The organism is Aquipseudomonas ullengensis (assembly GCF_014174475.1).
GTDB classification, from domain to species: Bacteria; Pseudomonadota; Gammaproteobacteria; order Pseudomonadales; family Pseudomonadaceae; genus Aquipseudomonas; species Aquipseudomonas ullengensis.
The window spans coordinates 55,749-286,434 of the sequence record NZ_JACJUD010000004.1 but is presented as its reverse complement, the minus strand read 5'-3'; the positions used below and the strand labels follow the sequence as shown (position 1 = coordinate 286,434).

Here is a 230,686-nt window from a genome sequence, read left to right as displayed (position 1 = left end):
AGCTCTCACCTTTCATGCAGATAACCTACCGGGGCATTACCTCATCCTTTGACGGGCGAGTGGGTGTTGAGGGCATCAAGGTGCATGTGCCGATGCTTCGTGACGAGTTTCAGATTGAGCATGCCGAGCTGAAGTTCAAAGGCCTGATGGATCTGCTGTCATTCAAGGAGCGACTAGGCGAGGGCAAGTTTCCTGAGCAGATGGCCGTGAACATCAAAGGGCTGGCACTGGAAGTCCACGGGCCGTTCATGGAAATGCTCAAGCAGCCCCCCAAGGGGAAGGACCTGCAAACGGCATTGGCCAGCGTCGCGTGTGGCGATGCCAACACTATTGGTGTCGACCAGTTGTTGGCGATGGGTTACCGCACTCTGGAAACCGATGCGCAGCTCTCCTACCTGTACCAGCCGGGCGCGCAGACCCTGACCTTTAATATGACGGCCGATACGCGTGACATGGGCGAGTACCGAGTGAGCCTGTCTCTGGCCAATATGTCGGAGAAACCGGGTGATCTGCGGGTCAATCCGCCGCGCGTATCGATGGTTACCGTCGAGCTCAACGACAACCAGTACCAGCGCAAGATCAATAGTTATTGCGCGGGCAAGATGGGGCAGAAGGACGAGGTCTATCTGCAGACAGCGCTGGATCACCTCGATGCGTCGTTGCGCGCCCAGCGGATCGCCTTGGATCCCAAGCTCCTTGAGGCGCTGGGCGGTTACTTCAAGGATCCGCAGGCGCTGCGTGTCGAGCTGAGTCCGACCGAGGGCATGACCTGGGACGGCCTGCAGTTTTTTGAGCCTAAGGATGTGATTGCCATGCTTCGACCGGTGTTGCTGATCAATCAGCAATCGGTGGAACCCCTGGCTTTTTCCTGGGTCGATCCCAGAGTGGCGCGCAATCCCGAGCCTGACGAATTGGTTCGTGCTGAAGCGGTCGAGCAGGTACAGGCTACGCCCCAATATGAGTTTGTCAGCGTCGCCAGCCTGCCCGATTATGCTGGCAAACGGCTACAGTTCATCACTTATGATGGCGTGTATTACCAGGGCATCTTGCATAAAGTGGAGAGCGGCAAGGCTTTCCTGAGTGTGCAGTTCGGCACTGGGTCGGCGGAGATGTTTCTTCGCCTGGAAAAGATCGATAAGGTAAGGGTTCTTTTCTAGGACCCGCTGAGGAGCAGAAATGAGCGAGGCGTTATCCATTCGTCATGACCAGTCCGGTCACCAGTTCGAGGCCGTCATCGATGGTCATCGGGCCTATCTGGCTTATATGGACCTGGGCAAACAGACGCTGGATATCTACCGGACCTTCGTGCCCAACGCCTTGCGTGGTCGCGGTATTGCAGCCGCGCTGACGGAAGAGGCGCTGGCCTATGCCGAGGGGATGGGCTACAGCGTGATTCCGTCGTGCTCTTATGTTGAACGCTATATGGAGCGGCGCCAGCGCCAGCAGTCGAAGCACTGAAAAATCGCCACATGCAAAAACGCCGGGCAATGCCCGGCGTTTTTGTCTGCGCTTGAATCAGCGCTGGCGCTTGGGCAGTACGTCCTTGAGCTTGGCGTGCATGCTGCGCAGAGTCTTCTCGGTAGCATCCCAGTCGATACAGGCATCGGTGATGGATACGCCGTACTTGAGGTCGCAGAGGTCCTTGGGGATCGACTGGCTGCCCCAGCCCAGGTGGCTTTCCACCATCAAACCTACGATGGAGTTATTGCCTTCGAGGATCTGGTTGGCCACGTTCTCCATGACCAGCGGTTGCAGAGCCGGATCCTTGTTGGAGTTGGCGTGGCTGCAGTCGACCATCACGTTCGGACGGATCTTGGCCTTGGCCAGCTCCTGTTCGCAGATCGCCACGCTCACCGAGTCATAGTTCGGCTTGCCGTTGCCGCCGCGCAGTACCACGTGGCCGTAGGCGTTGCCTTTGGTGGTGACGATGGACACGCCACCTTCCTGGTTGATACCGAGGAAACGGTGCGGGCTGGAGACTGACTGCAGGGCGTTGATCGCCACGGTCAGGCCGCCGTCGGTGCCATTCTTGAAGCCGACCGCCGAGGATAGGCCGGAGGCCATCTCGCGGTGGGTCTGCGATTCGGTGGTGCGGGCGCCAATGGCCGACCAGCTGATCAGGTCCTGCAGGTACTGCGGGGAGATCGGGTCGAGCGCCTCGGTGGCGGTCGGTAGGCCCATTTCGGCCAGGTCGCGCAGCAGCTGGCGACCAATGTGCAGGCCGTCCTGGATCTTGAACGAGTCATCCAGGTACGGGTCGTTGATCAGGCCTTTCCAGCCGACCGTGGTGCGCGGCTTCTCGAAATACACGCGCATGACCAGGAACAGGCTGTCCGAAACCTCTTCTGCCAGCACCTTGAGACGCTCGGCGTACTCGTGGGCAGCCTTGATATCGTGGATTGAGCAGGGCCCAACCACCACGAACAGGCGGTGATCCTTGCCGTCGAGGATATTGCGCACGACTTCGCGGCCGTGGGCGACGGTGCGTTGGGCGGCTTCGGTAAGGGGGATCTCGCGCTTGAGCTGCGCCGGGGTGATCAGGGTTTCGTTGGATGAAACGTTGAGATCGTCGATCGGTAAATCAGCCATCGTGTTACTCATCAGGTCACGGGTGCCGGGCGCCACAGGCACCGCTTCGTTATAGGCGCAGCAGGGAAGCGGAACCTTAGCGCGTTACGGGCCGGCTCGACAATGGGCGAAGGGGCTTTAAGTAGACAGCGCTAGGGCTAGGTGAACGTGGCGTTGGAGAACTCGGCGGCGTGCAGGGCGATCCATTCGCAGGCAATGGTTTCCACGGGGATGGCTTCACCCAGCTCCAGCTCGCGCTGGTGGCGGTAGTGCTCGATCTGGCAGACCTGCTCGACCATGCGGGCGCGAAACAGGGTTTCTTCGTCAATAAAGGCAATGCCGACCAGATAATCGCCCGGCTGTTTTCGGCACCAGGCGACTACGCCGGGATAGCTGGCCTGATCGCCGAGCATGGGAATGCGCAACTCGACCGCCGTGCCTTTGCGAAAGCCTTTGCTCGAATTGCATGCCACTCCGCCGAGGCTGATATTGTGCAGCCTCTGTCGTGGTAGAAACGCATGTTTGCGCTGAACCAGCTCCACAGGCATATCGCTTGGGTGACGTAAAAAACGACGCATGTTGACTACTCCGGATGCCACTCTTTTGACATCACTGGCTATCAGTATAGTGCCGAGTCTCGAACTGACCGATTTTGACGCCGACCAGCGGCTGTTGGAGCTACCAGGCACCTCGTTGGTGATATTCACCAGCACAGGTTGTGCCAGTTGCCGCTGGGCGCGCCGCGAGCTGCCTGGCATGGGCCTGGCGATCGATCGCCTGTGCTGGGTAGATGCAGGGGAAAATGGTGGTTTGGTCCAGCGCTATGGGGTTTTCCACTTGCCAGGCCTGTTTCTGGTTCGCGATGGTCAGTTCTTTGGCGCTTTGCAGTCTCGCCTGAGCCGCTTCGAGCTCGACAGTGCGGTGCGGCACGCTCTGGTGCTGGAACCCGACGAGCTACCGTGAATACAGGGTAATGCAGGCTGCCTTCATGGCCTGTTGTACGTTCTGAGTGGATGTTGAGGGCCTGTCATGAACAAGGGGTTGGGCGACAAGCTGGTCGTGGCAATTTCTTCGCGGGCGTTGTTCGACCTGAGTGAGAGCCATCGCATCTACGAACGCGAAGGGGTTGAGGCGTACCGCCAGTACCAGATCGATCATGAGGATGAGGTCCTCATGCCAGGCGATGCCTTTCTTCTGGTCGAGAAGTTGCTCAGCCTAAATGCTGATCTCGAGCAGACGCGGGTCGAAGTGGTGCTGGTTTCACGCAACAGCGCCGATACTGGCCTGCGCGTGTTCAACTCCATTCAGCACTATGGTCTGGATATTTCTCGTGCTGCCTTTGTCGGTGGTCGCAGTCCCTATCCGTATCTGGCTGCTTTCGGCAGTCACCTGTTTCTTTCAACCCATGCCGAGGATGTACGCAGCGCCCTGGATGCCGGGTTTGCTGCGGCTACCATTCTGTCCGGCGGGGCGCATCGGGCCGCCAGCAGCGAGCTGCGCTTCGCGTTCGATGGCGATGCCGTGCTGTTTTCCGACGAATCTGAGCGGGTCTACCAGCAAGGTGGTCTGGAGGCTTTTCAGACTCACGAAAGGGCTTCTGCTCGTGAGCTGCTCGGTGGCGGGCCGTTCAAGCCCTTTCTCTATGCGCTCAATCGCCTGCAGCGCCAGTTCGACCAAGACCGTTGCCCCATACGAACCGCTTTGGTTACCGCGCGTTCGGCTCCGGCCCATGAGCGGGTCATTCGCACGCTGCGCGAGTGGGATATCCGTCTGGATGAGTCGCTGTTTCTTGGCGGGCTGGAGAAAGCTGCCTTTCTGGAGGCTTTCGCGGCCGATGTGTTCTTTGACGACCAACCCGGTCACTGCGAAAAAGCGCGCGAAGTGGTTGCTACCGGCCATGTGCCCCATGGCGTGAGCAACGAACAACAGGCCTAGCCACCCGTCTGCTGCCCGGGCCCTGGGCTTGCGCTGGCGGACGCGCTGCTAAGCTCAGAGCAGGGCGCTGGCGGGAAGTCCCGGAGGCCGCATGTTTCGCTCGATTCTATATGCCACTGACCTTGGCCTTTACGCGCCGTATGTTCTGCAGCACGCCATGACGCTGGCGCGGGCGTACCAGGCAGAGCTCTATGTGGTGCACGCGGTGGAGCCCATGGGGCTGTTCGCCGAGTCGGTTCTGCAAACCTATCTCGATGACAAAACCATGGAAGAGCTGCGTAGCAAAGGCCTGAGCACGGTCATGGCGAGCATCGAGCAGCGCGTGCTTGAAGGCTTTCGCGATGAGCTGGGAGAGCTGCAGCAGGATATCGAAGTGATCCGCAACGTACGTGTGATACAGGGCGATCCAGCGCGGGTGATTCTCGAGGAAGCGCGGAAACTCGGGGTGGATTTGCTGGTCGTAGGCAGTCACAGCCATGGCGGCGCACAGGACACGGCATTGGGGCGTACGGCCCTGCGTGTGTTGCAGTTGGCGGAGATTCCGGTGTATCTGGTGCCCATGCTGCAGCACCGGAGTCGCGCAGACTTATGACGAATCGTTAGACGAACGGCGTGCAGAACTCAAAAAATCGTCTAGTTTTATTCCTTGAACCATTAATATGGTTATATAACGCCGCTGCCAAATTCAGACAGCGTCTATCTGCTTTTGAGGGATATTTATGAAGCTGCAGCAATTGCGCTACATCTGGGAAGTGGCGCACCACGATCTCAACGTCTCGGCCACGGCGCAGAGTCTGTATACCTCGCAACCGGGTATCAGCAAGCAGATCCGCCTGCTCGAAGACGAACTGGGTGTCGAGGTTTTCGCCCGCAGCGGCAAGCACCTGACGCGCGTGACGCCAGCAGGTGAGCGCATCATCACCACAGCCGGTGAGATCCTGCGCAAGGTCGAGAGCATCAAGCAGATCGCCCAGGAGTTCTCCAACGAGAAGAAGGGCACGCTGTCGATCGCGACCACGCACACCCAGGCGCGCTATGCGTTGCCACCGATCATTAGCAGCTTCATCAAGCAGTATCCTGACGTGGCCCTGCACATGCACCAGGGCACGCCAATGCAGATCGCCGAAATGGCGGCGGACGGCACCGTCGATTTCGCCATTGCCACTGAGGCGCTGGAGCTGTTCGGTGATCTGGTGATGATGCCGTGCTATCGCTGGAACCGTTGCGTGGTCGTGCCGCAAGGTCATCCGCTGACCAAGCTGCCGAAGCTGACCCTGGAAGCCCTGGCTGAACACCCGATCGTCACCTATGTATTCGGTTTCACCGGGCGCTCCAAGCTGGACGAAGCGTTCAGTCACAAGGGCCTGACCCCCAAAGTGGTGTTCACTGCAGCGGACGCCGACGTTATCAAGACTTACGTACGTCTGGGGCTGGGTGTGGGTATCGTGGCGCGCATGGCGGTCGACCCCAAGCTCGACAGCGATCTGGTGGTGCTGGATGCCAGCGATCTGTTCGAATCCAGCGTGACCAAGATCGGTTTCCGTCGCGGCACCTTCCTGCGTGGTTTCATGTGCGACTTCATCGAGAAGTTCGCGCCGCACCTGACGCGCGAAATCATGGCCAAGGCTGTGCAGTGCCACACCAAGGCTGAGCTGGACGAGCTGTTCGATGGCGTGAAGCTGCCGACCTTCTGAGTATCAGAGAAAGCAAAAGGGCGCCGAATGGCGCCCTTTTTTATTGGCAGCGATCAGTGGCTCAGATGCAGGCCGCACTCGCGATTGTCTTCGCCCTTGGTCGGGTCGAAGTAGTCGAAGTTGTTTGGCAGGTCGTGCTTCACCAGGTACTCGTACAGCTCCTTGGAACTCCAGTGCAGCAACGGTGCAACCTTGATCAGGCCGTCCGGGTTGATGCTGACCGGATCCATTTGCGCGCGTACGGCGGTATCGGTGGCACGCAGCGCGGTGAACCAGACCTGTGGAGCGGCTTCGCGCAGGGCGCGGGCGAATGGCTCCAGCTTGACCTCGGCGGTGAAGGCCTCGTGACGCGGGTCATCCAGCGCCGGTACCGGACCGTCGATAGCTTCGCGGTGGGCACGCGAGCGCAGCGGCAGGTAAGTCTTCAGGTTCAGGTTGAGCTTCTTGCTGACTTCGTCGGCGAACTGATAGGTCGCCTCGGTGTTGTAGCCGTTGTCCATCCAGATCACCTGGATGTCCGGGTTGACGCGGGTGACCATGTGCAGGATGACCGCTTCGAAAGGGCGGAAATTGGTGGTGCAGATCGCGGTCTTACCCAGGCCAAGCGCCCATTCCACGAGTTTCTCGGCGTCTTTTCCGAGTTCGGAGTTGATGCGATCCAGATCGAACGTCATCGGTGTGGCCCTTTCGGTTGGCGGTGAATTCAAGGGCACAAATGGTATCAGCCTGACGCCCTGTCAACCACCGGTGGCGCGGTTTACCTGCGCCACGCCATGCTGATAAAGTGCCGGCCCTCGAACAGCCTATTTGGAGTAGCCCGTGGAAATCGCCTGCCTCGACCTCGAAGGTGTATTGGTTCCGGAAATCTGGATCGCCTTCGCCGAAAAAACCGGAATCGAGGCGCTCAAGGCCACAACCCGGGATATTCCAGATTACGACGTGCTGATGAAGCAGCGCCTGCGCATCCTCGACGAGCATGGCCTGAAACTGGCCGACATCCAGGAAGTGATCGCCACCCTCAAGCCGCTGGAAGGCGCCGTTGAGTTTGTCGACTGGCTGCGCGAGCGCTTCCAGGTCGTCATCCTGTCGGACACCTTCTATGAGTTCTCCCAGCCGCTGATGCGTCAACTGGGCTTCCCGGCATTGCTGTGCCACAAGCTGATCACCGACGAGACTGATCGTGTGGTGGGCTACCAACTGCGCCAGAAAGACCCTAAGCGCCAGTCGGTCATTGCCTTCAAGAGCCTGTACTACCGTGTGATCGCCGCCGGCGACTCGTACAACGACACCACCATGCTCAGCGAAGCCCATGCCGGCATCCTGTTCCATGCGCCGGACAACGTGATTCGCGAGTTTCCGCAGTTCCCGGCGGTGCACACCTATGAAGACCTCAAGCGCGAGTTCCTCAAGGCGTCGGTGCGTGAGCTGAGCCTGTAAGGTTTCGCTACGCCGATAAGCAACAAGGCCCGCTCATGTGGGCCTTGTCGTTTCTGCCGGTTGGCTAGAAGCCGGAAATCTGTTCCAGGGTCTGCAGCAGGACTTTTACTTTGGTGATCGACTCTTGGTACTCGGCCTGCCAGTCCGAATCGGCAACGATGCCGCCGCCACCCCAGCAGCTGACCTGGCCATCCTTCACCAGTAGGCTGCGGATGGCGATGGAGCTGTCCAGTTCGCCGCGCACATCCAGATACAGCAGGGAGCCGCAATAGAGGCTGCGCTGGGTCGACTCCAGCTCGTCGATGATCTGCATGGCGCGGATCTTCGGTGCGCCGGTGATCGAGCCGCCAGGGAAGCTGCCGGCGACCAGGTCCAGCGCATCCTTGCCTTCGGCGAGCTCGCCGATAACCGAGCTGACCAGATGGTGCACGTTGGGGTAGCTCTCCAGAGCGAACAGCTCTGGCACTTGCACCGAGCCGATACGGCAGCTGCGCCCCAGGTCGTTGCGCAGCAGGTCGACAATCATCAGGTTCTCGGCGCGATCCTTGGGGCTGGCCAGCAGCTCGGCTGCCTGAGTGCGGTCTTCGGCGGGCGTGGTGCCGCGCGGACGGGTGCCTTTGATCGGCCGGGTCTCGACGCGGCCACGGCTGACTTGCAGGTAGCGCTCAGGGGACAGGCTGAGAATGGCGCCGCCGCCGTCCAGTGTCTGGAACCCTGCGAATGGGGTAGGGCACGCCTGGCGCAAGGCCTGGTAGGCGCTCCAGGCGTCGCCTGTACAAGGTGCCTGAAAACGCTGGGTGAAGTTGACCTGATAGCAGTCGCCCGCCTGGATATACGCCTGGATGCGTTGAATCGCTTGCCGATAGTCGTCTTGTGTCAGGTTGGCCCTGAACGGCTGCAGCAACTGGAAGGGGGCTGCGGGTTCGATTGCAACGGCTTCGAACAGGTCACGCAGGCGTTCACGCTCGGTTTCAGCTAATGCCGGATGGAACAGCAGCTGGCTGGTCTGTAGCTGGTGATCGCTGATCAGGGCCCAGGCATACAGGCCAAAACTGGCAGGAGTCAGCCCCAGATCGTCTCGGGTCGGTTGGGGCAGTGGTTCGATGCGCCGGCCGAAATCATAGGCCAGGTAACCAATCAGACCGCCCGTAAAGGGCAGCTCGACATCGCCGGGCGCTTCGGCAGGGCCTAAGTTAGCGAGGCCATCGCGCAGGCGCTGGAAGAAGGCGTCGGCCATTTCGTCAGCGGCTGGGCTGTAGCGCTCCACTGGCCAGGCGCTGAGCAGATCGAAACGCCCGCGCTCGGCGTGTGGCCGGCCAGCATCCAGCAGCACGGCTCCGGGCGCCTGGCGGATGGCGGCGAAGTAGTGGGCTGGGTCGGCCCGATAGGGCAGTGGGTGCAGGTGACAGGTATTCATGCGCGCGGTTTGGCCAGGCTGGGGCAGCGATTGTAGAGCCCGCGCCCACAATGAAAAAGCCCGGCAGTGCCGGGCTCGTTCAATGCGGGGCTGATCAGATTTCCGCCGGTTTCACATGGCCGAACAACTGCTGGGAGAAGCGTACGCGATCTTCCACGCTTTCCGTCACATCGTTCTTGGCGAACTCGGCGATCCGCGCTTCTACGGCGTGGGCGCGATGGGTCAGGCCGCAGTCGTTGGCGATCTGGATGTTCAGGCCAGGGCGGGCGTTGAGCTCGAGGATCAGCGGGCCCTTTTCCTGGTCCAGCACCATGTCCACACCGATGTAGCCCAGGCCGCACAGCTCATAGCAACCGGCCGCGAGCTTCATGAAGCCGTCCCAGTTGGGCAGCTGCACGCCATCCACTGCGTTGGTGGTGTCCGGGTGTTTGCTGATCTTGTTGTTCAGCCAGGTGCCGCGCAAGGTCAGGCCGGTAGCCAGGTCGACACCGACGCCGATGGCGCCTTGGTGCAGGTTGGCCTTGCCGTTGGACTGGCGAGTCGGCAGACGCAGCATGGCCATCACCGGGTAGCCCATCAGCACGATGATGCGGATGTCCGGCACGCCTTCGTAGCTGATGCTCTTGAAGATCGGGTCCGGCGTTACCCGGTATTCGATCAGCGCGCGGTCGCGGTGGCCACCGAGCGAGTAGAGGCCGGTCAGGATACTGGAGAGCTGATGCTCGATGTCTTCCTGGGTGACGATCTTGCCGGAGACGGTCTTGTAGCGACCCTCGAAGCGGTCAGCGATCACCAGGATGCCGTCACCGCCGGCGCCTTGTGCCGGCTTGATCACGAAATCGCTGCGTCCGGCGATGATCTCGTCGAACTTTTCGATTTCCTTCTCGGTGGAGATGATCCCGTAAAGCTCCGGCACATGAATGCCGGCCAGGATCGCACGCTCCTTGGTGATGATCTTGTCGTCGACGATGGGGTACAGGTGCCGTTTGTTGTACTTCAGCACGTAGTCCGCGTTACGCCGGTTGATGCCCATGATGCCTTTGGCTTCGAGGGCTTTCCATCTCTTGATCAGACCGAACATGGGCTCAATCCTTCAGGAAGGCTTTGAAGCGGAACAATTCGGTCAGGCGATAGCCGCGGTAGCGACCCATTGCCAGCATGAAGCCCACCATGACCAGCAGCACGGCCGGGAAGGTGAAGATGAAGTAGGTCAGCTCCGGCACGGTCATCAGCAGGTGCGCCAGGGTGGCAGCGAACAGGGTACCGACCGCGACCTTGAAGGCATGCGAGGCGCCGCGTTCTTCCCAGGTGATCGATAGGCGTTCGATGGTCATGGTCAGGATCACCATCGGGAACAGGGCGACGGACAGGCCGCGCTCCAGGCCCAATTTGTGGCTGAGCAGGCTGATCACGGCGATCAGCACCACCACGAAGGTCAGCACCACCGATAGCCTTGGCAGCATCTGCAGCTTCAAGTGCTCAAGGTACGAACGTAGTGAGAGGCCGAGGGCGGTAATGATGGTGAACAGCGCGATGCCGAAGCCCAGCTGGGTCTCGCGGAAGGCCAGGGCGATCAGTACCGGGGTAAAGGTGCCGAGGGTCTGCAGGCCACCGAGGTTGCGCAGGATCAGGATCACCAGCACGCCGATCGGGATCATGATCATGATCTGGTAGGTCTGCTGGGTTTGCAGCGGCAGGCCGTACAGCGAGTATTCGAGGAAATCGACGTCGGTATTCTCGTCGGTCAGCTTGGCCAGGCGAATGGCGTTCATTTCGCTGTTGTTGAGGGTGAAGGTCACTTGCGCCTTCTTGCCGCCTTCCAGTTTCACCAGTGGGTCATCACCGGTCCACCAGACCAGGCGATCAGCGGGCAGGCCTTGCTCGCCGGTATCCGGGTTGAAGTACAGCCAGTTCTCGCCGTTGAAGCTGCGCAGCCACAGTTCCGGGCTTTGTGGCAGGTCACTGGCAAGGACGATGGCGTGTACGCGCTCCATCGGTACGTGGGCGATGGATAGCAGCAGCTCAATGATGCGGGCCTTGTTCGGCGACGAGGTGTCGCCGGCCATCAGCAGCTTGACGTTGTCGTCATTGAGATTGTTGACACGTTTGATGGTTTCGCTGATGAAGGTTTCGATATCCGCCGAGTGCTGGCGAATCGGCGCCAGCAGGGCTTCTGCGGCGATCTTCTCGGCGCCATCCACCGGAATGCTGTCACGGTAGATCGGGCCCTTGGCCTTGGCAGGTTCACCGCTGTAACGCTTGGTCAGTACCAGGCGGTAGTAGAGGGTCTGGTTGCCATTGGCCCGGCGCGCCGACCAGGTCACGTTACGGTTGCCATCGGTACGGTTGATGCTGAAACCGTAGTTATTCGAGATGAAGCTCTCGTTGAGGCTGACGTAGTTCTGGTTCAGCGGCGGCACGAACATCTGCACCTTGACCGGTTCGTGCGGGCTGGCCTGGAACTCGACTTTGGCGTCGATGTTCCACAGGTCATCAGTCTCGTCCTCGGTCACCGGGATGCCGAGATAGAAGATCTGGTAGGCCGTAACCAGAATGCCCACGGTCACCAGCAGGGTGATAAGGACTTTCAGATGCAGGGTCAAGGATCGCATGAGTATTACTCGGCAGCGGTGGTGTCTGGGGTGCAGGCGGGTTTGCCGGCAGCGTATTTGAGGCTTGGGTCGACCAGTGCGTCCAGGCGTTTGAGCGCCTCGGAGCCGATCAGTAGCGGGTATTGGAATGCACTGCGGTCGGTCAGGTTCACTTCGATGCTGCGGCGGGCCTTGCCCATGCACACTTCAAGCTCGATGACCGGCCGCGCGGTGTAGCTTTTGCCTTCTTCCGGGTCGAAATCACCGGAGCGGCGCTTGATCTTGCTGATGCGCGCGAGCGGGCGTTCGATCGGGTGGCTGTGGGCATCATCGATCGCCAGGTAGAAGCGCACCCAGGTCTCGCCGTCACGTTTGAAGCGTTTGATGTCACGGGCGCTGAGGGAGGCGGTTTTGGCACCGGTATCGAGTTTGGCGGCGACTTGCAGGTCGAGGTCGGCCAGGCTGACGTATTCGTTCAGGCCATACACGGTCTTTTCGGCGGCGAGACTGAGGCCGGGAAGCAAGGCGCAACAGAGCAGAAGGGCGAAGGGCTCGAGTCTCATAAATCCTGTGAGTAGTCGCGTCGTCGGGGCTGGTGACCGTGGCTGGGTAGTGCCGCCGGCCAAAACAGTCTAGCAGGCATGGCAAAGGTCCCGCCCGGCGCATGCGGTGGGCATTCTAACATGGGGTTTTTCTGCTGTGACAGACGCTTATGTGCGTTTCTGCAGGTTGAGTAGCGGATTTGTCGTCGCTCAAGCGGCCAGCAAAGTGTCGACAATCCTGTTTTTATGTTTGACGTAAATACTGATTGAGGCGTAATTTTCGCCAATCAAATAAAACAGTGTCGACAATGATGCTTGAGCTTTCCGATCCGATCAGCCCCGAGCAGGATGAATCCGGCACCCTGGCCGAGGGTGTGTTTCGCCGCATCCAGGCTGCCATCGTGCGTGGCGAGATCGCGCCTGGCAGCAAGATCTCCGAGCCGGAACTGGCGCGCACCTATGGCATCAGTCGTGGCCCGCTACGCGAGGCCATTCACCGCCTGGAGGGCCAGCGCCTGCTGGTGCGTGTACCGCATGTCGGTGCGCGGGTTGTGTCGCTGAGCCATAGCGAGTTGATCGAACTCTACGAAATCCGCGAATCGCTCGAAGGCATGGCCTGCCGCCTGGCTGCCGAGCGCATGACCCAGGGCGAGATCGATGAACTGCGCCGGGTGCTCGACCTGCATGAGCAGGATGCTGCGTTCCAGGCTGGCGTCGGTTATTACCAGCAGGAGGGCGATTTCGATTTTCATTACAAGATCATCCAGGGCAGCGGCAACAAGACCCTGACCCAGATGCTCTGCGGCGAGCTGTATCAGTTGGTGCGCATGTACCGCTTGCAGTTCTCGGCCACGCCGAACCGCCCGCGCCACGCCTTCAACGAGCACCACCGCATTCTCGACGCAATTTCCGAGCGCGACGGCGAGCTAGCCGAGCTGCTGATGCGTCGTCATATCGCTGCGTCCAAACGCAATATCGAGCGCCATTTCATTGCCCAGACAGGGCAGGGCGCCACTCCTTCAACAGCACGAGGTGAAGCATGAGTTCGAACACTCCCGGTCAACGTTTCCGCGACGCAGTTGCCAGCGAACACCCGCTGCAAGTCATCGGCGCCATCAACGCCAACCATGCGCTGCTGGCCAAACGTGCCGGCTTCAAGGCTATTTACCTGTCCGGTGGCGGCGTCGCGGCTGGCTCCCTGGGCCTGCCAGACCTGGGCATTACCGGCCTGGACGACGTGCTCACCGACGTGCGTCGCATCACTGACGTCTGCGACCTGCCGCTGCTGGTGGATGTCGACACCGGTTTCGGGGCCTCGGCGTTCAACGTCGCGCGTACCGTGAAGTCGATGATCAAGTTCGGCGCCGCCGCTATCCATATCGAAGACCAGGTCGGCGCCAAGCGCTGCGGTCATCGCCCTAATAAGGAGATTGTCACCCAGCAGGAGATGGTCGACCGCATCAAGGCGGCCGTGGATGCGCGTACCGACGATAGCTTTGTGATCATGGCACGTACCGACGCCCTGGCCGTTGAAGGCCTGAACTCGGCGCTGGATCGTGCTGCCGCCTGCATCGAAGCTGGGGCCGACATGATCTTCCCAGAGGCCATTACTGAGCTGGCGATGTACAAGACCTTCGCCGACCGCGTGAAGGCGCCGATCCTGGCCAATATCACCGAGTTCGGCGCCACGCCGCTGTACACCACCGAAGAGCTGGCCTCGGTTGACGTCGGCCTGGTGCTGTACCCGTTGTCGGCCTTCCGCGCGATGAACAAGGCGGCGGAAAACGTCTACAACGCCGTACGCCGCGATGGCACCCAGAAGAATGTGGTCGACACCATGCAGACCCGCATGGAGCTCTACGAGCGCATCAACTATCACGCCTTCGAGCAAAGCCTCGACGCGTTGTTTGCCGCCAAAAAATAACCGGAACGCAGGTCTTAGCCGCCTGCGTAATAAGAACTACCCGACCGGATCGGATGAGGAGAGATAAGCGATGAGTGCAACCCCAGAAACCGTCACCCCAGGCTTCAAGCCAAAGAAATCCGTGGCCCTGAGTGGCACCGCAGCCGGCAATACCGCCCTGTGCACCGTCGGCCGTACCGGCAACGACCTGCACTACCGCGGCTACGACGTACTCGACTTCGCCAACCGCTGCGACTTCGAAGAAATCGCCCACCTGCTGGTGCACGGCAAACTGCCGAATGCGGCCGAGCTGACTGCCTACAAGACCAAACTCAAGGCCCTGCGTGGCATTCCGGCTGCGCTGAAAGCGTCCCTCGAGCAACTGCCGCCGTCCGCTCATCCGATGGACGTGATGCGCACCGCGGTGTCCGTGCTGGGTTGCGTGTCGCCGGAAAAGGACGACCACAACCATCCGGGCGCCCGTGACATCGCCGACAAGCTGATGGCCTCTCTGGGCTCGGCCTTGCTGTACTGGTACCACTTCAGCCACAACGGCAAACGCATCGACGTGGAAACCGACGACGACTCCATCGGTGGCCATTTCCTCCACCTGCTGCACGGCGAAAAACCGCGCGAGTCGTGGGTGCGCGCCATGCACACCTCGCTCAACCTGTATGCCGAGCATGAGTTCAACGCCTCCACCTTTACCTCGCGGGTGATTGCCGGCACCGGCTCCGACATGCACTCCTGCATCGCTGGCGCTATTGGCGCGCTGCGCGGCCCGAAACACGGTGGCGCCAACGAAGTGGCCTTCGAGATCCAGAAGCGCTACGACAACCCGGACGAAGCCGAGGCCGATATCCGCGCCCGGGTCGAGAAGAAGGAAGTGGTGATCGGCTTTGGCCACCCGGTGTACACCGTCGCCGACCCGCGCAACAAGGTGATCAAGGAAGTGGCGCGCGAGCTGTCCGCCGAGCAGAGCAACAGCAAGATGTTCGACATCGCCGAGCGCCTGGAAACCATCATGTGGGACATCAAGAAGATGTTCCCCAACCTCGATTGGTTCAGCGCCGTCAGCTACCACATGATGGGTGTGCCAACGGCCATGTTCACCCCACTGTTCGTGATTGCCCGCACCTCCGGCTGGTCGTCCCACGTGATCGAACAACGTATCGACGGCAAGATCATTCGCCCGAGCGCCAACTACACAGGCCCTGAAGACCTGAAGTTCGTGCCGCTCAAGGATCGCCCATAACATGAGCATCCAGATGAACAGCCAATACCGTAAAAACCTGCCCGGCAGCGTGCTGGACTACTTCGATACCAGTGAAGCGGTCGATGCCATCGAGCCCGGCGCCTACGCCAAGTTGCCCTACACCTCGCGCGTGCTGGCCGAGCAGTTGGTGCGTCGCTGCGAGCCGGAGGCTTTGACCGACTCGCTCAAGCAGCTGATCGAGCGCAAGCGTGATCTGGACTTCCCCTGGTACCCGGCCCGCGTGGTCTGCCACGACATCCTCGGCCAGACTGCGCTGGTCGACCTGGCCGGTCTGCGCGATGCGATTGCCGAGAAGGGGGGCGACCCGGCCAAGGTCAACCCGGTGGTGCCGACTCAGCTGATCGTCGATCACTCGCTGGCCGTGGAGTTCGGTGGCTTCGACCCGGACGCGTTCGAGAAGAACCGTGCAGTGGAAGAGCGCCGCAACGAGGACCGTTTCCACTTTATCGAGTGGACCAAGACCGCGTTCAAGAACGTCGACGTGATCCCGGCCGGCAACGGCATCATGCACCAGATCAACCTGGAGAAAATGAGCCCGGTGATCCAGGCGCGTGATGGCGTGGCCTACCCGGATACCTGCGTCGGCACCGACAGCCACACCCCGCACGTCGACGCCCTGGGCGTGATCGCCATCGGCGTTGGTGGCCTGGAAGCCGAGACCGTGATGCTGGGCCTGCCGTCGATGATGCGCCTGCCCGATATCGTCGGCGTGGAGCTGACTGGCAAGCGCCAGCCCGGCATCACTGCCACCGATATAGTCCTGGCCATCACCGAGTTCCTGCGCAAGGAACGCGTGGTCGGCGCCTGGGTCGAGTTCTTCGGCGCGGGGGCGGACAGCCTGTCGATCGGCGACCGTGCGACCATCTCCAACATGTGCCCGGAATACGGCGCCACCGCCTCGATGTTCTACATCGACCAGCAGACCATCGACTACCTCAAGCTCACCGGTCGCGAGCCGGAGCCGGTGGCGCTGGTGGAGCAGTACGCCAAGCTCACCGGCCTGTGGGCCGATGCGTTGGTGACCGCTGAATACGAGCGGGTGCTGAGCTTCGACCTGTCCACCGTGGTACGCAACATGGCTGGGCCGAGCAACCCGCACAAGCGCCTGCCGACTTCTGCATTGCAGGAGCGCGGCATCGCTGGCGACGCCATGCTGGCCGCGGCCAAGGTCGAGGAAGCCGACGGCCTGCTGCCGGATGGCGCAGTGATCATCGCCGCCATTACCAGTTGCACCAATACGTCCAACCCGCGTAACGTGGTCGCTGCCGGTCTGCTGGCGAAGAAGGCCAATGCCCTCGGCCTGCTGCGCAAACCATGGGTCAAGACCTCGTTCGCGCCTGGCTCTAAAGTCGCCAAGCTGTATCTGGAGGACGCCGGCCTGCTGAGCGAGCTGGAACAGCTCGGCTTCGGCATCGTCGCTTACGCCTGCACTACCTGTAATGGCATGTCCGGTGCGCTGGACCCGGTGATCCAGCAGGAAATCATCGACCGCGACCTGTATGCCACCGCCGTACTCTCCGGTAACCGCAACTTCGATGGCCGTATCCACCCGTACGCCAAGCAGGCCTTCCTGGCCTCGCCGCCGCTGGTAGTGGCTTACGCCATCGCCGGTACTGTGCGCTTCGATATCGAGCAGGATGTGCTGGGTACCGACAAGAACGGCAACCCGATCACCCTGAAGGACCTGTGGCCGAGCGACGAAGAGATCGACGCCATTGTCGCCGCCTCGGTGAAGCCGGAGCAGTTCAAGCAGATCTACATCCCGATGTTCGATCTGGGCACTATCGAGGAAGCGGAAAGCCCGCTGTACGACTGGCGCCCAATGTCCACCTACATCCGCCGCCCGCCGTACTGGGAAGGTGCACTGGCCGGTGAGCGCACGCTCAAGGGCATGCTGCCGCTGGCGATCCTGCCGGACAACATCACCACCGATCACCTGTCGCCGTCCAACGCCATCCTGCTGGATTCGGCCGCTGGTGAGTACCTGCACAAAATGGGTCTGCCGGAAGAGGACTTCAACTCCTACGCCACCCACCGTGGCGACCACCTGACCGCCCAGCGCGCCACCTTCGCCAACCCGCAACTGGTGAACGAAATGGCCGTGGTCGACGGGGCGGTGAAGAAGGGCTCGCTGGCGCGTGTCGAGCCGGAAGGCAAAGTGATGCGCATGTGGGAAGCGATCGAAACCTACATGAACCGCAAGCAGAACCTGATCATCGTCGCCGGTGCCGACTACGGTCAGGGCTCGTCCCGTGACTGGGCGGCCAAGGGCGTGCGCCTGGCCGGCGTGGAAGTGATCGTCGCCGAAGGCTTCGAGCGCATTCACCGTACCAACCTGGTCGGCATGGGCGTGCTGCCGGTCGAGTTCAAACCGGGCACCACCCGCCTGACTCTCGGCCTCGACGGCACCGAGACCTATGACATCCAGGGCGATGTGTCGCCGCGCTGCGATCTGACTCTGGTGGTCAATCGCCGTAATGGTGAAGTGGTCAAGGTCCCGGTGACCTGCCGCCTGGACACCGCTGCCGAAGTTCATGTCTACAAGGCGGGCGGCGTGCTGCAGCGCTTCGCCCAGGACTTCCTCGAGTCGTCCCAAGGCTGATGTATTACCGGGGCGGCAACGCCCCGGTCTTCTTTCAGGAGAGTGCTTTATGGCTCATGCAGCCCAGATCAAGATTCCCGCCACCTATATGCGTGGCGGCACCAGCAAGGGCGTATTCTTCCGACTGCAAGACTTGCCCGAAAGCTGCCAGGTACCGGGCACCGCCCGTGACCGCCTGTTCATGCGGGTGATCGGCAGCCCCGACCCCTACGCAGCGCAGATCGACGGCATGGGTGGCGCCACGTCCAGCACCAGCAAGTGCGTGATCCTGTCGAAAAGCAGCCAGCCGGATCATGACGTCGATTACCTCTACGGCCAGGTCTCGATCGACAAAGCCTTCGTCGACTGGAGTGGCAACTGCGGCAACCTCTCCACCGGCGCTGGCGCCTTTGCGCTGCATGCCGGGTTGGTCGACCCGGCGCGCATCCCGAAAAACGGCGTGTGCGTGGTGCGGATCTGGCAGGCCAATATCCAGAAAACCATCATTGCCCATGTGCCGGTCAGCAATGGCCAGGTGCAGGAAACTGGCGATTTCGAGCTGGACGGGGTGACCTTCCCGGCGGCGGAGATCGTGCTGGAGTTTCTCGACCCGTCCGATGACGGCGAGGAGGGCGGTTCGATGTTCCCCACCGGTAATTTGGTTGATGACCTAGACGTGCCTGGTGTGGGCACCTTCAAGGCGACCATGATCACCGCCGGTATTCCCACTGTGTTCGTCAACGCCGAAGAGATTGGCTACAAAGGCACCGAGCTGCGCGAAGACATCAACGGCAACCCCGAGGCGCTGGCGCGTTTCGAGGCCATTCGTGTGGCCGGTGCGCTACGTATGGGGCTGATCAAGCACGCCGACGAGGCGCTAACCCGTCAGCACACGCCGAAGGTCGCCTTCGTGACCAAGGCGCAGGACTACAAAGCGTCTAGCGGCAAGACCGTGCAGGGCGGCGAGGTCGATCTGCTGGTGCGCGCGCTGTCCATGGGCAAGCTGCACCACGCCATGATGGGTACCTGCGCGGTGGCCATTGGCACGGCGGCGGCAATTCCCGGCACCCTGGTCAACCTCGCGGCTGGCGGTGGCGCGCGTACGGCGGTGCGCTTCGGGCATCCGTCCGGCACCTTGCGGGTCGGCGCCGAGGCGGCTCAAGTAAACGGCGAGTGGACGGTGACCAAGGCGATCATGAGCCGCAGCGCGCGCATCCTGATGGAAGGCTGGGTACGCGTACCGGGCGATGCCGTCTGAAGAATGAAAAAGCCCGGCGCTGGGCCGGGCTTTTGCTGAACTGTAACGCCAGCGTTACTTGAGGCGGCGTTCCACGCCTTTTTCCACGAGTATCTTGGCGGAAATCTCTTCCACCGAGAAATGCGTGGAGTTGATGTACGGGATGTTTTCGCGGCGGAACAGGTTCTCCACCTCGCGCACCTCGAACTCGCACTGGGCAAAGCTGGCGTAGCGGCTGTTGGGTTTGCGCTCGTGACGGATGGCCGTAAGCCGGTCCGGGTCGATGGTCAGGCCGAACAGCTTGTGTTTGTAGGGTTTAAGGGCGGCTGGCAGCTGCAGGCGCTCCATGTCTTCTTCGGTCAGCGGGTAGTTGGCTGCACGAATACCGAATTGCATGGCCATATACAGGCAGGTGGGCGTCTTTCCGCACCGAGAAACACCGACCAGAATCAGATCGGCCTTGTCGTAGTAGTGAGTGCGGGCGCCGTCGTCGTTGTCGAGGGCGAAGTTCACCGCCTCGATCCGTTCCATGTAGTTGCTGCTGCTGGCTATGGAGTGGGACTTGCCCACCGAGTAGGACGAATGGGAGCTGAGCTCCTGTTCCAGGGGGGCGAGAAAGGTGGAGAAAATGTCGATCATGAAACCGTCGGACTGGCCCAGGATGTCGCGAATTTCCTGGTTTACCACGGTGTCGAAGATGATCGGGCGCACGCCGTCTTTCTCGGCAGCTGTATTGATTTGTTGTACCATGGCGCGCGCCTTGTCCACGCTGTCTATATAGGGGCGCGTGAGCTTGGTGAAGCCGATAGTGTCGAATTGTGCCAGCAGGCTCTGGCCGAGGGTCTCGGCGGTAATGCCGGTGCCGTCGGAGATGAAGAAAGCGGTTCGTTTCATTTGCACCAGAGGCCTTAAGTCAGGAACGATTCTTGGCTATCATAGGCCCCCTTTGTCGGGCCCGTACTGGCCGGCATTGTGACTTATTTCCTTGAGGCAAAGCCAGAATGCAGCTCGCCTGCAGCGGCTTGGCCAAGCACAGTGGAGAGTTCACCTTGGTAGAGTACGTAGTTCCCCTCGATAAGCTCGGCGTCCACGATGTGGAGCATGTAGGGGGCAAAAACGCATCCCTGGGCGAAATGATCAGCAACCTGGCCGGTGCTGGTGTCTCTGTCCCTGGCGGTTTCGCTACTACCGCGCAGGCCTACCGTGACTTCCTTGATCTGAGTGGCTTGAACGATCGTATCCACGCCGCGCTCGACGCGCTGGATGTTGACGACGTCAATGCCTTGGCCAAAACCGGTGCGCAGATCCGCCAATGGATCATGGACGCCGAGTTCCCCGAGCGCCTCAACAGCGAAATCCGCACGGCCTTCGCCGCGATGGCGGGTGACAACGCCAATATGGCGGTCGCCGTACGTTCCTCGGCTACCGCCGAAGACCTGCCGGACGCTTCTTTCGCCGGCCAGCAGGAAACCTTCCTGAACATCCGCGGCGTGGAAAACGTGATCCGCGCGGCCAAGGAAGTCTTCGCCTCGCTGTTCAACGACCGCGCCATCGCCTACCGCGTGCACCAGGGCTTCGACCACAAACTGGTTGCCCTGTCTGCCGGTGTGCAGCGCATGGTCCGCTCGGAAACCGGTACCGCCGGCGTGATGTTCACCCTGGATACCGAATCCGGCTTCCGTGACGTGGTGTTCATCACCGGTGCCTATGGCCTCGGCGAGACCGTGGTGCAGGGCGCAGTGAACCCGGATGAGTTCTACGTACACAAGCAAACCCTGGAAGCGGGCCGTCCGGCCATCCTGCGCCGCAACCTGGGTAGCAAAGCCATCAAGATGATCTACGGCGAAGAAGCCAAGGCGGGCAAGTCGGTGAAAACCGTCGATGTCGACCGCGCTGATCGTGCGCGCTTCTGCCTCAGCGATGCCGAAGTCACCGAGCTGGCCAAGCAGGCGCTGATCATCGAGAAGCACTACGGCCGCCCGATGGATATCGAGTGGGCCAAAGACGGCGACGACAACCAGCTGTACATCGTCCAGGCCCGTCCGGAAACCGTGAAAAGCCGCGCCAGCGCTACCGTGATGGAACGCTACCTGCTGAAAGAGAAGGGCACCGTCCTGGTTGAAGGTCGTGCCATCGGCCAGAAGATCGGCGCCGGCAAGGTGCGGGTCATCCAGGACGTGTCCGAAATGGACAAGGTCCAACCGGGCGACGTGCTGGTTTCCGACATGACCGACCCGGACTGGGAACCCGTGATGAAGCGCGCCAGCGCCATCGTCACCAACCGTGGCGGGCGTACCTGCCATGCGGCGATCATCGCCCGTGAGCTGGGTATCCCGGCGGTAGTCGGTTGCGGCAACGCGACCCAGGTTCTTCGCGATGGCCAGGGCGTTACCGTTTCCTGTGCTGAAGGCGACACCGGTTTCATCTTCGAGGGTGAACTGGGCTTCGACATCCGCAAGAACTCCGTGGATGCAATGCCGGACCTGTCGTTCAAAATCATGATGAACGTCGGCAACCCGGATCGTGCCTTCGACTTCGCCCAGCTGCCCAACGCCGGTGTCGGCTTGGCGCGTCTCGAGTTCATCATCAACCGCATGATCGGCGTGCACCCCAAGGCGCTGCTGAACTACGCAGGCCTGCCGGCCGAGATCAAGGACAGCGTCGACAAACGCATTGCCGGTTACAACGATCCGGTTGGCTTCTATGTCGAGAAGCTAGTCGAGGGCATCAGCACCCTGGCTGCGGCCTTCTGGCCGAAGAAAGTCATCGTGCGCCTGTCGGACTTCAAGTCCAACGAATACGCCAACCTGATCGGCGGCAAGCTGTACGAGCCGGAGGAAGAAAACCCGATGCTGGGCTTCCGTGGCGCTTCGCGTTACATCAGCGAGTCGTTCCGCGATTGCTTCGAGCTGGAATGCCGTGCGCTGAAGAAAGTCCGCAATGAAATGGGCCTGACCAACGTCGAGATCATGGTGCCGTTCGTGCGTACCCTGGGCGAGGCCAGCCAGGTCGTTGACCTGCTCGCAGCCAACGGCCTGGCCCGCGGCCAGGATGGCCTGAAGGTCATCATGATGTGCGAGCTGCCGTCCAACGCGATCCTGGCCGAAGAGTTCCTCGAGTTCTTCGACGGTTTCTCCATCGGTTCCAACGATCTGACCCAGCTGACCCTGGGTCTGGATCGTGACTCCGGCATCGTTGCGCACCTGTTCGACGAACGTAATCCGGCGGTGAAGAAGCTGCTCAGCAATGCCATCCAGGCCTGCAACAAGGCCGGCAAGTACATCGGTATCTGCGGTCAGGGCCCATCGGATCACCCGGACCTGGCGCGCTGGCTGATGGAGCAGGGCATCGAAAGCGTTTCGTTGAACCCGGACTCGGTGCTGGACACCTGGTTCTTCCTCGCGGAAACCCAGCCGGCCTAAGCTCAACACCATCTCCACCAAAGGGCGGAAGCGATTCCGCCCTTTTTTGTGCAAGACCCACTATGCAAAGCAGTAGCGAATTGTTCCCCGTTGCCCTGGTCAGTGCCGAGCTGCGCGCCGACCTGAGCGAGGATGTGTATCGCCTGAAACCAGGCAACAGCCCGGATTATTCCGTCGAGCTGGCCTTGACCCGTCTCGGCTTGGCCGATCAGCCGCAACGCGGTGTGCCGGTGATTCTGCTACATGGCAGTTTTTCCAATCGGCGCTTCTGGTATTCGCCCAAGGGCATCGGACTCGGCCCACAACTGGCGCGTGCCGGGTTTGATGTGTGGATCGCCGAGATGCGCGGCCACGGCCTGTCCCCGCGCAACCAGGCTTACAGTCGCAATACCGTGGCCGATTACGCACGTTATGACTTGCCGGCTATCGCGGCCTTTGTCTGCGAGCAAAGCGGTCAGGCACCACACTGGATTGGTCACTCACTGGGTGGCATTACCTTGGCTGCGGCGCTGGGTGGTCACTACCTGGATAGCCAGACTGCCGCATCGGTGGCGCTGTTCGGTAGCCAGGTCAGTCGCATCTACTGGCCGCTCAAGGTGCCGCCGGTGGAGTGGAGTAGCCGGTTGCTGCTCAAGGGCTTTCACCATATCTCCGGCTCGCGCTTCAAGCGCGGCCCCGAGGATGAGCCAATTGGCTTGGCACTAGAGAGTTTGCGCTGGCACCGCCTGTTTGGCCGTTTTGGCGACAGCGAGCGCAACTGGTGGGCCGGTTTGGCCGATGTCCAGGTCCCGTTGCTTGCAGTGACTGCCGCGGGCGATACGCAAGACCCGGCCTGGGCCTGCCGCAAGCTGGCCGACCAGTTCGTTTCGGCGCCACACAGTTACCTGTGTCTGGCCAAGGACAAGGGCTTTTCCAGCGACTACGGGCACGTTGAAATGCTGGTCAGCAAGGAAGCTCAGCGGGAAGTCTGGCCCCTGGTCGAACACTGGCTGCAAGCAGGGCAATTGCCCGAAGGTGTGGCGCACGACTGAAGTTACAAGCGCCCAGGCATGCGGCTAAGATGTGACACATTCAGGCTTGCTGGTCATTTCCGGCACAAGGTGGCGCTATGTTCATTGCGCTTGAGCGGTTGATCAATCTCGATGATGGCTACCGCCGGCTGTTTCAGGTCGACGGGCGGAGCCTGCTGTTGCTGATGGTCGACCGTCAGCCCGTGCTGCTGGAGAACCGTTGCCCGCACCAGGGCGCGCCCTTGCACAACGCCACGGTCGTCGGTACGGTGCTGCGCTGCTCGCGGCATGGCGCCGAGTTTGACCTGCTCAACGGCCAGTCGCTGAATGCCTCCTGCGGTAACCTCAATCTGTTCAAACTTGCCTATGACGGCGACCGTATCGGCATCGATCTCTGACGTATTCATTAACAGGAGTTTCCCCCATGCAATACATCACCCCTGATCTGTGTGACGCCTACCCGGAGCTGGTGCAGGTGCTCGAGCCGATGTTCGCCAACTTTGGCGGGCGCGATTCCTTTGGTGGCGAGATCGTCACCATCAAGTGCCATGAGGACAACTCCCTGGTGAAATCCCAGGCCGACCTGCCGGGCCAGGGCAAAGTATTGGTGGTTGACGGTGGCGGCTCGCTGCGCCGCGCGCTACTGGGCGACATGATTGCCGAGAAAGCCGCGAAAAATGGCTGGGAAGGCATGGTCATCTACGGTTGCGTACGTGACGTCGACGTCCTGGCGCAGACCGACCTCGGCGTGCAGGCCCTGGCCAGCCATCCGATGAAGACCGACAAGCGCGGTATTGGCGACCTCAACGTGGTGGTGACGTTCGCTGGTGTCACTTTTCACCCGGGCCACTATGTCTACGCCGATAACAATGGCGTCATCGTTTCCCCTGAACCGCTGAAGATGCCGGAGTGAGCCATCCGGGCACGCCGCTGTGCGTGCTGGTGGTCAGGTGACGCAACGGATGCCAGAGCAAGACAATCTCGACTGGGGGCTGGTGCATGCCTTTGTCCTCGATGGCCAGGGCGGCGCCCGCAGTATTTTCCGCGAGGCGCTGGAAGGCTTGCAATTGCAGGGCGCAGAAAGCTTGTGGCTGCATTGGGATCGCAGCCACCCGCTGACCCAGCGCTGGCTGCGCGAGCAGAGTGGAATCAGCGAGTTCGCCTGTGACCTGCTGCTGGAGGAGAACACCCGGCCACGGCAGCTGCAGTTGCCGGGTGATGCGCTGCTGCTGTTCCTGCGCGGGGTCAACCTCAACCCTGGCGCCGAGCCGGAAGACATGGTTTCGGCGCGTATCTTTGCCGATCCGCAGCGGGTGATCTCCCTGCGCCTGCGCCCCCTGCGGGCCACTGAGGAGATCATCGCGCAGCTGGAGAAGGGCTGCGGCCCGAAGAACTCGGCCGAGTTGATCCTGCAGCTGGCCCATTATCTGGCTGATCGCGTCGATGCGGTGATCGAGGGTTTGTCCGAGCAGTTAGAAGAGCAGGAAGAGCGGCTCGATAGCGATGAGCTCTATATGCCCAATCATGGCTTGATGCTGCATGTACGTCTGCGCGCGGCCAATCTGCGGCGTTTCCTTGCGCCGCAGCGAGAGATCTACAGCCAGTTGGCGCGCAACGACTTTGCCTGGTTCGCCAAGGACGATACCGATTACTGGAATGAGCTGAGCAATCGGTTGATTCGCTATCTCGAGGAGCTGGAGTTGGTGCGCGAGCGTGTCGGTCTGGTGCTCGAGGCTGAGCATCGACGCATGAGCGAGAAGATGAATCGCACCATGTATCGGCTTGGCATCATCACCGGCTTTTTCATGCCGATGAGCTTTATCACCGGCTTGCTCGGCATCAATCTCGGCGGCATGCCTGGTGCGCAGAATGGCCACGGTTTTCTGTTCGCCTGTGCCTTGTTGGGCGCGGTTGCGTGTTTCCAGTGGTGGCTATTTCGCCGCTTACGCTGGCTTTGATGTGACCCGGTAGGCGAGGGCCACGTCTAGGCCTCATATCCATGCGAGGTGCGCATGCACGATCCGTTTGAAGAATCCCTGCGGGACCTGCTGAAAACCTCCTCATCAGACCACGATGACGGAGCTGCGCTGGGCCGCGTACTCAAGACCGCCAACCGCCAGGTGGGTGCCGGTGATCTGTTCAGCTTGCTCGGTCACTGGGCCGAAGCCCTGATGATCGCCCTGAATAATGGATCGGCGCACACCGCACCGGTTTCCCGTCGCACTGCAACCTCACGTTCCGTAGACAAGGCTGATTGAAGATGGAATTCGACCCCTGGACTCAAAGTCTCGTAAAAGCCATGGAAACCGTCTGGACGCCGATTGGGGCCTTCATTCCTCGCCTGTTCGGTTCGTTGGTGGTGGTACTGCTGGGTTTCGTGGTGGCCAAGCTGCTCGATACCTTGCTGTCGAAGCTGCTGGCCAAAATTGGTCTGGACCGCCTGATGGCAGGCACTGGCCTGACCAAGATGCTGGCCCGAGTGGGTATCCAGGTGCCGGTGTCGACGCTGATCGGCAAGGTGGTCTACTGGTTCGTTCTGCTGATCTTCCTGGTTTCCGCGGCTGAGTCCCTGGGGCTTGACCGCGTCTCTGCCACTCTTGATGTGTTGGCTCTGTACCTGCCGAAAGTGCTGGGCGCGGCAGCCATCCTGCTGGCGGGTGTGCTGCTGGCGCAGCTGCTTAGCGGTATCGTGCGCGGCGCGGCAGAAGGGGTGGGGCTGGATTACGCCCATGGTCTGGGCCGCATTGCCCAAGGACTGGTGATCATCATCAGCATCTCGGTAGCTATCGGTCAGCTGGAAGTGAAGACCGATCTGCTCAACAACGTGATCGCCATTGTGCTGATTTCCATCGGTCTGGCTGTCGCATTGGCCCTCGGTTTGGGCAGTCGCGAAATCGCCGGACAGATCCTTGCCGGTATTTATGTGCGCGAGCTCTACGATGTCGGGCAACAAGTGAAGATAGGTGAGGTCGAAGGCCAAATCGAGGAGATCGGCACGGTCAAAACCATCATTCTGACCGAAGACGGTGAGCTGGTATCGGTAGCCAACCGTACCCTGCTCGAGCAGCGCGTCAGCAGCCGCTAAGCGTCCAATCCCTGCTAATGTATGCGGCCACAGGCGACGCCCTTGTGTGGGCGGTGGCCGCCATTTGACCTGACTGTCGGCACGACCCGTTTTGAACAAAGCCCAACCGCTTCCCACGCGTTACGACCCTCGCGAGCTCTCCGACGAAGAGCTGGTCCAGCGTGCGCATGTCGAACTCTTCCACGTGACGCGTGCCTATGAAGAGCTGATGCGTCGTTACCAGCGCACGCTGTTCAATGTCTGCGCCCGTTATTTGGGCAACGAGCGTGATGCCGACGACGTCTGCCAAGAGGTCATGCTCAAGGTTCTTTATGGTCTGAAGAACTTCGAGGGCAAGTCGAAGTTCAAAACATGGCTATATAGCATCACGTATAACGAGTGCATCACTCAATATCGCAAAGAGCGTCGTAAACGCCGCTTGCTTGATGCGCTAAGTCTTGACCCTCTGGAAGAAGCATCCGAAGAGAAGGCGCCCAAGCCCGAAGAAAAGGGTGGGCTTGATCGCTGGCTGATCCATGTCAACCCGATTGATCGTGAAATTCTTGTCCTGCGATTCGTTGCGGAGCTGGAGTTTCAGGAAATCGCGGACATCATGCACATGGGGCTCAGTGCAACGAAAATGCGTTACAAGCGTGCTCTTGATCGCTTGCGCGAAAAATTTGCCGGAGTTGGCGAAACTTAATTCGCAACGAAATATCACAGGCATGGCGGTGTCTAGTTTGTTAGACTTGCCGCCAGGTTATTCCCGGGGCAACTCTGGGATAACTCATAGTCATCAAATGATGGGGATTTTTACGGATGAAACTGAAAAATACTTTTGGCGTTGTCATCGGCTCTCTGGTAGCTGCCACTTCGCTTAACGCTCTGGCTCAAGGTCAAGGTGCGGTCGAAGTCGAAGGCTTCGCCAAAAAACAGCAGTTCGACAGCGCTCGTGAATTCAAAAACGACGGCAACCTGTTCGGCGGCTCCATCGGTTACTTCCTGACAGACGACGTTGAACTGCGTCTGGGCTACGACGAAGTACACAACGCTCGCGCCGAAGACGGTCGTGACATCAAGGGCTCCAACACTGCCCTGGATGCTCTGTACCACTTCAACGCTCCGGGTGACACCCTGCGTCCGTACGTATCCGCCGGTTTCTCTGACCAGAGCATCGGTCAGAACGGTAGTGGCCGTAACGGTTCCACCTTCGCCAACCTGGGCGGCGGTGCCAAGCTGTACTTCACCGAGAACTTCTATGCCCGCGCTGGTGTTGAAGCTCAATACAACATCGACCAGGGCGACACCGAGTGGGCCCCGAGCGTTGGTATCGGCCTGAACTTCGGTGGCGGCTCCAAGCCGGCCCCGGCTGCCGAGCCTGTTGCTGAAGTGTGCAGCGACAGCGACAACGACGGTGTTTGCGACAACGTTGACAAGTGCCCCGACACCCCGGCCAACGTCACCGTTGATGCCGATGGCTGCCCGGCTGTGGCTGAAGTCGTTCGCGTTGAACTGGACGTGAAATTTGACTTCGACAAGTCCAAGGTCAAAGAAGAAAGCTACGGCGACATCAAGAACCTGGCTGACTTCATGAACCAGTACCCGTCGACCAGCACCACTGTTGAAGGTCACACCGACTCCGTCGGCACTGACGCCTACAACCAGAAACTGTCCGAGCGTCGTGCTAACGCCGTTCGTGAAGTCCTGGTTGACCAGTACGGTGTAGGTTCCGAGCGCGTTAACTCGGTTGGTTACGGTGAGTCCCGCCCGGTTGCTGACAACGCTACCGAAGCTGGCCGCGCTGTTAACCGTCGCGTAGAAGCTGAAGTAGAAGCCCAAGCCAAGTAATTTGGTCTGTCGCTTCACAGAAAACCCGGCCTAGGCCGGGTTTTTTGTTGCCCGCAGAAATCTGCTGGCAAGCTGCTCCTGTCATCAGATTGACGCGCCAGTGTCACGCCCTCGCCACCGCCATGGGTTGCAATCGCGACAAATGGATGAGGGGCGAACGATGCAACTGTGCGTAATAGGTGCGGGGTATGTGGGACTGGTAACGGCCTGCTGTTTTGCCGAAATGGGCAATCGAGTGGTCTGTGTCGAGCGTGATCCAGTACGGCTGGCTCGGCTGGCGCGGGGTGATGTGCCGATCTACGAGCCGGGTCTGGAAGCGCTTTTGCGTGCTCACCTGGCCAGCGGTCAGCTCAGTTTCAGTGCAAGCATGGGGGAGGGCGTGCGCAATGCCGCAATCGCCTTTATCGCTGTGGGCACGCCCACCGGTGAAGATGGCTCAGCCGATCTGTCGCATGTTCTGGCGGTGGCCGATGAGCTGGGTGAGGCATTGCAGCAGCCGTGCCTGGTGGTCGACAAATCTACCGTTCCGGTTGGTACGGCTGAGCGTGTAGGCCAGCGCATCAACCGGCGGCTGGCAAGCCGGAGCATGAGTTTCCGGGTGCGCATCGCGAGCAATCCAGAGTTCCTCAAGGAAGGCTCCGCTGTCGAGGACTTCATGCGCCCGGATCGAGTGATACTGGGCTGCGATGATGGACAAAGCACCGAGCAGTTGCGCCGCTTGTACGCTCCGTTCCTGCGCAACCATGAGCGCGTGTTGTGCATGGGCGTGCGTGCTGCCGAGTTCACCAAATATGCGGCTAACGCTTTTCTGGCAACGCGCATCTCCTTCATGAACGAGATGGCCGGGTTGTGTGCCCGCCTGGATGTGGATATCGAGGATGTGCGACGGGGCATTGGCAGCGACAAGCGTATCGGAACCCATTTCATCTATGCCGGTTGTGGCTATGGCGGTTCCTGTTTCCCCAAGGATGTGCGGGCGCTGATCCGCAGTGCCGAGCTGGAGGGATTTGAGCCAGGTATTCTGCGTGCGGTGGAGGCGCGCAATGCGCTGCAGAAGACCCTGCTGTTCCAGTCCGTACGCGAGCATTTCAATGGGCTCCTGCAGGGGCGGATTGTTGCCGTATGGGGGCTGGCCTTCAAGCCGGGTACTGATGATCTGCGCGAGGCGCCCAGTCTGGTATTGCTCGATGCTCTGCTGGCTGCCGGGGCCAAGGTGCAGGCTTGTGATCCAGTGGCTTGTAACGGTATGCAGGGGCGTTATGCGGAAGCGCTGGAAAGTGGCCAGCTACAGCTCACGGAGTCTCCGTATTCGGCCACGGAAAGTGCCGATGCCCTGGTACTGGTGACTGAGTGGAAACAGTTCCGTCAGCCAGATTTTGCGCGGATTCGCGGCTTGATGCGGATGCCTGTAATATTCGACGGCCGCAACATTTATGACGCGACGGAACTAGCCGGCTTGGGCTTCCTCTATAGAGGCATTGGCAGACCGCTGGCTGGGCATTGTAAGGCCAGTGCCGCCTGATTAGACTGCGCCGCATTTATCCCCCGCAGCACCAAGGATCCCCATGATCAAGAAATGTCTGTTCCCGGCCGCCGGTTACGGCACCCGCTTCCTGCCGGCCACCAAGGCCATGCCCAAGGAAATGCTGCCGGTGGTGAACAAGCCACTGATTCAGTACGGCGTTGAAGAAGCACTGGAAGCGGGCCTGTCCGAAATCGCCATGGTTACCGGCCGTGGCAAGCGCGCCCTGGAAGACCATTTCGACATCAGTTACGAGCTGGAGCATCAGATTCAGGGCACCGACAAGGAAAAATACTTGGTCGGTATTCGCCGTCTGATCGACGAGTGCTCGTTCTCCTACACCCGCCAGGTTGAAATGAAGGGCCTGGGTCACGCCATCCTCTGTGGTCGCCCGCTGATCGGTGACGAGCCGTTCGCCGTGGTTCTGGCTGACGACCTGTGCTTCAACCTCGAAGGCGACGGCGTGCTGCAGCAGATGGTCAAGCTGTACAACCAGTTCCGCTGCTCCATCGTCGCCATTCAGGAAGTGCCGCCGGAAGAAACCTCGAAATACGGTGTGATTTCCGGCGAGATGATCCGCGACGACATCTACCGGGTGAACACCATGGTCGAGAAGCCGAAGCCGGAAGATGCGCCGTCCAACCTGGCGATCATCGGCCGCTATATCCTGACCCCAGATATCTTCGACCTGATCGAGCAGACCGAGCCGGGCAAGGGTGGCGAAATCCAGATCACCGATGCGCTGATGAAGCAGGCGCAGGATGGTTGCGTGATCGCCTACAAGTTCAAGGGCAAGCGTTTCGACTGCGGTGGCGCCGAAGGCTACATCGAGGCGACCAACTTCTGCTTCGAGAACCTGTACAAGACCGGCAAGGCTTACTGATAGAGCCTGCAGCGTCGAACAAAAGCCACCTCCGGGTGGCTTTTGTGTTTCAGGCTTCCCTATTCAGGGGATGGGCATGGCCTCCGAGCCCGGACCGAGCGGCTGGCCGTAGCTGAACTCGACGTAGTTGCCTGCCGGGTCGCGCAGCCCACAGTAGTAGCCCACGGGGTAGGGCTCATCGCGCGCGGGCCAGATCAGGCAGCCGGCCGATTCGGCCAGGCGGGCGATTTCTTCGACCTGCTCACGACTGTCCACGGCGAAACCGAAGTGGCTGTAATCGTCAGCCGCCAGTTGCCGATCCGCGCCACCAGGCATGATCACGAAGATGAATTGATGCTCCTTGCCCGGTTCGGCCATCCACACGATCTTTGAACCTTTGCCGGCGCGTTCATGGATCACCCGCATGCCGCAGAACTGCTGATAAAAGTCGATGCAGGCCTCTAGGTCAGGGACGTGGAGGGCGAGATGGGTGAGGGTGGTGGGCATCGGCGAGGCTCCTGTGTCGCGCTTTTCGGCTGAACCAGAGAGGCTATGGGTTATGCTGGCAGCCAACTGAGGAGACCATAACCCATGTCCTACGACTTCGACCTGTTCGTCATCGGCGCCGGCTCCGGTGGCGTGCGTGCGGCGCGTTTCGCCGCTGGCTTTGGTGCCCGCGTGGCCGTGGCGGAAAGCCGCTACCTGGGCGGTACCTGCGTCAATGTTGGCTGCGTACCGAAGAAGTTGCTGGTCTACGGCGCCCACTTCGGTGAAGACTTCGAGCAGGCGCGGAGCTTTGGCTGGAGTGGCGCCGAAGCAAATTTCGACTGGTCGACCCTGATCGCCAACAAGAATCGCGAGATCGAACGGCTCAACGGCATCTACCGCAATTTGCTGGTCAACAGCGGCGTTACGCTGATTGAAGGGCATGCCCGCCTGCTGGATGCGCATACCGTTGAAATCAACGGCCAACGGCATAGCGCCGAACGCATCCTGATCGCCACCGGTGGCTGGCCCCAGGTGCCGGATATCCCTGGCAAGGAGCTGGCCATCAGTTCCAATGAAGCGTTCTTCCTCAAGCAGCTGCCCAAGCGCGTGCTGGTGGTTGGCGGTGGCTATATCGCCGTCGAGTTCGCCTCGATCTTTCATGGTCTTGGGGCGCAGACCTCCTTGCTCTACCGCGGCGAACTGTTCCTGCGCGGCTTCGATGGCGCGGTGCGCCAGCACCTCAAGGATGAGTTGAGCAAGAAAGGGATGGATCTGCAGTTCCAGGCCGACATCGTGCGCATCGACCGGCAAGCCGATGGCAGCCTGCTAGCCACGCTCAAGGATGGTCGCCAGCTACCTACCGATTGCGTGTTCTACGCCACCGGGCGGCGCCCGATGCTGGATAACCTGGGTTTGGAGAACACCCAGGTCGAGCTCGACGAGCGCGGTTTCATCAAGGTCGACGACAACTACGAGAGCAGCGAGCCATCAATTCTAGCCATCGGCGATGTGATCGGTCGTGTGCAGCTGACACCTGTGGCGTTAGCAGAAGGCATGGCTGTGGCCCGTCGCCTGTATCGTCCGGAGGAGTACCGCAAGGTTGATTACAACCTGATCCCGACGGCGGTTTTCAGCCTGCCGAACATCGCCACGGTCGGCCTCAGCGAAGAACAGGCACGCGCCGATGGCTATACGGTGAAGGTATTCGAAAGCCGCTTCCGGCCGATGAAGCTGAGCCTCAGCGATTGCCAGGAGCGCACGCTGATGAAGCTGGTGGTGGATGCCAAGACCGACAAGGTGCTGGGTTGCCATATGGTCGGGCCGGAGTCCGGCGAGATCATCCAGGGCCTGGCCGTTGCGCTCAAAGCGGGGGCGACCAAGCAGCTGTTTGACGACACGCTGGGTATTCACCCGACGGCCGCGGAGGAGTTTGTTACCATGCGCGCCCCCGTCGCTAGCTGAACGCGCCATGCAGCAAATTTTCTACCTTGCCGACCTGTTCGGTGTTGCCGTTTTCGCCATTACCGGTGCGCTGATGGCCGGGCGCAAGTCCATGGATCTGTTCGGCGTGCTGGTGATCGCAATCATCACCGCGCTGGGCGGCGGGACCCTGCGGGACTTGATCCTCGATAACCACCCGGTGAGTTGGATTCGCAACGACACCTACATCCTGGTCGCTTCGCTGGCCGCGGTCGGCACCGTGCTTTGGGTGCGTCTGACCCAGCCGATTCACGAGCGTGGCCTGTTGATCGCCGACGCCTTCGGCCTGGCAGTGTTCACCGTGATCGGTACCGAAGTGGCCCTGCAGCACAACGTGCCCTACAGCACGGCGATCATCATGGGCGTGATGACCGGGGTGGCCGGCGGGGTGATGCGCGACGTGATCTGCAACGAAATTCCGCTGATCTTCCAGAAGGAAATCTATGCCACGGCCTGCATCGTCGGCTCGGTGGTATTCATTGCCCTGCGTGAATTGCAAACCCCGCACTGGCTGGATACCGGCGTGGCGATGCTCAGCGTGCTGCTGATCCGCCTGGCTGCGATCCAGTGGCGCCTGGGCTTGCCACGCTTCCACCTGCTGGACCGCGACTGACACGAAGTTCGCGCAGCTCTGCGGCGGGCCCGCTATCATTTTTCAGGGATCTCCCAACAACCAAGAAGGTGACCAATATGCGATTCCATTTATATGTATGCGCTGCTCTGCTGGGAATGAGCGGGCTGGCCCAGGCGACCAGTTTCGTGGTGACGACCGATGCGATTGTCGGGGCCACCAAAGGGACTTCGGACATCACCTCGTCGTCGTTCAAGGACGACAAGATCGTGCTGCAGGCGCGTGACGATGCCGCCAGCTTCGTCGCCAGCCAGGGTGAAGTGCGTGGCGCTCACCTGGAGGCGGCGCTGCTGCATGTTCGGGCCACCTACCCGGTTGGCCAGGCCAGTGACATGCAGTTGGCCCAGAGCATCCTGGTGCTGTAAGGCGGTATGCGGGCTTTCCGGCCGCCACGCTCGTGGCGCCGGGAGGTTCGTTTCTCCTGGCCCAATCATCAGCGGGCCGCGGTACTATCGAACAATCCATTGACTCCGACTCGACCCGCAATGACAGCGGCGGCCGGTTGTCGCACTTGAGCCATACGGAGTTTGCGAATGAGTGAGGAAGGTCTGGCGGGCCGGGTAGTCGTTGATGGCCAGCCGTTGCCGCCGCTGGATCAGCTGATTGCCTGCCACGAGTGCGATTTGCTGATGCATCACCCGCATCTGGGCGAGGAGGAGAAAGCCAGCTGCCCACGCTGTGGCTATGAGCTGGTGGTGCACCGCTCGCACATGCGCCGGCGCTCCCTGGCGCTGGTGCTGACGGCCTTGCTGCTGTTCATTCCAGCCAACTTCCTGCCGATCATCAGCCTTAACCTGCTCGGCCAGAATGCCGTCGACACGGTGTGGAGCGGGGTGATCGGGCTGTATCACCTGGATATGAAGGGCGTGGCCTTCGTGGTGTTCATGTGCAGCATGCTGGTACCGCTGGTCAAGCTGCTGTGCCAGTTGGCCGTGCTGCTGAGCATGCCCTATGCCAGCCTGCGCCCGCTGGGTGTGCAGCTGTACCGGGCCTACAACCACCTGCGCGAGTGGGGCATGCTCGAGGTGTACCTGTTCGGCATCCTGGTTTCCATCGTCAAACTGAGTGGCATGGCCGAGCTGCACCTGGGCGTTGGCCTGGCCTGTTTCGTGGGAATGATGCTGGCGCAGATCTGGCTGGAGGTAACGATGTCCCCGCACCAGGTCTGGGACGCATTGAGCGAAGAGGAGGGCGACCATGCGCGCACTTGATGCCGGCATCCTGCTTTGCGGCGAATGTCACAAGCTGGAATACCTGCGCGAAGGCGAGGAACAGCACTGCGAGCGCTGCGGCGCGCACCTGCACCCCCGCCGGCCCAACAGCCTGGTGCGGACCTGGGCCCTGCTGATCACCGCAGCGATTCTCTACATTCCGGCCAATATGCTGCCGATCATGACGGTGAATTTTCTCGGCAACGGCACGCCGGCAACCATCATGGAGGGGGTCATCGAGCTGATCCACGCGGACATGCTGCCGATTGCCCTGGTGGTCTTCGTCGCCAGCATCCTGGTGCCGACCTTCAAGCTGGTCGGGATTGCCACGTTGCTCTACTCCGTCCAGCGCCACCAGCGTCTGTCCGCCAAGCAGCGAGTGCTGATGTACCGCTTCATCGAGTGGATCGGGCGTTGGTCGATGCTCGATATCTTCGTCATCGCCATCCTCGTGGCCCTGGTCAACTTCGGCCACCTGGCCAGCATCGAAGCCGGGCCGGGAGCCGCCGCCTTTTGCCTGGTGGTGATTCTGACGATGATTGCGGCCGTGACTTTCGATCCCCGGCTGATCTTCGACAACATCCCCGCCGAAGCGGCTGAGGACGAGGAAGAACTCGCCTAAGCGCGAGCTTCCGACGGGCCTTCCAGCAATTCGATGAAGGCCCGCAGCGCCGGGGTATTGGTGCCGCGCCGCCACATCAGCCAGGTTACCGCCTGGCTATGTTCCGGATTGAGCGCATGGGCCTGCACATTGTGCCGGCCGCTCAGGCTGTCGAACATCATCCGTGGAATCAACGCCACTCCGGACCCGGCAGCCACGCAGGCAAGCATGCCGTGGTAGGACTCCATCTCGACGATCTTGCCCGGCAACGTCTGGCTGGCGGCGAACCAGTGCTCGAAGCGGCGCCGGTAGGAGCAGGTATCGCGAAAGGCGAACAAGGTAGCCCCGGCGACATCCCTGGCATCGCGCACTGGCACGTGGGCGCTGCCGGTCATCAGCACCAGCTCTTCCTCGAACGCCGGCACGCCTTCCAGTTGCGGGTGGTTCAGCGGGCCATCGGCAAAGGCCGCGCTGAAGCGGCCGGAGAGCACGCCATCGATCATTTCCCCCGAGGGGCCGGTCGATAGCTCCAGCTGCACCTTGGGGTGGTGCTGGTGATAGCGCGCCAACAGCGTCGGGATGCGGACCGCCGCGGTGCTGTCCATCGAGCCGAGGACGAAACGCCCCTGGGGCACCAGGCCGCTGGCGACTTCACGGGCTTCGGCGGTCAGTTCGAGGATGCGCTGGGCATAGTCGAGAAAGGCCACGCCGGTGGCTGACAGGCGCAGGCGCAGTTTCTCGCGGATAAACAGTTCGGTGCCGAGTTCGGCTTCCAGTTGCTTGATCCGCGTGGTCAGGTTGGAAGGCACGCGGTGCAGGCGTTCGGCGGCCTGGGTGATGCTGCCGGTCTGCGCCACGGCGCGGAAGATTTCCAGTTGAGCCAGTTCCACTTTCTTTTCCAGAGAATGAATTGTTCTTAATTATTCATTTTACGAGAAAAATACGCCAGCTTAGTTTGTGTCCACGACAACCCAGGCCCACCGCTTGCGAGGACACCATGAGCCAGACCCACGCGATTTCACGCAACCCCAGCACCGGCGAGGAGATCGCCCGTTATCCATTCCAGGACGGCGCCGCTTTGGAAACCAGCCTGCAGGCCGTGCAGGCTGGTTTCCAGACCTGGCGTGATGCTTCCCTGGCGCGTCGGGTCGAAGCGCTGCGCAGCATGGCCGGCGCACTGCGCGACAACGCCGAGGTTTTGGCGCGCACCAGTTGTGCCGAGATGGGCATGCCGATCAGCCAGGCGCGTGCCGAAGTGGCCAAGTGCGCGGCCTTGTGCGACTGGTACGCCGAGCATGGCCCGGCGATGCTGGCCGAGGAAACCACCCAGGTGGAACATGACCGTGCACGGGTCGCCTACCTGCCGCTGGGCCCGGTGCTGGCAGTGATGCCGTGGAACTTCCCGTTCTGGCAGGTGATGCGCGGCGCAGTGCCGATCATCCTTGGCGGCAACAGCTACCTGCTGAAACACGCGCCCAACGTCATGGGCAGCGCGACCTTGCTGACCCGCATCTGGCGCGAAAGCGGCCTGCCGGCAGGCGTGTTCGAGCTGATCAACGTCACGCCGGAGCTGGTTTCGCGCAGCATCGCCGACCCGCGTATCGCCGCGGTGGCGGTGACCGGCAGTGTCGGTGCCGGTGCCGCCATCGCGGCTCAGGCCGGCGCGGCGCTGAAAAAATGCGTGCTGGAGCTGGGCGGTTCCGATCCCTTTATCGTGCTGGCCGATGCCGACCTGGATGAAGCGGTCAAGGCCGCGGTTATCGGCCGCTTCCAGAACAATGGGCAGATCTGCATCGCCGCCAAACGCATCATTCTTGAGGCGCCGATTGCCGAAGCCTTCACCCAGCGCTTTGTCGCCACGGTGAGCGCGCTGAAGATCGGTGATCCACAGGATGACAACACCTACCTCGGCCCGATGGCCCGCGCCGATCTGCGTGACGAACTGGATGGCCAGGTTCGCGCGACCCTGGAGGAGGGCGCCAGCCTGCTGCTGGGTGGGCATCCCCTGGAGGGCCCTGGCAACTATTACGCGCCTACCGTGCTGGGCAACGTGCAGCCGGGCATGACCAGCTTTCGCCAGGAAATCTTCGGCCCGGTGGCCTCGCTGATCGTCGCGCGCGATGCCGAGCACGCCATCGAGCTGGCCAATGACAGTGAATTCGGTCTGGGCGGCAGCCTGTGGAGTGGTGACGTCGACAACGCCATGAAGCTGGCGCGCCGCATCGTCAGCGGCGCGGTGTTCATCAACGGCTATGCCGCATCCGACCCGCGCGTGCCCATCGGCGGCGTGAAGAAGAGCGGTTATGGTCGCGAGCTGTCGCACTTCGGCCTGCGCGAATTCCTCAACGTGCAGACCGTCTGGCGTGACCGTCGCTAGGCGGCGGGGCTGCTCCGGCTACCCACTAGGCCTGGCTCAGAAAGCCACATGGGCAAATGCCGAGGTTTCGTCCTGGCTCAGCCGGTAAGCGGCTATCAAGCGCATCACGTAGCCGATCTTCAGCAGTGTCGGGCCGATGATGGTCAGCGCGTGGGCGCCGACCAGCTCGACAATGCTCAGGTGCCGATCGAAGCCATAGGCCAGCACGATGCCGACAAGCAACAGGGCCAGGCCGACACTCAGGACCAGGCTGGACAGGCGAAGCAGATTACGTGGTTGGCAGATGGACTCGATCATGATGGCGTGCTCCAGGTGAAATAGCGGTGATGTCAGGCTTCCAGCGCGCTGGCCGGCCCGAAGAACTCGTAGTGGCTCTGCTCTTGCGGTACGCCCAGCTCGCGCAGGTGCTTCTTGACCAGGGCCATGAAGGGCTTGGGCCCGAGGAAGTAGGCGTCCAGGTCACGCTCTGCCGGCAACCACTCGGCCAGCAGGTCGCGGGTCAGGAAGCCGGCTGCGTGCGCCTGGTCATCGGCCTGCGGTTCGCTGTAGCAGAAGTAGTGCCTCACCTGCGGATGGGCGTCGCTCTGCGCTTCGATCCAGTCGCGGAAGGCGTGCACGGCACCATCACGGGCGCAGTGGATAAAGTGGATCGGGCGGCCCGAGTGGCGCGCACTTTCCAGCATGGCCAGCGCCGGGGTGATGCCGACGCCGGCGGTGATCAGCGCCAGGGGTTTGCTCGATTCGCGCAGGACAAAGTCGCCGGCCGGCGGGAACAGTTGCAGCACCGCGCCGACCTGAACCTGGTCATGCAGGTAGTTGGACACCCGGCCGCCGTGCTCACGCTTGACGCTGATGCGGTACTCGCGGCCATTGGCGCCGGCCGACAGCGAGTAGTTGCGCCGCACATCCTCACCGTCGACGGTCAGGCGCAGGCCGATGTATTGCCCGGGCTGGTGGGCCACCACGGCGCCGCCATCGACCGGCACCAGGTACAGCGACGTGATTTCGGCGCTTTCCACAACCTTGCGGGCCACGCGGAAGTCGCGGGCGCCACGCCAGCCGCCATCGGCGGTTTCGTTGGCCGCGTAGCGCTGTTCTTCGGCAGCGATGAGGATGTCCGCCAGTTGACCGTAGGCAGCGGCCCAGGCGTCGATCACCTCGTCGGTGGCGATATCGGCGCCGAGCACTTCACGAATGGCACGCAGCAGGCAGGTGCCGACGATCGGGTAGTGCTGCGGGAGGATCTGCAGCGATACGTGCTTGTTGACGATGCGCCCAACCAGCTCGCCCAGTGCTTCCAGCTTGTCGATGTGCCGGGCATACATCAGCACGCCATTGGCCAGCGCACGCTGCTGATCGCCACTGGCCTGGTTGGCCTGATTGAACAGCGGACGCACTTCGGGATACTCGCGCAGCATCAATTCGTAGAAGTGCCGGGTCAGCGCTTCGCCGCCGCTTTCCAGCAGGGGCACGGTGGCTTTGACGAGAGCGCGGTGGTGGTTCGACAGCATGGAATAACTCCTTGGTAATCGGCGGCGGGGTGGCGTTGGCCACTGTTGCCCATGGCGTGCTAGCTTTAAGTCACACCTTGTATAGTCAGAATCCATGCCACTTTTAATTCGCTTATTTATCAATAGGTTGAGTTTTTAGCGTGTCTTTTTGACTGCATGATTAACGAGTCAAATTAACCGCAAGTAGTCGAAATGACCGCGAACTCTCTACTGCAGATATTCTTTCCGCTGGTCGCCGATCTGTCCCGCGAGCTCAGTGACGAACAGCGTTACAGCCGCCTGCTGGCCGCCTCGCGCGAGCTTTTTCCCTGCGATGCTGCGGCCTTGCTCAAGCTGGACGATGATGTACTGCGTCCGGTAGCCGTGGCTGGCCTCAGTCCGGACACCCTCGGCCGGCGCTTCAAGGCGGCCGAACACCCACGCCTGCAGGCGTTGCTGGATAACCGTGGGCCGACGCGTTTTGCCACCGACTGCGATTTGCCGGACCCTTACGACGGCCTGGTCGAGGGCGTGCACGGGCACCTCGAAGTACACGATTGCCTGGGTTGCCCGCTGTACCTGGACGAGCAGTTATGGGGCCTGCTGACCCTGGATTCGCTCGACCCCGCTCGTTTCGGTCAGATCGATCTCGCGGCCCTGGAGGCCTTCGCCAGCCTGGCCGCCGCGACGGTCAAGGCCAGCGAACGCATCAGCGGGCTGGCGCGTCGGGTTGAGGATGAGCGTGAGCTCAATGAGCTGTACCGTCAGGCCAGCCCGCAACCCCGTGAGCTGATCGGCCAGAGCGCGGCGCAGCGCAAATTGCAGGATGAGGTGAAGCTGGTCGGTGACAGCCAGTTGACCGTGCTGATCACCGGCGAAACCGGGGTTGGCAAGGAATTGGTCGCCGAGGCCATTCATGCCGCTTCGCCACGGGCCAGGCGGCCGCTGGTCAGCCTCAACTGTGCGGCGTTGCCGGATACGCTGGTCGAGAGCGAATTGTTTGGCCATGTGCGTGGCGCGTTCTCCGGCGCGGTCAGTGAACGCAAGGGCAAGTTCGAGCTGGCTGACGGTGGCAGCCTGTTTCTCGACGAGGTCGGCGAGCTGCCCCTGGCGGTGCAGGCCAAGCTGCTGCGGGTGCTGCAAAGCGGGCAGTTACAGCGGGTCGGCTCGGACCGGGAGCACCATGTTGATGTACGGGTGCTGGCAGCGACCAACCGCGACCTGGCGGCGGAAGTCCGTGCCGGGCGTTTTCGCGCCGACCTTTACCACCGCCTCAGTGTTTATCCGCTGCTGGTGCCGCCGCTGCGCGAGCGCGGCCGCGATGTGTTGCTACTGGCCGGCTACTTCCTCGAAGAAAACCGCGCGCGCATGGGGCTGCGCAGCTTGCGGTTGAGCGGTGAGGCGCAAAAGGCGCTGGTGGCGTACTCCTGGCCGGGCAACGTGCGCGAACTGGAACACCTGATCGGGCGCGCTGCGCTCAAGGCGCTGGCCAGGCATGCCGAGCGGCCGCGGATTCTCAGCATCGATGAAGCGGCGATCGATCTACCAGTCGTACAGGCCGAGAGCCCGGCGATAGAACCAGTGGATGGGATAGCGGCAGACGCCGGCGGGCTGGATCTGCGCGAGGCGGTGGATGTCTACCAGCGCAGCCTGATCGAGCAGGCGCTGGCCCGTCACCAGGGCAAATGGGCCGATGCCGCACGCGAGTTGGGGCTGGATCGGGCCAACCTGAGTCGGTTGGCCAAGCGCCTGGGCGTCAGATAGCCGCTACGCCGTCGGAGAAATCCACGGCGGCCTGGGCGTGCAGGTAGGTCGAGTCGAACACCGGCAGTTCGCCATCGCTCAGGCCGATCAGCAGACCGATCTCGGTGCAGCCGAGGATCACCGAGTCGGCACCGGCAGCCTTGCCGCGGGCGATCACGTCGAGAAAGGCTTGCTTCGACTCGGCGCAGACGACGCCTTGGCACAACTGGTTGAAGATCACTTCATGCACCAGGGTGCGATCAGGCTCATCCGGCACCAGGGCCTCGATACCGAACCGTGCGGCCAGGCGGTCGTGATAGAAATTCTGTTCCATGGTGTAGCGGGTGGCGAGTAGCAGCGGGCGGCGCATGCCGGCCTGCTGCAGTGCGGCGCCAGTGACATCGACGATGTGCAGCAGCGGTACGCCGATGGCCTGGGCCACCGCATCGGCTACCTTGTGCATGGTATTGGTACAGATCAGCACGCAGGCCGCACCGGCTTTTTCCAGTTGCTGGCCGATGTGGGCGAGATCCGCGCCGGCCTGGTCCCAGCGTCCGGCTTGTTGCAGCGCCACGACCTGGCTGAAGTCGACGGAGCGCAACAGGATGTCTGCCGACACCAGGCCGCCGTGGCGTTTACGCATGCGCTCGTTGATTTCGCGGTAATACACCGCGGTGCTTTCCCAACTCATGCCGCCAATCAGTCCGATGGTCTTCATTGTTGCCGCCTCACTGTAGGCAAATTCGATAATCAAAAGTCTAGCGAGACGCCTGCGCAAAATTTGCGCTAACTTTTGCGCATGTTTAACTGTTCATGCGTGTTCATTTCGCTGATTCAGTAAATAGTGAAAATTAAATCCATAGAGAAGGTTCTCGACGCTGCTGAATCGCGGCTCAGACCTCGATAGCTGCCAGGACTCCCCATGCTCGACCAGCGTGATCGTACTCTGCTTGACCTGCTGCAACAGGATGCCTCGTTGCCCATCACCGATCTGGCCGAGCACACCGCGTTGTCGGTGTCGGCCTGTTGGCGGCGGGTCAAACGGATGGAGGAGGAGGGGTTGATCAGCCGCCGCGTGGCGCTGGTAGACCGGCGCAAGGCCAACGTCCCGACCACGGTGTTCGTCGGGGTGCGCACGGCCCGTCATTCGATGGACTGGCTGGAGAGCTTTCGTAGCGCCATCGCCGATATCCCGGAAATCGTCGAGGCCTATCGCATGACCGGCGAGATCGACTATCTGTTGCGCCTGATCGTGCCGGATGTGCAGGCCTATGACGCGGTATACAAGCAACTCATCTCGCGCCTGGACTTCACCGATATTTCCTCCTTCATCGCCATGGAGGAGCTGAAGTTCACCACGGCGATTCCGACCCGATATGCCTAAAGGAAACACTGGTGTGGTAACACGGGCTGTCACCTTTGTTCGTAAAAAAGCGGCTAAAACATGGCAAATGACTGGCCTGACGCGGCGTTAGGCTGGAAACTAAGCCGCGATACTTGCCCGCATAGGCGAAGAGCACATTCGTAGCGGGTTGTGGGGCAGTGCCGTCTGCCCAGAACAAGAAGAATCAAGCTGCCCGAGGAAATCGTTTTGCCGTCTTTCGCCCAATTGCTCTGCGTCCTGTTCACGACCGTTGTGTTCTCCGCCCCCAGCTACGCCGCTGAAGGCAAGCCCCCGCAATTGGCAACCGATGCCGCCGGTTATGCGCCGGCTGCTACCTGCCTGGGTTGTCATGGCGAACAAGCCAAGGCCTGGAAAAATTCCGACCATGACTGGGCGATGCATGAGGCCACGCCGAGCCGCGTACTGGGCAACTTCGCCAATGCGCGTTTCGACGAGGCGGGCGTCAAGGCCAAATTCTTTCGCAAGGGCAGCAAGTTCTTCGTCAACACCGAAGGCGCCGATGGCAAGCCGGCGGATTTCGAGATTCGCTACACCTTTGGCTACCAGCCGTTGCAGCAATACCTGGTGGAGTTTCCTGGCGGACGCCTGCAGAGCCTGACCATCGCCTGGGATTCGCGCGACAAGAGCGCCGGTGGACAGCGCTGGTTCTCTCTCTATCCGGGGCAACGCTTCGCCCCGAATGATCCACTGCACTGGACCGGGCGTTACCAGAACTGGAACGCCATGTGCGCGGATTGCCACTCGACCAATCTGCTCAACCACTACGACGATAAGACCGACACCTTTGCCACCACCTGGCACGAGCAGAATGTCGGCTGCCAGGCCTGCCATGGCCCGGGTCAGGCGCATGTCGACTGGGCGAGCAAGGATAAAGACGCCGCGGGTAAAACCTATGCGTCGGCCAAGGACGTCGGCCTGCAAGTTGATTTCAAGGCGCTCGGTAGTACCGGGCTGGTGGAGCAGTGCGCCTATTGCCACAGCCGGCGGCAGAGCCTGGGCGTGGGTCAGCAACCAGGCAAGCCGCTGCTCGATGCAGTCCTGCCGGCTACGTTGCGCCCCGATCTTTATCACGCCGACGGGCAGATTCTGGGTGAAGTCTATGAGTACGACTCCTTCACCCAAAGCAAGATGTCCGCTGCCGGCGTGGCCTGTACCGACTGCCATGACCCGCACACCACCAAGGTCAAGATCGAAGGCAATGGCCTGTGCCAGCAGTGCCATAGCGAGACGCCGCCGTCCCGCTTCCCCAGCCTGCAGGAGAAAAACTACGACAGCCCTGAGCATCATCATCACCAGGCAGGCTCTGCCGGCGCCCAATGTGTCAGCTGCCACATGCCGGAAAAAACCTACATGGTGGTCGACCCGCGCCGCGACCACAGTTTCCGCCTGCCACGTCCCGATCTGGCCGAAAAAACCGCCAGCCCGGATGCCTGCACCACCTGTCATGAAGGCAAGACACCTGCGTGGGCAGCCAAGGCCATCGAAGGCTGGTACGGCAAGCCCCAGCGGCCGCCACACTATGGCGAGTCATTCCACGCCGTTCGCCAGGGCAGTGCCGATTCGCTGCAACTGCTCAGTGGACTGATCGGCGACATGGGCAAGTCCGCCACGGTACGTGCCACGGCAGCCGAACGCTTGAATGGCCTCGGCGCCCCGGCGCTGCCAACCCTGGAAAAAGCACTCAAGGACCCCAGCCCGCTGGTGCGTGCCTATTCCGCCCAGGCGTTTACCGATCTGCCTCCCGTGGAGCGGGTCAAACACCTATTGCCGCTGCTGGATGACCCACAGCGCGCGGTACGTGATGAAGCGTTGCGCGCATTGGCGGGTATCCCGCTGATCGCCTTGCCCGAAGACCGCCGAGCCAGCTTTACCGCGGCACTCGATGACTATGAACAACGCTTGCGCAGCAACGCCTCGTTGCCCGGCAATCGCCTCAACCTGGCCGTGCTGCTGGAGCGCAAAGGCCAGCAACTGGAGGCTCTGGAGCAGTACCGCCAGGCATTGAAACTGGATCCATATTTCTCCCCGGCGCGGGTCAACCTGGTCACCCTGGCTAATGGCATGCTGCGCCAGGACGAGGCAGAACAAACCCTGCGTGACGGTGTTGCCCTGAAAGCCATGCCAGCGGGCGACCGGGGCAACCTGGCCTATATGCTGGCCCTGCTATTGGTCGAAAGGGGGCAAGCGGAAGAGGGCGCCCAGTTCCTGCAGGAAGCTGCCGAGCTGCTGCCGGACAACCCGCGCATTCGCTACAACCAAGGCCTGTTGTTGCTGCAACTGCAGCGTCGCGATGAAGCGCGCAGTGCGCTGGAGTCAGGTCTGGCCCAAGCCCCACAGGATGCGGACCTGCTGTATGCCATGGTCTACCTGCATGGTTCTGCCGGCGAGCAGGACAAGGCCATCGAGTATGTGAAACGCCTTGAGCAGGCTGCGCCCGGTGATTCTCGTCTGGCGCAGCTCAAGCAGCAGCTGGGACTGCGCTGATCGGCAGAGTGTTTCGCTGCCCCAGGCATACGTCTGGGGTGGCTGCTAGTCTGCAAGCAGGATCAGCGAGCATCCACGCCATAGAGTTTCGCGGACGAGCGGTGAGGCCTTGTCGCGAATAGCAATATTTTTGTCATCGAAAGTCAATTTTTCTCCCGAACGATAGGGGCAGACTGATCCTCAGCAAATAACAACAATAAGTCTGATGATCCATTACGCGCCTAGCGCGAATGGAGGAGGGTTGCGATGAATCGCTATCTGCTCGCTCTTGCTATTCCTGCCCTGTGCGCTGGCCTGGTGGTGTTTGCCCAACAGCCGCCTACGCGACCTGCCTCGCAAGTCACCATGAATCAGCATAATTTCCCGAGTGCCTCGATCGGCGATATCTTCGCCCGGCACTAAAGCGCCCTCGATTCCCCTATGGGCCATGGAGGGTCCGCCCAATCTCCGGGTTGTTTTCAAGGCAACCGCGGCGAGATGCATTTTCCTTTCTTTTATTTCGTGATGACCGATTTCGGTCGGTTGCGCATTACGACCATTCCCATGTTCCTTAGACACTGAACCGCGCTGTGATCCGGGGCTGGCTGCTGCGTGCAGAAAATAGTCCGAACTCACCAGCGCACCGGTTGGTCGACTGTTATGCGAAGGGAACTGCACGCACTGGTGTGTGGCGAGCCGTCGTACCGCGCAGCGTTCCGCAGTGGATCGACTGCACAGATCGGGTTGCCATAGCTACTGCGCGGCGACCCTGCGATGACACTCTCGAGGAAAAAGCCATGAGCCTTGGAACCATACTGTTGATCGTCCTGATCCTGCTGCTGATTGGCGCCATTCCGGCTTGGCCGCACAGTAGAAGCTGGGGTTATGGCCCGTCGGGTGGTGTTGGCGTCATCCTGGTCATCATCATCGTCCTGCTACTGCTGGGACGAATCTGATCCAGCGCTCACGCTCGAGTGCCGGCCGCCTGGTCGGCACTTTTTCACGCTCTGCATGGCCATGAATGGGGCAGGGTAGGCGACATATCCCCGGACCAGACGCAGGTTGTGTGATAGTGGCGCCGGAAACCGCACTGACCCCTGGCTACGAGTAACTGGCAATGTCCCTGATTGAACCGCTGCTACTGTCTTCGTCGCACATTTCCACGTACGCCGGTACGCAACAGTTAACCAATGCCAGCAGCTTCTTTTTCCAGCGGGACGAGCGCCTGTTCGTGGTTACCAGCCGGCATGTCCTGTTTGACGAAGCCAATAACCATCGGCCGGACAGCGTCAGCGTGGTGGTGCATAACAACCCCGCGAACATGGCCAGCTCCATCTGCTATTCATTGCCGCTGTATTGCAACGGCCAGCCGTTGTGGCGCCAAGGCGGAGACAGCGCCGGCGATGTTGATGTCGCTGTGCTGGAGGTGGATCGCACACAGCTGCCGCCCGACGTGTTGCTCATACCGTTCACGCCCGCGCACCTGACCCAGCATTTCGATCAGATCGAAGTTGGCACACCGTTACTGGTGGTGGGCTTTCCGCTGGGTTTCCACGACACCTTGCATCACATGCCGGTCGTGCGTCAGGCGGTGATTGCTTCGTCATTCGGCCTGCGTTTCCAAGGCCTGGGATTTTTCCTGACTGACGCACGCACACACCGTGGCAGCAGCGGCGGCGCCGTGGTTACGCATCGTCCAGAGTTGGGTGAATTACCCTGGTTATTGCTCGGCGTACATTCGGCCCGACTGGATCTGGCGTGCCGCGACTTGGCACAAGACGAAGCACTGGGACTAAACAGCGCCTGGTACGCCGATATCCTGATGACGCTTACCGAGAATTAACGGCATGAGGTAGTGCTGCGGATGCGAAAGTGAATGGGGGAGGCAGTAGCCTCCCATACCTATCGTTTAACATAATATACATTATGCGAAGTGTGATAGGCTGGCGTGAGGGTGTGGGTGGGGTTTGCTGCGCCTACTCAAGCGGCCTGCCGACTCGGCAGATATTCAGGGGGCTGTCTAAACTGCCCAGAGCTACATTATTCTGGGAGGGACACTGGATGATCTGTCTCATCACGTATTCGCGCAATGGTGATGTTCGTACGCAGCAGATGAAAGCTAGCGGCTTGCCTGCCATGCCGGCCATCCACTTCACCGTGGTGGCAGCGGAAATGGGACAGGATGGCCAGAGCCTGGACTCCAGTGGGATCAGTCTGGTTGAGCACATGGCGCAACTGGGCATCACCATTCTGGACGTCGTCCCAGTTGAGACGCGCAGTCGAACCAGCGTGCCGCGCTGACCCATCACGGCCGTTCCTGAGCATGTACCGTTTCACGTTTAGAGGAACGCGTGTCTGGCCTGTTACATTTTCCGGAACCTGGCAAATAAACACCGCTCTATACAGCTAAGAATCGATCATCACGCACCTGGATCGATGAGTGTCTTCATACAGCTGACAGGGCAATATCATGGGTAGTTACTACATTTCTTCCACGGCCAAAGGCTGGGAATTGCGCAAGGAAGGGGCAAGACGACCGTCGAAAACTGCCCCAACCAAAGAAGAAATCATCGAGCTGGCGCAAGCTTTCATGGAGAGCAAGGCCGGCACGGTCAAGGTACAAACCCTGACCGGCGATGTTGAGCAGGAACTCACCTATCACTAGCGACTGACCAGCCGCTACACGCCGAAGCCCGAGCCGCAATGCTCGGGCTTTTTACTGCCCGAAAACAGCCTGATTGGTCGGCCAATTTAAGGCGGACACATGCCCCGCTCCCCTGCTCTGCTTGCTGGTGGCAAGGCTCGCCAGACGTTAACTGTCAGGCGTAGGTATCGATACCGACCTTGGCTTGCAGCCAGTCGCGGTAGGTGGTCAACGAGTCGGTTTGCTTGTCGCCGTTCGAGCCCTTGAAGCTGATGCCATCGGTAACGCCGTGGTCGATCAGCTTCTGCACCTGGGTCAGCAGCTTCTGCGCGTCTTCCTTCTCCAGCTCACCCACATCCGGCAGCGGAATGGTCGCGGTGGTGCCGTTGCTTGCGGCACCACTCAGCCCTGTCAGTCCGCTCAGGCTGGTTGTCTGGCTGGTGCCCTTGGCCATCACGGTGAACAGGCCGCCGTTCTGCCGGGCCTGCATCATCAACGCCATGCGTTTGATTTCGGCGACCGGGTCAGCCGGTTTCTCGCTGCCTTGCTGGCTCGTGGTGTTGCCGGCCGCAGTGGCCGTCTTGCTGGTGGCGGTGTAACTGGCGAGCGCGATCGGGGTGCTCGATATGCTGGTCATGGCGCGTTCCGCAAATGGGCCGGTATCGTCGCTGCATAGAGCAGGTATCGGGCCAACTCGCGCGAAGCCGCTATTTCAGGGTTTTCAGGCAGGGTTCTGGTGGGTTGAGTGGCGCTGGTTTGCCGCTCCAGGCAGGTTATTGCCGCTCATCTGCTGGCGTTCAGGCCGCGACGATCTCGGTTGGCGGCGCATCCAGATGCGGGCAGTTCTCGCACATGGCCATGCCCAGCTCGTTGCGGATGCAGCACAGGCGTCGTTGCCGCCATGGCTCGCTGTGCTCACCCAGGGCGACATAGCGCACCGGCTCGAACAGATGATTGCGCGTGCCGTCGGGGCGCTTCGCGGCTTCCAGAATCTGCCGGCCTGGAGCCAGCATGGGGGCAGGAAACGGCAGCCCAGCGAGGGTGCTCATGAACCACTCGAAGTAGTTCCCGGCATTGCTCCACAGCACCCGACTGGCGATCTTGCGATAGTCGATCAGGGCCTGGATGAAGGGCGTGAGGTTGTCGTCCAGCAAGCCAGCAAAGCGTTCGAAACCGTCCGCCGGAGGCTGGCTCCAACGCTCGCCAGCGTGGGGCAGCTTGAATGCCTCGGGCAGGCCGTCGGCACCGACCACCACCTGTATTTCGTCGAATGCCAGTGGCAGGCGCCAGTTGAGGATCAGGCTGGCGGCCAGCACCGGCGGAATCAGGCGCAGGAAGTAGTATTTCGACCACAACGACAGCAGTGCCCGCCTGTCTCCGTCGGCATGTTCCGGGGCGAAACGCAGCAACTGTTCCTCCAGGCGCTGCGGCTGCACGAACTCCCGCGCCGGCAGTGCCGGGCGCGGGTCATCGGCCAGGGTCAGCACGTCGCGGTAATGCGCGAAGGGCCCCTGGAACAGCGTGGCGATAGGCGCAATCATGCCGCCGCCCTCAAGCGCACGCGCTGGCCAGGTCCTGGTTGCGCCGCCGGCGACCGTCGAGCAGCGAGTCGACCACTTCCTGGGAGCGAACCGCCAGCACCGACAGCAGCGTGTCGCTCAAGCCATGGCTGGCCTCGCAGCAGCCTTGCAGGAAGATCCCCGCGCTGAAATCCGCCTGGCATTGCAGGCGGTAGTCACGCGCCACACTGCCCTGCCCCATGTAGCCTTGCAGCCCTTCGAGCAGGCGCTTGTAGCCATCGCGGCGGTAACCGGTGGCCAGCACCACGGCGTCGAACAGCTGTTCCTCATGACCGTGCGGGCCACTCAGGCTCAGGCGAATGCCGTCTGCCTGCGCGGTCACCTGTTCGACCCGGCGCTGGGTCAGCAATTGGTGCGGTGCATGCCCGCTGACCTTTTGCAGGTACAGGCGCTGGTAGATGCTTTCAATCAGGTCGAGATTGACCACCGAGTAGTTGGTCTGGGCATTGGCGGCGATCAGCGCCTGACGTGCTTCGGGGTGCTGCTCGTAGACCACGTCGGTGTAGGACGGGTCGAAGATCTCGTTGACGAAGGGGCTGTCATCCGCCGGGCGCAAGGCCTGGCTGCGCATCACCAGCGATACCTCGGCGTGCGGGTAACGGCCACAGAGGTCGCTGAAGATCTCGGCGGCGCTCTGCCCCGAGCCGATCACGGCCAGGCGCTGGGTTTGCTTGCCCTCCACGGCCTTGCCGATACGCGCCAGGTAGCCCGAGGAGTGGATTACCCGCGCATCACCACGCAAGGCACGGAAGGCTTCCGGCACCAGGGCTTCGCCACCGATGCTGACCACCAGGTTGCGTGTCACCCGGGCACGGGTACGGCCGTCGGCGAAGCGCGAAATCACTTTGACTCGCGAGACCTCACCAGCGTCCAGCACCGGCTCGACGGCGATCACTTCCTCGCCGTAGTGCACCCGGTCGGCGAAGTGGCTGGCAGCCCAGCCCAGGTAGTCGTTGTACTCCAGGCGCGAGGGCGTGAAGGTGCCGACGTTAATGAAGGACTCCAGGCGGCCCTTCTGGTGCAGGTAATTGACGAAGGTGAAGCGGCTGGCCGGATTGCGCAGGGTGGCCAGGTCCTTGAGGAAGGAAATCTGCATGCGACTGTCTTCCAGGAGCATGCCACCGTGCCATTCAAAGGCCGGTTTCTTTTCCAGGAAGCAGTAGCGCAGGCCACCGTGCTCACGCGCGCGGCGATCTTCATCCAGGGCCACGGCAATGGCCAGGTTGGCCGGGCCGAAGCCCAGGCCGATTACATCGTATTCAAGCGTTTCTATGCTCATGTCAGGCACCGATCCCGCGAATGGCTCGTGTGAAGGTCGGCTGCGTCCTTTGCCGGACGACATCCGCCTTGCCCAACCTCATCAGCTAACGGCCACGTTAAGCGCGGCTCATTTTGTGTAGTCATGCCAAGCGGCAGTGCTTTCTAGGCCAGGTTGCAGCGCTCGAAGAACACCTCGCGGGACTGGATCATCAGTGCCGCGCGCTTGTGTGGAAAATTGAATTCCTTGTCCTGGTGGTAACCCTGCGCCTGCATGTGGCCGATCATCCGGGCGTTGTCGGCCCGCGGTTCGGCGACCACCCGCTGGGTGCGTGGCTCATCGAGGAACAGGTAATGGGTCAGTGCGTTCAGCCAGCTGGCTACCTTGTGCGGGCCGCGATGGCTTTCCTCGCCGACCAGCATATGGATGCCGCGGTCGTAATCGTCCGCGGCGTAGAACGGCGCGATGCGGTCTTCCTTGGCCCAATAGGCCTCGTAGTAGGCGAACGGCTGGTCATCGAAGCAGCCGATCAGGGGCAGCACGCGCGGGTCGTCGAGCAACTCCTGCAGGTAGCGACGGTGCTTGTCCAGATCGCCCTCCTCCTGCCAGAACGCGGCCACACGGGCACTGTTCTGCCAGCGATTGAAGCGCTCAAGGTCGAGTTCGATATCCAGCGTACGCAGGGATATCCAGGCGCCCAGATTGGCATCGAAGCGCCGATAGACTTCACCGACTGGCTTGGGCCCGCGGCGTGGGTGACGACGGCCGCTGGCGTGCATGACCATCTGCTGCGGATAACCCGCATGGCTGGCGTTACGCAGGAACGGCCCCGGCAGTTGCCAGAACAGCGCGCGCTCGATGCGCAGCTCACCGCTCTCGGCAATCAGCAGGCCGCTGTCGAGCAGCGCCGGATCGACCTGTTCCAGGCTCAGCGCCAGGCTCTGTCGTTGTGGCTCGCTGGCGAACATCCAGTAGGCCAGCAGCCACAGCGCTTCGGCTTGCTCGGCCAGGCTCAGCTCCAGCGGTTGCAGGCGCTGCTCGATCCAGCGGGCCCGCAGCAGCGGGCGTTCGTCCAGACGCAGGGCGAGACCGTCTGCGTCGATGTGGGCTGCAAGCCGCCGCCCATCGGGCAGCGGCAGGTGGCTCAGGCGATCAGAAGTCATAGCTGACACTGGCGATGATGTTGCGGCGGTTGCCGTACCAGCAGTAGTAGTCACACGCGGCTACGTACTCCTTGTCGGTGACGTTGTTGGCGTTGAGTTGCAGGCGCACGTCCTGCAGCTGGTAGCTGACCATCGCATCGAGCAAGGTGTAGGACGGCACTTCCAGGGTTTCGGTGTTGTCGCCGTAGCTGGAGCTGGTGTGACGTACGCCGGCGCCAAAGGCCAGGCCATTGAGGGCGCCGCCCTGGATCTTGTAGTTGGCCCAGACCGAGGCCAGCTCGTCGGCGACGTTGGCCGGGACGTTGTCCTCCTCGGCCTGGTTGGTGCTTTCGGTGGTTTCCGGGGCGAGCTTGGTGTAGCTGGCAATGACGCTCAGGCTCTCGGTGAGGTTGGCCTGGGCCTCCAGCTCGATACCGCGGCTGCGTACTTCACCCAGCTGGGTCGGCACCGAACCGCTCGGTGTGGCGAGGTTTTTCTTCACGTTCTGCTGGGTCAGTTCGAACACGGCGGCGGTGAACATGGCGTCGATGCCGACCGGCTGATACTTCAGGCCGATTTCCTTCTGGTCACCCTCTTCCGGCTTGAACGGCTTGCCTGTCACGGCGTTCAGGTCGGTGACCGGCAGGAAGAACTCCGAGTAGCTGGCATAGGCGGTCACGCCGTTATCGAAGATGTAGGCCGCGCCGCCACTCCAGGTGAAGTCGTCGTCGCGTACGTTCTGTTTGACACCAGTGGTCTGGTTGTCGAAGTCAGTGCGCGAATTGTCGAAGCGGCCGCCGAGCAGGAAGACCCAGTGATTGTCGAGCTTGAGCTGCTCCTGCACGTAGTAGCCCATCTGGTCGGCGCGGGTGTCTTTGTCTTCCACGGCGAAATTATTGCCGATGGGCAGACCATAGACCGGGTTGTAGATATCCAGCGTCGGGATCACGCCCAGGTTCGGGTAGCCGTTCGGGCTGCGGTCGTTGATCTTCAACTGCTGGTAGTCGGCGCCCAGCAGCAGGGTATTTTCCCAGCCGTCGCCGATCCAGTTGCCGAGCAGGCGGTTGTCCACCGACAGGTTGTCCGCCTTGCCGTCGTTATAGGTCAGGCCACGGCCGATCACGCTGTCGGTGATGTTGAAGTAATAGAACAGCTGGCGCAGTTCCAGATCCATGTGGCCGTAGCGCAGGTTCTGCTGGAAGTCCCAGTTGTCGTTGATGCGGTGGTTGAGCTCGTAGCCCAGGGTGTACTGGTCGCGTTCGAAGGTCTCGTAGCTCGGGTCGCCCACGGCGGTATCGGTATCGATGTCGCCGTTGGGGTTGTGGCTGATGGTGCCGCTCGGTGGCAGGAACTGCAGCTGCGGATCGGAGCGATCCTTCTGCATGCTGGCCAGCAGGGTCAGCGAGGTGTCTTCGTTGAAATCGAGGGTCATCGACGGTGCCAACAGGATACGCGCCGCATCGACATCATCGACCTGGGTGCCGGTATCGCGGCTCAGCGCGACCACGCGGTAGAGCACGTTGCCCTCTTCATCCAGCTTGCCGCCGACGTCGGCATTGATCTGCTTGCGGTCGAAGCTGCCGTACTGCACGCCGACTTCGTTCTTCGCATCCAGCGTCGGGCGCTTGCTCTGCAGGTTGATCAGGCCGCCGGGTGGCGTCTGGCCGTAGAGCACGGACGCTGCGCCCTTGAGCACTTCGATGCGTTCGAGCATGTAAGGGTCGATCTGCCAGCTGTAGAAGGCACTGGAATAGATGCGCGAGCCGTCCATGAACAGGCCGTTGTTGGCCTGTTTGAAGCCACGGATGATGAACCAGTCCTGCTTGTTGTCCTCACCGTAGAAACCGGCCTGCACGCCAGCCGAGTATTGCAGCGCCTGGCTGATGGTCTGCACGTTGCGGTCATCCATCTGCGCCTGAGTGACGACCGACACCGAGCGCGGTGTGTCGCTCAATGGTGTGTTGATCTTGGTCGCGCTGCGGCTGTTCTTGGCCACGTAGCCCTGGTCTTCGCCAACCGGGCTATCGAGTTCGCCACTGATGTTGGTCGCGTCGAGTTCCAGGGCCTTGGCCTGCTCTGCAGCCTGTGCGGCAAAGCTCATGGCTGCCAGCGCGCAGGCCATGGCCAGCGGTAGGCGGGCACGGCTGAATGGCACGCGGGCCCGGTTCTTCGACTGCTGTTCCATCAGATACTCCCCAGTACGTTTCAATTCAGAAGAATTCGCATTTGTATGTGCTGCCTCTACTAGACGTATCGGTTTTGAAAAAATTTACCTTTCATTGACATTTCTATGTCATCAGCCCAACAACGTGAGCAGTTCGCCGAGTACCTGCGGATGACGCACGATGCCCTGGTGATCGGTATCCACCAGGCGATGTGCCGCCGCCCTGCCCTGCACCTCTTCGAGCCCCTGCTCCAGCAACTTCGCCCGGCCATTTGGCTGTGCCGCCCACCAGCAGTGCAGGCGCACCCTGACTTTCGGCAGTGCGTAACCGGCGCACAGGCGGCGCATGTGCTGCTCCACTGCCCAGGCAAACAGCAGTTCTTCCAGGCTCTGGCGGGTCATGGCGTCCAGCGGCTGGCCGGCGAACCAAGCGCTGCAGGCTTGCGGCCAGTCCAATGGCTCCAGCTGCAGCAGGCGCTCGAACAGGCTGTCCCAGGCCTTGGCCGGCAATTCCGGAGCGAGCAGTTGCAGGTGTTCGCCGAGCTTGGCGCGGGCCTGCGGATGACGGGCGTCGTCGCCGGCGACCTCGGTGCCCGGCACGTAGCAGTCGAGCAGGCCGAGGAAGGCTACCTCGTGGCCACGGGCTTCCAGGCGTGCGGCCAGCTCCAGGGCCAGGCTGCCGCCCAGCGACCAGCCGACCAAACGGTATGGGCCTTGTGGCTGCTGTTTGAGCAGCGCAGCCAGGTAGGCATCGGCCATCTCGCCCAGCGAGGCATCGCGCCAGGCCGGATCGAGGAAGCTGCGGCACTGCAGACCTAAAACATCACACACACCGTCCAGGCGCGCGGCCAGCGGCTGGTAGCCGGTGACCCGGCCCGTAACAGGGTGCGGACAGAATACCGGCGCGGCCGGCGCATCCTGGCGGGTCAGGCGCAGCAAGGGCGATGGGTCCTGCACAGCCTGGCCGCGGGCCAGTTCCAGCAGGCCGAGCAGTTCCTGGCGATAGGTTGCAGCCAGGCGTTCGATGGTCGCCGCGCTGTACTGCGTGGCCGCGTATTCCCAGGACAACTGCAGTTGACCTTCGAACACCTGGCCATTGACGCCCAGGCGACTGGCCAGCGGATTCTCCGCCGCCACCGCCGCACCACCGCCACTGGCCGGACGGAACCAGTCCGCCGCCGCGCCGGCCTGGTACTGGCCGAGGTAGTTGAAGGTGACGTCGGCAACCGGCAACGCGGCCAGCGCCGCTTGCGCCTCGACCGAGCCCAGCCAGCGCAACACGCCATAGCCTTGGCCGCCATGTTCGATCTGCTCCAGCTGTTGCTGCACGCGCTGCAGCTGTTGCTGCGGATCGTCCAGCTGCGGCAACTGCAACGGATACAAGCTGGTGAACCAGCCGACCGTGCGCGACAGGTCCAGCTCGCCGGCCAGCGCTTCGCGGCCGTGGCTTTCGAGGTTGACCCGCAGGCCCGGTTGGCCGCTCCAGCGGCACAGGGTGCGGGTCAGCGCACTGAGCAGCAGCGCGTCGATGCGCACGCCAAGCTGCGCCGGTGCTTGCAACAGACGCTTGGTCTCGCTGGCATCCAAAGCCCGGCGCACTTCGCGCTTGTCGCCGTGGGTGGCGGTGATGCCATCCAGTTCCCGGGGTAACGGCATGACCGGGCCGCTCAGGCGGCTGCACCAGGCATCCAGCTCGCGCTGGGCGGACTCGCTGTTGCTCCAGTTTTGCAGCGCCTCGCTCCAGGCCTTGTAGGACTGGCTCTTGCTCTGCAGGCGCGGCGCCTGTCCGGCTTCCAACTGGCGATAGGCGGCGAGAATATCTTCCAGCAGGATGCGCCAGGACACGCCGTCTACCACCAGGTGGTGCACTGCCAACAGCAGCCGCTCGGGTTGGCCCGCCTGTTTGAGGTAGAGCGCGCGCAGCAGCGGGCCATTGGCCAGGTCGAGGCTTTGCTGGGCCTGCTGGTAAAGCTGCTCGGCCTCGGCATCGCTAACGGCCTCGCGCCGCCATAGCAGTGGCTGATCGGTGTTCATTTCGGCGTAGTGCTGTTTCCAGACACCCTGCTCTTGGCTGAAACGCAGACGCAGGCCGTCGTGATGGGCCACCAGGGCTTGCAGTGCTTGCTCCAGCAACTGCGGATCGAGCGGGCGCAGCAGCCCCAGGTTCAACGCCTGGTTCCAGTGCGTGGGATTTGCCTGGTCCATGGCGAAGAAATGCGCCTGGATTGGTGTCAGTGGCAGCTCGCCGGTTACCGGCTCCTGCACTTCTTCGACCCCGGCCAGGCGCGCGACCTTGGCCAGCTCGGCCAGGCGCGGGAACTGGAACAACTCACGCGGCGCCAGTTGCAGTCCCTGTTGGCGAATTCGGCTGACCACCTGCAGGGCGACGATGGAATCGCCACCCAGCTCGAAGAAGTGATCCTGGCGCCCTACTCGCTCCACACCAAGGACTTCGGCCCAGATAGCGGCGAGGATGCGTTCGTTGTCCGTTTGCAGGGCTTCGTAGGACTGGCTTTGCCAGGTCGGCTCGGGCAGCGCAGCGCGATCCAGTTTGCCCGCTGGAGTCAGCGGCAGTTTTTCCAGGGCGATGATCTGTGCCGGGACCATATAGTCCGGCAGCGCTATGGCCAGCTCCGCTCTTAGCTCCCTCTCCCTCTGGGAGAGGGCTGGGGTGAGGGAGGCATCGTGCAGATCGGAGCTTCCCTCACCCCCGGCCCCTCTCCCGGAGGGAGAGGGGTGTTTTAGTACCACGTAGCCTACGAGCTGCTTGCCGGTCGACGTCTCGCGGGCAATCACTGCCGTTTCCTGCACGCCTTCCAAGGCCAGCAACTGGCTCTCGATTTCTCCCAGCTCGATACGGAAACCACGGATCTTCACCTGATGGTCGACCCGGCCCAGGTAGTCCAGGGTGCCGTCCTCGCGCCAGCGCACCAGGTCGCCGGTGCGATACATGCGCTCCCCTGCTTGGCCGAACGGATCGGGCAGGAAGCGTTCGGCGGTCAGCTCCGGTCGCTGGAAGTAGCCACGAGCCAGACCGACTTCGCCACCGATATACAACTCGCCAGCCACGCCGATGGGCAGCAGGTTCAGTTCGGCGTCCAGCACATACAGGCTGCGCGGACCGACGGGATTGCCGATCGGCGCGTAGGCCGCCTCGAAGCTGTCGCCGGGGAAGGCCTCCCAGATCAGCGGCGTAACCACCGTCTCGGTCGGGCCATAGCCGTTAATGATGCGCTGGGGCTGCAGGATTTTTTGCAGGCGCTCGTAGGTCTCGCGGGTGAAGGCTTCGCCGCCCAAGGTCCAGGAGCGTACCGGCAGTTTCAGCTTCTGCGACTCGACCCAATCCAGCAGTTGCTGGGCATAGCTGGGTGGCAGGCAGGAGATGGTCACGCCTTCGGCGGCGATCATCTGGCAGGTTTTCTCGGCGCTCCACAGTTCCTGGTCGCGGATGATCAGGCGGCTGCCGAACGCCAGCGGCACCGTCCAGCGCTCCAGGGCGCCGTCGAAGCTGATGGAGGCGAAGTGCAGCTCCACATCGTCCGGGGTCATGCCGTAGCGCTGGCCGATGGTCTGCACGTGCATGGTCAGGCCGAGGTGATTGACCGCTACGCCCTTGGGCTGACCGGTGGAGCCGGAGGTGTAGATCAGATAGGCCAGATTGAGCGGGTGGAGCTTCACCGAAGGCGCAGCAGAATCAAAACCAGAAAGATCCAGCTGGTCCAGATACAGCGGCTCGACGCCCTCGCCCAGCGGCAGGCGCTCGGCAAGGTCGCTTGAGGTGATCAGCCACTTAAGGCTCGAATCCTCGACCATGTACGACAGGCGTTCGCGCGGGTAGTCCGGATCGAGGGGCACGAAGGCGCCGCCGGATTTCAGTACCGCCAGCATCGCCACGATCATGGCGTTGCCGCGCTCCAGCGAGACGCCGACACGGGACTCCGGCTGCACACCGTGAGCAACCAGCAGATTGGCCAGGCGATTGGATCGGGCTTCCAGCTCGGCGAAGGCAATCCGCTCACTGCCGTGTACCAGAGCGATGGCATCCGGGCGCAGACGAGCCTGCTCGGCAATCAGCTCGGGCAACAGGCGCGCGGCATCGAAGGTCTGCCGCGGCGTGTTCCAGTCGGCCAGTTGCGCCTGATCCTGGCCATCCAGCACCTCCAGGCGCACCAGAGGCTGATCCGGTGCGGCACTGACCCGTACTAGCAGACCCAGCAAATGCGCCGCCATCTTCTGCATCTGGCTATCGTCCAGGCGCTCGCGGGCCCAGGTCAGGGTCAGGCGCAATTGGCCGCTGCTGTCTTCATGGCTATCCAGCGCCAGGTCGAACAGCGCGTGCGGCACGCCCTGTGCCAGTGGCTGCAGGCTCAGGCCCGGCAGCTGCAAGGCGCCGAGGTCGCGCTTTTGGTGGTTAAACAACACCTGGAACAGCGGCGTCTGACCCAGGCTGCGCTCGGGCGCCAGGGCCTCCACCAACTGGTCGAATGGCAGGTCCTGCTGGTCCTGGGCATCCAGGGCGTGGCGCCGAACCTCGGCCAGCAACTGGCGGAAGCTCATGTCCGCACTGATCTCGGCGCGCAGCACCTGGGTGTTGACGAAGAAGCCCACCAGCGGCGCGGTCTCGGCGCGCTGGCGGTTGGCCACCGGCACGCCGACACGGATATCGCGCTGGTTGCTGTAGCGCGCCAACAGCAGCTGGAAGGACGCCAGCAGCAGCATGAACAAGGTCGCGCCCTCGCTCTGGGCCAGTTGGCGCAGGCGCTCGGCCAGGGCTTGCGGCACCTCGATGGCCTGGCGTTGGGCATGCCGCTGCCCGCTGGCGTCCAGCTTGTAGGGCAAGGCCAGCACCGGCTGCTCGTCGCCCAGGCGCTCGCGCCAGTAGCCCAGCTGCCGCTCGCGTTCTCCGGCGGCCAGCCAGGCGCGTTGCCACTGGGCATAGTCCGGGTATTGGATCGCCAATTCATTGAGCTGCGGTTGCTGGCCCCGGCGCAGCGCCGCATAGGCGCGGCCCAGTTCCTCGGCGAACACGCCGATCGACCAGCCATCGGAGACGATATGGTGGCAGACGATCTGCAGGCGCCACCGCTGCTCGGCCAGACGCAGCAGCTGCACGCGCAGCAGCGGCCCCTCGAACAGGTCGAAGGCGCGTGCCGCGTGGGCATCGGCCAGGGCCTGCACTGCCTCCGGGCGGCCTTGCAGGTCCTGTTCGTCGAGAGCCAGCGGCCCCGGTGCATCGATGTGCTGGCACAGCTGGCCATCGTGCTCGTAGAAACGCGTGCGCAGCGCCTCGTGACGCTCGACGATCAACTCCAGCGCCTTTAGCAGTGCGCTGCGGTCCAGTTCGCCTTCCAGGCCAAAGGCTCCGACCATGTGGTAGGCGCTGCTATCCGGCTCCATCTGCGCCACCAGCCACAGGCGCTGCTGGGCATGCGAGGCTGGCAAATGCTCGCTGCGAGGCGCCGGCACCAACGGCAGGCGGTCGAAGCGGATGCCTTTGCCCGCCAGCAGTTCGAGAAAGCGCTTTTGCTCGGTCGTGCCAAGGGCGAGGAAACGGCGCGCCAGGGCGGCCTTGTCGATGGGCGCGGTCACAGGGCCTCCAGTTCATCGAGCAGCGCAGCCATGTCGCGCAGGTCTTGGTCTTCTTCCTCGGCGGCGGCCGGAGCCAGGCCGTCGAGGGATGCGGCCAGGGCGGCCAGGTCTTGCGCCTCGAAGAAGGCGCGCAGCGGCAACTCCAGGCCCAGTCGTTGACGTAGCAGCGCCACTGCCTGGGTGGCCAGCAGCGAGTGGCCGCCGAGCTCGAAGAAGTTGTCGTCGAGGCCGACCTGGGCCACTTCCAGCACTTCCTGCCAGATGTTTGCCAGGGCAGTCTCCAGCTCGGACTGCGGGGCGCGGTAGCTGCGCGCCTGCCACATCGGCTCGGGCAGCGCGCGGCGCTCCAGCTTGCCGTTGGGCGACAGCGGCATGCGGTCGAGGCGCATGAGGATCGACGGAACCATGTGTTCGGGCAGTTCGGCCTTCAGCGCGGTCTTGATACCGGCCAGCCAGGCGGCCTCGTCGGCCGGCAGTGGATCGGCCACCAGATAGCCGACCAACTGTTTGCCGATCTGACTGTCGCGGGCCACCACCACCGCCTCGGCCACGCCCGGCTGGGCGCCGAGCTGGGCCTCGATCTCGCCCAGTTCGACACGGAAGCCACGGATCTTCACCTGATGGTCGATGCGCCCCAGGTAGTCGATGGCGCCGTCGGCACGCCAGCGCACCAGGTCGCCGGTGCGGTAAATGCGCGCGCCGGCCGGCCCGAACGGATCGGGCAGGAAGCGCTCGGCGGTCAACTCGGGCCGACGGTGGTAGCCGCGCGCCAGGCCGATGCCGGCGATATACAGCTCGCCAGGCACGCCATGCGGCACCGGATTGAGCTGGGCGTCGAGGATATGCAGGCGCAGGTTGGCGATCGGCCGGCCAATCGGTACGGCATGCCGACCCTCCTCCACGCAGGTCCAGTGGCTGACGTCGATGGCTGCCTCGGTCGGGCCGTACAGGTTGTACAGGCCGGCACCCGGCAGGCGCTGGAAGGTACGCACCTGCAGCTCGGCCGGCAGCGCCTCGCCACTGCAGACGATACGCGACAGGCTGGCGCATTGCTCCACGTCCGGGTGCAGGAGGAAGGCTTGCAGCATGGACGGCACGAAGTGCAGCGTGGTGACGCGGTGGCGCTGGATCAGCTCCACCAGCTTCTGCGGGTCGCGGTGATCGCCCGGTGCCGCCACGGCCAGGCAGGCGCCAGTGATCAGCGGCCAGAAGAACTCCCACACCGACACGTCGAAACTGAACGGAGTCTTCTGCAGCACCACGTCGCCGGCGCCGAGCTGATAGGCCTCCTGCATCCACAGGATGCGGTTGGCCAGGGCCAGGTGGCTGTTGCCGGCGCCCTTGGGCTTGCCGGTGGAGCCGGAGGTGTAGATGACGTAAGCCAGGTCGTCGGCCTGAAGGGTGACGCTCGGCGCGACTGCGCTTTCGCCGCCGCAATCCTCGCGATCCAGGCTCAGCACCTGCAGGCCCTGCGGCAGCGGCAGACGCTCGACCAGCAGGCTGTGCGACAGCAGCAGCTCGACGCCGGAATCCTCCAGCAGGTAGGCCAGGCGCTCCAGCGGGTATTCCGGATCGAGTGGCACATAGGCACCGCCGGCGCGGACGATGGCGTGCAGGCCGATCACCAGCTCCAGCGAGCGCTCCAGGCTGATGCCGACCAGGCTGCCACGCTGCACGCCGAGGCTGCGCAGACGGTTGGCCAGCTGGTTGATGCGTTGGTCGAGCTCGGCGTAGCTGAGTACCTGTTCACCAAACACCAGAGCCGCTGCCTGAGGCGTGCGCGCCGCCTGCTCGGCGATGCGCTCACTCAGATTGACCAGCGGGCCGTAGTCCTTGGCGGTGTCGTTCCAGGCGGCGAGCTGGGTCTGTTCGTCTTCCTCCAGCAACGGCAGCAGGCCGATGGACTGCGTCGGATCGGCGCAGATGCCTTCCAGCAGGCGCACGAAGTGCCGCGCCAGACGCGCGATAGTGCGCGCCTCGAACAGCTCGGCGGCGTAGCTGACGAAGCCGCTGAGGCTGCCATCGACGGCCTCCTCGGTATCCAGCGCCAGGTCGAACTGCGCGCCGGCGGCGCCCGGGTCGTGGGGCTGCACGCGCAGGCCCGGCAGGCTGCCGAGGGCGCTGAAGTCCACTTGCTGGTGGTTGAACGCCACCTGGAACAGTGGGTGATGGCTAAGGCTGCGGCTTGGTTGCAGCGCCTCCACCAGTTGGTCGAACGGCAGTTCCTGGTTGGCCAGGGCATCGCGGCTAGCTTGGACCAGCTCGCCGAGCAGCTGGCGGAACGGCTTGAGCCCACTCGGCTCACCGCGCAACACCAGGGTATTGATGAAGCAGCCGAGCACGCCGTCCATTTCCGCCAGGCTGCGGCCGGCCACCGGTACGCCGACGCGGATGTCCTCCTGCCCGCTGTAGCGGTGCAGCAGGCTCTGCCAGGCGCTCAACAGCAGGTTGAACAGCGTGCTGCCCTCGCGCTGGGCCAAGGCGCGCAGTTGCGCGGTGAGCGCATCGCTCAGCTCGAAGCGCCAACGCATGCCCTGGCGTGCGCCGTGGGCCGGGCGCGGGTGGTCGGTGGGCAGTTCCAGCAGCGGCTGATGTTCGCCCAGGCGCGCTGTCCAGTAGTCCAACTGGCGGGTGGCTTCGTTGGACTGCAGCCAGTCGCGCTGCCACTGGGCATAGTCGGCGTACTGCAGCGGCAGCGCAGTAAACTGTGGCACCCGACCTTCGGCAAAGGCCGCGTAGGCGCTGGCGAACTCGCCGATAAAGCGCTGCATCGACCAGCCGTCCGAGACGATATGGTGCTGGATCAGCAGCAGGCGGTATTCCTGATCGGCCAGGCGCAGCACAGCAACGCGCAGCAGCGGCTCGCTGGCCAGGTTGAACGGACGCTTGAGCAGCTTCTGCGCATAGTCGCGGGCTTCGGCCTCGCGCTCATTGGCGGGCAGCTCGCGCAGGTCGAGCCAATCGATATGCTGGCCCTGGGCCGGCAGGATGCGCTGGCGCGCCTCGCCGTTGACCTCGACGAAACGGGTGCGCAGCGCCTCGTGGCGCGCCTCCAGCTGGTCGAATGCGGCCTGCAGCGCGTGACGATCCAGACGCCCCTGCAGGTCGAGGCCGGCCGGCATATGGTAGGCGCCGTTGCTCGGGTCGAGACGGTTGAGGAACCACAGGCGCTGCTGGGCATGCGACAGCAACAGGTCGCCACCACGTGGTAGTACGCGCAGCTTCGGCGCGTCGGCACTTTCGCGCTGCAGGGCACTGGCGCAATCGGCCAGGCGGCTCTGCTCGAACAGCGCCTTGAGCGGCAGCTGCAAACCTCGCTGGCGAATACGGCTGACCACCTTGAGCGCGACGATGGAGTCGCCACCCAGCTCGAAGAAATGGTCCTGGCGGCCTACTCGCTCCACACCGAGCACTTCGGCCCAGATCGCGGCGAGGGTGTGCTCGTTATCGGTTTGCGGGGCTTCGTAGGACCGGCTTTGCCAGGTCGGCTCCGGCAGCGCGGCACGGTCCAGTTTGCCGGCCGGGGTTAGCGGTAGCTTGGCCAGGGCGATGATTTGCGCCGGCACCATATAGTCCGGCAGCACCTTAGCCAGCTCGGCTCTTAACTCCCTCTCCCTCTGGGAGAGGGCTGGGGTGAGGGAAGCATCGTGCAGCTCGGAGGTACCCTCACCCCCGGCCCCTCTCCCGGAGGGAGAGGGGTGTGAGTGGGTCTTGGCCACGATGTACGCCACCAACTGCTTGCCAGTCGGCGTTTCGCGGGCAATTACTGCCGTTTCCTGCACGCCTTCCAGGGCCAAGAGCTGGCTCTCGATCTCGCCCAGTTCAATACGGAAACCACGGATCTTCACTTGATGGTCGACGCGACCCAGGTAGTCCAGGGTGCCCTCTTCACGCCAGCGCACCAGGTCACCGGTGCGATACATGCGCTCGCCGGCGGCACCGAACGGATCGGGCAGGAAGCGTTCGGCGGTCAGCTCGGGGCGCTGGAAGTAGCCGCGGGCCAGGCCGACTTCACCACCGATATACAGCTCGCCAGCCACGCCGATGGGCAGCAGGTTCAACTCGGCATCGAGCACGTACAGGCTGCGTGGGCCAACTGGATTGCCGATGGGCGCATAGGCGGCTTCGAAGCTGTCGCCGGGGAAGGCCTCCCAGATCAGCGGGGTCACCACCGTCTCGGTCGGGCCATAGCCGTTGATGATCCGTTGTGGCTGCAGCACTTTTTGCAGGCGCTCGTAGGTCTCGCGGGTAAAGGCTTCACCGCCCAGGGTCCAGGAACGTACTGGCAGCTTGAGGTTTTGCGACTCGACCCAATCCAGCAGCTGCTGGGCATAGCTGGGCGGCAGGCAGGAGATGGTCACGCCTTCCTCGGCGATCACCTGGCAGGTTTTCTCCGCGCTCCACAGTTCCTGATCGCGGATCACCAGGCGGCTGCCGAAGGCCAACGGCACCGTCCAGCGCTCCAGGGCGCCGTCGAAGCTGATCGAGGCGAAGTGCAGTTCCACGTCATCCGGGGTCATGCCGTAGCGCTGACCGATGGTCTGCACATGCATGGTCAGGCCGAGGTGATTGACCGCTACACCCTTGGGCTGGCCGGTGGAGCCGGAGGTGTAGATCAGGTAGGCCAGATTGAGCGGATGCAGCTGAACGGTTGGCGCCGCAGCGTCGAAAGCGGACAGATCCAGCTGATCCAGATACAGCGGCTCGACGCCCTCGCCCAGCGGCAAGCGCTCGGCTAGGTCGCTTGAGGTGATCAACCACTTCAGCCCCGAGTCCTCGACCATGTAGCTGAGGCGCTCGCGCGGGTAATCCGGGTCGAGAGGGACGAAGGCGCCACCGGACTTCAGTACCGCCAGCATGGCCACGATCATCGAGTTGCCGCGCTCCAGCGATACGCCGACACGGGACTCGGCACGCACGCCCTGCTCCACCAGCAACTGGGCCAGGCGATTGGCGCGGGCCTCCAGCTCGGCGAAGGTAATCCGCTTGCCGCCATGCACCAGGGAAATGGCATCTGGGCGCAGACGGGCCTGCTTGGCGATCAATTCAGGCAACAGACTTGCGGCATCGAAGGCCTGGCGTGGTTTGTTCCACTCGCCCAGCAGGAACTGCTCGGCCTCGCCAACCAGTGCCAGGCTACCCAACGGCTGGGCCGGATCGCTGCACACTAGCTGCAGGGCCTGGCGCAGCAGCGCCTCGACCTGGGCGATGCCGTTGGCATCGAAGTGCGCGCGGTCGTAGGCCAGCAGTAGCTCCAGGCGGCTGCCCGGCAGCACGGCCAGGGTCATCGGGTAATGGGTGAACTCATGGCTCTGCGGAAGCCCTAAGCGCAGTTCACCGCGCTCGGCCTGCTTGAGCGCATCGCCCAGTGGGTAGTTCTCGAACACCAGCAGGCTGTCGAACAGTGCCTCACCGGCACTGCCGACCCAGCGCTGGATATCGTGCAGCGGACTGTGCTCGTGCTCACGCAGCTGCAGATTCTGCAGCTGCAGTGCGGCCAGCCAGTCGCCCAGGGTCTGCTCGGCCGGCAGCTGCACAGCGACGGGAAGACTGTTGATAAACAGGCCGAGCATCTGCTCGCTGCCGGCCAGCTCGGTCGGGCGCCCGGCCACGGTGGCGCCGAAGCACAGGCTGCGCTTGCCGGTCAGCCGCCCCAGCAGCAAGGCCCAGGCCGCCTGAACCAGGGTGTTGAGGGTCAGGCCCTGGCGTTGGGCGAAGCCGCGAATCTGTTGCTCGGCGGCGGCGTCCAGCGGCAGCGGATGACGGGCATGGCCCTGCTCCGGCGCGCGGCACGGCAGGCAGCCGGCGATGCGGGTAGCGCCGTCCAAAGCAGCCAGTTGCTCGCGCCAGAAGGCCTGTTCGGCCTGCGCATCCTGGCCGTCGAGCCAGCTGATGTAATCGCGGAACTGGCTGCTCGGCGCCGGCAGGCGGTCACCGTGATACAGGGCCAGCACTTCGGCGAACAGCAGGCCGTTACTCCAACCGTCCAGCAGCAGATGGTGCAGGGTCCAGGCCAGCACGAAATCGCCGGTGCCGCGCTGGATCAGTGCCAGGCGCAGCAGCGGTGCCTGTTGCAGATCGAAGCCACGCTCGCGCTCGGCGCTGCAGAACGACTCCAGCGCCGTGTCGAAGTCGGCCTGCCCGCGCCAGTCGAGGTTCTGCCAGTCCAGCGCCACCTCGGCCTGCACCAGTTGCAGCGGGCGTTCGCCGAGCAGGAAGCGGCTGCGCAGCACGCTATGACGGGCCAGCACCTGGCGCCAGGCACTTTCCAGGCGCGCCGGGTCGAGGCCGGTGAATGGCAGCAGCAGCTGGCTGACATAGCTGCCAGCGCCTTCCAGCTGGCTGTGGAACAGCAGGCCCTGCTGCAAGGGCGACAGCGGGTGAATGTCTTCCACGCCGACCAGCGTATCCAGTTCGGTTTGGCTGAGGCCGGCCAGCGGCACATCGCTGGGGGTCAGGTTGCGCGGGGCTTTCTGGCAATGCGCATGGATCGCGTGCAGCTCATCCTGCAGGCGGCGTAGCAGGCCTTGCAGAGTCGTGCGGGCCAGCTGCAGCGGGTTGAAGTCCAGATGCAGGTGCAGGGCACCGCCACGCTGTTCAGCGTTGATCACCAGCGGTGCATCCAGTGGTGCATCTGCCTCGCTCCACAGGCCACCTTCGATCAGGCGCAGGGCGCTGTCGCCCTCGTCGAACTGGCCCAGGTAGTTGAACAGCAGTTGCGGGGCACGCTCGGCCAGTTGACCGCGCTGGGCCAGGAGGCCGAAGCCGAGGCCCAGATCGGGCACAGCGCGCAGTTGCTCCTTGATCGCCTTGAGGCTGGCGCCTACTTCATCTTCGGGTTGCAGGCGCATGGGATAGAGGCTGGTGAACCAGCCAACACTGCGCGACAGGTCGATATCGTCGAACAGCGGCGCACGGCCGTGGCTTTCCAAATGCACGGCCAGGGCTGGTTGTTCGCTCCAGGCACAGAGCACACGGCTCAGGGCGGTGAGCAGCAGTTCGTCGGCGCGCAGGCGGTAGGCCTGCTGGCCGGCGTGCAGCAGCTCGCGGGTGAAGCCGGCATCCAGGCTCAGCTCCAGGCGCTGGCGGCTGCCTTCGCGGCCGGTTTCGCTGCTCAGCAGCGGCAGAGCGTCGCCGTCGGCCTGCTGGGCCTGCCAGAACGGAAGTTGTGCATCCACGTTCCACTCGGTCAGGCGTTCGCCCCAGGTTTTGAAGGAGCTGGTCTTGGCCGGCAGTTGTACAGGCAGGCCGCTGGCCAGTTGCAGGCAGGCACGCTGCAAGTCTTCCAGCAGCACGCGCCAGGACACGCCATCGACCACCAGGTGATGGATGCTCAGCAGCAGGCGGTCGGCCTGGCCCGGCTGGGTCAGATAGAGGCCGCGCAGCAGCGGGCCGCTGGCCAAATCGAGACTGCGTTGCAGAGAGTCGTAGTGAGCCTGGGCGGCTTCGCCGGCGGCCAGTTCGGCCACCTGCAGCAGAGCGGCGTCTTCGCTGGCGGCATGGGTCTGTTGCCACTGGCCAGCGACCTGGCGGTAACGCAGACGCAGGACATCGTGGTGCTGGGTCAGTGCTTGCAGCGCCTGCTCCAGTTGGGCAGGCGGCAACGGTTCTGCCAGTTCCAGCAGCAGGAACTGGTTGCACGGGGCCAGGCCTTCGCGCTGCAGCAGGCGGGCCTGGATCGGCAGCAGCGGCGCGGCGCCGGTTACCGGTCCCTGGTCTGCCAGCGGCGCGGCGACGGTGCGGGCTACGCCGGCCAACTGCATCAGGGTCTGTTGCTGGAACAGGTCCTTGGGTGTCAGGCCCAGGCCCTGCTGGCGAGCACGGCTGACTACCTGCAGGGCGACGATGGAATCGCCACCCAGTTCGAAGAAGTGATCCTGGCGCCCTACCCGCTCCACGCCCAGCACCTCGGCCCAAATCGCGGCGAGGGTGCGCTCGTTGTCAGTTTGCGGCGCCTCGTAGGATTGGCTCTGCCAGGTCGGCTCGGGCAGTGCGGCACGGTCCAGTTTGCCCGCTGGAGTCAGCGGCAGCTTTTCCAGGGCGATGATCTGCGCGGGGACCATATAGTCCGGCAGGGTTTTCGCCAGTTCGGCACGCAGCGCATTGGCGTCGCTGTTGTCGCGAGCCACCACATAACCCACCAACTGCTTGCCGGTCGGCGTTTCACGGGCGATTACCACCGCTTCCTGCACGCCATCCAGGGCCAGCAACTGGCTCTCGATCTCGCCCAGTTCGATACGGAAACCGCGGATCTTCACCTGATGGTCGACGCGGCCTAGATAATCCAGGGTGCCGTCCTCGCGCCAGCGCACCAGGTCGCCAGTGCGGTACATGCGCTCGCCTGCTGCTCCAAAGGGATCGGGCAGGAAGCGTTCGGCGGTCAGTTCGGGGCGTTGGAAGTAACCACGGGCCAGACCGATTTCGCCACCGATATACAGTTCGCCCGCCACGCCGATGGGCAGCAGGTTCAGCTCGGCATCCAGCACATACAGGCTGCGCGGGCCGACCGGGTTGCCAATCGGTGCATAGGCCGCTTCGAAACTGTCGCCGGGGAAGGCTTCCCAGATCAGCGGGGTCACCACCGTCTCGGTCGGACCATAGCCGTTGATGATGCGCTGCGGTTGCAGCACTTTCTGCAAACGCTCATAGGTCTCGCGGGTGAAGGCTTCGCCACCCAGGGTCCAGGAGCGCACTGGAAGCTTCAGCCCTTGCGACTCGACCCAATCCAGCAACTGCTGGGCATAGCTGGGCGGCAGGCAGGAAATGGTCACGCCTTCGGCGGCAATCACTTGGCAGGTCTTCTCGGCGCTCCACAGTTCCTGGTCACGAATCACCAGGCGGCTGCCGAAAGCCAGCGGTACGGTCCAGCGCTCCAGGGCACCGTCGAAGCTGATGGAGGCGAAGTGCAGTTCCACGTCATCCTGGGTCATGCCGTAGCGCTGGCCGATGGTCTGCACATGCATGCTCAGGCCGAGATGGTTGACCGCCACGCCCTTGGGCTGGCCGGTAGAGCCGGAGGTGTAGATCAGGTAGGCCAGGTTCAGCGGGTGCAGCTGCACCTCAGGCGTATCCGCTGAGAAGGTGTTCAGGTCCAGCTGATCCAGATACAGCGGCTCGACGCCCTCGCCCGGCGGTAGGCGCTCGGCCAGATCGGAAGAAGTGATCAGCCACTTCAGCCCCGAATCCTCGACCATGTAGCTCAGGCGCTCACGCGGGTAATCCGGGTCCAGCGGCACGAAGGCTCCACCAGACTTCAACACCGCCAGCATGGCCACGATCATCGCGTTGCCGCGCTCCAGCGAGACGCCGACACGCGACTCCGGCTGCACACCGTGGGAAGCCAGCAGATTGGCTAGGCGATTGGCGCAGGACTCCAGCTCCGCAAAGGACAGACGCTCACTGCCATGCACCAGAGCGATGGCATCTGGGCGCAGGCGTGCCTGTTCGGCGATCAGCTCGGGCAGCAGGCGCGAGGCGTCGAAGTCCTGACGTGGTTGGTTCCACTCACTTAACTGAGTTAGCTCTGCTGCAGTCACCAGCGCCACTTCACCCAGCGCTGCTTGCGGTGTGCTGGCAAAGCCATCCAGCACTTCGAGAAAACCAGCGATCAGCCGTTCGATGCTGTTTTCGGCAAACAGGTCGGCGGCATAGGCGAAGTTGATCAGTAGCTCATCGCCACGGTCGCGCACGGCGTCCAGGGCCAGGTCGAAGGGAATCTGGCTGGACGGCAGCTCTGCCAGCTGGGTTTCGATACCGGGCAACCAGTTGGCTGCCAGCGGGTGCTGGCGACGGTAGTTGAAGGCCACCTGAAACAGCGGTTGCTGACCCAGGCTACGGCTCGGCGCCAGTTCCTCGACCAGGCGCTCGAAGGGCATTTCCTGGTTGGCCTGGGCCTGCTTGAGTCCCGCCTTGGCTTGCGCCAGCCAGTGACTGACCGACAGCTCAGGACGCGGCTCGGCCTTGAGCACCACGGTGTTGACGAAGAAGCCCACCAAACGCTCGTAGCCCTTGCTGCGTCCGGTCACCGGCACGCCGATACGCACTTCGTTCTGGCCAGACAACCGTGCCAGCTGCAATTGCAGGGCGGCCAGCAGCACGGTGAACAGGGTGGCGCCGCTGGCCTTGGCCAGATTACTCAGGCGCGCGACCAGTTCCGGCGCCACCTTGAGCGAGCGATAGGCGGCACGGCGCGCCGCCTGGGCGCCATGCGGGAAGTCCGGGGTAATGCTCAGCGGCGGTTGCTCGCCACCCAGGCGCTCGCGCCAGAACGCCATCTGCTGGATACCGGCTTCACTGCCCAGCCACTCGCGTTGGCCGACGGCGTATTCGCTGTATTGCACTGGCTGCGGAGTCATCAAGGGTTGGCGGTTCTGCAGACGGGCGCGGTAGAACTCGGCCATCTCCTCCACCAGCACGCGCACCGACCAGGCGTCGGAGATGATGTGGTGCATGCCCACGGCGAAGGCGTGACTGTTCTCGCCCAGGCGATACAGGGCGCAGCGCACCAGCGGGCCACGTGTGAGGTCGTAGTGGGCTTCGATGAAGTCGCGGGCCAGGGATTCGACCTGATCGGCTCGGCCTTCGAGGTCGATCACTTCAAGCGGCATCGGGCCGACGGGCAGCACCGCCTGCTGGGCCAGGCCGTCATGCTCGCGGAATACGGTGCGCAGCGCGGCGTGGCGCGCGTAGACCTGGTCCAGGCCGTGGCGCAGGCAGTCCATGTCCAAGTCACCGTCGAAACGCAACAGCCCGCCAATGTTGTAGGCCGTGCTGCCGCTCTCCAGGCGACTGAAGAACCACAGCCGTTGCTGGGCAAAGGACAGCGGTGCCCATTCCAGGGCGGCAACGGGCTGGCACTCGGTTTGCGCGTTCATCAACACTACCTCGCAGGCGATGGCCTAGGCGCTCAGGGGCGCTCCGGCCGCCTCGCGCCGTAGCAGGCGCAAGGCATGGAATTCGATTAGGGGCAGCAATTCGTCTTCCTGGGGGCGCAGGTAGGCGTGATCGCCTTCCAGCCATTCCAGAGTGAAGGGGCCGCGGGTCTCGCGGCGCCAGCTGTGCATCAGGTCGCCGAAGGTTCTGGCACTGAAATCAGCGCGCATAGGACATGGCGCTGGCGCCCGCATGGGCCAGGCAGAACAGCTGCATCAGGCGCCCATGGCCTCGCGCAGGCTGCGTGGGCGCATGTCGGTCCAGACCTTGCCGATGTGTTCCAGGCAGGTGGCGCGATCACCGCGCACGCCGACTTCCTGCCAACCGGCAGGGACTGCCTTGTAGGCGGGCCAGATGGCGTATTGCTGTTCGTCGTTGATCACCACCAGGAAGGTGGTTTGCGGATTATCCAGGCTCATTCTTGCTACCTCGCAGATGCCGATCGAAACGGCTCGCTTTAAAGACGCTTATGTTTGCGAATAATTTTCATTTAACTGCTGTTTGCGGACGTGCGCCTGCCTCGCCCAGGTGGGCGAAACAGGCCTAGGTCAAATTACTGCAGCAGTGGCTGCGCTATGCGGGGCGCCGCCGATCTCGCGCACGGCATCTTGCGTGGCGCGCTCGCGGGCCTGCCCGGTGAGCTCGCTCAGGCGCCCACCATCCATTTTCAGCAGGCGGTCGGCCTGGTCGAAATAGTGGTCGTCATGGGTGATGGCAATGACCGTCTTGCCGGCGGCTTTGAGCTGCGGCAACAGCTCGCGGTAGAACAGGCGCCGGAACAACGGGTCCTGGTCGGCAGCCCATTCGTCGAGCACCAGGATGTCGCGCCCTTCCAGCATCGCCAGCAGCAGCGCGAGGCGCTTGCGCTGGCCCTGGGAGAAGCGCGTGTCCGCCAGGCGGCCCCTGCCGAAGCGCACCTTGTGCGCCAGGCGCAGGCGATCCAACCACGCGGCTACGAACGGCTCCGCCACTTCGCTACCCTGCGGGCCGAGTAAACGGGCGAACAGGTGGAAGTCGGTGAATACGCTGGCAAACAGCTGGCGATAGGCCGGCCATTGCTCAGCCGCGAGCACGTGGCCATCCAGGCGGATTTCCCCCGCTGCCGGACGATGCAGGCCGGTCAGCAGGCGTGCCAAGGTCGATTTGCCGCTGCCGTTGCCGCCAACCAGGAATACCAGCTCGCCACGGCGCAGCTGCAGGTCGATCGGGCCGACATCGAAGCCCTGCTCACCGCCTTCGCCCGGGTAACGGTATTCCAGGCCGGACAGCTGCAGGCTCTGCCAGTCACCCAGCGGGCTAAACGGATCGCTGGCCTGCTCGGGAGCCAGTTCCAGCGACTCGAGCTTGTCCAGGGAGATGCGTGCCGCCAGCAGGCTGGGCAGCGCCGCCACACTGGCCACCAGCGGGGCACGCAGGAACAGCACAGTCAGGGCGAAAGTCGCCGCCACCGGCGTTGCCGCCCACCCCAAGCCATTGGCGCAGAAGAACACCAGGCCGATGCTGCCCAGCACCATGCAGTTGGCCCAGTTGCCGGCCAGGCCGTTGTAGATGTCGGCACGGGTCACGTGGTCGCGGTAGGCCCGCGCATCGCGGTCGAACTCCTCGTCGAACAGCAGGCGCGCGCGGTCGCGGTTGAGGGCCAGCTCCTTGCGACCATCGATAATCGCCTGGTAGTCCTGGTACAGGTTGTCCTCGGCTTCACGCAGCAGGCGGATATGCCGGTTGACCTTGCCCACCAGCACCCAGCCGACCGCCAGCGTCAGTGTCAGCCAACTGACGGTGATGCCGAACAACGATGGCGACAGCCAGGCCAGGTAGGCAAAGGCCGCCAGGCTGAGAATCAGGCCGTAGACCAGCTCCGGTAGATGCACGAAAGCGATGGTGATATTGCGGATGTCGCTGGCCAGGCTGGCCAGGATGCGCGCGCCGCCGATGTGCTCCAGACGCTCGATATCGGTGTTCATCACCCGGCGCACCAGGCTGCGGCGCAGGCGGTAAACAAACGAGTGGCCGATGGTGTGCAGCGCCACCTGCCCTGCTGCGGCGCAGATCAGCAGCGCCACCAGCAGGCCGAGGAAAGTCGCCAAGGTACTGAGCAACTCACCTTGCAGGCCGATCAGGCGCCAGTTGATGAAGGCGATCACGCCGATGCTGAGCAGTGCGCTGCACAGGCTCAGCAGAATGATCCCGGCGAAGGGCAAGCGGTTGTCGCGGAATAGCAGATTGAGCAGTTTCATCGAATCGATTCCAGATCGCAGAACGGTGATGACGGGGTCAAGCAGCCTCGCAACCCAGGCGGCTGCGGCAATGCACCAGCGCATCGCGCAGGAGGAAATGCACCAGGGTGGGTGAGGCGTTCAGGTGGGTGGCGACTTCGCGTTGGCTAAAGCCTTCCAGCTGGCTCATGGTGAAGACGGTGCGGGTACGCTCGGGCAGTTCGGCAATAGCTAGCTGCATACGTTGCCACTCCAGCTGGCCGATGGCGCGTTGTTCCGGGGTGGATTGCAGGGCTGGCAGTTCATCAAGCAGATCGTCATCGGCGCGATAGCGTCCTTCCAGCGCCATACGGCGCAGGCGGTCGATGGACAGGTTTCGCACCATGCGGAACAGGTAGCGCAGTGGCTCCTGAATGGCGTGCTCGCCGCCACTCTCCCAGAGCTTCAGGAAGGCGTCCTGAACCACATCTTCGGCTCGCGCACGACAGCCGAGCACGGCTTGGGCGGAGTCGACCAGAGAGCGGCGGTTGCCGGTGTAGAGCCCTTCCAGGGCCAAGTTCTGACGCACTTCGGCCAGTGGTACTGGCACAGCGTTCTGTTCCTTCAGCGTGAATACATTTCCCATTGCCTGGTCCTCGGCATGCTGTGGTGCGCATCTTAATGATAATCCTTATCATTACAATCTAAAAAATGCGCACCAGCGCAAAGTCCGGACAACAGGTCGCACACTGGCGTGCACCGGGAGCGGAACTGATAACGAGGGGAATTGGCAGGAGAAACACTGCGCCGCCCAGGACGGGCGGCGCGGAGGGCTTATTCGCTGAGGGTCATGACCACCCGGCCGTTGGCCGGACAGGTTTCCATGAACTGGTTGGCCGCGACGAAATCGTTGAAGTCGAACACCTTGCTGATGCTGGGCTTGAGCAGGCGATCTGCCGTCAGCTGGTTAACCAGCGTCAGTGCCTTGTGCACGGCGGCTTCATTGTGCTCCAGGCCTATTTCCGGTTGGCCGGTGAAGTCCAGCACGCAATGCCGGAAGAATTGCAGGTGCTTCTTGAATGCCGCGCAGGCCGGGAAAGATGCATCGTTGCCGCCGTTGATGCCATAGATGATCAGCTTGCCGCGGGTGGCCGCGACGTCGCCGAGCAGTTTCATCTGCGGGCCGGCGCACTGGTCCAGCACCACCTCGACACCCTTGCCGTCGGTGTAGCGTTCGACTTCCAGTACCAGGTCCTGCTCTTCGGTAGCGATGATCTTGTCCGCCCCCAGCTCACGCAGGAACGCGCGGCTCTCGCTCTCGCTGGTCGCTGCAATGACCTTGGCACCCAGTGCCTTGGCCATCTGCACCGCCTGCGGCGCATGGCAATGGGCGGCTTCCGTGATCAGCACATGCTGGCCTGGTTGGACATTCGCCAGCTCGACCAGGGCAAAGTATGCAGACAGGGCGCCGGTGTAATGCACGGCCGCTTCGGTGGCCGACAGCACATCGGGGTAGCGGGTCAGCGCCAGGCGCGGCATCAGCACCAGGTCGCCCCAGGCTTGATACTGGTTCGGGCTAAACGCCGGGAAACTGGCAACCGCAACACCCGGCGCAAGGTCGTCGACGCCTTCGCCAACGGCCTCCACCACACCGGCCAATTCGGAACCCAGACCGGCCGGCAGGCTGGCCTGCTGGGGAGCCAGGTTTTGCCGCCACAGCACATCACTCCAGTTCACACCGACTGCCTGGGTACGAATCAGCACCTGGCCAGGACCGGGTTGCGGAGTCGGCAACTCTTCCAGGCGCAATACGCTGGCGTCGCCAAACTGATGAAAACGGATCATGCGGGACATCACACACCTCGCCATAGACTCTCTATGGCCACGGACTCTATACGGGCTTTTCCATCAACACCACCCGCGCACATTGATAGTCACCATAAACGCGGATGATCGTCAGGGTCTTTCTTGGGACGCTTTGCCGCACTGCAGGTTGCATGCTTGACGTCTGCGTGCCGGGGCCGCACCTTTCACACACTTCACCCGGAAGATGGCTATGAATCGCAACGACCTGCGTCGCGTTGACCTCAACCTGTTGATCGTTTTCGAGACGTTGATGCATGAGCGCAGCGTCACTCGTGCGGCGGAAAAGCTGTTTCTCGGCCAGCCCGCGATCAGCGCCGCCCTCTCGCGCCTGCGCAGCCTGTTCGACGACCCACTGTTCGTGCGCACCGGGCGCAGCATGGAGCCGACCGCCCGGGCTGGCGAGATCTTCGCCCTGCTCTCCCCCGCGCTGGATTCGATTTCCACCGCCGTCAGCCGTGCCACCGATTTCGAGCCAGCCACGAGCAAGGCCGTGTTTCGCATCGGCCTGTCCGATGACGTCGAATTCGCCCTGCTGCCGCCCCTCCTGCGCCGTCTGCGTGGCGAAGCCCCGGGCGTGGTGCTGGTGGTGCGACGCGCCAACTATCTATTGATGCCGGGTCTGCTGGCCTCTGGTGAAATTTCCGTCGGGGTTGCCTACACCGATGACCTGCCCGCCAACGCCAAGCGCAAAGTCCTGCGCCGTAGCCGTTCGAAGCTGCTGCGTGCCGACAGCGTGCCGGGCGCCCTCAGTGTGGATGACTTCTGCGCCCGCCCCCATGCGCTGGTTTCCTATGCGGGCGACCTCAGCGGCTTTGTCGACGGCGAGCTGGAAAAGATCGAGCGCAAGCGCAACGTCGTACTGGCCGTACCGCAGTTCAACGGCCTGGCAACCCTGCTCGCCGGCACCGATATCGTTGCCACGGTGCCGGATTACACGGCAACTGCGCTGACCGCCGCCGGTGGCTTGCGCGCCGAAGAGCTGCCCATCGATATCCAGCCCTTCGAGCTGCACATGGCCTGGCGCGGCGCACAGGACAACGACCCGGCCGAGCGCTGGCTGCGTTCGCGCATCCAGATGTTCTGCGGTGACCCCGACAGCCTGGAGTGACCGCTCTCGATGCAACAACCGCGTAACCCGCTGCGACCGCTCTAGCTTGCTTATCAGCGCGGGGCGCGCCCCAGCCTTTTGTACGTGATCCGCAAAGGCTTTTATCACTTCGCGTGATAATCAAAATGTGCCCGTTCGATTCGTCCGCTCGCACGACCGCTAGCAGACTCCGCCCATTCTCAATACATCCTGGCGGAGTCACACATGGAACGGTCCATCCCTCTTACCTGGCGTTTTCCCCTTGCCCTGGCAGCCATCCTGGTGCTCAGCGCATGCGGCAAAGCCCCGGAAAACGCAGCCCAGCAACCTGCCGCCAAAGTCAGCGTCGCTGAAGTCATTCAGCAGCCAATCAACGAATGGGACGAGTTCACCGGTCGCCTGGAAGCTCCGGAATCGGTAGAAGTCCGCCCGCGCGTCTCCGGCTATATCGATCGCGTGGCGTTCCGCGAAGGTAGCCTGGTGAAGAAAGGCGACCTGCTGTTCCAGATCGACCCGCGCCCGTTCGAGGCGGAGGTCAAGCGCCTGCAAGCGCAAGTGCAGCAAGCGCGGGCCAGCCAGACCCGCACCGCCAACGAAGCCCGCCGTGGCGAGCGCCTGCGCCAGAGCAACGCGATTTCCGCCGAGCTGGCCGATGCCCGTGCCAGCACCGCGCTGGAAGCCCAGGCCGCCGTCGCCGCCGCCCAGGCCGAACTGGACAACGCCGCGCTCAACCTCAGCTTTACCCGCATCACCGCGCCCATCGACGGTCGCGTCAGCCGGGCCGAGATCACCGAGGGCAACCTGGTGGGCGCCGGCCAGTCGCTGCTGACCACCGTGGTGTCCACCGACAAGGTCTACGCCTACTTCGACGCCGACGAGCGCGTATTCCTCAAGTACGTCGAACTGGCCCGCCAGTCCGGCTCGCAAACCCGCGACGCCAGCCCGGTGTACCTCGGCCTGTCCAGCGAGGACGGCAACCCGCACCTGGGCCAGCTGGACTTCCTCGACAACCAGGTCAACCCGAAGACCGGCACCATCCGTGGCCGCGCCGTGTTCGACAACCGTGACGGCCAGTTCACCCCCGGCCTGTATGCGCGGCTGAAACTGGTCGGCAGCGGCACCTACTCGGCAGCGTTGATCAAGGACGAAGCGGTCGGCACCGACCTGGGCAAGAAGTTCGTCCTGGTCCTCGGCAAGGACAACACCGTGCAGTACCGCGCCATCGAGCTGGGCCCCAAGGTCGAGGGCCTGCGCATCGTGCGCAACGGCCTGGCCAAGGGCGAGCAGATCGTGGTCAACGGCCTGCAACGCGCCATGCCAGGCGCCACCGTCGACCCGCAAGCCGTACCTATGGCTGACGACAAGACCCTGGCCGCCCTCGCCCAGCAGCGCGACGTGGTGGATGCCCGCCAACAGCCCCGCGTAGCGGAAAAGAACGCCCAACCTTCCCGCTCGCCGCGCGGCTGAGCCAAACGTAGGGTGGGTGAAACCCGCGCCTCACGGAATACGCGGGACACCCCCGCCCTACGAATGACGAAAGCCTGGCGTGCATGACGCGCCAGAGCCCGAGGACTGTCATGAATTTCTCGCAATTCTTCATCCAGCGGCCGATCTTCGCCGCCGTGCTGTCGCTGCTGATCCTGATCGGCGGCGCCATCTCGCTGTTCCAGTTGCCGATCAGCGAATACCCGGAAGTGGTGCCGCCCACCGTGGTGGTGCGCGCCAACTTCCCCGGCGCCAACCCCAAGGTGATCGGCGAAACCGTCGCCTCGCCGCTGGAACAGGCGATCACCGGGGTCGAGGGCATGCTGTATATGTCCTCCCAGGGCACCGCCGACGGCAAGCTGACCCTGACCATCACCTTCGCCCTCGGCACCGACCTGGACAACGCCCAGGTGCAGGTGCAGAACCGAGTGACGCGCACCATGCCGACCCTGCCAACTGAAGTGCAGCGTCTCGGCGTGACCGTCGACAAGGCCTCGCCCGACCTGACCATGGTCGTGCACCTGACCTCGCCGGATAACCGCTACGACATGCTCTACCTGTCCAACTACGCCGCGCTCAACGTCAAGGACGAGCTGGCGCGTTTGGACGGTGTGGGTGACGTGCAGCTGTTCGGCCTCGGCAACTACTCGCTGCGTGTGTGGCTGGACCCGAACAAGGTCGCCTCGCGCAACCTCACTGCTACGGACGTGGTCAACGCCATCCGCGAGCAGAACCGTCAGGTCGCCGCCGGTTCCCTCGGCGCACCACCCTCCGATGCCGGCAACAGCTTCCAGCTGTCGATCAACACCCAGGGCCGCCTGGTCAGCGAGGAAGAGTTCGAGAACATCATCATCCGCGCCGGTGAAGATGGCGAAATCACTCGCCTGAAGGACATCGCCCGGATCGAGCTGGGCTCCAGCCAGTACGCCCTGCGCTCGCTGCTGAACAACAAGCCGGCAGTGGCCATCCCGGTATTCCAGCGCCCCGGCTCCAACGCCATCGAGATTTCCGATGCGGTGCGTGGGCGCATGGCCGATTTGAAGAAGAGCTTCCCGCAGGGTGTGGACTACGAAATCGTCTACGACCCGACCATCTTCGTGCGTGGCTCCATCGAGGCGGTGGTGCACACCCTGCTCGAAGCCATCGTGCTGGTGGTGCTGGTGGTGATCCTGTTCCTGCAGACCTGGCGCGCCTCGATCATCCCGCTGGCCGCCGTGCCGGTGTCGTTGATCGGCACCTTCGCCGTGATGCACATGTTCGGCTTCTCGCTCAACGCCCTGTCGTTGTTCGGCCTGGTGCTGGCCATCGGCATCGTGGTGGACGACGCCATCGTGGTGGTGGAGAACGTCGAGCGCAATATCGGCCTGGGCAAAACCCCGGTGGAAGCCACCAAGCAGGCGATGAAGGAAGTCACCGGCCCCATCGTCGCCACGGCCCTGGTGCTGTGCGCGGTGTTCATCCCCACGGCCTTTATCTCCGGGCTTAGCGGGCAGTTCTATCAACAGTTCGCCCTGACGATTGCCATTTCCACGGTGATCTCGGCGATCAACTCGCTGACCCTGTCCCCTGCCCTGGCCGCCGTATTGCTGAAAAGCCATGACGCGCCCAAGGACCGTTTCTCCCGCGTGCTGGAAAAACTCTTCGGCGGCTGGCTGTTCAAGCCCTTCAACCGTGTGTTCGACCGCGCCAGTCATGGCTATGTCGGCACCGTGAAGCGCGTGCTGCGCGGCAGTGGTATCGCCCTGTTCGTCTATGCCGGGCTGATGGGCCTGACCTACCTGGGCTTCGCCACCACGCCGAGCGGTTTCGTACCGGCGCAGGACAAGCAGTACCTGGTGGCCTTCGCCCAACTGCCGGACGCTGCGACCCTGGATCGCACCGAAGAGGTGATGAAAAAGATGTCGGAAATCGCCGGCAAGCACCCTGGCGTGGCCAACACCATTGCCTTCCCGGGTCTGTCGATCAACGGCTTCACCAACAGCCCGAACAGCGGCATCGTCTTCGTCGCCCTGAAAGATTTCGACCAGCGCAAGGACGAAAGCATGTCCGCCGGGGCCATCGCCGCCGAGCTTAACGGCCAGTTCGCGGGTATTCAGGAAGCCTACCTGGCGATCTTCCCGCCACCACCGGTACAGGGCCTGGGCACCATCGGCGGCTTCCGCCTGCAGGTGCAGGACCGCGGCAACCTGGGCTATGACGAGCTGTACGTGCAAACCCAGAACGTTATCGCCAAGGCGCGCCAGCTGCCGGAACTGGACCCGATGTCGGTCTTTACCAGCTACCAGGTGAATGTGCCGCAGATCGATGCTGCCATCGACCGCGAGAAGGCCAAGACCCACGGCGTGGCGATCAGCGACATCTTCGACACCATGCAGATCTACCTGGGTTCGCTGTACGCCAACGACTTCAACCGCTTTGGCCGGACCTACCAGGTCAACGTGCAGGCCGAGCAACAGTTCCGCCTGGAGCCGGAGCAGATCGGCCAGCTCAAGGTACGCAACAACCGTGGCGAGATGGTTCCGCTGTCGGCCTTCCTCAAGGTCAGCGCCAGCTCCGGGCCGGATCGGATCATGCACTACAACGGTTTCCTCACCGCCGAGATCAACGGTGCAGCAGCCCCCGGCTACAGCTCCGGCCAGGCCGAAGCGGCAATGGCCAAGCTGCTCAAGGAAGAACTGCCCAACGGCATGAGCTTCGAGTGGACCGACCTGACCTACCAGCAGATTCTGGCCGGTAACAGCGCGATCTTCGTCTTCCCGCTCTGCGTACTGCTGGCCTTCCTGGTGCTGGCCGCTCAGTACGAAAGCTGGAGCCTGCCGCTGGCGGTGATCCTGATCGTGCCGATGACTCTGCTGTCGGCCATTACCGGGGTGATCCTGGCTGGAGGCGACAACAACATCTTTACCCAGATCGGACTGATCGTACTGGTGGGATTGGCCTGCAAGAACGCCATCCTGATCGTCGAGTTCGCCAAGGAAAAACAGGAAGAAGGCATGGACCGCGTCAGCGCGGTGCTGGAAGCCTGCCGCCTGCGTCTGCGGCCGATTCTGATGACCAGCTTCGCCTTCATTATGGGCGTGGTGCCGCTGGTGCTGTCCTCCGGTGCCGGCGCGGAAATGCGCCATGCCATGGGCGTCGCGGTATTCAGCGGCATGCTCGGCGTGACCTTCTTCGGCCTGCTGCTGACCCCGGTGTTCTACGTGCTGATTCGCGGCTTCGTGGAGAAGCGCGAAGCGAAGAAAGCCGCCCGCCTGCAGGAGGTGCATGTATGAACCCTTTGCATGCCTCCCGTAGGAGCGAGCTCTGCTCGCGAAATACCCCGCTGAAAGGCTTCGCGAGCAGAGCTCGCTCCTACAGGCTGCTCATCCCGGCAGCTCTGGCACTGGCCGTCAGCGCCTGCGCCGTCGGCCCGGACTATCAGGAGCCTGCCACCGAGCCGGCCAAGCTGAGCAGCCTGGAAGCTGGCGACTATGACCGCACCCGCTTCGAGGCAATCTGGTGGCAGCAGTTCGATGATCCGACCCTGAACCAGTTGGTGCAGCAGTCGCTCAAGGAAAACCGCGAGCTGCGCGTGGCCTTCGCCCGCCTGCGCGCCGCCCGCTCGATTCGCGATGACGTGGCCAACGACCAGTTGCCCACGGTCACCAGCCGCGCCAGTGGCGAGTTCGGCAAGGCGCAGCAACCGCCGACCAGCGAGGAGCGTATCCGTCAGGAGCGCTACGACCTGGGCCTGGATATGGCCTGGGAACTCGACCTGTTCGGTCGTATCCAGCGTCAACTGGAAGCCAGCGATGCGCAGATCGAAGTGGCCGAGGCCGAGCTTTACCAGCTGCAAGTCAGCCTGATCGCCGAACTGGTGGATGCCTACGGCGACATGCGCGGCGCGCAACTGCGCGAACGCATTGCTCGTGACAACCTGAAGAACCAGCAGGAGTCTCGTGGCCTCACCGAGCAGCTGCGCGACGCTGGCGTTGGCAGCGAACTCGACGTGCTGCGCGCCGACGCCCGCCTGGCGGCGACCGAAGCCAGCCTGCCGCAACTGCAGGCCGAGGAAGCGCGAGCGCGCAATCGTATCGCCACCCTCCTCGGTCAGCGTCCGGAGCAGCTCAGCGTCGACCTGTCGGCCAAGCCACTGCCGGTGATCGCCAAGGCTTTGCCGATTGGCGATCCGGCCGAGCTGCTGCGCCGCCGTCCGGATATCCGTGCGGCCGAACGCCAATTGGCCGCCTCTACCGCCAATGTTGGGGTGGCCACTGCCGATCTGTTTCCACGGGTCAGCCTGTCCGGCTTCCTCGGTTTCACTGCCGGCCGGGGCTCGCAGCTAGGGGCTTCCGATGCCCGTGCCTGGGGCGTGGCGCCGACCATCAGCTGGGCGGCCTTTGACCTCGGCAGCGTGCGCGCCCGCTTGCGCGGCGCCAAGGCGGATGCCGACGGTGCCCTGGCCAGTTATGAGCAGCAGGTGCTGTTGGCCCTGGAGGAGTCAGAAAACGCCTTCAGCGACTACGCCAAGCGCCAGCAGCGTCTGGTTTCCCTGGTACGCCAGTCGGAAGCCAGCCGCGCGGCAGCCGCCCAGGCGGCGGTGCGCTATCGCGAAGGCACCGAGGACTTCCTCGTCCTGCTGGATGCCGAGCGTGAACGCCTGGCCGCCGAGGATGCCCAGGCCCTGGCTGAAGTCGAGCTGTATCGCGGCATCGTCGCCATCTACAAGGCTCTCGGCGGAGGTTGGCAACCCCAGGCATGATCTGCTGCGCGTCGGCCATACGGCGTTAAAAATGGCCTCGGGATGCTCATTTACAATTCGTAAACTCCGCTCCCTCGGCCATTTTTGCCTTGTCTGGCTCTAGCTCGCGAGATCATCAGGATTTCTTCAGCCCGCTGTACTTCGCGGGTACCCCCATCCCTCCTGGGTCGACACCGCCCTTGTCGACCATTGCGCTCCCCACGGTTCAACTCCTGACCGTGGGGATTTTTTTGGCTATGTCCCCATTACGTGTTGTGTCATCTGCCTCTTACCGTGCTGCCGGATGCCCCTGGATTCCCGCCTGCGCGGGAATGACGAGGTAGAGGGTGTGGCACAGCGTCGTCCCACCCACTCCGTCATTCCCGCGTAGGCGGGAATCCAGATCGGTGCCCGAGCGGGCGGGAAGGTTTCTCCCCTGGCAACACATAACAGGGACATAGCCATTTTTATGTGTTTTCCGCGCGACCCAGCGAACCATGGCGCGCTCGGCGTGCCGAACTGACCAACCGGCGCTGCTGCGTTGCCGCTACGGCACGCAACTGGTACAAGCAGCGAGCATTTTTCCCATGACGTTCTGGAGCCTGGAATGACCCGTCGCAACCCTGCTGTCGTATTGCCGCTCATCATCGCCCTGGCCTGCGTGGCAATGCTGGCCGGCGCGCTGCTTTTCCAGCACGTGCTGGGCTGGGAGCCCTGCACCCTGTGCGTGCAGATCCGCCTGTGGCTGAGCCTCGGCGCCATCCTCGCCGTGCTGCTGAGCGGCGCGGCGGCGCTGAAGCAGAACTGGCTGGGTTTCGCCCTCTGGCCCTTGCTGCTCGCCACCAGCGCCATGGCCGTGGTCGACAACGCCCATGTGGTGCTGATCGAAGTGGGCATCATGGAAAGCTTCAGCTGCTCGCCCTTCCCGTTCTATTCCAGCTACCTGCCCCTGCATGAATACCTGCCCAGCCTGTTCATGAGTGGCGGCATCTGCGGGCAGAACGATTACGCCATCCTCGGCATTCCGTTCACCGCCTGGACCCTCATCAGCGTGGTCGGGCTGTTCCTGTTCACCCTGTACAGCCTCTGGCGCGCGATTCGTTCGGCACGCAGCTGAGACTGATCGGGATGCGCTCGATGGCGCCGTCGCCATCGAGCCTGCGGCTATAATCGCCGCCCCGCATCCGAGCCACGCCCATGCACAACGTCCTCATCATCGGTTATGTCTGGCCCGAGCCACGCTCCTCCGCTGCCGGCAGCCGCATGATCGAATTCATCGAGCTGTTCCGCGCCCAGGGCTGGCGGGTGACCTTCGCCAGCGCCGCCGCGCTTTCCGAACACCGCGCCGATCTGGCAGCGCTCGATGTGCCGGAAGTGCCGATCACCCTCAATTGCGACAGTTTCGATGCCTTCCTCAGCGAGCTGCAGCCGGACCTGGCGCTGTTCGACCGCTTTTTCAGCGAGGAACAGTTCGGTTGGCGTGTAGAAAAGCACTGCCCGAACGCCCTGCGCGTCCTCGAAACCAGCGACCTGCATAGCCTGCGCGACGCCCGTCAGCGCCTGCTCAAGGCCGCGCAACAGCGTGCCGGCAGCGAGTCGGAGAAACAGCAGCAAGGGCCCGTAGCCGCCGGGACGGATGAGCTGTTCCGGGTCATGGCCGACGACGACATGGCCCAGCGTGAGATCGCGGCCATCTACCGTTGCGATCTCAGCCTGATGATTTCCGACTTCGAGCAGACCCTGCTGCAACAGCACTTCGGCGTGCCGGCGGCGCTGCTGCAGCACTGCACGCTGATGCTGATCCCCACGGCGACCGAGCAGCCGCCCTTTGAGCAGCGCGCGCACTTCCTCAGCATCGGCAACTTCCGCCATGCGCCCAACTGGGATTCGGTGCTGTGGCTCAAGCAGCAGATCTGGCCGCTGATTCGTCAGCGCCTGCCGCAAGCGCAGCTGCATATCTATGGTTCCTACCCGCCCCCCAAGGCCACCGCCCTGCACAATGCCAAGCAGGGCTTCCATGTACTGGGCTGGGCCGCCGATGCCCATACGGTGATGGTGCAAGCGCGCGTGTGCCTGGCGCCGCTGCGCTTTGGCGCGGGGATCAAGGGCAAACTGGCCGATGCCATGGCCTGCGGCACGCCGAGTGTGACCACGCCGATCGGCAGTGAAGGCATGCACGGCGAACTGCCCTGGGGCGGCGCCATTGCCGGCGATGCTGAAGCCTTCGCAGCAGCTGCCGTGGCGCTGTATCAGGACCAGACGCTGTGGCAGCAGGCCCAGGCCAACGGCGCGCGCATCCTTGCCGAGCGTTTCGATCGCCAGCAATCCGGCCAGGCGCTGATCGCACGACTGCACAACCTGCGCGACAACCTGCAGACCGAACGCCGCGCCAACTTCGTCGGCGGCATGCTGCGCCACCACCTGCACAAGAGCACGCAATACATGTCGCAGTGGATCGCAGCGAAGAACCGCAACCCGGCGAGCAACGACGGCCAATAGATCAGCGCCATACCGTGAGGCAACGATCTAATTAAAAATATAAGCCACAGCTTATATTTAGCCTGAAAAACTGATCAAACCTGAAAATCTAATGCAAACATTAGATTTGTTTGAATAATCGCCAGCCTCTCAACTAATCTAAGGCATAACTTAGATTAGGAGAGCGAGATGTCACTGATCCCCATCCATAGCGCTGCCGATATCGGCACGCTTGCTCGTACCTTGCGCCGCCAGCAAGGCATCCGCCAAGACGACATGGCCGCCATTATCGGTGCCAGCCATGTGTTCTTGCGCGACGTCGAGCTTGGCAAAGGCACCGTGCAACTGGGCAAGGTGCTCAGCCTGCTGGATGAACTGGGCGTGCGGATTCACCTTGAAGTACCCGAAAAACCGGGTGAACAGGCATGAGGCAATTACGGGTCTGGCTCAATGACAAGCCCGTGGGGTTGCTCAGCGAGCAGGATAACCTGTGGCTTTTCCAGCACGAGCCTGCCTGGCTGAGCAGCGCTGAGGCGTTTGACCTGTCGCCACAATTGCCCCGTGCCGCCGGAGCAATTCGCGACGGTGCCAGCCAGCGACCTGTGCAGTGGTTTTTCGACAACCTGCTTCCCGAGGAGCAGGCGCGCACCTTGCTGGCCCAGGATGCGCATGTAGAGGTTGCCGATGCCTTCGCCCTGCTCGCTTACTACGGTGCAGAGTCGGCCGGAGCATTGACCCTGCTGGGGCCGGAGCAAGGCATGCCGACTCGCCAACTGCAGCCCCTGGCAACCAGCGAACTCGCCCGCCGGATCGACAATCTACCGCGGGTTTCCCTTGGCCAGGCCGCGCCCAAACGCATGTCCCTGGCCGGCGCTCAACACAAACTGGCCGTGGTCCTGCAGGCCGGTGAGTTGTTCGAGCCCGTGGGCCAGGAGCCGTCTACCCATATCCTCAAACCGGACCATGCGGATACCGACAGCTACCCGCATAGTGCCGCCAATGAGTGGTTTGTCATGGCGTTGGCCGCAGCGGTCAAACTGCCGGTGCCGCCCGTAGAACTGCGGCGAGTGCCGCAGTCGATCTACCTGGTGCAGCGATTTGATCGGCACGCGCAGGGCGGCATGCTGCAGCGCCGGCATGTGCTGGATGCTTGCCAGTTGCTGTCGTTCGACCGCATCTACAAGTACCGCATGGCCACCCTGGAAACCCTGCAACAACTGGTTGCGCTATGCCGCAGCAAAGCCATGAGCCGTCAATTGCTGTTCCGTTGGGCGCTGTTCAATGCGCTGCTGGGCAACAACGATGCGCATCTGAAGAATTTGTCCTTCTTCGTCGGCGCCCAGGGTATTGAACTGGCGCCGCACTACGACCTGCTCAGTACCAGTGTCTATGCCCGCGACAACGCGTGGGGGCATGCCGAATTGTCCTGGCCGATGGGCAACGCAAGGCGCTTTGCTGAGCTTACGCGGGCTGATGTACTGGCTTTTGGAGCAGTTTTGGGCCTGCCTGGCAGTGTCAGCACGCGCTTGCTCGATACCTTATTGGCCGCTCTGCCAGGCGCTGCCGATCGCCTCCTCGAACAGGCGCTGCAGAACGGGCTGAGTGCGGGCGAACTGCGTCTGCTGCGGCAGGTTCGCCACGGCGTGCTGACGGACATGCTCCAACAGCTGCGTTGACCAGTGAACCAGGCTCATCCGTTAGCCGGGCACAGTGGCAGTTCCTTGGCTGAGTCAGGCACGTCGAACAGGCGGTCGAACGCCCACTGGAAGGCAAAGGCGTAGAAGAAGAAAAACACCAGCAAGCCAAGGTCGGCGACAAACGCCTCGGCCCAGGTTATGCCCAGCCACCAGGCCATCAGCGGCACCAACAGCAAGGCCAGACCACCCTCGAAACCGGCCGCGTGCAGCATGCGCCGTTTCAAGCCGCGGGTACGCTCCACCTGACGCGCCTCCCAGTGCTCGAACAGGCCGTTGAACAGCATGTTCCACACCAGCGCCGACAGCGACAGCAACAAGGCCAGCGCGCCCGAATAGGCCAGGCTCTCGTCGAACGCCAGGGCAATCACCGGCGAAACGAACAGCGCGCCAATCAACTCGTACAGCACCGCCTGCACGACCTTGCGTTTGGCACCTTGCATGACCACCTCCAGAACATCCCGCGCGGGGGCTGTTCAGCCACCGCTTGTGTAGCGGCAATCTAGGCAGACGGCGCTGGCTGGACAAACGATCTGTAGTCTTGTCAGATGAACACAACTCATCTGAGAGCTTCCCCTCATGTTTGCCCGCCTGCCTCTCGCCGCCTTGCGCACCTTCGAATCTGCAGCCCGCCTGGCCAGTTTCAAGGCCGCCGCCGAAGAACTCAGCGTCACCCCGACTGCGGTATCGCACCAGATCCGCAGCCTGGAAAACTGGTTGGGACAGTTGCTCTTCGAGCGCCTTGGCCGTGGTGTGCGCCTGACCGAAGCCGGTGAGCGTTTGTACCGCAGCCTGCATGGTGCGCTGCTGGATATCAGCCACGGCCTGCAGGCCATGCGCCCGGCGCAGCAGGACAACTGCGTCAGCCTCAACACCACGCCAGCCTTCGCCGCGCTGTGGCTGATTCCGCGCCTGGGTCGCTTCTACCAGCGCCACCCGCAGATTCGCGTGCGCATCGAGACCAGCAACGACCTGGTCGACCTGCAGCGTGATGCCAGCGTCGATGTGGCGATCCGCTGCGGCTTCGAGGACTTTCCCGAGCTGTACCTGACTCCGCTGATGGAGGAGCACTTCGCCGCCTACACCACCCCGCGCCTGTTGGCGGAAATGGGCGACAACGGCTGCGCGCTGATCGGCATGACCTGGGGTACGCCCTTGCAGGGCTTACCCGACTGGCAGGACTGGATCGATGCGGCGGGCGAAGACTGGCTGGCAAGCGCACCGCGCCGGGATTATCCGGATGAGCATTACGCCTTGCAGGCCGCCATTTCCGGCCAGGGGTTGGTGCTGGCCAGTTCGGTACTGGCCTCCGATGCACTGGCCAGCGGCCTGCTGCAGCCGTATCGCGCCGATGTGCGGGTGCGCGGCGCACGCTACCGGGCGGTCTGCGTACCTGGGCGCGAACGCCAGCCAGCGCTGCGCGCCCTGCTCGACTGGTTGCAGGAAGAAGCTGGCTGAGCCTGTCGAAATCCGCCCGTCTGTAACGACTACTCCAGGAAGCGCTCGGCACCAGGCTCAGCGCATGTCGCCGCATCCCGGAGTCGCTTATGGCCATCCAGCTTTACGCCCATCCCTTCTCGTCCTACTGCCAGAAGGTACTGATCGCCCTCTACGAGAACGCCACACCCTTCGAGTGGCGGCTGCTGGCCCCGGAAAACCCGCAGGCCATGGCCGAACTGGAGGCGCGCTGGCCGTTCCGGCGCTTCCCGCTACTGCTCGATGGAGAGCGGGCGGTGAGCGAGTCGAGCATCATCATCGAGTACCTGCAGCAGCATTACCCGGGCGCCAGCCGGCTGTTGCCCGAGGACGCCGACAGCGCGCTGGAGGTGCGTTTCATGGACAGGTGCTTCGACCTGTATGTCTCCACGCCGATGACGGCCTGCGTGTTCGACCAGCTGCGCCCCGCCGGGCAACGTGATGCCTACGGCGTGGCGCAGGCGCACGAATTGCTGGAAACCGCCTACCGCTGGCTCGATGAGAAGATGGCCGGCCGCGAATGGGCCGCCGCTGCCAGTTTCAGCCTGGCCGACTGCGCCGCCGCGCCGGCGCTGTTCTATGCCGACTGGGTGCGGCCGATAGGCGATGAGTTCGCCAGCCTGCGTGCCTATCGCCAGCGCCTGCTGGCGCGCCCCTCCTTCGCCCGCGCGGTGGATGAGGCGCGACCCTACCGGCACCTGTTCCCGCTCGGCGCGCCGGAGCGCGACTGAGTTACTCGGCGGGTACGGTCACGCCATCCCAGCCGCCGCCGAGCGCGGCGATCAGCTGCACGCTGGCAGTCAGGCGACTGCCTTGCAGGGTCAGGCGGCTGCGCTCGTTGGACAGCGCGGTGGTCTGCACGCTGACCACATCGGTGAATTCCACGGTGCCGGCCTTGTACTGGTTGAGCATCAGACGCAGGGATTCACGCGCCGCATCCAGCCCTTGCTGCTGCACGGTGGCCTCGCGTTCCAGCACGGCGAGCTGCACCAGGTAGTCTTCCACCTCACGCAGGCCATCGAGCACGGTCTGCCGGTAGTCGGCCACGGTCTGGTCGTAGCCTGCCTCGGCCTGGTCGACCTGGGAGCTGATCAGGCCGCCGTCGAACAGGGTCATGGCGAAGGCCGGGCCGATCGACCAGTAGCGGTTCGGCGTGCTGATCCAGTCGTTGAGGCTGCCGCTGCGGTAGCCACCAGTGGCGGACAAGGTCAGGTCCGGGTAGTAGGCGGCCTTGGCCACGCCGATCTCGGCGTTGGCGGCAATCACCCGGCGTTCGGCACCGGCGATATCCGGACGACGCTCGAGCAGTGCCGACGGCAGGCTCGCAGGGATTGCCGGAAGCGCCGGCACGCTGTCGCGCACTGCCAGGCTGAATTCCGATGGTGCCACCCCGACCAGCACGGCAATCGCGTGCTCCAGCTGGGCGCGCTGGTATTCCAGATCCACGGCCTCGGCTTCGGTGCTTTTCAGCTGTGTCAGCGCCTGGGTCACGTCGGATTTCGGCACGATGCCGGCCTTGTATTGGTTTTCGGCGATGCGGAAGGCTTGCCGATAGGCCGCCACGGTCTCGTCGAGCAGGCGTTTCTGCTGGTCCAGCACACGCAGTTGCAGGTAGTTCTGCACCAGCTCGGACTGCTGGCTCAGGCGTACGCCGGCAAGGTCTGCGGCACTGGCCTCGGCACTGGCGCTGTCGGACTCCAGCTGGCGGCGCAGCTTGCCCCAGATATCCAGCTCCCAGCTCACGCCCAGGCTGGCTTCATAGCTCTTGGAGATCTGCGCGGCATTGGCGCCGCTGACACTCACGCCGTCGCCGGTACTGATGGTGCTCTCGCCACCACCCTGGCCTGCACGGGTCACCCCGGTGTTCAGGCCCAGGTTGGGGAAGAACGATGCCCGCGCGCCACGCGCCAGGGCGCGTGCCTGGCGGTACTGCGCCTCGGCACTGGCCAGGCTCTGGTTGTTGGCGTTGAGGCGGTCGATCAGGCCGTTGAGGTCCGTGTCGCCATACAGCTCCCACCAGTTGCCACGCAGCTCGGTATCCGCCGGCTTGGCGCTTTTCCAGCCTTCGGTTTGCTTGTACTGGGCTGACTGGGCGCTTTCCGGGCGTTGGTAGTCGGGGCCGATGGCGCACCCGGCCATCATCAAGGCCAGCGCCACAACCGTAGGGCGGGTGAAACCCGCGAAAACGGCGGCGGATGAACACGCGGGTTGCACCCGTCCTACGGTCTTGGTCATAGCGGAGTATCCAGGGCAGCATCGGTGCGTACGCCGCGCCAGCGGTTGATCCGGTGGCGCAGGCGGTCGAGATGGAGGTAGACCACCGGGGTGGTGTAGAGGGTCAATAACTGGCTGAGAATCAGCCCGCCGACGATGGTCAGGCCCAGCGGACGGCGCATTTCCGCGCCCTCGGCCATGCTCAGCAGCAGCGGCAAGGCGCCCAGCAGCGCGGCCAGGGTAGTCATCAGAATCGGCCGGAAGCGCAGCAGGCAGGCGCGGCGGATCGACTCCTGCGGGCTCAGGTGCTCGTTGCGCTCCAGCTCCAGGGCCAGGTCGATCATCAGGATCGCGTTCTTCTTCACCACGCCGATCAGCAGGAACAGCCCGAGCATGGAGATCAGGGTGAACTGGCCACCGGTAAGCAGGATCGCCAGCAGCGCACCAACCCCCGCCGACGGCAGCGTGGAGAGGATGGTCAGCGGGTGGATATAGCTCTCGTAGAGGATGCCGAGGACGATATAGACCACCAGCAGCGCGGTGAAGATCATCAGCGGCTGGCCCTGAGCTTCCTTCTCGAACTGCCCGCCGGTGCCGCCAAGAATGCCCTGCACCTCGGTGGGCAGGTTGAGCTCGGCCACGGCCTTGCGAATCGCCTGGTTGGCCTGGTCCTGGGTCACGTCCTTGGCCAGCGAATAGCCAATGCTTTCCGCGGCGAACTGGCCCTGGTGGTTGATCCGGTCCTCTTCCAGGCTGCGCTCCCAGTGGGAAAAGGTCGACAGCGGTACGCGCGCACCATCGGCGGTGATCACCTTGATCTGCGCCAGTGACTCGGGGTACTGGGCAAACTGCGGGTTGATCTCCATCACCACGCTGTACTGGTTGAGGGTGTCGTAGATGGTGGAAATCTGCCGCTGGCTGAAGGCGTTGTTGAGCACCGCCGTGACCATCGCCATGTCCACGCCCAGTTGCTGCGCAGTGGTGCGGTCCACCACCAGGCGGATCTGCTGGGCACCATCGCCCTCCTTGGCGTCGATATCGGTCAGCTCCGGCAACGCGGCCAGGGCATCTCGCACTATCGGCGTCCAGTGGTTGAGGTCGCCGAGGTCGCTGGCCAGCAGCACGTATTCGTTTTCCGAGCTGCGCCCCTGGCGGCCGCCGAACTGCAGGTCCTGGTCGGACATCAGCATCAGTCGCGCGCCGGGCACTTTGGGCAGGGTCTCGCGCAGGTTCTCGATCACCCCCTGGGCCGACAGGCTGCGCTCGCTGATGGGTTTCAGGCGCACCACCAGGAAGGCGTTGTTGATCCCGCTGTCGCCACCAATGAAACCGGCCACGCTCTCGATCGACGGGTCTTGCAGCAGCGCGCGGCGGAAGACTTCCATCTTCGGCTGCATGACCTGGAACGACAGGCCGTCATCGCCACGCACGAAGCCGATCAGCTGGCCGGTGTCCTGTTCCGGCATGAAGGTCTTGGGCACCTGGATGAACAGTGCGACGTTGACCACGATGGTCGCCAGCAGGCTGACCAGCATCAGCCGCGAGTGGCGCAAAGCCCACTCCAGGCTGCGCCCGTACCCCGCCAGCACGCGTTCCTGCAGGCGTGAGCCGAAACGCTGCAGCCGCCCGGGTTCGCGCTCCGGCCCCTCGTCGGCCTTGAGCCAGCGGGCGCAGAGCATCGGCGTAAGGGTCAGTGACACCAGCATGGAGATCAGAATCGCCACCGACAGGCTGATGGCAAACTCGCGGAACAGGCTGGCGACGATGCCGCCCATGAACAAAATGGACAGGAACACCGCGACCAGCGACAGGTTCATCGACAGCAAAGTGAAGCCCACTTCGCGCGAGCCCTTGAACGCCGCGACCATCGGGCTTTCACCTGCCTCGATATGCCGCGAGATGTTCTCCAGCACGACGATGGCGTCGTCCACCACCAGGCCGGTGGCGATGATCAGCGCCATCAGCGACAGGTTGTTCAGCGAGAAATCCAGCAGGTACATCGCCGCGAACGTACCGACCAGCGACACCGGCACGGCCAGGGCCGGAATCAGCGCGGCGCGCCAGCGGCCAAGGAAGGCGAACACCACCATGATTACCAGCACGGTGGCGATCAACAGACTGTGCTCGGCTTCGCGCAGGGTGGCGCGGATCACCGGCGAGCGGTCCATCGCCACTTGCAGGGTCGCGCTGGCTGGCACCACCGCTTGCAGGCCCGGCAACTGGGCACGGATGTCCTCGACCGTCTCGATGATATTGGCCCCAGGCTGGCGGTTGATCACCAGCAGCACGGCCCGCTCGTCGTTGTAAAAACCGTTGTTGTAGCGGTTCTCCACCGAGTCGTGAACCTTGGCCACATCGCCCAGGCGCACGGCGGCATTGTTCTGGTAGCGGATGATCAGCGGCTCGTAGTCGGCAGCCTTGTGCAATTGATCGTTTGCCTGCACCTGCCAGTTGCGACTGGCGTCTTCGACATTGCCCTTGGGGCGATCCTGGTTGGCGTCAGCGATGGCCGTGCGCACCTCGTCCAGGGCGATGCCGTACTGGTCGAGCAAGCGCGGCTCCAACTCGACCCGCACGGCCGGCAGCGAGCTGCCGCCAATCTGGATCTGCCCCACGCCCTGCACCTGCGCCAGTTTTTGCGCGATCACGGTGGAGGCCAGGTCGTACAGCTGGCTCTTGTCCAGCACCGGCGAGGTCAGCGACAGCACCATGATCGGTGCCTGCGAGGGGTTGAACTTCTTGTACACCGGCATGCTGCGCATGCCGCTGGGCAACAGGTTGCGCGCGGCGTTGATGGCCGCCTGCACCTCGCGGGCAGCGGCATCCACGTCACGGTTGAGGTCGAACAGGATGACGATCTGCGTGCTGCCCTGGCTGCTGCGGCTGGTCATCTCGCTGATTCCAGCGATGCTGCCGAGCGAGCGCTCCAGTGGCGTGGCCACGGTGGACGCCATCACCTGAGGGCTGGCGCCGGCCAGGTTGGCGGTAACCACGATGGCCGGGAAGTCCATCTTCGGCAACGGCGCCACCGGCAGCAGGCCAAAGCTCACGCCACCCAGCAGGAGGATGGCCAGGCTCAGCAACAGCGTGGCAACCGGGCGGCGGATAAAGGGCGCGGAGAGGTTCACAACACCGCCCCTGTAGGAGCCAGCTTGCTGGCGATGCTTCTGCAGGGAGACTGATCGCCAGCAAGCTGGCTCCTACGGAACGCAATCACAGCGCCACCCCAGCCGCGCTGCGACCGATGAAGCGGCGCGACAAACGATCGAACCACAGGTAGATCACCGGCGTGGTGAACAGCGTCAGCACCTGGCTCAACAGCAGCCCACCGACCATCACCAGGCCCAGTGGCTGACGCAGCTCAGCACCGGAGCCGGTGGCCAGCATCAACGGCACCGCGCCGAACAAGGCGGCCAGGGTGGTCATCAGAATCGGCCGGAAACGCAGCAGCGCCGCCTGGTAGATCGCCGCTTCCGGGCTCATACCCTGGTTGCGTTCGGCCTCCAGGGCGAAGTCGATCATCATGATCGCGTTCTTCTTGACGATGCCGATCAGCAGGATGATGCCGATGATGGCGATCAACCCCAGGTCGTTGCCCGACAGCAGCAACGCCAGCAAGGCACCGACACCCGCCGAGGGCAGCGTGGAGAGGATGGTGATCGGGTGGATGTAGCTCTCGTAGAGCACGCCCAGCACGATGTACATGGTCACCACCGCCGCCAAAATCAGCAGCAGCGTGCTCGACAGCGAGGCCCGGAACGCTTCCGCAGCGCCCTGGAATTCACTCTGGATGCCACTCGGCATACCGATATCGCGCTGCGCCTGCTCGATCACTGCCACTGCCTCGCCCAGCGAAGCACCTTCGGCCAGGTTGAAGGACACGGTCACCGCCGGGAACTGGCCGATGTGGTTGATCAGCAGCGCCGCAGCCCCCTCCTCCACATGCGCCAGCGAAGCCAGCGGCACCTGCGTGCCACCTTCGGTAGCGACATGGATGCGCCCCAGCGCGGCTGGCCCCAGGCTGCCGGCACCCTGGCTTTCCAGCACCACGCGGTACTGGCTGGCCTGAGTGAAAATGGTGGAAATCTGCCGCTGGCCAAAGGCGTCGTATAGCGCGTTGTCGATATCAGCGACGCTCACGCCCAGGCGCGCGGCGGCGTCACGGTCGATCCGCAGCAGCACTTGCAGGCCACGGCTCTGCAGGTCGCTGGCGACATCACGCAGCTCTGCTTTCTGGCTCAGGGCGTCGATCAGCTTGGGCGTCCACTCTTCCAGCAGCTCCAGGCTCGGCGACTCCAGGCTGAACTGGAACTGGGTGCGGCTGACCCGGTCCTCGATGGTCAGATCCTGCACCGGCTGCAGGAACAGCTGGATACCGGGTACCTGCGCCAGCTGCGGACGCAGACGCTCGATCACCTCGCTGGCGTCGGCATCGCGCTCGCGGTGCGGCTTGAGGTTGATCAACAGGCGCCCGCTGTTGAGCGTCGGGTTGTCGCCGTCGACACCGATATAGGACGACAGGCTGGCCACTGCCGGGTCCTTCAGCACCACTTGGGCCAGGCGCTGCTGGCGTTCGCTCATGGCAGCGAAGGAAATACTCTGCGGCGCCTCGGAAATGCCCTGGATCACCCCGGTGTCCTGCACCGGGAAGAAGCCCTTGGGCACCGCCAGGTACAGCACCACGGTCAGAGCCAGGGTGCCGAGCGCCACCAGCAGGGTCAGCGGCTGGTGCTTGAGCACCCAGCGCAGGCCTACGCCGTAGCGCTCGATCAGGTTGTCGATGAAGGCGCCACTGGCGCGGTAGAAACGGCCGTGGTCTTCGTCTTTCTCTTGTTTGAGCAAGCGCGCGCACATCATCGGCGTGAGGGTCAGCGACACCACCAGGGAAATCAGAATGGCCACCGCCAGGGTGATGGCGAATTCGCGGAACAGGCGCCCCACCACATCGGCCATGAACAGCAGCGGAATCAGCACGGCGATCAGCGAGAAGGTCAGCGATATCAGGGTGAAGCCGATCTGCCGCGCGCCCTTGAGCGCCGCGTTCATCGGCGTTTCACCCTCCTCCAGGTGGCGCGAGATGTTCTCCAGCATGACGATGGCATCGTCGACCACGAACCCGGTGGCGATGGTCAGGGCCATCAGCGTCAGGTTGTTGACCGAAAACCCGGCCAGGTACATCACGCCGAAGGTGCCGATCAATGACAGCGGCACAGCCACGGACGGAATAATGGTGGCCGAGACCTTGCGCAGGAACAGGAAAGTCACCAGCACCACCAAGCCGATGGCCAGCATCAGCTCGAACTGCACGTCGCTGACCGCAGCGCGGATGGTCTGCGTGCGGTCGGTCAGCACCTTGACCTCGAGCCCGGCCGGCAAAGAAGCGGTGATCTGCGGCAGCAGGTACTGGATGCGGTTGACCACATCGATGACGTTGGCGCCGGGCTGGCGCTGGATGGTCAGCAGCACGGTCTCGTTGAGGTCGGCCCAGGCGGCCAGGCGGTCGTTCTCGGCGCCATCGACGATCTCGGCGACATCCTGCAGGCGCAGCGGCGCGCCGTTCTCGTACTTGAGGATCAGCGAGCGGTACTCGCCGGCGCTCTTCAACTGGTCGTTGGCATCCAGTTGCGAGACCCGGGTCGGGCCGTCGAAGTTGCCCTTGGGCTGGTTGACGTTGCTCGCGGTGATCAGCGTGCGCACGTCCGCCAGGTTGAGGCCGTGGCTGGCCAGCGCTTGTGGGTTGACCTTGATGCGTACGGCCGGACGTTGCCCGCCAGCCAGGCTGACCAGGCCGACGCCGCTGATCTGCGCCAGTTTCTGCGCCATGCGCGTGTCGATCAGGTCGTGTACTTCCGTCAGCGGCAGGGTCTTGGAGCTGATCGCCAGGGTCAGCACCGGGGTGTCGGCCGGGTTGACCTTGTTGTACACCGGCGGTGCCGGCAGATCGGTCGGCAACAGGTTGCTCGCCGCGTTGATCGCCGCCTGCACTTCCTGCTCGGCCACGTCCAGGTTGATGTCGAGGTTGAAGCGCAGCGCAATCACCGACGCGCCGCCGGAGCTGGCCGAGGACATCTGTTTGAGGCCCGGCATCTGTCCGAGCTGGCGCTCCAGCGGCGCGGTGACCGCACTGGTCATCACCTCCGGACTGGCGCCTGGATAGAGCGTCATCACGCGGATGGTCGGGTAGTCCACTTCCGGCAGCGCCGAGACCGGCAGCATGCGGTAGGCAATCAGACCCGTGAGGAAGATCGCCACCATCAGCAGCGTGGTGGCGACCGGGCGCAGGATGAACAGGCGTGAAGCGTTCATGCGTCTTTCTTCGCCGGTGCCTTGTGGGCGGTTTCCACCGCCTTGCCGCTGTCGTCGATCTCTTGCACGTCACTGCCATCCTTGAGCTTGTCGGTGCCCTCCATCACCACACGGTCACCCACCGCCAGGCCTTCGCTGATCAGCGTCGTCGGGCCATCGCTGGCGCCTACCGTGACCCGGTGCACCTGCACCTTGTGGTCTGTGCCGACCAGGAAGACGAAGGTCCCGCGCGAACCGAACTGCAGCGCCGCCGAGGGGATCAAGGTGGCGCCGGCGCGGGTTTCCACGCGCAGGCGGACATTGACGAACTGGTTGGGGAACAGTTGCTCGCTGGCATTCTCAAAGCGCGCCTTGAGCTTGACCGTGCCGGTAGTGATGTCGATCTGGTTGTCCAGGCTGTGCAGAGTGCCCTCGGCCAATTGCAACTGCTCGCCGCGATCCCAGGCCTGCACCAGCAGCTTCTGCTTGGCGCGCACCTTGGCCAGCACCGGTGGCAGTTCGCCCTCGGGCAAGGTGAAGCTGACGGCAATCGGCTCGACCTGGGTGATCACCACCAGCGGCGTGGTGTCGCTGCTCTTGACCTGGTTGCCGAGGTCGACCTGGCGCAGGCCCACGCGCCCGGAGATCGGGGCGCGAATGCGGGTGAAATCGAGATTGAGGCGGGCATCGGCGACGGCGGCCTGGTTATTCTTCACCGTACCTCGGTACTGGCCAACCAGGGCGACCTGGGTGTCCAGGGTCTGCTTGGCGATGGAGTCTTCGGCGTACAGGCCTTTATAGCGGGCTAGGTCGATCTCGGCGTTCTGCAACTGTGCCTGGCTCTGCGCCAGGGTACCTTCAGCCTGTTGCAGCGCTATCTGGTAGGGACGCGGATCGATCTGCGCGAGCGGCTCGCCAGCCTTGACCAGTTGGCCTTCCTCGAACAGCACCTTGGTCAGCTCACCATCGACCCGCGAACGCACGTTGACCGTGTTCAGCGCCGTCACAGTGCCCAGTGCCTTCAATTCGATATTGAAGTCGCCACGCGTCACGCTGGCCAAACGCACCGGCACCGGTCCTTCGTCACGCGCCCATGGCCCTTTCTGCCCCGGCCCCGCCTCGCCCTGCGATTTTGCCGGCCACTGCCACCAGAGCAGCAGGACTACAACGAGCACAAGCAGGGCAATCAGCCACGTGCGGGAAAAGCGTGGCGCAGAACGAATATCGGGCATGGGGTTGGGGTCACTTTCCTGGAGAGCGTGAACGATAATTACTCTGTACGGCCAGGCAAAGGGTCTTTACCGCCTATTTACCCTTAATTGACGTAACAAGGCGTTTAAAGTTTGCAAATGAAAACGGCCTGCATGGCAGGCCGTCGGGGTACGCGGGCGTACTTATTTCAGCGCAGCGATGGCTGCTTCGTAGTTCGGCTCGTCGGCGATTTCGCCAACCAGCTCGCTGTGCAGCACCTTGTCATTCTCGTCGAGCACGACCACCGCACGCGCCGCAACGCCTACCAGCGGGCCGTTGCCGAAAGCCACGCCGTAGTTCTTGAGGAAATCGGCGCCGCGCATGGTCGACAGGTTGATCACGTTTTCCAGGCCTTCGGAACCGCAGAAGCGCGCCTGGGCGAACGGCAGGTCGGCCGAAATGCACAGCACCACGGTGTTGGCCAGCTTGCTCGCTTCGGTATTGAATTTGCGCACCGAGGTGGCGCAGGTCGGCGTGTCGACGCTGGGGAAGATGTTCAGCACTTTGCGCTTGCCGGCCAGGCTGGCCAGGCTCACGTCGGAAAGGTCCTTGGCCACCAGGCTGAATGCCGGAGCCTGCTGACCGGCTTGCGGCAATTGGCCTTCGACCTGGATCGGGTTGCCCTTGAGGGTTACTTGAGCCATTTGAGTTGTCCTTATCGCTGGAGTTGAGCCCGACACCAAAGCATCGCGGCTGGGAAAATGACTGACCGGCCGGGCCGGCGTTCAGTGGTGATGGAGGTTAGCGCGATTGGCCTCGGCAAACAAAAAAGGCCTGCATTTTCTGCAGGCCTTTTTTATTGGATACGCAAAGCATCACCCGGTGTTCTTTGCTCGATCAGGCACTGGCCTGCAGCGTCGCCTGCGGATTGGGATGGAAGAACACGTGCTCGAGAATCGGCCCGACCGCCACTTCGCCGATTTCCTCGTAGCCCTGGCGTTTGTAGAACTCCAGGTAATGCGGGTTGCCGGTGTCGAGCACCACGCCCTGCGAGCTGGAGTCCTCGGCGCACCAGTTGTGCAGCGCCGCCAGCAACTGCTCGCCCAGGTGCTGGCCCTGGAACTCCGGGTGCACGCCAATCAGCGGCAGCACGTGGTAAGGCCCCGGCGGCAGGCAAGCGAGTACGGCGTCGTGGTATTCGAGGTAGCGCTTGGTGCAGCGGAAGCCCGTGGTCATCAACATGCGCAGGCGCCAACCCCAGCTCTCGGTAATCCCCAGGCGTCGCTGCGGTGGCGCGATCAGGGCGATGCCCACCAGGCGTTCCTCGATCACCAGGCCGATGGCCGGCAGGTCTTCGGCGAAATGCTGGTGCACCAGCTCGCGCACCGTGGCGCGCACACGCTGGTCGAACCCCGGCCGTTCGCTTTCGAACAGATAACCGAAGGTCGGGTCATGGCGATAGGCGTGGTACAGCAGCGAACGGGCTTCGCGAACGTAACCGTGTTGCAGCATGCGGACTTCGGCGGTGCGATGGGGCATCAGGCTGACCTCTGTTGTTATAGGTTTTGAGCGTGCTCGGCACGGAGGCTGAAGAGCAGGTTCGTACGGGTCAGGAGCCAAGGTAGCACCCGTCTCCTGGCGCTGCCAGACGCTGGCCGTCGCCCGGTGACTGGGCTAGCATCGCCCTTTTCCCCGCTGGGTGCTCCCCATGAAGATCGTTTCCTTCAATATCAACGGCCTGCGTGCCCGCCCTCATCAACTGGCGGCATTGATCGAAAAACACCAGCCGGATGTGATCGGCCTGCAGGAAACCAAGGTCGATGACCCACAGTTCCCCGAGGCGGAAATCCGTGCACTCGGCTACCACGTGCATTACCACGGGCAGAAGGGCCATTACGGCGTCGCCCTGCTCTCGCGCCAGGCGCCGCTGGAACTGCACAAGGGTTTTCCCGGTGATGAGGACGACGCCCAGCGCCGCTTCATCTACGGCACTTACGCCGACGAGCACGGCAATCCGCTGACCGTGATGAACGGCTACTTTCCCCAGGGCGAAAGCCGCGACCACCCCACCAAGTTCCCGGCCAAACAGCGCTTCTATGCCGACCTGCAGAACCTGCTGCTGACCCAGTTCAAACCCGAGCAACCGCTGGTGGTGATGGGCGACATCAATATCTCCCCGGAAGACATCGATATCGGCATCGGCGAGCCCAACCGCCTGCGCTGGCTGAAGACCGGCAAGTGCAGCTTCCTGCCCGAAGAGCGCGAATGGCTGGCGACCCTCAAGGGCTGGGGCCTGGTCGACAGCTTCCGTCACCTCAATCCGGCGGTAAATGACCGTTTCAGCTGGTTCGACTACCGCAGCCGCGGCTTCGAGGACGAGCCCAAGCGCGGCCTGCGTATCGACGTGATCCTCGCCAGCGCGCCGCTGCAGGGGCGAATCAAGGATGCCGGCGTCGACTATGACCTGCGCGGTATGGAGAAACCCTCCGACCACGCGCCGATCTGGCTGGAGCTAGACTGAGCTTTGCGCCAATAACTATTGGCAGGATGTGAAGTTACTGGCCAGGCCAGATGGAGTAGATCTTGGAGAGCGCCCCTACTAGGAAAGCTTGGTCAGCCGAGCTGAAAATTGCCGGCCTGGTCTTCCTGCTGGTTCTGACAGCCTGCCTACTGGGTATCGCTACCCGCCCGCTGGGCCACCTGGCAACTATCTGGCCCGCCAATGCCTTGTTGCTCGGTCTCATGGTGCGTTACCCCCAGCTGGCCAGGCCCTCTGGCTGGTTTGGCGGTATAGCGGCTTATATCATTGCCGACAGCGCTACCGGCGGCCCGCCAATCCAGACGCTGATGCTTACACTAGGCAACCTGGTAGGGGTGATCAGCGCTTATCTCTTGCTGTCGCGCCTCAGTGCAGAACACCGCTCCCTGCGTAGCCCGCTCTCAGTACCCTACCTGGCTCTGGCAGTGACGCTTGCCTCCCTCGCCTCGGGGGTGGTTGGCGCAATCATCAACCCCCTGCTGTTTGATGGCAGCGCTGTCGCAGGTCTGACGCTCTGGTTCGTCACCGAGTTGGTCAATTACATCGCGATCTTGCCAGTGCTGCTCACCATGCCCGACTGGCCTGAGCGTCTGAAAGACAGGCGGCAGGCGCTGCTCATTTCTCGACAGGGACTGGTGCATGCCTTGCCTGCTGTCAGCCTGGTGATCTCCTGTGCCCTCAGCCTGATGGTGGGCGGCCCCGGAGCGGTGGCCTTCGCCGTGCCAGCACTGCTGTGGTGCGCACTGAGCTATAGCGTCTTTACAACGGCCTGGCTGACCTTTGCTTTCATTAGCATCTTGCTCGTCATGATCGCTATCGTGGGCATCCCGCTGGCACCGTTCGACATGAATTCGCTCCCCATGCTGCTTTCCTTGCGGCTCGGTATCACCCTGCTAGCCTTCGCGCCACTAACGGTGGCCAGCGTTATGGCTGCACGCAATAAGTTGCTGCAACACATGCAGTACATGGCGTCGCATGACCAACTCAGCGGCCTGCTCAATCGCTGGGCCTTTTATGAGCAGGCCAGGCAGCAATCCTCTGACGCCAATAGACCGATAGCGTTGTTGATGTTCGATATCGACCACTTCAAGCGCATCAACGACACCTACGGCCATGCCGCGGGCGACCTGGTGCTGAAAGCCTTCGCGCGCCTGGCCAGCAACGGCCTGCGCGACGGAGATGCCCTGGCCCGCCTGGGTGGAGAGGAGTTCGCCCTGTTGCTGCCTGGCTGCTCGCACAACCAGGCTCTGGTGATTGCCGAGCGCATTCGCACGGATTACGCCAATTCCCCGACCACCCTGGAGGACGGCCAACATGTGCAGTCCACCGTCAGCATCGGTGCAGTTGTGGCCTTGCAGCATCAAGTCGATATCGATGGGCTGCTGCTGATCGCGGATCGCGCCCTGTATCAAGCCAAGGAGTCGGGGCGCAATCGCGTTGTTATCAGCCAATACACCCCAAACGAACAGGCCTGGACGGAAACAGCCTGAGCCAGCGCTGAGCAAGTAACGCACAACGCTCTGGCAAGGGCCTTTTGCTGTGTCTCGTCATCTTTCCGCAATCATTCCTTCTTATTCTTCGCGCACCTGAACGTCCGTGCCGCCCCGGCACGGCAGCTCACCCACGGAATTAAGGTGTCAGCTAAATGTCGTGCGCCCTGTCAATCAGTGATCGCCCTCTCCTGAACCAAACCTACACCTGGATCATCCTCTGCTTCATCCTCTATGCCCTGCCCTGGTCGGTGTTCGCCGCTCCGGTCGAGAATGCTGCGCTGCTGCGTATCCAGGGTTCCAACACCATCGGCGCCAAACTCGGCCCGGCCCTGGTCAAGGGGCTGTTCGAGCAGCAAGGCATGCGCAATGTACGCATCGCTGCCACAACCACCGAGAACGAGCAGCAGGTGCTGACCGAAGACGAACAGGGCCGCACCTTGACCATCAACGTGGCCGCCCACGGTTCGGGCACCGGCTTCACCTCCTTGCAGGATGGCAGCGCCGACCTCGCGGCCTCGTCGCGGCCGATCAAGGAGGCCGAAACGCAAGCGCTCGCCGGCCTCGGCGACATGCACAGCCTGGCCGCCGAACAGGTCATCGCCATCGATGGCCTGGCCATCATCCTGAACCCGGCCAACCCACTGTCGAGCCTGAGTACCGAGCAACTGGCGCAGATCTTTTCCGGCGAAGTGCGCACCTGGGAGCAACTCGGTGGCCGTGGTGGCGCCATCACCCTGTATGCCCGCGATGACAAGTCCGGCACCTACGACACCTTCAAGGAGCTGGTCCTGGCCGCCCACGGCAAGGCCTTGGCTGCTGGCGCCAAACGCTTCGAGTCGAGCGATCAGCTGTCCGACGGCGTTAGCCAGGACCCCAGCGGCATCGGTTTCATCGGCCTGCCCTATATTCGTCAGAGCAAGGCCGTGGCGATTGCCGATGGCGAGTCGCAACCCATGCTGCCCAGCGCCACGCTGATCGCCACCGAGGATTACCCGCTGTCGCGCCGACTGTTCCTCTATAACCCGCCAGGCACCACCAATGCCTGGGTCCAGGCCCTGGTGCAGTTCGCCCACAGCCCGCAAGGCCAGGCCATCGTGGCAAAAAGCGGGTTCATCCCGCAGACCGTACAAGCCGTGCAGGTGGCGCCCAACCCGGCCATGCCGGCCGACTACCAGCGCCTGACCCAGGAGGCGCAGCGCCTGTCGGTGAACTTCCGCTTCCAGGAAAGCAGTGCCACCCTCGACAACAAGGCACAGCACGATGTCGACCGCGTGCTGGAGTACCTCAAGAGCCAGGACAAGCTGCGCCACCAGGTGGTGCTGGTGGGCTTCGGTGACCCGAAGAATGATCCGGCCCGAGCCGCCTTGCTGTCCAAGCTGCGCGCCATGGCCGTGCGCCGTGAACTGGCCAAGGGTGGCGTGATCTTCCGCGACATCACCGGCCTCGGCGAGCAGCTACCCGTGGCCGCCAACAGTGGCGATGAAGGCCGCCTGAAGAACCGCCGAGTGGAAGTCTGGGTGTACTGATTCCGCCCTGCCCTTTGTAGGAGCGAGCTCTGCCCGCGAAAATTCCGCACAAGGCGCTTCGCGAACAGAGCTCGCTCCTACAGGTGTGCCTGCGCTCCTCGACACCTCTTGTAACCGCCGTCGATTTGTCTGCCTCGCCACTGGCCGCTAGCCTTGGATCAGTGGCGCCGGGCCCCTCTGGCGGTGAATCTTCACCGTGATGTCGGAGTCACTGTCTTGATCAATCCTTGACGGAGGCCCGATGAACGAACTGCTGCTATTGCTCAATACCCCCCTGCTCGGCACTGCCACCTGGCTGTGGCTGAGTTTCATGGTCATCGTTGTCGCCCTGCTGGTGTTCGACCTCGGCGTCCTGCACCGCGACCAACACGAAATCGAGATGCGCGAGAGCCTGCTGCTGTACAGCGGCTATTTCAGCGTCGGCCTGCTGTTCGGCGTATGGGTGTGGTTCGAGCTGGGTGCACAGAGTGCGCTGGAGTTCTACACCGGCTTTCTGATCGAGCAATCGCTGTCGATGGACAACGTGTTCGTCATGGCGATGATCTTCAGCTTCTTCGCCATCCCGCGGCGCTACCAGCATCGGGTGCTGTTCTGGGGCATCATCGGGGTGATTGTGCTGCGCGCAATCATGATCGGCCTGGGCACGGCGCTGGTGAAGGAGTTCGACTGGATCCTCTACCTGTTCGGCGCGTTCCTGCTGTTCACCGGGGTCAAGATGATGTTCAGCAGCCCCGACCATCAGCCGGATCTGGCGAACAATCCAATGCTGCGCTTCCTGCGCAAGCACATCCGCATGACCGACACCTTGCATGGCGGGCATTTCTTCGTGCGCCAGCGCGACAACGCGGGACAGTCCCTGCTCTACGCCACGCCGCTGTTCCTCGCCCTGGTGCTGATCGAACTGGCCGACCTGGTGTTCGCCGTAGACAGCGTGCCCGCGGTGTTCTCCATCACCCAGGACCCGTTCATCGTCTACACCTCGAACATCTTCGCCATCCTCGGCCTGCGCTCGCTGTACTTCGCCCTGGCCGCACTGATGCACCGCTTCGTCTACCTGAAGTACGCCCTGGCACTGGTGCTGATCTTCATTGGCGGCAAGATTTTCCTGCATGGCTTCATCGGCAAGATCCCCGCCCTACTCTCCCTCGGCGTAACCTTCGGCTTGCTGGTGGGCGGCGTGCTGCTGTCCCTGCTGAAAACCCGTGACCGGCCACAGAGCGAGCAGTAATGCAGGATGTGCGGATCGAAACCCGCGAGCTGAAGGGGCGCCGGTACTGGCTGGTGCATATGGGCCGGCGTGCCGTGAGCTTCCATGAGGAGCTGGCCGCACGCACCTTCGCGGCACAACTGCACATGCGCCTGGACTGGTTGCGCCAACATGCCGGGGTTATCCCTCATGGTGAAACGTAGAACCTCTGAGGATCCTCGATTTCGTCATCCCCGCGTAGGCGGGGATCCAGAAACCAGCAACACCGAGTATTCCTGTGACGCCGAGTTGACTGCAGCCTCCTGGATTCCCGCCTTCGCGGGAATGACGGAGCGGGTGAAATGGCCCCGCAGTACTCCTCCATGCTGCATCTGAAAACGACAAGGCCCGCATCAGCGGGCCTTGTGCATTACCGAGCCGGGATCAGCGGCCGGATTTCATCATCTCTTTCGGGATGTATTTGCCGATCTCGAACTTGCCGATCGCCATGCGGTGCACTTCGTCCGGGCCGTCGGCCAGGCGCAGGGTGCGCTGCATCGCCCAGAAGTACGCCAGCGGGGTGTCGTTGGAAACACCAGCGCCGCCGTGGATCTGGATGGCCCGGTCGATCACGTTCAGCGCGACATTCGGCGCAACGACCTTGATCTGCGCAATCTCGCTCTGGGCAATCTTGTTGCCCACGGTGTCCATCATGTAGGCGGCGTTGAGGGTCAGCAGGCGGGCCTGGTTGATCTCGATGCGCGAGTTGGCGATGTGGTCGATGTTGCCGCCCAGGCGAGCCAGCGGCTTGCCGAACGCGGTACGGCTGGCGGCGCGTTTGCACATCAGTTCCAGCGCACGCTCGGCCATGCCGATGGAGCGCATGCAGTGGTGGATACGGCCTGGGCCGAGGCGACCCTGGGCAATCTCGAAACCGCGACCCTCACCCAGCAGCACGCTGTCGTACGGCACACGCACGTTCTCGAACAGCACTTCGGCGTGGCCGTGCGGGGCGTCGTCGTAGCCGAATACCGGCAGCGGACGGAGGATTGTCACCCCGGGGGTGTCAGTCGGCACCAGGATCATCGAGTGCTGCTGGTGACGCGGGCCGTCCGGATTGGTCAGGCCCATGAAGATCATGATCTTGCAGCGCGGATCACAAGCGCCGGAAGTCCACCATTTGCGGCCGTTGATTACCCACTCGTCACCGTCACGCACGGCGTTGGCCTGCATGTTGGTGGCATCGGAAGAAGCCACGCCCGGCTCCGTCATGGCGAAGGCCGAACGGATTTCGCCAGCCAGCAGCGGCTCCAGCCACTGTTTCTTCTGCGCCTCGGTGGCGTAGCGCACCAGGGTTTCCATGTTGCCGGTGTCCGGCGCCGAGCAGTTGAACGGCTCGGAACCCATCAGCGAACGGCCCATGATTTCGGCCAGCGGCGCGTATTCCATGTTGGTCAGGCCGGCGCCGTAGTCGGACTCCGGCAGGAACAGGTTCCACAGGCCTTCGGCTTTGGCCTTGGCTTTCAGTTCATCCATGATCGCCGTCGGCTGCCAGCGATCACCTTCATTCACCTGCTGCTCGAATACGGCTTCAGCCGGATAAACATGGGTATCCATGAAGGCGGTGACGCGTTCACGCAGTTCCTGAACCTTGGGGGTGTAGGCGAAATCCATGGGGCGATACCTTACTGACGGCCTGGAGAAGTGGGTGTGGTTTTGCTCTGGAAATGATGCTAGAACAGCACCCACGATTTATCTAACCTATTTTCCGGCCTTATCAACATTCATAAGCAATATATGATCTGGCATGATTAGGTATCAGCAGCACGGAGCAGGCAATGAACTTGAACAAGGTCGATCTCAACCTCTTCGTCGTCTTCGACGCCATCTATACCGAGGCCAACCTGACCCGCGCCGGGCAGATTGTCGGCATCACCCAGCCGGCGGTTTCCAACGCCCTGGCCCGTCTGCGCGAGACCTTCAACGACCCGCTGTTCGTGCGTACCGCCCAGGGCATGGTGCCCACGCCGATGGCGCAGAACATCATCGGCCCGGTGCGCAACGCCCTGCAGCAGCTACGCGTGTCGGTACAGGAAAGCCGCACCTTCAACCCGGCGCAGGCCAACAAGACCTACCGCATCAGCATGACCGACCTCACCGAGGCGATCATCCTGCCGCCGCTGTTCCAGCGCCTGCGTCGCCTGGCGCCGGCCGTGCAGATCGAGAGCTTCCTCTCCAAACGCCGTGAAACCACCAAGGAACTGGCCGCCGGCCGCCTGGATTTCGCCGTCGATGCGCCGCTCAATACCGACCCGCAGGTGCGCCACGTCAAGCTGCTGGACGACCGCTACGTGTGCGCCGTACGCCATGGCCACCCGCTGGCCAAGGACAAGATCAGCCTGGATGAATACCTGTCTCTGACCCATATCCAGATCTCCAGCCGCCGCAGTGGCCTCGGCTATATCGACCTGTCGCTGGGCAAGATGGGCCTGCAGCGCAAGGTCACCCTGCGCTCGCAGCACTACATGATGGCCTCCACCGTGCTGCTGCACACCGACATGGCGATGACCGTGCCCGAGCGCTTCGCCCGGCGCCATGGCCTGCACTACATGCAGTTGCCGGTGAATGACGTGCCGCCGCTGGAAACCCACCTGTACTGGCACGAAAGCACCGACCAGGACCCGGCCAACCGCTGGATGCGTGAGCAGATCATCGAGATCGCCCAGCAGGTTACGGCCCAGGAAAAGAAGATCGAGAGTGAACTCAAAGCTTCAAGTTAATCTCATAACCCATTGAATAAAAAAGGCCTCGCACATGCGGGGCTTTTTCTTTTGCGCCTTTCTCTGCGCCGTTACGTTGACGTTAACGTCAACCTGCTTTACGTTAACGTAAAGCAGACCACGCAGACGTTCTTCCATGGCCGCCAACTACAGCATTTCCGATCTGGCTCGCGAGCTGGATATCACCACCCGCGCCATCCGCTTCTACGAGGAGCAAGGCATGCTCGCCCCCGAGCGCCGTGGCCAGGAGCGCATCTACACGGCCAAGGACAAGGTGACCCTCAAGCTGATTCTGCGCGGCAAGCGCATCGGTTTCTCCCTCGCCGAGTGCAAGGAGCTGATCGAGTTGTATGACCCGGCTGGCGGCAACCGCAAGCAGCTGGAGACCTTCATGAACAAGATCACCGAGCGCCGCGCCCAGCTGGAGCAACAGCTGCTGGACATCCAGCAGATGCAGCTGGAGCTGGATACCGCCGAAGAGCGCTGCCAGATAGCGCTAGCTGAAACCATTAAGAATCAAACCGTTACCAGCTAAACCTAATTCAAATAATTACAGGTGGAACCATGAGCTATCCCTCCCTGAACTTCGACCTCGGTGAAACCATCGACATGCTGCGCGACTCGGTCCGCCAGTTCGCCCAGGCCGAGCTGGCCCCGCGCGCTGCCCAGATCGACGCAAACAACGAGTTCCCCATGGACATGTGGCGCAAGTTCGGTGACATGGGCCTGCTCGGCATGACGGTCGCGGAAGAGTTCGGCGGCACCGACATGGGCTACCTGGCCCATGTGGTAGCCATGGAAGAGATCAGCCGCGCCTCCGCCTCGGTCGGCCTGTCCTACGGCGCCCACTCCAACCTGTGCGTCAACCAGATCCACAAGAACGGCACACACGCGCAGAAGACCAAGTACCTGCCCAAGCTGTGTTCCGGCGAGCACATCGGTGCCCTGGCCATGAGCGAGCCCAATGCCGGCTCCGACGTGGTGTCGATGAAGCTGCGTGCCGACAAGCGTGGCGACCACTATGTGCTCAACGGCAACAAGATGTGGATCACCAACGGCCCGGATGCCCACACCTACGTGATCTATGCCAAGACCGACGTCGCTGCCGGCTCCAAGGGCATGACCGCGTTCATCGTCGAGCGTGATTTCAAGGGTTTCTCCCGCCACCAGAAGCTGGACAAGCTCGGCATGCGCGGCTCCAACACCTGTGAACTGGTGTTCCAGGACGTGGAAGTGCCGGCGGAGAACATCCTCGGCCAGGAAGGTCGCGGCGTTGCGGTGTTGATGAGTGGCCTGGACTACGAGCGCACTGTGCTCTCCGGCGGCCCCACCGGGATCATGCAAGCCTGCATGGATGTGGTCGTGCCTTACGTGCACGAGCGTCGCCAGTTCAACCAGGCGATCGGCGAGTTCCAGCTGATCCAGGGCAAGCTGGCCGACATGTACGCCGGCATGAACGCGTCCAAGTCCTACCTGTACAACGTCGCCAAGGCTTGCGACCGCGGCGAGGAATCGCGCAAGGACGCCGCCGCGGTGATCCTCTACACCGCTGAAATGGCCACCAAGATGGCCCTGGACACCATCCAGATCCTCGGCGGCAACGGCTACACCAACGAGTACCCGGCCGGCCGCCTGCTGCGTGACGCCAAGCTCTACGAAATTGGCGCCGGCACCAGCGAAATCCGCCGCATGCTGATCGGCCGCGAGCTGTTCAACGAAACCAAGTAAGGCGACGCACCTGTAGGAGCCAGCTTGCTGGCGATCACGGCTTAACTAGCAGCGCTTATGTTGCCGGTTAGTCTTGGATCGCCAGCAAGCTGGCTCCTACGAAAGCACCTCATTCGACGGAGCCAACTCGATGGCCATCCTGCACACCCAGATCAATACCCGTTCGCCGGAGTTCGCTGCCAATAACGCGGCCATGCTCGAACAGGTCACTGCCCTGCGCACCCTTCTCGCCCAGGTCCACGAAGGCGGCGGCGCCAAGGCCCAGGAGCGCCACACCTCGCGTGGTAAGCTGCTGCCGCGCGAGCGCATCAATCGCCTGCTGGATATCGGTTCGCCCTTCCTCGAAATAGGCCAGTTGGCCGCCCATGAGGTCTACGGCGAAGACGTACCCGCCGCCGGCGTGGTCGCCGGTATCGGCCGGGTGGAAGGCGTCGAGTGCATGATCGTGGCCAACGACGCCACGGTGAAAGGCGGCAGCTACTACCCGCTGACCGTGAAGAAACACCTGCGCGCGCAGACCATCGCCCAGCAGAACCGCCTGCCGTGCATCTACCTGGTGGACTCCGGCGGCGCCAACCTGCCGCGCCAGGACGAGGTGTTCCCGGATCGCGAGCACTTCGGCCGTATCTTCTTCAACCAGGCCAACATGAGCGCCATGGGCATCCCGCAGATCGCCGTGGTGATGGGCTCGTGCACCGCCGGCGGCGCCTATGTGCCGGCGATGAGCGACGAGACCATCATGGTGCGCAACCAGGCCACCATTTTCCTCGCCGGCCCGCCACTGGTGAAGGCCGCCACCGGCGAAGTGGTGACTGCCGAGGACCTCGGCGGTGCCGACGTGCACTGCAAGACCAGCGGCGTGGCCGACCATTACGCCGAAGACGATGAGCACGCCCTGGCCATCGCCCGGCGCAGCATCGCCAATCTCAACTGGCGCAAGCAAGGCGTGCTCAACAGCCGCGCGCCGATCCAGCCGCTGCATGGCGGCGAGGAGCTGTACGGCGTGATCCCGGCCGACGCCAAGCAACCGTTCGATGTGCGTGAAGTGATCGCGCGGATCGTCGACGGCAGCCAGTTCGATGAGTTCAAGGCGCTGTTCGGCACCACGCTGGTGTGCGGCTTCGCCCACCTGCATGGCTACCCCATCGCCATCCTGGCGAATAACGGCATTTTGTTTGCGGAGGCCGCGCAGAAAGGCGCGCACTTCATCGAACTGGCCTGCCAGCGCGGCATCCCGCTGCTGTTCCTGCAGAACATCACCGGCTTCATGGTCGGGCAGAAATACGAGGCCGGCGGCATCGCCAAGCATGGCGCCAAGCTGGTCACCGCCGTGGCCTGCGCCAAGGTGCCAAAATTCACCGTGATCATCGGCGGCAGCTTCGGCGCCGGTAACTACGGCATGTGCGGCCGCGCCTACGACCCGCGCTTCCTGTGGATGTGGCCCAACGCGCGGATCGGCGTGATGGGCGCCGAACAGGCCGCTGGTGTGCTGGTACAGGTCAAACGCGAACAACACGCACGCAATGGCCAGGAATTCTCCGCCGAAGACGAGCAACGCCTGAAGCAGCCGATCGTGGCCCAGTACGAGCAGCAGGCCCACCCCTACTACTCCAGCGCCCGCCTGTGGGACGACGGCGTGATCGACCCGGCGCAAACCCGCGACGTGCTCGGCCTGGCGCTGTCCGCCAGCCTCAACGCGCCGATCGAGCCGACCCAGTTCGGCGTGTTCCGCATGTAACCGTTAACCGTAGGGCGGGTGAAACCCGCCAGAGCCCACGCGGGTTTCACCCGCCCTACGCTGGAGTTCAGATGAGCGCTTTCACCACCGTACAACTTGAAAAAGACCCACGCGGCTTCGCCACTCTCTGGCTCAATCGCCCGGAGAAGAACAACGCCTTCAATGCCGAGATGATCCGCGAGCTGATCCTTGCCATCGCGGCTGTCCAGGCTGACACCAGTCTGCGCTTCCTGCTGCTGCGCGGACGCGGCAAGCACTTCTCCGCCGGCGCCGACCTGGCCTGGATGCAGCACTCGGCCACCCTCGACTACGAGGCTAACCTGGCCGACTCCCATGAGCTGGGCGAACTGATGTACAGCCTGCACGGCCTGAAGGTCCCGACCCTGGCAGTGGTCCAGGGCGCCGCCTTTGGTGGTGCGGTGGGCCTGGTCAGCGCCTGCGACATGGCCATCGGCAGCGCAGACGCGCTGTTTTCCCTGTCTGAAGTGCGCATCGGCCTGGCGCCAGCGGTCATCAGCCCCTTCGTCGTCCAGGCCCTCGGCGAACGTACCGCGCGGCGCTATTCATTGACCGCCGAGCGCTTCAATGGCGACCAGGCACGCAACCTCGGCCTGCTCGCCGAGTGCTATGCCGTCAGCGAACTGGAAACCCAGGTCGAACACTGGGTCAGCAACCTGCTACTGAACAGCCCGCAGGCCATGCTGGAGAGCAAGGAGCTGCTGCGCGAGGTCGCCAGCGGCGTGCTCAGCCCTGCCCTGCGCCGCCACACCGAAAGTGCCATTGCGCGCATTCGCGTCAGCGCCGAAGGCCAGGAGGGCCTGAATGCCTTCCTCAACAAGCGCAAACCGGCCTGGCAGGAGCAATAAGCATGGCTAACTACATCGACACCGTACTCATCGCCAACCGCGGCGAGATCGCCTGCCGGGTGATGCGTACGGCCAAGGCCCTGGGCCTGAAAACCGTCGCGGTGCACAGCGCCATCGACCGTAACGCCCGGCATGTGCGCGAAGCCGACATGGCCGTGGACCTGGGCGGCGCCAAGCCGGCCGATAGCTACCTGCTGATCGACAAGATCCTCGCTGCCGCAAAGGCCACCGGCGCCCAGGCGATTCACCCGGGCTACGGGTTCCTCTCGGAAAACGCCGGTTTCGCCCGCGCCATCGAAGCCGCCGGCCTGGTGTTCCTCGGCCCGCCGGCCAGCGCCATCGATGCCATGGGCAGCAAATCCGCGGCCAAGGCACTGATGGACGACGCCGGCGTACCGCTGGTGCCCGGTTACCACGGCGAAGCCCAGGACGTGGACACCTTCCGCGTTGCCGCCGAACGCATCGGCTACCCGGTACTGCTCAAGGCCGCCGCCGGTGGTGGCGGCAAGGGCATGAAGGTGGTCGAGCGCGAAGCCGAGCTGGCCGAAGCCCTGCAATCGGCCCAGCGTGAAGCGCAATCGGCATTCGGCGACTCGCGCATGCTGGTGGAAAAGTACGTGCTGCAGCCACGCCATGTGGAGATCCAGGTGTTCGCCGACCAGCACGGCAACTGCCTGTACCTCAACGAACGCGACTGCTCGATCCAGCGCCGTCACCAGAAAGTGGTCGAAGAGGCCCCTGCCCCTGGCCTGACACCCGAGCTGCGCCGCGCCATGGGCGAAGCGGCAGTCAAGGCCGCCCAGGCCATCGGCTATGTCGGTGCCGGCACCGTGGAGTTCCTGCTGGATGCACGCGGCCAGTTCTTCTTCATGGAGATGAACACCCGCCTGCAGGTCGAGCACCCCGTCACCGAAGCCATCACTGGCCTCGACCTGGTGGCCTGGCAGATTCGCGTAGCGCGTGGCGAAGCGCTGCCGATGACCCAGGCGCAGGTGCCGCTCAATGGCCACGCCATCGAAGTGCGCCTGTACGCCGAAGATACCGAGCATGACTTCCTGCCGGCTTCCGGCGACCTGGCCCTGTACCGCGAGCCGGCTGCCGGGCCAGGCCGTCGGGTCGACAGTGGCGTCGCCGAAGGTGACACGGTGTCGCCGTTCTACGACCCGATGCTGGCCAAACTGGTCGCCTGGGGCGAAGACCGCGAGCAGGCCCGTCAGCGCCTGCTGGCCATGCTCGAGGAAACCGCCGTGGGTGGTTTCAAGACCAACCTGGCGTTCCTGCGTCGCGTGCTGGCCCATCCGGCCTTCGCCGATGCGCAGCTGGACACCGGGTTTATCGCCCGTCACCAGGACGCCCTGTTGCCGGCCAGCGCCGAGCTACCGGATGAATTCTGGCAACTGGCCGCCGATGCCTGGCTGCAAAGCGAGCCGCAGCAACCCCGACATGACGACTACCATTCGCCATGGAATGCCCGCGATGGCTGGCGTGCCGGCCTGCGAGCGGAAACCGAACTGCACCTGTGCAGCGCTGACCATGAGCACAAGGCCCGCCCAACCGGCCAAGCCAAGCTGCAAGGCGACACGCTGATCTGTGCCGCCACCCAGTCATCCACCGTACAACGCCGGCTGCAAGCCATCCGCCAGGGCGACACCCTGTACCTGGAGTGGAATGGCGAGCTGCACCCCGTGCGCCGCTTCGACCCCATCGCCGCTGCCGAAGCCGGCCATGCCCATCAGGGTGGCCTGACTGCGCCCATGAACGGCAGCATCGTGCGTGTACTGGTAGAACCCGGCCAGGTCGTCGAAGCCGGTACCGCCCTGGTGGTGCTGGAAGCGATGAAGATGGAACACAGCATCCGCGCGCCGCATGCCGGTACGGTCAAGGCGCTGTTCTGCGGCGAAGGCGATATGGTCAGCGAGGGCGCTGCACTGGTGGAGCTGGAGCAGGCGTGATGCACTTGTAGGAGCGAGCTCTGCTCGCGAACGGCCCCGTACGGACTCGATTCGCGAGCAGAGCTCGCTCCTACGGTTCCCTATTCGGCAAACTTGTAGGGTGGAAAACCGCGCAGCGTTTTCCACCAACCAACGGTGGATGGATAACGCGCCAGCTGCGCGCCCCGATCCACCCTACGGAGAACATGCATGAACCTCCCCCAACACGTACGCCTGGTCGAAGTCGGCCCGCGCGACGGTTTGCAGAACGAGAAACAGCCCATCAGCGTGGCCGACAAGGTGCGCCTGGTCGATGAACTGAGCGCCGCCGGCCTTGGCTACATCGAAGTCGGCAGTTTCGTATCGCCCAAATGGGTGCCGCAGATGGCCGGCAGCGCCGAGGTGTTCGCGCAGATCCAGCGTCATGCTGGCGTGGTCTACGGCGCACTGACGCCGAACATGCAGGGCTTCGAAGCTGCCGTCGCAGCGGGCGTCAAGGAAGTCGCGGTATTTGCCGCCGCCAGCGAAGCCTTCTCGCAGAAGAACATCAACTGCTCGATCAGCGAGAGCCTGCAGCGCTTCGTGCCGATCATGGACGCCGCGCGCCAGCATGGCATCAGCGTGCGCGGATACGTGTCCTGCGTGCTCGGTTGCCCCTACGAGGGCGACGTGGCGCCGCAACAGGTCGCTGATGTCGCCGCCGAGCTGTTCGCCATGGGCTGCTATGAGGTGTCCCTGGGCGACACCATCGGCACCGGTACCGCAGGCGCCACCCGCCGCCTGATCGAGGCCACCGCCGCCAAGATCCCGCGCGAGAAGATCGGCGGGCACTTCCACGACACTTACGGCCAGGCCCTGGCCAACGTCTACGCCAGCCTGCTGGAAGGCGTCAGCGTCTTCGACAGCTCGGTTGCCGGCCTCGGCGGCTGCCCCTACGCCAAGGGTGCCACCGGCAACGTCGCCACCGAAGACGTGCTCTACCTGCTTAACGGCCTGGGCATCGACACCGGCATCGACATGGACCGGCTGATTGTCGCTGGCCAGCGCATCTGCGACGTGTTGGGCAAAGCCAATGGCTCACGCGTGGCCCGCGCCCGCCAAGCCAGCCGCTGACCCCGTAGAAGCCCGCTTGCTGGCGATCGGCTCTGCATGGGCCCAGGCTCGCCAGCAAGCGGGCTCCTAGAACAGCAGAGCAGTCCGCCAGCATTGTTTATGCCCCTCCACATCTGCTATCGGTAAGGCAGGTGAAACCCGCGCGCCCACACCACGCGGCATCAAGGAGGCAAACATGAGCCTGCACGGCAAGACCGCTCTGGTCACCGGCTCCACCAGCGGCATTGGCCTGGGAATCGCCCTGGAACTGGCCAAGGCCGGTGCCAACCTGCTGCTCAACGGCTTTGGCGACAGCGAGGCGGCGCTGAATGCCGTGCGCGCCCATGGCGGCAGCGTCGCCTACCACCCGGCGGACATGAGCAAGCCCGAGGAAATCGAGGCGATGATGCAGTTTGCCGTCGAACAGTTCGGCGCCGTCGACATCCTGGTCAACAACGCCGGCATCCAGTACGTCGCCCCCGTCGAAGAGTTTCCGGTCAAGCGCTGGGACGCGATCATCGCCATCAACCTCTCGTCCGCCTTCCACACCACTCGCCTGGTGCTGCCAGCCATGCGCACACGCAACTGGGGGCGGATCATCAACATCGCCTCGGCCCACGGCCTGGCAGCTTCGCCCGGTAAAAGCGCCTATGTGGCAGCCAAGCACGGCCTGATCGGCCTGACCAAGAGCGTGGCCCTGGAAACCGCCACCACCGGCATCACCTGCAATGCCATATGCCCCGGCTGGGTGTTGACCCCGCTGGTGCAAAAGCAGATCGACGATCGTACCGTCGACGGTGACAGCGCCCGCGCACGGCATGAGCTGCTGGCCGAGAAACAGCCCTCGCTGGACTTCGTCACCCCGGCACAACTGGGCGCGCTGGCATTGTTCCTGTGCAGCGACGCTGCCGACCAGGTCCGCGGCGCCGCGTGGAACATGGATGGCGGCTGGCTAGCGCAATAACCCTAAGCTGTAGGGTGGAAAGCCGCGCAGGGTTTTCCACCACTGGCGGTGGATGTAAAAACGACATCCACCCTACGCAAGGAATCAGGAAACCCGGAGCGCCAGCATGTCGCAACCACTTTGGACGCCCTCCGCCGAACGCATCGCCGCCACGCGCATGGAGGCCTTCCGTCACTTCGTCAATCAACGCCATGGCCTGCAACTGGCCGACTACCCGGCCCTGCATGCCTGGAGCGTGGCGCAGCGCGAGACGTTCTGGCAGGCCATCGTCGACTTCTTTGAGGTGCGCTTCAGCAGCCAGCCACAGGCTGTACTGCGTGAAGGCAGCGCCATGCCCAGCGCACACTGGTTTTCCGGCGCCACACTGAACTTCGCCGAGCATCTGCTGCGCCGCCGCGATGCGCATCCAGCCCTAGTCGCCATCGGCGAAGACGGCTCACGCGAGCAGCTCAGCTATGCCGAACTGGCGGCCCATGTCGCCGGTCTGCAACGCAGCCTGCAGGCGCTCGGCGTCGGTATCGGTGATCGGGTCGCGGCCTGCATGCCCAATACCTGGCAAACCGTGGTCGGCATGCTGGCTGCAGCGAGCCTCGGCGCCAGCTGGTCGAGTTGCTCCCCGGATTTCGGCAGCCAGGGCGTGATCGACCGCTTCGGCCAGATCGAACCCACGGTATTGATCACCGCAGCGGGCTACCGCTACGCCGGCAAGAATCTCGACCAGACCGCCAAGCTCAACGAAATCCTCGAACGCCTGCCGTCGCTCCAGCAACTGCTGCTAGTGCCCTACTCCAACCCCGCGGCCCAGGCTGCCGACTTCAAGACAACCGCCAAGGTCACGCTGTGGCAGGACTTCTACCAGCCCGGCGGCGAGCCACAGTTCACCCCGGTAGCCTTCGAGCAGGCGCTGTACATCCTCTACTCCAGCGGCACCACCGGCGTGCCCAAGTGCATCGTGCATGGCGTGGGTGGCACCCTGCTGCAACATGTGAAGGAACTCGGCCTGCACACGGACCTGCACGCCACGGACACGCTGTTCTACTACACCACCTGCGGCTGGATGATGTGGAACTGGCTGGTTTCCGGCCTCGCCCTCGGCGCCACCCTGGTGTTATTCGACGGCTCGCCCTTCCATCCCGGTGCCGAACGCCTGATCGACCTGATCGATGCCGAGAACATCAGCCTGTTCGGCACCAGCGCCAAGTTCCTCGCGGCCCTGGAAAAGGCCGGTGCCAAGCCGCGCGAAAGCCACCGACTGACGCAGCTGCGCGCCATCCTCTCGACCGGTTCACCGCTGTCCCACGAGAGCTTCGAATACGTCTACCGCGAGATCAAAACCGACCTGTGCCTGTCGTCGATTTCTGGCGGCACCGATATCGTCTCCTGCTTTGCCCTCGGCAACCCGGTGCTGCCGGTGTGGCGTGGCGAGCTGCAATGCAAGGGGTTGGGCATGGATGTGCAGGTGTGGAACGACGCCGGTCAGCCAGTGGCCGGCGAAAAGGGTGAGCTGGTCTGCGCCCGCCATTTCCCCAGCATGCCGCTGGGTTTCTGGAACGACCTGCAGGGCGAGAAGTTTCAGGCCGCCTACTTCGACACCTTCCCCGGCATCTGGGCCCAGGGTGACTATGCCGAAGAGACCGAACACGGCGGCCTGGTGATCCACGGTCGCTCCGATGCCGTCCTCAACCCCGGCGGCGTGCGCATCGGCACGGCAGAAATCTATCGGCAGGTGGAAAAGGTCGAACAGGTGCTGGAATCCATTGCCATCGGCCAGGAATGGGCAGGCGATGTGCGCGTGGTGCTGTTCGTGCGCCTGCGCGATGGCGTGCAGCTGACGCCGGAGCTGGAAACGCAGATCCGCCAGGTCATCCGCGACAACACCACCCCGCGCCACGTACCAGCCAAGATCCTCCAGGTTGCCGATATTCCGCGCACCATCAGCGGCAAGATCGTCGAACTGGCCGTACGCAACGTGGTGCACGGCCGACCGGTGAAAAATACCGAGGCCCTGGCTAATCCGCAGGCGCTAGAGCTGTACCGTGATTTGCCGCAGCTGCAGGGCTGAGCGAGCCATTCCAGGCTGGTCTGCGTATAACGTCACCTGTCGCCATGCGGGCTTCCGGCTCTTCCAGGATGTACCGCGCATGGGTGTTCTTTGAGAAGGCATACGACCAGTTCACCCCAAAGAAACCGCTGTAGCAGCGGGAAAAATGTGCGGCATCGGTAAAACCGGCGGCCTTGATCGCCACAGCGCTGGGGACACCCGAGAGCGTCAAGGTGACGAACTCAATCAGCCGGTACCACAGCCGGTGCCTACGCAGCGGCGCCCCGACATGCTGGCCGAACAGCCGGATCAAGCCAGATTCGGACAGCCCAACCTCCTCTGCCAGCGTCTTGACGGAAATATTCAGCGAAGCGGTATCTCTCAGCCGCTCGATGACATGCACCACCCGCGGGTCCGGCGTGACCAGCTCATCGCCACCGCATTGCTGGATAATCGACTCCACGCGGCGTTGCGCCTCGGCGAACCCCGGTGCGTCTTCGCGCAGTTGGATCAGGCTCTCAGTCAGGCGGTTTTCGCAGGCCAGGTTGTAGTAAACCCCGCCACTGAGCGATTCCATTTTCCTTCTCAACAACAGGAAGTCGGGCTTGGCCGCATCCAGATAACAGGCCGCCATTACAGCGCCCTGATTGTCGATGCCGATCCTGCTCCCAGCGGGAATCAGGATGCTCTTGGTCGTGATCCAGTGCGCCTCGCCGGGCACCCTGAACTTCACCGAGCCTTCAAGGCACACCAGCAAGGCAGAGGCTGCCGAGTGCAAATCCCGGATGCGCAACTGGGTTCGCCCTAGGTAAAGATAACGCCGGCTGGATACATATATCAGCGCCGGCGGAGTTTCCTGTTTTGCAATCCAGTCATTCATATTTTTATTATTAGATTCAAAATGATTAATTGCATTGTGCTATCACCCTGCATTGCCAATGCCAACCTGCACCCTGATTTATATTTCCAGCAACTCGAACCGACAGCCTTTTAATACCTGAAATAGCGAGCACTTAAGAGTCGGATAAAAGTATGACGACGGTATGATTTTGTATTTAATCCGAAGTATCCATTCCCAGCATAGCGCCGACCAAAAAACTAAAATAGCGCGCAAGGTTCATTAATAGAATCAGTCATATAGCCCTGCACGTCAGCTTGCGCGAGGCATTTTCGGCCTGATTTCAGCGCGCCACTGGTGACTGCAGAGTGTCACCTTTTCACCCTGACCGGGCATTGTGCTTCCTACGGTTACCTTAGTGCTGCGTGGCTTTGCGGCAGCCAGCAGGCGAAACCTATCGCCTGATTGGTCAACACTTCACTAGCGTACGGGCCTGCCAGCAAGCACGCGCAACAAGCCCACCGACAGTTCTGTCTGACCCAGCTAATGGCTTGTATGAACTGAGAGCGATTGCTGATTGTTGCCCCAGATTGCCCTTGATACTTTCGCTGCAGCAGTTCACCGCCGGTCATGGGTGAGCTGACCACCCTGGGCTTTCTGTAAAAACAATAACAATATCCAAAGAGGCAACCTGCATGAACTTCAAAGCATCCATTGCTAAAACAGCACTACTTGTCGCGTCACTCGTCGCCAGCTCATATGTCTACTCGGCTACCGGCCCATCCGCACCGTGCACCAACTGCACACGCGGGCCAGCGCCGACCACTGCTGCCCTGAAAAGCAACACTGGCCCCTTTACCACTGCCAAGTTCTCGGTATCCGGACTGCTCAAAGGTTTTGGTAACAGCACTGTTTACTACCCCACCAATACCACCGGCAAAATGGGCGCCATTGCGGTCATCCCGGGTTTTCTGTCGTATGAAGACAGTATCGAATGGTGGGGGCCGCGCCTGGCATCCCACGGTTTCGTGGTCATGACCATGAACACCAGCACCATCTACGACCAGCCCGACAGCCGTGCCACCCAGCTCAGCAAGGCGCTGGACTACGTCATCTCCCAGAGCAACACCAGCTCCAGCCCGATCTACGGCAAGGTCGACAGTACGCGCCTGGGCGCCATTGGTTGGTCGATGGGCGGCGGCGGTTCCCTGAAGCTGTCCACCCAGCGTTCGCTGAACGCGATCATCCCGCAGGCCCCCTACTACGCCGGTCTCAACAGCTTTAATACGATCAAGACCCCGGCGCTGATTCTGGCCTGTAGCGCGGATGCCGTTGCCCCCGTCGGCGTGCATGCTTCGCCGTTCTACAACAAGATCCCCAGCACAACGCCCAAGGCATTCCTGGAGATCTACGGTGGCTCGCACTTCTGCGCCAACTCCGGCTACCCGAACCAGGACCTGCTGGGCCTGTACGGCATCTCGTGGATGAAGCGCTTCATTGACTTCGACACCCGCTACAGCCAGTTCCTTTGCGGCCCCAACCACACCGCAAGCGGCACCATTTCCGAGTACCGTCAGAACTGCCCTTACTAAGCTCTTTACAGTCGAAACGAGCTACCGAGGGGGTGAACTTAATCAGTTCACCCCCTTTTTCATGGAAGATGGAAATGCATAGAAACCCCAAAGTGAACATTTCAGGCGAGGCCAGCCAAAAGCCATGACCACACCACTCGACTGGCAGGATGAAGCGCAGGCCTTCTTCGAGGCTTTCGCGGTGGCGTTCCGCGCGTTTGACGGGCCTGTCATCGCCCAGCGTTATGCCGCGCCGTACCTTGCCCTAAGTGCAGAAGGCACTCTCAAATCGTTCACCACGCAAGAGCAGATCGGCGAGTACTTCCACGGTATCGTCGCCCAGTACCACAGCCAGGGGTGCCGCGCCTGCCGCTTCAATACGCTCGCGGTCACGCCGCTGGGCTCGAATAGCGCCCTCGCCAGCATTACCTGGGAGCTACTGGGCAGCGACGACAGCGTGATCAGTGCCTGGCGCGAGTCCTACACCCTCATGCGCACGCCGGATGGGCTGAGGGTCTTCGCCTCAATCGACCACGCCCTCTAATACCGGCGCGCCAGCGAATCGGCAGACGTGCTTACAGCCCCATCTGCTTGCTGATGATCTCGTTCATGATCTCCCGCGAGCCGCCGCCGATAGAGAGGATGCGGTTGTCGCGGTACAGGCGTTCCACCAGGCTTTCGCGCATGTAGCCCATGCCGCCGAGCATCTGTACGGCGTCGTTGGTGATGCGATCGGAAACGTCCGTTGCGAAGTTCTTGGCCATGGAGATTTCCTTGATCACGCTCTTGCCGGCCGCCATTTTCGCAGCCTGGCGGTAGGTGAAGTCGCGGGAGACTTCGAGCTGGGTGGCCATCTCGGCCAGGCGATGCTTGAGCACCTGGAATTTGCCGATCGGCTTGCCGAAAGCTTCGCGTTGTTTGGCCCAGTTCAGCGACTCCTCCAGGGCCATCTGTGAAGTCATGTTGGCCATCAGCGCCAGCGACAGGCGCTCGCTCTGGAAGTTGGCCATGATGCAGGCGAAGCCCATGTTTTCCATGCCGATCAGGTTGCCCACCGGCACCTTGCAGTCGTCGAAGAACAGTTCAGCCGTGTCCGAAGCCCACCAGCCCATCTTCTTCAGTGAGCGGCCAACCGTGAAACCGGGCGTGCCCTTTTCGATCAGCAGCAAGCTGACGCCGCCGAACCCTTCGCCCCCAGTGCGCACCGCCACGGTGTAATAGTCGGCACGCACACCGCTGGTGATGAAGGTCTTGCTGCCGGTCACGCGATAGAAGTCTCCGTCGCGTACGGCGCGGGTCTTCAGGTTGGCTACATCGGAGCCGCCGGAGGGCTCGGTCACTGCCAGGGCCATGATCTTCTCGCCGGCCAGCACCTGCGGCACCACACGCTCGCGCACCTCCGGACGGGCCCACTTGAGCACCGGCGGCAGGCCGATATCCAGCGAGCCGAGGCCCGCGACCAGGCCGCCCGAGCCCGAGCGCATCAGCTCCTCGCTGGCCGCTACCTTGGCGAACAGGTCACCCTCGTGGCTGCCACCGTACTGCTCCGGGTAACCAATGCCGAGGATGCCGGCAGCGCCTGCCTTCAGATACAGCTCACGGGGAAACGCCTCGGCCTCCTCCCAGTCCGCAATGTGCGGCAGGACTTCGCGCTCGACGAAACGGCGCACCGAATCGCGGACCAGTTGATGGGAGTCGTCGAAGTATTCCTGGAAGGCAGTCATCGGGCAGCTCTCGATTGGATTTCGCCAACCCTAACCGAGCGCTTGCTTGGTTTTCAAGGTGTAATGCGATGACCGCTCTAGCCCGCCACTCTCAGAGTTTCGCCTGGCGCAGCGCCTTGCTCACCTGGATCTGGATGGCATAGGCCGGCGCTTCGACTGCATCGGCATCGCGGGTGTAGCGCAGGGCAAATTGCTGTACGCCCCACTCCTGATACTGTTGCACATGCTGGAGTTCATGGGCCCAGAGCGCCACATCTGCGGCATCGCGCTCGGTTCGGAAAACGATCACGTCGATCAGCGTCACCGCCCGGATATCCGGGTTCTGCAACATGGCCGTGGCAAGCCCGCGCTGATCGCTGCTGCCGATCTTGTAACGCGCAGCGTCCAGCACTGGCGAGGCGTAATAAGGCAGCAACTGCTGGCGAATCGCGGGTGGCAACGAGGCGATGCCCTCGCTGACGGCGACATCCCGCGAGCGCTGCATCCAGTCGGCCAGGGCTGGGGCGGCAGTGTTGCTCACCTCTTCCTGGACCTTTTGCGGATCGGGCACGCACAGGCACAGCCCCAGGCACACCTCGAACTGGCCCGCCGGGCAGGTGTCGGCCTGGGCCGACAGGCTGATGCCGAGGGCCAGAACAATCAGCCCCACACGCTCTACGATCTTGTTTCTGGCTAGCAAGTGGCGGATACCGGTGGTTGTGAGGCGCGCATCTTGGCACACACGCCTAGCACACAGGCAAGCCACGGAATGTCTCATCGTGCGCCGCCTGACTATGCTGCAGACAAGCCGCTACGCGACAGGAGAACGCCATGCGCCAGATCTGGATAGCTTTGCTTGCCCTTGTGCTGACAGGCTGTTCGTCAAGCCTGGTCGACTACTCGCCACAGGGCATTTCCGAGCCGGAAGCCCATGCGGTGATCGAACAGATGATCCTCGCGCAACCGGGCCAGCTGCGCCCGGACTCGGTGTACATCGACAACCACTACATGGGCTTCAACGACCCCGGCGCGGCCGGTGTTCCGGTCACGCCAGCCGCCGAAGGAACGGCTGCCCGCAACGACAAGCGCATCTACTTCAACTCGATCGCCTCGGTGCAGCTGTACCAGCTGTTCAACCGCTACACCGTGCAACTGTTCGACGCAGACGGCCAGGCGCTTATCGGCTTTGCCAGCGAAAGCCAGGTGCAGGCAGAGCGCTTTATCGACGCCCTGCAGTTCTATCGCAACCAGGCGCCGGCAACGGATGGGCTGAACTGAGGCAGGACGGGCAGCCGCCGACTGATAACTCAGCCGTTGATGGGCCTACGCCCCGCCAGGGCATGGGCCAGGGTACCGCCGTCCACCAGCTCCAGCTCGCCACCCAACGGTACGCCGTGGGCAATACGGGTCAGGGCAATGCCTTTGCCGGCCAGCATCTGAGCGATGTAATGGGCAGTGGCTTCGCCTTCCACCGTCGGGTTGGTGGCAAGGATCACTTCGCTGAAAGCGGCCTCGCCGACCCGCGCCAGCAGCTCGGGAATGCCGATGGCCTCCGGGCCCAGGCCATCGAGCGGCGACAGGTGGCCCTTAAGCACAAAGTAGCGGCCGCGGTAGCCGGTCTGCTCGACGGCGAACACATCCAGCGGCCCCTCGACCACGCACAACAGCGAATCATCGCGGCGCGGGTCCGCGCACTGCGGGCACAGGTCGTCCTCACTCAGCGTGCGGCAGCGCGTGCAATGCCCCACCCCTTCCATCGCCGCCGTCAGCGCCTGCGCCAGGCGCATGCCGCCGCTGCGATCGCGCTCAAGCATCTGCAGCGCCATGCGCTGGGCCGTTTTCTGCCCCACACCGGGCAGGATGCGCAGGGCGTCGACCAATTGGCGGATCAGCGGGCTGAAGCTCATGGAGGGTTACCGTGAAAGATGGAAATTGCTTTGAGGGCTGCGCACGGAGCGAGGGGTGGCCAGACGCGGTGCAGAGCAAGGCGCGATTCGGCACGGGCAGCGGAGTTTACTGGCCGTAAATGAGCATGCCCGGGCCGAATTGCAACGCCGCTATGTGCTGCGGCTGGACGCCCCGTCTTAGAAGGGCATTTTGAAGCCGGGGGGAAGCTGCATCCCGGCTGTCACGCCGGACATCTTGTCCTGGCTGTTCTGCTCGACCTTGCGCACGGCGTCATTGACGGCTGCGGCGATCAGGTCTTCGAGCACTTCCTTGTCTTCCTGCATCAGGCTGTCGTCCAGGGTGATGCGCTTGACGTCGTGGCGACCGGTCATCACCACGCTCACCAAGCCAGCACCGGACTGGCCGGTGACTTCGGCGTTGGCCAGCTCTTCCTGCATCTTCTGCATCTTTTCCTGCATCTGCTGCGCCTGTTTCATCAGGCCTGCCATGCCACCTTTCATCATGATGGGTTCCTCAGCTTTCAATTAGGGAGTCAGGGGTTCGATGGAGTCGGCGCGGATCACCGCACCGAATTGTTGAATCATCTGCTGGATCAGCGGATCGGCGTGAATCGACTGCTCGGCCTGGCGCTGACGCTCGGCGCGCTTGCGCGAAGCGGCCTGGGCCGGGGTTTCCTGCTCAGGCAGGATCAGCTCGATGCGCAGCTTGATGGTACGCCCCAGGTGCTGGTCCAGCGCATCGTTGAGACGCCGCTGCTGGGTGGCATTGAACAGCGCACTGTGACCTGGGTCCAGGTGCAGCAGCCAGTCGTCGCCATTGGTCTCGATCAGCGTGCAGTTGGCGCCGATGCTGCCGGTCATGCCGGACAGCCCCAGGCGCGGGAACAGCTCCAGCCACTCTGCTGCCAACCCGGTGGCGGGCTTGGACGCCGGCAAGGGTTCAGCCTCGACAGCCGGCTCGGCAGCCGCAACATCGAAGTCGTAGTCGAGGTTTTCCGCATCGGTTTCGGCGTAGTCGTAGTCGCCGGGCGGCGGCTCGTCGTCATCACCCTCCTCGGCTTCTGCAACAACGGGTGCCACGGTGGCCGGGGCCACCGCTACGACAGCAGGCGCCGGATCAACCGCAGCGGGCGCTGCCAGCGGCACCGGTTCGACCTCTACAGGCATGGCGGCAAGCGGCTCGGGGACTGGCTCGGTAACCGCCAGTGCAGGCGGGTTCGCAGGTGTCTCCCAAGGCAGATCGACAACCGGGGCCTCGACAACCGGCTCGCTGACCGGCGCCACGCTAGCCACAGGTACCACTACAGGTGCCACAGGTGCTGGAGCAGGCTCGGCAGCAACCGGCGCGGCGATCGGCACCGGAGCCGAAACGACGGACGCGGCCGCAACAGGAGATGCGATAGGTGCCGGCACGGCAGCAATGGCTGCGCCGGCCACTGGGTTGTTCGTGGAATCAGCTGTGGCCTTGCTGATTCCCAGTGGCTTTGAAGGTAATTCCTTCAGCGGTGAGCGTGGCGCTCCATCGGCATCCGCCGGGCGGAACGCCAGCATGCGCAGCAAGACCATCTCGAAGCCACTGCGCGGGTCCGGCGCCAGCGGCAGGTCGCGGCGGCCGATCAAGCCCATCTGGTAGTAGAACTGCACATCTTCGGCTGGCAACGCCTGGGCCAGCGCCAGTACGCGCTCGCGATCGCCATGGCCGTTGTCCACCGCATCCGGCAGGGCCTGGGCCACGGCGACGCGGTGCAGCACATTGAGTATTTCCGCCAGCACACCACCCCAGTCCGGGCCTTGCTCGGCCAGGTGGCGCACGGCCTCCAGCAAGGCGCGGGCATCGCCTTCGAGCAGTGCATGCAGCACGCCGTAGACCTGGCCGTGATCGAGGGTGCCGAGCATGGAACGCACGTCAGCAGCCAGCACCTTGCCCTCGCCGAAGGCGATGGACTGGTCGGTGAGACTCATGGCGTCGCGCATCGAGCCATCGGCTGCGCGACCGAGCAACCACAGGGCGTCGTCTTCGAACGGGATGTTCTCGGCCGTCAGCACGTGGGTCAGGTGCTCGACCACACGCTCGGGCGGCATGTTCTTCAGGGAGAACTGCAGGCAGCGCGAGAGGATGGTCACCGGCAACTTCTGTGGGTCGGTGGTGGCCAGCAGGAACTTGACGTGGGGTGGCGGCTCTTCGAGGGTCTTGAGCAGCGCGTTGAACGAGTGCGTGGAGAGCATGTGCACTTCGTCAATCAGGTAGACCTTGTAGCGTCCGCGGCTGGGTGCGTACTGCACATTTTCCAGCAGCTCGCGGGTGTCTTCGACCTTGGTGCGGCTGGCGGCGTCGACTTCGATCAGGTCGACGAAGCGGCCCTCATCAATCTCCCGACACACCGAACAGGTGCCGCAGGGCGTCGAGCTGATGCCGGTTTCGCAGTTCAGGCACTTGGCGATGATCCGCGCGATGGTGGTCTTGCCCACCCCGCGGGTACCGGTGAACAGGTACGCATGGTGCAGGCGCTGGCTGTCCAGGGCGTTGATCAGGGCCTTGAGCACATGGGTCTGGCCGACCATTTCGCGGAACGAGCGCGGACGCCATTTACGTGCAAGAACCTGATAACTCATCGAAAACCGTCGCAGCTGGGAAGCGGAAGGGGCTAATCCTAGCGGAGCACCGGGTAAATTGCATCCGCGCCGCACGGTCACCGGGCGGGCTGTTGCAGCAGCGCCCTGACAGCGGGCCCTGCAGGCCCGGAGAAAGCCGCAATTAGAAGATGTAATCGGTAGTGATGAACCCCGATTCGCGGTTGCGGATGATCTCGCTGATCAGCTCCTTGTTCTCCGGATTGAAGCGGGTCGCCACCAGGGTGCGAATGGAGAACACGCGCAGGGCGTCCTGTACCGACAGCGTGCCCTCGGCTGAATTCTTTCGGCCGTTGAAGGGAAAACTGTCCGGGCCGCGCTGGCACTGCGCGTTGATGTTGATGCGACCGACCTGGTTGACGAAAGCATCCACCAGGCGCCCGACCTGCGCCGAGTCGTTGCCGAAGATGCTCAGCTGCTGGCCGTAGTCGGAGTGCAGCACATAGTCGATCACCTCCTTCACCTCGCGGTACGGCACCACGGGCACCAACGGACCGAACTGCTCCTCGTGGTACAGGCGCATGGCCGGCGTCACCGGGCTCAGCAGCGCCGGGTAGAAGAAACTCTGCCGGTGCGCGCCGCCGTTTGGGTTGACCACCCGCGCGCCCTTGGCCACGGCGTCGTCGAGCAGGCCGTTGAGGTACTCGACCTTACCCGGCTCAGGCAGAGGGGTCAGTGCCACGCCATCGTCCCAGGGCATGCCGGGTTTGAGCGCGGCGAGCTTGGCGGTGAATTTTTCGAGGAAGGCGTCAAGCACGTCTTCGTGGACCAAGAGGATCTTCAGCGCCGTGCAGCGCTGGCCGTTGAACGACAGCGCGCCGGTGATGGCTTCGTTCACCGCATTATCGAGGTCGACCTGCGGCAGGACGATGCCGGGGTTCTTCGCATCCAGGCCCAGCGCGGCGCGCAGGCGGTGTGGGCGCGGGTGCAGCTTCTTCAGGTCGGCGGCACCCTTGTGCGTGCCGATAAAGGCGAACACATCGATCTTGCCGCTGGCCATCAGCGCACTGACCGTCTCGCGGCCACGGCCGTAGATGATGTTGATCACCCCTGGCGGGAAGCTGTCGCGGAAGGCCTCGAGCAACGGGCGGATCAGCAGCACGCCGAACTTGGCCGGCTTGAACACCACGGTGTTGCCCATGATCAGCGCCGGGATCAACGTGGTGAAGGTCTCGTTCAGCGGGTAGTTGTACGGACCCATGCACAGCGCCACGCCCAGCGGTACGCGGCGGATCTGGCCGAGGGTGCCCTGCTCCAGCTCGAAGCGGCTGGAATGGCGGTCCAGTTCCTTGAGCGACTCGATGGTGTCGACGATGTAGTCGCAAGTGCGGTCGAACTCTTTCTCCGAATCCTTGAGGTTCTTGCCGATCTCCCACATCAGCAAGCGCACCACCGCCTCGCGCTGCTCGCGCATGCGCTTGAGGAAATGCTCGACATGCTGGATGCGCTCAGCCACGCGCAGGTTCGGCCACAGACCCTGGCCGTGGTCATAGGCCTGCACGGCGGCATCCAGCGCCGCCAGCGCGGCCTCGGCATCCAGCAGCGGCGTGCTGCCCAGCGCCACTTGTGTATCGCCCTGCTCGCTGGCCAGGAAGATCGGGCTGCGCACGGTCGCCAGCGGGCCATCCCAGCGCACCAGTTCGCCATTGAGCAGATACTCACGCTGCTCGATGGGCGCGCCGGGGCGGTATCGCTCGGGAATCTCGGCGGCGGTGGGAAACAGGTGCTCGAGCTGGCTTGCTGTGGTCATGACGGTGCCTGAAGAAAAAGGTGAGGTTCAGTGCGCGCGGCTGGTGGCGGGCGTCTCGCCCTGCTCCGCTTCACTGTGCGGGCTCAGCAGCTCCTGCTGCTCGGCGTAGCGCGCGCGGATATCGAAGTCACGCGGGTAAGCCTGTTCGGCCGCTTCGGGCTCGCGTGTGTCCAGCCGGGTGGAGTCAGTCATGGTCAACCTCTCACGGTGGGAATGGGGTTCAGCTATCCAGCAGTTGCAGGGCTTCGGCGCTGGCAGCCTGGATGCGCGCCCAGTCGCCCTGGCGAATCCAGGCGCGGTCCATCATCCAGGTACCGCCCACGCACATCACATTGGGCTGGGCCAGGTAGTCGCGCACATTGCTTGGCACGACGCCGCCGGTGGGGCAAAAGCGCACGTTGCCGAACGGTCCGCCAAGGGCCTTGAGGGCGGCCACACCACCGGAAATTTCCGCGGGAAACAGCTTGAAGCGGCGATAGCCCAGGGCGTAACCGAGCATGATTTCCGAGGCACTGCTGATGCCCGGCAGCAACGGCAGCGGGCTGTAGACACCGGCGCGCAGCAGCTCGGCGGTGCAGCCCGGGGTCACGATGAACTGTGCCCCGGCAGCTTCGGCTTCGGCCAGCATCAGCTCATCGAGCACGGTGCCGGCGCCCACGCACAGCTGCGGACGCTGCTTACGCAGCAGGCGAATAGCACGCAGGCCGAATTCGGAGCGCAAGGTGATTTCCAGGGTGCGCAGGCCGCCAGCGGCCAGGGCATCGGCGAGCGGCAGGATGTCTTCTTCACGCTCGATGGTGATCACCGGCAGGATGCGCGCCTCGGCACACAGACGGTCGATCAACTGCGCCTTGTCGGCCATGCTCGGCACCGCGTCGCGGCAGCTCAGCGACTGAGGGGAAACACTGCTCATGGGGCGATCCTTCGGGCTCAGGGGCACCAGTAGATTTCAAGAGGGTGACGGAGGAAGGCGCGAATCGGCATCTGCGCATCCCCCTCGGCGGCCAGGGCCTGCTTCAAGGTGTCGAGCTTGCCGCGTCCCTGCACAGCCAGCAGGGTCAGGCGCGCCCCGGCCAGCAGTGCCAGCGGCATGCTCAGGCGCTGATGCGGCACGCTGGGCGCGTGCATCGGCAGGCAGCGCTGCGTGCAATCGACGCTCAATGCCAGGTCGAGATTGATGCTGGCGGGGAACAGCGACGCGGTATGCCCGTCCTCACCCATGCCCAGCACCAGCACGTCGATCGGCTGCGGCAACTCGGCCAGCGCCAGGTGCGCCAGCGCCGCCGACTCTTCCAGGCTTGCTGCCGGCTGGTAAAGGCCGACGAAGCGCGCCTTGGCTGCCGCGCCTTGCAGCAGGTGGCGACGCACCAGGCCCTCATTGCTGTCGGCATGGCTGACCGGCACCCAGCGTTCATCCGCCAGGCTGACGGCCACCCGCGACCAGTCCAGTTCCTGACGCGCCAGGCGCTCGAAGAACACAATCGGGCTGCGCCCGCCGGATACCACCAGACTGGCCACACCACGGGTTTCGATAGCCAGGCGCAGCGCATTGGCCACGGTCACGGCCAGTTCGCCGGCCAGCTGTTCGGCGTTGCTCAGGCCGAAGCCGAGCACCTGCGCCGGCAGTTTGAGATTAGAGATCGCCATACCAGTCCTTGCCATCACGGGTGATCAACGCAATGGAGGCCGCCGGCCCCCAGGTGCCCGCCGCATAGGGCTTGGGCGCGCTGCCTTGGCGCTGCCAGCCGGCGATCAACTGATCGCACCACTGCCAGGCGTATTCGATTTCGTCCTTGCGCACGAAGAGGTTCTGGTTGCCCTTCATCACTTCGAGCAGCAAGCGTTCATAAGCATCGGGGATGCGCATGCTGCGGTAAGTATCGGAAAAACTCAGCTGCAAGGGGCCGCTGCGCAGTTGCATGCCTTTATCCAGGCCTTGCTCCTTGGTCATCACCTGCAGCGAGATACCTTCGTCCGGTTGCAGGCGGATGATCAGCCGGTTGCTGATCAGCGGCCGCTGCTCGGGGGCGAAGATGTAGTGCGGCGGCTCCTTGAAGTGGATGACGATCTGCGACAGCTTCTGCGGCATGCGTTTGCCGGTGCGCAGGTAGAACGGCACCCCGGACCAGCGCCAGTTGCGGATTTCCGCGCGCAGGGCGACGAAGGTCTCGGTGTGGCTCTGCGCATTGGCGTTGTCTTCTTCCAGGTAGCCCGGCACCGCCTTGCCCTTGATGCTGCCGGCCACGTATTGGCCGCGTACCACTTGCTGGCCGAGCTGCTCGGCGGTGATCGGCGCCAGGGCCTTGAGCACCTTGACCTTCTCGTCGCGGATGCTGTCGGCCGACAGGTCGCTCGGCGGGTCCATGGCCACCAGGCAGAGCAGTTGCAGCAAGTGGTTCTGGATCATGTCGCGCAGCTGGCCGGCCTGGTCGAAATAGCCCCAGCGCCCTTCGATGCCCACCTGCTCGGCCACGGTGATCTCCACGTGGGAGATGTGGTGCTGGTTCCACTGGCTTTCGAACAGGCTGTTGGCAAAGCGCAGGGCAATCAGGTTTTGCACCGTCTCCTTGCCCAGGTAGTGGTCGATCCGGTAGATGCGGCTTTCCGGAAAGTAGCGCGCCACGGCATCGTTGACCGCTAGCGAGGACGCCAGGTCATGACCGATCGGCTTTTCCAGTACCACGCGGGTGCGCTCGGCCAAGCCGCTGTGCGCCAGGCCACTGCAGATCGCGCCGTATACCGAGGCCGGCGTGGCGAAGTAGGCAATCAGCTGCTCGACGCGGCCGAGCTTGTCGGCCAACGCCGGGTAAGCCTCAGCGCTGAGAAAATCCATGCTCAGGTAATCGAGGCGCGCGCTGAAGCGTTGTAGCGTCGCGTCATCAAGGTCATCGGCCGCCACATGCAGGCGCAGGTGCTGGTCGATCACAGCCAGGTGCTGCTGTGGCTCACCGCTTTCGCGGCCGAGGGCCAGGATACGGGTATCGGCATGCAGCAGCCCGGCCTGATCAAGCTGATAAAGCGCGGGAAACAGCTTGCGCAGGGCCAGGTCGCCGGAGGCGCCAAACAGAGCAAGCGTGCAGGCTTCAATGGATTGCGGAATCATTTTATTTGTTCTTTCGTCAAACATGGCCATATGAATACACCCGCTTTCGCTATCCATCAAGAGAAAATGTAGTAATAAAACAACATTTACCCGTAACCTAGACATCCAACCCCAGATTCCTATGGCTGCGCACCGAGGTGCTCAGTACGATAGGCCACCGTTTTCAGCCCCAGGAACCGACATGGACCGAGTGAACAACCTGCTGGAGCAGATCCAGAATCGCCTTGGCGAGCTGAACAAGGCCGAGCGCAAGGTCGCCGAAGTGATCCTCGCCGCCCCGCAGCAAGCCACCCGCTACAGCATTGCGGCGCTGGCCCAGGCTGCCCAGGTCAGCGAACCGACGGTGAATCGCTTCTGCCGCTCCTTCGGTGTCGGCGGCTATCCCGAGCTGAAGATGCAGCTGGCGCAGAGCCTGGCCAGCGGCGCGGCCTACGTCAGCCGCGCAGTGGAAGCCGACGATGGCCCCGAGGCCTACACCAGCAAGATCTTCGGCAGCGCCATCACCTCATTGGACAGCGCCTGCAAAGCGCTTGATCCGCAGCTGATCAGCCGCGCCGTCGACCTGCTGATCCAGGCTCGGCAGATCCACTTCTTCGGCCTCGGCGCCTCGGCCTCGGTAGCCCTGGATGCCCAGCACAAGTTCTTCCGCTTCAACCTCGCGGTTTCCGCCCACTCCGACGTACTGATGCAGCGCATGCTGGCGTCGGTGGCACATACCGGTGATCTGTTCGTGATCATTTCCTACACCGGACGCACCCGAGAACTGGTGGAAGTGGCGCGTGCGGCGCGACAGAACGGCGCCTCGGTACTCGGCCTGACCGCTGCCGACTCGCCGCTGGCCAAGGCCAGCACCCTGAGCCTGAACATCCCGTTGCCGGAAGACACCGACATCTACATGCCGATGACTTCGCGCATCATCCAGCTCACGGTGCTCGATGTGCTGGCCACCGGCATGACCCTGCGCCGCGGCGTGGACTTCCAGCCGCACCTGCGCAAGATCAAGGAAAGCCTCAACGCCAGCCGCTTCCCCAGCGACGCCGAAACCGAGTAAAGACCTCACCGCCCTACTCCAGCCTGGCCCGCAGGCTTAGCCGGGCCTCGGCGCCTGGCTCCAGGGTCAGGCTGTCAGCACCACAGCCAGCCACCTGCACACTGAGAAACCCCAGTGCCTCGCGCCAGGACACATCACCAAGCGGCCGGCCACCGGGGTGCCAGACCACGCAATTGGGGCCTGCGCCGGTATCGATGCGCAGGCGTCGCTGCCACGCCAGGTCCTGCAGATGCAGAGCCCCCGCCTGGCGAAAAACTCGATGACAACCTTCGGCGACACGCAGCTCGCCGTCCTGCTGACAGGGTTGGCGCAGCAGCAGATCCTGGCCACGCGCGCCTTCCAGCCCACCCAGGCTGACCCGCGACACGTCGCTGACCGCCCAGTAGGCATGCAGGGCATGGCTGAGCTGGCAGGCTTCGCTGTCGCTGTGCTGCGTCACCAGTTGCAGGTCCAGCTCCGCACCCAGGCGGGCATGCAGTTCCACCCGCCAGTCGCACAGTTCCAGCCGCCAGACCAGGTACACGCCGTGTCGGTCGCTCTCCTTGCTCACCAGGCGCCAGTCATTCAGCCGCGCCCAGCCATGATGCGGCCAACCACTTTCATTGGGATGGCGGCCGAACCACGGCCAGCAAATCGGAACCCCGCCGCGAATGGCGCCGAGGTTATGCCAGTGCGCCGCACACCACAGCCACGGGCGCTGACCACGCGGCTGGAAGTGCAACAACTGACCGCCCTGCCGACTGAACACCGCCTGACACAACGGATGCTCGATCAGCAGCAGGTCGCGCCCTTGATGCCTGTCCCAGCGGAACACCTGGCGCGACGAAAATCGGAACAGCGCCGCCAGCGGATGTTCCGCCAGCGCGCTGCGCCCGGCAGGCGCGAGGTGTGGTTCAACGACCACCACGACGCCCCTCCTGCCCGGTCATTTCCACCAGTACTCCACCTGTACGCCAAAGTTGGAACCGTGCAGATCGGTGCCGAAGACGCCGGTATCGGACAGCGCCGAACCCGCCGCGACCATGCTCGCCGAGCGCTGCGCCGCTTCGTTCCAGCTGGCATAGGTGTAATACAGGCGCACTTCCGGGCGGGTCCAGAAGCCCGGACCACCCGGCGCCCAGGTCGGCGCCACGGTGAATTTGGTCAGCTTGCGGGTGCCGTCAGGCGCTTCGACCTGGTCACGACCGATCTCGCCCACCAACTTGAACTCCTCGGTAAAGGCGTAGCTGGTACGCCCGCCCACCGACAGCCAGTTCTGGTCGGCACCGTCGTCACGCTTGTCCTTCTGGTAGATCAGCTCGACCTGGCCACCCAGGCGCGGGGTCATCTGGAAGTCGAAGAATTCCACGGCACGCCAGCTGGTGGCGCTGCTGTCGAGGGTCGGATCACCGGTATAACCGAGGCCAGTCCCCGGGCCTTCACCGTATTGCAGGGCGAAGGTGTTGACCCCACCGAGGAACTCTTTCTGCTTGTGCTGCGCCGTCACCGACCAGCCGCTGTGGGCATCGCTGCTGTCAGGCTTGTCGATATAGCTGGCGCCAACTTCCATCTCGCCATTGGGGTTGGTCTGGAAGCCCGCAACGTTGAAGTCATGGCGATTGATATACGGCTTCTGGAAGTAATCATCCTTGCGCGAGAACACGTAGCTGTACTTCAGGTCGCCGATCTTCACGCTGTCCAGGCCGGCGCCAGTGGCGCTCTGGTTCCAGTAGTAGAAGTCGGAGATATGGATGTCGTTACGTTTGTAGAAGCGCCGACCGGCCCACAGCGAACCGCCATTGAGCGCCGACATGTTGCTCCACTCGGCATACATCTGGTTCATCCGGGCGAAGCCGTAATCGCCGGTGAATTCGGGCGTGTGGCCGTACTCGTTGTACAGCTGGGCCATGCCCTCGACGCTGATCTGCGAGCCGTCGTCGAGGCTCAACAAGTCCTGGCGCAGGTCCAGCTCCGCGTACTGTTCGCACTCGTTACCGAGGCGGTACTTGGACTTGGCGCCGGGCAGCTGGAAGCAGGCCTGCGAGCCACCCTCCACGGAGCCGCCGGCGCCACTGCGCACGTAACCGGTGAACTCCGTGCCGGGCGCCAGCTCCACACCCCAGGATGTTCCCGGCAGTGCGAGCAGCGCGCAGGGTACTAGCCACAAACCTCTATTCATCGTGTTCATATCCACTCCACTGGTTTTTATTGTTGTATTGCCTGGATACCCGGCCCTGGGCGAAGCGAGACGGCAGCACCCGCCCCGGCCGTCTCTTAACGGCCCTTGAACTGCGCGACGTTGGTCGCCCGCTCAATGGCCCGTGTCTTTCCCAGCCCGCCCAGCCGCTCCCCGCTGTGCGCGTCGAACAGCAGGACCTTGCTCGGGTCGAATTGCAGCGCCAGGGTTTCGCCGATCTGCGGCGCCGCATCCGGCGCCAGGCGGCAGCACACCTTGGTCTGGTTGAGGTTGACGAACACCAGGGTGTCCGGCCCGGTGGGCTCGGTGACTTCCACCTCGGCGCGAATCGACGGCAGCTCGCTGCCGTTGGCCAGCTGGATCTGCTCCGGACGCACGCCAAGAATCACTTCGCGGTGCTCCAGGCCCTCCTCCATCTCGCCCAGCGGCAGTTCGCAACGCGCCTGACCGCTGTCGAGCAGCGCCCACAGCTGACCATCGCGACGCTGCAGGCGCAGCGGGATGAAGTTCATCGGTGGTGAACCGATGAAGCTGGCGACGAACAGGTTGGCCGGATCGTTGTAGATCTGCTGCGGCGTGCCGAACTGCTGGATCACCCCGTCCTTCATCACTGCCACCTTGTCGCCCAGGGTCATGGCTTCGATCTGGTCGTGGGTGACGTAGACCGTGGTGGTCTTCAGGCGCTGGTGCATCAGTTTGATTTCGGTGCGCATCTCTACGCGCAGCTTGGCGTCGAGGTTCGACAGCGGCTCGTCGAACAGGTAGATCTTCGGCCGCCGCGCCAGCGCCCGGCCCATGGCCACGCGCTGCTGCTGGCCGCCGGAGAGCTGGCCCGGCTTGCGCGCCAGCAGGTGTTCGATCTGCAGCAGCTTGGCCACGCGCGCCACTTCAGTCTCGATGTCGGCCGGCGCCATCTTGCGGATCTTCAGGCCGAAGGCGATGTTGTCGCGCACGCTCATGGTCGGGTACAGCGCGTAGGACTGGAACACCATGGCGATGTCGCGATCCTTGGGGCTTTGCCCACTGATGTCGGCGCCATCCACCAGGATCGCCCCGCCACTGATGCCTTCCAGGCCGGCGATGCAGTTCATCAGGGTGGATTTGCCGCAGCCGGACGGGCCAACCAGGATCAGGAACTCGCCGGAATCGATCTTCAGCTCGATGTCCTTGAGGGTGTCTGCCAGGCCGCTGCCGTAGGTTTTGTTGACGTTGCGCAGTTCGAGGGTTGCCATGGATCGTTACCTCAGCCTTTGACTGCGCCAGCCGTCAGGCCGCGCAGGAAATATTTACCGGCTACGACGTAGACCAGCAGAGTGGGCAGGCCGGCGATCATCGCGGCGGCCATGTCGACGTTGTATTCCTTGGCCCCGGTGCTGGTGTTGACCAGGTTGTTGAGGGCCACGGTGATGGGCTGGGTGTCGCCACTGGCGAACACCACGCCGAACAGAAAGTCGTTCCAGATCTGGGTGAACTGCCAGATCAGGCAGACCATGATCGTGGGGATCGACATGGGCAGCAGGATCCGCCCGAAGATGGTGAAGAACCCCGCGCCATCCAGGCGCGCAGCCCGCACCAGGGCATCCGGCACGCTGACGTAGAAGTTGCGAAAGAACAGCGTGGTGAACGCCAGGCCATACACCACATGCACCAGCACCAGGCCGGCGGTGGTGTTGGCCAGGCCGAATTTGCCAAGGGTGAAGGACGCCGGCAGCAGCACCACCTGGAACGGCAGGAAGCAGCCGAACAGCAGCAGGCCGAAGAACAGTTGCGAACCCTTGAAGCGCCACATCGACAGCACGTAGCCGTTGAGTGCGCCGAGCAGCGTGGAGATCAGCACGGCCGGCACGGCGATCTTCACCGAGTTCCAGAAATAGCCGCCGACGCTGTCCCAGGCCTTGACCCAGCCGATCAGGGTGAACACATCGGGTATCGACAGCAGGTTGCCGGTACGGATGTCATCCGGCGTCTTGAAGCTGGTCAGCAGCATCACCAGCAACGGAATCAGGTAGACCGCGCAGGCAACGATCAGGGTGGCGTAGATCGCCACGCGGCTGAGGCTGAATGGAGACTTCCCGGCCAGGCTAGTCATGGCGCTTGTTCCTCAGTTCGGAATACAGATACGGCACGATGATCGCCAGCACGGCGCCGAGCATCAGCATTGCGCTCGCCGCGCCAAGGCCCATCTGGCCGCGGGTAAAGGTGTGGGCGTACATGAACATCGCCGGCAGGTCGGAGGAGTAGCCGGGGCCGCCCGCGGTCATCGCCGCTACCAGGTCGAAACTCTTGATGGCGATGTGCGCGAGGATCATCAGCGCGCTGAAGAACACCGGGCGCAGGCTCGGCAGCACGATGCGCAGGTAGATGGTCGGCAGGCTGGCACCATCGACCTGGGCGGCGCGGATGATCGACTGATCGACGCCACGCAAACCAGCAAGGAACAGCGCCATGACGAAACCCGAGGACTGCCACACGGCGGCGATCACCAGGCAGTAGACGACGCGATCCGGGTCCACCAGCCAGTCCAGGCGAAAGCCCTCCCAGCCCCAGTCGCGCAGCAGCTTGTCCAGCCCCAGGCCCGGGTTGAGCAGCCACTTCCAGGCGGTGCCGGTGACGATCATCGACAGCGCCATGGGGTACAGGTAGACGGTACGAATGAAGCCTTCACGACGGATGCGCTGATCCAGCAGCACCGCCAGGAACACCCCCAGCACCAGGCTGATGGCGATGAACAGGCCGCCGAACAGCAGCAGGTTGTGGCTGGCCACCCACCAGCGATCGTTGTCCCACAGGCGCTCGTACTGCTGCAGGCCCACCCACTTGTAGCTGGGCATGAAGCGCGAATTGGTGAAGGACAGCAGGAAGGTCCACAGGATGTAGCCGTAGAAGCCGACCAGCACGATCAGCACACTCGGCGCCAACACCAGCTTGGGTAGCCAGCGCTGCAGCGCGTCGAACGGCGACGCCTTGGTGAAAACTGCGATTGAACTCATGGGTACTCCGTTGACGCAGAAACAGATGCCGGGCAGGTGAAGCCCGCGCCTCGGCGGTGTCGCAAAACGCGGATTGCTCCGCCCTACCAATCCCGCGCCGGCAAAAAATCGGCGCGACAGTTCCCGCAGCGCATGCCGTGAGGCATGCACTCGAAAGCGAAATCCGAGGAAACGGCGGGCCAGGCCCGCCTTACGACTGCGGCCGTCTAGGCGACGGCCGCGGGCGCCTTACTGCACCGCCTGGATGGCGGCAGCCAGTTGCTGCGCCGCCTTTTTCGGGTCGGCAGCCGGGTCGTTGAAGAAGTTGGTGACCACGTCGAACACCGCGCCCTGCACGTAGCTGGAGGCGGCCATGCCGTGGGCCAGGCTCGGCTGCAGACCATTGCCTGCCGCGGCCTGCTTGAAGTCCTTCATCGACTGCTGGGCACAGCTGTCGAAGCTGCTCATGTCCTGGTCCAGGCGAACCGGGATGGAGCCCTTGTTCTGGTTGAAGAACTGTTGGAACTCCGGCGACATGACGGTACGCGCCAGGTCGTTCTGCGCCTTGCGGTTGCCTTCATCGCTGAGCTTGAACATCGCCAGGGAGTCGATGTTGTAGGCGAAGCTGCCTTGCGTGCCGGGGAATGGCAGGCACTGGTAGTCCTGACCCGCCACCTTGCCGGCGGCAGTCCACTCGCTCTTGGCCCAGTCGCCCATGATCTGCATGCCGGCCTTGCCGTTGATCACCAGGCCGGCGGCGGTGTTCCAGTCGCGACCGGCAGCGTCGGCATCGATGTAGCCGTGGAGTTTTTTCAGGGTGGCGAAGACTTCAACCATCTTGTCGCCGGTAAGCGTCGCCTTGTCCTGGTCGACGAAGGCCTTGTGGTAGCCCTCTGGGCCGAGGATGGCGAACACCAGGTCCTCGAACACGGTGCCGTCCTGCCACGGTTGGCCGCCATGGGCGAGCGGAATGAAACCGGCGGCCTTGAGCTTGTCGGCGGCGGCGAAGAATTCGTCGAGGGTGGTCGGCGGCGTGGCGCCGGCCTTCTTGAACACCTCGGGGTTGATCCACAGCCAGTTGACCCGGTGTACGTTGACCGGCACGGCTACGTAATGGCCGTCGTACTTCATGATGCTGGCAACCTGCTTGGGCAGCAGGCTGTCCCACTTGCCTTCGTCGGCGACTTCGTCCAGCTCGGTGAGCAGGCCCAGCTCGCCCCATTCCTGGATATCCGGGCCTTTGATCTGTGCCGCGGACGGCGGATTGCCGGATACGGCACGGGTCTTCAGCACGGTCATGGCCGCTTCACCACCACCACCGGCAACGGCGAAGTCTTTCCAGGTGTGGCCTTTGTCTTCGACCAGTTTCTTCAGCGTATCGGCTGCGCGCTTTTCGCCACCCGAAGTCCACCAGTGCAGGACTTCGACTTCACCAGCAAGGGCGGAAAGGGGAAACAACGAGGCGAGGGAAACGACAACGGCCAGGCGGGAGATCGCGTTCATGGAAGTACCTTTATTGTTGTTATGCCAGTGCAAGTCATGGTGCTTGCGCTTGCATTCGAGTCTAACCACGCCGCGTTTCGCGGCGGGTAACAAAGGGATGCGCAATGGTCACTGACCCGTTACATAGACCGGGCGTCATGTAACACGCGCTCAATTGGCGTGACGTGGCAGGCGCAGCGTTACCCGCAAGCCACCCTCGCGCAGGTTCTGCAAGGTCACTTCGCCACCGTGGCTGTGCGCCAGGCTGCGGGCGATACCCAGGCCCAGGCCATAACCCTGCTGCTGGCCGGACAGGCGAAAATGCGGCTCGAAGACCTGCTCCAGGCGCTGCTCGGGCACGCCGGGCCCTTCGTCATCGACATGCAGGACGAACGCCTCGCGATCATCCTCGATATGCAGGTGTGCGCGCTGGCCGTACTTCAGGGCGTTGTCCACCAGGTTGCCGATGCAGCGCCGCAGCGCCAGCGGCTTGCCAGGGTAACTGGCCAGCGCTTTGCCCTTCAGCGTGACCTGGCCATTGCCAAGGTAGGGCTCGACCAGGCCATGCAGCAGGTAGTTGAGGTCGACCTGCTCGATGTTCTCGTGGATATCCGTGTCCTTCACGCACTGCAGCGCGCCCTTGACCAGCAATTCCAGGTCATCCAGGTCGCGGCTGAACTTGGCCTGCAAGGCTTCATCTTCCAGCAGCTCGACGCGCAGGCGCAGGCGGGTGATGGGTGTGCGCAGGTCATGGGAAATCGCACTGAACAACTGGCTGCGCTCGCCCAGGTAGCGACTGATGCGGTCGCGCATGTTGTTGAAGGCCCGGCTGACCTCCACCACCTCGCTACCGCCCATTTCTGCCAGTGGCTCCACGGTGGCGCCCAGTGACATTTCCCTCGCCGCCGTCGCCAGGCGCTTGAGCGGACGGCTCTGCCAGTGCACGAGGATGCCAATGAACAGCAGCAGAAAACTGCTGGTGAGGATGATGAACCACACCTGCTGCGCCGGCAGGCCCTGGTCTTCCAGGCTGACGTAAGGCTCGGGCATCAATGAAGCGAGGTACAGCCATTCGTTCGGCGCGATCTGGATCTGCGTCACCAGCACCGGCGGATTCAACGGCTCCAGGCTCAGCGCATAGTGGGCCCAGGAGCGCGGCACCTCGTCGAGCTTGAGCTCGCCATTGAAGATACGCAGATCATCCGGGCTGACGAACTGCACCAGCAGGTCGACATTGCGCCCCAGGTTCTGCCGCAGCACCGCATCGACCTCAGCCAGCACCGCGTGCTTGCGCGGGGTTTCCGGCAGCACCTGCATCTCCAGCGGTTTGTCGTTGAGTGAAACGAAGAAGCGCGTACCACCCATGCTGCGCAACTGGTCCAGCACCATAGGCCGAAAACCCAGCGGTAACGAGCGGAAGTAACTGACGCTGGCGGACATCGAATGCGCCAGGCTGCGGGTACTGGTGAGTAAGCCTTCCATCTGGCTGGCGCGAAGTTGTGAAACCCAGATCAGGCTCGACAGCGCCTGAGCCACCAGCACCACCAGCAAGGTCAGCAGCAGCATGCGCCCGAGCAGCGAGCGCGGTACCGGCAACAGCCGGCGCAGCTTAGAGCGCAGCACCGGCATGCGGTGTGACGCTGGCCGCGAGCAGGTAGCCGGAGCCGCGCACGGTGCGGATCAACCGCGGCGCCTTGCCGGTATCGCGCAGGCGCTGGCGCAGGCGACTGACAGCCATGTCGACAATGCGCTCCAGTGGCATCACTTCGCGGCCACGGGTGGCATTGGCGATGGTGTCGCGATCGAGGATCTGCTGCGGGTGATCGAGAAACAGCTTGAGCAGGGCGAAGTCGGCTCCGGAGAGAATCACTTCCTCGCCATCGAGGTGGAACAGCCGGTGGCTGACCATGTCCAGGCGCCACTCATCGAAGGCCAGCACCTCGATCATCGTGCGCTCCTGGCCAAAGCCGGCGCGCCGCAGTAGCGCCTTGATCCGCGCCTGCAACTCGCGCGGGCTGAAGGGCTTGCCCAGGTAGTCGTCGGCCCCCAGCTCCAGGCCGATCACCCGGTCGGCTTCGTCGGAGCTGGCAGTAAGCATGATGATTGGCACCTGGGCGAAACGCTGGTGCTGGCGCATCCAGCGACACAGGCTGAAGCCGTCCTCGTCGGGCAGCATCACGTCGAGGATCACCAGATCGGCCAGGCCTTCGCCCAGGGCCTGGCGAAACGCGGCGCCATCGGCCACGGCCCGCACCTGAAAACCAGCGCGACTCAGATAGACCTGCAACAGGTCACGGATTTCCTCGTCGTCATCGACCAGGAGGATGGATCTTCCGGCTTGGCTCACGTCCGCCGTCCTTTCTTGTTGTGTGCTTGCCGGGAGCGGGCCCGCGCCCTTTCTACTGATGTTGTTCCAGCGCTACGCCGGCGCCTTCCAGGCCAGGATACTCGGCCGTCACCAGCCATACCGGTACGCCTTCGAAATAACCGCTCATGCAGCCCTTGCTGGAAAAGCTGCGAATAAAGCCGCTGGCCTGGAAGAAACTGGCGAAACGCGGCACCACGCCGCCAACTATATACACGCCGCCGCGCGCACCAAGGGTCAGCACGTTGTTGCCGGCCACACGACCGAGCCAGATGCAGAACTGGTCGAGCACCTGTGCCGCCAAGGCATCACCGGACAGCGCCGCAGCGCTGACCTGCGCCGGCGTGCTGAGGCTCGGCACCTGGCCATCCACCGTGCACATGGCCAAATACAGCTGCAGCAGACCGTTGCCGCTGAGTACATCTTCGGCGCGCACATGGCCAAGCTGATTGAACAGCTGCTGCCAGAGTTGTGCCTCGCGCGGGCTACCGATAGGCAGGTCGACGTGCCCGCCCTCGCCCGGCAGCGCCTGCCAGCGCCCCTCTGCTGGCGACAACAAGGTCCCGACACCCAACCCGGTGCCAGGGCCGATGACCACCGCAGGGCTACCTGGCTCGGCCACGCCCGGACAAATCTGCAACCGCTCGTGCTCGCGCACACGGGTCATGCCCAGGGCCATGGCAGTGAAGTCGTTGACCAGCAACAGTTCCTGCACCTGCAACGCCTGGCAGAAATGACTGCGACTCAGGCGCCAGTGATTATTGGTGAAACGAAAATGCTCACCGCCGACCGGCCCGGCCACCGCCAGACACACCGCGCCGATGCTACCCGGCGCCAGGCCAAGGTCGATCAAGTAGTGACTGATGGCCTGTTCCGGCGTGGCGAAGTCGGCCGTAGCCAGCACCCGCACGGACTCCAACTGCCCGTCACGCCACAGGGCGAAGCGCGCGTTGGTGCCGCCGATATCGCCCACCAAAGCCAATTTCACTGCAGATTCTCCAGGTTCGAGGTAAAGGCACTCGCGCCCCGCTCCGCCGAGCTGAACGCCGCACGCATGAAGGCAAACAGCTCACGCCCACAGCCCACGCCATGCCCGGCGGGCACGGTGGCGGATGCACGGGTGGCCAATTCGCTGGCTTCGACACGGATTTCCAGGGTGCCGGCCTGGCCATCGACGCGAATGATGTCACCGTCATGCACGCGCGCCAGTGGACCTCCGTCGTAGGCCTCGGGGCAGACGTGAATCGCGCCCGGAATCTTGCCAGAAGCACCGGACATGCGCCCGTCAGTTACCAGCGCCACCTTGAAGCCACGGTCCTGCAGCACGCCGAGGAACGGCGTCATCTTGTGCAGCTCAGGCATGCCATTGCAGCGCGGTCCCTGGAAGCGCACCACGGCAACGAAATCGCGCTCCAACTCGCCTGCCTTGAAGGCATCGACCAGCTCCTGCTGATCCTCGAATACCCTCGCGGGCGCTTCCACCACCTGATGCTCGGCGGCCACCGCAGACACCTTCATCACCCCACGCCCGAGGTTGCCGACCATCACCCGCAGGCCGCCCTCCGGTGAGAACGGACGCGACACCGGGCGCAGGATGCTGTCGTCGAGGCTGACTTGTGCCCCCTCGCGCCATACCAGGCGCCCGTCCTCGAGGAATGGCTCCTGGGTGTAGCGGCGCAGGCCACGGCCCATCACGGTGTTGACGTCCTCATGCAGCAGCCCGGCATCGAGCAGTTCGCGCACCATGAACGCCACGCCGCCGGCGGCATGGAAGTGATTGATGTCGGCCTTGCCGTTGGGATAGACGTGGGCCAGGGTCGGCACCACTTCGGAAAGGTCGGCCATGTCCTGCCAGGTCAGCTGGATACCGGCGGACTGCGCAATCGCCGGCATGTGCAGGGTGTGATTGGTCGAGCCGCCGGTGGCATGCAGGGCCACGATGGAGTTGACCAGTACGCGCTCGTCGATCAACTCGCCCAGCGGCAGGAAGTTGCCGCCCTGCTTGGTCAGACGGGTGACCTGGCGCGCCGCCTCGAGGGTCAGGGCATCGCGCAGCGGTGTGTTCGGGTTGACGAAGGAGGAGCCCGGCAGGTGCAGGCCCATCATCTCCATCAGCATCTGGTTGGTGTTGGCGGTGCCGTAGAAGGTGCAAGTGCCGGGGCTGTGATAGGCCTTCATTTCGGATTCGAGCAACTCGTCGCGGCCCGCCTTGCCTTCGGCATAGCGCTGGCGCACATCGGCCTTCTCCTTGTTCGACAACCCGGAGGGCATCGGCCCGGCGGGAATGAACAGGGATGGCAGGTGGCCAAAGCGCAGGGCGCCCATCATCAGGCCGGGGACGATCTTGTCGCAGACGCCAAGGAACACAGCGGCATCGAACATGTTGTGCGACAACGCCACGGCGGTGGACATGGCAATCACTTCGCGGCTGGCAATCCCCAGCTCCATGCCCGGCTCGCCCTGGGTGACCCCATCGCACATCGCAGGTACACCACCGGCCACCTGGCCGACCGAGCCGATATCACGCAGCGCCTGCTTGATCTGCTCCGGATACTTTTCATAGGGCTGGTGAGCAGAAAGCATGTCGTTGTAGGCGGTGACGATGGCCACGTTGGCCGAATCCATCAGGCGCAGGCGCTGCTTGTCTTCACTGCCGCAACCGGCCACCCCGTGGGCGAAGTTGGCACATTGCAACTTGCCGCGCACCGGGCCCTCACTGGCCGCCGCATGAATCATCGCCAGATAGCGCGCACGCGTGGCACGACTGCGCTCGATCAGACGCTCGGTGACTTCAAGGACACGGGGGTGCATGAGGGTGGCTCCGACTGAGATATCTTGTTTTTATACCAATCAAAAAACCATCAATCAAACAACAACTGAACAAAATTTAGATTTTGTTGTTGTTTAAACAACATTTTGCCACCCGATACGCGATCACAGGGGCATGAACAGGCAGATGTGATGTCGCTCGAACAATACGCGCACAGCAGAATGCTAGCGCCCTGCTCAGCCAGGCACTGGCAACAGGTCGGAAATACGCAGAATCAGGGGAGTAAACGAATAACCCTGAGTGGGTTATGGAGGCGACCCCACCAGCCACACCCCGGCACACAATGTTCCCGCCGTGGCTGCTCCCTTCCGGGCCTGACCAGGTTAACGGGTAATCGTTGCGGGGCGCATTGTAACTGGGCTGGCTGGGTTTTGCGGGGTTACTGGAGTGCTTTTCCAGTGAGAAATTACCAATCCCTCCGACACCAAAAACCGAGGTGTGGCTTCGACTGTCACACATCGCTGTCACACACAGGTGTCACACATGGCCTACATCATCAGGCGCGGAGCCTTCTACTACCTCAATCTCCGCCTCCCAAAGACCCACACACATCGGTGTCACACATTGCGCTTGAGCCTAGACATAAGGGATAGGCAATCCGCCATTTTCCTCGCCAGCTCTATTGCCCAAAAAGTCCACCTCCATCTCGCAGAACACCCGCTGGACGGGCCTTCGATACTCAGGAAGCACTGTGCCGCTTGGCTCCGGGACACCCCGCCGCCACCGATAAAAGCTGAGATGAATTCTCAGCACAGAATCAGCGAAGCCACACCCAAAGCCACAATAGAAGGCCCTCTTCTCAGCACCCTGGCCAAGCTCTACCTAGATGAGGGGACAAGGAGTGGCACTTGGAGAGTGGTAAGTGCTCAGGAAGTCGAAAGAGCACTCAAAGAACTGTTCGAGCTGATGGGCGACATGGATGCAGCCAGCTTCTCCAGTGAACACGCCAGAGCCCTCAAAGGACGATTGAGCCGGTGCCCGCAGTACTTTGGACTCAAACCAGAATTCGAGGGTATGACACTGCGACAGGTGATCGACTCAGGACGAGCGTACAAACCAATATCAGCAGTCACAGTCAACAACAGGCTACGAAAACTGACTGCTTTCTTTGGATGGTGCCAGACCAATGGATACCTCTCGACCAACCCCCTAACTGGCGTGAAGGTCATGACCGGCTCAGCCAAGGAAGCCCGGCTTTCATTCGACACTGACGACTTAGCCAAACTGCTTGATCTACCCACACTGCGACAGGAAGCAAAGAAACATCCCTGGCGCTTCTGGATACCTTTGCTGGGACGCACCACAGGCGCTCGCCTGGAAGAGCTATGCCAGCTCTATACCGATGACATCACCAGCGTGAACGGAATCCACTGCATCAGGATCGCTGACCAACACGAAGGTCAGCAGCTGAAAAACCCTGGAAGCCGCAGAGTGATTCCGCTTGCGCCATCTCTTCTGCAACTGGGCTTCTTGGACTACGTTGAAAAGGTGAGCGCCGTCGGAGCGCAGATGCTTTTCGCAGACCTCAAGGCCGTCAGAGGGAAATACGGCCACGCGCCAAGCAAATGGTTTGGCCGCTACAAACTCAAGCTAGGCATCAGCGACAGCAGAAAGACATTCCACAGCTTCCGACACACATTTATTGATGAGATGCGTGATTGTGGAGTACAGGATTCATTGGTGAAGCGAATGGTCGGCCATGAGGACAGCTCCACTACCTTCGGAATTTATGGCAGCAGAACTCCTATTGCAGCAATGCTGAAGGCCCTAGAGCAATTACCCCCACAGCAGCCCTAAGCTCCTATTTGTATAGACCAGTCGCCAAGGCGCTATCGACTAGCTCCGTTCGTAGGATCATCACCTGCGGCGGAGCCTCAATGCTCACACAAACCCTACCCCTCTGAATCTCTGTTACATGGATGGTGATGCCATCGCGTAGCAAGTTACGTAACAGCACCTCAGCATCGACGCCTGGATCAATTGTTAGTCGAATTTCCTCGCCTTCATGGCGAGTCAGACTGAGAAAACCCATAGCCATATTCCTTCAGAGGTGGAGTGCATCCTGCAAGTTGCAGCCTAAGCCACTAACATAAGCGGTCGCAAGCAAATCAAGGCAACCTGCTATCAACCAAATAGAACATTAGGAGCCATCATGGCCACCCCATTCTCACACCCCGAATTTCAGCACCACCCCTTTGAGGACGCACCGCTTAATCGAGACCTATATCTGATGGGTGAGCAGTGGATGCCCGAATACGAAGCAGCTGTTGTCGGCATGCTCAAGGGAAAAGCCTTTCAAACTGTCGGCTACATAAGCTATGCATCTATCCGGAGAGTCAATCCAAACTCGCTTGAAATATCGTGGTACCCAAACCTGAATGATCGATTTCACGAGGTGTCGATTTTACTCCCACGCGAAGCCTTCGTTATCTGTGTGGGCTGCCCTAATTATGACGAGCGTCCTCATATTTTCGTAAAGGACTCATGGCTTTCGAGCCTGCACCTACGTCCCTATTCAGCATTTGCTTTGATTGATGCAATCGGGGTCAGAACCGCTTTACGAGATGGCAGCCTCAACAGTGAAAGCCTGATGCGCCTTCGCTCTCGAATCGACGATATTGCATCCTCAGCCACTAGTGTCTCTTTTGTAAGCTTTGCTGACAGCCTACTACTGAAGAGCAATTGGTTCGTGGGTCAGTACGACAGCAACATCTCGTACTCATACGAACCAGAAGCTTTAATTCGCCTATTCCCGAGTATTGCCGATGCTTTTCAACGTGAATTAGGGATGGAGGTATACGCCGCAATCACCCAAGGAGTAAATGAGTACAACGACTCATCGCCACACCACATTTCGCCCTCAGGCAATCACATCTCACTGAACAGTTTGGGCTTACCATTTGCCCAGCTTCTTTCCATTGATGACGCGGCACGCACTGCAATTCGCGCAGGGAGGCACGAACCTAAAGAGCTTTACATAGACAAAAAACTTTTCCACTCACTGCACTTCCAGCATGATTTCGACAAAATCGCACAACCAAAAGCGCCGTACTCAGCACCAATGTTTTCGGATCTGGACGAGTACTATTATTTAGACTGTGACACTCTACTATCCAACCTGCAGCCGCAAAAATAACTTCGCCATAAAGTTCAAATAAAAGTTAACTCAAACATCACCCAGGCATTGACAATCAAGAACTTTGTGATATAGTATTCTTTATTGGTGGATTAAAATCCACCAACATCTCTTCTTTGCAAATTCGCATCAGTAATCCTCTCTGATGCTGCCGCCTCCGACAGGGCGTTAAATACGTCGAATTGGAAAATCCCAACAGCTGCCAAACAACCTAAGAGCACTTAGCTCTGTAGGTTGCTTTGCTATTTCCTCATCTGAATGCAGCAGAAGATGATTGCCTTAGCTCTTCCCCGGTCAACGCTAGAGCTAGGGCTTTTTTACGCCATTTAATTAATATCAGTCATACTAGGAGACCCTTATGACAACAAAGCGCAAGATCAGGAAAATCGAGTGCTCGCATTGTGGAAATAATTTTTACGCTAAAAGCACACTTGCCAAGTACTGTCGCGTCAGCTGCCAAACACAAGCGTGGAGACATGCCAGCAGGAGCCGCCAGGAACAGCTAGCACATGAGTACGAAGCAGAGTTAAGTGAGGTCACCAACAAAGACGCAGCCTGACATGACTCAACCGCACCGCCCTACAGAGAGTAGGACGCATAAAGAAACCTGCGCAGTGAAACGCAAAGGACTGATTAGGGATATAAAGGAAATGAAAAATTAATGTCAAACTGGTTAATGATCCACACACCGTCAAATCTAGTAATGGGAATTATTGCCTCTTCCAGGCAACCAAAGAGTACCCCCGATACGAAATTCATCACCGTCACTGATAAGCAACTGGATAAGTACTATCAGCTCCAAGAAAAATGCTCCGGTAAGCTTGTTGATTTTGGCGCCTTGTTGAAAGCCTCGCCCTCTCTTCTGGAGTTATATACCGGTAAAGCGTGGGAAGTTTTTCAACAAGGCGTTACAGCTCGCAAGCGGTCTACCGAATATCCGTGCCGAATCCGGCAACGTCGAGCAAAAATCCGCAAAGCTGCATAACGTATTTGCTGGCTTACAGAGCAACGAAAACAGCTAGCAGTACCTATGTACCGGGTACTGTATTTAGCCCCTCTGGAGGCCGCGTATTCCGTGGCTTCTAACCTTAAAAATACCTAGGTCTCGGGCCATTTTCGGCACGCAGACAAACTCATTCTCAAATTGGAGAAAATAATGGCTACACAAAAACAGAAATACGGCACCACTACGGGGGTGGCTGAGTTCTTTCCTCACCAACAAGCAGAACTAGATGCCTGCATCGAGCACGCAGTGCGGAGCTACAGTATCAGGACTGAATCGATGCACACCCCAGCTCTAGCAGCAAACGTTGAGTTCAAGCGGTATGGCCCTATTGCTGACTCACTCACCGAACTGAGCAACCTTATCGCAGAAGGATACTCAATCCATCCGACAGCCCACTGCACCCTACGCGGTATGGATATCTCGCTTCTCCTGATCAAATCCGAGCGCTTGCAGCAAGACGAATTGGCAGACATCAGAAAGGCCGCAGCACTGCAGTACGAAGAAGATCGCTTCAAGCGAAATAGTGCCGAGACTGATCGTCAGCTACAGCTTTCGTTGGAAATCGAGAAGAGACGCGTACTCCGCCAAGAAGAGCAGACTTTGCAAGCGCAGCTACAGCAGCAACGGCAAACTGCCCTTGATGAGCTTGTTTCCGCCTACCATCAAACAGCAGCTTGACGCAAGGTATCAACCTTGACAAATTAGCAGTTTTTTGATATAAACGTCGCCCCAGCCTGCTCAGGTTGGTTACAGCATATCCCCCATATTCAGACATGCCACTACTCAAGCCACTAGGCCGCTGAGCAGCACGGGCTTCTATTGTCTGAAATGGGGGCTTTTGCTTTCTAAACCGAGTCTGGCAACCAGCGAGGATTTGCCTATGAGCTGAAAATTACATGGAGAACCATAATGAAATACACCCCCGAAGCCATCCACCAAGCACTTGTAGAAAGAAAGGCCGCAGTCATTGGCGAATGCATTTTTCTCAAAGTCACAGGCGAAGTGATTGGTGAGTATGCTTGTTCGCAGTACACCTCCCCCCAATACGACTACCCGCCTCCTCACAGCGGTAGCTCTAGGAGCTTCATCGTAGATGACGAGGGATCTCCCCTAGCTCTCCCCGAGCCCCTACCCATAACTAGCCCACTCGCGGAAGTAATTTCAATATCGTCCGCCGCAAACGTACCTGCAGGAAGCAATGCGGGTCGAATCGCCAGAGCGGTAAGCAATCCATTGTTCCACGCTCTCCAAGCACTCCGTATCGAAGGAATACCGACCCCTTGGTTAGATGACATTATTTTTGGTGCAATTTGCGGTGGCCCCGGCATCATCAACGGAAACCTCAGCGTCGCTTACGCAGATGTTAAAAAGCTCCTGAGCCTTCCGGAAATTTCAGTCCGCATGGCCGCAGAATACCTTCTGAATCATGACCATGAACCAATGAGCACTAGACAGCTCCAGAGGGTTGTCAAAGCCGCGAGATTTGCCCTTAGAGGCGTAGCCCTGCACCTAGAGCGTCATCCAAGGATTTTAGATTCCATAGGAATGATGATCGACTTCGATCCGCTTTGGCCAACAGCTAGCGCAAGCGCTGATGCGATTGATGCTCCTCTTAAGCCAGACGCAGACCGACGACTACAAGCTCTTGAGATGAGGTCACAGGGAATACCAATCAAGGAAACCGCTAGAAGACTAGGAGCCTCCAAGAACACCATCAAACGATGGGAGCAGGAGGCACTAGCAGCGTAACCCATCCCTCCCGATACCTGGGGGGGTCAATAAGAGAAATTAGCGACAGATATAGTAAGAGCAGTATCGACTGCTACAGAGCGACAAGCTCGCCATAAAGATTAATGAGACGATAATCGTCTCAATATATCTATGCTGGTGACGTTAACGTCACGACTTCAGGTAGTCGTAAAATTCAAAGCATACTGAATGCTGCAAGGCAGGCATGCTGAGACTTGAAGTCATCACGGTTACCGTGACATATCAGGTACACGAAGACTGGGCTGCTGCTTGCAGCATAGTGGCAGCCTTATATCCCAGCCTAAATAATATACGCGTACGCGTATGCTTATATAAAAAATCACGGCTACCGTGAGCAATTGAAACCTTAACATTTGGCTGCTGCTTGCAGCATAGTGGCAGCCTTATATCTAGACTGTACCCCCCATCACGCATCGCGTGAGGATTGATAGCCGTCACGCACTGCGTGACATTCTATAACCTGTAGCATTTCACTCAGACATGCCACTCCAATTTCTTAACTTGTAAACTCACAACTCACTCAACCCTAGTGAGCCTGAGACTACCATCGGATGGTAATAGAATACGGTACACCTGCTTGGCACCACCAGAAATAGAGCTTTCTTGTGAGGTGGCAATATTGGGGCATGGCCCCACACCAGTTTCTAGCCTGTAGAAATGCTGACCAGCCGGAACATGAATAACAGCCTGCTCTCCATTGCGTATAGAAAAGACCTTTATGTTATCGACATAAATGTTATGACTACACCCTGCCCCGAATAACCCAGAATCCCTTAGAAAGACAACAGTAGCGCCAGCAACATTAGAAGCAGTGCCAAAATAGGAGGGTTGGTATATCCGCTCAGACGGGACAGGTACTGCTGTCTGCTCTGTTACAGGAGCAGTAGAGCATGCTGAAACCAGAGCAACCGCTATCAAACCTAGTAATTTCTGCAAACTCATACCCTCTCCTTAGATGCTAGCGCGGAAGTCCTTAAATAAACGGACCAAATGTCACGATTAGTGTGTGTACGATTAGAGCACATGCCCAGACCATTGGGTAATGCCAGCACCTGCAAAATCCCTGTCCCTACGCCGCGCCTTCGGCAATCGAGTGCGTGAGCTTCGCCTAGCGCAAGACATCACTCAGGAAGCGTTTGCAGATAAGTGTGGTTTTGCCCGGACCTACATGTCTCGAATAGAAACAGGCCGAGCCAACCCCTCGCTTGATGCCATCAAGGTTCTCTCTGTAGCCCTGGGCATCAGCGTCGCCTCTCTGTTTGAGGGGCTCTGAAGTCTCCCGCTGGGACACCCGCTACACCGGGTTATAAAATTGCAGAAGCTGTTTCTAAATCTATGAAGAACTGATCAGGTCTACGGGCCAGATCATGAGCCTGACTCCGCAACCTCCCCTACAGGCCCCTATTTTCGGGGCACTCAACAATGCAGGGCTTAGCCACCCCTTCGCTTTCTCCAACCGCCAGCCCCTCAACCCTGAAGGGCCATTTGTCCGCCCTAACCGACCGCTACCCTTCTAAGGTTTCGGTATCAAATACGGTCGTTTACGACACCGGAAAATCCAACGCCAAAACCGGTGTCATAAATTACCCTTTACACTTTAGACACCACAACATATAATGACTCCACGTTATTGATACCTAGTAGGAGTCATTTAGGATGAGTCGCACATTTCTCTACGCACGCGTTAGCACCACCGATCAGACCACCTCCAACCAAGTTCTAGAGGTCAAGTCTGCGGGCTTTGATGTGCAATCTCAGCGCGTGGTCGAGGAAACCGTATCCGGCTCTGTAGCGGCGAGTGAGCGCAAAGGCTTCCAGAAGCTTCTGGAGCGTATGGAGAGTGGAGACGTATTGATTGTGACCAAGCTAGACCGCTTAGGCCGCAATGCTATGGACGTACGATCAACAGTTGAGTTGCTGGACACCAGAGGTATCCGGGTTCACTGCCTTGCCCTCGGAGGGGTCGATCTAACCAGTGCCGCAGGCAAGATGACTATGCAAGTACTGTCGGCAGTTGCAGAGTTTGAGAGAGACTTACTGATTGAGCGCACACAGGCAGGACTCAGCCGTGCAAAGAGCGAAGGCAAGAACCTGGGGCGACCAATGAAAGCATCTGCTGATCAGGTTCAGGTGCTCAAAGCCGAAGGTAAAAGCCAATCCCAGGTATCGACAGAACTTCAGATCAGCCTTGCCACAGTAAAGCGGCGCTGGAACGCCTGAGCCCTCCTCCGCCGACCAAGCCACGATATTTGCGGATTCTGGACGACTATGGAAGTACGCCTCAGCTAGGTGTTAAGGACCTCGCTCATAGTACCGGGATTTAGTTATCCACCCTCAGAGCTACTGCAGGTCCTTATCGTATAGCTGAAGACTTGCCCCCACCCAACTAACGCTGATCGTCGTGCTTGCGTATTCCCATCGCGACTGTAGGCACACGCTTCGCCGATACTTCTACTTCAACATCTGCTTATATTTGATCTGCCAGTAACTAATCTTCCCTTGCTCTTATGCGCCATAATGACATCTTCATCTAACTAGAGCAGACAACAACTCAGAACCTAAACCTACATAGATTAATGACAAAGCAAGTGAAACTAACGCAAGACCCAGACAGCAACGATATATAAACTCCCCTCTCTTAACACGCTCCCATTCATTTTTTAAAACCACCTTAGCTGCGGGGCGAATAGAATCAATTAACACCTGCAACTCTTCACAATTTGCTACTTCTCGATTAAAAAAATTCTCCACATCCTCCAGCGCACGGATTAAATCCGCACCATCTTTATCTGCAGGGTTGAGCCTCATATGAGCACTACTCATTGCAACATTAACCGAAGCAATATATGGGCTCACATCATTAGCCGTAACACTATCCCCATCAGCCTTCCGCATCAAGGCAGAGTGCAATAAAATAAGATTAGAGATTGTATTTGCCACCTCCTCTCTTAACGAGTCAATCCAAGTCTGCCGAAACTCCGAAACCTTCTGCTCCTTAGCTATCACCAACGACAAAAATGCAATTGCGGCTGCTATTACTGCAGCCCATATAGTCGAATCCATTAGCTCTACTCGTTTTGCGGGTACACTCTATACATGTAGCACACCCTGGTACGTGCCATGCTGCCAGCACCCACAGAACAACTGAAGACAGCAGGTGACATTGCCGAACTCTGCAATTGGGTGTAGACACGGTTTAGCGTATCAAAACAGTCATTTTGAACTCGGCTGTTTACAGTCTAAGCCCCGATCCTGCCTACCAAGCCACAATATTTTAAAATCGAAGCCTGCTGCGTGCCCTGCCTGCCCTAGATTGGGTTAAGAACCGCTCCCTGAAAATGGAGTGGGTGCATTGAATTTTGCACGCTCATAAGCGCCACATGTCCCTACAAAAGGGCATTTGAATTGAAGATCGCCATCAAACCAAACATGTGACATGCAAATTCCACTATTAAAATCCATTGGAAACTCCAAAGCTAGCTTCCTCAAATACCCTCTTCCTTTAAAGAAGCCACATAGCTGATCAATTTCAACAGGCTGTAGTTTTGAATTTAGGAAGTGAAAAACAGATCCTAGAAATTCATTGACAGAATTAATTAAAATCTTAATTCGCCCCAGAACATCGTCTATGATGAGCGGCTCTCCGTTGCGCCTAATACCGACATGCATATAGGTAACTAGCCGAGTCTTTTGATCGAGATGACAGTTTCCAATATCTGAGTGCGTTAACTCATCGCGAATTGCTAAAAGTTCTCCATACCAGTCTGATGACGAAATAGCCAATTTTAATTCAGTCGGGAAATCGTCCCCGAGGATATTGTTATTTACTCGATCAAAGAGCTGTCGTGTTGAGTTCGGCAACCTTCTAGTTTTGCGATAAATATTCGCAATGATTTTTCTGGTGCAATCAATTGATGAGTATAGCTCTGTAAATACCTCCTCTAAAACTGCAGAAAATTCTCTTGAATTTGCCGCGCCCGTATAACCTTTATTCAGCAATTCCTCTTCATCTAAATTAAGATTGGGTAAAAGCTTAAGCGCGAGTTCATATAGCGTCAAAGCTTTCTGAAAATGATTTGTTATACCTGAAATTGCCTTCTTGGTATCAGAATTGAACGAATGCGTGCCTATATGGAAGTGACGAAAAATATCAACCTGCCCCCATTGCTCTGGAGCGAAGACCCTGACGCTTGCAATAGTCATCATTTATACCATAAATACAGCAGAGCCCTGATCAGCCACAATGCAAGCCGCTATCTGTCAACCTCACAGGCAGGGCCTGCACAGCCTAAAATACATTATAAATACTAGTTTCAACTCTCGAGTTGTGCTGATAGTTGCTGCGACAGGCCAAATCGGCAAAGTGCTTTTCACACACAACAATATCTGCATAACACATGGCTGGACCTAAACCAGCCCAATCCTCCAAATCACTATGCTTAGGTTTATAATTTGGATTTTGGAGCACTTGTCGATGAAGATGGATATCTAGTTTTCGAGTAGGCATGGAGTCCATAAAAGACTTAATACCATCAACACCCCAAGTCTCAATTTCAGAAACTGGAATCTTGTACTTACTCATAACAATATGCAGCGGCTCAACAATGTCAGCCATAGATATTGCATACATCCAGTCTTCCCATTTATCTCTTTCAAGGTCGCCCTTCATTTTGTGAATTGAGCGCAAATGGTTGGCAAAATTATCGCGACACTCAGAACTTGCTCCCCACTGAATAGGAGGGGTGTTCTTCATACCGCATAGCATCGCTTTATCGATTTCCTTCGAAAACATAGCAGTAATTGGGTGATCTAGTTGCTCACCGAAAGCATGGGCAATACCCTGACCTAAGTACGATGGTTTCTCGGGCGTTATGGCGTAACCTTTACTGGCGAATGCCACCTCTAACTCCCAGCACAGCATTATCTTTAAGGGAGTTGTAGTGATGCCGGCTGAATACTCCCACATCACCTTACCCAAACGAGCCCTGCGCTCAGGGTCTTTTATACGGGAAAATTCCATTATATGAATGGCTGATAATGGAAATACAAACCCGCTTTGGCGTGCTGCATCAATTTCAGCAAGCAACTGACGAGCACGATCTGATGACTCTTTCCCATTCTTGATGCGAGCGAGTTCAATCCATTTATTCTGATCGAGATATACTACAGTCAAATGATATCCTTGATTCTAAGGATTACAGGCACCAATAGCCTGCTGACGCAGAGTGGGGTTCTGCACGCTCAACGCAGACTTTACACAGGCATCCGTTACACTCTCACCAGTAGTGGAATACTGATTAGGTATTTGAACCACCTGATCCATTGATCTATCCCACTCTTCGAGTGCAGCAACTCGTACCGCATGATTAGCTCTGAATAGTTCAACGCCATGTGGGCCGCCACCTCCACCACTACGCACTTGCGTCTTACGGTAGCTTTTTGCGTCTGCAACATGCTGCCCATCTACATTGTAGAACTGAGTCGTATAGCTAGCAGTAGCGTCATTAACTCCCCAGCCGGTGGTCAGGTAAATAGCATCCACAACAACTAAATAGTCATACTTATATTTACTGAGCTCACTTGTACTAGACACTAATTTAACGGAACCAAATTTAGTTTTGAGTTTTTTCGCAATCCAACCAAGAGAAAAATTGGGATCAAGCACCTCGGCGTAGGCATCAAGATTGGCCCCTTGCCCTACTGCTCGCAAAACAACGCTATCTTCTTTCTCAGCCTTTCGCGCCTTCAAATACTCAACATTCGCTTTAGTATTTTCACTTACAAGCACAACAGCAATTTTATCTTTACCACCATTCACCACATTGGAAGAAGCCTGCTGTGGTGTATTTGCAAATATTCCATCTGTAATAGACCTCTGTACGGGGGGCGCAGTACCACAGCCCGCCATGCCTGCAACAAAAATCGAGAGCCCTAGCAAACGCCACGACATTGTATTCACGCCGATCATTTACAATTCTCCACTTTGCTTTGTATGCATGCCCGCCGTAACACCTCGGGATCAATAGGAGCTACGTGCAATTGCGTAGAATTCCCCGCAGCACTCTTTGGAGCTTGCGAGGCAGTCTGCTGAGACTGAACAGCAGACTGTATTTGCTGAGCACCAGCTGCAACCCCCATAAAGGTCTCCACACTAGGCATCAAATTATTTGATTGAATTTCGTCAAGCTTCTGAGCAGTCGCATCCGCATCAAACTGACTATCAGAGCTCAGCGCCTCTCCAAATATTTCCTCAGCTGAAGACTGTGGAGGAACAGGCTTATCTGCATCTTTCTGACATATGACACACTTCAATAATTTAACTCTTGCGTCATTTAAAGGCTCTTCAGAAGTACCTTGAATTCTGTCTTCACCAGAACCACGCGCCATTACCGTGAAGTAAGGGGTATTATCAACCGTATATTCAACCTTAGCGCAGCTCTGTGCTGAGGAAGAAATCTGTAGGTCGGCGCCATAAAGGCCCTTGCCTGTACCTGTCGGTATTACGGTAATACTTGCCGTGCACGCCCCCTGAGGCACCGTACAGTCACACTCATTTGCGTACAGCGGGGATATAGATAGAGGTATTGTCGCGGCGAAAACTACTGATAGCCGTTTCATGGTGGCTCCCCATAAGCATCAAGCATAAAAAACTAGCAATGTGCTATCAGTTTGTCCATTGCCTCAGGTATGCCGCTCAACGGCCGAAGCTACGAGGTGTCGGCAACAACCCAGCATCAAAGGGTCGTCGCCAAAAGACATATCTCAAGCAGGCATCTACCGATGCGGAGAAAAGTGCTTAGGCAATGCCAGAACAGGCAGGAGATAGGCTAGATATCGTACGGAAGAAAACCTAAGCTGCGCAGTGGGACACATAGGTGTTCCAACTCACTGTCACACATTGGTTTTTTTGGTGAAGAAAGTCTTTTAGAATTAAAGACTTACGTTATGGAGGCAACCCCACCAGCCACACCCCGGCACACAATGTTCCCGCCGTGGCTGCTCCCTTCCGGGCCTGACCAGGTTAACGGGTAATCGTTGCGGGGGGACCGATGGGGTCACCATAACGACGCCCGTCTGGCGACGGGCCGCGCCATTGTACTGACTGAACGCAAAGTTACAAGCGCTTCAACCACTTAGCGCAGACGCGCAAGTTCTGCTTCGGATTGGCCTGGTAGAAACGAACAACCCGGGCAGGTGCCCGGGTTGTTGGGTAACGCTGGATACGCCATCACTCACACACGGAAACGCCCCACCAGTTGCGCCAGGCCGTGGGACAGCTCGGACAACCGCGCACTGGCCTGGGTACTTTGCTCCGAGGTTTGTGCCGCCTCGTTGGACAGGTCGCGGATATCGCTGATGTTGCGCGCGATTTCCTCGGTCACCGCGCTCTGCTCCTCGCAGGCGGTGGCGATCTGCGCAGCCATGTCGTTGATCCGCGCTACCGAATCACCGGTCGCCGACAACGCCTGATCCACGCCAGCTGCGCGATCCACGCTATCGCGCGCCTTGACGCTGCCGGAATGCATGGCCTTGACCGCATTCTGCACGCCCCCCTGCAGACGCTCGATCATTTGCTGGATGTCTTTGGTGGAGTCCTGGGTTCGCGCCGCCAGGGCCCGCACTTCGTCAGCCACCACGGCAAAGCCGCGCCCCTGCTCGCCGGCCCGCGCCGCCTCGATGGCAGCGTTGAGCGCGAGCAGGTTGGTTTGTTCGGCAATGCCCTTGATCACGGCCAGGACCGCGCCGATGTTGGCGGTTTCCTGCTCCAGGGTCTGGATGGTATCGGAGGCGCTTTCCACCTCATGGGCCAGCTGGCGAATCGCATGGATGGTCGCCCCGACCACCTCGGCGCCCTCGCGCGACTGCACCTCGGCGCTGCGCGCGGCATCGGCCGCATTCTGCGCATTGCGCGCCACTTCATGCACCGCCGTGCTCATCTCGGTGGCGGCGGTACTGACCTGATCCACCGCCGCGTGTTCGCTGTTGATCAGGCGGTCGTTGGCTGCCGCCATGCCTGCCAGGCTTTGCGCCGAGTCGGCTACTTCACCGGTGACCCGCCCGACTTCCTTGATCAGCGGCTGCAGCTTGTCGAGGAAACGGTTGAACGCATCGCTGAGCTTGCCCAGCTCGTCACGCGAGGTCACTTCCAGGCGCACCCGCAGGTCACCGTCGCCATCGGCGATCTGCTCGATGCGGTGCAACAGGTTATGCAGCGGACGGGTGACCAGAATCGGGAAGCCCAGCACCAGCACCGCACAGATCAGCAGGCCGATGCCGATAATCAGCCCCTGCTGCCAGCTGCGCTCGTCACCGAGCGTTATTGCGGCCTTGCCTTCGGCATTGGCGGCGTTGTCTTCCAGCTCGCCGAGCTTGTCGATCGGATCGCGCATGGCTTCGAACTGCGCCTCGCTATCGCCGAAACTCAGCGCAGAAGCCGCGGCAGGATCACTGCCCGCCAGCTCGACCACTTTGTTCGAGGTGGCCTTCCACTGGGCGAAGCCCCGGTCGAAATCGGCCACCAGCTTCAGCGCCTCGGCACCGGGCTGCATGTCCGCGTACTTGTGCACACGGTCGTAGGCCTGCTGGATATTCTCGGCCTGGGAAGCCTTGAGCCCGGCGATATGCTCGCCAGCGGCTTCATCAAGCAGGCTGCGCTCGGCCACGAAGGCCTGGTACAGGTCACGGTCGGCATTGAGCAGCAGGCTGATCGCCGGCAGGTAACGATTGGTCAGGCGGGTGCTGGAATCAGCCACCTGACTGATGCCCTGCATACCCAGGCTGCCCATCAACACCAGAAGAATGGCAAGCAGAAGAATCGGCAGGGCGATCTTCCAGCGGAATCCCAAATCAGAGAACAGTCGCAACATAGCAAGCTCCACAGCAGGGTCTTATATGCCTGCTTATCGACTAGCATAGACGCTGGCTGAATACTGGCTGCTGGCCACCTCAGCAACCCATCTGCCAGCACCAGCCATCCGCTCGCCGCGCCCGCAACGTGACATCCGCGCCCTGCCAGCTAGCCTCTGTGCTGGGTCGCCCGCCACTGGCGGCCCTACCCGTGCCCCATGACGCTTGCCCGCAGTTCGGCAGTGCCGCGCCGTATCAGGAGCGCACCACCCACGAGCAGGGAGCGTCCCATGGCCAGCAAGCACACGCCTTTTCACCCGATCATCTACGTCCGCGGCTACGCCATGACCCCGTCGGAGATCGACGAGACCAGTGCCGACCCGTTCTGCGGCTTCAACCTGGGCTCCACCACCTATCGCGCAGTGGCCGATCGCAACCGCCAGCCACGCAAGTACATCTTTGAATCGCCGGTGATCCGCCTGGCGTCGGATTTCGGTTACCGCGACATCTACGAAGACGGCTACGACATCCTCGACAAGGAATGGCACGACGACCCGAGCCACAAGCTCGGCAGCCGCGCGATCATCGTCTATCGCTACTACGACGAAGCTTCGCAGCTGCTCGGCAAAGGCAAGACGCCAGAGCTGGAAGTGTTCTCCCAGAAGCTCGGCGAGCTGATTCTCAAGGTGCGTGAACTGGTCTGCGGCAACCCTGACAACGGTATCGCGCCCAAGGACTTCCGCTGCTACCTGGTCGCCCACTCCATGGGCGGCCTGGTCTGTCGCGGCCTGCTGCAGAACCCCAAGCTGGACCCGCACAAGGCTGCGCAGTACGTCGACAAGTTCTTCACCTACGCCACCCCGCACAACGGCATCGATGTGGTTGGCAAGAACATCCCCAGCTGGCTGAGCTGGAACGACATCAACAACTTCAACCGCGAACGCCTGGCTGGCTTCCTCGCCCTGGACAAATTGCCCAAGGAAACCCAGGGCCGGGTCGACTGGCTACCAGGGCCGATTGCCGAACGCACTTTCTGCATGGTCGGCACCAACCGCAACGATTATGAAGTGGCCATGGGCCTCTCGCGCAGTTTTGCCGGGCATGGCAGCGACGGCCTGGTGCGCATCGAGAACGCCACGCTGAATGCCCTGAGCGACACGCAGAAACCCGGCGCGCCCTGCGCCAAGGCGTTCGCCTTCCGCGCCCACTCCGGCTACTTCGGTATCGTCAACAGCGAGGAGTCCTACCAGAACCTCACGCGTTTCCTGTTCGGCGATGTACGCGTCGACCTGTGGGTGGATGTCACCGACATTCGTCTGCCGGCAGAGGTGCGCGCAGCGGAAGATCAGGGCAAGAAAGTTGATGCGCTGTACCAGTTCGAAGCCATGGCGGCGCCACGGGCCAAGCTGTGGTACCTGACCCGCCGGGTCGCCGAAGAAGACTCGGTGGCGTGCCTGCGCCATCAGGACTGGAAAAGCGCACCGAAGAAAAACGGCTCGATCTACCTGTCATCGGTGTTTCTCGCCAACCGGGCGCGGGTCAACCAGAACCGTCCCTCACTGGCCTACAACCTGATCCTCAACGTGCGCGTACCGGACTACGAGATCGAGCAGAAGCTGTGGATCAACCAGCACTACGAGGGCAGCTCGCTGTTTCGCAATGCCCTAGTGCTGGAGCTGGAACCGCCCGCCGTCGCCAAGGCCGCCTGGAAGATCCGCTACGCCTGGCAGGACCAGGGTTTCAGCCTGGCCAGCGAAGACCTCGATCCCAAAGCCCTGGCCGGCGGCAAGGTGGAGGTAAAAGTGCCGTTCGACAGTGGCAGCACGCCAGGCATCAAGGGCCAGCTGCGCTTCGTCATCAGCCTGTGGAACCCCGATGCGCAAATGACGGAATAACCCCGCTTTGTGATAGCGTGCCCCCCGTATTGCCCGCTTGGCGGGCCCGATTCCCCACCCATGGAGCGCCTTATGGCCATCACCAAAGACCAGCTGATTTCCGACCTCGCCGAAGCCACCGACCTGCAAAAAGTCGACGTGCGCGCCCTGCTCGATCAGCTCAGTGAAATCGTCGCCGACGCCCTGGAAAACGATGGCGAAATCAGCCTGCCGGGCATCGGTAAACTGAAACTCAGCGAGCGCCCAGCCCGCACCGGCCGCAACCCGCAGACCGGCAAGGCGATCGAGATCGCGGCCAAGAAAGTGATCAAGCTGGTGCCGGCCAAGGCGCTGGTCGACAGCCTCAACTAAGGGCTGCTGGCGTGACGCCGGGCTACCCCTGAAGACTCAGAGCGTCACGCCATAACCTGCCAGGGCGGCGAGGAACTGCGCTTCATCCAGTACCTTGACGCCCAGCTCACTGGCCTTAGCCAGCTTCGAGCCAGCCCCCGGCCCGGCCACCAAGCAATGGGTCTTGGCCGATACAGAGCCGGCAACCTTCGCCCCCAGCCCTTCCAGCTTGTCCTTGGCCACGTCGCGGCTCATGACTTCCAGCGTACCGGTGAGCACCCAGGTCTGCCCGGCCAGCGGTAGGCCCTCGACCTGTTTCTTCTCGCTCTCCCAGTGCATGCCGAAATCGCGCAACTGCGTCTCGACCTGGCGTGCCCGTGCGGCATTTTCCGGCTTGTCGAAGAAATCGCGCAGCGAACGAGCGGCCTTCTCGTTGAGGCGCTCGACCTGGCGCAGATCGAGCCAGTCGGCGGCGATGATGCCTTCCAGCGAGCCGAAGCGCGACGCCAGCTTTTCCGCACCAGTGGCCGCAATGAAGGGAATGTTCAGTTTGTCGATAAAGCCCGCCAGGGTCGTGCAGGCGGCGAACTCGGCATGCAATTCGCCCTCCTCCTGCAACTCGACGCCCCGCTCGCGCAACAGGCCGATCACCGTGCGGTTGTGCTCATCCTCGAAGAAGCTGTGAATCTCATGGGCCACTTCGCCGCCCACGTCCGGCAGCCAGGTCAGCACCTCAGGCAGCGCCGCCTGGATGCGCGTCAGCGAGCCCAGTGCCCGGGCCAGCAGTTTGGCGGTTTCCTCGCCCACATCCGGAATACCCAGGGCATAGATGAAGCGCGCCAGGCTTGGGCGCTTGCTCTCGGCGATAGAGGCCAGCAGGTTGCGGGTGGACAGATCGGCAAAACCCTCGAGCACCACGACCTGCTCGTAGGTCAGCGTGTAGAGATCCGCCGGCGACGTGATCAGGCCGGTGTCGACCAACTGCTCAACGATCTTGTCGCCCAGCCCTTCGATATCCAGGGCGCGGCGCGACACGTAGTGAATGATCGCCTGCTTGAGCTGCGCCGCACAGGCCAGGCGCCCGACGCAGCGGTACACCGAGCCTTCGCTGAGGGTTTCCTTGCCCTTGCTGCGCTTGACCAGCTGGGTGCGCTCCACCGCCGAGCCGCACACCGGGCACTGCTCGGGGATATGCACCGGACGCGCATCAGCTGGACGGCGCTCGAGGACGACTTGCATCACCTGCGGAATCACATCGCCGGCGCGGCGAATGATCACCGTGTCGCCGATCATCAGCCCCAGGCGCGCCACTTCGTCCATGTTGTGCAACGTGGCGTTGGCCACCATCACACCGGCCACCTTGACCGGCTTGAGCCGCGCCACAGGTGTTACCGCACCGGTGCGACCCACCTGGAATTCGACGTCGAGCAGTTCGGTCAGCTCTTCGCTGGCCGGGAATTTATGGGCGATGGCCCAGCGCGGCTCGCGCGCACGGAAACCCAGTTCGCGCTGCTGGCCAATGCTGTTGACCTTGAACACTACACCGTCGATTTCATAGGCCAGGCTCTGCCGGCGCTCACCAATATCGCGGTAGTAGTCCAGGCACTCATGCGCGCCCTTGGCCAACTTCAATTCACGGCTGATCGGCAACCCCCAGACTTTGAGCTGCTGCAGCATGCCTACCTGAGTAGCCGGTAGCTCGCCCTCAACCCGGCCAACGCCGTAGCAGCAGAACTCCAGCGGGCGGCTGGCGGTAATCTTCGAGTCGAGCTGGCGCAAGCTGCCGGCTGCCGCATTGCGCGGGTTGGCGAAGGTTTTGCCGCCGCTCTCTGCCTGACTGGCATTGAGCCGCTCGAAACCTGCCTTGGACATGAACACTTCGCCGCGCACTTCCAGCACGGCTGGCCAGCCCTCGCCCTGCAGTTTCAGCGGTACATTGCGAATGGTGCGCACGTTGGCGCTGATGTCTTCGCCGGTGCTGCCGTCGCCCCGGGTGGCGCCCCGCACCAATTTCCCCTGCTCGTACAGCAGGCTGACTGCCAGCCCGTCGAGCTTGGGCTCGCAGCTGTACTCGACATCCACGCCACCGCCGAACAGATCACCAGCCGGCAGATCCAGCCCTTCGCGCACACGGCGATCGAAGTCGAGCAGATCAGCTTCCTCGAAGGCGTTGCCCAGGCTGAGCATCGGCACTTCATGGCGCACTTCGCCGAACGCGCTTAGCGCAGAACCGCCCACCCGCTGGGTCGGTGAGTCGGCACTGACCAGCTCGGGATTTGCCGCCTCCAGCGCCTTGAGTTCATTGAACAGGCGGTCGTACTCGGCATCCGGAATACTGGGTTCGTCCAGCACGTAGTAGCGGTGGTTGTGCTGGTCCAGCTCGGCGCGCAGCTGCAGGATTCGGGTGGCGGCGTCGGTCATGATGGTTATCTCGCAAACGACAAGAGCAGCCGTGGCTGCTCTTGGAGTATTTCAGGCTTCCCCGCAGGGAAGACGGTTTAGCGCTTGTGGGTCAGCTGTTTGCGCTCGAACTCGGCAATGCGCTGACGATAATGCTCGATGGTCTGGGCAGTCATCACGCTGCGCTGGTCATCCTTCAACTCGCCATTCAGCTCGTGGGATAACTTGCGTGCTGCAGCAACCATCACGTCAAACGCCTGCTTGGGATGGCGCGGCCCCGGCAGGCCGAGGAAGAAACTCACAGCCGGGGTGTAGAACAGGTCGATGTCGTCCAGATCGAAAGTCCCCGGCTTGACGCCGTTGGCCATGGAGAACAGCACCTCGCCATTGCCGGCCATGCTTTCGTGGCGATGGAAGATATCCATCTCACCGAAGCGCAGGCCACTTTCCAGGATGTTCTGCAGCAGCGCCGGGCCCTTGAAGCCGTCCTCGTCGCGGGAAATCACGTTGATCACCAGCACTTCTTCCACTGGCAAGGCTTCGCGGCTCTTGCTCAACGGCTGCTCAGGTGCTTCTTCATCGTCAACCGGGGTCAGCAGGGTTGGCACCGGTTCTTCGGTATCCAGGTTCAAGTCGCCCTGCTGCGGTTCGAGGTTGCGGCGGCGATTGAGCTCGGATGCGCTCAGCGACGGCATGTCTTCTTCGTGGAATTCCGGCTCGCGCTTGCGCTCGATCACGCGGGCGGAGCCAAGCAGCTCCGGATCGCCGTCGTCATCGGGAAGGTTGCTGAAACTGTGGTCGAGCTTGAACTTCAGTTTGCCTTTGCCGCCGCGCATCCGCCGCCAGCCATCGAAGAGAATGCCGGCGATAACGATGATGCCGATGACGATCAGCCATTCGCGCAGACCGATTTCCATGAAGTTTTCGAGCCCCTGAACCAAATAAGATGATGATGAATAAGGGCGTCCTGCCCCTGAACAACGCGAACAACTGTATGTTTCTACAGGTGCCTTCCGCGTGTAACAAAATTGAGGCCTAAACTAGCACGACGAACGGTAAATGTGCACCGTTACAAGGCAATCTTCGCCATTTATGTCGTGACCGAAAAGAGTTTGTCGAAAACAAACTGGTACTTCGACTAAGCCTCTGAACTACAACATAAATATCCAACTCTAGTTAGCCCCGAAAGACGTAACCGGATATATCTCGCGCAGCACTGATCAAGATTCGACCAGACTCAGCGCCTCCTCGACATCTACTGCGACAAGCCGCGAACAGCCAGGTTCATGCATCGTCACGCCCATCAACTGATCAGCCATTTCCATGGCGATCTTGTTGTGGGTGATATAGATGAACTGCACCGTCTCCGACATCTCCTTGACCAGCCGCGCATAACGCCCGACGTTGGCATCGTCCAGCGGCGCATCGACTTCGTCGAGCATGCAGAACGGCGCCGGGTTGAGCTTGAAGATGGCAAATACCAGTGCCAGCGCGGTCAGCGCCTTTTCCCCACCAGACAGCAAGTGGATAGTGCTGTTCTTCTTGCCGGGCGGACGCGCCATGATCGCCACGCCGGTATCCAGCAGATCCTCGCCGGTCAGCTCCAGATAGGCATGCCCGCCGCCGAAGACTTTCGGGAACAACGCCTGCAAACCGGCGTTGATCTGGTCGAAAGTGTCCTTGAAGCGATTGCGGGTTTCCTTGTCGATCTTGCGGATGACGTTTTCCAGGGTATCCAGCGCCTCCACCAGGTCGGCGTTTTGCGCATCCAGGTAGCGTTTACGCTCGGACTGCTGCTGGTACTCGTCGATAGCCGCCAGGTTGATCGGCCCCAGGCGCTGGATGCGCGCAGCGAGGCGCTCGAGTTCCTCTTCCCAGGCCTTTTCGCTGGCCTCCGCCGGTAGCGTGGCCAGCACGCCGTGCAGATCGTAATTGTCTTCCAGCAACTGATCCTGCAGCGCCTTGCGTCGCACGCTGAGCTCCTGCCAGCTCATGCGTTGCTGCTCCAGCTGGCTGCGTAGCAACTGCGCCTGTTGCTCGGCCTGGGTACGGCGCTTCTCGGCATCACGCAGCTCGCGGTCGGCATCTTCCAGGGCCAGACGCGCCAGCTTGAGTTCGTCTTCCACGCCCATGCGCCGGTCGAGCAACTCCTCCAGCTTCATGCGCAGCTCTTCCAGCGGCGCCTCGCCCTCTTCCAGGTTGAGGTTGAGCTGCTCGCGGCGCTCGATGGCACGCTCGAATTGCAGCTCCAGACGCTCCAGCGCCTGGCGAGTCGATTCATGCTGAGCCTTGATCGAGCCCAGGCGCACGGCCAGTTGATGGGCGTGATCCTTGTGCTGGCGCGCTTCCTGGCGCACCCGATCGAGGCGTTCACGCAGCTGGTCACGCACGGCCAGCAGTTGCTCGCGCTGGTCGGTGTCGACGGCCATGGTATCCAGCGCGTCCTGCAGGATCAGCCGCGATTCGCCCAGTTGCTCCTGCTCCAGCTCGCGCTGTTCAGCCAGTTCGTGCAGCTCGGCATCAAGACGGCGACGACGCAGGGTCAGCTGCTCGGCCTTGGCCTGGCCGGCCGACAGCTGTGCTTTCAGCTCACCCTGACGACGTGCCTCTTCCTGCACGCGGCGCCGTTGCTGTTCGCGATTTTCTTCCTGCTGGCGCTGACTTGTTTGTAACTGCTGCAGGCGCTCATCGAGATCAGCCAGGGCAGCTTCACGCTCTTCACGCTCCAGGCCCAGGCGCTCCAGTTCCTGACCGCGCGCCAGCACACCGCTCTCGGCGGCACTGGCACGACGCACGCGCAGGAAGTTGCGGCCGACCCAGTAGCCATCGCGACTGATCAGGCTTTCGCCCTCACCCAGCTGGCTGCGGCGAGCCAGCGCATCGTCGAGGGTTTCCACCGGTCGCACCTTGGCCAACCACGGCGCCAGGTCGAATGCCGCCTCGACCTTGTCCAGCAGGCTACCGGCCACGCGCGCACCGCCGGCCTGCGGATTGACCAAGCGCAGTTCGCCCTGATCGAAGCCTTGCAGGTCCAGGCCGTTGAAGTCATCGAGCAGCACGGCCTGCAGATCGGCGCCGAGCACGGTTTCCACCGCCAGCTCCCAGCCACTTTCCACGCGCAGGCCCTCGGCCAGGCGTGGGCGCTTGTCCAGTTGCTGCTCGCGCAGCCATTCGGCGGCGCCCTTACCGGGGTTCAGTGCGGCCTGCTGCAAAGCTTCCAGCGAGGCAATACGTCCATTCAGGCGCTGCAGCTCACCCTGTGCCTGCTGCTGCGCCTGGGTCGCCTGCTGCAACTCGCCGCGCAATTGTTCCAACCGCTCGACCAGTGTCTCTTCGGCGGCTTGCAACTCTTCCAGGTTCAACTCGCTGGCGGCCAGTTGCTCGGACAGTTCGAGAATCGCCGCGTCTTCCGGGTCGGCAGCCAGCTGCGCCAGTTCATCGGCCAGACGGCGCTGGCGCTCGGCCAGGCGTTCCAGGCTCTGCTCCAGTTGCTGGATGCGCGACTGCTGCACTTCAGCCAGCCGCTGCGGCTCGGCACTGCGCTGGTTGAAACCTTCCCATTGCTCCTGCCAGCCATGCATCGCGCTGTCGGCTTCTTCCAGGGAGGCAGCGGACTCCTCGGCAGCGGCAGCCGTGATTTCCTGCTCTGGCTCGAGCATCGCCAGTTCTTCGCCCAGGGTCGCCAGCAAAGTGCGGTCATGGCCCAGGTGTGATTCGGTTTCCAGGCGCGCGCGCTCGGCCTCGTTGAGGTCATCCTGCAACTGGCGCAGGCGTTGCTGGCCGTGCTGAATGCTCTGCTCGACCCGGGCAATGTCGCCGCCCACCGAGTAGAAACGCCCCTGCACCTGGTTGAACCGCTCGGACAGCTCGTGATGCCCGTCGCGCAGCCGCTCGATGCTGGCATCGGCACTGCGCTGCTCGGCGACCAGCGCCTCGAAGGCGATTTCCTGATCGCCGATCACCTGCTCGCGCTGGCCGACCTGCAGGTTCAGCGCCTGCCAGCGCAACGCCGCCAGCTGCGCCTTGAGTTGGCGCTCCTCGGCCTTGTATTCCTGGTACTTCTCGGCGGACTGCGCCTGGCGATGCAGGCGTTCCAGCTGGCGCTCCAGCTCTTCACGCAGGTCAGTCAGGCGCGCCAGGTTCTCGTGGGTACGACGAATGCGGCTTTCGGTCTCGCGGCGGCGCTCCTTGTACTTGGAGATGCCCGCCGCTTCCTCGATGAAGTTGCGCAAATCCTCGGGCTTGGCCTCGATCAGCTTGGAGATCATCCCCTGCTCGATGATCGAGTAGCTGCGCGGGCCCAGGCCGGTGCCGAGGAAGATGTCGGTGATATCGCGACGGCGGCATTTCACGCCGTTGAGGAAATAGGTGTTCTGCGAGTCGCGGGTCACCCGGCGACGAATGGATATCTCGGCAAAGACGGCGTATTCGCCCAGCAAGGTGCCATCGGAGTTGTCGAAGATCAGCTCGATGGACGCCTGGCTTACCGGTTTGCGCGTGTTGGAGCCGTTGAAGATGACGTCGGTCATCGACTCGCCACGCAGATTCTTCGCCGAGCTCTCGCCCATTACCCAGCGAACGGCGTCGATGATGTTGGACTTGCCGCAACCATTGGGGCCAACCACCGCCGCCATGTTGCTCGGGAAATTGACCGTGGTCGGATCGACGAAGGACTTGAAGCCGGCCAGCTTGATGCACTTCAGGCGCATGCCATGCCCTCCACGGGGCACTGCCCGGAAGAATGCAGAACGCGATCCGCTGCCATGAAGGCCATGGTTATCCTTAGAAAAAGGGGCAAAACGAGGAGTGGGCGGAGTGTAACACAGGGGTTTTCGCCGCCAAATCCGCCCCGCACGGCGAAGTTGCCCGGCAATACCGGCAACCCTTAACCCGCACTATTGGCCGTGCTTGCGCCCCAGGCCGGCGGGCACGCCGCTGATATCCGTCGCCTGCCAAGGCCCCTGTGGATTGCTCGCCCAGGCCCAACCATGGTTCCAGCGGTAATAGGTGCGCTCGCGGTAGTACAGCTCACTGGCACCCTGGAGCACATAGACGCCGAGCTTGGCATCCCAGTGGCTGTTACCGCCGGGCGGCGGTGCGAAACGCGGATGGGTCAGCCCCTGCCCTGGCCGGGAATCTGTCACCGGCGCCGCGGGTTGCAGGCTGCAACCCGCGAGTGCCAGCAACAGGGCCAATGGCAGGCAGCGCGATGTGATGCTCACTTGGCCTGATCCGGGCTGTCGATCAACAGGTGCTGCTGCTCGCTGGTGCTGCTGGCAATCGGCTGGCCACGGCCAATCCACTCACCCGCAGTGGCCACGCCGCTGCGCGAGACCCGCGCCATCAGTTGTACTTGCGGGAAGCTGGAGATCTTCAGCTGCTCCATCATCGCGTCCTTGTCGCTCAGCTCCACCTCGACCGGCAGATCGGCCACAGTAAGGCGCTTGACCGCCAGCGGCATGGGCGGCCCGGAGGCAGCGCGGGCGAAGACGAACACCGTATCGCTCGGCTGCACCTTGCCCTGCAGGGCGGGCGCCAGCTCGACGCGCACCTTGATGACGGCCATGGACTTGTTGACCACTTCACCGGCCGGCGCTGCGCCGCTGGCCTGCAGGCGCTCGCGGGCCTGGTCGATACCGCCCTGGATCGACGCACGCGCCGGATCTTCCGCCGGCATCTGCGCCAACAGGCGCTGCCAGTAATCAATGGACTGGGCATAGCGCTCGTCTTCGAAAGCGGCGATGCCCAGCAGGCCGAGGCTGGTCACCTCGTTGGGGTCGGCCTTCAGCGCCTCTGAAGTAAGCGCCTGCAGCTCTTCACTCCACTGTTTGTTGCCGGCGAAGTACAGCGCCTGCGCCCACTGGCCAAGCAGTTCGGGCGCACGACCGGCGACCCGCACGGCTTGCTCGTAGGCTTTCGCCGCTTCGGCCGAACGGCCATCGCCCATGTAGATGCGGCCGAGGAAGTACCAGGCCTCGGCAGAATCCGGGCTGTCCTTCACCGCCTGCTCCAGGCGCGCGCGCGTCTCGCCGATGCTCGGCTGTTCCTGCATCTGCGCGATCTGCTGGCTGGCGCCCCAGTGCATGTACAGCCCCAGCGCCACCACCGGCACCAGGACGGCCACGATCAGTGGCAAGGCCTTGCCCAAGCGCGAAACACGCTCGCTCCCGGTACCTTCGGTATCGGCCAGCAGCTCCCGCGCGGCCTCGGCCTGGCCAGCGGCGAACTGCTCGGCGGTGAGCACCGCAGCGTCACGCTGGCTGCTCAGTTCAGCCAGGCGCTCCTGGTACAGGGCGACGTTGAGGGCGGTGCGGTCTTCCTCGGCCTGGGCGCGACGGCCACGCAGCGCGGGAATCAGCGGAAAAGCCAGGCCTACCAGCAACAACAGGCCGGCAGCTATCCAGAATTCGATCATTGCTCTTGGTTTTCCTTCAACAACGTGGCCAGGCGCTCGCGCTCGGCTTCAGACAGCGCAGCCTTTTCCGGGGCGTTCTCGACCCGGCGACGGCGCAACACCAACACACCCAGGCCCACTAGGCCCAGACCCAGCAGAGCGGCCGGGCCGTACCAGAGCAGGTAGGTGCGCGCATCGACCGGCGGCTTGTAGCGCACGAAATCGCCGTAGCGCATGACCATGAACTCGACGATCTGGTCTTTGCTCTTGCCCTCGCCCAGCATGCGGAAGATTTCCCGCCGCAAGTCTGCCGCGATTGGCGCATTGGAGTCAGCGAGATCCTGGTTCTGGCACTTGGGGCAGCGCAGTTCCTGGGTCAGCTCGCGAAACTGCTCGCGCTCGGCCTCGTCCTTGAACTGATAGGTGTCGATGGCGGCCTGGGCCGCACCCAGCAAGCTCAGACCGAACAGGCCAGCAATCAGCAGGCGCTTCATTGCTCGTCCACCAGGGCCTGGTACAGCGGCGCCAGTTGCTCGCGCCAGACCGTCTGGTCGATCACGCCGACGAACTTGTGGCGGATGATGCCCTTGGCGTCGATCAGGAAGGTTTCCGGCGCGCCGTACACCCCCAGGTCGAGACCGAGGCTACCCTGGGCATCGCTGATGTTCAGGCGGTAGGGGTTGTGGAACTCCTGCAGCCATTTCTGCGCGGCAGCGTTGTCGTCCTTGTAGTTGACCCCGTAGATGTTCACGCCGACTTGGGCAAGCTGGTTCAGCACCGGGTGCTCGACCCGGCAGGAAATGCACCAGGTGGCCCAGACGTTGACCAGCGCCGGCTTGCCCAGCAGGTCGGCGCGACTCAAGGTCTTGCCCGGCTGATCCACCACCGGCAGGGAAAACTCGGGGAACGGCTTGCCGATCAGCGCCGACGGCAACTCGGACGGATCGAGAAACAGGCCACGGTAGAGAAACACCGCCACGCCGAGGAACAACACCAGCGGCAACAACAGAATCAGGCGTCTCATGCAGCGGCTCCGCTCTGGCCCAAAACATCCCGCACGCGGCTACGGACCTTGACCCGATAGCGCTTGTCGAACGCCGCCAGGAAGCCACCGAAGCCCATCATCAGGCCGCCCAGCCAGATCCAGCGCACGAACGGTTTGATGTGTACGCGCACCGCCCAAGCACCATCGGCCAGCGGTTCGCCCAGGGCGACATACAGGTCACGGGTGAAGCCGGCATCGATGCCCGCCTCGGTCATCGGCATGTTCTGCACGGTGTACAGGCGCTTTTCCGGGTGCAACAGGGCCACCTGCTCGGAGCCTTCAAGCACGCGCACGGTGCCGCGGTCGGAGGTGAAGTTCGGCCCCTCGTGGTGCTCGACACCCTCAAAGACGAAGCGATAACCGCCCAGTTCCAGCGACTCGCCCGGGGCCAGACGCAGGTCACGCTCGGCGCTACCAAGGCTGACCAACACCACGCCGATGGCGCACACCGCCAGGCCCAAGTGCGCCATCTGCATGCCCCAGTAGCTGCTGCTCAGGCCAGCGATACCCTTGAGCAGGCCCTTGTGGCGGGTCTTGTCGAACAGGTCGCGCAGTCCGGCCAATACCACCCAGCCAGCCAGCAGAAACACCGCCAGCACGGACCAGTGGAAATCGCCGAGCAGGAAGGTCGCCACCACCGCGAATACCACACTGCCCAGCAATACCGGGGTAAGCATGCCCAGCAGCCACTTAACCGGGGTGTCCTTCCAGCGCACCATCACGCCGACCGCCATCACCAGCATCAGCAGGCCGATCAGCGGCACGAACAGCGCATTGAAATACGGCGGGCCGACCGACAGCTTGGCCCCGGTCAAGCCATCCAGTACCAGCGGATACAGGGTTCCGAGAAGAATCATCGAGGCAGCGACCACCAGCACCAGGTTGTTCACCAGCAGCAGGGTTTCCCGCGACCACAGGGCGAAGCCGACCTGGCTCTTGACCACCGGCGCACGCGCGGCAAACAGGGTCAGCGAGCCGCCGACCACCACCAGCAGGAAGATCAGGATGAACACGCCACGCGCCGGATCGTTGGCGAAGGCGTGCACCGAGGTCAGCACGCCGGAGCGCACGAGGAAGGTGCCCAGCAGGCTGAGAGAGAAGGCGGCGATGGCCAGCAGCACTGTCCAGCTCTTGAACACGCCACGCTTCTCGGTCACCGCCAGCGAGTGGATCAGCGCGCCGCCGACCAGCCAGGGCATGAACGAGGCGTTCTCCACCGGGTCCCAGAACCACCAGCCGCCCCAGCCGAGCTCGTAATAGGCCCACCAGGAGCCCAGGCTGATGCCGATGCCGAGGAAGGCCCAGGCAACGATGGTCCACGGCCGCGACCAGCGCGCCCAGGCCGCATCCAGCTTGCCACCGAGCAGCGCGGCAATGGCGAAGGAGAACGCCACGGAGAAACCGACGTAGCCCATGTAGAGCATCGGCGGATGGACGATCAGGCCGAAGTCCTGCAGCAGCGGGTTGAGGTCGCGGCCGTCGCTCGGCATATCGGGCAGCAGGCGGCTGAACGGGTTGGAAGTGATGATCAGGAACAGCAGGAAGCCGACGCTGATCAGGCCCATCACCGATAGCACGCGGGCCAGCATCACGTCCGGCAACTGCCGCGAGAAGATCGATACGGCAAAGGTCCAGCCGCCAAGGATCAGTGCCCACAGCAGCAGCGAGCCTTCGTGGGCGCCCCACACGGCGCTGAACTTGTAGTACCAGGGCAAGGCGCTGTTGGAGTTGCTGGCAACATAGGCAACCGAGAAATCATCGGTCATGAAGGCCCAGGTCAAGCAGGCGAAAGCGAACAGCAGGAAACTGAACTGCCCCCAGGCGGCCGGCTGGGCCAGGCCCATCCATTGGCGATCACCGCGCCAGGCACCGATCAGCGGCAGGGTCGACTGCACCAGTGCCAGGCACAGGGCGAGAATCAGGGCCAGATGGCCCAGTTCGGGAACCAGCAGCGCGGCATTCATGGTCAGCCTTCCTTCTTCACGGGTGCTTCAGCGCCGCTCGGCAGCTTGCCGCTGTCTTTCAGCGCCTTGGTGACTTCCGGCGGCATGTAGTTCTCGTCGTGCTTGGCCAGCACTTCATCGGCCACCAGCACGCCATTGGCGTCCAGCTTGCCCAGGGCAACGATGCCCTGCCCTTCGCGGAACAGGTCCGGCAGGATGCCGTGGTAGCGGATGGTCACGTTCTTGGCGAAGTCAGTGACCACGAATTCGATATCCAGCGTATCGGTGGAACGCTTCACCGAGCCTTCGCTGACCATGCCACCGGCACGGATGCGTGTGTCCTGCGGCGCTTCGCCATTGGCGATCTGCGTCGGCGTGTAGAACAGGTTGATGTTCTCCTTCAGCGCGCTCAGGGCCAGGCCCACGGCGATGGAGACACCGACCAGGATGGCCAGGACGATATACAGGCGTTTCTTGCGGACCGCGTTCACTCTTGATTCTCCCGGCGCAAACGGCGCGCCTCGTCTTGCAGATAACGCCGGCGAGCCAGGATCGGCTGGGCGACGTTGAAAGCCAGTACGGCCAGGCTGATGCCATAGGCCGACCACACATAGGGGCCATGGGTACCCATGGCGAGGAAATCAGCGAAGGACGCGAAACTCATGGGCGACCTCCCAGCAGGCGTTGCACTTCGTCTTTCACCCAACGGCTACGCGCCTCACGCTTGAGCACTTCGGTGCGCATGCGGTAGAGCAGCACGGCGGCAAAGAAGCAGTACAGGCCGAGCACTGAAATCAACAGAGGCAGCCACATTTCCATGCTCATGCTGGCCTTGCCGGTCACCTTGAAGGTGGCGGGCTGGTGCAGGGTGTTCCACCACTCCACCGACTTCTGGATGATCGGGATGTTCACCGCGCCGACCAGGGCCAGCACGGCGCAGGCCTTGGCCGCGCTGTCGCGGTTGCTGATGGCGTTGCCCAAGGCGATGACACCAAAATACAGGAACAGCAGGATCAGCATCGAGGTCAGGCGTGCGTCCCAGATCCAGTAGGTACCCCAGGTTGGCTTGCCCCAAATGGCGCCGGTCACCAGCGCGATGAAGCACAGCCAGGCGCCGATTGGAGCAGCTTGCTGCAGGGCGACATCGGCCAGTTTCATCCTCCACACCAGGCCAACCACACCCGCCACGGCCATCAGCAAGTAGCAGGCTTGAGCGAGGAACGCCGCGGGCACATGGATGTAGATGATCCGGTAGCTGTTGCCCTGGTATTTTTCAGGCGGCGCAAAGGCCAGGCCCCAGACCAAGCCCACGACCAGCAGCAGGAGGGCGGCAGCCGTCAGCCACGGCAGCCAGCGGCCACTGCGTTCGTAGAACCACTTGGGCGAGCCCCATTGGTGAAACCAAGTCCATCTCATAAAAGCTGCCTCAAAACTACTGCGCTTGCCGATACTGCGTTGAAAGCAGGCTCGGGCTGCTCATTTACAACTCGTAAACTCCGCGCCCTCGCATGCTTTCGCCTTGTCTCGGCGGCGCTCGCTACGTTTTTCACCAGCTTTTCCATCTTTCTAAGCCTGTCATTCGCCAACGCTGATCTTCAGACCAGCACCGATCGCAAAGGGTGTCAGGGTGACCGCCAGGGCAGTCAGGCTGGCCAGCCACAACAGGTGGCCGGCCGTTGGCAATCCTTGCAGGGCCGCTTGCAGCGCCCCGGTGCCGAGAATCAGCACCGGGATGTACAGCGGCAAAATCAGCAGCGCCAGCAGCAACCCGCCGCGCTTGAGGCCGACGGTCAGCGCCGCGCCGACCGCGCCAAGCAGGCTCAGTACCGGTGTACCCAGCAGCAGCGACAGCAGCAGCACTGGCAGGCAGCGCGTCGGCAAGCCCAGCATCAGCGCCAGCAGTGGCGCCAGCAGCACTAGGGCCAGCCCGGAAAACAGCCAGTGTGCCAGCACCTTGGCCAACACCAGAAGAGGCAGAGGGTGCGACGAAAGGACCCACTGTTCCAGCGAGCCATCCTCGAAATCGCTGCGAAACAGGCCATCCAGCGACAGCAGCACGGCCAGCAGCGCGGCGACCCAGATCAGTCCCGGAGACAGGGTCTGCAGCAACTTGGTTTCCGGCCCAACTGCCAGCGGGAACAGGGCGATGACGATGGCGAAGAACACCAGCGGGTTGGCCAGTTCTGCCGGGCGGCGGAACAGTAGGCGGGCTTCGCGGGCGAGCAGCAAGAGGAAGACGTTGTTCATGCCGAGCGCCGTCCCAGGTCCAGTTCGATATAACCCGAAGGTTTCTCGGTCAGGCTGTGGTGGGTGGTCATGATCACCAGGCCGCCCTGCTCGCAGTGGCGCGCCAAATGTGCTTCCAGCTGGGCCACGCCCTGTTTGTCGAGGGCGGTGAAGGGCTCATCGAGAATCCACAGCGGCGGCGCTGCGAGATATAGCCGAGCCAAGGCCACGCGGCGTTGTTGGCCAGCAGACAAGGTATGACAGGGCACATCCTCGAAACCGCGCAGGCCGACTGCCTGCAGGGCCTGCCAGATCGCCTCGCACGCCGCCGGTTTATGCAGCGCGCAGAGCCAGGCGAGGTTCTCTTCGGCGGTCAGCAGGCCCTTGATACCGGCGGCATGGCCGATCCACAAGAGAGTGCGACCGAGGTCGCCATGCTGGCGCGCCAGCGGTGCGCCGTTAAGCAGCACTTCGCCTGCCGTCGGCTGCATCAGCCCCCCCAGCAGGCGCAACAGGCTGGTCTTGCCGCTGCCGTTGGGACCGGAGACCTGCAGCATAGCGCCGCCAGTCAGATCAAGATCAAGGCCCTCGAACAGCAGACGCCAATCCCGCTCGCAGGCGAGGGAAACAGCTTGGAGTCGGGGGCTGGTCAACGGCATAAGGTCCCAGGGAGGGTTCAAGTCGGCTAGATGCCGGCCGCTATACTAGCGCAAGATAGACGCGTAGCCGGCCCGGACGGGGCGGCATTATACATGCCCGGCCTCCCCCTCCGAAGCCGGCTTTTCGACAGGTTGTAACCCAGCCATGGCAGAAATCAGCAGCCCTCGCCCGCTCCCTGCGACCGTGCCGCTCAACCGCCCTGCACAGCCTTCCGCAGCCGACCTGGCGGTGAAGTTGCTGCAACCGCTGGAAGGCCTGCTCGCCGCAGGGGAAAGCGCCAAGGCCGAAGTCGTCTCCATCAAGGAGGCAGCGCAGAGCTTCCAGGTGCTGCTCAAGCTGACCCTCGACAGCGGTCGCCAGACCACCCTCGAAGCCAGCAGCACGCGCCCGCTGGCGCAAGGCACCGCACTGACCGTCACGGCCTTGTCAGACAGCCGCCTGCTGCTGGCCCTGGGTAATAGCGACAGCAAAGTGCTGAGCAGCCTGGATCTGGAGCAACTACCGGTCGGCACCCTGCTGCAGGGCAAAGTCGTCGCCCAGGAACAACTGGCTCAGGGTCGCGCCCAACAGATGATCTACAAGGTGCTGGTCAGCCTGCTGAATACGCCACTGGCCGGCAGCAAACTCAGCGTGGAAACCCCACTGCCATTGCCACTCGGCAGCCTGCTCACCGCTCAGGTACAGGGCAGCCAGCAACTCAGCTTCCTGCCCCTCAGCGGACGCCTCGACCAGCTCGCACTCGGCCAGCAACTGGCTGGCCAGCAGGCCCGCCAGGGATCGCTGGATGGACTGCTCAAGGCCCTGCAGGGACTCGGCAGCCAAAGCGGCCTGCCCACCGAACTACGCAGCGGGATCGACAAACTGCTCGGCCAAATGCCGGATGGCAAGCAACTGAGCAGCCCGGATGGCCTGGCCAAGGCCCTGGAGCAAAGCGGCCTGTTTCTCGAAGCCAAGCTGCTCGGCGGCCAAGCTGGCAGCCTGCCCAATGACCTCAAGGCCAATCTGCTGCGCCTGATCACCCAACTGCTACCCAACCTGCCCAGCGGCTCGCCGCTACAGGCGGCCAATGCCAGTGGCAACCTGGCGCAAGCCCTGCCAGCCTTCGTCCGCAACGCCCTGGGCGCCATCGGCCAGGCCAACTTGCGCCAACAGGCCCTGAGCTTCCCCCTGCCCTCACGCCTGCTGCAAAACATGGACGAGGACGCCGACCTGGAAACCCTGCTGCGCCTGGCCGCAGCGGCCGTTTCGCGCCTGCAGACCCACCAGCTTTCGAGCCTGGCCCAGACCCAGACCACCGCCGAGGGCAATCTGCTGACCACCTGGCAACTGGAAGTGCCCATGCGCAACCAGCAGGACATCGTGCCGCTACAGATCAAACTGCAACGCGAAGAACAGGGCCAAAACGGCAAAAAAGAGCAGAAGGAACAAAAAGAAATGCTCTGGCGCGTGGATCTGGCGTTCGACCTGGCTCCGCTCGGCCCACTGCAGGTGCAGGCTCAACTGCTACGCGGCAGTTTCTCCAGCCAGCTCTGGGCGGAACAGAGCCGAACCGCCAACCTGATCGATCACGAACTACCCCACCTACGCGAACGCTTGCTCGCCGCCGGTCTCGAAGTCGGCGAGCTGAGCTGCCGCCAGGGCATGCCACCGCAAGGACCCAAGACCCACCTGGAGCAACGCTGGGTGGACGAAACCGCATGAAGAACAAAGCCCCGCGCCAAGCCATCGCCCTGTCCTACGATGGCGCCAACGCCCCCAGCCTGACCGCCAAGGGTGATGATGAGCTGGCTGAAGCGATTCTGGCCATCGCTCGCGAATACGAAGTACCGATCTACGAAAACGCTGAGTTGGTGCGGCTGTTGGCGCGCCTAGAGCTCGGCGATGCGATCCCGGAGGTGCTGTACCGCAGCATCGCCGAGATCATTGCCTTCGCCTGGCACCTAAAGGGCAAATTTCCGGACGGCTTCGAGCCGCAAGGCGAGCGCGACGTCACCCCCGCTCTGCCCCTACTCAACGCTGAACCGGATTGAACGCCAGCATTTCCCCCTCGGCGCCTTTGCCCAGCGGGAAATCCAGCAACAGCCAGGAAAAGTAGCCCGAGCGGAAGAAGTACACCTGCTGGTAACCCCAGCTGACTGCTCGCCTGGCCGCCTCGGCACTCTGCGGGCAGTAATCGTTGTCGCAGTAAATCACCAGCGGCAGATTGCGCGGCCACTCCAGCGCCGCCAGATCGGCGAAACGCGAGCCCAGCTCCAGGTGCAACGCACCGTGCACGTGCCCCCAACTCCACTCGCGCATGGGCCGCACATCGACGAACAATGCGCCGAACTCATACAGCTGACGCGCCTGCAGGACATTCACCGTGGTCGCGCCCTTGACCTCCAGCGGCACCTCATCGGCGCCCACCGGCAGGATGAACAGGCACAACAGCAATAGGCTGATTCGCATGACAAGCCTCCACAGGATCGTGTGGTTACTGTTTTCAGCTTAGGCAGGCGAAAAGTGAAGGCTTGGAACCGTTCACACAGGCAGGGAAAGGATCAAGAACTACAGGAACTAAGAGCCAACGACACTCAGGAGTTCTGTTTTTGTGATTTGTGCAGTTTGCTGACCAGCTCGGCTTCGGCTTTGGTCAAGCCGCAGGAATGAGTCAGGTCATCGACGCTGGCCCCCATACCCACCAGGCGTGCGGCCTGGGTGAAGGACAGGCTGGAAGGATCACGCTGTTCCATCTGGTTGAGCTTATCGGGCAGAGGCGCCACAACCCGACGCAGCTCATGTAACTCCTCACCCATGCGAATGCTGCCGGTGAGGTAGGTATCGAGGCGGCGGCTCAACTCCTTGATCCGCTGATCGCGGAAGGCATCACGCTCAGCCTGCATCTGCGCCTGCTGCCGCAGGGACGTCACCAGCCAGAAGCAGGTACCCGCAAGCAGCATGCAGAAGAGGCCAAGCACGGCCACCGCGATCTCGAGCATGGCTCAGATGCTCTCCAGCTCGGACCACTCTTCCTCGGTCATCATCTTGTCCAGTTCGACCAGGATCAGCAGCTCGCCGTTCTTGTTGCAGACACCCTGGATGAACTTGGCCGACTCGTCGTTACCCACGTTGGGCGCGGTCTCGACCTCGGACTGACGCAGATAAACCACTTCCGCCACGCTGTCGACCATGATGCCGACCACTTGCTTGTCGGCCTCGATGATGACGATGCGGGTGTTGTCGGTAACGGCTGCGGAATCCAGACCGAAACGCTGACGGGTGTCGATCACCGTCACCACGTTGCCGCGCAGGTTGATGATGCCCAGCACATAACTGGGGGCGCCCGGCACCGGAGCGATCTCGGTGTAGCGCAGCACCTCCTGAACCTGCATCACGTTGATGCCGTAGGTCTCGTTATCCAGGCGGAAGGTCACCCACTGCAGAATGGGATCTTCGGAACCTTGCGCAGACGTTTTCTTCATGTCCCTAGCCTCGTCAAGAACCGCTATGGCGGCATACGCGGGTGAACCCCGCTGTCATTACTATAGAGCCACGCGTACCGCGCAGCCCGCTGAATTCATTGTGCGCGGGCGGGAGCGCCCTTGCGCGTGGCGCCACTGGCGATCAGTTCGGCCAGGGCCGACACATCCAGCAGCGCGCACATGTGTTCGATCACCGTGCCCGCCAGCCATGGCCGCTGACTGCGCTGGCTGCGCCACTTGATCTCATCCGGCTGCAAGCGAATCGAGCGGCTGACCTGATGCACCGCCAGCCCCCACTCATAGCCTTCGACCGAAATCACGTACTGCAGGCCTTCGCGGAAGTCCTCGCGATAGCGCTCCGGCATGACCCAGCGCGCGGTATCCAATACTTTCAGGTTGCCGGCCTGGCTTGGCAGGATACCGAGAAACCAGTCCGGCTGGCCGAACAACGGAGTCAGCTCGGCATTGGCCAACGGGTAGATGGAGCCCAGGCACACCAGCGGCACGGCCAGCGTCAGACCGGCCACGTCGAACAGCAGACACTCGAAGGGCTCTGCCGCCCATTCGGGGCGCCCTTCGCTGGTCAGCTTTGCCGGTTCTTTCTTCAGCGCCGGCTGCAAATCCACCAGCGCTTCGACCACGACCGCCTGCACGGGAGGCGCCACGACAGGCGCTGGCGCTACTTCGAGCACCTCTTCCGGCAGATCCGCCTGGGGCAGTTCGAAGGTCGGCAGTACCAAGGGCTTGGCCTCGGCCAACGCCACAGGGCGCTCCAGCGCTGCAACACTGAGCACAGGCTTGGGGGCATCGCGGCGCGAATCGCGCACCTGTTCCTCAAGCACGGCAGCCTCGAACTCGTCGAGATCGACACTCTCCTCCAGCTCGGCAGCCGCATCCTGCAGCAATGCGTCCAGATAGGACTGCAAAGCCAGCTGGGGACGGGTAGCGGTGGCAGCGGTACGACTCATGACGGCGTTCCAGATGAAGGGGCTGTACAGCCTATCGGCAGATGTGACGGATGTCTTGAACCTGTCTGTTCAGCATAGTCTCGCATTCAGGCTACCTGACTGGCCGTCTGCCCGGCCAACAAGTGCTTGAGCAAGGCGCGGTAGGCAATCACGCCGCGACTGTTGTTATCGAATTGCGAGGGCGTTTGTCCGGCCCGACTGGCATCGCGCAGGCGCGTATCCACCGGGATATAGGCCTGCCACAGGTGCTCCGCGTAGGAATTGCGCAGCACCCGCAGGGTATTCAGCGAGGCTTGGGTACGGCGGTCGAACAGCGTCGGCACGATGGTGTACGGCAGCGCCTGCTTGCGCGAGCGATTGATCATGGCCAAGGTACTGACCATACGCTCCAGGCCTTTTACCGCAAGAAACTCGGTTTGCACCGGGATCACCAACTGCTGGCTGGCCGCCAATGCATTGACCATCAACACGCCCAGCAGCGGCGGGCTGTCGATAATGGCGTGGTCGAACTTGTCCCACATCTGCGCCAGGCTCTTGGCGATCACCAGCCCCAGGCCGCTTTGCCCCGGCGACTGCCGCTCCAGCGTGGCCAGCGCCGTGCTGGATGGCAGCAGGGAAATATTCGGATGGCTGGTGGGCAGCAGCAGGCTGGCCGGCAGGCCACGCGGCACGTTGCCCTGGTGCTGGAACAGGTCAAAGCTGCTGTGCTCCAGGGTGTCTGGATCATGGCCGAAATAACTGCTCATCGAGCCGTGCGGGTCGAGGTCGACCACCACCACGCGCTTGCCCGCATCGGCCAGCAAGCCGGCGAGTGCAATGGATGTGGTGGTCTTGCCGACACCACCTTTTTGATTGGCTACTGCCCAGACTTTCATCTTCGTCGTCCTCCCGGCGTAGCTGCAGCCTTACCGAGAACTGATTGGCGCCTCATGGGGCAGGCGTCGAATTATTGACGGATCCAGGAATAGACCCCGTGACAGGGGACGCTGGTGCAGATTGCGTGCCAGCCCTCTGCAACGCGGCATCCGGCTGTGCCTTGCTGCTGCCGACGCCACTGATACTGCGCCGAACATCAAGATTGCGCGAGATCACCAGCACCACCCGTCGATTGCGAGCACGCCCTTCAGCCGTGGCATTGTCGGCCACCGGCTGGAATTCACCGTAACCCACCGCCGCCATGCGCCCGGGATTGACCCCATCCGCTGCAAGCATCCGCACGATGCTCGCGGCACGCGCGGTAGAAAGCTCCCAGTTACTGGGGAACTGCACGCTGTTGATCGGCAGGTTGTCGGTAAAGCCTTCGATGTGCACCGGGTTCTCGTAGGGCGCGAGGATCTTCGCGACCTTCTCGACCAGGGTGAACGCCATATCGTTAGGTACCGCATCACCACTGGGGAAAAGCAGGCTGGAGTTCAGTTCGATCTCGATCCACAACTCGTTGCCGCGCACGGTCAACTGGTTAGAGTTGATCAGGTCGCCGAAAGCATCCTGCACGCTGGCGGCGATTTCCTGCAGGGGATCGGAGCCCGGATTATCGATCGATGTCGTGCTGTTCGGGTTGTCTTCCACCATCGAGCGATCCGGCTCGGTGGTACGCGGCCGCTCATCGCCCACGGGAATCGGCTTGATCGAGCGCTCAGGCTCGCTGAAGACGCCTACCAGGCTTTCCGAGAGCACTTTGTATTTGCCCTCGTTGATCGATGAAATCGAATACATGACCACGAAAAAAGCGAACAGCAGGGTGATGAAATCCGCGTAGGAGACCAGCCAGCGTTCGTGATTCTCGTGTTCTTCCTGATGACGCCGCCGAGCCATATGCCCCCCACTCCGTCAGTCCATGAAGCCTTGCAGCTTCAATTCGATGGAGCGCGGATTCTCGCCTTCGGCAATCGACAGAATGCCCTCCAGCAACATCTCGCGGTAACGCGACTGGCGTGCAGCAATCGCCTTGAGCTTGTTGCCCACGGGCAGCAGCAACAGGTTGGCGAACGCCACACCGTAGATGGTGGCGACGAATGCGACGGCAATACCGCTGCCCAGCTTGCTTGGGTCAGCCAGGTTGCCCATGACATGGATCAGGCCCATGACCGCACCGATGATGCCGATGGTCGGCGCGTAGCCGCCCATGCTCTCGTATACCTTGGCGGCCTGGATATCACGGCCTTCCTGGGTATACAGATCGACTTCAAGAATACTGCGAATGGCCTCTGGCTCCGCGCCATCGACCAACAGCTGCAAGCCCTTGCGGGCATAAGGATCGGGCTCGCTGTCGGCAATCGGCTCCAGGCCGAGCAGGCCTTCCTTGCGCGCCGCCATGCTCCAGCCAACCACACGATTGATGCCACCGGCCAGATCGATACGCGGCGGGAAGATGATCCAGCGCAGAATGGCCAGCGAACGCTTGAATACGTTGACCGGGGCCTGCAGGAATGCAGCGCCCAGCGTGCCGCCGATGACGATCAGTGCCGCTGGCCCATTGATCAGCGCCCCGACGTGGCCACCCTCGAGATAATTGCCACCGAGGATGGCGACGAACGCCAGGATGATACCAATGAGACTAAGTGCATCCATCAGATACAGGCCTCGGCCAGATGCCGGCCGATATCTTCGAGGCTGTACACGGCGTCAGCGAGGTCCGCTTTGACGATGGCCATGGGCATGCCATAGATCACACAACTGGCTTCATCCTGCGCCCACACCTGGCTGCCACTCTGCTTGAGCAGGCGCGCGCCTTCGCGGCCGTCTGCGCCCATGCCCGTCAGCACCACGGCCAGCACCTTGTCATTGAACGACTTGGCTGCCGAGCCAAAGGTGATATCGACACAGGGTTTGTAGTTCAGACGCTCGTCGCCGGGCAGGATACGCACTACACCGCGCGGATCGACCATCATCTGCTTGCCACCTGGCGCCAGCAGGGCCAGGCCAGGACGCAGCTGATCACCATCCTCGGCTTCCTTGACGGAAATCCGGCACAGCTTGTCCAGACGCTCGGCAAAGGCCTTGGTGAAGGCTGCCGGCATGTGCTGGATCAAGACGATAGGCGCTGGGAAATTGGCTGGCAGCTGGGTCAATACGCGCTGCAGCGCCACCGGCCCGCCCGTAGAGGTGCCGATGGCCACCAGCCGGTAGGATTTACGCTTTGGGCTGGCACCGCCGCCTGCGGCATGCGCAGAGCCAGAAGTTCGACCAGCAGAAGCCGGCGCTGCCGGCGCAACAGGCGTACTGCGCGCCACCGGCGCGCTACTGGCAGGTGCAGCAGTAGGTGCAGGTTGGCTAAAGCCGCTGTAACGGCGGTTACTGCGGGCAATGGAATGAACCTTCTCGCACAGCAGCGCCTTGACCTTCTCCGGATTGCGCGAAATATCTTCGAAATTCTTCGGCAGGAAGTCGACTGCGCCGGCGTCCAGCGCATCGAGGGTGACGCGCGCGCCTTCGTGAGTCAGCGATGAGAACATCAGAACCGGCGTCGGACAGCGCTGCATGATGTTTCGCACGGCGGTGATGCCGTCCATCATCGGCATCTCGTAGTCCATCGTGATCACGTCCGGCTTCAATGCCAGCGCTTGATCGATGGCTTCGCGCCCATTGGTGGCCGTACCAACAACCTGGATATTCGGGTCGGCAGAGAGAATCTCCGAGACCCGGCGGCGGAAGAAGCCGGAGTCATCCACCACCAGGACTTTGACAGCCATAAACACTCCTGAGCGGCTGGATGACCCAGCCCGCAATCAATCAGATGCGACGTGCGTAGCGCTTGAGCATGCTCGGCACATCGAGGATCAGGGCAATGCGCCCGTCACCAGTAATGGTAGCCCCGGACATGCCTGGCGTACCTTGCAGCATCTTGCCCAGTGGTTTGATCACCACCTCTTCCTGGCCAACCAACTGGTCGACCACGAAGCCGATACGCTGGCTGCCGACGGTGAGAATCACCACATGCCCTTCGCGCTGCTCTTCGTAGGCGGCGCCACGCACCAGCCAGCGCTTGAGGTAGAACAGCGGCAAGGCCTTGTCACGCACGATCACCACTTCCTGGCCATCCACCACGTTGGTGCGCGACAGATCAAGGTGGAAAATCTCGTTGACGTTGACCAGCGGGAACGCGAAAGCCTGATTGCCCAGCATCACCATCAGAGTTGGCATGATCGCCAGGGTCAGCGGCACCTTGATGATGATCTTCGAGCCCTGGCCTTTGGCCGAGTGCACGTTGATGATGCCGTTGAGCTGGGAAATCTTGGTCTTCACCACGTCCATGCCGACACCGCGACCGGACACGTCGGAAATCTCGGTCTTGGTCGAGAAGCCCGGGGCGAAGATCAGGTTGTAGCATTCGGTCTCGCTCAGGCGATCCGCCGCATCCTTGTCCAGCAGGCCCTTCTCCACCGCCTTGACGCGGAGGATTTCCGGATCCATGCCTTTACCGTCATCGGAGATCGACAGCAGGATGTGATCACCCTCCTGCTCGGCAGACAGAACTACTCGTCCGCCGCGTGCCTTGCCTGAAGCCTCGCGCTCCTCAGGCATTTCGATGCCGTGATCGACCGCGTTGCGTACCAAGTGGACCAGCGGGTCGGCCAGCGCTTCAACCAGGTTCTTGTCGAGGTCGGTTTCTTCACCGACCAGCTCCAGATTGATCTCTTTCTTGAGCTGGCGCGCCAAATCGCGAACCAGGCGCGGGAAGCGGCCGAAGACTTTCTTGATCGGCTGCATGCGGGTCTTCATCACCGACGTCTGCAGGTCAGCCGTGACCACGTCGAGGTTGGACACTGCCTTGGCCATTGCCTCATCGCCGCTGTTCAACCCCAGGCGTACCAGGCGGTTACGTACCAGCACCAGCTCGCCGACCATGTTCATGATCTCGTCCAGCCGAGCGGTGTCCACACGAACCGTGGTTTCCGCCTCGCTGGCAGCCGCCGGTGCCTTGTCGGCAGCCGGAGCAGGTGCTGGTGTCGGGCTGGCCGCAGGTTTGGCAGGTGCCACCGCTTTGGCGGCAGGTTTGGCCGCGGGCTTTGCCGCCGGTTTCGCAGCGGGCGCAGCCTTTACTTCAGCAGCGGGAGCCGGCTGTACCGCGTCCTCGCTGAATTTACCCTTGCCGTGCAGTTGATCGAGCAAAGCTTCGAATTCGTCATCGGTGATGTTCTCGCCCGACGCCGGAGCTGCTGGCGCGGCTTTCGCCGTGACCACCGGCGGCTCGTCTGGCTCATCGGCCGGAGCAACGAACTTGCCCTTGCCATGCAGCTGATCGAGCAAGGCCTCGAATTCGTCGTCAGTAATATCGCCACTGGCGGGTGCTGCAGCGGCCGCAGGTGCCGCAGCCGGCGCTGCAGCAACAGCGGTTGGCTGGCCTTTGCCGTGCAATTGGTCCAGCAAGGCTTCGAATTCGTCGTCGGTGATTTCATCACCGGAGGCTGGCGCGCTAGCCGGTGCCGGCGCGGCAGCCGCCGGCTCGGCGATGGCGTCCAGCAGTTGTTCGAACTCGCTGTCGGAAATATCGTTATCAGCAACCGCTTCGACTTCAACTTCCGGCTCGTCGTCGGCGACCAGTTCGTCCGCACTCTCTGGCTCGGCCAGGCGAGCCAGCGCTTCAAGCAGCTCGGGAGTAGCGGGAGTAACCGTGGCACGTTCCCGTACCTGGCTGAACATTTCGTTGACTGAGTCCAGTGCCTGCAACACCACGTCCATCAGCTCGGCGGTAACCCGCCGTTCGCCTTTGCGCAGAATGTCGAACACGTTTTCCGCGATGTGGCAGCACTCCACCAGCTCGTTGAGCTGGAGAAAGCCCGCGCCACCCTTGACGGTATGGAACCCACGGAAAATCGCATTGAGCAGGTCCGTGTCATCCGGTCGGCTTTCCAGCTCAACCAGTTGTTCGGACAACAGTTCAAGAATTTCGCCGGCCTCTACCAGGAAGTCCTGGAGGATTTCTTCATCGGCGTCGAAGCTCATCGGTGCGCTCCAAAGGCTCTGTTAGAGCCTTAAAATCCCAGGCTGGACAGCAGATCATCGACATCGTCCTGATCGGATGCGACGTCCTCACGCTTATCGGCATGAATCTGCGGACCTTCACCCCGGGAAGGCTCTTTTTGTTGTTCTTGCTCAACACGCAACTCGTTCACGTCGTGTTCAATGCCAGCGAAGCGGTCAACATGACTGGCCATCAGCACCAGCTTGAGCAAATTGCTCTCTACTTCGGTAACCAGTTGGGTTACGCGCTTGATCACCTGACCGGTCAGGTCCTGGAAATCCTGCGCCAGCAGAATGTCGTTCAAATGCCCGGACAGCTTCTGGCTGTCGCGCTCGCTGCGGGCGAGGAACAGCTCAATGCGTTTGGCCAGCTCGCGGAAAGCTTCGGCACCCAGCTCGCGGCGCATGAATTTGCCCCAATCGGCGCTAAGGCTCTGCGCTTCATCGCCCAGGTCATTGACCAGCGGTGCGCTCTGTTCGACCAGGTCCATGGTACGGTTGGCCGCTTTCTCGGTCATCTGCACCACATAGGACAGACGCTCGGTCGCGTCCGTAATCTGGGAGATTTCCTGGGCATGCGGCATGCGCGGATCGATCTGGAAATTGACGATCGCGCTATGCAATTCACGGGTAAGTTTGCCCACTTCCTGATAAAGCCCGCGATCGCGAGTCTGATTCAGTTCGTGGATCAGTTGCACCGCCTCACCGAAACGACCTTTTTCCAGGCTTTCGACGAGCTGGCGGGCATGTACCTTCAGGGTCGACTCAAGTTCGCCCAGAGTGGAATCATCGTTAGCCATAGTGCCCTCGCGGCAAACATCAGCCGTTAACCCGCTCGAAGATCTTTTCGATCTTTTCCTTCAGCACCTGGGCCGTGAACGGCTTGACCACGTAGCCGTTTACCCCGGCTTGGGCGGCCTCGATGATCTGGTCGCGCTTGGCTTCTGCGGTCACCATCAGCACCGGCAGGGTTTTCAGGCGATCATCCGCACGCACTGCGCGCAGCAGGTCGATGCCGGTCATCCCGGGCATGTTCCAGTCGGTCACCAGAAAATCGAAGCTGCCGCTCTGCAACATCGGCAGTGCTGTCACGCCGTCATCGGCCTCGGCGGTATTGGTAAAGCCCAAATCGCGCAAGAGGTTCTTGATGATCCGTCGCATCGTTGAGAAGTCATCAACGATGAGGATTTTCATGTTCTTGTCCAAGTCGACCTCCGTACAGTCCTAAACGCCACCGGCACCCGGGTGCGTCGCAATCATGAAATCGGTAGTGCATCAGCGCGCGTGCCAATCACCCAACCGGGCGCGCAAGCGTGCGGCGCACTGGCTATGTAACTGGCTGACACGGGATTCGCTGACCCCCAATACTTCGCCGATTTCCTTGAGATTCAGTTCTTCGTCGTAATACAGCGACAACACCAGGCGCTCACGCTCCGGCAAATGGGCAATTGCATCGGCCAAGGCCGCCTGAAAGCGCTCATCTACCAGTTCGTGCAGAGGTTCGGCCTGGGCACTGCTGCTGTCTTCGTGCATCCCGCCATGTTCGCCGTCCTGCAACAGGTCGTCGAAACTGAACAGCCGGCTGCCCAAAGTGTCGCCAAGAATGCCGTAGTAATCCTCGAGACTCAATTGGAGTTCGGCCGCAACTTCTTGATCTTTAGCGTCTCTTCCCGTCCGCGCTTCAATTACACGGATCGCATCGCTGACCATTCGGCTGTTTCGGTGCACCGAACGCGGCGCCCAATCACCCTTGCGCACCTCATCCAGCATGGCGCCGCGGATGCGGATACCGGCGTAGGTCTCGAAACTGGCGCCCTTGCCACCGTCGTATTTTTTTGACGCTTCGAGCAGGCCGATCATGCCGGCCTGCATCAGATCGTCCACCTGGACGCTGGCCGGCAAGCGGGCCAGCAGGTGATAGGCAATGCGCTTGACCAGAGGCGCATAGCGCTCGATCAATTGGTGCTGGGAATCCTGCGCCCGCGCCTTGGTATACATACGGAGTCCAGTGGCTGCTGTCATACCGCCGTGCCCGCGATCGGTTGCTGCACCAGACGCTCGACGAAAAACTCCAGATGGCCACGCGGATTGGCCGGCAACGGCCACGTGTCAACTTTCTGGGCTATCGCCTTGAACGCCAGTGCGCACTTCGAGCGCGGGAAAGCTTCATAAACCGCGCGCTGCTTTTGCACGGCCTTGCGTACCGACTCGTCGTACGGCACAGCGCCCACATACTGCAGGGCCACATCGAGGAAACGGTCAGTCACTTTGGTCAGCTTAGCAAACAGGTTGCGACCTTCCTGCGGGCTGTGGGCCATATTGGCCAGCACGCGGAAACGGCTGATGCCGTAATCACGATTGAGCAGTTTGATCAGCGCGTAAGCGTCGGTGATCGAAGTCGGCTCGTCGCAGACCACCACCAGCACTTCCTGGGCGGCGCGCACAAAGCTGACCACGCCATCACCGATGCCGGCGGCAGTGTCGATCACCAGTACGTCGAGGTTGTCGCTGATGTCGCTGAACGCCTGGATCAGGCCGGCATGCTGCGACGGTGTCAGCTGCACCATGCTCTGCGTGCCGGAGGCCGCCGGCACGACACGAATGCCGCCAGGCCCCTGGATCAGCACGTCCTTGAGGTCGCACTCGCCGGAAATCACATCGGCTAGCGTACGTTTGGCGGTCAGCCCCAGCAGTACGTCGACGTTGGCCAGACCGAGGTCGGCGTCCATCAACATGACCCTGCGGCCAAGATCGGCGAGCGCCAGCGACAGGTTCACCGAGACGTTGGTCTTGCCGACCCCGCCTTTGCCACCGGTCACCGCGATCACCTGTACGGGATGAATACTACCCATGTTCTCTCAATACCTTGTCTTGCCTGGACTGGGCTGGTCGGGAAACCACACCGACCCTTCCTCAACACTAGATCGCCTTGGCCGCTATCGCCTGCCTTAGCCGGCGCGACGCGTCGGTTGCTGGTACAGGCCGGCGAACATATCCGCCATGGCTTCTTCGCTGGGATCCTCTGCGGCCTGCAGGCTAACAGCTCTGCTCACCAGTTGGTGACTGCGCGGCACTTGCAGATCATCCGGAATCTTTGGCCCATCAGCCAGATAGGCTACCGGTAGATGCTGGCCGATAGCCAGCCCTAAAACCTCGCCCAGGCTGGTTGCCTCATCCACCTTGCTCAGAATGCAGCCCGCCAGGCCGCACTGCTTGTAGCTATGGTAGGCCGCCTTGAGCACCTGGCTCTGGCTGGTTGCAGCCAGAACCAGGTAATTTTTCGACTTCACCCCGCGGCTGGCCAGGCTTTCCAGCTGCAGGCGCAGCGCGGGATCGCTGCCTGGCAGGCCGGCGGTATCGATCAACACCACACGTTTGCGTGCCAGCGGCGCCAGGGCCTGGATCAGCGATTGCCCCGGATCGACCTGAGTCACCGACACATTAAGGATGCGGCCAAGGGTCTTGAGTTGCTCCTGGGCGCCGATACGGAAGCTGTCCATGCTGACCAGCGCGATGCTCTGCGGGCCGTACTTGAGGACGTAGCGCGCAGCCATCTTGGCCAGCGTGGTGGTCTTGCCCATGCCGGCAGGGCCGACCAGGGCGATCACACCGCCCTCTTCCATCGGCTCGACCTTCGGCGTCTTGATCGCATGCGCCAGGTGCGCCAGCAGCATACGCCAGGCCTGGCGCGGCTCGGCGACCTTGGACACGCGCTCCAGCAGCACCCGTGACAGCTCGGCAGACAGGCCCATGCGCTGCAGGCGACGCCACAGGTTGGCCTGTTGCGGCTTGCGGTTCTGCAGCTGGCCCCAGGCGATCGAGCCCAGCTGCACTTCGATCAGCTCGCGCAGACCGTGCAGCTCAAAGCGCATGGCATCCAGCGCACGCTGGTCCATGGCGGCAGCCTGCAGTTGAGGTTTTGCTGCTGCCACCGGTTGCGCACGCGACGCCTTGACCGGCGTGGCCAGCAGCTCAGGGGCCACCAGCGACTCATTGGCGAACAGTTGGCGATCCTTGTGCTCATCGACCGCAGCGCGGCTGATCAGCTCGGCCTGAGCCGTGGCGATCTGCGCCTGGGTTTTGCGCAGCTCGGCTTCCAGCGCCAGATTGGGCTGACGAGCAGGCGGCGTGGGCATTTGGTAGTCCAGCGCGGCAGTCAGCTCGACGCCACCGGCCACCCGGCGGTTGCCGATGATGGATGCATCGGCACCCAGTTCATCGCGCACCAGTTTCATGGCAGTACGCATATCGGCAGCGAAGAAGCGTTTGACTTGCATGGCTTACAGCCCTCAGTTCTGGCCAACCGTAGCGACGATTGTGACCTGCTTGTTATCCGGTATTTCCTGATAAGCCAGGACATGCATGTTGGCCACAGCGAGCCGCGCAAAGCGCGAGAGCATCGCCCGGACCGGACCGGCCACCAGCAGGATCACTGGCTTGCCGAGCATTTCCTGGCGCTGCGCCGCTTCCACCAGGGAGCGTTGCAGCTTTTCAGCCATGCCAGGTTCGAGGAGGATACCGTCCTCGGAGCCTTGACCAGCCTTCTGCAAGCTATTGAGCAATATCTGTTCCAACCTGGGCTCCAGCGTGATCACAGGCAGCTCTGGCTCTAGTCCCACAATGCTTTGCACGATTGCGCGAGAAAGCGCGACGCGCACCGCGGCGACCATCGCGGCGGGATCTTGACTCTTTGGCGCCACGTTGGAGATGGCTTCGGCGATGCTGCGGATGTCCCGCACCGGCACCTGCTCCTGCAACAGGGTCTGCAGCACCTTGAGCAGCGTGGACAGCGACACCATCCCCGGCACCAGCTCTTCAGCCAGCTTCGGCGAGCTCTTGGCCAACAACTGCATGAGTTGTTGCACTTCTTCGTGCCCCAGCAACTCATGGGCGTGCTTGTGCAGCACCTGATTCAGGTGTGTGGCGACCACCGTACTGGCGTCCACCACGGTGTAACCCAGGGATTGAGCCTGGTCGCGCTGGGTCGGGTCGATCCACACCGCCTCCAGGCCGAACGCCGGATCTTTGGCGGCGATACCGTTGAGGGTGCCGAACACCTGCCCTGGGTTGATCGCCAGCTCACGCTCCGGATACACCTCGGCCTCGGCCACGCTGACGCCCATCAACGTCAAGCGATAGGCGTTGGGCAGCAGATCGAGGTTGTCGCGGATATGCACGGACGGCATCAGGAAGCCCATTTCCTGGGACAGCTTCTTGCGCACACCCTTGATCCGCGCAAGCAGCTGGCCTCCCTGGTTGCGGTCCACCAGCGGAATCAGCCGATAACCAACCTCCAGGCCGACCATGTCCACCGGGGTCACGTCGTCCCAGCCCAGTTCCTTGACTTCCTGAGCGCGCTGCGCCGGCAGCAATTCCTGCTGACGCTGGACTTCCTTGACCTCGTTTTCCTTGGTCTGGCGCTGCTTGTTAGCGATCCAGTAGGCGGCGCCGGCAGCAACCAGGCCGAGGCTGATGAAGGAGAAATGCGGCATGCCGGGCACCAGGCCCATGGCAATCATGATGGCTGCCGATACGGCCAGCGCACGCGGCGAGGCAAACATCTGTCGCGTCACCTGGGCGCCCATGTCTTCCGAGGTGGAAACGCGGGTCACCATGATCGCTGCGGCGGTAGACAGCAGCAGCGACGGGATCTGCGCCACCAGGCCGTCACCGATGGTCAGCAAGGTGTAGATGCGCCCTGCCTCGGCAAACGCCAGATCGTGCTGCAGGATGCCAATGGCCATGCCGCCGATCAGGTTGATGAACAGGATCAGCAGGCCGGCAACCGCATCACCGCGAACGAACTTGCTGGCACCGTCCATCGAGCCATAGAAATCGGCCTCCTGGGCGACTTCGGTCCGCCGGCGCTTGGCTTCGGGCTGGTCGATCAGGCCGGAGTTGAGGTCTGCGTCGATGGCCATCTGCTTACCGGGCATGGCATCCAGGGTGAAACGCGCGCTGACTTCGGAGATCCGCCCGGCACCCTTGGTGACCACCACGAAGTTGATGATCATGAGGATGGCGAACACCACGATACCGACGACGTAGTTGCCGCCGATCACCACTTCACCGAAGGCCTGGATCACCTTGCCCGCGGCGTCGTGGCCATCCTGGCCGTGCAGCAGCACCACCCGCGTCGAGGCCACGTTTAGTGCCAGGCGCAACAGCGTCGCGGCCAGCAGCACGGTGGGGAATACGGCGAAGTCCAGCGGGCGCAGGGCGTAGATCGCCACCAGCAGAACCACGATGGACAAGGCGATGCTGAAGGTGAACAGCACGTCGAGCAGGAACGGTGGGATCGGCAGCATGACCATGGCGAGCATGACCAGCAGCATCAATGGGATACCCAAGTTGCCGTGGCGCAACCCCGACAGGTTACTGCGTACGTCACCGATGATTTGCGCGCGATCCAGTGCCACTCGTGTTCCCCAGCCGATTCAATCTTTTGACGCAAAAGCGCGTCACGCTGGGGCTATCGCAAGAAGTGTTCCAGAACGTCAGCAACAGGCCAAGAACATCACCAGCCGGCTCGACCCTGCCGATTTACAGGGTGGCTAGCGCACCGCTCGCCTGGGCCAGGAGCGGCGAGATGCAGGTTATTCGTCGCGGCGCAGATCCGGCGGAATCGGCAGATCTTTCAGCGGCACCGGGCGCTTGCCCTTGCCCGAACGGAACTGCTTGAGCTGGTAGACGTAGGCCAGTACCTGGGCCACCGCCAGATACAGGCCGGCAGGGATTTCCTGGTCGATTTCGGTGGAATAGAACACCGCACGCGCCAGCGCTGGCGATTCGAGTAGGGTGACCTTGTGCTCCTGGGCGATCTCGCGAATCTTCAGCGCCATGAAATCGCCACCCTTGGCCAGCAGTTGCGGCGCCTGGCCGTTGGCCGGGTCGTATTTGAGGGCCACGGCAAAGTGCGTCGGGTTGGTGATCACCACGTCGGCCTCCGGCACCTTCTGCATCATGCGTTGCTCGGCCATCTGCCGCTGCATCTGGCGGATCTTCGATTTGACCTCGGGCTTACCCTCGCTGTCGCGGTACTCGTCGCGCACTTCCTGCTTGGTCATCATCAGCTTCTGCTTGCTGTCCCAGAGCTGGAACGGCACATCCACCGCAGTGATCAGAATCAACCCGCAGGCCAGCCACAGCAGGCTCTTACCGACGATCACCAGGCTGTGCAGGATGGCCTGTTCGACCGGTTCGTTGGCAATCGCCAGCAAGTCCTTCTGATCCGACTTGAGCACCGCCAGCGCCACCAGCAGGATCACCGTGAACTTGGCCAAGGCCTTGAGCAGCTCCACCAGGGCCTTGGTCGAGAACATCCGTTTGAGCCCAGCCAGCGGGTCCATGCGGCTGAACTTCGGCATCATCGCTTCGCCGGAGAACAGCCAGCCGCCGAGCGCAATGGGCCCGACGATGGAGGCGATCAGCAGCAATGTCAGCAGCGGCTGCAGGGACATCAGCGCGTCCATGCCCGAGGCCAACAGGTAGCGCGCCATGGAACCGTCATCCATCAGCACTTCACGCGGCAGGCTGAAGTTGGTGCGCATCAGGTCCGCCATCGCGGCGCCCATCTGCCCACCGTAGAACAGCAGCCCGCCGGAACCGGCCAGCATCACAGCCAGGGTATTGAGTTCGCGCGAACGCGCCACCTGCCCTTTCTTGCGCGCCTCTTCAAGGCGCTTGCTGGTGGGTTCCTCGCTTTTGTCCGCGCCGCTTTCGCTTTCTGCCATGGCAGTCGTCTCCTCAGCGTATCCGAGCCAATTCGCGCAGTTGCAGCAAGGCTTCGCTGGTCAGCGCTTGGAAATGCGCCAGGAAGTCGGTCAGCCCGAGCCAGAAAATTACCAGGCCGAGCACCAGGGTCAGGGGGAAACCGATGGAGAAGATGTTCAATTGCGGCGCCGCACGGGTCATCACACCAAACGCCAGGTTGACCACTAGCAAGGCGGTCACCACCGGCAGGGCCAGGAGCAAGCCAGCGGCCATCACCCAGCTGAGCTTGCCGGCCAGCGACCAGTAATGATCGAGCAACAGCCCCTGACCAACCGGCAAGGTGACGAAGCTCTCGGCGAGAATCTCGAACACCACTAGATGGCCGTTCATCGCAAGGAACAGCAGGGTCACCAGCATCAGCAGGAACTGACCAAGCACCGGGACCGACACGCCGTTGGTGGGGTCGACCATGGAGGCGAAGCCCAGGCCCATCTGGATGGCGATGATCTGCCCGGCCACGGTGAACAGGTGGAAATACAGCTGCAGGACCAGGCCGAACATCACCCCGATCAGCACCTGCTCGCCAATCAGCAGCATCGACTGCAGGCTGACCGAGTCGACCTGTGGCATCGGTGGCAGGTTCGGTGCCAGCACCAGGCAGATCGCCAGCGACAGGTACAGTCGCACCCGCGTCGGAACCAGCTGGGTGCCGATCACCGGCATCACCATCAGCATCGAGGCGATACGGAACAGCGGCAGGAGGAATTGCCCTACCCAGCCGCCGATCTGCGCATTGCTTAGTTCGAGCATCAGCCGATCAGCAACGGAATGTTCTGGATCAGGTTCTGGGTGTACTCCATCAGCTGACGGATCAGCCAGGGGCCCGCCCACATCAGCGTCAACAGCATCACCAGCAGGCGCGGGACGAAGCTCAGGGTCTGTTCGTTGATCTGCGTGGCCGCCTGGAACATCGCCACCAGCAGGCCCACCAGCAGGCTCGGCAGCACCATCAGGCCGACAATCATGGCCGTCAGCCAGAGCGCCTCGCGAAACAGGTCGACAGCGATTTCCGGAGTCATCTGAACCTCGCTATAGAGTGCCGAAACTGCCGGCCAGCGTGCCCATGATCAGCGCCCAGCCGTCGATCAGGACGAACAGCATGATCTTGAACGGCAGCGAAATGATCAGCGGTGACAGCATCATCATACCCATCGCCATAAGGATGCTGGACACCACCATGTCGATGATCAGGAACGGGATGAAGATCATGAAACCAATCTGGAACGCGGTTTTCAGCTCGGATGTAACGAAGGCCGGGATGACGATGGTCAGCGGCGCCTGATCCGGCGAGGCGATATCGGTACGCTTGGACAGGCGCACGAACAGCTCCAGGTCGGACGCGCGGGTCTGCGCCAGCATGAAGCTCTTGATCGGCCCTTCGGCCTTGGCGATCGCGTCCTGCGCCTGCATCTGCTCATTCAGATAAGGCTGCAGGGCCTCGCGGTTAATCTGGTCGAACACCGGCGCCATGATGAACATGGTCAGGAACAAGGCCATGCCAATCAGGATCTGGTTTGACGGTGTCTGCTGCAGGCCCAAAGCCTGACGCAGGATGGAAAACACGATGATGATCCGGGTGAAGCTGGTCATCAGCATGACGAACGCCGGGATGAAGCTCAGCGCCGTCATGATCAGCAGGATCTGCAGGCTGACCGAATACTCCTGCTGCCCCTGGGCATTGGTGCTGAGGGTGATGGCCTTGATCGACAGCGGATCGTCGGCGCCAAACGCCAGCGGTGCGGCCAGGGCCAGCAGCAGGGTCAGCAGAATGCGCCAGGCGCTCATGTGTTGTCCTTCTGATCCTTGCCAAGCAGCTCCATCAGGCGCTGGGCGAATTCCGGCGTGGCCGTTTCACTGGTGTTCAGCGCCACCGGTTCCTTGAGCACATGCAACGGGGCGATACGTCCGGCACTGATGCCGAGCAGGATCTGCTCGCTGCCAACCTGTACCAGCAGCAGCCGGTCACGCGGGCCCAGCGCCTGGCTGGCGACCAGCTTGATCACCTGGCCACTGCGCGGCCCAACCTGCTGCAGGCGGCGCAGCACCCAGGCCAGGGCGAAGATCAGCCCCACCACCAGCAACAGACCGAGCAGCAGTTGCACCAGCTGGCCGCCGATGTCACTGCCGGCCAGCGGCGTTACCGCCTTGGCCGCCGGTTCGTCCGCCAAGGCCAGCAGAGGCAGCGCCAACAACACACTCAGGAGTTTGTGCATGACGGTCTCAGCGCAGCTTCTTGATGCGTTCGCTCGGGCTGATCACGTCGGTCAGGCGGATGCCGAACTTCTCGTTGACCACCACCACCTCGCCATGGGCGATCAGCGTGCCGTTGACCAGCACATCGAGCGGCTCGCCGGCCAGGCGATCGAGTTCGACCACCGAGCCCTGGTTGAGCTGCAGCAAATTGCGAATGGAGATATCGGTGCTGCCGACTTCCATGGAAATCGACACCGGGATGTCCAGGATCACGTCCAGGTTCGGACCGTCCAGGCTGACCGGACCGCCGAGCTTGGGCCCGCTGCCGAACTCTTCCATCGCCACGCGCGGCGCAGCCGGAGCTGCCGCCCCGCCGCCCTGCGCCATCAGCGCGTCGATATCATCTTGCCCAGGCTCGTCACCCGCCTCCGCCAGTGCCGCGGCCCACTCATCAGCCAGGGCCTGTTCCTCGGGGGTGGTGTTCTCTTCTTCGTCTGCCATCGCTATTCCTCGGCGGGCTGTAATTGGGAGGGACCCGACCAGTGCGGGCCCCGGCACCTGCGCTTAGCGCAGGCGCTCGATGGGTTCGATGACCTGCATGGCCAGGTTGCCTTTGTGCGCGCCCAGCTTGACCTTGAAGGCCGGTACGCCGTTGGCACGCATGATCACGCTTTCGGGCAGCTCGACGGGAATCACATCCCCCGGCTGCATGTGCAGAATGTCGCGCAGCTTGAGCTGGCGGTGGGCCACGGTAGCGCCCAATGGCACCTGAACGTCGAGGATGTCCTCGCGCAGGGCCTTGATCCAGCGCTCGTCCTGATCGTCGACATCGGACTGGAAGCCGGCATCGAGCATCTCGCGAATCGGTTCGATCATCGAATACGGCATGGTGATGTGCAGGTCGCCGCCACCGCCATCCAGCTCGATATGGAAGGTGGACACCACCACCACTTCGCTGGGGCTGACGATGTTGGCCAGGGCCGGGTTCACTTCCGAGTTGATGTACTCGAAGTTGACGTCCATCACCGCATGCCAGGCTTCCTTGAGGTCGGTGAAGGCCTGGTCGATGACCATGCGCACCACGCGCAGCTCGGTGGGAGTGAATTCGCGGCCTTCGATCTTGGCGTGACGACCGTCGCCGCCGAAGAAGTTGTCCACCAGCTTGAACACCAGCTTGGCGTCGAGGATGAACAGCGCCGTGCCGCGCAGCGGCTTCATCTTCACCAGGTTGAGGCTGGTCGGTACGTACAGCGAATGCACGTACTCGCCGAACTTCATCACCTGCACGCCGCCTACAGCCACGTCGGCCGAGCGGCGCAGCAGGTTGAACATGCTGATGCGGGTGTAACGGGCGAAACGCTCGTTGATCATCTCCAGGGTCGGCATGCGCCCCCGGACGATACGATCCTGGCTGGTCAGGTCATAGCTTTTGACGCTACCAGGCTCGGCCTCGTTTTCGGTCTCGACCAGGCCATCGTCGACGCCATGCAGCAGCGCGTCGATCTCATCCTGTGACAGCAGGTCTTGTACGGCCATGTGGACTCCCGCCTACTGCAACACGAAATTGGTGAACAGAACCTGCTCGATCGCCATCTTGCCGGTTTCCTTCTGTGCCAGTTCCTGCACCGAGGCAGTGGCCTGCTGGCGCAGCATTTCCTTGCCGACCGGGGTCATCAGCGCGGCGAAATCCTGACCGGAAAACAGCATCACCAGGCGGTTGCGCAGCACCGGCATATGTACCTTGAGTGCATCCAGCTCGGCCTGGTCGCGGGCCATCAGGGCCACGCTGACCTGCATGTAGCGCTGGCGCCCCTGGTAGTTGAAGTTGACGATGAACGCCGGCGCCACCAGCTCGTAGATAGCCGGCTGCTTGACCGGTGCCGCAGCTTCGCTGCTGTGCTCCTCGGTTTTCTCCGCTTCTTCGTCCTTGCTGGCGTTCTTGCCGAGGAAGAACCAGGTGGCCCCCACCGACAAACCAATGGCGAGCAACAGCCCGACCACGATCAGGATGATCAGCTTGAGTTTGCTCTTGCCGGCGGGCTTATCGCCTGCCGCATCGGCAGTTGGAGCTTTGGGCGCTTGTTTTTTGGCCATGCCAGAAATCCGTCACTATTCAGTGTTTCTTCAGCAGTCAAAGGCTTAGGAGCAAGTGTTATGCCAGCTTGTAAACAAGATAGCTTGCACCGCCGCGCCTGACACAGGCAGCCGATATACCAAGGCGCTGACCGTCTGTCACCCGAAAACGACTGCGCCCGGTGCTTTTCACAGCACCGGGCGCAGTCTGCACCGCTATTGAGGGTCAGGCGTAGTAGTCAACCAGCCCTCGCGGGGCCGCAGCTGCAGCACCACCGCGGATTTCGCTGATGCCGGTGAGGCGCTCTTCATCTGCAGAAGAAGCTGCCTGGGAACCGCTCCCCTGGCGCCGCGACTCCTCACCACCGCCCTGCCCCTGCCAGCCCCGCGCCAGCGACTGGTCGGAGACATTCACATCGAGCTGGGTGCCTTGCTGGGCAAACAGTTCACGCAGGCGATGCATCTGCCCTTCGAGCTGGTCACGCACGCCAGCGTTGGGGCTGGCGAAGGTGACCTGGGTCTGGTCCTTGTTGATCTCGATGCGCACTTCCAGGCGCCCGAGATCGGCTGGATCGAGCTGAATTTCCGCCGACTTGAGGTTCTGGCTGGACAACCACATGACGCGATCAACCACCGCCTCACTCCAGCCGCCCTGTTGCATCGGCACCGCTTGCCCCGGTACCAGCGGCAAGCGCTGGCTGACCGTGTTCTGCTGGCTGATCGCCTGGCTCAAGGCATTGAGCTTACTGGCCAGGGCATCGGCGCGGGCGTCGGTCTGGCCTTCGCGGACACTGGGCAGGCTATCGAGCCCCTCAACCAGCGACTCGGCGCTATCCAGTTTCTCCAGCTTGCCTTCTTCTGTGGTCACGCTATCGCCGGCAAAAGCCGCCAGCGCATTGGCGAAACCTTCATTGGAGCTGACCGCCTTCTGCGCCGCCAGCGCGCCCGGGCTGAGTTGCGCCTGGGCATTGGCCTGGTTCTGCGCGCCGACCTCCAGCGCCAGCTTCACGCCGGGCAAGCTGTTGAGCATATCCAGTTCGGGATCATGGCTGGCCTCGGTCATGGTCGCCTGGGCACCACTGCTAACCGCCGGCGTCACCGGCAAGAGTGCAGCCTGCAAGGCGGCATCCGCAGCAGGATCAGCCTGCACAGGGGCCGCCACCGCCGCGTCTTCACCAGGCAATTGCCCGGTCATGGCCATCAGCAGCAAGGGATCGACCAGAGCTTCCTCGCCATCGTCCTCATCAGACGGCAAGTCATTGCCGCTTTCGGCAACCACTGGCTCCTCGGCGGCAGCGGCGACTGCCTGATCATCCGCGGGCGGCGCCTCATCGGTCTTGGCCTGGCTGGCCTTGGCGGCAGCCTCCTTGCGTTCGGCCGCCTTGACCTGACGCTCTTTGGCGTACACATCGGCAAAGCTGGAACCCTCGTTCTTGACGGGCTCCGCCGAGTTATCCGGCGCTTTCGCCGGGGCCGCCTTCGGACGAATCTCTGGCGCGGACTGGAGGAGGAAATCAGGTGCAACGGACATGGATACTCTCCGCTCGGGTTGAATCGTATCCAGGGTTTTGCAAGGGCCGGGCCAGGTTTGTAGCAAAGCCGACAAGTCATCGGCAGCGCTGGCGCTCGGCCTTCATGAGGATGCGGATAATGGCGAATTCACGCTCGATCTGCTCGATCAGCGCTGGCGCCTCTTGCAGGCGTTCGCGGCGAGCCGCCTCTTCAAGCTGCTTGCACAGCGAGGCCAGCAGGGGCGCACCCATGTTGCTGCAGCTGCCTTTGAAACTGTGCGCAGCCAGGCGCAGGGCCTGGGCATCGGCCGTGTCCAGCGCCAGATGAAGGTGGCGCTGACGCTCGTCGGAGTCGGCCAGAAAGGTATCCAGCAATACCGGGTATTCGTCTTCCATGACGTCCTGCAGCGCCGCCAACACGTTCTGATCCAGATGGATGTCAGACACCAGCTCACTCCTTGATCGAGGAGCCCCGATTATGCCTGAGCCTTCCAGCAAAACTCCACGCTGGCGCCCCGCCCGTCTGCGGCCCACTGACACTGGTCGGTCAACTGGCGAATCAGGCGCAGGCCGCGGCCACTGAGGCGCTCGGTGGCACAGGAGGCATCCAGCACGCTGGCAAGGTCGAAACCGCCGCCGCTGTCCTCGACGCGCACGCACAGGCGACCGCCGCCAGCCTCCGGCACGACCTGCAGGTGAAAGCGCACGAAGCCCTCTTCCAGGCTCTGCAAACGCTGGCCGCGTTCACGGTAGTAGCTGGCGAACCCCGAAGCGTCGCGCTTGAGGCTCGAGTCCAGCCCCAGCACGCCGTGCTCCAGGGCATTGGAGTACAACTCAGCCAGTACGGTATACAACGCTCCGCCTTGCGAGCGCAGGCCTTGCACCTCCAGCAGCAACTGCAGGAGAAACGGCAGCGGGTTGAAACGTTTGAGCGTCTCGGCGCGAAACTCGAAGCTCGCCGACCAGTCCAGCGGGCTGCTCTGACCGCTGTCGGAAAAGGCCAGCGGCGGCCGACTCAGGCGACCTTCCTCGATCAGGCCGACCTCAAGCATGCTGACATCGTCCTGCGCCTCGCCGCGAAACGCCGCCAGCGCCCGTTGCAACTCATCGAACAGCTGCTCCGGCGCGTGCCCGGCGTCGAATACCGCCTGCAGGCGCTGCTCGCCAAACAACTGGCCGCTGGCATCACAGGTTTCCAGCACGCCATCGGAGAACAGGAACAACCGGTCACCGACATCCAGCGGGTAGACCTCGATGGCGTCATTGAAAGCGCTCGACTCCAGCACCCCCAGCGGCAAATGACGCGACACCAGCGGTATGCGCTCGGCCGTCGCGCTGCGGTACAGGTAGCCATCCGGCAGGCCGCCATTCCACACCTCGACCACCCGCCGCTGGAAGCTCAGGTTGAACAGCGTGGCGCAGCAGAACACCCCCACCGGCAGGATGCGTTTGAGCTTGGCGTTCATCTCGCGAAGGATTTCCGCCATGGAAAAACCCTTGGCGGTCATGCCGTAGAACACCTCAGCCAGCGGCATGGCGCCAATGGCCGCCGGCAAACCGTGGCCGGTGAAGTCACCGAGCAGCACATGCATGCCACCCGAGGGTTTGAATGCCGCCAGCAGCAAGTCGCCATTGAACAGGGCGAACGGCGACTGCAGGTAACGGATATTCGGCGCATTCAGGCAGCCGGAGTGCGCCACCTTGTCGAACACCGCCTTGGCCACGCGTTGTTCGGTTAGCAGGTGCTCGTTGTGCTTGGCGATCAGGTCGCGCTGGCGCAGCACCGTGTCATGCAGGCGGCGCAGACGATCCATGGCGCGGATCTTGGCTTCGAGGATGACCCGGTTGTAGGGCTTGGCAAGGAAGTCGTCACCGACCTCCAGGCAGCGCACCAGAGCTTCGCTCTCGGTCAACGAGGTGAGGAAGATGATCGGCACCAGAGCATCGCCGGAGGCATCCTTGATCCGCCGCGCCGCCTCGAAGCCATCCATCACCGGCATCAGCGCATCCATCAGCACCAGCTGCGGACGCTCCTGGAGAAACAGGGTGAAGGCTTCCAGGCCATTGCTGGCGGTGAGCACGCGGTGCCCTTCGCGATTGACGATGGTGGACAGCAGCATGCGGTCAGCCGCGCTGTCCTCGGCGATCAGGATGGACAAGCGCGTGGGCATGGCGGTCAGCCGATCTGGAACAGCTGTTCGAAGTTGGAAATCGCCAGGATCTTGCGCACGTCCGGGTTGCAGTTGATCAGGCTGATACGCGCATGGTCGCCGCCGGCATGATCGCGCAACAGCAGCAGCATCCCCAATGCCGAGCTGTCGAGGTAGGTCGCGCCCTTGAGGTCGACCACATAGCGCTTGGGCGTGGTGTTGACCCGCTCATACGCGTCACGGAATTCCTGGTGTGCCGAAAAATCGAAACGCCCTTGAATCTGGATGGTCAGTTCCTGTCCGTCGTCTGAAGACAGCGCGGTAATGGCCATGAAGAACTCCTTAGTTTTTATTCGGGCTGTGCTGGGAAGATGTAGCACCCGCAAAGAGCCGCGGCAACAGGCAATCAGTACTGATCGCGATTGGATAGGCGCTGGGCCAGTTCGTCGAGCAGTTTCTGCTCGCGGCGATCCTCGATCTGGCGGGCCTCGTCGATGTAGCGCTGCACCAGCTTGCGCAGGCCCTCCAGCCGCGCATAACGCTGCTGCCAGGCATCGCGCGCCTTGGCCAGGTTGTCGCGGTGCCAGTTGACCGTATTCATCTGCTGGCCAATTGCTGACTCCAACTGGGTGAGAAAGCGCTGGTAGTTCATCAGCCATTGCCCGGAAACACCCTGGCGCCCCTCGGTGATCCACTGCTGCTGGTAATCGCCGCGGTAGCGCTCCAGCTCGCCAAGCTGTACTTCCGCCTTGTTCAGCAAACCCTGGAAGTGCCCCAACTGGCGCGCGGCTTCACGCTCGGCACGCTCGGCCATCTCGATCACCGGCGCCAGGCGCGCGGCACGGCTATTGGCCATTTATCAACTGCCAGGCGCCGTCGGGTTGAACACCTGGGCCAGCTGCGACAGGCTGTCACCCAGGCCCTCGCTATCGCTCAGGCCCTGGCGCAGGTAGCGCGCCATCGCCGGCTGGCGGGCAATCGCCAGATCGGTATCGGCATCGCCGCCGGGTACATAGGCGCCCACGCTGATCAAGTCACGGCTCTGCTGGTAGCGCGACCACAGCTGCTTGAAGCGCTGGGCCAGCTTCATGTGCTCGGCACTGACCACTTGCGGCATGACCCGGCTGATCGAGGCCTCGATATCGATGGCCGGGTAATGGCCTTCCTCGGCCAAACGGCGTGACAGTACGAAGTGACCGTCGAGCACACCGCGCGCAGCATCGGCGATCGGGTCCTGCTGGTCGTCACCTTCGCTCAATACGGTGTAGAACGCGGTGATCGAGCCACCACCCTCCTCAGCATTGCCCGCACGTTCCACCAGGCGTGGCAGGCGGGCGAACACCGAGGGCGGATAGCCCTTGGTCGCCGGTGGTTCGCCGATGGCCAGGGCAATCTCGCGCTGGGCCTGGGCGAAGCGGGTCAGCGAGTCCATCAGCAGCAGGACGTTCTTGCCCTTGTCGCGGAAGTATTCGGCGATGCGCGTGCAGTACATGGCCGCGCGCAGGCGCATCAGCGGCGCATCGTCCGCTGGCGAGGCAACTACCACGGAGCGCTTGATGCCCTCCTCGCCGAGAATCTCGTCGATGAACTCCTTGACCTCGCGACCACGCTCGCCGATCAGCCCGACCACGATGATGTCGGCCTCGGTGAAGCGGGTCATCATGCCCAGTAGCACCGACTTACCCACGCCGGTACCGGCGAACAGGCCCAGGCGCTGGCCGCGACCGACGGTGAGCAGGCCGTTGATACTACGGATGCCGACGTCCAGGGGCTCGCTGATCGGGTGGCGATTGAGCGGGTTGATGGTCGGGCCATCCATCGGCACCCAATCCTCCGCCTTCATCCCACCCTTGCCATCCAGCGCACGGCCGGCGCCATCCAGCACGCGGCCGAGCATCGACATGCCCATCGGCAGGCGCCCGGTATCCGGCAGCGGCACCACACGCGCGCCCGGCGCGATACCGGCCAGGCCGCCAACGGGCATCAGGTAGATCTTGTTGCCGGAAAAACCCATCACCTCGGCCTCGACCTGCACCGGGTGATAGCTGTCGTCGTTGATCACCAGGCAGCGGCTGCCCAGCGCCGCACGCAGGCCTTCGGCTTCCAGGGTGAGGCCGACCATGCGCAGCAGACGACCTTCGACCACCGGCTGGCTGGGCAGCTCGATGGCCTCGCTGTAGCTGGCCAGGCGCTTGGCAAAGCTGATGCGCTCAAGGCGCATGGGGCGGCTCTAGATCAAGGTGGATATCCGCCTCGGGAGGATTGGTCGCCTGCGCACGCTGCTGGTCGAACAGCTGCTTGAGGGCCAGGGTCAGGCGCGTTTCGATGCTCGCATCGATGCGGCTGCTCTCGCTTTCGACCCGGCAACCGCCCGGCTGCAACGACTCGTCCTCGAGGATGCGCCAGCTCTCTTCATGACGCTCGCGCAGCGCCTTGACCTGCTCGAAGTCCTGCGGATTGATGTGGATACGGATATTGCTGGCGCCCATGGGCAACAGCTTGAGCGCTTCCCGCAGCACGGTGCGGATCTGGCTGGAATCGGTGGTCAGTTCGCGCTGGATGATCTGGCGGGTCATCTGGCTGATCAGGTTGACCATGGCCAGTTCCATTTCCCGGTCCTGCTCGCCGATGGGCTCCATGAGGTTGCCCATCACCTGTTCCAGCTGCTCCAGCTTGCTGGCCAGGGCGACCTCGGCCTCCTGCTTGGCCTTCAGCTGGCCAGCGCGGAAGCCGTCCTTCTCGCCTGTGGCGAAACCCTCGTTGTAGGCATCCTGGCGAATCGCTTCGAGTTCATCGAGCGTCAGTGGCTTGACGCTTTCGATCTCCACTTCTTCGATCTGCTGCGTCGGCTCCGGCTCGGCCAGCTCCTCGGGCTCCGCTTCCGGCTCGGGGATGGCCTCTACTTCCGGGTCGAAGCTGGGCAAGGCCCAGCGGTCGAACCCGCCGACATCCTTGGCGCGAATCAGCTCGCTTTGTGCGTCCTTGGGAGCCATGTATGCGGCCTCAGATCATTGCTTCGCCGCCGGCACCGCCGAGAACGATCTCGCCGGATTCGGCCATGCGACGGGCGATGGTGAGAATTTCCTTCTGCGCGGTTTCCACTTCGCTGACGCGCACCGGGCCTTTGGCCTCGAGGTCGTCGCGCAGCAGCTCGGCAGCCCGTTTGGACATGTTCTTGAAAACCTTTTCCTTGATCGCCTCGTCCGCGCCCTTGAGGGCCAGCACCAGGATGTCGGACGACACCTCGCGCAGCAGCGCCTGGATACCGCGGTCGTCGACATCGGCCAGGTTGTCGAAGACGAACATGAGGTCCTCGATCTGCCCGGAGAGGTCTTCGTCCACTTCGCGGATCGAGTCCATCAGCTGGCCTTCGAGCGAGCTGTCGAGGAAGTTCATGATATCGGCCGCCCGCTTCACGCCGCCGAGGTTGGCGCGGGTGGTGTTGGCGCTGCCGGAGAACTGCTTCTCGAGGATGGTGTTGAGCTCCTTGAGGGCCGCCGGCTGTACGGTATTGAGCGACGAGACGCGCAGGACGATATCCAGGCGCACCTTGTGATCGAAATGGCTAACCACCTCGGCCGCCTGGTCAGGGTCGAGGTAGGCAACGACGATGGCCTGGATCTGCGGGTGCTCGTAGCGGATCACATCGGCAACGGCGCGCGGCTCCATCCATTTCAGGCTGTCCAGGCCGCTGGTGCTGCCGCCGAGCAGGATGCGGTCGATCAGGTTGCCGGCCTTGTCCTCGCCCAACGCGGCGGTGAGCATCTTGCGGATATAGGCATCGGAGCCCACACCGAGGCTGGTCTGGTCGCCGACTATGTCGACGAACTCGCCCATCACCTGCTCGACCTGCTCACGCTGCACATTGCGCATGCCCGCCATGGCCACGCCGACGCGCTGCACTTCCTTCGGGCCGAGGTGACGCAGCACCTGGGCCGCGTCGGTTTCGCCGAGCGAGAGCAGCAAAATGGCGGCCTTTTCGACCTTGTTCAGCTTAACCGCAGCGCGATTTTCACTCATCGGCGTTAATCCAGTCTTTCACTACCTGAGCCACGCGACCCGGGTCTTCGGCGACCAGGCTCTTAATGGCGTTGAGTTGTGCATCATACCCTTCGGACGGGCTCGGCAGCAGGATGCTTTGCGGGCCACCGAGGCTCACGCGATCGGAGGCCAGTTCGCCTTCCAGGCCACCCATTTCGCCCAGTTCGACGTCGCCATCGGCGCCATCGCCCTGGCGCCCAGGGTTGGCGATGTTTTTCATCACCGGGCGCAACACGAACCACACCAGGATAAAGATCATCAGCGCCGGCAGGAGTTGCTTCAACCCGCCCATGGCCATCAGGAACAGCTCGCTCTGGTACCACGGCAGCTCGACGAAGTCGGAAACAGAGGTGGTGAACGGCGCGTTGATCACGCTGACGCTGTCACCACGGCTGGCATCGAAGCCCACGGCGTCCTGCACCAGGCGAGTGAAACGGGCCAGATCATCGGCACTCCACGGCGTGTGGCTGGTTTCGCCGGTTTGCGCATCGATCTTCATCTGGTCATCCAGCACCACGGCGACCGACAGGCGCTTGAGGCGACCCTGCTGCTGCTTGGTGTGGCTGATCGAACGGTCCAGCTCGAAGTTGCGGGTGGACTGCTCGCGTTTGTCTGCCGGATACGGTGCCAGCATCGGCTGACCGGTGGCCGGGTCCATGATCTGCTGGCCATTTGAGTCCAGCAGCGGCTGACCGGAGGCGACCGGGCCGGCCGGCGTCGGCGCGGCAGGCGTGGCCTGTTGCGGCGCCGAGGCAGCGCCTGGCGGTTGATTGCTCAGGGCACCCGGCACACCTTGTGGCGGCAGGCTGCTGGAGCGCTGTTCGTTGACGCTCTGCTCGCTGCGCAGGGCCGGCTGGTCCGGGTTGAACATCTCGGAGGTCGATTCGACCGCACTGAAGTCCACATCGGCAGAAACTTCGGCCTTGTAGCGGCCGCTGCCCAGCACCGGCTGCAGGATGCTGTCCACGCGCTGGGTGAACATGCTTTCCATGCGGCGGCTGTAGTCGAACTGCTTGCCCGCCATGGTCAGTTCGGAGAGTTCCTGCTGGTCGGAAAGCAGCGTGCCCTTCTGGTCGACCACGGTGACTTGCGACTTGGTCAGTTCCGGCACACTGGTGGCGACCAGGTTGACGATAGCCATGACCTGGCTCGGCTCCAGGGAGCGCCCTGGGTAGAGTTCAACCAGAACGGATGCGGTGGGTTTGCGCTCGTCACGGACGAACACCGAGCTTTTCGGGATGGCCAGGTGCACACGGGCAGCCTTGACGTTGTTCAGGCTGGAAATGGTCCGCGCCAGCTCACCTTCCAGGCCACGGCGATAACGGGTCGCCTCCATGAACTGGCTGGTACCCAGGCCTTGTTCCTGGTCGAGGATTTCGAAGCCGACGTTGCCATCGCTCTGCGCCACGCCAGCGGCGGCCAGTTTCATGCGGGCCCGGCCGAGGTCATCGGACTTGACCAGCAGCGCACCGGAGTTGGGTTCGACGGTGTAGGTGATGTCGGCAGCATTGAGCACCTCCATCACCTGATTGCTGTCCATGCCGGCCAGGTTGCCCAGCAGCGGCTTGTAGTCCGGCTGCTGCGACCACAGGACCACGGCGAAACCGATCGCCACGCTGGCCGCCAGGCCGACCAGCAGGCCGATCTGGCGCAGCATGGACATGTCCGAGAGGTTTTCCAGGAACGCCAGGCCGAACAGGGGCTTTTTCGGCTCCTCGCTCGTGGTGGCGGGTACGTTTGCTACGACTGCTTCAGCCATGACTCAATTCCGTCCCGTTAAACCGGCATCTGCATGATGTCTTGATACGCCTGAACCAGCTTGTTGCGCACCTGGGTCATGGCCTGGAAAGACACGCTGGCCTTCTGCGAAGCGATCATCACGTCGGTGATGTCGGTGCCGCCCTGCCCCATCTCGAAGGCCGAAGCCAGCTGGGTGGAGGCTTGCTGGGTTTCATTCACCTTGCCCACGGCCTGGCCGAGCATTTCCGAGAAACTCGGCGCACCCGGCTCCGGCGCGGCAACAGCCGCTGGCTTCTGCTTGGCCATGGCCTCCATCTGCATGGAGCGCATTTCCAACATCAGGCGATTGAATTCGACACCCTGGCTCATCATCTTCCTCCGGCGACCGCAGTTTTTTGACGCTGTGCGGCTCTTTGCAGGGTTATTGCAACAAGGGTGCCAGCTCTTCGGAAAAGAAAAGACCCGCACAAGGCGGGCCAAAGGGGAACCGATCAACCCCGTTCAACGCCTCAGCTGGCGTAGAGGAAAGCCTCGACATCCATGCCGGCATCACGCATCTGCGCGAGCTTGTAACGCAGCGTGCGCGGGCTGATGCCCAGGCGCTCGGCCGCCTCTTTGCGGCGACCACGTTCGGCGCGCAGGGTGTCGATGATCAACTGGAACTCACGGCGACGCAGGTCTTCGCCCAGGGCGCCCGCCGCTTCCATCGGCGCGGGGTCCGCCATCTGCGGCGCAGGCGCTGCAATAGACGACACCAGGCTCAGCGGCTGCGGGTTGGATATCGGCGCCATGCCGATCGGTGCCGTCAGGCACAGGTCATGCGGCTGGATCTGTCCGCCCTGCTGCAGGATCAGCGCGCGCTGCAGGGCGTTATCCAGCTCACGCACGTTGCCCGGCCAGGAGTGGCTGATCAACGCTGCCCGTGCTTGCGGGGAAAGCTGGATTGCGGAGTGATTCATTTTTTTGACGTGCTTGGCCAGCAGGCGTTCAGCCAGCGGCAGAATATCGGCAGGCCGCTCGCGCAGCGCGCGCCAGGCCAGTGGGAACACCGACAGGCGATAGTAAAGGTCTTCACGGAAACGCCCTGCGGCCACTTCGCCCGCCAGGTCGCGGTTGGTGGTAGCCAGCACGCGGATATCCAGCTCTATCGGCTTGCGCGCGCCCACCCGCTCCACTTCCCGCTCCTGCAGCACGCGCAGCAGCTTGGCCTGCAAACCCAGAGGCATCTCGGAAATTTCGTCGAGGAGGATGGTGCCGCCTTCAGCCAGCTCGAACTTGCCCGGCTGGGTGGCTATGGCGCCGGTAAAAGCGCCCTTCTCGTGACCGAACAGCGTGGCTTCCAGCATGTTGTCCGGGATGGCCGCACAGTTAATGGCAATGAAGGGCTTTGTGGCGCGTGGCGACTGCTGGTGGATGTAGCGTGCCAGCACTTCCTTGCCGGTACCGGACTCGCCGGAAATCAGCACAGTGGAATCGCTGCGCGCCACGCGCGCGGCCAATTCGAGCAGCTGCTGGCTGGCCGGCTCGCTGGCCACCGGGCCGTCGCCGTCGGTCGCACTCGGACGGCCGAGGGCATGGCGCCCAACCAGATCGAGCAAGGTGCGCGGCTCGAAGGGCTTCACCAGGTAATCGGCAGCCCCTTGACGCATGGCTTCCACGGCCCGTTCGACCGCGCCATAGGCCGTCATCAGCAGCACTGGCAGCTGCGGGTAGCGGCTGCGGATCTGTGCAAGCAGCTGATGGCCGTCCATGCCCGGCATGTTGACGTCGCTGATGACCAGGCCAAAGGCTTCCTCACCCAGGGCCAGCAGTGCATCTTCGGCGCACTCGACCGCCCGGAAGCTGTGGCCGCCGATGAGCAATGTGTCGGCCAGCGCCTCACGCAGCGCGCGGTCGTCTTCGACCAGCAGAACCTTGGCAGTCATGGGTGTACTCCTGAAAAATCCTACGCCGCGGGAATCAACGGCAGAACGAGAATGGCGCAAGTGCCGCGGCCAACCCGCGAACGCATCTGCAGCTCGCCCTGGTGGGCGCGTACCACTGCCTGCACCACGGCCAGGCCGAGGCCGGTACCGGTGGTTTTGGTGGTGAAAAAGGGTTCGCCGAGTCTGGCCAGGGTGGCCTTGTCGATGCCCGGGCCGCTGTCGCTGACCGCCAGGCGCAGCGTGCTGCCACGGCTATAGAGATGAATCTTCAGGCGGCTCTCACGTCCGCCGGCCTGAATCGAGTTCTGGATCAGGTTGAGAACCGTGCCGACCAGCGTGTCGCGGTTGCACAGCAGGTCACCGGTACGCGCATCGCACTGCCAGCGCACCTGCATCCCCAGCACATGGGGCTCGGCAGCACTGCGCAGGGCATCGAACAAGGCGCCGGGTGCCAGGCGATCAGGCAACGGCAGCTCACCACGGGCGAACACCAGCATGTCGCGCACCTGGTGCTCCAGCTCGTGCAGGCGCTCTTTCAGGCGCCCTGCGAAACGCTGCTGCTGCTCTTGCGGCAACACCTGTTCGGTCAGATGGCTGGCGTACAGCAGCGCGGCAGAAAGCGGCGTACGAATCTGATGAGCCAACGATGCAACCATGCGACCGAGAGCGGACAGGCGCTCGTGGCGCGAGAGCTGATCCTGCAGGCGACGGGTTTCTGTCAGGTCAGTCAAAAGCACAAGCTGCCCCGGCTCACCGTGCAGGGAGCGGGTGGCGATGGACAGCCGACGGCCATCCTTGAGGGAAATTTCGTGGCCATCGTCTTTGCGCGGGGCAAAGTTGGTGGCAATCACCTGGCGCCAGAGCATGCCCACCAGCGGTTTAGCCAGCAGGCTACGCGCAACCGGGTTGGCTTCGCGCACGACACCCTGGCCATCGATGACGATGACACCGCCAGGCAGTAGATCCAGCAGACTCTGCAAGCGATGGGCAATGCGCTCCTTCTCCGCCAGCTCCTGCATGCGCTGCGCGCTGACCAGGGCCAGCTGCCCTTTCAGCTCGCTGACACGGGCTTCGAGCATGCTGTAGGAGCTGCTGAGCTGCGTCGACATCTGGTTGAACAGGGTAAACGCCTGTTCCAGGCTGGCGCGACTGGCCTGCTCGACCGGTGCGTCGACGGCACTTTCAGGATTTGGGGACGGCTGCGCTGCTGGGTTCATGCTCTTCTCTCTGCCGGCAAACCGTCAGCAGACGGTCAGTCAGTAAAGTCATAGCAATCCCCGTGCCTAAAAAATATTACTTATATTTCAATAGCTTAAAAAATAAAGCCGGAGACTGTGTCAAAGCTCCGGCTTTATTTTCAGGATCGGCGACAGATTATCAGTCTTCTTCGCCACCCTCATCGTCACGGCGGCTCATGCCGTACTTGCGCATTTTCTCCACCAGCGTGGTGCGGCGAATGCGCAGACGCTCGGCGGCACGTGCCACCACCCCGCCCGCATCGTCCAGCGCCTGCTGGATCAAGCCCTGCTCAAGGTTACCGAGGTAATCCTTGAGATCCAGGCCCTCGATCGGCAGCATCGCCATGGTCGCAGCACCCGGCAGACCAGCGCCAATCGCGGCACGCTCATCCAGCTCTTCGCGCAGGCTGATGGCCAGCTGCTCGTCCTCGTCGTCGACGTGGCGGAATTTCTTCGGCAACTCGCCAACACCGATCACGCCATAGGGATGCATGATCGCCATGCGCTCGACCAGGTTGGCCAGCTCACGCACGTTGCCCGGCCAATCATGCCGGCACAGCGACATGATGGCGGCGGAGTTGAAACGAATGGAGCCGCGCTTCTCAAACTCCATACGTGAGATCAGCTCATTGAGCAGCAGTGGAATGTCTTCCACGCGCTCACGCAACGGCGCCATTTCGATCGGGAAGACGTTGAGGCGGTAGTAGAGATCCTCGCGGAAGGTTCCGATCTCGATCATCTGCTCCAGGTTCTTGTGGGTCGCGGCAATGATGCGCACATCCACCGACTGGGTCTTGTTGCTGCCGACGCGCTCGAAGGTGCGCTCCTGCAGCACACGCAGCAGCTTGACCTGCATAGGCAGCGGCATGTCGCCGATTTCATCGAGGAACAGGGTGCCGCCGTTGGCCAGCTCGAAACGACCGGCACGACTGGTGATGGCGCCGGTGAAGGCGCCCTTCTCATGGCCGAACAGCTCGCTTTCCAGCAACTCCGCCGGAATCGCGCCGCAGTTGACCGGCACGAAGGGCGCATCACGGCGCTTGGAGTGGTAATGCAGGTTGCGCGCGACCACTTCCTTGCCCGTACCGGACTCACCGAGGATCAGCACGCTGGCGTCGGTATCCGCCACCTGCTGCATCATCTGGCGCACCTGATGAATGGCACGGCTGGTACCGACCAGACTACGGAACAGATTGGGCTCGCGATGGCGACCGCGCTCGCGCGCCTGATCGTACATCTCGCGATAGACCTGGGCGCGGTGCAGGGAATCGAGCAACTTGTTGTAGCTCGGCGGCATTTCCAGGCTGGCCAGCACGCGACGGCGCAGGTCATCCGCCCAGTCGGTGGGAATCGGTTCGCCAATCAGCAGAAGCGGCAGGTTCTCATCCCACGCTCCGAGCTGCTTGAGCAACTCCAGCGTGCCACCCTTGGCCTGGACGTCGCCCAGCAACACGTTGAGCACTTCGCGGCTGGACTCCAGCCTGGCGACGGCCTCGCGCCAATCGGTGCTGCCACAGGACAGGTGATCTTCACCCAGGAAACTGAGAATCACCGCCAGGTCGCGGCGGCGCTCAGTGTTGTCGTCAATCAGAAGGATCTTGGTTTCGCGCCACATCTTGTTCTGTTCTGGCTCGCTGGCTGTAAAGGAAACATCGGCCTGTAAAAACCAGGCGACACCGGCAATTGGCCACTAGTAAAGTCAAAAATCAGGCGGGAGTCAATTTTATGACGTAACTTTTCTGCGTTTACCTTAATAAAAACCTGGAAACGCTGTATCAACCACAGAAAAGATAGCGGATAGAGGCCTGAACGGCCTCAGGTGAACAGCTGATAGACCTTGGCGCCCTGCTGCGACTGGTTGAGCTGGATCAGTTCGGCAGCCAGGCGACGCTGCTCGGTTTGGCAGACGTTGACCAGTTCGCGGTACAGATCGAGCAGCTCCTGCATGCGCTCGCGCAGCACATCATCGTTGACGGCCTCGACCATGGCTTCATCGACAGCTTGCCGGCATTGCGTATCGAGCGTACCGATAGCACTCCAGTCACGACGGGCAAGCGCGTCACGCAGTGCACAACCGGTTGCTTCGAGACGCTGGACAGTAGAACTCATGGCATTTCCCTCGAACCGCAGACGGCATCAGTGACTGATGGCATCCCAACCGGACTTCACGTTACGCAGCAGATCGGTCACTTCATCAATCATGACCGCATCATTGTTCAGGTTGGCCTCGCTGAGACGAGAGACCATGTACTCGTACAGGCTGTCCAGGTTGGTGGCAATCTCGCCGCCCTGCTTCTGGTCCAGACTTTCACGCAGGCCGCCGATGATAGCAATGGCCTTGCCGATCAGTTCGCCCTTCACACTAATCTGGCCATGCAACATGGCACCCTTGGCCTGGGCCAGACGGGACAAGCCACCTTCCATCAGCATCTGGATCAAACGGTGCGGGCTGGCATCGGCCAGCTGAGCCTGGGTGTTGACGGTTTGATACTGCCTGAGGGCCGCCATTGCGTTCATGATCACTCCACTGAAGTCTTGCCTGGATACATCCCTTGTATCGGCAATGTATCCGGCAGCTTTAGTCATTCAGAGGCGTATGCAGAACAAAAAACGCGAGAACTGAGCAATCTCACTCAGCTGTTGCAGCGGGCTCGACTTCTGGGCCGATGGCATCCCAGGCAGTCTTGATATCGACGAGGATCTGCTGCACTTCTTCGAGGTTGCGCGGCGTGCTATCCAGCGCCACACCCGCCAGGCGACGGGTCATGTAGTCGTACAGGGCATCCAGGTTCTCGGCAATTTCACCACCGAGTTGCTTGTCCAGACTGGACTGCAGAACACCCAGAATAGTGATGGTGCTACCAACAGCCATCCCACGAACGGCCACATCACCTTCGATCTGGGCCTGGCGGGCGAGCAGCACTCGCTCCAGCGCGCCCTCCAGCAGAAGCTGCACGGTGCGATAAGGTGAAACGTCCTGGCTGGTCTTAACCTGTTTATAGGTGTCGATCGGCTTCTTGCTCATCGATTAGGTACTCTTCTTCACGAAACCAGGCAGGCTTGCCAGCTGGCTGGTCAGACTTTCACTGGTCTTCGACAATTGCGTCACCAGTTGATCCATGGCGGTGTACTGAGCGACCAGACGCTCCTGAATTTTCTCGACACGCGCATCCAACGCATCACGCTGATCATCGATATTCGACAAGGTGCTTTGCAGGGCCTTGGTGCGCTGATCGAAAATACCATCTGATTTCAGATAGCTGTTCACGTTGGTTTCCAAGCGGGTCATCAACCCAGAATCACCAGCAAAGTAGCTCGCTACCTGATCGAACTTGCTGTCCAGCGCAGTGCTCAAGGTGGTGTCATCGATTTTTAGCGTGCCATCCTTCTGAGTTGTAATACCCAGCTCTGCCAACGCACGCACACCCTCTTCACCCGTCATCTTCACCAGCTCGCTGCGCAAGCCGGAAACCAGGCCGCGCACCGTCGCATCCCCAACGAGAGCACCCGCTACCGGCTTCTCATCCTCGCCGACAGACACCACCGCAGTCAGCTGGGAGGCTGTACTCATCAGCGTGTTATAGGCGTCGACGAATTTCTGGATATTGCTCTTGACCGAGGCCTTGTCCACTCCAACCGTAATATCGACCGTTTTCCCGGCAGAGATATCGGCAGCGGACTGCGCACTGGTCAAGTTGATAGTGACACCTTCGATCGCTGTAGTGACCGAGTTGCTGTCGCTGATTACCTGCAGCCCATCGACGTAAAGAATCGCGGACTGGGCCTTGTTGATAACCCCACCTGCGCCAGTAGTCGAGCTCGGCGCAGCCGGCTGAGTGGTTGTGCCACTTACTGGATTGAGAGCGGTCAGATCATTGTCACCAGCGCTACCGCCAGAAGACGTGGCACTAACACTCAGATCAGCACCATTTGTCGAGCTGATTTTCAGAAACGCAGCGCCGGTAGTATCGGTTTCTATTACCGCCGACACGCCCTCCCCGGCACCCGCTAGATTGATCGCATCACGCACATTTTCCATCGAGTAGCCGTCGCCGACGACGACACTCAAATTGGTAGACCCAGCAGTAATATTCAGGTCACCAGCTTTGAAAGTCGCAGTAGAACCGGCAGCGAAACTAGGCAGAGCCTGACTGTAGGACGGCTTAAGCGCCTGAGTAGTCAACGCCACAGTACCAGTGGTGACCCCATCCTCGGTTGCTGCAACCTCGATGTCATTGCCATCGCCTGCCGAAGTAGAACTGAGCACCAACCGCGAACCCGAAGCGTCGGTCACAATAGTCGCACTGATGCCTGAGCTCTTACCTGCGGTATTGATACTGTCGCGAACACCCGCAAGTGTGTTGTTACTCGCAGTGATATCCACATCAAAACTGCTCGAGCCAGCAGAAATAGTCAAAGTGCCGCTGTTGAACTTGGTCGAAGTACCCGCTGCTACAGACTGAAGGGCAACCTTGCTGCTAGAGGCCAACTGCTGTACTTGAACGCTGTACTTGCCTGCCGTAACCGAGCTACCGGCCTTGACACTCAGTACGCTGGAATTATTGGAGGTAGCCGTGCGAGCGTCGAACAGTGAGCTCTTATTGAGCCCCTGAATTGCAGTTTGCAGGGTGCTTAAGGAGCCCTTCAACGTGCCCAAGGCAGAAAACCGCGAAGTAGTGGCTGTCTCCAAACGATCCAGTTGCTGGGTCTTGGGAGCTTTTTCAGCATTCACCAGCGCGGTCACGATGCTGTCGATATCGATACCCGATCCGACGCCCAGTAATCCTGCCATGTTGCACCTCGCCAAAAATATGACTGCCTACGCTTCGTGGGCGTTTAACAGTCAAAAGCCGTGCCAACGCTCTGCGTCAGGCCTCGGCTTTGAACAACAGACTCCTGACCTCCTCCAGGCTCTCTGCCAATTGCAGCGCCTCTTCGGAAGGAATCTGGCGGATGATATCTCCGGAGTTTGCGTCAGTGACTTTCACCACCACGCGCCCGGACGTATCTTCCAGGGAAAAGTTGATGTTGCGACGTACCGACTGAACAAACTCTTGAATGGTCGATACCGCACTTTCAACTTGGTCACGGGAAATCTCTTCAGAGCCCCCGGCAACAGCCTGAGTCGCCCGCTCTTCGCCAGGTGCGGCTGATTGAGCCGCGCCAGCTACCTGCTTGCTTGTTGCAGCCTCTGCCGGAGCTGTACGCCCTGTAGAGAGCCCCAGACCTAGCGAATTCTTGATTGAGCCGACGTCCATACAATTCTCCTCACAATGAGGTAGCGGGGAGAAGAGCTAAGCCCTTCTCCCCGCAGTCTAGCGCTTTTGCCCTTACTGCAGCAGGCTGAGTACAGCCTGTGGCAGCTGGTTGGCTTGTGCCAGGATGGCGGTACCGGCTTGCTGCAGGATCTGGTTTTTGGTCAGTTCCGAAGTTTCAGCAGCGAAGTCGGTGTCGCGGATCCGGCTACGAGCAGCAGAGGCGTTCTCGGAGATGTTCTGCAGGTTCGCAATGGTGTTGTCAAAGCGGTTCTGCACAGCACCGAGCTGGGCGCGTTGGCTGTCGATGTTGGAGATCGCGGCACTGATGATGCCCAGAGCGTTCTGTGCACCGATGGCGGTACCGATATCAACGGTATCAACCGACTCTAGGGTGCTGTATACGCTGTCAAGCTGGATGCCGGTATCGATGCTATCGAAGTTTTCCACCTCAAAGGCATCGGGCGACTCAAAGCGCACTTGACCGACAGTCACAGCACCGTCGGTACCGTCACCAGTCAGAGCAGCTACTGCACCTACGATGTCACTGGCGTCTTCGGTATCAGCGACACCATTGTCACCGTTGAAGGCCATGCTCTGCAGCTCTGCAGCAACAGTCGTAACAGTACCCGCACCATCATCAGCAGAGGCAGTGAACTCGGTGATGGCAATATCGTCACCGTTCTCGCTGGTCATCTCCAGGGTGCCGTCGTTGAGCACTTTGGCACTGATACCGGTACGACCAGTTTCCTTGTTGATGGCATCAGCCAGACCAGACATGTCACTCCAGTCGGTGACACTTGCAGTGATGGCTACGCCGTCACCTTCTGCGCCGTTGTTCGAGCCATAAAGGGTGAAGCTGATGGTGCCAGCGGTTTCGGTGTTGGTGAATTGACCGCCACCAGTGGCCTGCAGGCGAGCAACAGTGCGGGCATCTGCGGTCACGCCGGTAGAGCCAGAAACGTTGTTCACCGCATTGGCCAACTCACGAGCGGAGGTGCCCTCTGTCAAGGCAACAGAAGCAGTACCCAGCTTGCCTTTGAGGGTCAGGCCGTCGGTGGTGGCAGGCGAGGACGAGTAACCAACACCAGCAGCGATCACATCGGTGTAGCCCGCGACCACGGAGGCAGCGATACCATCCTGCGAATCAGTGCCGGCAGAGACAGTGCTATTGAAACGGTTGGCACCGATGCGCGAAGCAGAAGCCGCACCGACTGAAACGCTGATGGTTTCGAAGGCGTTGGCGCCGACCTGGAAGCTCTGCGAACCGAAGGTACCGTCGAGGATCTTGCGACCACCGAAGCTGGTGGTATCAGCGATACGGTTCAGTTCCTGTTGCAGCTGGGACACTTCGTCCTGCAGAGCAGCACGTTCGCTGGCGCCGTTGGAGCCGTTGGCCGATTGCAGGGACAGGTCACGCATACGCTGCAAGATGCCGGTCGACTGCTGCAGTGCGCCTTCAGCGGTCTGCGCCAGGGAGATACCGTCGTTGGCGTTACGGGTCGCCACGTTCAGGCCGTTGATCTGGCTGGTCAGGCGGTTGGAGATCTGCAGGCCAGCAGCGTCGTCTTTGGCGCTGTTGATGCGATAGCCAGTGGACAGGCGCTGAAGGGAGGTGTTCAGGCCGGACGAGGAAGTGTTCAGGTTACGCTGAGTGTTCAGCGACGCTACGTTTGTGTTGACTGTAAGGGCCATGGTGAGTGCCTCCAAAGGACCGTGCTACTGAGTTTGTCTGAGCCTGCGAGCTTCGGGCCTGCTTTGCTCAGACGCCCCATTAAGTTCGCATTCGGTAATTTTATCGGCGCTACCAGCGGCAACTTTAGGAGGCTTTAGCAAGGAATTTCGATTTTTTTTATCGCTTTGGAAACAACAACTTAGCAGCAGCCAAAATTCAACACAGCTCTCAGACGGTGATTTTGACGCGTTACCGGCCCAGTAACGCGCCATTTCCCGCAAAATTCAGACGCGTTTCAGCCAGGCATCTGGCCAATGGGTGATGTTTTTGCTCAGGGTGCTTTCATTAAAGCCCCATGCAGGCTGCTCAATGACGAACTGCGGATTGCTCGCCGCAAAATCGATGGCCGCATTCGACGGGTTGTCGGTGCCCCAGTCTTTACCGGCACGCGGCACGTCCTTAACGTCCTTCATCACGCCGTCGGTGGAGACGATGTAGGAACCTTTGGTAACCATTGGCGAATACAGGCGCAACTCTTCAGCCACGTGGGCATAGGTGTGGTTCGAATCGAGGATCACCAGTACGGTTTCGCCCGGCTTGATCAGCGACTGGACCTGCGCCACCACCTCATCGGCAACCGAACTGCCTTCGATCAGGGTCAGGTAGCCAAACAGTTCGTGTTCTTCGATGGCCTTGCGGTTGTGCGGACGGATCTCGATATCCACGCCAATCACCCGGCCCTTGCCCATGGCCTGGAACAGGCTGGCGTAGAAGATCAGGGAGCCACCGTGAGCCACACCGGTCTCAACGATCACGTCCGGCTTGACCTTATAGATCACCTCCTGGATGCGGATCATGTCTTCCGGCAACTGGATGACCGGGCGGCCCATCCAGGAGAAGGTGTAGGGATACTTCTGGTTCCAGCCGAGGTTGACCCATTGCTGGGACAGCAGCTCGAAGGACTCATCGGTGTACAGATCCAGTTCGCGGACGGCGCCGCCCTCTTCCAGGATCAGCTTCTTGTTATCGGTATCGACTGTCAGTTTCACGCCCTGCTCCTTTCCGAGTATCAAATACGCCCACGCCACCAGGCGAGAGCATCATCCAAACCACTGTGTAGATCGAACCGCGGCTGCCAGCCCTGAGCCAGCAAGCGCTGGTTGTCGGCGATCAGCAGCGGTGGATCGTTGAGCGCAACCGGAATAGCTCCGAATTGCAACAAATGTTCTGCGTTCAGTTGCCTGGCCAGATACTCGATCACCTCGCGCAGGCGTATCGGCTGGCCACCACCAATATTGAATGCTCCCTGCACCCCGCCCTGGGCCAGCTGGATCAGCGCCGAGGCGACATCCGCCACATGCAGCAGATCGCGCAGTTGTTCACCGTGGGAGCAGCGCGCCGGCTCGCCCTTGAGCAATGCACCGATCACCGCCGGCACCAGTCGCCCCGGAGCTTCGTAGGGGCCATAGGCATGAAAGATTCGCGCCCAGGCGACCGGCATGTCATGCAATTGCCCGAACAGCTCGGCCAGCTCGCGGGTCGCATTCTTGCAGCGCCCATAAGGCGTGGCGGGCAACAACGGCGTGCTGTCTTCGTGACAAACACCCTCGCCACTCCAATCGTATTCGGCACAACTGCCAACCAGCACAGCCTGTTCACCGCCATGGCACTGGAAGGCCTCCAACAGTTCGAGGCTGGTGCGCACCCAGCCGATGTTCTCCGGCGACGTCCAGTACACACCAGGTTTGGCGCACCAGGCCAGATGCAGCAGGCGCTGAGGGCGCACCCTGGCGACCAGCGCCGCAGCAGCCCCTGGCTCAAGCAGGTCCAGCTGATGAACGATCGGGCCGTCCAGCACCTGGCGACCGCAAGCGGCATGCACCTCATGCCCCGCAGCCAACAGCTGCTCGACCACCTGGCGGCCGACGAAGCCACTGGCGCCCGTAACCAACACTCGCGCCATCAAAGGCAACGCAGCTCAGGAACGGCCACCACAAACTGGCCGCCCCAGGATTTGACGAGCGCCTGCTGCTCCATCACTTCGTTGAGCAGGTTCCAGGGCAGTACCAGCACATAATCAGGTTTCTCGGCGGCAATACGTGCCGGCTCGACGATCGGTATACGGCTGCCCGGCAGGAACTTGTTCTGCTTGTGCGGGTTGGCATCGGCCACCCAGGCCAGCAGATCGCCGCGCACGCCGGCATAGTTGAGCAGTGTATTGCCCTTGGCTGCGGCGCCATAACCCACCACTTTCTTGCCCTCGGCCTTGGCCTTGAGCAGGAACGTCAGCAGCTCATGCTTGATGCGCTCGGCAGCCGGCGCCAGGCTGGCGTAGTAGGCTGCGGTTTTAACTCCGCTTGCCTCCTCCCGCGCCAGCATCCGCTCAACCGACGGCGAGACCGGCCGCTCACAGGACGCTCGCTGCACAAAAACCCGCAGCGAGCCACCATGGGTTGGCAGCTCCTCGACATCGAACACGGCCAGGCCATTACGTGCACACCCCCCCTGCACCGCTGTGAGCGACAGGTAGGAGTAGTGCTCGTGATAAAGGGTGTCGAACTGGTGCTCGGCCATCAGGCGCAGCAGATGGGGAAATTCGAAAGTGACCACGCCCTGCGGTTTGAGCAACTCGGCGAAGCCCTTGAGGAAGTCGTTGATGTCCGGCACATGGGCCAGCACGTTGTTGGCGGCCATCAGGTCGGCACTCCAACCATCCGCCGCCAGTTGCCGAGCAACGCTCTCACCGAAGAACAGCTCGCGGATTTCCAGCCCTTTGTCCCGGGCCGCACGCGCTGTGCTTGCCGTCGGTTCGATCCCCAAGCAAGGGATGCCGCGGCCTTTCACGTACTGCAGCAGATAGCCGTCGTTGGCGGCAATTTCCACGACCCGACTCTGCTCGCCCAGGTCGAAGCGCTCGACCATGCTGGCCACATAGCGCTCTGCGTGGGTCAGCCAGCTGCTGGAAAATGAACTGAAATAGGCGTAATCGGCGTCGAACAGGCTATCGGCCGCGCGATAGTCCTCGGTCTGCACCAGCCAGCACGACTCGCAGACCAACACCCGCAGAGGTACCCACTGCTCCGCCTGGTTGAGCTGTTCGCGACTGACATAGGCATTCGACGGCGGCGCCGTACCCAGATCGATCAGCGGCAAATGCAGGTGCGCAGCGCAGCCACGGCAATTCATAGATGGACTCCTTGGAAACTCTCATCCAGTAGAGGATGGCCGGCATCGCGGGCCGACAGGTTCTTCAGTGGCAACGGCCAGTCGATGGCCAAGTGCGGATCGGTGACGGACAAACCGCCCTCATGCCCCGGTGTGTAATCCGCGCTATGCAGATAAAGCAGTTCGGCATCATCACTCAACGCCTGGAAACCGTGGGCGAAGCCCGGTGGCAACAGCAAACTGCGGCCGTCACCGGAATCCAACCGCTCGGCATGCCAGTGCAGGAACGTCGGTGAGCCGTGGCGCACATCCACCGCCACATCCCACACCGCCCCGCGCAGGCAAGTGATCAGCTTGCTCTCGGCATGCGGCGGGTATTGAAAGTGCAAGCCACGCACGGTGCCGCGCTCACGGGTTAGCGACTGGTTAATCTGGCGGATATGCAACGGCTGGCCGAAAGCCTCCAGGCTGCCCTCGCAGAACAGGCGAGCGAAGCGTCCACGCTCGTCCTGGTGAACCTTCTGTTGCAACAGAAACAACCCCGCCAGCGGCAACTTGTGCAGGCTCAGCTCGCTCATGCCTGCCCCCAATAGGAAGCCAACTGAGCCAGGGTTACCGCACGCATATCCTCGCCACGCTGCCAGGCCAGGTGCCAATCGAGGGTCTGCTGCAGGCAGTCGTCCAGCGACCAGCGCGGCTGCCAGCCAAGCAGCTGGCGCGCACGGCTACTATCCAGGCGCAGCAGGCCAGCCTCATGCAGTTCGCTCTGTTCAACTTGCAGACCAGGCGCCTGCGGCCAACGCGCAGCCAGGCGCGCCACCACATCGCCGACATTGCAGGTGTCGGCATCGATCGGGCCGAAGTTCCACGGCCCTGCCACTGCCGGGCCTTGCTCATATAGCCCTTGGGCCAGTTGCAGATAGCCTGCCAGCGGCTCCAGAGCGTGCTGCCACGGGCGCACCGCCTGCGGATAACGCAGGGTTACCGGCTCACCACGCGACCAAGCGGCCAGCACATCCGGCACCAGGCGATCGGCAGAAAAATCACCACCACCCAGTACATTGCCCGCACGCGCGGTGGCCAGCGCCAAACCATGCTCGGCATAGCGCGATACTGGGAAATAGGAGGCGGCGAAGGATTGCGCCACCAGCTCGCAGCAAGCCTTGCTGCTGCTGTAAGGATCATGCCCGCCCAGCGCCTCGCTCTCTCGATAAGGCCAGGCCCACTCGTTGTTGGCATAGACCTTATCGGTGGTCACCACCACGCAAGCACGTACGCCGCCGACCTGGCGCACCGCCTCGAGCAGATGCAGAGTGCCCATCACGTTGCTGGCGTAGGTCCCCAGCGGATCGCGGTAACCCTCGCGCACCAGCGGCTGCGCCGCCAGGTGCAAGACGATCTCCGGTTTGGTTTCAGCCACCAAAGCCAGCAGTGCAGGCATATCACGCAGATCGCCAATGCGGCTGTCAACGCCCTCATCCACGCGCGCCAGCTCGAACAAACTGGGCTCGGTCGAAGGTTCAAGGGCGAAGCCAGTCACCTGAGCACCCCAGCTTTGCAGCCAGAGCGCCAGCCAACCGCCTTTGAAGCCGGTATGACCGGTCAGCAGGACGCGCTTACCGCGCCAGAAGGCAGGGTTCAGCTCCACTGTTTCCACGGGGCCTCTCCGCTCTGCCACAGCTGTTCCAGGTAGTTCTTGTCGCGCAGTGTGTCCATCGGGTGCCAGAAGCCTTCGTGCTGGAAGGCCATCAATTGCCCTTCACTGGCAAGCTGCCCCAGCGGTTCGGCTTCCCAGGTGGTCGCGTCCTCACGGATATACGGCAACACCTTGGGCGACAGGACGAAGAAACCACCGTTGATCCAGCCACCATCGCCACGGGGCTTCTCGACGAAACCGGTGACTTCATCGCCCTCGCGCGCCAGGGCGCCATAACGGCCCGGCGGCTGTACTGCAGTCACGGTCGCGTGCTTGCCGTGCTGCTTGTGGAAGTTCACCAGCGCGCTGATATCCAGGTCGGACACCCCGTCACCGTAGGTGAAGCAGAACGCCTCCTCTTCTTCGAGAAAACGCCCGGCACGGCGCAAACGCCCACCCGTCATGGTTTCCTCGCCAGTATCCACCAGGGTCACGCGCCAGGGCTCACTGTAGTTCTGGTGCACTTCCATCTGGTTGCTACGCATGTCGAAGGTGACATCGGAGGTATGCAGGAAATAGTTGGCGAAGAAATCCTTGATCGCATAGCCCTTGTAACCCAGGCAGATGACGAAGTCCTGGATACCGTGGGCCGAGTACTGCTTCATGATGTGCCAGAGAATCGGCTTGCCACCAATCTCGATCATCGGTTTGGGCTTGAGGTGCGACTCTTCGCTGATCCGCGTACCCAGGCCGCCGGCCAGAATCACTGCCTTCATTGTTGTTCTCCTTGTTCGCAGTAGTGCTGCCACATCTGCTGGTAGGTCTGTTCCATTCTGCGGGTGAAATCTGCCGCATCACAGAGCTTGGAAGCCAGCATCTCCTCACGCAGCCCGGCACGGATCTTTGCCAGAGTCGGCACGTCACTGGCCAGAGCCACCAGTTTGTCGAGATATTGCTGCTCGGTATCGGCGATCCACTCGTCACGGCCCATGCCGTTCAAGATAAGCGCCCCGACCCGCCCCATGGATGGCCTGTCGCGCAAGCTCACCACCGGCAGGCCCATGTACAGGCTCTCGTACAGCGTGGTGCCGGAGTTATGCGGGAAACAATCCAGGGCAATATCCATCTTCGCCAGGGCACTGGTCGCTGGTGAGGTAAACCCAAGCACAATACGTTCGGGGTCGATTCCCTGTTCGGCAAACAGATCGTGATAGTGCTGTTGCAAGCTCTCATCACTGAAAGAGCTGCTATCGAGCATCAGGCGGGAGTTGGGTGCGCGCAGAAGTAATTCTGACCAAACGCGAATGACCTTGTGGTTCAGGCGCACCGGGCGAGTCAGGCTACCGAACGTGACATAACCATTGCGCAAAGCCGGTAGCTCACCAATCTCCACGTCCATGCTTTGCGGGGGTAAGTAGGCGACTGCTGGAGCTGGCATCCGCCAGAGTGTTTCGGCAAAGGAAGACTCACAGCCCGGAGGCAACATTTGCTCGTCCGCCAGGAAATAGTCCATCTGCTCCAGGCCGGTACCAAAGGCGAAGCCCATCCACCAACTGACCTGTACCGGTGCCGGTTTAAGGGCGAACACTTGTAAGCGACTACTACCCGTATGGCCTGCGAGATCGACGAGCACGTCGATACCGTCGGCACGAATTTGCTCAGCGATTGCTTCATCGCTGAGCCCCACACAATGCCGCCAGTGATCCGCATGACCAATGAAACGCTCGGTGACCGTATCTTCGCGACGCACCAGGGAGTAGGCGAATATTTCAAACTGCTGGTGATCATGCCGGCTGAGCAATGGCTCGATGAACATCGCACAGACATGGTTGCGGAAATCCGGCGACACATAGCCGATACGTAGACGGCGATTGCATGTGCGCTCGTTTTCGTACTGGAAGTACTGTCGGACTGGGTAGCGCCGGGTTACTTCCTCGTACAGTGAAAAGACCTGCTCGCCGCTCCAGTCCGCATGGTAGTTGGCGAAAAACAGCAAGTTGGTAGTTGCCCCTGGGACCTCGATGGCACCGCGCAGCAACTCAATCGAACGATCGAGGTTGCCGAAGTGCGACTCCACACCTGCCAGATTGACCAGCACCGGCTCGTAGCCAGGGTCTAGCTCTGCACATTTGCGGAATGCCGCCAACGCCTCCTTGAGACGCTTAGCGGAGCTCAGGATATTGCCGAGGTTATTCCACAGGCTCGGCGAGTTCGGGTTCAACTCAAGAGCAACCTGCATGACCCTCTCCGCCTCGCCCAGCAGATGCCCATCCAGATAGATATTGGCCAGGTTGTTCCAGGCCAGCGGCTGCGTGGGAGAGATCGCCAGAGCACGCATGAAACAGCCCTCGGACTCATGCTGGCGACCCACCGATTGATAGACCCCACCCAGCATGTTCCAACCCGGCTGATAGTCAGGTTTAACCTGCAGCCCACGCGACAAATAATGCAGTGCGGTATGTGGATCCTGCTCGCTTTGATAGGACTGCCCCAACCAGCACAGAGCCTCGAAGTGCTCAGGCTCCAGTTGCAGGGCCCGCTCCAGAAACTCGCGTCCATCGGCAATGCGCGCAGTCATGATCGACGACATGCCGCGGTGACACCAGGCATCGGCATGCTGCGGACAACGCTCGGTCCACTCCTGCATTGCTGCCAGATCATCTTCCAGTCGCTGGGACTTGCGCAGGAAGTGGCTCAGTCGCTGCCAGACCAGAGAGCAATCAGGGTTGTGCCGCAGCACCTCGCGCAGGGTCGACTCGGACCTCTCCGGATGGCCCTGGCGTGCGTGCACCGCAGCCAATACCAGGCTAGCCCGCCACTGCCCGGCATCTGCCGCCAGTACGGACTCGGCAAGCGTCTGGGCCAATGCCACGCGGTGGTCCAGCTCGAGATCCGCCAAAGCGGCACGCAGCTCAAGGTCATCCGGCCCCTCTCGACAGGCGGCCTGAACCAGAGGGTAAGCCAACTCTCGCTGACTCAGTTGATAGCGAGCGAGCGCAAGTGCACGACGGATGGATGGGGAGAAACCTTGCAACTCATCCGCCTGGGACACTACTTGCTCCCACTGCTCGGCAGCAAAAGCCTGCTCCAGATGCTGCGCCATTAGGTGCTGAGAGCTCTTCTCAAGGCAGCATTTCTTGTACTTGAGGCCACTGCCGCAGGGACAGGGATCGTTACGCCCGGGCTGCGCAGCCGGCAGTTGATCGAGGATATTCAGCCGTTCCTGTAGTTGCGTCAGCAACGCCAAAGCCTCGTGGGCACCCTGATGCAGGGGTTGCAGCAGCAATACCTGATTAAATGCGGCAGCAGCGGCAGGCCAGTCCTGAGTTTGCAAGCAGGCCTGACCAAGCTTCATCGCATGTTCGGCATTATCAGGCTCGAGCTCCAGGAGCTGATCGAAGGCACGCTGGGCGGCTACGCTATCGCGGCTGGCCAGGGCGGCCTCGCCAAGCAGCAAGCGCGACTCGACATCCGCCGGCACGTACTGCAATACCTCTCGGCAGCTATTGCGCGTGCGCGTGTAATCCCCTTCCTCAAAACCGAGGCGTGCCTGGCGGCGAAAGAAATCCACTAGCCACTCGGTGTCAACTGTCATGCCCGGCCCCGTCAATTTTTCATCACTATCCCAGCAAGTTAGCAATTAACAAGCCAGAAGAAATCAGAAAAATTAGTGAGATACAGGCAATAGCTTAGCAACGGGCCAAGAGCAGTGGCCCATTGCTGACAAGATGACTCAGCCCAGCTTGTTGAACAGACTGAGCCCGGCGATTTTCACGTAACTCTGTTGCGCAGCTTCAAGAATCACCGTCTGGAACGACAGCCGCGACAACGCCTCGGCGTAATCAAGTTCACGCAGGTCCGCCTGGACCGACTTGTTGACCAGCGTGACGTCCTCGTTGTCCGTCGTCGTGGTATCAATCAGATTCAACCGTGCACCGATTTCCGTCTGCACCCCGAGCACCTGGCCTATGCCGTTGTCCATGTTGGTCAACGCAATCGCCACTTCATCACGGATCGACAGATTGCCTGCCGGCGAGGTCGGTGCAGACTCCAGCGCCTGGCGCAGACGGGAGATGGTGTTGAGGATGCTGCGCTGCTCCTGAAACTGCGGCTGCACACTGAACTCGTCACCCGTCGAAGCGGCAGCGCTCAAACTGAAGTCGGCGCCAAACACACTGAAGGTTGACGGATAAGGCCCGGCTGCAGTGCCCGAAGCAATCGGCGTGCTACTCGCCCCCACAGGTTGGGCATAGACGTCGTAGTCAGTGGCGTTGGTGAAGCGCAACACCACGCCAGACGTCGGAAACTGGGAATTGAACGTCGCCTGGTTGGTGATCGTGCCGCCGCTGACCACCGCCGTCGAGGCATTGGTCGAGGAACGGGTAGTGGCAAACTCCGTCGGTGCCGCCTGCAAGGTAAAGCTGTGCGTCCCAATGCCTGGGGAGCCAGCGGTAGCCGGCGGCTGAATGTCAGCCAGCAGCGCATCCAGATCCTGCTCGTTATCCCCCTCCTGCAGCACCACATCCAGTTGGAAGCGCATGCCACGGAAATTGATGACGTTACCGTTGCTGGTCAGGGGATCGATCTGCCCGCTGCCAGGCACTTCCGAGGTCACGTCAGCGCCGGTACCGTCATAGATACGGAACTCGCTGCCGCTGACGAACACCAGCGAATAAGGCTCGCCATCGCGGAAAGTGCTGTTGAACGTGTCGTTGTCCTGCACCAGGCCCGGCGACATGAACACCCGCTGCTCATCGCTCGCCACAGGCGGGATGGTGGTGGCGGGCAACGGCGGCACCTGGCCAGCCAGCGCCGCGTTATCGACACCATTGGTGTTGAGTACACGGTCGGCGTTGGTCACGTTCTCGAACAGTACCTTGCCATTGTCGTTGATCGCCACCGTGGTCGAACTGGCCACTTGCAGGCTGCGTTGCCCTTCGTCACCTCGGTAGGAATAGGTGCCGTCCGGGTTGCGCACAAAAGGCTCGGTCTTGCCCAGATTGCCGGCGAACAGGTATTCGCCGCGGGCGTTGCGGCTGTTCATCAGGTTGAGCAGCTCGCCTTCTCGCTCGCTCAGCTCCTTGGCGATCGACTTGCGGTCCTCTGCAGACAAGGTGCCACCGCCGGCCTGCACCGCCAGCTCGCGGATGCGCTGCAGCACAGTGTTCACCGAGTTCAGCGTGGTTTCTTCCTGGGTCAGGCTATTGGTGGCCGCCGTCAGGTTGTCCTTGTGCTGGGTCAGCATCGCTTGCTGCTGCTCAAGCTGCAGCAAGCGAACGGACGCTACCGGGTCGTCAGCTGGGGTCAGGATGCGCTTGCCGCTGCTGATCTGCTCCTGGGTGCGGATCACATCGGAATAGTTGCGCCCAATGCCGCTGACACCGTTATTGAAGGCCTGGATGGTGGAAATACGCATAACCATGGGCGTTGTCCGGCTTAGAAGGTGTTGATCAGCGTATCGAACAGACTACGCGCGACTTGAATGATTTGCGCAGACGCCTGGTAGTACTGTTCGAACTGGATCAACTTGGCCGCCTCCTCGTCGAGGTTGACTGCAGACACCGAGTCACGGTTATCGGTTGCCTGTTTGAGGATCGCCGTAGTCGCCTCGCCGTCCACCCGCGCCTGGCTGGTCAGGGTACCGACACGCTCCACCAGATCCCCATAGGCATCAGTAAAACTCGCACCGGTGGTGGTCGGGAAGTTCGGATCGATACCGATCGTCGATTTGCTTTGCAGCTCGGTCAGCTTCAGGGCGTTGCGGTTATCCGAGACGCCATTGGTGTTGAACGCGATGGTGAAGTTGTCACCCGTCTTTGGCCGCCCACTGAGGGTGAACTCGAAGGTAAAGTCATCCGGCGGCGTACCGGCGGTGATCTGCTGGGTGTTGTTCTGCCCCGGCACGATGGTATTACTGCTCAGCACGGTACCTGCGGTATCCACTACGTCGTAGTCGGAATCCGAGGTGAACACGATGCGCACCGGTGGTGCCGTACGCAGGCTGTTCTCCAGCGCCGCCTGAGCCGCTGCGTCGTAGATGTCGATCTGGGTGATCAGGCTTGGCTGGGTGATTGCGCCGGTGCCGATGTTGGCTGGACTGGTCTCGGCCTTGAGCGGCGAGGCGAAAGCCAGCTCCTCGGCGTTGGTCAGGTCGGTGCGGATGTTGTCTGCTTCGTTGCGCGTCGGCATCACGCGGAAACGGTCGCCCGCAGCAAAGGTGCCGGACGCCACGTTCATCGAGAAACCGTCGAATACCAGCGGCGTGCCGCTGGTGATGTCGTAGGGCGACGGCGCCGCCACCATCGGCGTATCCGGGTCACCATCGTCATCGTAGATGGCCGAAACCGTCTGGCCGTCGGAAATCCGCCGCACGGTGTACTCGGTGGCGCTGGTGAACTGCACCTCATAGTCGCTGGTGGTCAGCGCGGTGGTGTTCTCGATCAGCACATTGAGGTTGGCGTTGGTGTCGCTGTTACCCACCCGGGCCAGGCTGCGCTGGCCGATGATGAGTGGATCGTTGATGTCACGGAACAGCGACTCACCGAAGTTACCCTTCAGGTCCAGACCCTGGCCCAGTTGGGTATTGATCTGGTCGGCAATCGACAGCGCCAGGCGCCCTACCGAGTTCATCGAGGTGTCCAACACGTCCTCGCGATAGCGGATCAGGCCACCCATCTCGCCGCCGGTAATCAGCGAGGTAATGCCCTGGCTGGAACCGCCGCTGACGAACTGAACTTCACTGCGCAGTGGGTCGGCAGTGCCCGGTACGACCTGCAGCTTGGCGGCGGTCGCCCCAACCACCAGCGGCTGGCCGGAGCCGATGAACAGGTTGTAGGTATTGTCGTCCTGCGGCACCACGGTCACGCCGATGAACTCGGAGAGCTGACGCACCGCTTCTTCGCGCGCATCCAGCAGGTCGTTGGGCTGCTGGCCATTGGCGCCGGCCACGGCAATGGCGTTGTTGTAACCAGCGATGGACGTTGCCAGTTGGTTGACCTGGTCAGTCACGGCCGAGAGCTGCTTGTTGATGAACGCGTTCTGCTCGTACAGGCGGTCATAGATGGTGTTGAAACGCTTGGAAAGGCCTTCCGCTTCGGACAACACCAACTGCCGTGCCGGGATATTGGCAGGGTCTTCGGCAGCGGTTTGCAGGGCGGCAAACAGCTTCTGCATGCCCGGCGTGACCCCCGTGGTACTACCGGCCAGCAGCGAGTCGAGCTGGTTGATCTGGTCGAGATAAGCCGTCACGTCGCTGTTCAGCGCCGTGCTGCTACGCACCTGGGTGGTAAGGAATTCGTTGTAGATACGCCGGACATCGACCAGCGTGGTCCCCGAGCCGATATAACCGGCACCGCTGAATTGCGGCGTACGAGTGGCCTGCACCGTGTCCTGCCGGGAAAAACCCGGCGTGTTGACGTTGGTGATGTTGTGCCCGGTAACCGCCAGCGACGTCTTGTTCGCTGACAGCCCGGACAGGCCAATACTCAGTAGGTCAGCCATAACTCAGCCTCAGGTCCTTGTGGTCGAGCTGTCTGCCGCGGCGACAGTCTGATAGGTCTGCATCTGCCGGGCGATCTGCGCGATCTTGCGGGCGTATTGCGGGTCGGTGGCGTAGCCGGCCTCCTGCAGTTCACGCACGAAGTGATCAGGGTTGGCGGTCGAATCCAGCGCTTCCTGGTAGCGGCCATTGCCCTGCAGGAAACTCACGTAATCGTTGAAACTCTGCTGGAAGGAGTCATAGGTACGGAACGCTGCCGACTCCTTGACCGCCTTGCCGCCGTTGTATTCGGTGGTCAGCACCCGCGCCGACTCGCCTTCCCAGCCGCCCTGGGCCTTGATGCCGAACAGGTTGTGGCTGCTGCTGCCATCGGCTTGCTGGATGATCGACTTGCCCCAACCGGTTTCCAGTGCGGCCTGGGCCACCAGGTAACGGGCATCGACGCCGATCTTCTGCGCCGCCTCTTCCGCCATCGGCAGCATGGTGGCGACAAAATCTTCGGCCGAGGCGAAGGCCGACTTGCCCTTGGCCAGCGGTGGCTGGGCCACGCGGCGACCGCTGATGGCGTCGCTGTTGTCCAGGCTCAACGGCTTGACGTCGGTCACCGCTTTGGACTGATCCGAAACCCAGTCAGTAGCGGCCAGTGGTTGCCCTTCGGCGCCCGCGCTAGGCGGCACGATGCCGGCCAGCAGGCGATCGGTCATCTTGCTCGGCAGACTCAGGCGGCGCTGATTGAGCAGTTTGGAGTCATCGCGACCACCCTCGCCCGCCGAGCTCTTGAATGCCGTCGGTGCGATGCTGGCGGCGCTACCGGCGGCCTCGGTGGCCATCTGCGGGAACGGATTGACGCGATCCTTGGCGCCACCGGCCAGTTGGCTCAACTGACGTTCCAGCACATCGGCCAGGCCGATGCCGTTCTTGCTCTTGGACAGGGTCACGGCCAACTGTTGGTCGTACATGTCGCGGTAGGTTTTGCTCTCGTTGCTGTTCATGAAGTTGCCTTCACCGAACACATCGTTCGCCTTGCGCATGGCCTTCATCATTTCGTTGACGAATAGCGACTCGAACTCGCGCGCCACCTTCTTGATATTGCTGCTGCTGTCACCGCCCACCTTGAACTGGTTGAGGCGGTTCAGGTCGGTGTAGGCACCGCTGTCATAGGGCTGGCCGCTGACCAGGCCGGCGGGTACTCGGGAATCCATCGCGCGCCCTCCTCAGATCACGATCAGGTCGGCCTGGAGGGCGCCGGCTTGCTTGAGCGCCTCCAGAATGGCCATCAGGTCGGAAGGAGCGGCGCCCACCTGGTTCACCGCGCGAACGATCTCGTCCAGGGTGGTGCCCGGCCCGAACTTGAACATCGGCTTGGCTTCCTCGGTGGCATCCACCTTGGAGCGCGGCACCACGGCTGTCTGCCCGTTGGAGAAGGCACCCGGCTGGCTGACGATCGGGTCTTCGGTGATGGTCACGGTCAGGCTGCCGTGAGTCACCGCTGCCGGCTGCACCTTGACGTTCTGGCCAATGACGATGGTGCCGGTGCGCGAGTTGATGATGACCTTGGCCACCGCCTGCCCCGCCTCGACCTCAAGGTTCTCCAGTACCGACAGGTAATCGACGCGCTGGTTGGGGTCGAGCGGTGCGCTGACGCGAATCGAACCGCCGTCGATGGCCTGGGCCACGCCAGGGCCCAGCAGGCCATTGATCTGGTCGACG

At 62.0% G+C, this 230,686-nt stretch carries 204 protein-coding genes and 2 other RNA genes (2 of these 206 only partly in view); 76 read left to right on the top strand and 130 right to left on the bottom strand.

Annotated features, from left to right (window positions below; translation table 11 throughout):
* Nucleotides 1-1,157, top strand: the 3' portion of a protein-coding gene (locus H3H51_RS13690) for a hypothetical protein (RefSeq protein ID WP_183089610.1). Its footprint begins 109 nt before the window's first position; the window shows 1,157 of its 1,266 coding nt (coding positions 110-1,266); its start codon lies beyond the left edge, outside the window; the stop codon is at nt 1,155-1,157.
* A 19-nt stretch (nt 1,158-1,176) separates the two neighbouring features.
* Complete coding sequence (locus H3H51_RS13685) at nt 1,177-1,458, top strand: GNAT family N-acetyltransferase (RefSeq protein WP_183089609.1); 282 nt, start codon at nt 1,177-1,179, stop codon at nt 1,456-1,458.
* A gap of 57 nt (nt 1,459-1,515) precedes the next feature.
* Here H3H51_RS13685 and H3H51_RS13680 read toward each other — a convergent pair whose 3' ends face one another.
* Together H3H51_RS13680 and H3H51_RS13675 are read right to left on the bottom strand one after the other, a co-directional pair.
* Entirely contained in the window at nt 1,516-2,589 is a 1,074-nt protein-coding gene (locus H3H51_RS13680) for a 3-deoxy-7-phosphoheptulonate synthase (RefSeq protein ID WP_183089608.1), read from the bottom strand.
* A gap of 137 nt (nt 2,590-2,726) precedes the next feature.
* Nucleotides 2,727-3,146 carry a PilZ domain-containing protein gene (locus H3H51_RS13675; protein WP_183089607.1) on the bottom strand — a complete coding sequence of 140 codons (420 nt, stop codon included), beginning with the start codon at nt 3,144-3,146 and terminating at the stop codon, nt 2,727-2,729.
* Here H3H51_RS13675 and H3H51_RS13670 point away from each other — a divergent pair.
* The 4 genes from H3H51_RS13670 to cysB all read left to right on the top strand — a co-directional run bounded on the left by H3H51_RS13670 (nt 3,145) and on the right by cysB (nt 6,197).
* The gene (locus H3H51_RS13670; protein ID WP_183089606.1) at nt 3,145-3,531 is read left to right on the top strand and encodes a thioredoxin family protein; all 387 of its coding nucleotides are present in this window, start codon (nt 3,145-3,147) and stop codon (nt 3,529-3,531) included. The genes H3H51_RS13675 and H3H51_RS13670 overlap by 2 nt on opposite strands.
* 66 nt (nt 3,532-3,597) lie before the next feature.
* The gene (locus H3H51_RS13665; RefSeq protein WP_183089605.1) at nt 3,598-4,503 is read left to right on the top strand and encodes a 5'-nucleotidase; all 906 of its coding nucleotides are present in this window, start codon (nt 3,598-3,600) and stop codon (nt 4,501-4,503) included.
* A gap of 91 nt (nt 4,504-4,594) precedes the next feature.
* Complete coding sequence (locus H3H51_RS13660; RefSeq protein WP_183089604.1) at nt 4,595-5,095, top strand: universal stress protein; 501 nt, start codon at nt 4,595-4,597, stop codon at nt 5,093-5,095.
* 127 nt (nt 5,096-5,222) lie between these two features.
* Complete coding sequence (gene cysB / locus H3H51_RS13655) at nt 5,223-6,197, top strand: HTH-type transcriptional regulator CysB (protein WP_183089603.1); 975 nt, start codon at nt 5,223-5,225, stop codon at nt 6,195-6,197.
* A 53-nt stretch (nt 6,198-6,250) separates the two neighbouring features.
* On the opposite strand, the gene H3H51_RS13650 is transcribed toward cysB, so the two are convergent.
* Nucleotides 6,251-6,871: a phosphoadenosine phosphosulfate reductase domain-containing protein gene (locus H3H51_RS13650; RefSeq protein ID WP_183089602.1), complete on the bottom strand. Its 621-nt coding sequence runs from the start codon at nt 6,869-6,871 to the stop codon at nt 6,251-6,253.
* A gap of 145 nt (nt 6,872-7,016) precedes the next feature.
* Between H3H51_RS13650 and thrH the strand changes: the two genes are divergently transcribed.
* A complete protein-coding gene (thrH, locus tag H3H51_RS13645; protein ID WP_183089601.1) occupies nt 7,017-7,634 on the top strand; it encodes a bifunctional phosphoserine phosphatase/homoserine phosphotransferase ThrH in 618 nt (205 codons plus the stop codon).
* 64 nt (nt 7,635-7,698) lie between these two features.
* On the opposite strand, the gene pabB is transcribed toward thrH, so the two are convergent.
* From pabB to rloA, 4 genes are all read right to left on the bottom strand, one after another.
* Nucleotides 7,699-9,051, bottom strand: coding sequence for an aminodeoxychorismate synthase component I (pabB, locus tag H3H51_RS13640; protein ID WP_183089600.1), 1,353 nt, complete (start codon nt 9,049-9,051; stop codon nt 7,699-7,701).
* A 94-nt stretch (nt 9,052-9,145) separates the two neighbouring features.
* Nucleotides 9,146-10,132, bottom strand: a complete 987-nt coding sequence (locus tag H3H51_RS13635) for an alpha-L-glutamate ligase-like protein (RefSeq protein ID WP_183089599.1) — start codon at nt 10,130-10,132, stop codon at nt 9,146-9,148.
* 4 nt (nt 10,133-10,136) lie between these two features.
* Nucleotides 10,137-11,663 (bottom strand): osmotic stress tolerance membrane protein RloB, encoded by a 1,527-nt coding sequence (rloB, locus tag H3H51_RS13630; RefSeq protein ID WP_183089598.1) that lies wholly within the window; start codon nt 11,661-11,663, stop codon nt 10,137-10,139.
* Nucleotides 11,664-11,668: 5 nt separating this feature from the next.
* Nucleotides 11,669-12,205, bottom strand: coding sequence for a retropepsin-like aspartic peptidase RloA (gene rloA, locus H3H51_RS13625; protein ID WP_183089597.1), 537 nt, complete (start codon nt 12,203-12,205; stop codon nt 11,669-11,671).
* 290 nt (nt 12,206-12,495) lie between these two features.
* On the opposite strand from rloA, the gene H3H51_RS13620 reads away from it, so the two are divergent.
* The 5 genes from H3H51_RS13620 to prpF all read left to right on the top strand — a co-directional run bounded on the left by H3H51_RS13620 (nt 12,496) and on the right by prpF (nt 19,202).
* Entirely contained in the window at nt 12,496-13,227 is a 732-nt protein-coding gene (locus tag H3H51_RS13620) for a GntR family transcriptional regulator (protein ID WP_183089881.1), read from the top strand.
* Nucleotides 13,224-14,108: a methylisocitrate lyase gene (gene prpB / locus H3H51_RS13615; RefSeq protein ID WP_183089596.1), complete on the top strand. Its 885-nt coding sequence runs from the start codon at nt 13,224-13,226 to the stop codon at nt 14,106-14,108. Before H3H51_RS13620 ends, prpB begins: the two co-directional genes overlap by 4 nt.
* A 70-nt stretch (nt 14,109-14,178) precedes the next feature.
* Nucleotides 14,179-15,342: a bifunctional 2-methylcitrate synthase/citrate synthase gene (gene prpC, locus H3H51_RS13610; protein ID WP_183089595.1), complete on the top strand. Its 1,164-nt coding sequence runs from the start codon at nt 14,179-14,181 to the stop codon at nt 15,340-15,342.
* Nucleotides 15,343-15,355: 13 nt separating this feature from the next.
* Nucleotides 15,356-17,965: a Fe/S-dependent 2-methylisocitrate dehydratase AcnD gene (gene acnD / locus H3H51_RS13605; protein ID WP_183089880.1), complete on the top strand. Its 2,610-nt coding sequence runs from the start codon at nt 15,356-15,358 to the stop codon at nt 17,963-17,965.
* A 49-nt stretch (nt 17,966-18,014) separates the two neighbouring features.
* The gene (gene prpF, locus H3H51_RS13600; RefSeq protein ID WP_183089594.1) at nt 18,015-19,202 is read left to right on the top strand and encodes a 2-methylaconitate cis-trans isomerase PrpF; all 1,188 of its coding nucleotides are present in this window, start codon (nt 18,015-18,017) and stop codon (nt 19,200-19,202) included.
* Between the two features lie 54 nt (nt 19,203-19,256).
* On the opposite strand, the gene ppsR is transcribed toward prpF, so the two are convergent.
* The gene (gene ppsR / locus H3H51_RS13595) at nt 19,257-20,075 is read right to left on the bottom strand and encodes a posphoenolpyruvate synthetase regulatory kinase/phosphorylase PpsR (protein WP_183089593.1); all 819 of its coding nucleotides are present in this window, start codon (nt 20,073-20,075) and stop codon (nt 19,257-19,259) included.
* Between the two features lie 155 nt (nt 20,076-20,230).
* On the opposite strand from ppsR, the gene ppsA reads away from it, so the two are divergent.
* From ppsA to galU, 11 genes are all read left to right on the top strand, one after another.
* Nucleotides 20,231-22,603 (top strand): phosphoenolpyruvate synthase, encoded by a 2,373-nt coding sequence (gene ppsA, locus H3H51_RS13590; RefSeq protein ID WP_183089592.1) that lies wholly within the window; start codon nt 20,231-20,233, stop codon nt 22,601-22,603.
* A gap of 62 nt (nt 22,604-22,665) precedes the next feature.
* The gene (locus tag H3H51_RS13585) at nt 22,666-23,634 is read left to right on the top strand and encodes an alpha/beta fold hydrolase (RefSeq protein ID WP_183089591.1); all 969 of its coding nucleotides are present in this window, start codon (nt 22,666-22,668) and stop codon (nt 23,632-23,634) included.
* A 77-nt stretch (nt 23,635-23,711) separates the two neighbouring features.
* Nucleotides 23,712-24,011, top strand: a complete 300-nt coding sequence (locus H3H51_RS13580) for a Rieske (2Fe-2S) protein (RefSeq protein ID WP_183089590.1) — start codon at nt 23,712-23,714, stop codon at nt 24,009-24,011.
* A gap of 26 nt (nt 24,012-24,037) precedes the next feature.
* On the top strand, nt 24,038-24,526 hold the full coding sequence (gene rraA, locus H3H51_RS13575; protein WP_183089589.1) for a ribonuclease E activity regulator RraA: 489 nt from the start codon (nt 24,038-24,040) through the stop codon (nt 24,524-24,526).
* 49 nt (nt 24,527-24,575) lie between these two features.
* Nucleotides 24,576-25,571: a zinc transporter ZntB gene (locus H3H51_RS13570; protein ID WP_183089588.1), complete on the top strand. Its 996-nt coding sequence runs from the start codon at nt 24,576-24,578 to the stop codon at nt 25,569-25,571.
* Nucleotides 25,572-25,625: 54 nt separating this feature from the next.
* Complete coding sequence (locus tag H3H51_RS13565) at nt 25,626-25,871, top strand: CrfX protein (RefSeq protein WP_183089587.1); 246 nt, start codon at nt 25,626-25,628, stop codon at nt 25,869-25,871.
* Nucleotides 25,872-25,873: 2 nt separating this feature from the next.
* Nucleotides 25,874-26,698: a mechanosensitive ion channel family protein gene (locus H3H51_RS13560; RefSeq protein WP_183089586.1), complete on the top strand. Its 825-nt coding sequence runs from the start codon at nt 25,874-25,876 to the stop codon at nt 26,696-26,698.
* Nucleotides 26,699-26,789: 91 nt separating this feature from the next.
* Nucleotides 26,790-27,380 carry an RNA polymerase sigma factor SigX gene (gene sigX / locus H3H51_RS13555; RefSeq protein ID WP_183089585.1) on the top strand — a complete coding sequence of 197 codons (591 nt, stop codon included), beginning with the start codon at nt 26,790-26,792 and terminating at the stop codon, nt 27,378-27,380.
* Nucleotides 27,381-27,496: 116 nt separating this feature from the next.
* Nucleotides 27,497-28,525, top strand: a complete 1,029-nt coding sequence (locus H3H51_RS13550; protein ID WP_183089584.1) for an OmpA family protein — start codon at nt 27,497-27,499, stop codon at nt 28,523-28,525.
* Nucleotides 28,526-28,685: 160 nt separating this feature from the next.
* On the top strand, nt 28,686-30,047 hold the full coding sequence (locus H3H51_RS13545; protein WP_183089583.1) for a UDP-glucose dehydrogenase family protein: 1,362 nt from the start codon (nt 28,686-28,688) through the stop codon (nt 30,045-30,047).
* Between the two features lie 43 nt (nt 30,048-30,090).
* Nucleotides 30,091-30,930 carry a UTP--glucose-1-phosphate uridylyltransferase GalU gene (gene galU / locus H3H51_RS13540; RefSeq protein WP_183089582.1) on the top strand — a complete coding sequence of 280 codons (840 nt, stop codon included), beginning with the start codon at nt 30,091-30,093 and terminating at the stop codon, nt 30,928-30,930.
* Between the two features lie 63 nt (nt 30,931-30,993).
* Here galU and H3H51_RS13535 read toward each other — a convergent pair whose 3' ends face one another.
* A complete protein-coding gene (locus H3H51_RS13535; RefSeq protein ID WP_183089581.1) occupies nt 30,994-31,416 on the bottom strand; it encodes a VOC family protein in 423 nt (140 codons plus the stop codon).
* A gap of 84 nt (nt 31,417-31,500) precedes the next feature.
* Between H3H51_RS13535 and gorA the strand changes: the two genes are divergently transcribed.
* The 5 genes from gorA to H3H51_RS13510 all read left to right on the top strand — a co-directional run bounded on the left by gorA (nt 31,501) and on the right by H3H51_RS13510 (nt 35,341).
* The gene (gene gorA, locus H3H51_RS13530; protein ID WP_183089580.1) at nt 31,501-32,859 is read left to right on the top strand and encodes a glutathione-disulfide reductase; all 1,359 of its coding nucleotides are present in this window, start codon (nt 31,501-31,503) and stop codon (nt 32,857-32,859) included.
* 7 nt (nt 32,860-32,866) lie between these two features.
* Nucleotides 32,867-33,490, top strand: a complete 624-nt coding sequence (locus H3H51_RS13525; RefSeq protein WP_183089579.1) for a trimeric intracellular cation channel family protein — start codon at nt 32,867-32,869, stop codon at nt 33,488-33,490.
* Between the two features lie 77 nt (nt 33,491-33,567).
* Nucleotides 33,568-33,873 carry a DUF2388 domain-containing protein gene (locus H3H51_RS13520; RefSeq protein WP_183089578.1) on the top strand — a complete coding sequence of 102 codons (306 nt, stop codon included), beginning with the start codon at nt 33,568-33,570 and terminating at the stop codon, nt 33,871-33,873.
* 168 nt (nt 33,874-34,041) lie between these two features.
* Nucleotides 34,042-34,719, top strand: a complete 678-nt coding sequence (locus H3H51_RS13515; protein WP_183089577.1) for a paraquat-inducible protein A — start codon at nt 34,042-34,044, stop codon at nt 34,717-34,719.
* Nucleotides 34,706-35,341 carry a paraquat-inducible protein A gene (locus tag H3H51_RS13510; RefSeq protein ID WP_183089576.1) on the top strand — a complete coding sequence of 212 codons (636 nt, stop codon included), beginning with the start codon at nt 34,706-34,708 and terminating at the stop codon, nt 35,339-35,341. The genes H3H51_RS13515 and H3H51_RS13510 overlap by 14 nt, the downstream gene beginning before the upstream one ends.
* On the opposite strand, the gene ptrR is transcribed toward H3H51_RS13510, so the two are convergent.
* Nucleotides 35,338-36,210, bottom strand: coding sequence for a putrescine utilization regulator PtrR (ptrR, locus tag H3H51_RS13505; RefSeq protein ID WP_183089575.1), 873 nt, complete (start codon nt 36,208-36,210; stop codon nt 35,338-35,340). The two genes, H3H51_RS13510 and ptrR, sit on opposite strands and share 4 nt — an antisense overlap.
* A 107-nt stretch (nt 36,211-36,317) precedes the next feature.
* Between ptrR and H3H51_RS13500 the strand changes: the two genes are divergently transcribed.
* Nucleotides 36,318-37,697 carry an aldehyde dehydrogenase family protein gene (locus tag H3H51_RS13500; RefSeq protein WP_183089574.1) on the top strand — a complete coding sequence of 460 codons (1,380 nt, stop codon included), beginning with the start codon at nt 36,318-36,320 and terminating at the stop codon, nt 37,695-37,697.
* A gap of 36 nt (nt 37,698-37,733) precedes the next feature.
* On the opposite strand, the gene H3H51_RS13495 is transcribed toward H3H51_RS13500, so the two are convergent.
* Together H3H51_RS13495 and hmpA are read right to left on the bottom strand one after the other, a co-directional pair.
* The gene (locus tag H3H51_RS13495) at nt 37,734-37,994 is read right to left on the bottom strand and encodes a transmembrane sensor/regulator PpyR (protein WP_183089573.1); all 261 of its coding nucleotides are present in this window, start codon (nt 37,992-37,994) and stop codon (nt 37,734-37,736) included.
* A gap of 32 nt (nt 37,995-38,026) precedes the next feature.
* Nucleotides 38,027-39,208, bottom strand: coding sequence for an NO-inducible flavohemoprotein (gene hmpA / locus H3H51_RS13490; RefSeq protein ID WP_183089572.1), 1,182 nt, complete (start codon nt 39,206-39,208; stop codon nt 38,027-38,029).
* A 192-nt stretch (nt 39,209-39,400) separates the two neighbouring features.
* Between hmpA and norR the strand changes: the two genes are divergently transcribed.
* A complete protein-coding gene (norR, locus tag H3H51_RS13485; RefSeq protein ID WP_183089571.1) occupies nt 39,401-40,951 on the top strand; it encodes a nitric oxide reductase transcriptional regulator NorR in 1,551 nt (516 codons plus the stop codon).
* On the opposite strand, the gene H3H51_RS13480 is transcribed toward norR, so the two are convergent.
* The gene (locus H3H51_RS13480) at nt 40,944-41,648 is read right to left on the bottom strand and encodes an aspartate/glutamate racemase family protein (protein WP_183089570.1); all 705 of its coding nucleotides are present in this window, start codon (nt 41,646-41,648) and stop codon (nt 40,944-40,946) included. The genes norR and H3H51_RS13480 overlap by 8 nt on opposite strands.
* A gap of 204 nt (nt 41,649-41,852) precedes the next feature.
* On the opposite strand from H3H51_RS13480, the gene H3H51_RS13475 reads away from it, so the two are divergent.
* The 7 genes from H3H51_RS13475 to H3H51_RS13445 all read left to right on the top strand — a co-directional run bounded on the left by H3H51_RS13475 (nt 41,853) and on the right by H3H51_RS13445 (nt 47,463).
* On the top strand, nt 41,853-42,314 hold the full coding sequence (locus H3H51_RS13475) for an Lrp/AsnC family transcriptional regulator (RefSeq protein WP_183089569.1): 462 nt from the start codon (nt 41,853-41,855) through the stop codon (nt 42,312-42,314).
* 207 nt (nt 42,315-42,521) lie between these two features.
* Nucleotides 42,522-44,819: a tetratricopeptide repeat protein gene (locus H3H51_RS13470; RefSeq protein ID WP_407926504.1), complete on the top strand. Its 2,298-nt coding sequence runs from the start codon at nt 42,522-42,524 to the stop codon at nt 44,817-44,819.
* A gap of 246 nt (nt 44,820-45,065) precedes the next feature.
* A complete protein-coding gene (locus H3H51_RS13465) occupies nt 45,066-45,221 on the top strand; it encodes a hypothetical protein (RefSeq protein ID WP_183089568.1) in 156 nt (51 codons plus the stop codon).
* A 374-nt stretch (nt 45,222-45,595) separates the two neighbouring features.
* The gene (locus tag H3H51_RS13460; protein WP_183089567.1) at nt 45,596-45,754 is read left to right on the top strand and encodes a DUF3309 family protein; all 159 of its coding nucleotides are present in this window, start codon (nt 45,596-45,598) and stop codon (nt 45,752-45,754) included.
* Nucleotides 45,755-45,915: 161 nt separating this feature from the next.
* On the top strand, nt 45,916-46,641 hold the full coding sequence (locus tag H3H51_RS13455) for a trypsin-like serine peptidase (protein ID WP_235981367.1): 726 nt from the start codon (nt 45,916-45,918) through the stop codon (nt 46,639-46,641).
* A 218-nt stretch (nt 46,642-46,859) separates the two neighbouring features.
* On the top strand, nt 46,860-47,099 hold the full coding sequence (locus H3H51_RS13450) for a hypothetical protein (protein WP_183089566.1): 240 nt from the start codon (nt 46,860-46,862) through the stop codon (nt 47,097-47,099).
* 169 nt (nt 47,100-47,268) lie between these two features.
* Entirely contained in the window at nt 47,269-47,463 is a 195-nt protein-coding gene (locus H3H51_RS13445; RefSeq protein WP_183089565.1) for a DUF2188 domain-containing protein, read from the top strand.
* Nucleotides 47,464-47,617: 154 nt separating this feature from the next.
* On the opposite strand, the gene H3H51_RS13440 is transcribed toward H3H51_RS13445, so the two are convergent.
* The 12 genes from H3H51_RS13440 to H3H51_RS13385 all read right to left on the bottom strand — a co-directional run bounded on the left by H3H51_RS13440 (nt 47,618) and on the right by H3H51_RS13385 (nt 74,156).
* Complete coding sequence (locus H3H51_RS13440; RefSeq protein ID WP_183089564.1) at nt 47,618-48,079, bottom strand: hypothetical protein; 462 nt, start codon at nt 48,077-48,079, stop codon at nt 47,618-47,620.
* Nucleotides 48,080-48,239: 160 nt separating this feature from the next.
* Nucleotides 48,240-48,983: a siderophore-iron reductase FhuF gene (fhuF, locus tag H3H51_RS13435; protein ID WP_183089563.1), complete on the bottom strand. Its 744-nt coding sequence runs from the start codon at nt 48,981-48,983 to the stop codon at nt 48,240-48,242.
* A 10-nt stretch (nt 48,984-48,993) separates the two neighbouring features.
* Nucleotides 48,994-50,301, bottom strand: a complete 1,308-nt coding sequence (locus H3H51_RS13430; RefSeq protein WP_183089562.1) for a lysine N(6)-hydroxylase/L-ornithine N(5)-oxygenase family protein — start codon at nt 50,299-50,301, stop codon at nt 48,994-48,996.
* A gap of 143 nt (nt 50,302-50,444) precedes the next feature.
* Entirely contained in the window at nt 50,445-51,443 is a 999-nt protein-coding gene (locus H3H51_RS13425; RefSeq protein WP_183089561.1) for a GNAT family N-acetyltransferase, read from the bottom strand.
* The gene (locus H3H51_RS13420) at nt 51,433-53,607 is read right to left on the bottom strand and encodes a TonB-dependent siderophore receptor (protein ID WP_183089560.1); all 2,175 of its coding nucleotides are present in this window, start codon (nt 53,605-53,607) and stop codon (nt 51,433-51,435) included. Before H3H51_RS13420 ends, H3H51_RS13425 begins: the two co-directional genes overlap by 11 nt.
* 111 nt (nt 53,608-53,718) lie before the next feature.
* Nucleotides 53,719-59,175: an amino acid adenylation domain-containing protein gene (locus tag H3H51_RS13415; RefSeq protein ID WP_220791001.1), complete on the bottom strand. Its 5,457-nt coding sequence runs from the start codon at nt 59,173-59,175 to the stop codon at nt 53,719-53,721.
* On the bottom strand, nt 59,172-70,049 hold the full coding sequence (locus H3H51_RS13410; protein WP_183089559.1) for a non-ribosomal peptide synthetase: 10,878 nt from the start codon (nt 70,047-70,049) through the stop codon (nt 59,172-59,174). Before H3H51_RS13410 ends, H3H51_RS13415 begins: the two co-directional genes overlap by 4 nt.
* A gap of 24 nt (nt 70,050-70,073) precedes the next feature.
* On the bottom strand, nt 70,074-70,277 hold the full coding sequence (locus H3H51_RS13405) for a hypothetical protein (protein WP_183089558.1): 204 nt from the start codon (nt 70,275-70,277) through the stop codon (nt 70,074-70,076).
* Nucleotides 70,278-70,322: 45 nt separating this feature from the next.
* Nucleotides 70,323-70,526 (bottom strand): MbtH family protein, encoded by a 204-nt coding sequence (locus H3H51_RS13400; RefSeq protein WP_183089557.1) that lies wholly within the window; start codon nt 70,524-70,526, stop codon nt 70,323-70,325.
* Nucleotides 70,527-70,655: 129 nt separating this feature from the next.
* Nucleotides 70,656-72,344: a multidrug ABC transporter permease/ATP-binding protein gene (locus tag H3H51_RS13395; protein ID WP_183089556.1), complete on the bottom strand. Its 1,689-nt coding sequence runs from the start codon at nt 72,342-72,344 to the stop codon at nt 70,656-70,658.
* Between the two features lie 37 nt (nt 72,345-72,381).
* Nucleotides 72,382-72,948: a sigma-70 family RNA polymerase sigma factor gene (locus H3H51_RS13390; RefSeq protein ID WP_183089555.1), complete on the bottom strand. Its 567-nt coding sequence runs from the start codon at nt 72,946-72,948 to the stop codon at nt 72,382-72,384.
* 188 nt (nt 72,949-73,136) lie between these two features.
* Nucleotides 73,137-74,156: a zinc-dependent alcohol dehydrogenase family protein gene (locus H3H51_RS13385; RefSeq protein ID WP_183089554.1), complete on the bottom strand. Its 1,020-nt coding sequence runs from the start codon at nt 74,154-74,156 to the stop codon at nt 73,137-73,139.
* Between the two features lie 202 nt (nt 74,157-74,358).
* Between H3H51_RS13385 and H3H51_RS13380 the strand changes: the two genes are divergently transcribed.
* The 8 genes from H3H51_RS13380 to H3H51_RS13345 all read left to right on the top strand — a co-directional run bounded on the left by H3H51_RS13380 (nt 74,359) and on the right by H3H51_RS13345 (nt 85,614).
* Nucleotides 74,359-75,276 (top strand): LysR family transcriptional regulator, encoded by a 918-nt coding sequence (locus tag H3H51_RS13380; protein ID WP_235981366.1) that lies wholly within the window; start codon nt 74,359-74,361, stop codon nt 75,274-75,276.
* A gap of 204 nt (nt 75,277-75,480) precedes the next feature.
* Nucleotides 75,481-76,722: a multidrug efflux RND transporter periplasmic adaptor subunit MexE gene (mexE, locus tag H3H51_RS13375; protein WP_183089553.1), complete on the top strand. Its 1,242-nt coding sequence runs from the start codon at nt 75,481-75,483 to the stop codon at nt 76,720-76,722.
* Between the two features lie 110 nt (nt 76,723-76,832).
* A complete protein-coding gene (locus H3H51_RS13370; protein ID WP_183089552.1) occupies nt 76,833-80,012 on the top strand; it encodes an efflux RND transporter permease subunit in 3,180 nt (1,059 codons plus the stop codon).
* Complete coding sequence (locus tag H3H51_RS13365; protein WP_183089551.1) at nt 80,009-81,481, top strand: efflux transporter outer membrane subunit; 1,473 nt, start codon at nt 80,009-80,011, stop codon at nt 81,479-81,481. The genes H3H51_RS13370 and H3H51_RS13365 overlap by 4 nt, the downstream gene beginning before the upstream one ends.
* Before the next feature lie 586 nt (nt 81,482-82,067).
* Nucleotides 82,068-82,577, top strand: coding sequence for a disulfide bond formation protein B (locus H3H51_RS13360; RefSeq protein ID WP_183089550.1), 510 nt, complete (start codon nt 82,068-82,070; stop codon nt 82,575-82,577).
* A gap of 80 nt (nt 82,578-82,657) precedes the next feature.
* Nucleotides 82,658-83,959 (top strand): glycosyltransferase, encoded by a 1,302-nt coding sequence (locus H3H51_RS13355; RefSeq protein ID WP_183089549.1) that lies wholly within the window; start codon nt 82,658-82,660, stop codon nt 83,957-83,959.
* Between the two features lie 168 nt (nt 83,960-84,127).
* Nucleotides 84,128-84,367: a helix-turn-helix domain-containing protein gene (locus H3H51_RS13350; RefSeq protein WP_183089548.1), complete on the top strand. Its 240-nt coding sequence runs from the start codon at nt 84,128-84,130 to the stop codon at nt 84,365-84,367.
* Entirely contained in the window at nt 84,364-85,614 is a 1,251-nt protein-coding gene (locus tag H3H51_RS13345) for a HipA domain-containing protein (protein ID WP_183089547.1), read from the top strand. Before H3H51_RS13350 ends, H3H51_RS13345 begins: the two co-directional genes overlap by 4 nt.
* Nucleotides 85,615-85,628: 14 nt before the next feature.
* Here H3H51_RS13345 and H3H51_RS13340 read toward each other — a convergent pair whose 3' ends face one another.
* The gene (locus H3H51_RS13340) at nt 85,629-86,075 is read right to left on the bottom strand and encodes a PACE efflux transporter (RefSeq protein WP_183089546.1); all 447 of its coding nucleotides are present in this window, start codon (nt 86,073-86,075) and stop codon (nt 85,629-85,631) included.
* 136 nt (nt 86,076-86,211) lie between these two features.
* On the opposite strand from H3H51_RS13340, the gene H3H51_RS13335 reads away from it, so the two are divergent.
* Together H3H51_RS13335 and H3H51_RS13330 are read left to right on the top strand one after the other, a co-directional pair.
* Nucleotides 86,212-87,090, top strand: coding sequence for a LysR substrate-binding domain-containing protein (locus H3H51_RS13335; RefSeq protein WP_183089545.1), 879 nt, complete (start codon nt 86,212-86,214; stop codon nt 87,088-87,090).
* Between the two features lie 89 nt (nt 87,091-87,179).
* A complete protein-coding gene (locus H3H51_RS13330) occupies nt 87,180-87,839 on the top strand; it encodes a glutathione S-transferase family protein (protein ID WP_183089544.1) in 660 nt (219 codons plus the stop codon).
* Between the two features lies 1 nt (nt 87,840).
* Here H3H51_RS13330 and H3H51_RS13325 read toward each other — a convergent pair whose 3' ends face one another.
* The 6 genes from H3H51_RS13325 to H3H51_RS13300 all read right to left on the bottom strand — a co-directional run bounded on the left by H3H51_RS13325 (nt 87,841) and on the right by H3H51_RS13300 (nt 98,337).
* The gene (locus H3H51_RS13325) at nt 87,841-89,250 is read right to left on the bottom strand and encodes an efflux transporter outer membrane subunit (protein ID WP_235981375.1); all 1,410 of its coding nucleotides are present in this window, start codon (nt 89,248-89,250) and stop codon (nt 87,841-87,843) included.
* An 89-nt stretch (nt 89,251-89,339) separates the two neighbouring features.
* On the bottom strand, nt 89,340-92,450 hold the full coding sequence (locus H3H51_RS13320) for an efflux RND transporter permease subunit (protein WP_183089542.1): 3,111 nt from the start codon (nt 92,448-92,450) through the stop codon (nt 89,340-89,342).
* 85 nt (nt 92,451-92,535) lie between these two features.
* A complete protein-coding gene (locus H3H51_RS13315; protein ID WP_183089541.1) occupies nt 92,536-95,628 on the bottom strand; it encodes an MdtB/MuxB family multidrug efflux RND transporter permease subunit in 3,093 nt (1,030 codons plus the stop codon).
* The gene (locus H3H51_RS13310) at nt 95,625-96,839 is read right to left on the bottom strand and encodes an MdtA/MuxA family multidrug efflux RND transporter periplasmic adaptor subunit (protein WP_183089540.1); all 1,215 of its coding nucleotides are present in this window, start codon (nt 96,837-96,839) and stop codon (nt 95,625-95,627) included. Before H3H51_RS13310 ends, H3H51_RS13315 begins: the two co-directional genes overlap by 4 nt.
* A gap of 162 nt (nt 96,840-97,001) precedes the next feature.
* Nucleotides 97,002-97,502, bottom strand: a complete 501-nt coding sequence (gene tpx / locus H3H51_RS13305; protein WP_183089539.1) for a thiol peroxidase — start codon at nt 97,500-97,502, stop codon at nt 97,002-97,004.
* Between the two features lie 193 nt (nt 97,503-97,695).
* Nucleotides 97,696-98,337: a GNAT family N-acetyltransferase gene (locus H3H51_RS13300; RefSeq protein WP_183089538.1), complete on the bottom strand. Its 642-nt coding sequence runs from the start codon at nt 98,335-98,337 to the stop codon at nt 97,696-97,698.
* 169 nt (nt 98,338-98,506) lie between these two features.
* Here H3H51_RS13300 and xthA point away from each other — a divergent pair, with 169 nt between their 5' ends.
* The 5 genes from xthA to H3H51_RS13275 all read left to right on the top strand — a co-directional run bounded on the left by xthA (nt 98,507) and on the right by H3H51_RS13275 (nt 103,766).
* Nucleotides 98,507-99,319 (top strand): exodeoxyribonuclease III, encoded by an 813-nt coding sequence (gene xthA / locus H3H51_RS13295; RefSeq protein ID WP_183089537.1) that lies wholly within the window; start codon nt 98,507-98,509, stop codon nt 99,317-99,319.
* A 62-nt stretch (nt 99,320-99,381) separates the two neighbouring features.
* A complete protein-coding gene (locus H3H51_RS13290) occupies nt 99,382-100,827 on the top strand; it encodes a GGDEF domain-containing protein (RefSeq protein ID WP_183089536.1) in 1,446 nt (481 codons plus the stop codon).
* Nucleotides 100,828-100,982: 155 nt separating this feature from the next.
* Entirely contained in the window at nt 100,983-102,356 is a 1,374-nt protein-coding gene (locus H3H51_RS13285) for a substrate-binding domain-containing protein (protein WP_183089535.1), read from the top strand.
* Nucleotides 102,357-102,597: 241 nt separating this feature from the next.
* Nucleotides 102,598-103,584 (top strand): TerC family protein, encoded by a 987-nt coding sequence (locus tag H3H51_RS13280; protein WP_183089534.1) that lies wholly within the window; start codon nt 102,598-102,600, stop codon nt 103,582-103,584.
* Entirely contained in the window at nt 103,584-103,766 is a 183-nt protein-coding gene (locus H3H51_RS13275; protein WP_183089533.1) for a hypothetical protein, read from the top strand. Before H3H51_RS13280 ends, H3H51_RS13275 begins: the two co-directional genes overlap by 1 nt.
* 220 nt (nt 103,767-103,986) lie before the next feature.
* Here the strand turns inward: H3H51_RS13275 and H3H51_RS13270 are convergent, their stop codons facing one another.
* A complete protein-coding gene (locus H3H51_RS13270; protein WP_183089532.1) occupies nt 103,987-105,216 on the bottom strand; it encodes an acyl-CoA dehydrogenase in 1,230 nt (409 codons plus the stop codon).
* A 164-nt stretch (nt 105,217-105,380) separates the two neighbouring features.
* On the opposite strand from H3H51_RS13270, the gene H3H51_RS13265 reads away from it, so the two are divergent.
* The 9 genes from H3H51_RS13265 to H3H51_RS13225 all read left to right on the top strand — a co-directional run bounded on the left by H3H51_RS13265 (nt 105,381) and on the right by H3H51_RS13225 (nt 116,703).
* The gene (locus H3H51_RS13265; RefSeq protein ID WP_183089531.1) at nt 105,381-106,322 is read left to right on the top strand and encodes a LysR family transcriptional regulator; all 942 of its coding nucleotides are present in this window, start codon (nt 105,381-105,383) and stop codon (nt 106,320-106,322) included.
* A 136-nt stretch (nt 106,323-106,458) separates the two neighbouring features.
* On the top strand, nt 106,459-106,857 hold the full coding sequence (locus H3H51_RS13260) for a MerR family transcriptional regulator (protein WP_183089530.1): 399 nt from the start codon (nt 106,459-106,461) through the stop codon (nt 106,855-106,857).
* Between the two features lie 29 nt (nt 106,858-106,886).
* Nucleotides 106,887-108,050: an isovaleryl-CoA dehydrogenase gene (locus H3H51_RS13255; protein ID WP_183089529.1), complete on the top strand. Its 1,164-nt coding sequence runs from the start codon at nt 106,887-106,889 to the stop codon at nt 108,048-108,050.
* 130 nt (nt 108,051-108,180) lie between these two features.
* A complete protein-coding gene (locus H3H51_RS13250) occupies nt 108,181-109,788 on the top strand; it encodes a carboxyl transferase domain-containing protein (protein WP_183089528.1) in 1,608 nt (535 codons plus the stop codon).
* 71 nt (nt 109,789-109,859) lie between these two features.
* Nucleotides 109,860-110,654, top strand: coding sequence for a gamma-carboxygeranoyl-CoA hydratase (locus H3H51_RS13245; protein ID WP_183089527.1), 795 nt, complete (start codon nt 109,860-109,862; stop codon nt 110,652-110,654).
* A gap of 2 nt (nt 110,655-110,656) precedes the next feature.
* Entirely contained in the window at nt 110,657-112,606 is a 1,950-nt protein-coding gene (locus H3H51_RS13240; RefSeq protein WP_183089526.1) for an acetyl/propionyl/methylcrotonyl-CoA carboxylase subunit alpha, read from the top strand.
* Nucleotides 112,607-112,795: 189 nt separating this feature from the next.
* On the top strand, nt 112,796-113,698 hold the full coding sequence (locus tag H3H51_RS13235) for a hydroxymethylglutaryl-CoA lyase (RefSeq protein ID WP_183089525.1): 903 nt from the start codon (nt 112,796-112,798) through the stop codon (nt 113,696-113,698).
* A 175-nt stretch (nt 113,699-113,873) separates the two neighbouring features.
* Entirely contained in the window at nt 113,874-114,641 is a 768-nt protein-coding gene (locus H3H51_RS13230) for a 3-hydroxybutyrate dehydrogenase (RefSeq protein ID WP_183089524.1), read from the top strand.
* 106 nt (nt 114,642-114,747) lie between these two features.
* Nucleotides 114,748-116,703: an acetoacetate--CoA ligase gene (locus H3H51_RS13225; protein ID WP_183089523.1), complete on the top strand. Its 1,956-nt coding sequence runs from the start codon at nt 114,748-114,750 to the stop codon at nt 116,701-116,703.
* Here the strand turns inward: H3H51_RS13225 and H3H51_RS13220 are convergent.
* A complete protein-coding gene (locus H3H51_RS13220; protein WP_183089522.1) occupies nt 116,651-117,562 on the bottom strand; it encodes a helix-turn-helix domain-containing protein in 912 nt (303 codons plus the stop codon). The genes H3H51_RS13225 and H3H51_RS13220 overlap by 53 nt on opposite strands.
* A 653-nt stretch (nt 117,563-118,215) precedes the next feature.
* Here H3H51_RS13220 and H3H51_RS21395 point away from each other — a divergent pair.
* Nucleotides 118,216-119,112, top strand: a complete 897-nt coding sequence (locus H3H51_RS21395; RefSeq protein WP_268945827.1) for a poly(ethylene terephthalate) hydrolase family protein — start codon at nt 118,216-118,218, stop codon at nt 119,110-119,112.
* A 124-nt stretch (nt 119,113-119,236) separates the two neighbouring features.
* On the top strand, nt 119,237-119,635 hold the full coding sequence (locus tag H3H51_RS13210; protein ID WP_183089520.1) for a hypothetical protein: 399 nt from the start codon (nt 119,237-119,239) through the stop codon (nt 119,633-119,635).
* A 31-nt stretch (nt 119,636-119,666) separates the two neighbouring features.
* On the opposite strand, the gene H3H51_RS13205 is transcribed toward H3H51_RS13210, so the two are convergent.
* Together H3H51_RS13205 and H3H51_RS13200 are read right to left on the bottom strand one after the other, a co-directional pair.
* Nucleotides 119,667-120,815 (bottom strand): acyl-CoA dehydrogenase family protein, encoded by a 1,149-nt coding sequence (locus H3H51_RS13205; protein WP_183089519.1) that lies wholly within the window; start codon nt 120,813-120,815, stop codon nt 119,667-119,669.
* 91 nt (nt 120,816-120,906) lie between these two features.
* Nucleotides 120,907-121,464: an eCIS core domain-containing protein gene (locus H3H51_RS13200; RefSeq protein ID WP_328803659.1), complete on the bottom strand. Its 558-nt coding sequence runs from the start codon at nt 121,462-121,464 to the stop codon at nt 120,907-120,909.
* Nucleotides 121,465-121,625: 161 nt separating this feature from the next.
* Between H3H51_RS13200 and H3H51_RS13195 the strand changes: the two genes are divergently transcribed.
* Nucleotides 121,626-122,072, top strand: a complete 447-nt coding sequence (locus H3H51_RS13195; protein WP_183089517.1) for a hypothetical protein — start codon at nt 121,626-121,628, stop codon at nt 122,070-122,072.
* Nucleotides 122,073-122,101: 29 nt separating this feature from the next.
* Here the strand turns inward: H3H51_RS13195 and recR are convergent, their stop codons facing one another.
* The 8 genes from recR to zwf all read right to left on the bottom strand — a co-directional run bounded on the left by recR (nt 122,102) and on the right by zwf (nt 130,185).
* On the bottom strand, nt 122,102-122,701 hold the full coding sequence (gene recR / locus H3H51_RS13190) for a recombination mediator RecR (RefSeq protein WP_183089516.1): 600 nt from the start codon (nt 122,699-122,701) through the stop codon (nt 122,102-122,104).
* Nucleotides 122,702-122,878: 177 nt separating this feature from the next.
* Complete coding sequence (locus H3H51_RS13185; protein ID WP_183089515.1) at nt 122,879-123,205, bottom strand: YbaB/EbfC family nucleoid-associated protein; 327 nt, start codon at nt 123,203-123,205, stop codon at nt 122,879-122,881.
* A gap of 21 nt (nt 123,206-123,226) precedes the next feature.
* Nucleotides 123,227-125,314 carry a DNA polymerase III subunit gamma/tau gene (gene dnaX / locus H3H51_RS13180; protein WP_183089514.1) on the bottom strand — a complete coding sequence of 696 codons (2,088 nt, stop codon included), beginning with the start codon at nt 125,312-125,314 and terminating at the stop codon, nt 123,227-123,229.
* A gap of 142 nt (nt 125,315-125,456) precedes the next feature.
* Nucleotides 125,457-127,082, bottom strand: a complete 1,626-nt coding sequence (locus tag H3H51_RS13175; protein ID WP_183089513.1) for an NADP-dependent glyceraldehyde-3-phosphate dehydrogenase — start codon at nt 127,080-127,082, stop codon at nt 125,457-125,459.
* 27 nt (nt 127,083-127,109) lie between these two features.
* The gene (locus H3H51_RS13170) at nt 127,110-127,274 is read right to left on the bottom strand and encodes a hypothetical protein (RefSeq protein WP_183089512.1); all 165 of its coding nucleotides are present in this window, start codon (nt 127,272-127,274) and stop codon (nt 127,110-127,112) included.
* A gap of 28 nt (nt 127,275-127,302) precedes the next feature.
* Complete coding sequence (locus tag H3H51_RS13165) at nt 127,303-127,995, bottom strand: bifunctional 4-hydroxy-2-oxoglutarate aldolase/2-dehydro-3-deoxy-phosphogluconate aldolase (RefSeq protein WP_328803658.1); 693 nt, start codon at nt 127,993-127,995, stop codon at nt 127,303-127,305.
* A 17-nt stretch (nt 127,996-128,012) separates the two neighbouring features.
* On the bottom strand, nt 128,013-128,729 hold the full coding sequence (pgl, locus tag H3H51_RS13160) for a 6-phosphogluconolactonase (RefSeq protein ID WP_183089511.1): 717 nt from the start codon (nt 128,727-128,729) through the stop codon (nt 128,013-128,015).
* Entirely contained in the window at nt 128,716-130,185 is a 1,470-nt protein-coding gene (gene zwf, locus H3H51_RS13155) for a glucose-6-phosphate dehydrogenase (protein WP_183089510.1), read from the bottom strand. Before zwf ends, pgl begins: the two co-directional genes overlap by 14 nt.
* Nucleotides 130,186-130,366: 181 nt before the next feature.
* Between zwf and H3H51_RS13150 the strand changes: the two genes are divergently transcribed.
* The gene (locus tag H3H51_RS13150; protein WP_220791000.1) at nt 130,367-131,236 is read left to right on the top strand and encodes a MurR/RpiR family transcriptional regulator; all 870 of its coding nucleotides are present in this window, start codon (nt 130,367-130,369) and stop codon (nt 131,234-131,236) included.
* Between the two features lie 13 nt (nt 131,237-131,249).
* Here H3H51_RS13150 and H3H51_RS13145 read toward each other — a convergent pair whose 3' ends face one another.
* The 11 genes from H3H51_RS13145 to ffs (H3H51_RS13095) all read right to left on the bottom strand — a co-directional run bounded on the left by H3H51_RS13145 (nt 131,250) and on the right by ffs (H3H51_RS13095) (nt 143,407).
* Nucleotides 131,250-132,098, bottom strand: a complete 849-nt coding sequence (locus H3H51_RS13145; protein ID WP_183089874.1) for a D-hexose-6-phosphate mutarotase — start codon at nt 132,096-132,098, stop codon at nt 131,250-131,252.
* A 63-nt stretch (nt 132,099-132,161) separates the two neighbouring features.
* Nucleotides 132,162-133,403 carry a maltoporin gene (locus H3H51_RS13140; RefSeq protein ID WP_183089509.1) on the bottom strand — a complete coding sequence of 414 codons (1,242 nt, stop codon included), beginning with the start codon at nt 133,401-133,403 and terminating at the stop codon, nt 132,162-132,164.
* 86 nt (nt 133,404-133,489) lie between these two features.
* Entirely contained in the window at nt 133,490-134,644 is a 1,155-nt protein-coding gene (locus H3H51_RS13135; protein ID WP_183089508.1) for an ABC transporter ATP-binding protein, read from the bottom strand.
* Between the two features lie 11 nt (nt 134,645-134,655).
* Nucleotides 134,656-135,501, bottom strand: a complete 846-nt coding sequence (locus H3H51_RS13130) for a carbohydrate ABC transporter permease (RefSeq protein WP_183089507.1) — start codon at nt 135,499-135,501, stop codon at nt 134,656-134,658.
* Nucleotides 135,494-136,402, bottom strand: a complete 909-nt coding sequence (locus H3H51_RS13125; protein ID WP_183089506.1) for a carbohydrate ABC transporter permease — start codon at nt 136,400-136,402, stop codon at nt 135,494-135,496. Before H3H51_RS13125 ends, H3H51_RS13130 begins: the two co-directional genes overlap by 8 nt.
* Before the next feature lie 228 nt (nt 136,403-136,630).
* Nucleotides 136,631-137,884 carry an ABC transporter substrate-binding protein gene (locus H3H51_RS13120; RefSeq protein ID WP_183089505.1) on the bottom strand — a complete coding sequence of 418 codons (1,254 nt, stop codon included), beginning with the start codon at nt 137,882-137,884 and terminating at the stop codon, nt 136,631-136,633.
* A 150-nt stretch (nt 137,885-138,034) separates the two neighbouring features.
* Nucleotides 138,035-139,492, bottom strand: a complete 1,458-nt coding sequence (locus H3H51_RS13115; RefSeq protein WP_183089504.1) for an ATP-binding protein — start codon at nt 139,490-139,492, stop codon at nt 138,035-138,037.
* Complete coding sequence (locus H3H51_RS13110; RefSeq protein ID WP_183089503.1) at nt 139,473-140,210, bottom strand: response regulator; 738 nt, start codon at nt 140,208-140,210, stop codon at nt 139,473-139,475. Before H3H51_RS13110 ends, H3H51_RS13115 begins: the two co-directional genes overlap by 20 nt.
* Nucleotides 140,211-140,262: 52 nt before the next feature.
* Nucleotides 140,263-141,216 carry a glucokinase gene (locus H3H51_RS13105; protein ID WP_183089502.1) on the bottom strand — a complete coding sequence of 318 codons (954 nt, stop codon included), beginning with the start codon at nt 141,214-141,216 and terminating at the stop codon, nt 140,263-140,265.
* Nucleotides 141,213-143,039: a phosphogluconate dehydratase gene (edd, locus tag H3H51_RS13100; protein ID WP_183089501.1), complete on the bottom strand. Its 1,827-nt coding sequence runs from the start codon at nt 143,037-143,039 to the stop codon at nt 141,213-141,215. Before edd ends, H3H51_RS13105 begins: the two co-directional genes overlap by 4 nt.
* Before the next feature lie 283 nt (nt 143,040-143,322).
* Nucleotides 143,323-143,407, bottom strand: an RNA gene (ffs, locus tag H3H51_RS13095) — signal recognition particle sRNA small type.
* 134 nt (nt 143,408-143,541) lie between these two features.
* Between ffs (H3H51_RS13095) and H3H51_RS13090 the strand changes: the two genes are divergently transcribed.
* Nucleotides 143,542-144,855 carry a site-specific integrase gene (locus H3H51_RS13090; RefSeq protein ID WP_183089500.1) on the top strand — a complete coding sequence of 438 codons (1,314 nt, stop codon included), beginning with the start codon at nt 143,542-143,544 and terminating at the stop codon, nt 144,853-144,855.
* Between the two features lie 4 nt (nt 144,856-144,859).
* On the opposite strand, the gene H3H51_RS21375 is transcribed toward H3H51_RS13090, so the two are convergent.
* On the bottom strand, nt 144,860-145,090 hold the full coding sequence (locus H3H51_RS21375) for a carbon storage regulator (RefSeq protein WP_183089499.1): 231 nt from the start codon (nt 145,088-145,090) through the stop codon (nt 144,860-144,862).
* Between the two features lie 120 nt (nt 145,091-145,210).
* Here H3H51_RS21375 and H3H51_RS13080 point away from each other — a divergent pair, with 120 nt between their 5' ends.
* From H3H51_RS13080 to H3H51_RS13065, 4 genes are all read left to right on the top strand, one after another.
* The gene (locus H3H51_RS13080) at nt 145,211-146,194 is read left to right on the top strand and encodes an RNA-binding protein (RefSeq protein ID WP_183089498.1); all 984 of its coding nucleotides are present in this window, start codon (nt 145,211-145,213) and stop codon (nt 146,192-146,194) included.
* A 661-nt stretch (nt 146,195-146,855) separates the two neighbouring features.
* Nucleotides 146,856-147,179 (top strand): hypothetical protein, encoded by a 324-nt coding sequence (locus H3H51_RS13075; RefSeq protein ID WP_183089497.1) that lies wholly within the window; start codon nt 146,856-146,858, stop codon nt 147,177-147,179.
* A gap of 171 nt (nt 147,180-147,350) precedes the next feature.
* Complete coding sequence (locus H3H51_RS13070; RefSeq protein WP_183089496.1) at nt 147,351-147,878, top strand: hypothetical protein; 528 nt, start codon at nt 147,351-147,353, stop codon at nt 147,876-147,878.
* A 231-nt stretch (nt 147,879-148,109) separates the two neighbouring features.
* Nucleotides 148,110-148,949, top strand: a complete 840-nt coding sequence (locus tag H3H51_RS13065; RefSeq protein ID WP_183089495.1) for a helix-turn-helix domain-containing protein — start codon at nt 148,110-148,112, stop codon at nt 148,947-148,949.
* 537 nt (nt 148,950-149,486) lie between these two features.
* On the opposite strand, the gene H3H51_RS13060 is transcribed toward H3H51_RS13065, so the two are convergent.
* On the bottom strand, nt 149,487-149,912 hold the full coding sequence (locus tag H3H51_RS13060; protein ID WP_183089494.1) for a hypothetical protein: 426 nt from the start codon (nt 149,910-149,912) through the stop codon (nt 149,487-149,489).
* A gap of 100 nt (nt 149,913-150,012) precedes the next feature.
* Between H3H51_RS13060 and H3H51_RS13055 the strand changes: the two genes are divergently transcribed.
* Both H3H51_RS13055 and H3H51_RS13050 read left to right on the top strand, forming a co-directional pair.
* A complete protein-coding gene (locus H3H51_RS13055; RefSeq protein ID WP_183089493.1) occupies nt 150,013-150,243 on the top strand; it encodes a helix-turn-helix domain-containing protein in 231 nt (76 codons plus the stop codon).
* 383 nt (nt 150,244-150,626) lie between these two features.
* A complete protein-coding gene (locus H3H51_RS13050) occupies nt 150,627-151,190 on the top strand; it encodes a recombinase family protein (protein WP_183089492.1) in 564 nt (187 codons plus the stop codon).
* A 306-nt stretch (nt 151,191-151,496) separates the two neighbouring features.
* On the opposite strand, the gene H3H51_RS13045 is transcribed toward H3H51_RS13050, so the two are convergent.
* The 7 genes from H3H51_RS13045 to H3H51_RS13015 form a co-directional block, all read right to left on the bottom strand.
* Nucleotides 151,497-152,033: a hypothetical protein gene (locus tag H3H51_RS13045; RefSeq protein ID WP_183089491.1), complete on the bottom strand. Its 537-nt coding sequence runs from the start codon at nt 152,031-152,033 to the stop codon at nt 151,497-151,499.
* A gap of 255 nt (nt 152,034-152,288) precedes the next feature.
* Nucleotides 152,289-153,173: a hypothetical protein gene (locus H3H51_RS13040; protein ID WP_220790999.1), complete on the bottom strand. Its 885-nt coding sequence runs from the start codon at nt 153,171-153,173 to the stop codon at nt 152,289-152,291.
* 85 nt (nt 153,174-153,258) lie between these two features.
* Nucleotides 153,259-154,143, bottom strand: a complete 885-nt coding sequence (locus H3H51_RS13035; RefSeq protein ID WP_183089489.1) for a hypothetical protein — start codon at nt 154,141-154,143, stop codon at nt 153,259-153,261.
* Between the two features lie 15 nt (nt 154,144-154,158).
* Nucleotides 154,159-154,938 (bottom strand): hypothetical protein, encoded by a 780-nt coding sequence (locus H3H51_RS13030; RefSeq protein WP_183089488.1) that lies wholly within the window; start codon nt 154,936-154,938, stop codon nt 154,159-154,161.
* Nucleotides 154,935-155,588 (bottom strand): hypothetical protein, encoded by a 654-nt coding sequence (locus H3H51_RS13025; RefSeq protein ID WP_183089487.1) that lies wholly within the window; start codon nt 155,586-155,588, stop codon nt 154,935-154,937. Before H3H51_RS13025 ends, H3H51_RS13030 begins: the two co-directional genes overlap by 4 nt.
* A gap of 337 nt (nt 155,589-155,925) precedes the next feature.
* Nucleotides 155,926-156,022: signal recognition particle sRNA small type (gene ffs / locus H3H51_RS13020), an RNA gene on the bottom strand.
* Nucleotides 156,023-156,202: 180 nt separating this feature from the next.
* On the bottom strand, nt 156,203-157,837 hold the full coding sequence (locus H3H51_RS13015; RefSeq protein ID WP_183089486.1) for a methyl-accepting chemotaxis protein: 1,635 nt from the start codon (nt 157,835-157,837) through the stop codon (nt 156,203-156,205).
* A 270-nt stretch (nt 157,838-158,107) separates the two neighbouring features.
* Between H3H51_RS13015 and H3H51_RS13010 the strand changes: the two genes are divergently transcribed.
* Together H3H51_RS13010 and H3H51_RS13005 are read left to right on the top strand one after the other, a co-directional pair.
* Entirely contained in the window at nt 158,108-159,712 is a 1,605-nt protein-coding gene (locus tag H3H51_RS13010) for an esterase/lipase family protein (RefSeq protein ID WP_183089485.1), read from the top strand.
* Nucleotides 159,713-159,784: 72 nt separating this feature from the next.
* Nucleotides 159,785-160,063 (top strand): HU family DNA-binding protein, encoded by a 279-nt coding sequence (locus tag H3H51_RS13005; protein ID WP_183089484.1) that lies wholly within the window; start codon nt 159,785-159,787, stop codon nt 160,061-160,063.
* A gap of 36 nt (nt 160,064-160,099) precedes the next feature.
* Here the strand turns inward: H3H51_RS13005 and ligA are convergent, their stop codons facing one another.
* The 13 genes from ligA to ccmA form a co-directional block, all read right to left on the bottom strand.
* Nucleotides 160,100-162,463, bottom strand: a complete 2,364-nt coding sequence (gene ligA, locus H3H51_RS13000; RefSeq protein WP_183089483.1) for an NAD-dependent DNA ligase LigA — start codon at nt 162,461-162,463, stop codon at nt 160,100-160,102.
* A 77-nt stretch (nt 162,464-162,540) separates the two neighbouring features.
* On the bottom strand, nt 162,541-163,359 hold the full coding sequence (zipA, locus tag H3H51_RS12995; RefSeq protein WP_183089482.1) for a cell division protein ZipA: 819 nt from the start codon (nt 163,357-163,359) through the stop codon (nt 162,541-162,543).
* Nucleotides 163,360-163,662: 303 nt separating this feature from the next.
* The gene (gene smc / locus H3H51_RS12990) at nt 163,663-167,151 is read right to left on the bottom strand and encodes a chromosome segregation protein SMC (protein WP_183089481.1); all 3,489 of its coding nucleotides are present in this window, start codon (nt 167,149-167,151) and stop codon (nt 163,663-163,665) included.
* Nucleotides 167,152-167,337: 186 nt separating this feature from the next.
* Nucleotides 167,338-167,664 carry a hypothetical protein gene (locus H3H51_RS12985; RefSeq protein ID WP_183089480.1) on the bottom strand — a complete coding sequence of 109 codons (327 nt, stop codon included), beginning with the start codon at nt 167,662-167,664 and terminating at the stop codon, nt 167,338-167,340.
* The gene (ccmI, locus tag H3H51_RS12980) at nt 167,661-168,857 is read right to left on the bottom strand and encodes a c-type cytochrome biogenesis protein CcmI (RefSeq protein ID WP_183089479.1); all 1,197 of its coding nucleotides are present in this window, start codon (nt 168,855-168,857) and stop codon (nt 167,661-167,663) included. Before ccmI ends, H3H51_RS12985 begins: the two co-directional genes overlap by 4 nt.
* Nucleotides 168,854-169,330 carry a cytochrome c-type biogenesis protein gene (locus tag H3H51_RS12975; protein ID WP_183089478.1) on the bottom strand — a complete coding sequence of 159 codons (477 nt, stop codon included), beginning with the start codon at nt 169,328-169,330 and terminating at the stop codon, nt 168,854-168,856. Before H3H51_RS12975 ends, ccmI begins: the two co-directional genes overlap by 4 nt.
* Nucleotides 169,327-169,860 (bottom strand): DsbE family thiol:disulfide interchange protein, encoded by a 534-nt coding sequence (locus tag H3H51_RS12970; RefSeq protein ID WP_183089477.1) that lies wholly within the window; start codon nt 169,858-169,860, stop codon nt 169,327-169,329. The genes H3H51_RS12975 and H3H51_RS12970 overlap by 4 nt, the downstream gene beginning before the upstream one ends.
* Entirely contained in the window at nt 169,857-171,845 is a 1,989-nt protein-coding gene (locus H3H51_RS12965; protein WP_407926503.1) for a heme lyase CcmF/NrfE family subunit, read from the bottom strand. Before H3H51_RS12965 ends, H3H51_RS12970 begins: the two co-directional genes overlap by 4 nt.
* Before the next feature lie 2 nt (nt 171,846-171,847).
* The gene (gene ccmE, locus H3H51_RS12960) at nt 171,848-172,315 is read right to left on the bottom strand and encodes a cytochrome c maturation protein CcmE (RefSeq protein WP_183089476.1); all 468 of its coding nucleotides are present in this window, start codon (nt 172,313-172,315) and stop codon (nt 171,848-171,850) included.
* Entirely contained in the window at nt 172,312-172,488 is a 177-nt protein-coding gene (gene ccmD, locus H3H51_RS12955) for a heme exporter protein CcmD (RefSeq protein WP_183089475.1), read from the bottom strand. Before ccmD ends, ccmE begins: the two co-directional genes overlap by 4 nt.
* Nucleotides 172,485-173,240: a heme ABC transporter permease gene (locus H3H51_RS12950; RefSeq protein ID WP_183089474.1), complete on the bottom strand. Its 756-nt coding sequence runs from the start codon at nt 173,238-173,240 to the stop codon at nt 172,485-172,487. Before H3H51_RS12950 ends, ccmD begins: the two co-directional genes overlap by 4 nt.
* 159 nt (nt 173,241-173,399) lie before the next feature.
* Nucleotides 173,400-174,071 carry a heme exporter protein CcmB gene (ccmB, locus tag H3H51_RS12945; protein ID WP_183089473.1) on the bottom strand — a complete coding sequence of 224 codons (672 nt, stop codon included), beginning with the start codon at nt 174,069-174,071 and terminating at the stop codon, nt 173,400-173,402.
* Complete coding sequence (ccmA, locus tag H3H51_RS12940) at nt 174,068-174,709, bottom strand: cytochrome c biogenesis heme-transporting ATPase CcmA (protein WP_407926502.1); 642 nt, start codon at nt 174,707-174,709, stop codon at nt 174,068-174,070. The genes ccmB and ccmA overlap by 4 nt, the downstream gene beginning before the upstream one ends.
* Before the next feature lie 145 nt (nt 174,710-174,854).
* On the opposite strand from ccmA, the gene fliK reads away from it, so the two are divergent.
* Both fliK and H3H51_RS12930 read left to right on the top strand, forming a co-directional pair.
* The gene (fliK, locus tag H3H51_RS12935) at nt 174,855-176,411 is read left to right on the top strand and encodes a flagellar hook-length control protein FliK (RefSeq protein WP_183089471.1); all 1,557 of its coding nucleotides are present in this window, start codon (nt 174,855-174,857) and stop codon (nt 176,409-176,411) included.
* Nucleotides 176,408-176,740, top strand: a complete 333-nt coding sequence (locus H3H51_RS12930; protein ID WP_183089470.1) for an EscU/YscU/HrcU family type III secretion system export apparatus switch protein — start codon at nt 176,408-176,410, stop codon at nt 176,738-176,740. Before fliK ends, H3H51_RS12930 begins: the two co-directional genes overlap by 4 nt.
* Here H3H51_RS12930 and H3H51_RS12925 read toward each other — a convergent pair.
* The 53 genes from H3H51_RS12925 to H3H51_RS12665 form a co-directional block, all read right to left on the bottom strand.
* Nucleotides 176,721-177,158 (bottom strand): rhodanese-like domain-containing protein, encoded by a 438-nt coding sequence (locus H3H51_RS12925; protein ID WP_183089469.1) that lies wholly within the window; start codon nt 177,156-177,158, stop codon nt 176,721-176,723. The genes H3H51_RS12930 and H3H51_RS12925 overlap by 20 nt on opposite strands.
* A 125-nt stretch (nt 177,159-177,283) precedes the next feature.
* Complete coding sequence (locus tag H3H51_RS12920) at nt 177,284-177,688, bottom strand: DUF2802 domain-containing protein (protein ID WP_183089468.1); 405 nt, start codon at nt 177,686-177,688, stop codon at nt 177,284-177,286.
* 3 nt (nt 177,689-177,691) lie between these two features.
* Entirely contained in the window at nt 177,692-178,171 is a 480-nt protein-coding gene (locus H3H51_RS12915; RefSeq protein WP_183089467.1) for a chemotaxis protein CheW, read from the bottom strand.
* Between the two features lie 95 nt (nt 178,172-178,266).
* Nucleotides 178,267-179,139 (bottom strand): CheW domain-containing protein, encoded by an 873-nt coding sequence (locus H3H51_RS12910; protein ID WP_183089466.1) that lies wholly within the window; start codon nt 179,137-179,139, stop codon nt 178,267-178,269.
* Nucleotides 179,140-179,225: 86 nt separating this feature from the next.
* The gene (locus tag H3H51_RS12905; RefSeq protein ID WP_183089465.1) at nt 179,226-180,014 is read right to left on the bottom strand and encodes a ParA family protein; all 789 of its coding nucleotides are present in this window, start codon (nt 180,012-180,014) and stop codon (nt 179,226-179,228) included.
* A 52-nt stretch (nt 180,015-180,066) separates the two neighbouring features.
* Nucleotides 180,067-180,954, bottom strand: coding sequence for a flagellar motor protein MotD (gene motD / locus H3H51_RS12900; protein WP_183089464.1), 888 nt, complete (start codon nt 180,952-180,954; stop codon nt 180,067-180,069).
* Between the two features lie 15 nt (nt 180,955-180,969).
* Nucleotides 180,970-181,710: a flagellar motor protein gene (locus tag H3H51_RS12895; RefSeq protein ID WP_183089463.1), complete on the bottom strand. Its 741-nt coding sequence runs from the start codon at nt 181,708-181,710 to the stop codon at nt 180,970-180,972.
* Nucleotides 181,710-182,831 (bottom strand): protein-glutamate methylesterase/protein-glutamine glutaminase, encoded by a 1,122-nt coding sequence (locus tag H3H51_RS12890; RefSeq protein WP_183089462.1) that lies wholly within the window; start codon nt 182,829-182,831, stop codon nt 181,710-181,712. Before H3H51_RS12890 ends, H3H51_RS12895 begins: the two co-directional genes overlap by 1 nt.
* Before the next feature lie 40 nt (nt 182,832-182,871).
* Nucleotides 182,872-185,085 (bottom strand): chemotaxis protein CheA, encoded by a 2,214-nt coding sequence (locus H3H51_RS12885; protein WP_183089461.1) that lies wholly within the window; start codon nt 185,083-185,085, stop codon nt 182,872-182,874.
* Nucleotides 185,086-185,114: 29 nt separating this feature from the next.
* Entirely contained in the window at nt 185,115-185,903 is a 789-nt protein-coding gene (locus H3H51_RS12880) for a protein phosphatase CheZ (protein ID WP_183089460.1), read from the bottom strand.
* Nucleotides 185,904-185,922: 19 nt separating this feature from the next.
* Entirely contained in the window at nt 185,923-186,297 is a 375-nt protein-coding gene (locus H3H51_RS12875; protein WP_090254048.1) for a chemotaxis response regulator CheY, read from the bottom strand.
* Nucleotides 186,298-186,378: 81 nt separating this feature from the next.
* Nucleotides 186,379-187,125, bottom strand: coding sequence for an RNA polymerase sigma factor FliA (fliA, locus tag H3H51_RS12870; RefSeq protein WP_183089459.1), 747 nt, complete (start codon nt 187,123-187,125; stop codon nt 186,379-186,381).
* The gene (gene fleN / locus H3H51_RS12865) at nt 187,122-187,955 is read right to left on the bottom strand and encodes a flagellar synthesis regulator FleN (RefSeq protein WP_183089458.1); all 834 of its coding nucleotides are present in this window, start codon (nt 187,953-187,955) and stop codon (nt 187,122-187,124) included. Before fleN ends, fliA begins: the two co-directional genes overlap by 4 nt.
* Nucleotides 187,956-188,051: 96 nt before the next feature.
* Entirely contained in the window at nt 188,052-189,380 is a 1,329-nt protein-coding gene (gene flhF / locus H3H51_RS12860) for a flagellar biosynthesis protein FlhF (protein ID WP_183089457.1), read from the bottom strand.
* 12 nt (nt 189,381-189,392) lie between these two features.
* Entirely contained in the window at nt 189,393-191,516 is a 2,124-nt protein-coding gene (flhA, locus tag H3H51_RS12855; RefSeq protein ID WP_183089872.1) for a flagellar biosynthesis protein FlhA, read from the bottom strand.
* Between the two features lie 183 nt (nt 191,517-191,699).
* Entirely contained in the window at nt 191,700-192,836 is a 1,137-nt protein-coding gene (gene flhB, locus H3H51_RS12850; RefSeq protein WP_183089456.1) for a flagellar biosynthesis protein FlhB, read from the bottom strand.
* Nucleotides 192,837-192,849: 13 nt separating this feature from the next.
* Nucleotides 192,850-193,626, bottom strand: a complete 777-nt coding sequence (fliR, locus tag H3H51_RS12845) for a flagellar biosynthetic protein FliR (protein ID WP_183089455.1) — start codon at nt 193,624-193,626, stop codon at nt 192,850-192,852.
* Nucleotides 193,626-193,895, bottom strand: coding sequence for a flagellar biosynthesis protein FliQ (gene fliQ / locus H3H51_RS12840; protein WP_183089454.1), 270 nt, complete (start codon nt 193,893-193,895; stop codon nt 193,626-193,628). The genes fliR and fliQ overlap by 1 nt, the downstream gene beginning before the upstream one ends.
* Before the next feature lie 10 nt (nt 193,896-193,905).
* Complete coding sequence (gene fliP, locus H3H51_RS12835) at nt 193,906-194,661, bottom strand: flagellar type III secretion system pore protein FliP (RefSeq protein WP_183089453.1); 756 nt, start codon at nt 194,659-194,661, stop codon at nt 193,906-193,908.
* On the bottom strand, nt 194,658-195,089 hold the full coding sequence (fliO, locus tag H3H51_RS12830; protein WP_183089452.1) for a flagellar biosynthetic protein FliO: 432 nt from the start codon (nt 195,087-195,089) through the stop codon (nt 194,658-194,660). The genes fliP and fliO overlap by 4 nt, the downstream gene beginning before the upstream one ends.
* A gap of 7 nt (nt 195,090-195,096) precedes the next feature.
* Nucleotides 195,097-195,570 (bottom strand): flagellar motor switch protein FliN, encoded by a 474-nt coding sequence (fliN, locus tag H3H51_RS12825; RefSeq protein WP_183089451.1) that lies wholly within the window; start codon nt 195,568-195,570, stop codon nt 195,097-195,099.
* A gap of 63 nt (nt 195,571-195,633) precedes the next feature.
* The gene (gene fliM / locus H3H51_RS12820; protein ID WP_183089450.1) at nt 195,634-196,605 is read right to left on the bottom strand and encodes a flagellar motor switch protein FliM; all 972 of its coding nucleotides are present in this window, start codon (nt 196,603-196,605) and stop codon (nt 195,634-195,636) included.
* Between the two features lie 12 nt (nt 196,606-196,617).
* Nucleotides 196,618-197,163, bottom strand: a complete 546-nt coding sequence (gene fliL / locus H3H51_RS12815) for a flagellar basal body-associated protein FliL (RefSeq protein ID WP_183089449.1) — start codon at nt 197,161-197,163, stop codon at nt 196,618-196,620.
* Between the two features lie 205 nt (nt 197,164-197,368).
* Nucleotides 197,369-198,673, bottom strand: coding sequence for a flagellar hook-length control protein FliK (locus H3H51_RS12810; RefSeq protein WP_183089448.1), 1,305 nt, complete (start codon nt 198,671-198,673; stop codon nt 197,369-197,371).
* Nucleotides 198,674-198,749: 76 nt separating this feature from the next.
* Nucleotides 198,750-199,100, bottom strand: a complete 351-nt coding sequence (locus tag H3H51_RS12805; RefSeq protein ID WP_183089447.1) for an Hpt domain-containing protein — start codon at nt 199,098-199,100, stop codon at nt 198,750-198,752.
* A 29-nt stretch (nt 199,101-199,129) separates the two neighbouring features.
* Nucleotides 199,130-200,824, bottom strand: a complete 1,695-nt coding sequence (locus H3H51_RS12800) for an ATP-binding SpoIIE family protein phosphatase (protein WP_183089446.1) — start codon at nt 200,822-200,824, stop codon at nt 199,130-199,132.
* Between the two features lie 5 nt (nt 200,825-200,829).
* Nucleotides 200,830-201,135, bottom strand: coding sequence for an STAS domain-containing protein (locus H3H51_RS12795; RefSeq protein WP_183089445.1), 306 nt, complete (start codon nt 201,133-201,135; stop codon nt 200,830-200,832).
* A gap of 74 nt (nt 201,136-201,209) precedes the next feature.
* The gene (fliJ, locus tag H3H51_RS12790) at nt 201,210-201,659 is read right to left on the bottom strand and encodes a flagellar export protein FliJ (protein ID WP_183089444.1); all 450 of its coding nucleotides are present in this window, start codon (nt 201,657-201,659) and stop codon (nt 201,210-201,212) included.
* Nucleotides 201,660-201,662: 3 nt separating this feature from the next.
* Nucleotides 201,663-203,024 (bottom strand): flagellar protein export ATPase FliI, encoded by a 1,362-nt coding sequence (gene fliI, locus H3H51_RS12785; protein WP_183089443.1) that lies wholly within the window; start codon nt 203,022-203,024, stop codon nt 201,663-201,665.
* Nucleotides 203,014-203,796 carry a flagellar assembly protein FliH gene (gene fliH / locus H3H51_RS12780; RefSeq protein ID WP_183089442.1) on the bottom strand — a complete coding sequence of 261 codons (783 nt, stop codon included), beginning with the start codon at nt 203,794-203,796 and terminating at the stop codon, nt 203,014-203,016. The genes fliI and fliH overlap by 11 nt, the downstream gene beginning before the upstream one ends.
* 10 nt (nt 203,797-203,806) lie before the next feature.
* Complete coding sequence (fliG, locus tag H3H51_RS12775) at nt 203,807-204,823, bottom strand: flagellar motor switch protein FliG (RefSeq protein WP_183089441.1); 1,017 nt, start codon at nt 204,821-204,823, stop codon at nt 203,807-203,809.
* Complete coding sequence (fliF, locus tag H3H51_RS12770; RefSeq protein ID WP_183089440.1) at nt 204,816-206,603, bottom strand: flagellar basal-body MS-ring/collar protein FliF; 1,788 nt, start codon at nt 206,601-206,603, stop codon at nt 204,816-204,818. The genes fliG and fliF overlap by 8 nt, the downstream gene beginning before the upstream one ends.
* A gap of 17 nt (nt 206,604-206,620) precedes the next feature.
* On the bottom strand, nt 206,621-206,953 hold the full coding sequence (gene fliE / locus H3H51_RS12765) for a flagellar hook-basal body complex protein FliE (RefSeq protein WP_183089439.1): 333 nt from the start codon (nt 206,951-206,953) through the stop codon (nt 206,621-206,623).
* 140 nt (nt 206,954-207,093) lie between these two features.
* A complete protein-coding gene (fleR, locus tag H3H51_RS12760) occupies nt 207,094-208,509 on the bottom strand; it encodes a sigma-54-dependent response regulator transcription factor FleR (RefSeq protein WP_183089438.1) in 1,416 nt (471 codons plus the stop codon).
* A 20-nt stretch (nt 208,510-208,529) separates the two neighbouring features.
* Nucleotides 208,530-209,726, bottom strand: coding sequence for a sensor histidine kinase (locus H3H51_RS12755; RefSeq protein ID WP_183089437.1), 1,197 nt, complete (start codon nt 209,724-209,726; stop codon nt 208,530-208,532).
* A 160-nt stretch (nt 209,727-209,886) separates the two neighbouring features.
* Nucleotides 209,887-211,362 (bottom strand): sigma-54 dependent transcriptional regulator, encoded by a 1,476-nt coding sequence (locus tag H3H51_RS12750; RefSeq protein ID WP_183089436.1) that lies wholly within the window; start codon nt 211,360-211,362, stop codon nt 209,887-209,889.
* Nucleotides 211,363-211,562: 200 nt separating this feature from the next.
* Nucleotides 211,563-211,856 carry a flagellar protein FliT gene (locus H3H51_RS12745; RefSeq protein ID WP_183089435.1) on the bottom strand — a complete coding sequence of 98 codons (294 nt, stop codon included), beginning with the start codon at nt 211,854-211,856 and terminating at the stop codon, nt 211,563-211,565.
* A gap of 27 nt (nt 211,857-211,883) precedes the next feature.
* Nucleotides 211,884-212,264, bottom strand: a complete 381-nt coding sequence (fliS, locus tag H3H51_RS12740; RefSeq protein ID WP_183089434.1) for a flagellar export chaperone FliS — start codon at nt 212,262-212,264, stop codon at nt 211,884-211,886.
* 112 nt (nt 212,265-212,376) lie between these two features.
* Complete coding sequence (fliS, locus tag H3H51_RS12735; protein WP_183089433.1) at nt 212,377-212,772, bottom strand: flagellar export chaperone FliS; 396 nt, start codon at nt 212,770-212,772, stop codon at nt 212,377-212,379.
* A 3-nt stretch (nt 212,773-212,775) separates the two neighbouring features.
* A complete protein-coding gene (fliD, locus tag H3H51_RS12730) occupies nt 212,776-214,539 on the bottom strand; it encodes a flagellar filament capping protein FliD (protein ID WP_235981365.1) in 1,764 nt (587 codons plus the stop codon).
* Between the two features lie 76 nt (nt 214,540-214,615).
* On the bottom strand, nt 214,616-215,005 hold the full coding sequence (locus H3H51_RS12725; protein WP_183089432.1) for a flagellar protein FlaG: 390 nt from the start codon (nt 215,003-215,005) through the stop codon (nt 214,616-214,618).
* A 72-nt stretch (nt 215,006-215,077) separates the two neighbouring features.
* The gene (locus tag H3H51_RS21370) at nt 215,078-216,697 is read right to left on the bottom strand and encodes a flagellin (protein WP_183089431.1); all 1,620 of its coding nucleotides are present in this window, start codon (nt 216,695-216,697) and stop codon (nt 215,078-215,080) included.
* Between the two features lie 264 nt (nt 216,698-216,961).
* Entirely contained in the window at nt 216,962-217,726 is a 765-nt protein-coding gene (locus H3H51_RS12715; protein ID WP_183089430.1) for a cephalosporin hydroxylase family protein, read from the bottom strand.
* A 20-nt stretch (nt 217,727-217,746) separates the two neighbouring features.
* Complete coding sequence (locus H3H51_RS12710) at nt 217,747-218,640, bottom strand: NAD-dependent epimerase/dehydratase family protein (protein ID WP_183089429.1); 894 nt, start codon at nt 218,638-218,640, stop codon at nt 217,747-217,749.
* Nucleotides 218,640-219,863, bottom strand: coding sequence for a class I SAM-dependent methyltransferase (locus H3H51_RS12705; protein WP_183089428.1), 1,224 nt, complete (start codon nt 219,861-219,863; stop codon nt 218,640-218,642). Before H3H51_RS12705 ends, H3H51_RS12710 begins: the two co-directional genes overlap by 1 nt.
* Nucleotides 219,860-220,420 (bottom strand): dTDP-4-dehydrorhamnose 3,5-epimerase family protein, encoded by a 561-nt coding sequence (locus H3H51_RS12700; RefSeq protein WP_183089427.1) that lies wholly within the window; start codon nt 220,418-220,420, stop codon nt 219,860-219,862. The genes H3H51_RS12705 and H3H51_RS12700 overlap by 4 nt, the downstream gene beginning before the upstream one ends.
* On the bottom strand, nt 220,417-221,490 hold the full coding sequence (rfbG, locus tag H3H51_RS12695; protein ID WP_407926507.1) for a CDP-glucose 4,6-dehydratase: 1,074 nt from the start codon (nt 221,488-221,490) through the stop codon (nt 220,417-220,419). The genes H3H51_RS12700 and rfbG overlap by 4 nt, the downstream gene beginning before the upstream one ends.
* Nucleotides 221,481-222,254 carry a glucose-1-phosphate cytidylyltransferase gene (gene rfbF, locus H3H51_RS12690; protein WP_183089425.1) on the bottom strand — a complete coding sequence of 258 codons (774 nt, stop codon included), beginning with the start codon at nt 222,252-222,254 and terminating at the stop codon, nt 221,481-221,483. The genes rfbG and rfbF overlap by 10 nt, the downstream gene beginning before the upstream one ends.
* On the bottom strand, nt 222,251-225,073 hold the full coding sequence (locus H3H51_RS12685) for an O-linked N-acetylglucosamine transferase family protein (protein ID WP_183089424.1): 2,823 nt from the start codon (nt 225,071-225,073) through the stop codon (nt 222,251-222,253). Before H3H51_RS12685 ends, rfbF begins: the two co-directional genes overlap by 4 nt.
* 138 nt (nt 225,074-225,211) lie before the next feature.
* On the bottom strand, nt 225,212-226,900 hold the full coding sequence (locus H3H51_RS12680) for a flagellar hook-associated protein 3 (protein ID WP_235981364.1): 1,689 nt from the start codon (nt 226,898-226,900) through the stop codon (nt 225,212-225,214).
* 14 nt (nt 226,901-226,914) lie between these two features.
* A complete protein-coding gene (gene flgK, locus H3H51_RS12675; protein ID WP_183089423.1) occupies nt 226,915-228,978 on the bottom strand; it encodes a flagellar hook-associated protein FlgK in 2,064 nt (687 codons plus the stop codon).
* A 9-nt stretch (nt 228,979-228,987) separates the two neighbouring features.
* Nucleotides 228,988-230,178, bottom strand: a complete 1,191-nt coding sequence (gene flgJ / locus H3H51_RS12670) for a flagellar assembly peptidoglycan hydrolase FlgJ (RefSeq protein ID WP_183089422.1) — start codon at nt 230,176-230,178, stop codon at nt 228,988-228,990.
* 12 nt (nt 230,179-230,190) lie between these two features.
* On the bottom strand, nt 230,191-230,686 hold the final stretch of the coding sequence (locus tag H3H51_RS12665; protein ID WP_183089421.1) for a flagellar basal body P-ring protein FlgI. 605 nt of this gene lie beyond the right edge of the window; the window shows 496 of its 1,101 coding nt (coding positions 606-1,101); its start codon lies beyond the right edge, outside the window; its stop codon occupies nt 230,191-230,193.

Coding starts and splice junctions, on each gene's coding strand:
- H3H51_RS13685 (WP_183089609.1), top strand. CDS start 1,177: ATGAGCGAGGCGTTATCCATTCGTCATGACCAGTCCGGTCACCAGTTC.
- H3H51_RS13680 (WP_183089608.1), bottom strand. CDS start 2,589: ATGGCTGATTTACCGATCGACGATCTCAACGTTTCATCCAACGAAACC.
- H3H51_RS13670 (WP_183089606.1), top strand. CDS start 3,145: ATGTTGACTACTCCGGATGCCACTCTTTTGACATCACTGGCTATCAGT.
- H3H51_RS13675 (WP_183089607.1), bottom strand. CDS start 3,146: ATGCGTCGTTTTTTACGTCACCCAAGCGATATGCCTGTGGAGCTGGTT.
- H3H51_RS13665 (WP_183089605.1), top strand. CDS start 3,598: ATGAACAAGGGGTTGGGCGACAAGCTGGTCGTGGCAATTTCTTCGCGG.
- H3H51_RS13660 (WP_183089604.1), top strand. CDS start 4,595: ATGTTTCGCTCGATTCTATATGCCACTGACCTTGGCCTTTACGCGCCG.
- cysB (WP_183089603.1), top strand. CDS start 5,223: ATGAAGCTGCAGCAATTGCGCTACATCTGGGAAGTGGCGCACCACGAT.
- H3H51_RS13650 (WP_183089602.1), bottom strand. CDS start 6,871: ATGACGTTCGATCTGGATCGCATCAACTCCGAACTCGGAAAAGACGCC.
- pabB (WP_183089600.1), bottom strand. CDS start 9,051: ATGAATACCTGTCACCTGCACCCACTGCCCTATCGGGCCGACCCAGCC.
- H3H51_RS13635 (WP_183089599.1), bottom strand. CDS start 10,132: ATGTTCGGTCTGATCAAGAGATGGAAAGCCCTCGAAGCCAAAGGCATC.
- rloB (WP_183089598.1), bottom strand. CDS start 11,663: ATGCGATCCTTGACCCTGCATCTGAAAGTCCTTATCACCCTGCTGGTG.
- rloA (WP_183089597.1), bottom strand. CDS start 12,205: ATGAGACTCGAGCCCTTCGCCCTTCTGCTCTGTTGCGCCTTGCTTCCC.
- H3H51_RS13620 (WP_183089881.1), top strand. CDS start 12,496: ATGCTTGAGCTTTCCGATCCGATCAGCCCCGAGCAGGATGAATCCGGC.
- prpB (WP_183089596.1), top strand. CDS start 13,224: ATGAGTTCGAACACTCCCGGTCAACGTTTCCGCGACGCAGTTGCCAGC.
- prpC (WP_183089595.1), top strand. CDS start 14,179: ATGAGTGCAACCCCAGAAACCGTCACCCCAGGCTTCAAGCCAAAGAAA.
- acnD (WP_183089880.1), top strand. CDS start 15,356: ATGAACAGCCAATACCGTAAAAACCTGCCCGGCAGCGTGCTGGACTAC.
- prpF (WP_183089594.1), top strand. CDS start 18,015: ATGGCTCATGCAGCCCAGATCAAGATTCCCGCCACCTATATGCGTGGC.
- ppsR (WP_183089593.1), bottom strand. CDS start 20,075: ATGAAACGAACCGCTTTCTTCATCTCCGACGGCACCGGCATTACCGCC.
- H3H51_RS13585 (WP_183089591.1), top strand. CDS start 22,666: ATGCAAAGCAGTAGCGAATTGTTCCCCGTTGCCCTGGTCAGTGCCGAG.
- H3H51_RS13580 (WP_183089590.1), top strand. CDS start 23,712: ATGTTCATTGCGCTTGAGCGGTTGATCAATCTCGATGATGGCTACCGC.
- rraA (WP_183089589.1), top strand. CDS start 24,038: ATGCAATACATCACCCCTGATCTGTGTGACGCCTACCCGGAGCTGGTG.
- H3H51_RS13570 (WP_183089588.1), top strand. CDS start 24,576: ATGCCAGAGCAAGACAATCTCGACTGGGGGCTGGTGCATGCCTTTGTC.
- H3H51_RS13565 (WP_183089587.1), top strand. CDS start 25,626: ATGCACGATCCGTTTGAAGAATCCCTGCGGGACCTGCTGAAAACCTCC.
- H3H51_RS13560 (WP_183089586.1), top strand. CDS start 25,874: ATGGAATTCGACCCCTGGACTCAAAGTCTCGTAAAAGCCATGGAAACC.
- H3H51_RS13550 (WP_183089584.1), top strand. CDS start 27,497: ATGAAACTGAAAAATACTTTTGGCGTTGTCATCGGCTCTCTGGTAGCT.
- H3H51_RS13545 (WP_183089583.1), top strand. CDS start 28,686: ATGCAACTGTGCGTAATAGGTGCGGGGTATGTGGGACTGGTAACGGCC.
- galU (WP_183089582.1), top strand. CDS start 30,091: ATGATCAAGAAATGTCTGTTCCCGGCCGCCGGTTACGGCACCCGCTTC.
- H3H51_RS13535 (WP_183089581.1), bottom strand. CDS start 31,416: ATGCCCACCACCCTCACCCATCTCGCCCTCCACGTCCCTGACCTAGAG.
- gorA (WP_183089580.1), top strand. CDS start 31,501: ATGTCCTACGACTTCGACCTGTTCGTCATCGGCGCCGGCTCCGGTGGC.
- H3H51_RS13525 (WP_183089579.1), top strand. CDS start 32,867: ATGCAGCAAATTTTCTACCTTGCCGACCTGTTCGGTGTTGCCGTTTTC.
- H3H51_RS13520 (WP_183089578.1), top strand. CDS start 33,568: ATGCGATTCCATTTATATGTATGCGCTGCTCTGCTGGGAATGAGCGGG.
- H3H51_RS13515 (WP_183089577.1), top strand. CDS start 34,042: ATGAGTGAGGAAGGTCTGGCGGGCCGGGTAGTCGTTGATGGCCAGCCG.
- H3H51_RS13510 (WP_183089576.1), top strand. CDS start 34,706: ATGCGCGCACTTGATGCCGGCATCCTGCTTTGCGGCGAATGTCACAAG.
- H3H51_RS13500 (WP_183089574.1), top strand. CDS start 36,318: ATGAGCCAGACCCACGCGATTTCACGCAACCCCAGCACCGGCGAGGAG.
- H3H51_RS13495 (WP_183089573.1), bottom strand. CDS start 37,994: ATGATCGAGTCCATCTGCCAACCACGTAATCTGCTTCGCCTGTCCAGC.
- hmpA (WP_183089572.1), bottom strand. CDS start 39,208: ATGCTGTCGAACCACCACCGCGCTCTCGTCAAAGCCACCGTGCCCCTG.
- norR (WP_183089571.1), top strand. CDS start 39,401: ATGACCGCGAACTCTCTACTGCAGATATTCTTTCCGCTGGTCGCCGAT.
- H3H51_RS13480 (WP_183089570.1), bottom strand. CDS start 41,648: ATGAAGACCATCGGACTGATTGGCGGCATGAGTTGGGAAAGCACCGCG.
- H3H51_RS13475 (WP_183089569.1), top strand. CDS start 41,853: ATGCTCGACCAGCGTGATCGTACTCTGCTTGACCTGCTGCAACAGGAT.
- H3H51_RS13465 (WP_183089568.1), top strand. CDS start 45,066: ATGAATCGCTATCTGCTCGCTCTTGCTATTCCTGCCCTGTGCGCTGGC.
- H3H51_RS13460 (WP_183089567.1), top strand. CDS start 45,596: ATGAGCCTTGGAACCATACTGTTGATCGTCCTGATCCTGCTGCTGATT.
- H3H51_RS13455 (WP_235981367.1), top strand. CDS start 45,916: ATGTCCCTGATTGAACCGCTGCTACTGTCTTCGTCGCACATTTCCACG.
- H3H51_RS13450 (WP_183089566.1), top strand. CDS start 46,860: ATGATCTGTCTCATCACGTATTCGCGCAATGGTGATGTTCGTACGCAG.
- H3H51_RS13445 (WP_183089565.1), top strand. CDS start 47,269: ATGGGTAGTTACTACATTTCTTCCACGGCCAAAGGCTGGGAATTGCGC.
- H3H51_RS13440 (WP_183089564.1), bottom strand. CDS start 48,079: ATGACCAGCATATCGAGCACCCCGATCGCGCTCGCCAGTTACACCGCC.
- fhuF (WP_183089563.1), bottom strand. CDS start 48,983: ATGATTGCGCCTATCGCCACGCTGTTCCAGGGGCCCTTCGCGCATTAC.
- H3H51_RS13430 (WP_183089562.1), bottom strand. CDS start 50,301: ATGAGCATAGAAACGCTTGAATACGATGTAATCGGCCTGGGCTTCGGC.
- H3H51_RS13425 (WP_183089561.1), bottom strand. CDS start 51,443: ATGACTTCTGATCGCCTGAGCCACCTGCCGCTGCCCGATGGGCGGCGG.
- H3H51_RS13420 (WP_183089560.1), bottom strand. CDS start 53,607: ATGGAACAGCAGTCGAAGAACCGGGCCCGCGTGCCATTCAGCCGTGCC.
- H3H51_RS13410 (WP_183089559.1), bottom strand. CDS start 70,049: ATGAACGCGCAAACCGAGTGCCAGCCCGTTGCCGCCCTGGAATGGGCA.
- H3H51_RS13405 (WP_183089558.1), bottom strand. CDS start 70,277: ATGCGCGCTGATTTCAGTGCCAGAACCTTCGGCGACCTGATGCACAGC.
- H3H51_RS13400 (WP_183089557.1), bottom strand. CDS start 70,526: ATGAGCCTGGATAATCCGCAAACCACCTTCCTGGTGGTGATCAACGAC.
- H3H51_RS13395 (WP_183089556.1), bottom strand. CDS start 72,344: ATGAAACTGCTCAATCTGCTATTCCGCGACAACCGCTTGCCCTTCGCC.
- H3H51_RS13390 (WP_183089555.1), bottom strand. CDS start 72,948: ATGGGAAATGTATTCACGCTGAAGGAACAGAACGCTGTGCCAGTACCA.
- H3H51_RS13385 (WP_183089554.1), bottom strand. CDS start 74,156: ATGTCCCGCATGATCCGTTTTCATCAGTTTGGCGACGCCAGCGTATTG.
- H3H51_RS13380 (WP_235981366.1), top strand. CDS start 74,359: ATGAATCGCAACGACCTGCGTCGCGTTGACCTCAACCTGTTGATCGTT.
- mexE (WP_183089553.1), top strand. CDS start 75,481: ATGGAACGGTCCATCCCTCTTACCTGGCGTTTTCCCCTTGCCCTGGCA.
- H3H51_RS13370 (WP_183089552.1), top strand. CDS start 76,833: ATGAATTTCTCGCAATTCTTCATCCAGCGGCCGATCTTCGCCGCCGTG.
- H3H51_RS13365 (WP_183089551.1), top strand. CDS start 80,009: ATGAACCCTTTGCATGCCTCCCGTAGGAGCGAGCTCTGCTCGCGAAAT.
- H3H51_RS13360 (WP_183089550.1), top strand. CDS start 82,068: ATGACCCGTCGCAACCCTGCTGTCGTATTGCCGCTCATCATCGCCCTG.
- H3H51_RS13355 (WP_183089549.1), top strand. CDS start 82,658: ATGCACAACGTCCTCATCATCGGTTATGTCTGGCCCGAGCCACGCTCC.
- H3H51_RS13350 (WP_183089548.1), top strand. CDS start 84,128: ATGTCACTGATCCCCATCCATAGCGCTGCCGATATCGGCACGCTTGCT.
- H3H51_RS13345 (WP_183089547.1), top strand. CDS start 84,364: ATGAGGCAATTACGGGTCTGGCTCAATGACAAGCCCGTGGGGTTGCTC.
- H3H51_RS13340 (WP_183089546.1), bottom strand. CDS start 86,075: ATGCAAGGTGCCAAACGCAAGGTCGTGCAGGCGGTGCTGTACGAGTTG.
- H3H51_RS13335 (WP_183089545.1), top strand. CDS start 86,212: ATGTTTGCCCGCCTGCCTCTCGCCGCCTTGCGCACCTTCGAATCTGCA.
- H3H51_RS13330 (WP_183089544.1), top strand. CDS start 87,180: ATGGCCATCCAGCTTTACGCCCATCCCTTCTCGTCCTACTGCCAGAAG.
- H3H51_RS13325 (WP_235981375.1), bottom strand. CDS start 89,250: ATGATGGCCGGGTGCGCCATCGGCCCCGACTACCAACGCCCGGAAAGC.
- H3H51_RS13315 (WP_183089541.1), bottom strand. CDS start 95,628: ATGAACGCTTCACGCCTGTTCATCCTGCGCCCGGTCGCCACCACGCTG.
- H3H51_RS13310 (WP_183089540.1), bottom strand. CDS start 96,839: ATGCCCGATATTCGTTCTGCGCCACGCTTTTCCCGCACGTGGCTGATT.
- tpx (WP_183089539.1), bottom strand. CDS start 97,502: ATGGCTCAAGTAACCCTCAAGGGCAACCCGATCCAGGTCGAAGGCCAA.
- H3H51_RS13300 (WP_183089538.1), bottom strand. CDS start 98,337: ATGCCCCATCGCACCGCCGAAGTCCGCATGCTGCAACACGGTTACGTT.
- xthA (WP_183089537.1), top strand. CDS start 98,507: ATGAAGATCGTTTCCTTCAATATCAACGGCCTGCGTGCCCGCCCTCAT.
- H3H51_RS13285 (WP_183089535.1), top strand. CDS start 100,983: ATGTCGTGCGCCCTGTCAATCAGTGATCGCCCTCTCCTGAACCAAACC.
- H3H51_RS13280 (WP_183089534.1), top strand. CDS start 102,598: ATGAACGAACTGCTGCTATTGCTCAATACCCCCCTGCTCGGCACTGCC.
- H3H51_RS13275 (WP_183089533.1), top strand. CDS start 103,584: ATGCAGGATGTGCGGATCGAAACCCGCGAGCTGAAGGGGCGCCGGTAC.
- H3H51_RS13270 (WP_183089532.1), bottom strand. CDS start 105,216: ATGGATTTCGCCTACACCCCCAAGGTTCAGGAACTGCGTGAACGCGTC.
- H3H51_RS13265 (WP_183089531.1), top strand. CDS start 105,381: ATGAACTTGAACAAGGTCGATCTCAACCTCTTCGTCGTCTTCGACGCC.
- H3H51_RS13260 (WP_183089530.1), top strand. CDS start 106,459: ATGGCCGCCAACTACAGCATTTCCGATCTGGCTCGCGAGCTGGATATC.
- H3H51_RS13255 (WP_183089529.1), top strand. CDS start 106,887: ATGAGCTATCCCTCCCTGAACTTCGACCTCGGTGAAACCATCGACATG.
- H3H51_RS13250 (WP_183089528.1), top strand. CDS start 108,181: ATGGCCATCCTGCACACCCAGATCAATACCCGTTCGCCGGAGTTCGCT.
- H3H51_RS13245 (WP_183089527.1), top strand. CDS start 109,860: ATGAGCGCTTTCACCACCGTACAACTTGAAAAAGACCCACGCGGCTTC.
- H3H51_RS13240 (WP_183089526.1), top strand. CDS start 110,657: ATGGCTAACTACATCGACACCGTACTCATCGCCAACCGCGGCGAGATC.
- H3H51_RS13235 (WP_183089525.1), top strand. CDS start 112,796: ATGAACCTCCCCCAACACGTACGCCTGGTCGAAGTCGGCCCGCGCGAC.
- H3H51_RS13230 (WP_183089524.1), top strand. CDS start 113,874: ATGAGCCTGCACGGCAAGACCGCTCTGGTCACCGGCTCCACCAGCGGC.
- H3H51_RS13225 (WP_183089523.1), top strand. CDS start 114,748: ATGTCGCAACCACTTTGGACGCCCTCCGCCGAACGCATCGCCGCCACG.
- H3H51_RS13220 (WP_183089522.1), bottom strand. CDS start 117,562: ATGAATGACTGGATTGCAAAACAGGAAACTCCGCCGGCGCTGATATAT.
- H3H51_RS21395 (WP_268945827.1), top strand. CDS start 118,216: ATGAACTTCAAAGCATCCATTGCTAAAACAGCACTACTTGTCGCGTCA.
- H3H51_RS13210 (WP_183089520.1), top strand. CDS start 119,237: ATGACCACACCACTCGACTGGCAGGATGAAGCGCAGGCCTTCTTCGAG.
- H3H51_RS13205 (WP_183089519.1), bottom strand. CDS start 120,815: ATGACTGCCTTCCAGGAATACTTCGACGACTCCCATCAACTGGTCCGC.
- H3H51_RS13195 (WP_183089517.1), top strand. CDS start 121,626: ATGCGCCAGATCTGGATAGCTTTGCTTGCCCTTGTGCTGACAGGCTGT.
- recR (WP_183089516.1), bottom strand. CDS start 122,701: ATGAGCTTCAGCCCGCTGATCCGCCAATTGGTCGACGCCCTGCGCATC.
- H3H51_RS13185 (WP_183089515.1), bottom strand. CDS start 123,205: ATGATGAAAGGTGGCATGGCAGGCCTGATGAAACAGGCGCAGCAGATG.
- dnaX (WP_183089514.1), bottom strand. CDS start 125,314: ATGAGTTATCAGGTTCTTGCACGTAAATGGCGTCCGCGCTCGTTCCGC.
- H3H51_RS13175 (WP_183089513.1), bottom strand. CDS start 127,082: ATGACCACAGCAAGCCAGCTCGAGCACCTGTTTCCCACCGCCGCCGAG.
- H3H51_RS13170 (WP_183089512.1), bottom strand. CDS start 127,274: ATGACTGACTCCACCCGGCTGGACACACGCGAGCCCGAAGCGGCCGAA.
- H3H51_RS13165 (WP_328803658.1), bottom strand. CDS start 127,995: ATGAGCAGTGTTTCCCCTCAGTCGCTGAGCTGCCGCGACGCGGTGCCG.
- pgl (WP_183089511.1), bottom strand. CDS start 128,729: ATGGCGATCTCTAATCTCAAACTGCCGGCGCAGGTGCTCGGCTTCGGC.
- zwf (WP_183089510.1), bottom strand. CDS start 130,185: ATGATTCCGCAATCCATTGAAGCCTGCACGCTTGCTCTGTTTGGCGCC.
- H3H51_RS13150 (WP_220791000.1), top strand. CDS start 130,367: ATGGACCGAGTGAACAACCTGCTGGAGCAGATCCAGAATCGCCTTGGC.
- H3H51_RS13140 (WP_183089509.1), bottom strand. CDS start 133,403: ATGAACACGATGAATAGAGGTTTGTGGCTAGTACCCTGCGCGCTGCTC.
- H3H51_RS13135 (WP_183089508.1), bottom strand. CDS start 134,644: ATGGCAACCCTCGAACTGCGCAACGTCAACAAAACCTACGGCAGCGGC.
- H3H51_RS13130 (WP_183089507.1), bottom strand. CDS start 135,501: ATGACTAGCCTGGCCGGGAAGTCTCCATTCAGCCTCAGCCGCGTGGCG.
- H3H51_RS13125 (WP_183089506.1), bottom strand. CDS start 136,402: ATGAGTTCAATCGCAGTTTTCACCAAGGCGTCGCCGTTCGACGCGCTG.
- H3H51_RS13120 (WP_183089505.1), bottom strand. CDS start 137,884: ATGAACGCGATCTCCCGCCTGGCCGTTGTCGTTTCCCTCGCCTCGTTG.
- H3H51_RS13115 (WP_183089504.1), bottom strand. CDS start 139,492: ATGCCGGTGCTGCGCTCTAAGCTGCGCCGGCTGTTGCCGGTACCGCGC.
- edd (WP_183089501.1), bottom strand. CDS start 143,039: ATGCACCCCCGTGTCCTTGAAGTCACCGAGCGTCTGATCGAGCGCAGT.
- H3H51_RS13090 (WP_183089500.1), top strand. CDS start 143,542: ATGGCCTACATCATCAGGCGCGGAGCCTTCTACTACCTCAATCTCCGC.
- H3H51_RS21375 (WP_183089499.1), bottom strand. CDS start 145,090: ATGGGTTTTCTCAGTCTGACTCGCCATGAAGGCGAGGAAATTCGACTA.
- H3H51_RS13080 (WP_183089498.1), top strand. CDS start 145,211: ATGGCCACCCCATTCTCACACCCCGAATTTCAGCACCACCCCTTTGAG.
- H3H51_RS13075 (WP_183089497.1), top strand. CDS start 146,856: ATGTCAAACTGGTTAATGATCCACACACCGTCAAATCTAGTAATGGGA.
- H3H51_RS13070 (WP_183089496.1), top strand. CDS start 147,351: ATGGCTACACAAAAACAGAAATACGGCACCACTACGGGGGTGGCTGAG.
- H3H51_RS13065 (WP_183089495.1), top strand. CDS start 148,110: ATGAAATACACCCCCGAAGCCATCCACCAAGCACTTGTAGAAAGAAAG.
- H3H51_RS13060 (WP_183089494.1), bottom strand. CDS start 149,912: ATGAGTTTGCAGAAATTACTAGGTTTGATAGCGGTTGCTCTGGTTTCA.
- H3H51_RS13055 (WP_183089493.1), top strand. CDS start 150,013: ATGCCAGCACCTGCAAAATCCCTGTCCCTACGCCGCGCCTTCGGCAAT.
- H3H51_RS13050 (WP_183089492.1), top strand. CDS start 150,627: ATGAGTCGCACATTTCTCTACGCACGCGTTAGCACCACCGATCAGACC.
- H3H51_RS13045 (WP_183089491.1), bottom strand. CDS start 152,033: ATGGATTCGACTATATGGGCTGCAGTAATAGCAGCCGCAATTGCATTT.
- H3H51_RS13040 (WP_220790999.1), bottom strand. CDS start 153,173: ATGACTATTGCAAGCGTCAGGGTCTTCGCTCCAGAGCAATGGGGGCAG.
- H3H51_RS13030 (WP_183089488.1), bottom strand. CDS start 154,938: ATGATCGGCGTGAATACAATGTCGTGGCGTTTGCTAGGGCTCTCGATT.
- H3H51_RS13025 (WP_183089487.1), bottom strand. CDS start 155,588: ATGAAACGGCTATCAGTAGTTTTCGCCGCGACAATACCTCTATCTATA.
- H3H51_RS13015 (WP_183089486.1), bottom strand. CDS start 157,837: ATGTTGCGACTGTTCTCTGATTTGGGATTCCGCTGGAAGATCGCCCTG.
- H3H51_RS13010 (WP_183089485.1), top strand. CDS start 158,108: ATGGCCAGCAAGCACACGCCTTTTCACCCGATCATCTACGTCCGCGGC.
- H3H51_RS13005 (WP_183089484.1), top strand. CDS start 159,785: ATGGCCATCACCAAAGACCAGCTGATTTCCGACCTCGCCGAAGCCACC.
- ligA (WP_183089483.1), bottom strand. CDS start 162,463: ATGACCGACGCCGCCACCCGAATCCTGCAGCTGCGCGCCGAGCTGGAC.
- zipA (WP_183089482.1), bottom strand. CDS start 163,359: ATGGAAATCGGTCTGCGCGAATGGCTGATCGTCATCGGCATCATCGTT.
- smc (WP_183089481.1), bottom strand. CDS start 167,151: ATGCGCCTGAAGTGCATCAAGCTGGCCGGCTTCAAGTCCTTCGTCGAT.
- ccmI (WP_183089479.1), bottom strand. CDS start 168,857: ATGATCGAATTCTGGATAGCTGCCGGCCTGTTGTTGCTGGTAGGCCTG.
- H3H51_RS12975 (WP_183089478.1), bottom strand. CDS start 169,330: ATGAAGCGCCTGCTGATTGCTGGCCTGTTCGGTCTGAGCTTGCTGGGT.
- H3H51_RS12970 (WP_183089477.1), bottom strand. CDS start 169,860: ATGAGACGCCTGATTCTGTTGTTGCCGCTGGTGTTGTTCCTCGGCGTG.
- H3H51_RS12965 (WP_407926503.1), bottom strand. CDS start 171,845: ATGAATGCCGCGCTGCTGGTTCCCGAACTGGGCCATCTGGCCCTGATT.
- ccmD (WP_183089475.1), bottom strand. CDS start 172,488: ATGAGTTTCGCGTCCTTCGCTGATTTCCTCGCCATGGGTACCCATGGC.
- H3H51_RS12950 (WP_183089474.1), bottom strand. CDS start 173,240: ATGAGATGGACTTGGTTTCACCAATGGGGCTCGCCCAAGTGGTTCTAC.
- ccmB (WP_183089473.1), bottom strand. CDS start 174,071: ATGAACAACGTCTTCCTCTTGCTGCTCGCCCGCGAAGCCCGCCTACTG.
- ccmA (WP_407926502.1), bottom strand. CDS start 174,709: ATGCCGTTGACCAGCCCCCGACTCCAAGCTGTTTCCCTCGCCTGCGAG.
- fliK (WP_183089471.1), top strand. CDS start 174,855: ATGGCAGAAATCAGCAGCCCTCGCCCGCTCCCTGCGACCGTGCCGCTC.
- H3H51_RS12930 (WP_183089470.1), top strand. CDS start 176,408: ATGAAGAACAAAGCCCCGCGCCAAGCCATCGCCCTGTCCTACGATGGC.
- H3H51_RS12925 (WP_183089469.1), bottom strand. CDS start 177,158: ATGCGAATCAGCCTATTGCTGTTGTGCCTGTTCATCCTGCCGGTGGGC.
- H3H51_RS12920 (WP_183089468.1), bottom strand. CDS start 177,688: ATGCTCGAGATCGCGGTGGCCGTGCTTGGCCTCTTCTGCATGCTGCTT.
- H3H51_RS12915 (WP_183089467.1), bottom strand. CDS start 178,171: ATGAAGAAAACGTCTGCGCAAGGTTCCGAAGATCCCATTCTGCAGTGG.
- H3H51_RS12910 (WP_183089466.1), bottom strand. CDS start 179,139: ATGAGTCGTACCGCTGCCACCGCTACCCGTCCCCAGCTGGCTTTGCAG.
- H3H51_RS12905 (WP_183089465.1), bottom strand. CDS start 180,014: ATGAAAGTCTGGGCAGTAGCCAATCAAAAAGGTGGTGTCGGCAAGACC.
- motD (WP_183089464.1), bottom strand. CDS start 180,954: ATGGCTCGGCGGCGTCATCAGGAAGAACACGAGAATCACGAACGCTGG.
- H3H51_RS12895 (WP_183089463.1), bottom strand. CDS start 181,710: ATGGATGCACTTAGTCTCATTGGTATCATCCTGGCGTTCGTCGCCATC.
- H3H51_RS12890 (WP_183089462.1), bottom strand. CDS start 182,831: ATGGCTGTCAAAGTCCTGGTGGTGGATGACTCCGGCTTCTTCCGCCGC.
- H3H51_RS12885 (WP_183089461.1), bottom strand. CDS start 185,085: ATGAGCTTCGACGCCGATGAAGAAATCCTCCAGGACTTCCTGGTAGAG.
- H3H51_RS12880 (WP_183089460.1), bottom strand. CDS start 185,903: ATGGCTAACGATGATTCCACTCTGGGCGAACTTGAGTCGACCCTGAAG.
- H3H51_RS12875 (WP_090254048.1), bottom strand. CDS start 186,297: ATGAAAATCCTCATCGTTGATGACTTCTCAACGATGCGACGGATCATC.
- fliA (WP_183089459.1), bottom strand. CDS start 187,125: ATGACAGCAGCCACTGGACTCCGTATGTATACCAAGGCGCGGGCGCAG.
- fleN (WP_183089458.1), bottom strand. CDS start 187,955: ATGGGTAGTATTCATCCCGTACAGGTGATCGCGGTGACCGGTGGCAAA.
- flhF (WP_183089457.1), bottom strand. CDS start 189,380: ATGCAAGTCAAACGCTTCTTCGCTGCCGATATGCGTACTGCCATGAAA.
- flhB (WP_183089456.1), bottom strand. CDS start 192,836: ATGGCAGAAAGCGAAAGCGGCGCGGACAAAAGCGAGGAACCCACCAGC.
- fliR (WP_183089455.1), bottom strand. CDS start 193,626: ATGCTCGAACTAAGCAATGCGCAGATCGGCGGCTGGGTAGGGCAATTC.
- fliQ (WP_183089454.1), bottom strand. CDS start 193,895: ATGACTCCGGAAATCGCTGTCGACCTGTTTCGCGAGGCGCTCTGGCTG.
- fliP (WP_183089453.1), bottom strand. CDS start 194,661: ATGAGCGCCTGGCGCATTCTGCTGACCCTGCTGCTGGCCCTGGCCGCA.
- fliO (WP_183089452.1), bottom strand. CDS start 195,089: ATGCACAAACTCCTGAGTGTGTTGTTGGCGCTGCCTCTGCTGGCCTTG.
- fliN (WP_183089451.1), bottom strand. CDS start 195,570: ATGGCAGACGAAGAAGAGAACACCACCCCCGAGGAACAGGCCCTGGCT.
- fliM (WP_183089450.1), bottom strand. CDS start 196,605: ATGGCCGTACAAGACCTGCTGTCACAGGATGAGATCGACGCGCTGCTG.
- fliL (WP_183089449.1), bottom strand. CDS start 197,163: ATGGCCAAAAAACAAGCGCCCAAAGCTCCAACTGCCGATGCGGCAGGC.
- H3H51_RS12810 (WP_183089448.1), bottom strand. CDS start 198,673: ATGTCCGTTGCACCTGATTTCCTCCTCCAGTCCGCGCCAGAGATTCGT.
- H3H51_RS12800 (WP_183089446.1), bottom strand. CDS start 200,824: ATGCCCACGCGCTTGTCCATCCTGATCGCCGAGGACAGCGCGGCTGAC.
- H3H51_RS12795 (WP_183089445.1), bottom strand. CDS start 201,135: ATGGCCATTACCGCGCTGTCTTCAGACGACGGACAGGAACTGACCATC.
- fliJ (WP_183089444.1), bottom strand. CDS start 201,659: ATGGCCAATAGCCGTGCCGCGCGCCTGGCGCCGGTGATCGAGATGGCC.
- fliI (WP_183089443.1), bottom strand. CDS start 203,024: ATGCGCCTTGAGCGCATCAGCTTTGCCAAGCGCCTGGCCAGCTACAGC.
- fliH (WP_183089442.1), bottom strand. CDS start 203,796: ATGGCTCCCAAGGACGCACAAAGCGAGCTGATTCGCGCCAAGGATGTC.
- fliG (WP_183089441.1), bottom strand. CDS start 204,823: ATGAGTGAAAATCGCGCTGCGGTTAAGCTGAACAAGGTCGAAAAGGCC.
- fliF (WP_183089440.1), bottom strand. CDS start 206,603: ATGGCTGAAGCAGTCGTAGCAAACGTACCCGCCACCACGAGCGAGGAG.
- fliE (WP_183089439.1), bottom strand. CDS start 206,953: ATGAGCCAGGGTGTCGAATTCAATCGCCTGATGTTGGAAATGCGCTCC.
- fleR (WP_183089438.1), bottom strand. CDS start 208,509: ATGACTGCCAAGGTTCTGCTGGTCGAAGACGACCGCGCGCTGCGTGAG.
- H3H51_RS12755 (WP_183089437.1), bottom strand. CDS start 209,726: ATGAACCCAGCAGCGCAGCCGTCCCCAAATCCTGAAAGTGCCGTCGAC.
- H3H51_RS12750 (WP_183089436.1), bottom strand. CDS start 211,362: ATGTGGCGCGAAACCAAGATCCTTCTGATTGACGACAACACTGAGCGC.
- H3H51_RS12745 (WP_183089435.1), bottom strand. CDS start 211,856: ATGAGTTCTACTGTCCAGCGTCTCGAAGCAACCGGTTGTGCACTGCGT.
- fliS (WP_183089434.1), bottom strand. CDS start 212,264: ATGAACGCAATGGCGGCCCTCAGGCAGTATCAAACCGTCAACACCCAG.
- fliS (WP_183089433.1), bottom strand. CDS start 212,772: ATGAGCAAGAAGCCGATCGACACCTATAAACAGGTTAAGACCAGCCAG.
- fliD (WP_235981365.1), bottom strand. CDS start 214,539: ATGGCAGGATTACTGGGCGTCGGATCGGGTATCGATATCGACAGCATC.
- H3H51_RS12725 (WP_183089432.1), bottom strand. CDS start 215,005: ATGGACGTCGGCTCAATCAAGAATTCGCTAGGTCTGGGGCTCTCTACA.
- H3H51_RS21370 (WP_183089431.1), bottom strand. CDS start 216,697: ATGGCCCTTACAGTCAACACAAACGTAGCGTCGCTGAACACTCAGCGT.
- H3H51_RS12710 (WP_183089429.1), bottom strand. CDS start 218,640: ATGGCGCGAGTGTTGGTTACGGGCGCCAGTGGCTTCGTCGGCCGCCAG.
- H3H51_RS12705 (WP_183089428.1), bottom strand. CDS start 219,863: ATGAATTGCCGTGGCTGCGCTGCGCACCTGCATTTGCCGCTGATCGAT.
- H3H51_RS12700 (WP_183089427.1), bottom strand. CDS start 220,420: ATGAGCGAGCTGAGCCTGCACAAGTTGCCGCTGGCGGGGTTGTTTCTG.
- rfbF (WP_183089425.1), bottom strand. CDS start 222,254: ATGAAGGCAGTGATTCTGGCCGGCGGCCTGGGTACGCGGATCAGCGAA.
- H3H51_RS12685 (WP_183089424.1), bottom strand. CDS start 225,073: ATGACAGTTGACACCGAGTGGCTAGTGGATTTCTTTCGCCGCCAGGCA.
- H3H51_RS12680 (WP_235981364.1), bottom strand. CDS start 226,900: ATGGTTATGCGTATTTCCACCATCCAGGCCTTCAATAACGGTGTCAGC.
- flgK (WP_183089423.1), bottom strand. CDS start 228,978: ATGGCTGACCTACTGAGTATTGGCCTGTCCGGGCTGTCAGCGAACAAG.
- flgJ (WP_183089422.1), bottom strand. CDS start 230,178: ATGGATTCCCGAGTACCCGCCGGCCTGGTCAGCGGCCAGCCCTATGAC.